Annotated in this window: 225 protein-coding genes, 5 pseudogenes and 1 riboswitch (1 of these 231 only partly in view); of the genes and pseudogenes, 127 read left to right on the top strand and 103 right to left on the bottom strand. The window is 52.9% G+C overall.

The window, feature by feature from the left end:
• A protein-coding gene (locus M0651_RS05775; protein ID WP_282577777.1) for an aldo/keto reductase crosses the window boundary here: on the bottom strand, positions 1-59 show its start. Its footprint begins 763 nt before the window's first position; the window shows 59 of its 822 coding nt (coding positions 1-59); the start codon lies at positions 57-59; its stop codon lies off the left edge, out of view.
• A gap of 213 nt (positions 60-272) precedes the next feature.
• On the opposite strand from M0651_RS05775, the gene M0651_RS05770 reads away from it, so the two are divergent.
• The gene (locus M0651_RS05770) at positions 273-1166 is read left to right on the top strand and encodes an AraC family transcriptional regulator (RefSeq protein WP_248550889.1); all 894 of its coding nucleotides are present in this window, start codon (positions 273-275) and stop codon (positions 1164-1166) included.
• Positions 1167-1258: 92 nt separating this feature from the next.
• On the opposite strand, the gene M0651_RS05765 is transcribed toward M0651_RS05770, so the two are convergent.
• Positions 1259-1855, bottom strand: a complete 597-nt coding sequence (locus M0651_RS05765; protein ID WP_248550888.1) for a TetR/AcrR family transcriptional regulator — start codon at positions 1853-1855, stop codon at positions 1259-1261.
• 184 nt (positions 1856-2039) lie between these two features.
• On the opposite strand from M0651_RS05765, the gene M0651_RS05760 reads away from it, so the two are divergent.
• The 4 genes from M0651_RS05760 (at position 2040) to M0651_RS05745 (ending at position 5085) form a co-directional block, all read left to right on the top strand.
• Positions 2040-2381 carry a DUF1801 domain-containing protein gene (locus M0651_RS05760; protein ID WP_248550934.1) on the top strand — a complete coding sequence of 114 codons (342 nt, stop codon included), beginning with the start codon at positions 2040-2042 and terminating at the stop codon, positions 2379-2381.
• Positions 2382-2461: 80 nt separating this feature from the next.
• The gene (locus tag M0651_RS05755; RefSeq protein WP_248550887.1) at positions 2462-2860 is read left to right on the top strand and encodes a VOC family protein; all 399 of its coding nucleotides are present in this window, start codon (positions 2462-2464) and stop codon (positions 2858-2860) included.
• 392 nt (positions 2861-3252) lie between these two features.
• The gene (locus tag M0651_RS05750) at positions 3253-4794 is read left to right on the top strand and encodes an SAM-dependent methyltransferase (protein WP_248550886.1); all 1542 of its coding nucleotides are present in this window, start codon (positions 3253-3255) and stop codon (positions 4792-4794) included.
• A gap of 54 nt (positions 4795-4848) precedes the next feature.
• Positions 4849-5085 (top strand): DUF6953 family protein, encoded by a 237-nt coding sequence (locus tag M0651_RS05745; protein WP_248550885.1) that lies wholly within the window; start codon positions 4849-4851, stop codon positions 5083-5085.
• Between the two features lie 26 nt (positions 5086-5111).
• Here M0651_RS05745 and M0651_RS05740 read toward each other — a convergent pair whose 3' ends face one another.
• On the bottom strand, positions 5112-5999 hold the full coding sequence (locus tag M0651_RS05740; RefSeq protein WP_248550884.1) for a TetR/AcrR family transcriptional regulator: 888 nt from the start codon (positions 5997-5999) through the stop codon (positions 5112-5114).
• A 124-nt stretch (positions 6000-6123) separates the two neighbouring features.
• Here M0651_RS05740 and M0651_RS05735 point away from each other — a divergent pair, with 124 nt between their 5' ends.
• Positions 6124-6702, top strand: a complete 579-nt coding sequence (locus tag M0651_RS05735) for a hydrolase (RefSeq protein WP_248550883.1) — start codon at positions 6124-6126, stop codon at positions 6700-6702.
• Positions 6703-6804: 102 nt separating this feature from the next.
• Here the strand turns inward: M0651_RS05735 and M0651_RS05730 are convergent, their stop codons facing one another.
• From M0651_RS05730 to M0651_RS05715, 4 genes are all read right to left on the bottom strand, one after another.
• Positions 6805-7197, bottom strand: coding sequence for a rhodanese-like domain-containing protein (locus M0651_RS05730; RefSeq protein ID WP_248550882.1), 393 nt, complete (start codon positions 7195-7197; stop codon positions 6805-6807).
• Positions 7198-7219: 22 nt separating this feature from the next.
• Positions 7220-7639: a MarR family winged helix-turn-helix transcriptional regulator gene (locus tag M0651_RS05725; protein ID WP_248550881.1), complete on the bottom strand. Its 420-nt coding sequence runs from the start codon at positions 7637-7639 to the stop codon at positions 7220-7222.
• Positions 7640-7746: 107 nt separating this feature from the next.
• Positions 7747-8217 carry a pyridoxamine 5'-phosphate oxidase family protein gene (locus tag M0651_RS05720; protein ID WP_248550880.1) on the bottom strand — a complete coding sequence of 157 codons (471 nt, stop codon included), beginning with the start codon at positions 8215-8217 and terminating at the stop codon, positions 7747-7749.
• 127 nt (positions 8218-8344) lie between these two features.
• Positions 8345-9280 carry a helix-turn-helix transcriptional regulator gene (locus M0651_RS05715; RefSeq protein WP_248550879.1) on the bottom strand — a complete coding sequence of 312 codons (936 nt, stop codon included), beginning with the start codon at positions 9278-9280 and terminating at the stop codon, positions 8345-8347.
• Between the two features lie 87 nt (positions 9281-9367).
• Between M0651_RS05715 and M0651_RS05710 the strand changes: the two genes are divergently transcribed.
• Positions 9368-10009 (top strand): FMN-dependent NADH-azoreductase, encoded by a 642-nt coding sequence (locus M0651_RS05710; protein ID WP_248550878.1) that lies wholly within the window; start codon positions 9368-9370, stop codon positions 10007-10009.
• Between the two features lie 3 nt (positions 10010-10012).
• Here the strand turns inward: M0651_RS05710 and M0651_RS05705 are convergent, their stop codons facing one another.
• Positions 10013-10489, bottom strand: a complete 477-nt coding sequence (locus M0651_RS05705) for a PAS domain-containing protein (RefSeq protein WP_248550877.1) — start codon at positions 10487-10489, stop codon at positions 10013-10015.
• 182 nt (positions 10490-10671) lie between these two features.
• Between M0651_RS05705 and M0651_RS05700 the strand changes: the two genes are divergently transcribed.
• Positions 10672-11115: a cell wall hydrolase gene (locus M0651_RS05700; RefSeq protein WP_248550876.1), complete on the top strand. Its 444-nt coding sequence runs from the start codon at positions 10672-10674 to the stop codon at positions 11113-11115.
• A gap of 559 nt (positions 11116-11674) precedes the next feature.
• Here the strand turns inward: M0651_RS05700 and M0651_RS05695 are convergent.
• Complete coding sequence (locus M0651_RS05695; protein WP_248550875.1) at positions 11675-12112, bottom strand: hypothetical protein; 438 nt, start codon at positions 12110-12112, stop codon at positions 11675-11677.
• A 95-nt stretch (positions 12113-12207) separates the two neighbouring features.
• Here M0651_RS05695 and M0651_RS05690 point away from each other — a divergent pair, with 95 nt between their 5' ends.
• Positions 12208-12921, top strand: coding sequence for a hypothetical protein (locus tag M0651_RS05690; RefSeq protein ID WP_248550874.1), 714 nt, complete (start codon positions 12208-12210; stop codon positions 12919-12921).
• A gap of 429 nt (positions 12922-13350) precedes the next feature.
• Here the strand turns inward: M0651_RS05690 and M0651_RS05685 are convergent, their stop codons facing one another.
• A complete protein-coding gene (locus tag M0651_RS05685; RefSeq protein WP_248550873.1) occupies positions 13351-13977 on the bottom strand; it encodes a DNA-3-methyladenine glycosylase I in 627 nt (208 codons plus the stop codon).
• A gap of 251 nt (positions 13978-14228) precedes the next feature.
• Between M0651_RS05685 and M0651_RS05680 the strand changes: the two genes are divergently transcribed.
• The 8 genes and pseudogenes from M0651_RS05680 to M0651_RS05645 all read left to right on the top strand — a co-directional run bounded on the left by M0651_RS05680 (position 14229) and on the right by M0651_RS05645 (position 18646).
• On the top strand, positions 14229-14570 hold the full coding sequence (locus M0651_RS05680) for a hypothetical protein (RefSeq protein ID WP_248550872.1): 342 nt from the start codon (positions 14229-14231) through the stop codon (positions 14568-14570).
• A 314-nt stretch (positions 14571-14884) separates the two neighbouring features.
• Entirely contained in the window at positions 14885-15436 is a 552-nt protein-coding gene (locus tag M0651_RS05675; RefSeq protein ID WP_248550871.1) for a TetR/AcrR family transcriptional regulator, read from the top strand.
• A gap of 233 nt (positions 15437-15669) precedes the next feature.
• Complete coding sequence (locus M0651_RS05670; RefSeq protein WP_248550870.1) at positions 15670-16521, top strand: SDR family NAD(P)-dependent oxidoreductase; 852 nt, start codon at positions 15670-15672, stop codon at positions 16519-16521.
• A gap of 15 nt (positions 16522-16536) precedes the next feature.
• Complete coding sequence (locus tag M0651_RS05665) at positions 16537-16686, top strand: NAD-binding protein (protein WP_248550869.1); 150 nt, start codon at positions 16537-16539, stop codon at positions 16684-16686.
• A gap of 47 nt (positions 16687-16733) precedes the next feature.
• The gene (locus tag M0651_RS05660; RefSeq protein WP_248550868.1) at positions 16734-17057 is read left to right on the top strand and encodes a putative quinol monooxygenase; all 324 of its coding nucleotides are present in this window, start codon (positions 16734-16736) and stop codon (positions 17055-17057) included.
• A 367-nt stretch (positions 17058-17424) separates the two neighbouring features.
• Positions 17425-17520 (top strand): annotated as a pseudogene (locus tag M0651_RS24065) (helix-turn-helix transcriptional regulator); the annotation flags it as partial.
• 126 nt (positions 17521-17646) lie between these two features.
• Positions 17647-18051, top strand: a complete 405-nt coding sequence (locus M0651_RS05655) for a VOC family protein (protein ID WP_248550867.1) — start codon at positions 17647-17649, stop codon at positions 18049-18051.
• A gap of 235 nt (positions 18052-18286) precedes the next feature.
• A complete protein-coding gene (locus tag M0651_RS05645) occupies positions 18287-18646 on the top strand; it encodes a VOC family protein (protein ID WP_248550866.1) in 360 nt (119 codons plus the stop codon).
• Here the strand turns inward: M0651_RS05645 and M0651_RS05640 are convergent.
• Complete coding sequence (locus M0651_RS05640; RefSeq protein ID WP_248550865.1) at positions 18630-19352, bottom strand: alpha/beta fold hydrolase; 723 nt, start codon at positions 19350-19352, stop codon at positions 18630-18632. The genes M0651_RS05645 and M0651_RS05640 overlap by 17 nt on opposite strands.
• 127 nt (positions 19353-19479) lie before the next feature.
• Here M0651_RS05640 and M0651_RS05635 point away from each other — a divergent pair, with 127 nt between their 5' ends.
• The 8 genes from M0651_RS05635 (at position 19480) to M0651_RS05600 (ending at position 27974) form a co-directional block, all read left to right on the top strand.
• Positions 19480-20424 (top strand): helix-turn-helix transcriptional regulator, encoded by a 945-nt coding sequence (locus tag M0651_RS05635; protein WP_248550864.1) that lies wholly within the window; start codon positions 19480-19482, stop codon positions 20422-20424.
• Between the two features lie 485 nt (positions 20425-20909).
• Positions 20910-21317, top strand: coding sequence for a DoxX family protein (locus M0651_RS05630; RefSeq protein ID WP_248550863.1), 408 nt, complete (start codon positions 20910-20912; stop codon positions 21315-21317).
• Positions 21318-21418: 101 nt separating this feature from the next.
• Positions 21419-21856, top strand: a complete 438-nt coding sequence (locus M0651_RS05625; RefSeq protein WP_248550862.1) for a VOC family protein — start codon at positions 21419-21421, stop codon at positions 21854-21856.
• 846 nt (positions 21857-22702) lie between these two features.
• Complete coding sequence (locus M0651_RS05620; RefSeq protein ID WP_248550861.1) at positions 22703-24565, top strand: winged helix-turn-helix domain-containing protein; 1863 nt, start codon at positions 22703-22705, stop codon at positions 24563-24565.
• 69 nt (positions 24566-24634) lie between these two features.
• Positions 24635-25321 carry a DUF4386 domain-containing protein gene (locus M0651_RS05615; RefSeq protein WP_248550860.1) on the top strand — a complete coding sequence of 229 codons (687 nt, stop codon included), beginning with the start codon at positions 24635-24637 and terminating at the stop codon, positions 25319-25321.
• Positions 25322-25387: 66 nt separating this feature from the next.
• Positions 25388-25783, top strand: coding sequence for a VOC family protein (locus M0651_RS05610; RefSeq protein ID WP_248550859.1), 396 nt, complete (start codon positions 25388-25390; stop codon positions 25781-25783).
• Positions 25784-25929: 146 nt separating this feature from the next.
• Positions 25930-27186 (top strand): acyltransferase family protein, encoded by a 1257-nt coding sequence (locus M0651_RS05605; RefSeq protein WP_248550858.1) that lies wholly within the window; start codon positions 25930-25932, stop codon positions 27184-27186.
• A 26-nt stretch (positions 27187-27212) separates the two neighbouring features.
• Positions 27213-27974, top strand: coding sequence for an SDR family NAD(P)-dependent oxidoreductase (locus tag M0651_RS05600; protein WP_248550857.1), 762 nt, complete (start codon positions 27213-27215; stop codon positions 27972-27974).
• A 56-nt stretch (positions 27975-28030) separates the two neighbouring features.
• Here M0651_RS05600 and M0651_RS05595 read toward each other — a convergent pair whose 3' ends face one another.
• From M0651_RS05595 to M0651_RS05580, 4 genes are all read right to left on the bottom strand, one after another.
• Positions 28031-28792 carry a SagB/ThcOx family dehydrogenase gene (locus M0651_RS05595; protein ID WP_248550856.1) on the bottom strand — a complete coding sequence of 254 codons (762 nt, stop codon included), beginning with the start codon at positions 28790-28792 and terminating at the stop codon, positions 28031-28033.
• 159 nt (positions 28793-28951) lie between these two features.
• Positions 28952-30445 carry a peptide MFS transporter gene (locus M0651_RS05590; protein WP_248550855.1) on the bottom strand — a complete coding sequence of 498 codons (1494 nt, stop codon included), beginning with the start codon at positions 30443-30445 and terminating at the stop codon, positions 28952-28954.
• A gap of 221 nt (positions 30446-30666) precedes the next feature.
• Complete coding sequence (locus M0651_RS05585) at positions 30667-31398, bottom strand: SDR family oxidoreductase (protein ID WP_248550854.1); 732 nt, start codon at positions 31396-31398, stop codon at positions 30667-30669.
• Positions 31399-31414: 16 nt separating this feature from the next.
• A complete protein-coding gene (locus tag M0651_RS05580; protein ID WP_248550853.1) occupies positions 31415-31672 on the bottom strand; it encodes an Atu4866 domain-containing protein in 258 nt (85 codons plus the stop codon).
• 170 nt (positions 31673-31842) lie between these two features.
• Between M0651_RS05580 and M0651_RS05575 the strand changes: the two genes are divergently transcribed.
• Both M0651_RS05575 and M0651_RS05570 read left to right on the top strand, forming a co-directional pair.
• On the top strand, positions 31843-32760 hold the full coding sequence (locus M0651_RS05575; protein WP_248550852.1) for an AraC family transcriptional regulator: 918 nt from the start codon (positions 31843-31845) through the stop codon (positions 32758-32760).
• A 78-nt stretch (positions 32761-32838) separates the two neighbouring features.
• On the top strand, positions 32839-33210 hold the full coding sequence (locus M0651_RS05570; protein ID WP_248550851.1) for an FAD-dependent oxidoreductase: 372 nt from the start codon (positions 32839-32841) through the stop codon (positions 33208-33210).
• Here the strand turns inward: M0651_RS05570 and M0651_RS05565 are convergent.
• Entirely contained in the window at positions 33207-34559 is a 1353-nt protein-coding gene (locus M0651_RS05565; RefSeq protein ID WP_248550850.1) for an MATE family efflux transporter, read from the bottom strand. The genes M0651_RS05570 and M0651_RS05565 overlap by 4 nt on opposite strands.
• A gap of 134 nt (positions 34560-34693) precedes the next feature.
• On the opposite strand from M0651_RS05565, the gene M0651_RS05560 reads away from it, so the two are divergent.
• Complete coding sequence (locus M0651_RS05560) at positions 34694-35374, top strand: TetR/AcrR family transcriptional regulator (protein WP_248550849.1); 681 nt, start codon at positions 34694-34696, stop codon at positions 35372-35374.
• 223 nt (positions 35375-35597) lie between these two features.
• The gene (locus tag M0651_RS05555; protein WP_248550848.1) at positions 35598-36830 is read left to right on the top strand and encodes an endo-1,4-beta-xylanase; all 1233 of its coding nucleotides are present in this window, start codon (positions 35598-35600) and stop codon (positions 36828-36830) included.
• Positions 36831-36901: 71 nt separating this feature from the next.
• Here the strand turns inward: M0651_RS05555 and M0651_RS05550 are convergent, their stop codons facing one another.
• On the bottom strand, positions 36902-37876 hold the full coding sequence (locus tag M0651_RS05550) for a helix-turn-helix transcriptional regulator (RefSeq protein WP_248550847.1): 975 nt from the start codon (positions 37874-37876) through the stop codon (positions 36902-36904).
• Between the two features lie 98 nt (positions 37877-37974).
• Between M0651_RS05550 and M0651_RS05545 the strand changes: the two genes are divergently transcribed.
• Both M0651_RS05545 and M0651_RS05540 read left to right on the top strand, forming a co-directional pair.
• Positions 37975-38460 carry a GyrI-like domain-containing protein gene (locus M0651_RS05545; protein WP_248550846.1) on the top strand — a complete coding sequence of 162 codons (486 nt, stop codon included), beginning with the start codon at positions 37975-37977 and terminating at the stop codon, positions 38458-38460.
• 21 nt (positions 38461-38481) lie between these two features.
• Positions 38482-38949 carry a DUF8821 family protein gene (locus M0651_RS05540; RefSeq protein ID WP_248550845.1) on the top strand — a complete coding sequence of 156 codons (468 nt, stop codon included), beginning with the start codon at positions 38482-38484 and terminating at the stop codon, positions 38947-38949.
• A gap of 75 nt (positions 38950-39024) precedes the next feature.
• On the opposite strand, the gene M0651_RS05535 is transcribed toward M0651_RS05540, so the two are convergent.
• Complete coding sequence (locus tag M0651_RS05535; protein WP_248550844.1) at positions 39025-42297, bottom strand: S-layer homology domain-containing protein; 3273 nt, start codon at positions 42295-42297, stop codon at positions 39025-39027.
• Positions 42298-42503: 206 nt separating this feature from the next.
• Positions 42504-44885, bottom strand: coding sequence for a glycoside hydrolase family 16 protein (locus M0651_RS05530; RefSeq protein WP_248550843.1), 2382 nt, complete (start codon positions 44883-44885; stop codon positions 42504-42506).
• 342 nt (positions 44886-45227) lie between these two features.
• Between M0651_RS05530 and M0651_RS05525 the strand changes: the two genes are divergently transcribed.
• The 3 genes from M0651_RS05525 (at position 45228) to M0651_RS05515 (ending at position 47989) form a co-directional block, all read left to right on the top strand.
• Positions 45228-46202, top strand: a complete 975-nt coding sequence (locus M0651_RS05525; protein WP_248550842.1) for a phosphotransferase family protein — start codon at positions 45228-45230, stop codon at positions 46200-46202.
• 330 nt (positions 46203-46532) lie between these two features.
• A complete protein-coding gene (locus M0651_RS05520; RefSeq protein ID WP_248550841.1) occupies positions 46533-47489 on the top strand; it encodes a sigma-70 family RNA polymerase sigma factor in 957 nt (318 codons plus the stop codon).
• Positions 47490-47563: 74 nt separating this feature from the next.
• Complete coding sequence (locus M0651_RS05515) at positions 47564-47989, top strand: SRPBCC family protein (RefSeq protein ID WP_248550840.1); 426 nt, start codon at positions 47564-47566, stop codon at positions 47987-47989.
• 36 nt (positions 47990-48025) lie between these two features.
• Here M0651_RS05515 and M0651_RS05510 read toward each other — a convergent pair whose 3' ends face one another.
• A complete protein-coding gene (locus M0651_RS05510) occupies positions 48026-48403 on the bottom strand; it encodes a MerR family transcriptional regulator (RefSeq protein ID WP_248550839.1) in 378 nt (125 codons plus the stop codon).
• 174 nt (positions 48404-48577) lie between these two features.
• On the opposite strand from M0651_RS05510, the gene M0651_RS05505 reads away from it, so the two are divergent.
• Both M0651_RS05505 and M0651_RS05500 read left to right on the top strand, forming a co-directional pair.
• Positions 48578-49426, top strand: a complete 849-nt coding sequence (locus M0651_RS05505) for an SDR family oxidoreductase (RefSeq protein WP_248550838.1) — start codon at positions 48578-48580, stop codon at positions 49424-49426.
• A gap of 98 nt (positions 49427-49524) precedes the next feature.
• On the top strand, positions 49525-50916 hold the full coding sequence (locus M0651_RS05500) for an MATE family efflux transporter (RefSeq protein WP_248550837.1): 1392 nt from the start codon (positions 49525-49527) through the stop codon (positions 50914-50916).
• A 22-nt stretch (positions 50917-50938) separates the two neighbouring features.
• On the opposite strand, the gene M0651_RS05495 is transcribed toward M0651_RS05500, so the two are convergent.
• The 6 genes and pseudogenes from M0651_RS05495 to M0651_RS05470 all read right to left on the bottom strand — a co-directional run.
• Entirely contained in the window at positions 50939-51847 is a 909-nt protein-coding gene (locus M0651_RS05495; RefSeq protein ID WP_248550836.1) for a sensor histidine kinase, read from the bottom strand.
• 19 nt (positions 51848-51866) lie between these two features.
• Positions 51867-52538 (bottom strand): response regulator transcription factor, encoded by a 672-nt coding sequence (locus M0651_RS05490; protein ID WP_248550835.1) that lies wholly within the window; start codon positions 52536-52538, stop codon positions 51867-51869.
• Positions 52539-52549: 11 nt separating this feature from the next.
• A complete protein-coding gene (locus tag M0651_RS05485; RefSeq protein ID WP_248550834.1) occupies positions 52550-53329 on the bottom strand; it encodes a DUF2705 family protein in 780 nt (259 codons plus the stop codon).
• Positions 53322-54239 carry an ATP-binding cassette domain-containing protein gene (locus M0651_RS05480; RefSeq protein ID WP_248550833.1) on the bottom strand — a complete coding sequence of 306 codons (918 nt, stop codon included), beginning with the start codon at positions 54237-54239 and terminating at the stop codon, positions 53322-53324. The genes M0651_RS05485 and M0651_RS05480 overlap by 8 nt, the downstream gene beginning before the upstream one ends.
• A gap of 331 nt (positions 54240-54570) precedes the next feature.
• Positions 54571-55335 (bottom strand): SDR family oxidoreductase, encoded by a 765-nt coding sequence (locus M0651_RS05475; protein WP_248550933.1) that lies wholly within the window; start codon positions 55333-55335, stop codon positions 54571-54573.
• Between the two features lie 171 nt (positions 55336-55506).
• A pseudogene (locus M0651_RS05470) lies at positions 55507-55707 on the bottom strand (MerR family transcriptional regulator); the annotation flags it as partial.
• A 158-nt stretch (positions 55708-55865) separates the two neighbouring features.
• Between M0651_RS05470 and M0651_RS05465 the strand changes: the two are divergent.
• From M0651_RS05465 to M0651_RS05455, 3 genes are all read left to right on the top strand, one after another.
• Entirely contained in the window at positions 55866-56591 is a 726-nt protein-coding gene (locus M0651_RS05465) for a 3-ketoacyl-ACP reductase (protein ID WP_248550832.1), read from the top strand.
• 142 nt (positions 56592-56733) lie between these two features.
• The gene (locus M0651_RS05460; RefSeq protein ID WP_248550831.1) at positions 56734-57705 is read left to right on the top strand and encodes a helix-turn-helix transcriptional regulator; all 972 of its coding nucleotides are present in this window, start codon (positions 56734-56736) and stop codon (positions 57703-57705) included.
• Between the two features lie 105 nt (positions 57706-57810).
• Positions 57811-58335: a DinB family protein gene (locus tag M0651_RS05455; RefSeq protein ID WP_248550830.1), complete on the top strand. Its 525-nt coding sequence runs from the start codon at positions 57811-57813 to the stop codon at positions 58333-58335.
• 110 nt (positions 58336-58445) lie between these two features.
• Here M0651_RS05455 and M0651_RS05450 read toward each other — a convergent pair whose 3' ends face one another.
• The 4 genes and pseudogenes from M0651_RS05450 to M0651_RS05435 all read right to left on the bottom strand — a co-directional run bounded on the left by M0651_RS05450 (position 58446) and on the right by M0651_RS05435 (position 61018).
• Positions 58446-59135, bottom strand: coding sequence for an ABC transporter ATP-binding protein (locus M0651_RS05450; protein WP_248550829.1), 690 nt, complete (start codon positions 59133-59135; stop codon positions 58446-58448).
• A 1-nt stretch (position 59136) separates the two neighbouring features.
• Positions 59137-59487, bottom strand: a pseudogene (locus M0651_RS05445) (FtsX-like permease family protein); the annotation flags it as partial.
• Positions 59488-59566: 79 nt separating this feature from the next.
• A complete protein-coding gene (locus M0651_RS05440; RefSeq protein ID WP_248550828.1) occupies positions 59567-60133 on the bottom strand; it encodes a TetR/AcrR family transcriptional regulator in 567 nt (188 codons plus the stop codon).
• A gap of 33 nt (positions 60134-60166) precedes the next feature.
• The gene (locus tag M0651_RS05435; RefSeq protein ID WP_248550827.1) at positions 60167-61018 is read right to left on the bottom strand and encodes a helix-turn-helix transcriptional regulator; all 852 of its coding nucleotides are present in this window, start codon (positions 61016-61018) and stop codon (positions 60167-60169) included.
• Positions 61019-61194: 176 nt separating this feature from the next.
• Between M0651_RS05435 and M0651_RS05430 the strand changes: the two genes are divergently transcribed.
• The 3 genes from M0651_RS05430 to M0651_RS05420 all read left to right on the top strand — a co-directional run bounded on the left by M0651_RS05430 (position 61195) and on the right by M0651_RS05420 (position 64685).
• Positions 61195-61989 (top strand): SDR family NAD(P)-dependent oxidoreductase, encoded by a 795-nt coding sequence (locus M0651_RS05430; protein ID WP_248550826.1) that lies wholly within the window; start codon positions 61195-61197, stop codon positions 61987-61989.
• 96 nt (positions 61990-62085) lie between these two features.
• A riboswitch (glycine riboswitch) is annotated at positions 62086-62164 on the top strand.
• Positions 62165-62318: 154 nt separating this feature from the next.
• Positions 62319-63698: an amino acid permease gene (locus M0651_RS05425; protein WP_248550825.1), complete on the top strand. Its 1380-nt coding sequence runs from the start codon at positions 62319-62321 to the stop codon at positions 63696-63698.
• A gap of 81 nt (positions 63699-63779) precedes the next feature.
• Complete coding sequence (locus M0651_RS05420) at positions 63780-64685, top strand: helix-turn-helix transcriptional regulator (protein WP_248550824.1); 906 nt, start codon at positions 63780-63782, stop codon at positions 64683-64685.
• Between the two features lie 35 nt (positions 64686-64720).
• Here the strand turns inward: M0651_RS05420 and M0651_RS05415 are convergent, their stop codons facing one another.
• Genes M0651_RS05415 through M0651_RS05405 form a run of 3 tightly spaced genes read right to left on the bottom strand, consistent with a single transcriptional unit; the run spans position 64721 to position 66244 of the window.
• Entirely contained in the window at positions 64721-65545 is an 825-nt protein-coding gene (locus M0651_RS05415) for a DUF817 domain-containing protein (protein ID WP_248550823.1), read from the bottom strand.
• Positions 65517-65747, bottom strand: coding sequence for a helix-turn-helix domain-containing protein (locus tag M0651_RS05410; protein WP_248550822.1), 231 nt, complete (start codon positions 65745-65747; stop codon positions 65517-65519). Before M0651_RS05410 ends, M0651_RS05415 begins: the two co-directional genes overlap by 29 nt.
• A 14-nt stretch (positions 65748-65761) precedes the next feature.
• Positions 65762-66244, bottom strand: a complete 483-nt coding sequence (locus M0651_RS05405) for a DUF2975 domain-containing protein (protein WP_248550821.1) — start codon at positions 66242-66244, stop codon at positions 65762-65764.
• Positions 66245-66579: 335 nt separating this feature from the next.
• On the opposite strand from M0651_RS05405, the gene M0651_RS05400 reads away from it, so the two are divergent.
• A complete protein-coding gene (locus M0651_RS05400) occupies positions 66580-68091 on the top strand; it encodes a malate:quinone oxidoreductase (RefSeq protein WP_248550820.1) in 1512 nt (503 codons plus the stop codon).
• 59 nt (positions 68092-68150) lie between these two features.
• Here the strand turns inward: M0651_RS05400 and M0651_RS05395 are convergent, their stop codons facing one another.
• Entirely contained in the window at positions 68151-69071 is a 921-nt protein-coding gene (locus tag M0651_RS05395) for an alpha/beta fold hydrolase (protein WP_248550819.1), read from the bottom strand.
• A gap of 111 nt (positions 69072-69182) precedes the next feature.
• On the opposite strand from M0651_RS05395, the gene M0651_RS05390 reads away from it, so the two are divergent.
• Positions 69183-69884: a MerR family DNA-binding transcriptional regulator gene (locus M0651_RS05390; RefSeq protein ID WP_248550818.1), complete on the top strand. Its 702-nt coding sequence runs from the start codon at positions 69183-69185 to the stop codon at positions 69882-69884.
• A gap of 37 nt (positions 69885-69921) precedes the next feature.
• Here the strand turns inward: M0651_RS05390 and M0651_RS05385 are convergent, their stop codons facing one another.
• Positions 69922-70371 carry a MarR family winged helix-turn-helix transcriptional regulator gene (locus tag M0651_RS05385; RefSeq protein ID WP_248550817.1) on the bottom strand — a complete coding sequence of 150 codons (450 nt, stop codon included), beginning with the start codon at positions 70369-70371 and terminating at the stop codon, positions 69922-69924.
• 176 nt (positions 70372-70547) lie between these two features.
• On the opposite strand from M0651_RS05385, the gene M0651_RS05380 reads away from it, so the two are divergent.
• On the top strand, positions 70548-71384 hold the full coding sequence (locus M0651_RS05380; RefSeq protein WP_248550816.1) for an alpha/beta fold hydrolase: 837 nt from the start codon (positions 70548-70550) through the stop codon (positions 71382-71384).
• Positions 71385-71424: 40 nt separating this feature from the next.
• Here the strand turns inward: M0651_RS05380 and M0651_RS05375 are convergent, their stop codons facing one another.
• Positions 71425-72714, bottom strand: a complete 1290-nt coding sequence (locus M0651_RS05375) for an NCS2 family permease (protein ID WP_248550815.1) — start codon at positions 72712-72714, stop codon at positions 71425-71427.
• 204 nt (positions 72715-72918) lie between these two features.
• Between M0651_RS05375 and M0651_RS05370 the strand changes: the two genes are divergently transcribed.
• The gene (locus M0651_RS05370; protein ID WP_248550814.1) at positions 72919-74634 is read left to right on the top strand and encodes a WG repeat-containing protein; all 1716 of its coding nucleotides are present in this window, start codon (positions 72919-72921) and stop codon (positions 74632-74634) included.
• Positions 74635-74711: 77 nt separating this feature from the next.
• Positions 74712-76724 (top strand): sialidase family protein, encoded by a 2013-nt coding sequence (locus M0651_RS05365; protein WP_248550813.1) that lies wholly within the window; start codon positions 74712-74714, stop codon positions 76722-76724.
• A 63-nt stretch (positions 76725-76787) separates the two neighbouring features.
• Here the strand turns inward: M0651_RS05365 and M0651_RS05360 are convergent, their stop codons facing one another.
• Positions 76788-77738, bottom strand: a complete 951-nt coding sequence (locus M0651_RS05360; protein WP_248550812.1) for an SDR family NAD(P)-dependent oxidoreductase — start codon at positions 77736-77738, stop codon at positions 76788-76790.
• A gap of 93 nt (positions 77739-77831) precedes the next feature.
• Entirely contained in the window at positions 77832-78440 is a 609-nt protein-coding gene (locus tag M0651_RS05355) for a TetR/AcrR family transcriptional regulator (RefSeq protein ID WP_248550811.1), read from the bottom strand.
• Between the two features lie 130 nt (positions 78441-78570).
• Between M0651_RS05355 and sfsA the strand changes: the two genes are divergently transcribed.
• The 4 genes from sfsA (at position 78571) to M0651_RS05335 (ending at position 81634) form a co-directional block, all read left to right on the top strand.
• Positions 78571-79257: a DNA/RNA nuclease SfsA gene (sfsA, locus tag M0651_RS05350; protein ID WP_248550810.1), complete on the top strand. Its 687-nt coding sequence runs from the start codon at positions 78571-78573 to the stop codon at positions 79255-79257.
• 115 nt (positions 79258-79372) lie between these two features.
• On the top strand, positions 79373-80230 hold the full coding sequence (locus tag M0651_RS05345) for a carbon-nitrogen hydrolase family protein (protein WP_248550809.1): 858 nt from the start codon (positions 79373-79375) through the stop codon (positions 80228-80230).
• A gap of 38 nt (positions 80231-80268) precedes the next feature.
• Positions 80269-80946, top strand: coding sequence for a GNAT family N-acetyltransferase (locus M0651_RS05340; RefSeq protein WP_248550808.1), 678 nt, complete (start codon positions 80269-80271; stop codon positions 80944-80946).
• A 16-nt stretch (positions 80947-80962) separates the two neighbouring features.
• A complete protein-coding gene (locus M0651_RS05335) occupies positions 80963-81634 on the top strand; it encodes a GNAT family N-acetyltransferase (protein ID WP_248550807.1) in 672 nt (223 codons plus the stop codon).
• A gap of 77 nt (positions 81635-81711) precedes the next feature.
• Here M0651_RS05335 and M0651_RS05330 read toward each other — a convergent pair whose 3' ends face one another.
• The 8 genes from M0651_RS05330 to M0651_RS05295 form a co-directional block, all read right to left on the bottom strand.
• A complete protein-coding gene (locus tag M0651_RS05330; protein ID WP_248550806.1) occupies positions 81712-82008 on the bottom strand; it encodes a spore coat protein in 297 nt (98 codons plus the stop codon).
• Positions 82005-82217, bottom strand: coding sequence for a hypothetical protein (locus tag M0651_RS05325; protein ID WP_372490889.1), 213 nt, complete (start codon positions 82215-82217; stop codon positions 82005-82007). The genes M0651_RS05330 and M0651_RS05325 overlap by 4 nt, the downstream gene beginning before the upstream one ends.
• Before the next feature lie 36 nt (positions 82218-82253).
• Positions 82254-83390, bottom strand: a complete 1137-nt coding sequence (locus M0651_RS05320; protein WP_248550804.1) for a zinc-dependent alcohol dehydrogenase — start codon at positions 83388-83390, stop codon at positions 82254-82256.
• Complete coding sequence (locus tag M0651_RS05315; RefSeq protein WP_248550803.1) at positions 83387-83773, bottom strand: spore coat protein; 387 nt, start codon at positions 83771-83773, stop codon at positions 83387-83389. The genes M0651_RS05320 and M0651_RS05315 overlap by 4 nt, the downstream gene beginning before the upstream one ends.
• A gap of 13 nt (positions 83774-83786) precedes the next feature.
• Positions 83787-84032, bottom strand: coding sequence for a spore gernimation protein GerQ (locus tag M0651_RS05310; protein ID WP_248550802.1), 246 nt, complete (start codon positions 84030-84032; stop codon positions 83787-83789).
• Between the two features lie 129 nt (positions 84033-84161).
• Positions 84162-88103, bottom strand: coding sequence for a carbohydrate-binding protein (locus M0651_RS05305; protein WP_282577787.1), 3942 nt, complete (start codon positions 88101-88103; stop codon positions 84162-84164).
• Positions 88104-88381: 278 nt separating this feature from the next.
• A complete protein-coding gene (gene nspC, locus M0651_RS05300; protein ID WP_248550800.1) occupies positions 88382-89509 on the bottom strand; it encodes a carboxynorspermidine decarboxylase in 1128 nt (375 codons plus the stop codon).
• A 1-nt stretch (position 89510) separates the two neighbouring features.
• Positions 89511-90764 (bottom strand): saccharopine dehydrogenase family protein, encoded by a 1254-nt coding sequence (locus tag M0651_RS05295; protein WP_059041383.1) that lies wholly within the window; start codon positions 90762-90764, stop codon positions 89511-89513.
• A gap of 1186 nt (positions 90765-91950) precedes the next feature.
• Between M0651_RS05295 and M0651_RS05290 the strand changes: the two genes are divergently transcribed.
• Positions 91951-92190 carry a heavy-metal-associated domain-containing protein gene (locus M0651_RS05290; protein WP_248550799.1) on the top strand — a complete coding sequence of 80 codons (240 nt, stop codon included), beginning with the start codon at positions 91951-91953 and terminating at the stop codon, positions 92188-92190.
• Positions 92174-94111 (top strand): heavy metal translocating P-type ATPase, encoded by a 1938-nt coding sequence (locus M0651_RS05285; protein ID WP_248550798.1) that lies wholly within the window; start codon positions 92174-92176, stop codon positions 94109-94111. The genes M0651_RS05290 and M0651_RS05285 overlap by 17 nt, the downstream gene beginning before the upstream one ends.
• On the opposite strand, the gene M0651_RS05280 is transcribed toward M0651_RS05285, so the two are convergent.
• Together M0651_RS05280 and M0651_RS05275 are read right to left on the bottom strand one after the other, a co-directional pair.
• Positions 94059-94703, bottom strand: a complete 645-nt coding sequence (locus M0651_RS05280) for a peroxiredoxin-like family protein (protein WP_248550797.1) — start codon at positions 94701-94703, stop codon at positions 94059-94061. The genes M0651_RS05285 and M0651_RS05280 overlap by 53 nt on opposite strands.
• A 283-nt stretch (positions 94704-94986) precedes the next feature.
• Positions 94987-95604, bottom strand: coding sequence for a TetR/AcrR family transcriptional regulator (locus M0651_RS05275; protein ID WP_248550796.1), 618 nt, complete (start codon positions 95602-95604; stop codon positions 94987-94989).
• A gap of 114 nt (positions 95605-95718) precedes the next feature.
• Between M0651_RS05275 and M0651_RS05270 the strand changes: the two genes are divergently transcribed.
• From M0651_RS05270 to M0651_RS05235, 8 genes and pseudogenes are all read left to right on the top strand, one after another.
• A complete protein-coding gene (locus tag M0651_RS05270) occupies positions 95719-96396 on the top strand; it encodes a histidine phosphatase family protein (protein ID WP_248550795.1) in 678 nt (225 codons plus the stop codon).
• 371 nt (positions 96397-96767) lie between these two features.
• Entirely contained in the window at positions 96768-97691 is a 924-nt protein-coding gene (locus M0651_RS05265) for a PadR family transcriptional regulator (RefSeq protein ID WP_248550794.1), read from the top strand.
• 99 nt (positions 97692-97790) lie between these two features.
• On the top strand, positions 97791-98723 hold the full coding sequence (locus M0651_RS05260) for an SMI1/KNR4 family protein (protein ID WP_248550793.1): 933 nt from the start codon (positions 97791-97793) through the stop codon (positions 98721-98723).
• Positions 98724-98955: 232 nt separating this feature from the next.
• Positions 98956-99684 carry a GntR family transcriptional regulator gene (locus M0651_RS05255; RefSeq protein WP_248550792.1) on the top strand — a complete coding sequence of 243 codons (729 nt, stop codon included), beginning with the start codon at positions 98956-98958 and terminating at the stop codon, positions 99682-99684.
• A 256-nt stretch (positions 99685-99940) separates the two neighbouring features.
• Entirely contained in the window at positions 99941-102325 is a 2385-nt protein-coding gene (locus M0651_RS05250; protein ID WP_248550791.1) for a phosphoketolase family protein, read from the top strand.
• A gap of 343 nt (positions 102326-102668) precedes the next feature.
• The gene (locus tag M0651_RS05245; RefSeq protein WP_248550790.1) at positions 102669-103154 is read left to right on the top strand and encodes a pyridoxamine 5'-phosphate oxidase family protein; all 486 of its coding nucleotides are present in this window, start codon (positions 102669-102671) and stop codon (positions 103152-103154) included.
• Between the two features lie 116 nt (positions 103155-103270).
• Positions 103271-103463: pseudogene (locus tag M0651_RS05240) on the top strand (IS1182 family transposase); the annotation flags it as partial.
• A gap of 506 nt (positions 103464-103969) precedes the next feature.
• The gene (locus M0651_RS05235) at positions 103970-104242 is read left to right on the top strand and encodes a pyridoxamine 5'-phosphate oxidase family protein (RefSeq protein ID WP_308195463.1); all 273 of its coding nucleotides are present in this window, start codon (positions 103970-103972) and stop codon (positions 104240-104242) included.
• Between the two features lie 499 nt (positions 104243-104741).
• Here M0651_RS05235 and M0651_RS05230 read toward each other — a convergent pair whose 3' ends face one another.
• The 5 genes from M0651_RS05230 to M0651_RS05210 all read right to left on the bottom strand — a co-directional run bounded on the left by M0651_RS05230 (position 104742) and on the right by M0651_RS05210 (position 109886).
• Positions 104742-105002 (bottom strand): hypothetical protein, encoded by a 261-nt coding sequence (locus M0651_RS05230; protein WP_248550787.1) that lies wholly within the window; start codon positions 105000-105002, stop codon positions 104742-104744.
• A complete protein-coding gene (locus M0651_RS05225; protein ID WP_248550786.1) occupies positions 104968-105429 on the bottom strand; it encodes a DUF4405 domain-containing protein in 462 nt (153 codons plus the stop codon). Before M0651_RS05225 ends, M0651_RS05230 begins: the two co-directional genes overlap by 35 nt.
• 130 nt (positions 105430-105559) lie before the next feature.
• On the bottom strand, positions 105560-106507 hold the full coding sequence (locus M0651_RS05220; RefSeq protein ID WP_248550785.1) for a GGDEF domain-containing protein: 948 nt from the start codon (positions 106505-106507) through the stop codon (positions 105560-105562).
• A gap of 52 nt (positions 106508-106559) precedes the next feature.
• Positions 106560-107435 (bottom strand): EAL domain-containing protein, encoded by an 876-nt coding sequence (locus M0651_RS05215; protein ID WP_248550784.1) that lies wholly within the window; start codon positions 107433-107435, stop codon positions 106560-106562.
• Positions 107436-107657: 222 nt separating this feature from the next.
• Positions 107658-109886: a bifunctional 2',3'-cyclic-nucleotide 2'-phosphodiesterase/3'-nucleotidase gene (locus M0651_RS05210; RefSeq protein WP_372490885.1), complete on the bottom strand. Its 2229-nt coding sequence runs from the start codon at positions 109884-109886 to the stop codon at positions 107658-107660.
• 426 nt (positions 109887-110312) lie between these two features.
• Between M0651_RS05210 and M0651_RS05205 the strand changes: the two genes are divergently transcribed.
• Positions 110313-111161 (top strand): sugar phosphate isomerase/epimerase family protein, encoded by an 849-nt coding sequence (locus M0651_RS05205; protein ID WP_248550782.1) that lies wholly within the window; start codon positions 110313-110315, stop codon positions 111159-111161.
• Here the strand turns inward: M0651_RS05205 and M0651_RS05200 are convergent.
• The 4 genes from M0651_RS05200 to M0651_RS05185 are packed head-to-tail and all read right to left on the bottom strand — an operon-like array spanning position 111146 to position 115111.
• The gene (locus M0651_RS05200) at positions 111146-111964 is read right to left on the bottom strand and encodes an ABC transporter ATP-binding protein (RefSeq protein ID WP_248550781.1); all 819 of its coding nucleotides are present in this window, start codon (positions 111962-111964) and stop codon (positions 111146-111148) included. The two genes, M0651_RS05205 and M0651_RS05200, sit on opposite strands and share 16 nt — an antisense overlap.
• Positions 111964-112995 (bottom strand): FecCD family ABC transporter permease, encoded by a 1032-nt coding sequence (locus M0651_RS05195; RefSeq protein ID WP_248550780.1) that lies wholly within the window; start codon positions 112993-112995, stop codon positions 111964-111966. Before M0651_RS05195 ends, M0651_RS05200 begins: the two co-directional genes overlap by 1 nt.
• Entirely contained in the window at positions 112992-114029 is a 1038-nt protein-coding gene (locus M0651_RS05190) for a FecCD family ABC transporter permease (protein WP_248550779.1), read from the bottom strand. The genes M0651_RS05195 and M0651_RS05190 overlap by 4 nt, the downstream gene beginning before the upstream one ends.
• Entirely contained in the window at positions 114026-115111 is a 1086-nt protein-coding gene (locus M0651_RS05185; protein ID WP_248550778.1) for an iron-siderophore ABC transporter substrate-binding protein, read from the bottom strand. The genes M0651_RS05190 and M0651_RS05185 overlap by 4 nt, the downstream gene beginning before the upstream one ends.
• Before the next feature lie 207 nt (positions 115112-115318).
• Between M0651_RS05185 and M0651_RS05180 the strand changes: the two genes are divergently transcribed.
• Entirely contained in the window at positions 115319-116113 is a 795-nt protein-coding gene (locus M0651_RS05180; RefSeq protein WP_248550777.1) for an AAC(3) family N-acetyltransferase, read from the top strand.
• Positions 116114-116131: 18 nt separating this feature from the next.
• Positions 116132-117049 carry an HPr(Ser) kinase/phosphatase gene (gene hprK / locus M0651_RS05175; protein ID WP_248550776.1) on the top strand — a complete coding sequence of 306 codons (918 nt, stop codon included), beginning with the start codon at positions 116132-116134 and terminating at the stop codon, positions 117047-117049.
• 21 nt (positions 117050-117070) lie between these two features.
• Here the strand turns inward: hprK and M0651_RS05170 are convergent, their stop codons facing one another.
• Positions 117071-117589: a ClbS/DfsB family four-helix bundle protein gene (locus M0651_RS05170; protein ID WP_248550775.1), complete on the bottom strand. Its 519-nt coding sequence runs from the start codon at positions 117587-117589 to the stop codon at positions 117071-117073.
• Between the two features lie 130 nt (positions 117590-117719).
• On the opposite strand from M0651_RS05170, the gene M0651_RS05165 reads away from it, so the two are divergent.
• From M0651_RS05165 to M0651_RS05155, 3 genes are all read left to right on the top strand, one after another.
• Positions 117720-117962 carry a hypothetical protein gene (locus tag M0651_RS05165; RefSeq protein WP_248550774.1) on the top strand — a complete coding sequence of 81 codons (243 nt, stop codon included), beginning with the start codon at positions 117720-117722 and terminating at the stop codon, positions 117960-117962.
• 319 nt (positions 117963-118281) lie between these two features.
• Positions 118282-118680 (top strand): hypothetical protein, encoded by a 399-nt coding sequence (locus M0651_RS05160; RefSeq protein WP_248550773.1) that lies wholly within the window; start codon positions 118282-118284, stop codon positions 118678-118680.
• Positions 118616-119053, top strand: coding sequence for a matrixin family metalloprotease (locus M0651_RS05155; RefSeq protein ID WP_308195465.1), 438 nt, complete (start codon positions 118616-118618; stop codon positions 119051-119053). Before M0651_RS05160 ends, M0651_RS05155 begins: the two co-directional genes overlap by 65 nt.
• 34 nt (positions 119054-119087) lie before the next feature.
• Here the strand turns inward: M0651_RS05155 and M0651_RS05150 are convergent, their stop codons facing one another.
• The 7 genes from M0651_RS05150 to M0651_RS05120 form a co-directional block, all read right to left on the bottom strand.
• On the bottom strand, positions 119088-119432 hold the full coding sequence (locus M0651_RS05150; protein WP_248550772.1) for a hypothetical protein: 345 nt from the start codon (positions 119430-119432) through the stop codon (positions 119088-119090).
• 691 nt (positions 119433-120123) lie between these two features.
• Positions 120124-120396 carry a hypothetical protein gene (locus tag M0651_RS05145; protein WP_248550771.1) on the bottom strand — a complete coding sequence of 91 codons (273 nt, stop codon included), beginning with the start codon at positions 120394-120396 and terminating at the stop codon, positions 120124-120126.
• A gap of 175 nt (positions 120397-120571) precedes the next feature.
• A complete protein-coding gene (locus tag M0651_RS05140) occupies positions 120572-121339 on the bottom strand; it encodes a class I SAM-dependent methyltransferase (protein WP_248550770.1) in 768 nt (255 codons plus the stop codon).
• A gap of 542 nt (positions 121340-121881) precedes the next feature.
• Entirely contained in the window at positions 121882-123225 is a 1344-nt protein-coding gene (locus M0651_RS05135; protein ID WP_248550769.1) for a glycoside hydrolase family 5 protein, read from the bottom strand.
• A gap of 37 nt (positions 123226-123262) precedes the next feature.
• The gene (locus M0651_RS05130) at positions 123263-124105 is read right to left on the bottom strand and encodes a carbohydrate ABC transporter permease (RefSeq protein WP_248550768.1); all 843 of its coding nucleotides are present in this window, start codon (positions 124103-124105) and stop codon (positions 123263-123265) included.
• A gap of 18 nt (positions 124106-124123) precedes the next feature.
• Complete coding sequence (locus M0651_RS05125) at positions 124124-125014, bottom strand: carbohydrate ABC transporter permease (protein WP_248550767.1); 891 nt, start codon at positions 125012-125014, stop codon at positions 124124-124126.
• Between the two features lie 97 nt (positions 125015-125111).
• Entirely contained in the window at positions 125112-126404 is a 1293-nt protein-coding gene (locus tag M0651_RS05120) for an ABC transporter substrate-binding protein (protein ID WP_248550766.1), read from the bottom strand.
• 228 nt (positions 126405-126632) lie between these two features.
• Here M0651_RS05120 and M0651_RS24175 point away from each other — a divergent pair, with 228 nt between their 5' ends.
• The 5 genes from M0651_RS24175 (at position 126633) to M0651_RS05095 (ending at position 132753) form a co-directional block, all read left to right on the top strand.
• Complete coding sequence (locus M0651_RS24175) at positions 126633-128159, top strand: sensor histidine kinase (RefSeq protein ID WP_248550765.1); 1527 nt, start codon at positions 126633-126635, stop codon at positions 128157-128159.
• Positions 128160-128176: 17 nt separating this feature from the next.
• Positions 128177-128872 carry a response regulator transcription factor gene (locus M0651_RS05110; protein ID WP_248550764.1) on the top strand — a complete coding sequence of 232 codons (696 nt, stop codon included), beginning with the start codon at positions 128177-128179 and terminating at the stop codon, positions 128870-128872.
• 170 nt (positions 128873-129042) lie between these two features.
• The gene (locus tag M0651_RS05105) at positions 129043-129927 is read left to right on the top strand and encodes an SseB family protein (RefSeq protein WP_248550763.1); all 885 of its coding nucleotides are present in this window, start codon (positions 129043-129045) and stop codon (positions 129925-129927) included.
• 108 nt (positions 129928-130035) lie between these two features.
• Positions 130036-131199: an MBL fold metallo-hydrolase gene (locus M0651_RS05100; RefSeq protein ID WP_248550931.1), complete on the top strand. Its 1164-nt coding sequence runs from the start codon at positions 130036-130038 to the stop codon at positions 131197-131199.
• Positions 131200-131262: 63 nt separating this feature from the next.
• Entirely contained in the window at positions 131263-132753 is a 1491-nt protein-coding gene (locus M0651_RS05095; protein ID WP_248550762.1) for a protein adenylyltransferase SelO, read from the top strand.
• 107 nt (positions 132754-132860) lie between these two features.
• Here M0651_RS05095 and M0651_RS05090 read toward each other — a convergent pair whose 3' ends face one another.
• Positions 132861-133556 carry a glycosyltransferase family 2 protein gene (locus M0651_RS05090; protein WP_282577773.1) on the bottom strand — a complete coding sequence of 232 codons (696 nt, stop codon included), beginning with the start codon at positions 133554-133556 and terminating at the stop codon, positions 132861-132863.
• A complete protein-coding gene (locus tag M0651_RS05085; RefSeq protein WP_248550760.1) occupies positions 133556-134299 on the bottom strand; it encodes a glycosyltransferase family 2 protein in 744 nt (247 codons plus the stop codon). Before M0651_RS05085 ends, M0651_RS05090 begins: the two co-directional genes overlap by 1 nt.
• 257 nt (positions 134300-134556) lie before the next feature.
• Here M0651_RS05085 and M0651_RS05080 point away from each other — a divergent pair, with 257 nt between their 5' ends.
• The 3 genes from M0651_RS05080 (at position 134557) to M0651_RS05070 (ending at position 137071) form a co-directional block, all read left to right on the top strand.
• Positions 134557-135654, top strand: coding sequence for an MBL fold metallo-hydrolase (locus M0651_RS05080; protein WP_248550759.1), 1098 nt, complete (start codon positions 134557-134559; stop codon positions 135652-135654).
• A 215-nt stretch (positions 135655-135869) separates the two neighbouring features.
• Complete coding sequence (locus M0651_RS05075) at positions 135870-136358, top strand: RNA polymerase sigma factor (protein ID WP_248550758.1); 489 nt, start codon at positions 135870-135872, stop codon at positions 136356-136358.
• Positions 136355-137071: a zf-HC2 domain-containing protein gene (locus M0651_RS05070; RefSeq protein WP_248550757.1), complete on the top strand. Its 717-nt coding sequence runs from the start codon at positions 136355-136357 to the stop codon at positions 137069-137071. Before M0651_RS05075 ends, M0651_RS05070 begins: the two co-directional genes overlap by 4 nt.
• Positions 137072-137092: 21 nt before the next feature.
• Here M0651_RS05070 and M0651_RS05065 read toward each other — a convergent pair whose 3' ends face one another.
• Both M0651_RS05065 and M0651_RS05060 read right to left on the bottom strand, forming a co-directional pair.
• Positions 137093-137611: an isoprenylcysteine carboxylmethyltransferase family protein gene (locus M0651_RS05065; protein ID WP_248550756.1), complete on the bottom strand. Its 519-nt coding sequence runs from the start codon at positions 137609-137611 to the stop codon at positions 137093-137095.
• 15 nt (positions 137612-137626) lie between these two features.
• Positions 137627-138544, bottom strand: a complete 918-nt coding sequence (locus M0651_RS05060; protein WP_248550755.1) for a phosphatidate cytidylyltransferase — start codon at positions 138542-138544, stop codon at positions 137627-137629.
• A 107-nt stretch (positions 138545-138651) separates the two neighbouring features.
• Between M0651_RS05060 and M0651_RS05055 the strand changes: the two genes are divergently transcribed.
• The 3 genes from M0651_RS05055 (at position 138652) to M0651_RS05045 (ending at position 142177) form a co-directional block, all read left to right on the top strand.
• Positions 138652-139188 (top strand): hypothetical protein, encoded by a 537-nt coding sequence (locus M0651_RS05055; RefSeq protein WP_248550754.1) that lies wholly within the window; start codon positions 138652-138654, stop codon positions 139186-139188.
• Between the two features lie 182 nt (positions 139189-139370).
• Positions 139371-140954, top strand: a complete 1584-nt coding sequence (locus M0651_RS05050) for a spore germination protein (RefSeq protein ID WP_248550930.1) — start codon at positions 139371-139373, stop codon at positions 140952-140954.
• The gene (locus tag M0651_RS05045; RefSeq protein ID WP_248550753.1) at positions 140951-142177 is read left to right on the top strand and encodes a Ger(x)C family spore germination protein; all 1227 of its coding nucleotides are present in this window, start codon (positions 140951-140953) and stop codon (positions 142175-142177) included. The genes M0651_RS05050 and M0651_RS05045 overlap by 4 nt, the downstream gene beginning before the upstream one ends.
• Before the next feature lie 5 nt (positions 142178-142182).
• On the opposite strand, the gene M0651_RS05040 is transcribed toward M0651_RS05045, so the two are convergent.
• Positions 142183-143277 (bottom strand): GerAB/ArcD/ProY family transporter, encoded by a 1095-nt coding sequence (locus M0651_RS05040; RefSeq protein WP_248550752.1) that lies wholly within the window; start codon positions 143275-143277, stop codon positions 142183-142185.
• A gap of 132 nt (positions 143278-143409) precedes the next feature.
• On the bottom strand, positions 143410-144180 hold the full coding sequence (locus M0651_RS05035; RefSeq protein ID WP_248550751.1) for a class I SAM-dependent methyltransferase: 771 nt from the start codon (positions 144178-144180) through the stop codon (positions 143410-143412).
• Positions 144181-144388: 208 nt separating this feature from the next.
• Between M0651_RS05035 and M0651_RS05030 the strand changes: the two genes are divergently transcribed.
• A complete protein-coding gene (locus M0651_RS05030) occupies positions 144389-144781 on the top strand; it encodes a hypothetical protein (protein ID WP_248550750.1) in 393 nt (130 codons plus the stop codon).
• A 168-nt stretch (positions 144782-144949) separates the two neighbouring features.
• Positions 144950-147322: a GH36-type glycosyl hydrolase domain-containing protein gene (locus tag M0651_RS05025; RefSeq protein ID WP_248550749.1), complete on the top strand. Its 2373-nt coding sequence runs from the start codon at positions 144950-144952 to the stop codon at positions 147320-147322.
• Positions 147323-147387: 65 nt separating this feature from the next.
• Here the strand turns inward: M0651_RS05025 and M0651_RS05020 are convergent, their stop codons facing one another.
• Positions 147388-149247: a sialate O-acetylesterase gene (locus tag M0651_RS05020; protein WP_248550748.1), complete on the bottom strand. Its 1860-nt coding sequence runs from the start codon at positions 149245-149247 to the stop codon at positions 147388-147390.
• 242 nt (positions 149248-149489) lie between these two features.
• Between M0651_RS05020 and M0651_RS05015 the strand changes: the two genes are divergently transcribed.
• From M0651_RS05015 to M0651_RS04990, 6 genes are all read left to right on the top strand, one after another.
• Positions 149490-149810: a hypothetical protein gene (locus tag M0651_RS05015; protein ID WP_248550747.1), complete on the top strand. Its 321-nt coding sequence runs from the start codon at positions 149490-149492 to the stop codon at positions 149808-149810.
• A gap of 29 nt (positions 149811-149839) precedes the next feature.
• Positions 149840-149992 (top strand): hypothetical protein, encoded by a 153-nt coding sequence (locus M0651_RS05010; RefSeq protein WP_248550746.1) that lies wholly within the window; start codon positions 149840-149842, stop codon positions 149990-149992.
• A gap of 134 nt (positions 149993-150126) precedes the next feature.
• Complete coding sequence (locus M0651_RS05005; protein ID WP_248550745.1) at positions 150127-151014, top strand: M15 family metallopeptidase; 888 nt, start codon at positions 150127-150129, stop codon at positions 151012-151014.
• Positions 151015-151055: 41 nt separating this feature from the next.
• Complete coding sequence (locus M0651_RS05000; RefSeq protein WP_248550744.1) at positions 151056-151571, top strand: VanZ family protein; 516 nt, start codon at positions 151056-151058, stop codon at positions 151569-151571.
• Positions 151572-151836: 265 nt separating this feature from the next.
• Positions 151837-152376, top strand: coding sequence for an NADPH-dependent FMN reductase (locus M0651_RS04995; RefSeq protein WP_059041456.1), 540 nt, complete (start codon positions 151837-151839; stop codon positions 152374-152376).
• 155 nt (positions 152377-152531) lie between these two features.
• Complete coding sequence (locus M0651_RS04990) at positions 152532-152708, top strand: hypothetical protein (protein WP_178022269.1); 177 nt, start codon at positions 152532-152534, stop codon at positions 152706-152708.
• Between the two features lie 55 nt (positions 152709-152763).
• Here the strand turns inward: M0651_RS04990 and M0651_RS04985 are convergent, their stop codons facing one another.
• Together M0651_RS04985 and M0651_RS04980 are read right to left on the bottom strand one after the other, a co-directional pair.
• Complete coding sequence (locus M0651_RS04985) at positions 152764-154092, bottom strand: sensor histidine kinase (protein ID WP_248550743.1); 1329 nt, start codon at positions 154090-154092, stop codon at positions 152764-152766.
• On the bottom strand, positions 154092-154769 hold the full coding sequence (locus M0651_RS04980) for a response regulator transcription factor (RefSeq protein WP_248550742.1): 678 nt from the start codon (positions 154767-154769) through the stop codon (positions 154092-154094). The genes M0651_RS04985 and M0651_RS04980 overlap by 1 nt, the downstream gene beginning before the upstream one ends.
• A 958-nt stretch (positions 154770-155727) precedes the next feature.
• Between M0651_RS04980 and M0651_RS04975 the strand changes: the two genes are divergently transcribed.
• The 3 genes from M0651_RS04975 to M0651_RS04965 are packed head-to-tail and all read left to right on the top strand — an operon-like array spanning position 155728 to position 159273.
• The gene (locus M0651_RS04975) at positions 155728-156471 is read left to right on the top strand and encodes a polyphosphate polymerase domain-containing protein (RefSeq protein ID WP_248550741.1); all 744 of its coding nucleotides are present in this window, start codon (positions 155728-155730) and stop codon (positions 156469-156471) included.
• Complete coding sequence (locus M0651_RS04970) at positions 156464-157153, top strand: DUF4956 domain-containing protein (RefSeq protein WP_248550740.1); 690 nt, start codon at positions 156464-156466, stop codon at positions 157151-157153. Before M0651_RS04975 ends, M0651_RS04970 begins: the two co-directional genes overlap by 8 nt.
• 29 nt (positions 157154-157182) lie before the next feature.
• Positions 157183-159273: a carbohydrate-binding domain-containing protein gene (locus M0651_RS04965; protein WP_248550739.1), complete on the top strand. Its 2091-nt coding sequence runs from the start codon at positions 157183-157185 to the stop codon at positions 159271-159273.
• 55 nt (positions 159274-159328) lie between these two features.
• Here the strand turns inward: M0651_RS04965 and M0651_RS04960 are convergent, their stop codons facing one another.
• The gene (locus tag M0651_RS04960) at positions 159329-160708 is read right to left on the bottom strand and encodes an MATE family efflux transporter (RefSeq protein ID WP_248550929.1); all 1380 of its coding nucleotides are present in this window, start codon (positions 160706-160708) and stop codon (positions 159329-159331) included.
• 273 nt (positions 160709-160981) lie between these two features.
• Between M0651_RS04960 and M0651_RS04955 the strand changes: the two genes are divergently transcribed.
• The 3 genes from M0651_RS04955 (at position 160982) to M0651_RS04945 (ending at position 164704) form a co-directional block, all read left to right on the top strand.
• Entirely contained in the window at positions 160982-162001 is a 1020-nt protein-coding gene (locus M0651_RS04955) for an SDR family oxidoreductase (protein ID WP_248550928.1), read from the top strand.
• A gap of 19 nt (positions 162002-162020) precedes the next feature.
• The gene (locus M0651_RS04950) at positions 162021-163046 is read left to right on the top strand and encodes a glycerate kinase (protein ID WP_248550738.1); all 1026 of its coding nucleotides are present in this window, start codon (positions 162021-162023) and stop codon (positions 163044-163046) included.
• 596 nt (positions 163047-163642) lie between these two features.
• Positions 163643-164704, top strand: a complete 1062-nt coding sequence (locus M0651_RS04945) for an LLM class flavin-dependent oxidoreductase (protein WP_248550737.1) — start codon at positions 163643-163645, stop codon at positions 164702-164704.
• Positions 164705-164816: 112 nt separating this feature from the next.
• Here the strand turns inward: M0651_RS04945 and M0651_RS04940 are convergent.
• Positions 164817-165399: pseudogene (locus M0651_RS04940) on the bottom strand (flavin reductase family protein).
• A gap of 145 nt (positions 165400-165544) precedes the next feature.
• Here M0651_RS04940 and M0651_RS04935 point away from each other — a divergent pair.
• Positions 165545-166261: an ArsR/SmtB family transcription factor gene (locus M0651_RS04935; RefSeq protein WP_248550736.1), complete on the top strand. Its 717-nt coding sequence runs from the start codon at positions 165545-165547 to the stop codon at positions 166259-166261.
• A gap of 71 nt (positions 166262-166332) precedes the next feature.
• Here the strand turns inward: M0651_RS04935 and M0651_RS04930 are convergent, their stop codons facing one another.
• The 7 genes from M0651_RS04930 to serS form a co-directional block, all read right to left on the bottom strand.
• Complete coding sequence (locus M0651_RS04930) at positions 166333-167709, bottom strand: glycosyltransferase family 2 protein (RefSeq protein ID WP_248550735.1); 1377 nt, start codon at positions 167707-167709, stop codon at positions 166333-166335.
• An 87-nt stretch (positions 167710-167796) separates the two neighbouring features.
• Positions 167797-168507 (bottom strand): hypothetical protein, encoded by a 711-nt coding sequence (locus tag M0651_RS04925; protein ID WP_248550734.1) that lies wholly within the window; start codon positions 168505-168507, stop codon positions 167797-167799.
• The gene (locus M0651_RS04920; RefSeq protein WP_248550733.1) at positions 168485-169381 is read right to left on the bottom strand and encodes an ATP-binding cassette domain-containing protein; all 897 of its coding nucleotides are present in this window, start codon (positions 169379-169381) and stop codon (positions 168485-168487) included. The genes M0651_RS04925 and M0651_RS04920 overlap by 23 nt, the downstream gene beginning before the upstream one ends.
• Positions 169371-169754: a GntR family transcriptional regulator gene (locus tag M0651_RS04915; RefSeq protein WP_248550732.1), complete on the bottom strand. Its 384-nt coding sequence runs from the start codon at positions 169752-169754 to the stop codon at positions 169371-169373. The genes M0651_RS04920 and M0651_RS04915 overlap by 11 nt, the downstream gene beginning before the upstream one ends.
• A gap of 467 nt (positions 169755-170221) precedes the next feature.
• Positions 170222-170935 (bottom strand): guanylate kinase, encoded by a 714-nt coding sequence (locus M0651_RS04910; protein WP_248550731.1) that lies wholly within the window; start codon positions 170933-170935, stop codon positions 170222-170224.
• A gap of 105 nt (positions 170936-171040) precedes the next feature.
• On the bottom strand, positions 171041-172153 hold the full coding sequence (locus M0651_RS04905) for a C40 family peptidase (protein WP_248550730.1): 1113 nt from the start codon (positions 172151-172153) through the stop codon (positions 171041-171043).
• A 77-nt stretch (positions 172154-172230) separates the two neighbouring features.
• On the bottom strand, positions 172231-173523 hold the full coding sequence (gene serS / locus M0651_RS04900) for a serine--tRNA ligase (RefSeq protein ID WP_248550729.1): 1293 nt from the start codon (positions 173521-173523) through the stop codon (positions 172231-172233).
• Positions 173524-173835: 312 nt separating this feature from the next.
• Here serS and pcp point away from each other — a divergent pair, with 312 nt between their 5' ends.
• The 5 genes from pcp (at position 173836) to M0651_RS04875 (ending at position 177857) form a co-directional block, all read left to right on the top strand.
• Positions 173836-174444: a pyroglutamyl-peptidase I gene (pcp, locus tag M0651_RS04895; RefSeq protein ID WP_248550728.1), complete on the top strand. Its 609-nt coding sequence runs from the start codon at positions 173836-173838 to the stop codon at positions 174442-174444.
• A 153-nt stretch (positions 174445-174597) separates the two neighbouring features.
• Positions 174598-175059 carry an RNA polymerase sigma factor gene (locus M0651_RS04890; protein ID WP_248550727.1) on the top strand — a complete coding sequence of 154 codons (462 nt, stop codon included), beginning with the start codon at positions 174598-174600 and terminating at the stop codon, positions 175057-175059.
• On the top strand, positions 175052-175801 hold the full coding sequence (locus M0651_RS04885) for a hypothetical protein (protein WP_248550726.1): 750 nt from the start codon (positions 175052-175054) through the stop codon (positions 175799-175801). The genes M0651_RS04890 and M0651_RS04885 overlap by 8 nt, the downstream gene beginning before the upstream one ends.
• Positions 175777-176643 carry an ABC transporter ATP-binding protein gene (locus M0651_RS04880; RefSeq protein WP_248550725.1) on the top strand — a complete coding sequence of 289 codons (867 nt, stop codon included), beginning with the start codon at positions 175777-175779 and terminating at the stop codon, positions 176641-176643. The genes M0651_RS04885 and M0651_RS04880 overlap by 25 nt, the downstream gene beginning before the upstream one ends.
• Positions 176640-177857 carry an ABC transporter permease gene (locus tag M0651_RS04875; protein WP_248550724.1) on the top strand — a complete coding sequence of 406 codons (1218 nt, stop codon included), beginning with the start codon at positions 176640-176642 and terminating at the stop codon, positions 177855-177857. Before M0651_RS04880 ends, M0651_RS04875 begins: the two co-directional genes overlap by 4 nt.
• On the opposite strand, the gene M0651_RS04870 is transcribed toward M0651_RS04875, so the two are convergent.
• On the bottom strand, positions 177854-178162 hold the full coding sequence (locus tag M0651_RS04870) for an isocitrate lyase/phosphoenolpyruvate mutase family protein (protein ID WP_248550723.1): 309 nt from the start codon (positions 178160-178162) through the stop codon (positions 177854-177856). The two genes, M0651_RS04875 and M0651_RS04870, sit on opposite strands and share 4 nt — an antisense overlap.
• Positions 178137-179216: a bifunctional transcriptional activator/DNA repair enzyme AdaA gene (locus M0651_RS04865; protein ID WP_248550722.1), complete on the bottom strand. Its 1080-nt coding sequence runs from the start codon at positions 179214-179216 to the stop codon at positions 178137-178139. Before M0651_RS04865 ends, M0651_RS04870 begins: the two co-directional genes overlap by 26 nt.
• A gap of 385 nt (positions 179217-179601) precedes the next feature.
• Between M0651_RS04865 and M0651_RS04860 the strand changes: the two genes are divergently transcribed.
• The 3 genes from M0651_RS04860 to M0651_RS04850 all read left to right on the top strand — a co-directional run bounded on the left by M0651_RS04860 (position 179602) and on the right by M0651_RS04850 (position 182681).
• Complete coding sequence (locus M0651_RS04860) at positions 179602-180645, top strand: agmatine deiminase family protein (protein ID WP_248550721.1); 1044 nt, start codon at positions 179602-179604, stop codon at positions 180643-180645.
• Positions 180646-180675: 30 nt separating this feature from the next.
• Positions 180676-181554 (top strand): N-carbamoylputrescine amidase, encoded by an 879-nt coding sequence (gene aguB, locus M0651_RS04855; RefSeq protein WP_248550720.1) that lies wholly within the window; start codon positions 180676-180678, stop codon positions 181552-181554.
• A gap of 143 nt (positions 181555-181697) precedes the next feature.
• Complete coding sequence (locus M0651_RS04850; RefSeq protein ID WP_248550719.1) at positions 181698-182681, top strand: DMT family transporter; 984 nt, start codon at positions 181698-181700, stop codon at positions 182679-182681.
• Here M0651_RS04850 and M0651_RS04845 read toward each other — a convergent pair.
• The 3 genes from M0651_RS04845 to M0651_RS04835 form a co-directional block, all read right to left on the bottom strand.
• Positions 182678-184183 (bottom strand): aminotransferase class V-fold PLP-dependent enzyme, encoded by a 1506-nt coding sequence (locus M0651_RS04845; protein ID WP_248550718.1) that lies wholly within the window; start codon positions 184181-184183, stop codon positions 182678-182680. The genes M0651_RS04850 and M0651_RS04845 overlap by 4 nt on opposite strands.
• 136 nt (positions 184184-184319) lie before the next feature.
• Entirely contained in the window at positions 184320-184799 is a 480-nt protein-coding gene (locus tag M0651_RS04840; RefSeq protein WP_248550717.1) for a DsrE/DsrF/DrsH-like family protein, read from the bottom strand.
• Positions 184800-184893: 94 nt separating this feature from the next.
• Entirely contained in the window at positions 184894-185469 is a 576-nt protein-coding gene (locus tag M0651_RS04835) for a DUF421 domain-containing protein (RefSeq protein WP_248550716.1), read from the bottom strand.
• A 173-nt stretch (positions 185470-185642) separates the two neighbouring features.
• Between M0651_RS04835 and M0651_RS04830 the strand changes: the two genes are divergently transcribed.
• Positions 185643-186503: a LysM peptidoglycan-binding domain-containing protein gene (locus M0651_RS04830; RefSeq protein ID WP_248550715.1), complete on the top strand. Its 861-nt coding sequence runs from the start codon at positions 185643-185645 to the stop codon at positions 186501-186503.
• Between the two features lie 106 nt (positions 186504-186609).
• The gene (locus M0651_RS04825) at positions 186610-187116 is read left to right on the top strand and encodes a hypothetical protein (RefSeq protein WP_248550714.1); all 507 of its coding nucleotides are present in this window, start codon (positions 186610-186612) and stop codon (positions 187114-187116) included.
• Between the two features lie 58 nt (positions 187117-187174).
• Here the strand turns inward: M0651_RS04825 and M0651_RS04820 are convergent, their stop codons facing one another.
• Together M0651_RS04820 and M0651_RS04815 are read right to left on the bottom strand one after the other, a co-directional pair.
• A complete protein-coding gene (locus M0651_RS04820) occupies positions 187175-188017 on the bottom strand; it encodes an aldo/keto reductase (protein ID WP_248550713.1) in 843 nt (280 codons plus the stop codon).
• Positions 188014-189237 carry an MFS transporter gene (locus M0651_RS04815; protein WP_248550712.1) on the bottom strand — a complete coding sequence of 408 codons (1224 nt, stop codon included), beginning with the start codon at positions 189235-189237 and terminating at the stop codon, positions 188014-188016. The genes M0651_RS04820 and M0651_RS04815 overlap by 4 nt, the downstream gene beginning before the upstream one ends.
• A 192-nt stretch (positions 189238-189429) precedes the next feature.
• On the opposite strand from M0651_RS04815, the gene M0651_RS04810 reads away from it, so the two are divergent.
• The 9 genes from M0651_RS04810 (at position 189430) to M0651_RS04770 (ending at position 197805) form a co-directional block, all read left to right on the top strand.
• Positions 189430-189801, top strand: coding sequence for a winged helix-turn-helix transcriptional regulator (locus M0651_RS04810; RefSeq protein ID WP_248550711.1), 372 nt, complete (start codon positions 189430-189432; stop codon positions 189799-189801).
• Between the two features lie 43 nt (positions 189802-189844).
• Positions 189845-190546: a response regulator transcription factor gene (locus M0651_RS04805; protein ID WP_248550710.1), complete on the top strand. Its 702-nt coding sequence runs from the start codon at positions 189845-189847 to the stop codon at positions 190544-190546.
• 4 nt (positions 190547-190550) lie between these two features.
• On the top strand, positions 190551-191678 hold the full coding sequence (locus M0651_RS04800; protein ID WP_308195464.1) for a sensor histidine kinase: 1128 nt from the start codon (positions 190551-190553) through the stop codon (positions 191676-191678).
• Between the two features lie 81 nt (positions 191679-191759).
• Entirely contained in the window at positions 191760-192677 is a 918-nt protein-coding gene (locus M0651_RS04795) for a carbohydrate ABC transporter permease (protein WP_248550708.1), read from the top strand.
• A 228-nt stretch (positions 192678-192905) separates the two neighbouring features.
• Positions 192906-193733 (top strand): carbohydrate ABC transporter permease, encoded by an 828-nt coding sequence (locus M0651_RS04790; RefSeq protein ID WP_248550927.1) that lies wholly within the window; start codon positions 192906-192908, stop codon positions 193731-193733.
• Between the two features lie 18 nt (positions 193734-193751).
• Positions 193752-194912 carry an efflux RND transporter periplasmic adaptor subunit gene (locus M0651_RS04785; RefSeq protein ID WP_248550707.1) on the top strand — a complete coding sequence of 387 codons (1161 nt, stop codon included), beginning with the start codon at positions 193752-193754 and terminating at the stop codon, positions 194910-194912.
• A gap of 23 nt (positions 194913-194935) precedes the next feature.
• On the top strand, positions 194936-196255 hold the full coding sequence (locus M0651_RS04780; RefSeq protein WP_248550706.1) for an ABC transporter substrate-binding protein: 1320 nt from the start codon (positions 194936-194938) through the stop codon (positions 196253-196255).
• 187 nt (positions 196256-196442) lie between these two features.
• Entirely contained in the window at positions 196443-196799 is a 357-nt protein-coding gene (locus M0651_RS04775) for a PadR family transcriptional regulator (protein ID WP_248550705.1), read from the top strand.
• Entirely contained in the window at positions 196777-197805 is a 1029-nt protein-coding gene (locus M0651_RS04770; RefSeq protein WP_248550704.1) for an HAAS signaling domain-containing protein, read from the top strand. Before M0651_RS04775 ends, M0651_RS04770 begins: the two co-directional genes overlap by 23 nt.
• Positions 197806-197869: 64 nt before the next feature.
• On the opposite strand, the gene M0651_RS04765 is transcribed toward M0651_RS04770, so the two are convergent.
• The 6 genes from M0651_RS04765 to M0651_RS04740 all read right to left on the bottom strand — a co-directional run bounded on the left by M0651_RS04765 (position 197870) and on the right by M0651_RS04740 (position 206198).
• Positions 197870-199237: a sodium/glutamate symporter family protein gene (locus M0651_RS04765; protein WP_248550703.1), complete on the bottom strand. Its 1368-nt coding sequence runs from the start codon at positions 199235-199237 to the stop codon at positions 197870-197872.
• Positions 199238-199248: 11 nt separating this feature from the next.
• A complete protein-coding gene (locus tag M0651_RS04760) occupies positions 199249-200460 on the bottom strand; it encodes a lysophospholipid acyltransferase family protein (protein WP_248550702.1) in 1212 nt (403 codons plus the stop codon).
• Between the two features lie 203 nt (positions 200461-200663).
• On the bottom strand, positions 200664-202067 hold the full coding sequence (locus M0651_RS04755; RefSeq protein ID WP_248550701.1) for an NAD-dependent malic enzyme: 1404 nt from the start codon (positions 202065-202067) through the stop codon (positions 200664-200666).
• Between the two features lie 3 nt (positions 202068-202070).
• Positions 202071-203339, bottom strand: a complete 1269-nt coding sequence (locus M0651_RS04750; RefSeq protein ID WP_248550700.1) for a Glu/Leu/Phe/Val family dehydrogenase — start codon at positions 203337-203339, stop codon at positions 202071-202073.
• 339 nt (positions 203340-203678) lie between these two features.
• Complete coding sequence (pruA, locus tag M0651_RS04745; RefSeq protein WP_248550699.1) at positions 203679-205250, bottom strand: L-glutamate gamma-semialdehyde dehydrogenase; 1572 nt, start codon at positions 205248-205250, stop codon at positions 203679-203681.
• Between the two features lie 33 nt (positions 205251-205283).
• Positions 205284-206198 (bottom strand): proline dehydrogenase family protein, encoded by a 915-nt coding sequence (locus M0651_RS04740; protein WP_248550698.1) that lies wholly within the window; start codon positions 206196-206198, stop codon positions 205284-205286.
• A 229-nt stretch (positions 206199-206427) separates the two neighbouring features.
• On the opposite strand from M0651_RS04740, the gene M0651_RS04735 reads away from it, so the two are divergent.
• Both M0651_RS04735 and M0651_RS04730 read left to right on the top strand, forming a co-directional pair.
• Positions 206428-208245, top strand: a complete 1818-nt coding sequence (locus M0651_RS04735) for a sigma-54 interaction domain-containing protein (protein WP_248550697.1) — start codon at positions 206428-206430, stop codon at positions 208243-208245.
• Positions 208246-208339: 94 nt separating this feature from the next.
• The gene (locus M0651_RS04730; protein WP_248550926.1) at positions 208340-209758 is read left to right on the top strand and encodes a hypothetical protein; all 1419 of its coding nucleotides are present in this window, start codon (positions 208340-208342) and stop codon (positions 209756-209758) included.
• Positions 209759-210124: 366 nt separating this feature from the next.
• Here the strand turns inward: M0651_RS04730 and M0651_RS04725 are convergent, their stop codons facing one another.
• Positions 210125-210799 (bottom strand): PDDEXK family nuclease, encoded by a 675-nt coding sequence (locus M0651_RS04725; protein WP_248550696.1) that lies wholly within the window; start codon positions 210797-210799, stop codon positions 210125-210127.
• A gap of 514 nt (positions 210800-211313) precedes the next feature.
• On the opposite strand from M0651_RS04725, the gene M0651_RS04720 reads away from it, so the two are divergent.
• The 10 genes from M0651_RS04720 (at position 211314) to M0651_RS04675 (ending at position 220324) form a co-directional block, all read left to right on the top strand.
• Positions 211314-211529 carry a hypothetical protein gene (locus M0651_RS04720; protein WP_248550695.1) on the top strand — a complete coding sequence of 72 codons (216 nt, stop codon included), beginning with the start codon at positions 211314-211316 and terminating at the stop codon, positions 211527-211529.
• A 90-nt stretch (positions 211530-211619) separates the two neighbouring features.
• The gene (locus M0651_RS04715; protein WP_248550925.1) at positions 211620-212315 is read left to right on the top strand and encodes a hypothetical protein; all 696 of its coding nucleotides are present in this window, start codon (positions 211620-211622) and stop codon (positions 212313-212315) included.
• Positions 212312-213514: a glutathionylspermidine synthase family protein gene (locus tag M0651_RS04710; protein WP_248550694.1), complete on the top strand. Its 1203-nt coding sequence runs from the start codon at positions 212312-212314 to the stop codon at positions 213512-213514. The genes M0651_RS04715 and M0651_RS04710 overlap by 4 nt, the downstream gene beginning before the upstream one ends.
• Positions 213515-214156, top strand: coding sequence for a hypothetical protein (locus M0651_RS04705; RefSeq protein WP_248550693.1), 642 nt, complete (start codon positions 213515-213517; stop codon positions 214154-214156). It begins immediately after the preceding gene.
• Positions 214153-214545 carry a DUF350 domain-containing protein gene (locus M0651_RS04700; protein ID WP_240269995.1) on the top strand — a complete coding sequence of 131 codons (393 nt, stop codon included), beginning with the start codon at positions 214153-214155 and terminating at the stop codon, positions 214543-214545. The genes M0651_RS04705 and M0651_RS04700 overlap by 4 nt, the downstream gene beginning before the upstream one ends.
• A 42-nt stretch (positions 214546-214587) precedes the next feature.
• Positions 214588-215610 (top strand): potassium channel family protein, encoded by a 1023-nt coding sequence (locus tag M0651_RS04695; RefSeq protein WP_248550692.1) that lies wholly within the window; start codon positions 214588-214590, stop codon positions 215608-215610.
• A 275-nt stretch (positions 215611-215885) separates the two neighbouring features.
• A complete protein-coding gene (locus tag M0651_RS04690) occupies positions 215886-217304 on the top strand; it encodes an ABC transporter substrate-binding protein (RefSeq protein ID WP_248550691.1) in 1419 nt (472 codons plus the stop codon).
• Positions 217305-217442: 138 nt separating this feature from the next.
• Positions 217443-218285, top strand: coding sequence for a carbohydrate ABC transporter permease (locus M0651_RS04685; protein WP_248550690.1), 843 nt, complete (start codon positions 217443-217445; stop codon positions 218283-218285).
• A complete protein-coding gene (locus tag M0651_RS04680; RefSeq protein WP_248550689.1) occupies positions 218285-219118 on the top strand; it encodes a carbohydrate ABC transporter permease in 834 nt (277 codons plus the stop codon). The genes M0651_RS04685 and M0651_RS04680 overlap by 1 nt, the downstream gene beginning before the upstream one ends.
• 171 nt (positions 219119-219289) lie before the next feature.
• Positions 219290-220324, top strand: a complete 1035-nt coding sequence (locus M0651_RS04675) for a LacI family DNA-binding transcriptional regulator (RefSeq protein ID WP_248550688.1) — start codon at positions 219290-219292, stop codon at positions 220322-220324.
• 107 nt (positions 220325-220431) lie between these two features.
• Here M0651_RS04675 and M0651_RS04670 read toward each other — a convergent pair whose 3' ends face one another.
• The 3 genes from M0651_RS04670 to M0651_RS04660 form a co-directional block, all read right to left on the bottom strand.
• On the bottom strand, positions 220432-221631 hold the full coding sequence (locus M0651_RS04670) for an MFS transporter (protein WP_248550924.1): 1200 nt from the start codon (positions 221629-221631) through the stop codon (positions 220432-220434).
• 232 nt (positions 221632-221863) lie between these two features.
• Positions 221864-222046: a DUF2524 domain-containing protein gene (locus M0651_RS04665; RefSeq protein ID WP_248550687.1), complete on the bottom strand. Its 183-nt coding sequence runs from the start codon at positions 222044-222046 to the stop codon at positions 221864-221866.
• 62 nt (positions 222047-222108) lie between these two features.
• Entirely contained in the window at positions 222109-222573 is a 465-nt protein-coding gene (locus tag M0651_RS04660; protein ID WP_248550686.1) for a MarR family winged helix-turn-helix transcriptional regulator, read from the bottom strand.
• A gap of 197 nt (positions 222574-222770) precedes the next feature.
• On the opposite strand from M0651_RS04660, the gene M0651_RS04655 reads away from it, so the two are divergent.
• The 3 genes from M0651_RS04655 to M0651_RS04645 all read left to right on the top strand — a co-directional run bounded on the left by M0651_RS04655 (position 222771) and on the right by M0651_RS04645 (position 224056).
• Positions 222771-223253 (top strand): glutathione peroxidase, encoded by a 483-nt coding sequence (locus M0651_RS04655; protein ID WP_248550685.1) that lies wholly within the window; start codon positions 222771-222773, stop codon positions 223251-223253.
• Between the two features lie 138 nt (positions 223254-223391).
• On the top strand, positions 223392-223652 hold the full coding sequence (locus M0651_RS04650; protein WP_248550684.1) for a hypothetical protein: 261 nt from the start codon (positions 223392-223394) through the stop codon (positions 223650-223652).
• On the top strand, positions 223643-224056 hold the full coding sequence (locus tag M0651_RS04645) for a hypothetical protein (RefSeq protein WP_248550683.1): 414 nt from the start codon (positions 223643-223645) through the stop codon (positions 224054-224056). Before M0651_RS04650 ends, M0651_RS04645 begins: the two co-directional genes overlap by 10 nt.
• Before the next feature lie 128 nt (positions 224057-224184).
• Here the strand turns inward: M0651_RS04645 and phnE (M0651_RS04640) are convergent, their stop codons facing one another.
• Genes phnE (M0651_RS04640) through phnC form a run of 3 tightly spaced genes read right to left on the bottom strand, consistent with a single transcriptional unit; the run spans position 224185 to position 226675 of the window.
• Positions 224185-225003, bottom strand: coding sequence for a phosphonate ABC transporter, permease protein PhnE (gene phnE / locus M0651_RS04640; RefSeq protein WP_248550682.1), 819 nt, complete (start codon positions 225001-225003; stop codon positions 224185-224187).
• A complete protein-coding gene (phnE, locus tag M0651_RS04635; protein WP_248550681.1) occupies positions 225000-225875 on the bottom strand; it encodes a phosphonate ABC transporter, permease protein PhnE in 876 nt (291 codons plus the stop codon). The genes phnE (M0651_RS04640) and phnE (M0651_RS04635) overlap by 4 nt, the downstream gene beginning before the upstream one ends.
• Positions 225875-226675, bottom strand: a complete 801-nt coding sequence (phnC, locus tag M0651_RS04630; protein ID WP_248550680.1) for a phosphonate ABC transporter ATP-binding protein — start codon at positions 226673-226675, stop codon at positions 225875-225877. Before phnC ends, phnE (M0651_RS04635) begins: the two co-directional genes overlap by 1 nt.
• Positions 226676-226745: the final 70 nt, after the last annotated feature.

Raw genomic sequence — 226745 nt, 5'->3', positions numbered from 1 at the left:
AAGACACCAAAGCCAAGTATAGGCATCTCAACGCCATTGTTCAGAATTACGTTTTGCAAAAAAATCCTCCATTGTTTTAAAGTTATTATGTGTACATTAACTCGATGTATCCTCGAATCAGACGGCTTTTGCAGTATCATTATGCACCTATTTAAAAAGGGACCGTTATCACGATCTTATCAAATGTTTGCCTAATCCCCTCACAACTACTTATGTACCGATGGATCATGAACTATAATTGAACTAAAAAATAACGGAGCGAGGAGTGTAAAGTGTCTGAAATATTCACTATGCAGCAAAATGAACTTATCGAAATTATCTATCGCCACGCAATAACCGATGGTGTCCACACGACTGCCATTCCATCCTTAGTTTTCGTACGCGAATCTAATGGATCTGTACCCCGCCATGGAGTTTATAAACCTTCCTTTTGCATTGTAGTTCAAGGCGCGAAGGAGGTCTGGTTGGGGGAAGATTGCTTCAAGTACAATCCTGCAGATTACCTGATTTCTTCCGTTCACTTGCCTGTTATTGCTCAAGTTACCGAAGCGTCTCCCGATGTACCGTATTTGGGTTTTATACTTGAATTTACGGCAAATCAAATTTTAGAGATTTTGCGTGATTCTGATATTCGGGATGGATCGAAAGAACAGGCAAAGCGGGGGATGTTTGTTAACCGAATGGAGTTGTCTTTATTGGATGCGGTCATAAGGTTGGCTCGGTTGCTGGACAATCCGAGGGACATTCTAATACTTGCGCCGCTGTTTACCAAGGAGATACTGTACAGAGTTCTGCAAGGTCAGCATGGGGTTAGGCTCGAACAAGTTGCAATAGAGGGTAACTCTGCCCATCAAATAAATGAAGTTATTGAACATATCACAAATAACTTTGATAAATCATTTCGGATTGAGGATCTTGCAGAAAAAGTGAATATGAGTGTCTCGTCGCTGCACAGGCATTTCAAAGAGATTACAGCTATGAGTCCTGTTCAGTTTCAAAAACAACTGAGACTGCAGGAAGCTCGTCGCCTGTTATTAACCGAATCAGCAGATGCCGGTGATGTCGCATTTCGAGTTGGCTATGAAAGTCCTTCGCAATTTAGTCGTGAATATTCCCGAATGTTTGGTTTTCCCCCTAGACAAGACATGCAGCGTTTAAAAGCATAACCCGAAGGGATATTTCAAAGTACCAGGGGCCTTATATGAGAGTCGATATCCCGCTAAATAGGCCATTCCATGATGGAATGGCCTTCAGTACATTACGATAGATTGAAAATCCGTTTGCTAATGTCTCGCAGAAAAGCGGCCCAACCTTCTTGAAACTCCGGGTCAGTTGAATCAAGCCCTGTAATCATCCGGGTAACGTTAGGGTACAGCAACGGATAGATCGTCAAACTTGATAGCATAAGCGTTACAAAGGACGGCTCAAGTTCCTTCGGGACAAGGCCCATCTCTTGTTTAGATCGGATATCCTCGTTGTAGCTCTTCAAAAGCTGGCCGCGAATATCCTCTCCGTTTATTTCTCCTGGAATGGCTTCGACGGCTTCCCAGGCCGTATATTTCAAAAAATCCATCAAATAAGCGATATTGATTCTTAATCGGTATTCGGCAATATCCGCAGGATTGGCCGGCAGGATAAAGTTACCCGACGGTACTGAGGAGAGGAAATCCTCGATGGTTTCTTTTAGAAGATGATCTTTGCCCTTGAAATAGTGGTAGATTAACTGTTTTTTTATTCCAGCGCGACGGGCGATCGCTTCGATCTTCGTACCTGCATATCCATTCATAAGAAATTCTTCCCTAGCGGATTCTAAGATTAATTTACGTGTTCGCTCTGCATTACGTATTTCGCCCACGGTAATCCCTTCTTTCCAGAACAATCGTAGTTAATCATATCGGTTTCTTTATAAGAAATCAACTCAACTTAATTTATATAAAGTATTACTTGACGTAAGGTAAATTATTTTGTTTAATGATTATGGTAATATCTTGCTGCTGTGTCACTTGGAGTACAATTCAAAAAGAGGGAGGCGACCAAAGATTAACCCGGAAGTAACTGATTTTATTGAAGCTTTGAAGGAGCCGTGGCAGGTTGAGCTGTCAGTTGCCCTACGCGGCATTGTTCATGAGGCCATTGAGAATGTCCAGGAACGCATCCAGTACAAAAAACCTCATTTTCTCAAGAATGGTAAGTATGTTGCAGTCATCTCGCCATCGAAGGAAGCGGTCAGTTTCACGCTGTTCAATACGACTGGCATGGAGCTTCCAGAAGACCGGTTTGACGGGCCGCCGGAGAGAAAGACACTGAAGCTCCGCAAGGGACAAATTGTTGATAACTCCGAACTGATGGCGCTGCTGAGCAAAGTGGCTTCAGCACTTTGACTTGGAATAAGGAAATAGCCGGATCGTCGTGGATTCGTCGCATGAATGGTGTACAAAAAAATGATGGAAGGATGTTGAACATGACAGCACAACTTAACGCCTACATTCAATCGGAGGATGCGAGCGCGCAGGCTGGGTTTTATGCGCAGGCATTGGGAGGGGAAATCCTTTCGAAGATGACTTACGGGGACATCCCCGGCACGCCAGAATCAAACAAAGATAAAGTGATGCATATGGTATTGTCCGTAGCAGGAGGGAATCTATTGTTCCTTGCTGACTCCCCCCTCGAACTGACTCGGGGAGGACGAATCATTTCGCTGTCACTCACTTTTACTGATGAAGCAGAGGCCCGTCAGTCCTTCGGCAATCTTGCTCAGGGTGGTTCCGTAAAGTATCCTTTTGAATTACAGCCGTGGGGAGCCTATTACGGTGAGATCGAAGATAAGTTCGGAGTGAATTGGATGATCGTGAAACAGTGACCGCTGTTATCTAAAAACAAAGACGCCGGGGAACCATCCCCGGCGTCTTTCCTTGTAGGTTAGCCCCCACATTGATCAGATACTTGATCCACCTTGATTGTGTCGGAGACAGGGAAGTTCATTTCTTACCATGCCACAATTCCTCCGTTCAATTCCTTCACTTGATAACCTTGTTCCAATAAAGACTTTGCTACTTTGTCCGCTGTATTGCACCAGACATCAGCTAGAGCGATGGCTGGGAAGGCGACGGTGTTTCGCCACTGGTCTTCCAAGACCAAATGAAACGGAATAGGGAAAGCGAGAATCGTAAGAAGTTGGGTATAATGATATGATGGTTTAAGCTCGGAGTACCGACACAGCATACCATCTAATACAGGCAAAGGAAGGCTTAAATGACAAGTAATCCTAAACGTTACCGTTTCAGTGAAGCGCCCATCTGGAAAGTCCAGCGAGAGTATTATGAAGAGAAGGGAACGAGGGCCTGGAATAATGACCAAGTTCCCCAATATATAACGAGTAATCCCATGATTGCAGCTGCCTATGCAGAAATGATCTTTGGGTTTCTTCAAGATCGAGTGAATAGGGGAAATGGCTTTGAGCCCGTACATATTGTGGAGCTTGGAGCAGGAGCGGGACGACTTGCTTTCCATTTGTTAAAGGAATTGTGTCAGTTAGTAGACTACGTCGGGATCTCGCTGCCTCCGTTCCGCTATATCATGACGGATTTGGCCATGGACAATGTTATGGCTTGGAAGGCGCATCCCGCGCTTCAAACGTTTATTGCCGAAGGATTACTGGACTTTGCGCAATTTGATGCTGTGCATGATTCAGAGCTGAACCTCATTGTAACAGGCACAACCATTCGTGAAGGAGATTTAAAACAACCCATCATCCTTATTGCCAACTACTTCTTCGATAGCATACCGCAGGAATTGATTTACATTGGAGAGGGGAAGGTTTATGAAACGGATGTTTACGTTGAGCAACCCGAACATCATGATTCGCTTCAACCCGCAGAATGGTTAGATCAAATCCATTTAAGCTATGAGCATCGACGAGCGCCTGAGTACGAACAGGAAACCTATCCTTACCGCAATGTGATTTCCATTTATCAGGAACAACTTGAAGACTCGCATATTTTATTTCCTGCTGCCGGTATCGCTTGTTTGGAGCGTTTGAATCGGTTAACCTCATCGGGTTTTCTTTTGATCACAGCAGACAAAGGAGATCACTTGCTGGATAGCTGGAAATTTGCAGAACCGCCCGAGTTGGTCTTACATGGAAGCTTTTCATTAACGGCCAACTACCATGCGATGAAGTATGTTTATGAACAAAAAGGAGCCGAGGCGTTATTCCCTCCGCATCATTATAAAAATATTAATGTGGGCTGTATTCTCTATCTTGATCAACCATTGGATTATCATCACTTGCGATTAGCCTACCGTCGTTGTATCGAACGCTTTGGTCCCGATGATTTTTTTAATATGAAATGGTGGGTGGATCGCAATCTAGATAGCATGGAGTTGCAGCAAATCTTAAGTTTCTGGCGTTTGGGCGGTTATGATGCGGAATTTTTCATTCAGAGCACGAAGCGGATTTCCAGCCTGTTGCCAGAATCCAATGAAGACGAAAAGCAGGATTTGCTTCGTGGCATTCAGCGGATGTGGTCCTCGTATTACGTCATGGAGCAGCGATATGATCTGGCGCTCGATGCGGGATTGATCCTATTTGAGATGGAGATGTACGAACCCTCCAAATACTATTTGGAGATTTCGGTACACGAAGAGCAAGACGAGGTCGTATCCACTGTATTTTATTGCCTCGCCATTTGCTGTTTCGAGTTAGACTTCATTGAAGACGCAAAGAGGTACTTGCAAAAGTTGTTGGAACTTGAACCTGATAATGAAGAGGCATTAGCGCTGATGAATTATTGATGGGGTTGCTGCAAAGGTAATGGAACAACAAGCGAGTAGAAAGGAGCATCACCTATGGAAGTAACCGCACAGGAAGTGGCAGAATGGATGGTCAAGGAAATCAGGTTTAGGGGAAACCTCTATCAGACCGATGCAATTGAATATGTGAAGACCCATTTCGGCGAACAATTCGTTTTCGTGAATGAGAACGGAAATACATCGCTGTCTAAAGAAGTGAAGAAGGCTTTTCGCAAACTTCACGGGGGCAGAATTGCTTGGGACCGCGACGGATTCTTTTGGGCTTGGACCTGAACCCATGGGGGCAGGTCCCCATCAAGTTAATTCCCCGAGAAGATAACATTCCTCAACTGAACGACCAGACTTTTAAGTTCCTTCTCCCTCTCTAAATAGGACAGCGAGGCCTGTATCAGCGGATGATTCGCGGCCTCCTTGCTAACCTCCGTCTGGATGAAACGGGAAAGCTCCCTTATTTCCGAACGATGTGCGGCACCGGCCGGGATCGTATTCATGGCCGTATCCATCTCCCGAAACAGTTCTGAAAGAATCTGCTCCTTCTCACCCTGCCGGTCCTCGAATCCCCAGTTTAAATACCTCTCGAATGAAGCTTGGTTCAGCATAGACTTAGGATCGGACGTCATCATATGCTTAACGAGCACATGGAGCTTGTCCAGGATGAACCTCGCCGTTTCCTCGAGGGATAACGACCTCTCCTCATATACAATCCAAAAGAGATATTCCTTCAGAATCGCCCGATAGATGGCAACCAAGTCCCATAGATACGGTTGGATTTCCTCGCCATATACATGCAGCAAACACTCTCTATGCCATCGGATGAGCCGGCCCCTAACCTTGTGTCTGAGCGGCTGGAACTTGGGATCCTGTTGAATAGGGAGCTCCGTAAATTCGACCAGAATATGTTTGTACTCCATAAAGTAGCGGAATCGCAAAACGATCTGCTGAACAAACTGTTCTTCCGGCGATAGTCCGGGAAGACGTGTCAGCGCATCGACTTGATCAAAATAATCGTTATGACATTGATTAAATACCTCGCTAAAGAGATCCTCTTTGGAAGGAAAGAATTTATAGACCGACCCCTTGGAAATACCGCAATCCTCGGCAATATCCTGTATCGTCGTCGAAAGAAACCCACGTTCCTTAAAAAGCTTCGTCGCTGATTGTATGACCTCTTCCCTTGTCACATTCATATAAAGATTCTCCCCCTTGACGTACTATGAATCATAGTACAAAATATAAAACACCAAGTCAAATGACTGTGAGTTCACGATTGTTAACACGCAGTCAAATATGAGTGATGGGGAGAATAACGGTATGGAAAAATTATTTGATCCGAAAAAAACAGCGCTGGTTGTCATCGATCTTCAAAAGTGGTTGGGGAACCAATACGCCCCTTATTCCGCCGAGCAGGTGGTATCCAACGCCGCCGACTTGGCAGATGCCTTCCGTAAGCAAGGCTCGATGGTTGCCTTGGTCCGGGTATCCAGCAAAGACCTGAAGGATATCCCTAAACCGAAGTTGGATACCCCTGCACCTGCACTGAATCTTCCTGAGGGATGGGATGAGATCGTCGCGGAAATGCGGGTCACCGATACGGACCACATCATTACCAAGAAGCAGTGGGGAGCTTTTTACGGGACGGAGCTGGACCTGCAGCTGCGCCGCAGGGGAATAGACACCATCGTCTTATGCGGAATCGCAACCGGAATCGGTGTGGATACGACCGCACGGGAAGCATTTATGCATGGTTACCAGCAGATTTTCGCGATCGATGCAATGACTGGATTTTCCCAGGCCGAGCATGATTATGTGAAAAGCTATATTTTCCCGCGCATCGGGCGTACCCGGACTACCCAAGAAATCATCTCTGCCCTTACTGAAGGGGAATCCTAAGGCTATCCAAGGGGGCTATGGCGAATATCGCTACCTTCTTCCGCAGTCAGCTGAATTATGGACAATAAGACGCCGGGGAACCTTCCCCGGCGTCTTATTGATTTAGCACCCACATTGATCAGATATTTGATCCACCTTGGTTGTGTCGGAGACAGGAAAGTTCATTTCTTGCCATGCCGCAATTCCTCCGGTTAATTCCTTAACATGATAACCTTGTTCCAATAAAGTCTTTGCTACTTTGGCCGCAGTATTGCACCAGACATCCCAGCAGTAAACGATAATTTCCTTATCCTTGGGTATTTCATTTAAGCGGTTTGACAATTCCTGTTCAGGTAGAACATAAGCATCCTTAATGGTTACACTTCTTACATGAATGGGGCCGTTTCTAACATCCATTAAGAAGTATTTCTCCGGATCCATTTGCTTAGCTCTCATATAATCCATAGGGCTGATGGTTGCTTCCAAACGTGCATTAAAATAATCAAGTGCGTTCATATTCTACAATCTCTCCTGTTCTTTAAAGTGTTTTCCAAACTTTAACCAGAAAATCTTTAAGTAAATGCTTTTCTTGCTGAGTTAAAGGAGCTAAAACGTCTAATTCAACCTGTTTTAAAAAGTCCCAACGTGAATCCAAAACCTCATTTCCCTTATCCGTAATCACAAGGCTATAGGATCTTCGATCATTAGGGTTCTTTGTTCGCTCCACAAATCCTAAAGATTCCAAATGGTCCATGTGGCTTACCATAGTTGTTCTATCGATTTGTAGGTTATCGGAAATATCCTTTTGCGATGAATAAGGGTTTCCTTGAATAAATAAAAGTACCCCATATTGTCTTGCATTAATGTGAAAGGGGAGGAGTCCTTCAGCAAACTTATCTTCCATTTGTTGCAGGACTTTTCCAAGCAAAAAACCATAAGATTGATTCCATTTATCCAACCTAATAATCACCTCCTGATAATCAGTTATTAATATAATCAGTATAACTGATCAATTTTCGGATAGCAAGTGTTTAGGAATTTGCGGCTTACTCTGCGATTGAAAACTTAACTTACCGTCTTATTGACAAAATCAATCTCCGTTCGGATCCCTTTATGGGCGTCATTCCACAGGCCTTTTATCAGGCGAATGCGCAGCAGGCATGTATTAGGGTCTTCGTCGTTATTGGCTTCGTTGTACCACTCAGCGAATATGGTGCGCAGCTTTGCCATCATCTCCGCGTTTTTCTCGTCACAAACCCAGCCCAGGTTTTCACCGATCCCATCGGCCGTAAAGTTTTCCACGATGATACAAACGGCGACTTCGGGGTTTTGGGCGATCTGCTGCATCTTGTTTGAGGTCGCATAGGTGACGGTGTAGAAGGCGCCGTCCTCATAATAGGCGTCCACAATGCGGGCGGCGGGACGGCCTTTGCCATTGGCCCCCGGTTCCAGCGCGATGGTGGATAGAGAGATCAGGCCATCCTTGTTACCCACTTGTTCTTCCAGCAGTTTCATAGCTTCGTCGTATTTGCTCATCATATTACCCCCTAAAGTGTGGTAAGGCTTACATGATGAAGCTTATCATTGTCAAATTTTAGTGCATGTGATGAAATATACGATAATCGTGGAAAAAGAAAGTAGCGAGGATTAGGGGGGGCCTGAATTAGAGATATTGTGACTTTATTTCATCAAGTTGTTGAAGATAACTTTTCTTGAGCTGTTCCGGAAATTCAATTTTTACATGTTTCCCATAGGAACATAGATAATGCGTCATGTAGTCGAGTTCAGCTTCATTATAGCCGCCGGTCAGATAAGAGATCCCGTCCTTCTCTTCTAGCACCATATTCGGGTAATGATGCTTTAAAAATAGTTCTTTCCCAAACGAAGTTAATTGAGCGCGAAAAGGGATATGATGATAATTTTTCACGTGTTCCTCATGAGATATCTTCAGTTCTTTAAGGGAGTGGGTATGTTCAATTTCTTCAAGAATTTCGCACTCTGACATATAATCACAGCGATAGGTTCCCCACATTCTTTGATTGACCTCATAAGCACTACAAAACCAAATGCCATTGCGATAAAACAATTCATAAACCTGAAGATCAATTTGAATGGTTTCATGTTGAGAGTAGATCATTCGAACCACTTTTTCTTCCATAATCGCAGTTAAGATAAGCGCAAGATATTCTGGCGGGTTAATTGGAGCAACGCTATAATACCGAACCACCTTAAGCATCCGATCAAGATACTCTTGCTGGCTCTTAGGTAAAGTGGCCAATAATTTTTGTCGGATATGTGGATATGATTTTTCAAAAGGCGTGCTTGAGAGAATGTTTAGGGCATTCAATGCGAAGAAAATAGCTCGAATCTCATCCTTGTTGAAATAAACCGGGGGCAGCAAGGTTTGGTTAATCAATTTATAACCTCCGTATCTGCCGCTTTCTGTATAATAAGGCAAACCCAGCGCAGCCAATTCTTCAAGATCTCTTAGTGCCGTTCTTTTAGAAATATGAAACTCTTCCATCAAGTCTTTTAATCGAAATTCGTGTTTATTGCTCAAAAAAATAAGTTCCTGATTGAGACGTTCTGCTTTTTTCATTCTTTGCTCCACCTTTGTTTAATGGTGTCTAATATTGTCACCTTTTAAGGGTACACTTAGTTTATCAAAAACAAAGGAGTTTTATAGATGAAAACTTTACTTATTAACGCACATCCTGATTTTACAAACCGCAATCACTTTTCCGTTCAATTGCAAGAAAAATTTATTGAAAAGGTTAAGCATGAATTCCCGGACGATGAACTGACAATCATAAATCTTTATGAGTTGGATATTCCAAGAATTGAAGCGGATGGATTACTTGCGATTTGGAACAAACAAAAGTCTGACATCGCCCTAAATCCAACTGAAGCAGAGATTGCCAAACAGTCTGCTGCATTATTGACGCAATTCAAGGACCATCATCGGATCGTCATTTCAACGCCGCTGCATAACTTTAACATTACCTCTCGACTCAAGGACTACATGGATAACATCCTCATCGCACGTGAAACGTTTAAATACACAGAGTCGGGTTCTGTGGGATTGATGACCGATGACTATCGATTGCTTCTCCTGCAAGCCTCAGGTGGAATCTATACGAATAACGACCGTTATACTGCATTGGATTTTGCCCCTAATTATCTAAAAGAGATGTTTACGAATATCATGGGCTTTAGCCAGTTCGATTTGGTTCGCGCTCAAGGAACGGATATCTTGTCTGCCGATCAGGTGTGGGAGCATGCGAATCTAGATCTAGAAAAGGCTTTTCGGCATTTTTACGAAAATTAATCGTCATTTAGGTTGAACAGCTTTAAACTCGTCAATCGTTTCTGGGGTGTGTTTGCCTTCTTTTCCTTGGAAAAGGTCCATATTAACGGTAACATCCATACAACCTAGATAGGTTCCGTTTTTATCCCGTACAGCCATGAATTTTTGATAAATTTGACCGGATTCCCCAGAACGTTTGGGGAACCAAAATTCCCATTCATCGCGTGTTCCTGAACGAAAATCATTCAACAATTTTTCAACGTGATGCGCCACTTTGGGATGAAGTTCAAGCACATGGCGACCAATGGCTTCTTTACGACGACCATGGACACGGTTTGGATTATTGGAATACCAACGGAAAATATCGTTAGCATCGCAAAAGCCCATTTCAAACGGCAATAGATTAATAATTGAATCCAAAGTGCTTGCTTGAATGGCACCTGTTTCAAAATTGATGACCGCCTCCGGACTAATTAAGTCGGACAATTTATCTTTAGACATATAAAAATCCTCCTTTATGGAATCTCCCTTTAGGAGATGGATCTATTAGGTAATAATGATAGCAGTAATAATGATTCAAATTGTGACTTGTTTCACAAAAAACGAAATAACCAGGATTTCCAGAGTCACACATCCGCTTCACCTCAAATATGATGGGTCTAGAAATCGAATGAGGTGAGCAAATGGCAGTCGTGAAATCCAGGCAACAGGATATCGATATGTTGGCAAGGTTGCTTCGGGCCGAGGCGGAGGCCGAAGGCGAAATGGGCATGCTCCATGTTGGAGCAGTTGGCATTAACCGAATCAGAGCGAATTGTTCCGATTTCACAGGAATCCGGACCATTCCCCAAATGATTAACCAGCCGCATGCATTCGAAGCGCTGCAACATGGGATGTACTATCAGAAAGCAAGAGATAGAGAACGCCGTCTGGCGCAACGGGTTGTGAATGGAGAACGGAGTTGGCCAGCCAAATTCTCGCTGTGGTATTTCCGCCCAGGATCGTATGACAACCCCGGTCCCTGTCCGCCAACTTGGTATAATCAGCCGTTTGTTGGTCGATGGAAGAAACATTGTTTCTATGAACCAACTGCGGAAGAATGCGCAAGTGTATATAGTACGTTTTAAAAATTAGTTAGCAAAAAGACAGTTAGGGCACATGGAGTAGCCTTAACTGTCTTTTTTTTATTCAGTGATCCTATTGGATTGCAAAATCGATAAAAATGACGCCAGCTGTTTCTGTGATTCGGGCTTATTGAACAATTAGGCCGATGAATAATGCAATTGTTTTTTCGTCTAAAGAAATGAGAATCCCAAAAACAATCTTTGAAGTGTTTGAAATGTCATTAACCTCCACACAAGCAAAAGCACATGCTAGAAAGGGACAAGTCGATTCCGTTAGTGAGCCGAGCGTTATGTCCTTCATTAGTGTAAGTTCACCATTCCCAATACCCGTTTCAACCAGCTGAGGCACCCAATCGGGTGCCTTCGATTTCGCTCTATAGTTGATACGGAGAACCTTACCCCAATTATCGGCAAGTTTTTCTGTCGAAGCGAGCAAGAGACTGAAAATACATGTGCTATTGCAACTTCTCAGAGTCTTATAAGTTATTAAATAGCTCGATTTTATAATCGAGTTTCTCCAACATCTTATCAAGCTCCTTAGCAACTTGTTTCTCGAAAATTTTTAAGGTGTGAGAACAATTTTCTCTTCAAACTTCTTATTCCATTTAATTGTAATGATGATATCCTCCCCTTTCCTTGGCAAGAAGTTGGTGTCTATTGAAGGAGAAATGACCTTATCACTGAGGTAACTATCAGTCTCAGAAGTTATAGTTCCACTTAGTTGAGAAACGTTACTGGGACTAGCTATATTATAAGCGACATCAAAAATCAATTCTTTAGAGTTGCGTGGTTCAATAGTACATTGGAGCAAATATTTCGATGCTTCGGAACTTTTTTCAGTCTCTCTTATAGTATAATTAGCCGTCCAATGGTCACTTTGTCCTTGTAAAGAAATCATCTCCTTGCTTATTTTATTGTCAGTTTCCTGCTTAGGATTACTATTACACCCAACGAATACAAAAATAAAAATTAATAAAACAAGACCAAATTTGATTTTCATAATTACCTCCTAAATTTTGTAATTATTACTACCAATATTTTCAATATTAGTATATAATAACATTGTAATTATAACCTAAAAAGGAGGATGTTTACATGTTTTTGAGAAAAAAAGTGATTCTTTTTCTTAGTTCCGTCTTATTAGTTACTTCTTATGGTTCGATTGCAAATGCTGAACAAATTGGTAATAATGAAAATTATCAATTTGTTCAGTCCCATCATGATAATGAGGAATTTATGGTAAAGAATATCCTTGATGCAAATGGACAACTAGAGAACTTGGAAACAGGAGAAGTTTACGAACTTGAAGTAGGAGAGATCAAAGTACAAAAGCTAGATGACTTTATGCGAATTCAAACCAACGAAACTGCCACACAATATAAAGCTGAAGCTGTAATAAGTGCAACAACCCACACGCAATCTGGAAATAAGACTGACGACAGTATATCACTTAAGGTCTATGCAACTATTTATTATACTTCTTATTCGAAGGATGGCTTTACTTATGTTGGAATGGATAAAATTGATTATAGATTTGATCTACTCGACAGCTCTGTAACAGTGTCTAATAAACGAATTTTAGTTTCACAAAATGGTGGTGCTGGTTATACAAATGGAGGCAAGGCTGTAACTAATCAACAAGACACCTTAAATGCATTTGATTCTGATACGATACTTGTAAGAAATTGGGGTTGGGATGCAGTTCTGAAATATGGTCTCGCTTATGCTTGTGGTATCAATATTACGGCAACATTACAACGCGGTACACATTCGAGTTGGAATTTCGTATTCAATTTTCCGGTAACCTAATAGTTGGATTTTTATCTTATTGAGGAATCATACTTGTTTTTTTGGGGAAGGCTTTAGGTAGTAGGTTAGTTAGCTAATAGATTTATTATACTTAACGACGTTGACGCCCATCGATATGTGATGGGCGTTTTTTCTTATCAAAGTCGAGGATCAACGCTGGACTTTATTCAGTTTTAAACTTAGGAGCGACTTCTGATGCAAGCTTATTTTTGACATTACACTCAAATTCTAAGTCCCTAGACCAACCCATGCATAAGGGAGCTTTAGTCTACATTGAAGGGTCATCACTATACAAATGTAATTCGCTCGATTATTAAATTAGTAAAATTCTCAGGACTAATTCCCCCGATCTATTTTGCTTTCTAAAGCAGACTTCGTTCGTAATCCCTTAGTCGATCGCCAACAAAAGGTAAGGGCGTCAGCGGCCGCTTAACGTTTGCCAATTGCCGCCCGGGGACGCTGGAACTGCTGGCGCGCGAGCTCAACCTCTGCCCTAATAACGCAGTCCTCAACATGATCGTTGAACAACCCCATCGCTTGCATGAAAGCGTACATCGTCGTCGGGCCGACGAATTTCCAGCCTTGCTTTTTGAGCTCTTTCGAGAGCGCGATCGATAGCGCCGAAGTGGATGCAGTTTGCGGCTCCGCAAGTTGACTCCGGTCCGGCTCGTACTTCCAGAAGAAGGCGGCCAACGAGCCCTCCCGATTGACCATCTCTTGCGCCCTCCGTGCATTGTTGATCACCGCCTCGATCTTGCCGCGATGGCGGATGATGCCTTCATTCCCGAGTAGACGATCTAGGTCGCGCTCTGTATAGCTCGCGATCCGGTGAAAGTCAAAATCATGGAATGCTGCACGAAAGTTCTCCCGTTTCACCAGAATCGTCCGCCAACTCAGGCCCGATTGGAACCCTTCCAGGCTGATCTTCTCGAACAACCGGCGATCGTCGTCGACCGGGAATCCCCATTCGGTATCGTGATAATCAAGAAATTCCGGGGCGGCGTCGCACCATCTACAACGCGGTCTACCGTCTGTTTCTGCGATTATTGTATTCATAGGCTTCCTCCTCATTCGAGTGTGCCAGCAGCGAGCTCAAGCAGTCGCACATCTGTTCAATTTCATACCGTATAAACTTCTCGTCCCGAAGATTAGCACGATCGTCCTAATTTGTCAAAATCATCCGACAAGTATCCCAAGATTGAATGACAAAATTGTTAGGTCGAGGTAAGGCAAATCGATGGTTTAGGCCAGCCTGGCGGGATAAGATGGGAGGGAATGAAGTCGGAATTTTGAAAAGGGGGATCGAGATGAGATTGTTTGAACTGTTGCTTCTGCTGTCAAACCTCGGCTTGTTTGCGTTAACCGTTGGCTTAAAAAAGGGACGGCGAAGAAGTCCAGTATTCGCTTTAAGTGGAGTCGCCACACTGATCCTGATCATTCATGGGACGGTGGAAGGATACAGAATTCAGCTATTTTTCCTATATGGCATAACGATCATTTATTTAGTCCTTTCAAGTTACAGCTATTTCAAAAAATGGCTTCTCAAAAATCCCCCGGTTCATGTTGGGCTCGGCTTATACCGCTATAGCGATCATGCTGATCGGAACCGCAGGGCTCATGTACGCTTTTCCTGTATTTCAACTCCCTGAGCCGACAGGTGAATATCAAGTAGGCACGCAAACCTTTCATTTCGTGGATGCACATAGGGAAGAGACCTTTAGCGAAGCCGGCGACGGGAAGCGGAGCATCTAAACTTTACTGATGTACAGTTCATTTCTCCCATTTTCAAAATGCTGGGTATTACAGGGACGATGGCGCCCGAAAGAGCGAACACCGTGATCAATGCCTATATGCTGGATTTCTTCGACAGGTATTTGAAAAATCAGGGCGGTGTCTTCATGAAAGGAGCAGGCACATAACCTTCGTCATGGACACCTGCATATAGCACTGCTATAATCGAGTTATGAACACATATGACAAAATATTAGCAGCTGCTCTAAAGGTCCTCGAAGAGGAGGGCGGAGCCCAATTTTCGACTCGAGCCGTAACTGCGATCGCGCAAGTTTCCGCTCCTACGCTCTATCACCATTTTGGCAATGCCGATGGACTCCTGAGTGCAGCTATAGTGGAAGCGTTCAAGCAATTATTTGAAAGCAAGATTACCGCTGTGGAGTCCACCGTTCCAGAGGTGGCTCTTCGGCAAGGATGGGATGACTATGTCCGCTTTGCGGCTGCCCGTCCTCGGATTTATGCGGCGATGATGGGGCGGTTGCTCGAGGGCGCCCATATCGAGGCGGCAGATCAGTCGTACCAAGTACTAGTGCAAAATGTTAGCAGAGTTGCCGACGAAGGCAAATTGGCTGTGTCAACGCAGGCTGCGGCAGATCTAGTCTGGGCTTCCGCCAATACAGCCGCTTGGTTGTATGTAACGGCCCAAACCCGCAAAGTACCTCCACCCCAACCCGAAGTTGTTGAGCTCATTCGAGAAACCGTAATGCAGATCATTTTGAAGTGAAGCTTCAAAAAAATAAGGACGCATAAGAAAGATCGTCTATCCAACCTGGAACTTCAGGAGGAGGGCGATCTTTTTCATGTTAAGTGGATGCGAGCATAACTTCTCATGGCATCGGCTTGTGCGAAAAATAAAGATATAGCACCGCTATAGACATTGGTGTATAGCGGTGCTATAATCCCTGTATAGCAGTGCTATAGAGGGGTCCGTATCTTATCAAACCTAGGAGGGTTACTATGTCATTCCAAACTCAAGAATTGGTCGTTGTTACAGGAACGTCGAGCGGCATCGGTAGGGCTACCGCGGAGCAGCTCGCCGCCGAAGGATTTCATGTTTTAGCTGGGGTTCGTCGTCAGGAAGACGCGAACAAAATCAAACGCAAAAATATCGAGCCGGTGATCGTTGATGTTACCCAGGTCGACACACTAAAGGCGCTGGCAGAACGGGTGGAGCAAGATCCGCTTGGTCGCCCTTTGCGGGCAGTGGTCAACAATGCCGGCATCGCCGTTAATGCACCTCTTGAGATGGTTCCCCTCGATGAGTTTCGCCGTCAGATCGAAGTCAGCGTGATTGGGCAAGTCGCGGTTATTCAGGCGCTTACCCCGGCCTTGCTGAACAGCGGCGGACGCGTGGTTAATATCGGTTCGCTTGGGGGTAAGGTCTCCATGCCTGGTTTCGGAATTTATTCGGCGGCCAAGTATGCGATGGAAGCCATCAATGACAGTCTCCGCAGGGAGATGTCCTCGTTTGGCCTCAAGGTCATCATGATCACACCGGGTGGTGTCAGCACGGGCCTATCGGAGCGAGGGATTGCGACAGCGGAGCGGCTGGCCAAGTTGATGACGCCGGATCAGCATAGGCGTCATGATCGTCTTTTTGACGCCGTGAAGGCTCAGGCTGAAGCGTGGGCAACAGACGGTATCCGCCCTGAGAAGGTGGCAGCAGTGGTTTCACGGGCAATCCACGTAAATAAGCCGCGCACCCGCTATACAGTCGGTCGTGATTCGGCACTGCTGACCCGACTGATCCGTATTCTCCCAGACAAACTGCTCGACCGGATGCTCCGCAGCCAGATGAAGTTGCAGTAACGGGAGAACGAAATGATGTCACAAAGACAGTCTAAACATGCCATTATTGTTGGTGGATCTTTAGGTGGTCTTATGATGGGGCTTGCGTTGTCTCGTTCTGGTTGTACAGTTACCATTCTTGAACGTGCAGATTCATCATTACGAAATGGCGCTTTTATTCGATAAAGCAGTATCCGAATTCGATAACTATTGATAAATTTGGAGGAATTAGCATGAACGATACGAAGAACCGTTACGTTACCGTACTCTGGGAGGCGAGAGCTAAGGCAGGGAGAGAAGCCGAGATGAAGGCATTCATGACTGCTGCTGTCACCCCGTCGCGCAACGACCAGGGCAACATTGACTATGAGGCTCACGAGGTAGAGGGCCAGCCTGGCACATTCATCATCTACGAGCGCTGGGAAAACCGGGATGCTCTGGATCGGCATCTAAACGCCCCGCGTATGCAGGAACTGGTACCCCAGCTCTTGGAAATGATGGAGGGATCCATTGAGGAAGGGATTCGCCTCCTGCAGCCGTTCCGTCCAACGCGGTAAAATTGAATAGAGAAGGAGGCAAAACATTGGCAACGACGGACCTAGCTTCCTGAAAGCCACCTTCCGTCGTTTAAATTCGAATAAAAGCCGATAGCATACTCAACGTTGTGCTTATCATTCATTTCCGTTTAACGTACAGTCACGAGTGTATATTGGTTACGGTTAGTGAGTATCTGTGAAGGGCGTCCAACTGGGGCGTCCTTCATTTTGCTATATGGATGATGGTAAGGGGGATTGACCTTGGACTTTACTCCAATGTTATGATCGTAAAGGCGCGACGAGTATCTTATAGTGTGGCTATTATGGGATATCGGATATCAGGAGATGAAGTACCCATGGAATCGGTGAAGGGGCAAGGGAATAGTCGATGAACAAAACAGATCGGTTGTTAGCCATCGTGCTGGAGTTGCAAGGCAGGCGAGTGGTACGTGCTGAGGATTTGGCGGCACAATTTGAAACCAGCGAGATCGGATTCGGGAGAAAGCCCAAAAAATTCTAAACCGCTACTGACATGATGTTGTCAGTAGCGGTTTTTTATCATCGGATATGTAAATGTACAGGAAAAAGAGATTAGGAAGGATGATGACTTGTGAATTTCGCTTCGGTACGTATGATTACGGACGACGTAGATCGTCTCGTCGAGCTCTATGAGAACGTTACGGGGGTGTCGGCGGAGCGACCCGCGCCGGTATTTGCCGAATTTGCCTTGCCTTCATGCACCCTTGCCATCGGCCATACCCAGACGACGCAGCTATTCGGCGCTGATTCCGCCCTGGGAGCCCATAACCGTACGGTCATTCTGGAGTTCCGCGTCGCTGATGTCGAAGCCGAATATGTGCGCTTGAAGGCAGTTGTCGAGGATTGGGTAAAGGAACCAACCACGATACCGTGGGGGAACCGTTCGATGCTGTTCCGTGATCCCGACGGCAACTTGCTTAACTTCTTTCAGCCGGTGACCGAGGATGCGATGAAACGGTTTAGTGGCAGATCCTAAAAAAATCAAGCCTGCGATGGGAATATTTCACTTGCCCTCCGCAGGCTTTTCTGTGGCGGCATGCATTTGAGAAAACAACGCAAAGTGATAATTACCCTCACTCTCCTCTATACCTTGTTTATTCTTTACTTCCTATTCTTCGCCTTCGGTAGAGGGGGATGAAGCCCTATGGGATGTGGGATATCGAGAGATGATATATCCCTGGGAATGAACCCATAAGGAGAGAGAGCTCGGAATGAGAGTGAAATTAGAAGGGATTACGATTTTGGCGCTGGATGTTCCTAAATTAACTAGCTCTTATCACGATGTCCTGGGGTTCAAGGTGATCGTAACCGAAGAGAATTACACGGAATTTGAGAATGATGGCGTTCGTCTGGCTATTTTTTCGGGACTCTTAATGGCGGCTAACACAAATGATCACCCTTCTTATGCAGAAGAGCGGAAAGGGCAATCATTTGAGATTAACTTTGAATGTGATACTCCTGAGGAGGTCTACGTGAGGTATGAGGCGCTGATTGCAAAAGGGGCTACGGAGATCACAGCTCCGAAAGTGATGCCCTGGGGGCAAGGTAGAAAGGTTAATGTAAATCGGTAAAAAAATCTTCCAGAATAGATCTCAAGCCTTCCGGATTGCTAATCATCGGTAAATGTCCGGTATCCAAACTTCGTGTAGATTGCGGGGCAAGGTTTGAGATCATCTTGGCTTGCAGAGAAGGGCTAAACTGTTTATCCTTGGTTAGCTTCACATATAGCTTGGGTACATCCGGAATGGACACGTTGGTACGATCAGTATATGCGCGAATGGCCTCGGGAACGAACCCAGTTGCGATCTCCGTTGCTTGATCCAGTGAGAGATCGTTGCATAATCCTGAACGAATAGAGGACTCCGGAGGTCTCGTACCCAGGGTACGCAGGATCACAGACATTAGAATCCGCTGAGGAAACGGCAATACGGATAAGAATGAACCGCCGCTCTTTGGAATTGCCGCCCCAACAGCCACAAACCCCACCACTCGATCCGTCATTAGGGAAGCCAGCCTCAGAGAAAGAACACCTCCAAGTGAATGTGCAACAATGACAATCTTAGGCATCCCCCAATTCTCCACTTGTCTTTTCAGATGGGTCACATAATCCTCCAACGAAAGACCGCTTCTTGAATGAAAAGAATCTTTCCTCTGAGGAAACTCAGCAAGTAAATAAGGATGTTCGAATTCCTCCACAACCTTACTCCAAACATGACCTTCCAAGCCTGCTCCATTGACAAAAACAAATCCTGTTTTATCTAACGATGGTTTACTCATACTGACCCTGCCCCCTATTTGTTGTAGATTATGACGACTTATAGGATAATGGTATCACTTAAACAAGACAATTTATGTCTTATTTACAAGATATAATGAACGAAAATATGAGGAATGAGGTGGGCCGTTGCAAAAGTCTCAGCGTCTCATTCAAATGATGATGAGGATCAACGCAAAGCCATCCTTTACCGTTAGAGAACTGGCGGATGAATTCAATCTGTCTACTCGAACGATTACAAGGGATCTACTTGAGTTAAGCGAACTCGGTGTTCCGATCTATTCGATTCAGGGAAGGGGGGGAGGTTTCAGGCTGCTCCAAGAGCGACTGCTGCCGCCGATCAGCTTTACGGAGAACGAGGCGATTGCCATGTTTTTTGCGTGTCAATCGATGGATTACTTCAGCTCCTTACCATTTGGGGAGGGGGCAGACTCTGCACTTCATAAGTTTTATCATTATTTGCCTGCAGATATTAGGGAACAAATTGACCGGTTAAAGAATCGGATCATGTTCTGGAACCCTTATCGATTGATGTCGGCGGAGATTCTTCAAACTCTCCTGAAAGCGATCATGACCGGTAGCGTAGTCAACATCGAATACAAATCCAGCAGCGGAGTATCGGAGCGGAAAATTCAGCCGATCGGTCTGTATGCCAGTTCTGGCTATTGGTATTGTCCTGCTTATTGCTTCACTAGGGAGGAGATGAGGCAGTTTAGAGTGGATCGGATCCTTTCCGCTACCCTCAACGAATCCATGGCTGGCCGGGAAGATGTAAGCCAGAAGACCTTATTGGATAAGCCTAATAAGAATGATCGGAAACAGATTACACTCGAACTCGAGATGACAAATAAAGGAGTGTGGCTGCTGGAATCCAACACTAGTTTTGGTCCGTTCATACAGCAATGTGAAGATGGTAGTGGATCCTTAACCATGGAAGTAGCGGCAGAGGACATGAAATTCTACGTGGATTTGATCTGGCAGTTCGGGGATGAAGTCAAAGTTGTAGGCCCTACTGAGGCTACGGCCTACATCCATCAAAAAATAGAGTCTATGCGATTGCTTTATCATAGATAGTTAGGCGTCACTCATGAGATTCATACTCTCCCCTTAAAATGAAGACTACATCAGTATATAGTCGATGGTATAGAATAACGAGAGAGGGAATGATCCTAGGAGTGTGACTCCTAGGTAACACGAATGAATGGAGGGATGGGACGTTACAATCAATATTCCCTTGGATCCATCCACAGCAGAAAACACCCAAATCATTGGAAGGTTGGGTAGCAGCCATACTTTATCCGCAAGGTATATGCTCGAAGGGAAGGACCACACAGGGGAACTGTGCAAGATTTATATTGAGAATAACGGTAATATCAACGGCTCAGTGAAAAATGCCTTATTCAGAACTTACCCTAAATTATTACGGATAGTAAGGCGTTGGCTTTTTTAAATGAGGATATTTTAGTTGCAGAAGGACGATCAACGGAGTCTGGTGTAGATATTAAGATATATAGAGCACTATAAAGGGTTATTCTTATCAATTTCTGGTCACTCGGGAAATGAAAACAACGACCATTTCCAAAGAGGCGGCATTTCATGACACGATCAATTGGTTGAACTTGCACGGTGTCACGGTGGATGAGAAGGTCCGCAAGATCGTCTCCCGTCAACTGATGCGATATGGGGGGAATGTCGAGCTGGTGACCGATATTGGATTCCCGTTATATGTCACGAACATTCTGGGAACTTGGAAATTACTTGGAGTTATTGCGATCGTCATGCCTGGTTTCCCCCGACTTAAGGAATGGGCATATAGCGGGATCTTCTTCCTCATGACGGGCGCTGCCTTATCTCATGCGTTCGCTCATGATTACGGCGATTATGGATTCCATGTAATCTTGCCGCTCTTCTATGCTGCGCTTGCCATGGCCTCCTGGGCGCTGCGCCAGAAGAGTCGCAGACTTTAACATTTCACCCCGGAGCACCGATGAACTTCCTGCATGCCTTTCGTCTATATAAGCGAGAAACAAAAAAATAGACGAAAATCAGGAAAGAGGTGTCCATGAATATGGCTGCAAATCAAGCAAGGACAGTTCGGCTTACTCCCTATATTACTTTAGAGGGACGTGCGAGGGAGGCTATTCAGTTCTACGAAGAGGCGATCGGAGCTGAGGTCATTTCCATGATTACTTACGGCGAGATGCCGGAAATGCCCAATACGTTTACGGAAGATATGAAGCGATTGGTGGCCCACGCCAAGGTAAAGGTAGGAGACGCGGAGATCATGCTTTCGGATACGCCAGGGGGTTCACCGCTGGGGGAAGGGAAAAGGGTGACGATTTGTATCACGACGAACCATGTTGAGCACTCCAGAGCCATTTTTGAGGCCCTGCGGCAAGACGGCGAAATCAATGTTCCGTTTCAAGAGGAATCCTTTAGCCCAGGATTTGGCGATGTCACGGACCAATTCGGCGTGACGTTCCAAGTTTATACAGAGACGCTTTGAAACGATCATAAAATAAATAAAATACACTTCAAGCACCCTGACATGATGTTGTCAGGGTGCTTCGTTTAGGATGGATATAGAAGCACAACAAACGAACCCATTTCGAGGAGGAAATTGTTTATGACGGATTCTAAACCCATCATTACTGAGGGAAACGCCGCAATTCAACCGTTTCATATCTCTGTGCCGCAAGGAGACCTGGATGATCTTCGGAATCGGTTGGCTCTGTCCATGAGAAAGCGATACATATAAAGTAGATCTACATATCGTGACCGGGCCTTACATGCATAACCGGGATGAAGACGACCACCGAATTACGGCCAACGATTTCTTCACCTACAATTTAATCAAGAAAAGCCGTCTCTACAACTTAGTTGAGAACGAATATATGACCCTATGGGAAAGACGGGAAATTTTGACTAAAGCGATGATTTAGCTATTTATTCATTCGGAAATATCGGATACTGACTGTAGTCCAAACGCTCCAGAAAATCTACGAGATGAAGGCATGAAGAACAGCCTCCCACATTGATGGGGGGCTGTTCGTGTTGTTATAATAATGACATGTCAAACCCAATAAATACCACCAAATTCTATATCCCTGCCCCTAGGTCGAGAACGGTGATGCGCCGGAGGTTAACGGAGAAATTAAACAAGGGTTTGCACCGTAAATTAACCCTGATCTCTGCGCCGGCGGGTTATGGAAAAACAACGTTAGTATGCGAATGGCTATCCGATTGCGGGCGGCCGGCGGCATGGCTATCGCTTGAACAGAGAGATACCGAGCTCACGCGATTCTTGACGTATTTGATTTCCGCTCTCCAGACGATAGAGGAGGAGATAGGCATGGGTGTGCTTTCCATCCTCCATTCCCCGCAGCCGACACCAACGGAGTCAATCCTGACGGCTCTTCTCCAGGAACTTACAACCATTTCGATTCCATTTCTCTTGGTCCTTGACGATTACCATGCGGCGAGCTCGAGAGAGGTCGACGAGGCGGTGGGGTTCCTGCTGGACCACCTTCCCACGCAGATGCACCTGGTCTTAACGACCCGCGAGGATCCTTCACTTTCATTGCCGAGGTTGCGGGTTCGCGATCAATTAACAGAGCTTCGCGCTGCCGACTTGAAATTCACAGTGCCTGAAGCCGAAAACCTCCTAAATCAGCTGATGGATCTACAGCTTTCCACGGACCATATTACCGAGCTGCAATCCCGCACCGAGGGATGGGCTGCCGGGCTACGGATGGCTGCGCTCTCGATCGAAGAGGACCACGATGCCGAGCGGCTTCTTAAGGCCTTCTCAGGTAATCATCATTTTGTCCTGGATTATCTTGTGGATGAAGTTCTGCAGCGTCAGTCTGAGGTCGTACAGCATTTTCTCTTGAGGACCTCTCTCCTGGACCGTATGTGTGGATCGTTATGCGATGGCTTGATGCGCCACCCTGAGTGTTCGGGGAATGAAGTGTTGCTCGAGCTGGATCGAAGAAATTTGTTTGTTATCCCCCTCGATCCAGAACGGCGGTGGTATCGATATCACCATTTGTTTGCGGATATCCTTCGTAGGCGACTGTTGGATCATATTCATGCGAGCGAACTCTCCGAATTACACCAGAGGGCAAGCCGATGGTATGAAGAACATGGTTTCGAGATCGAAGCGTTTCATCATGCCATAGAGGCGCGGGATGTGGAAAGAAGCCGGCGTCTGCTTACAGGCAATGGAATGCCGCTGCATCTGCGCGGGGCGGCAAGAATGACGATCCGCTGGTTGGATTCGCTGCCTGTTAAGGAACTGGATGCGCGGCCGGAGTTATGGGTCTACTATGGTTCTGCTCTATTAATTGCGGGTCAACCGACAGGGGTCGAGGGCAAGCTTCGAGCGGCCGAGATCGCATTGGAGAGGGCGGAACAGGACGACGGCGTCAGGGACCTGATCGGATGGATAGCGGCATCCCGTGCAACCCTAGCCTCATTAAGTTTGACGGATCAACAGGATGCTGCGGAACCCCATCTCCATGCTGCCGAAGCGGCAATGCAAGTCTCGCAGATCGAGGATAAGACGGAGGATCTGGTCGGGTTAATTGCGCCTGTTAGGAATGCCGGGATTCGTGAACCGGGCGCACTAGACCAAGTCATCCACCAATCTCGCCGCGCGCTGGCTTATTTGCGACCGGATCATCTTCCCGTTCGAACGGCATCCGCTTGGATGCTGGGCGTCGCTAGTCAGCGACGGGGAGATTACGATGAGGCTTGCGAAGCCTATAACGAAGTCATCGCAAACTCCCAAAGGATGGATCATCAACTGATGGCGGTCATGGCGATGATCGGAATCGCTCAGATTAGAGAAGCAGAAGGGCGGCCCGATTTAGCGGAGGAACGGTACCGGGAAGCTGTAAGGCGATCGGGTAATCTGCCGCATCCAGCTAGGAAAGAAGCAGAACTTGGCCTGGAGCGCGTGCAACGTGCGCTTGAGTCCGGGAGTAAGGCGAACGGGATCGAGCCGCTTAGCCAACGCGAAATGGAAGTGCTGCAGCTGATTTCTGAGGGACTCTCCAATCGGGAAATCGCTGAGAAACTTTACTTGGCACTGGATACGGTGAAAGGCCATAACCGAAGGATTTATGAGAAGCTTCACGCACAACGACGCACGGAAGCGATCGCCCGCGCTCGCGAACTCAACTTAATTAGCAACCCTACAAAACCACACTAAAGTGTCTACAGGCTCTCCTCTCATCAAGCTATACTGCTCTTAAATCGCAATGAGAGGGGATCAGGCAGGATGAAGGCAGAGCGTGTGGCAGGGGTTTTATTTTTCGTATCGACAGGTGCATTTCTGGTGGGCAGCGGGATACTGGATCCGATTTTACATCGAACAGATATACTGGTGGGTGTAGGTTCCAGTCGAACGAGCTTGTTTGTAGGAGGGTTCTTGGAGTTCATTAACGCCATCGCGGTTGTGGGAATTGCGATGCTGTTGCATCCGACGTTAAAGAAATATCATGAAACGTTTGCGTTCGGCTACTTCGTTTCTCGGGTCATGGAGTCGGCGATACTGATCATCAGTTTAATCGGGCCGCTTCTTCTTCTCGCGTTAAGTCAGCAATCCGTATCCGCCGGAGCAACGGGTGATGCCTACCTGCAGACCTTAGGGAGTTTAACGGTGGAAACCCATGAGTTATTATTTGATATCGCCATGCTTGTGCTAAGTGTAGGCAGCTTGTTATTTTGTTCGATTCTTTATCAATCAAGACTGGTTCCACGATGGTTGTCTGTGATCGGCTTCATCGGGTATGCGAGTTTGTTAGCGAGCAGCTCTCTGTCCCTGGGCGGCCTGGATGCGAGTGAGATTCTTTACCTCCCAGGTGCGATCTTCGAAATCGTTTTGCCGGTATGGCTCATCTTGAAGGGATTTCAACTACAGCCGCAAGCCTCGGCATCCGTTTCTTCCGAAACCATTCACCGATGAATCTGGCAATTGGATATCGTCTAAATAGATAAGCATTCGAAAAATAAGTAGTAGGAGCTGATGAACATGAAGAAGGCGGGATGGGCGAGCCCAATTACCGAAATCACTTTGTTTGTAGAAGATCTGCAGCGGTCGAAGGCGTTTTATCAAGGGCCGCTTCAACTCGCGATACATTATGAAGATGCTGATTGCGCCGTATTTGATTTTGGAAACACCTGCATCAATCTCTTACATCAAAACAATGCCCCGGAATTAATTGAGCCGGCTCAGGTTGGTCGGAGCGGAGAGGGGACACGGTTTCTGTTCACGATTCAAGTGCCAGACGTTGACCGGGTCTGCACCGAACTGGAAGAGCAAGGCGTGAAGTTGCTAAATGGTCCGATCACTCGTCCGTGGGGGCGGCGCACCGCTTGTTTCGCCGATCCAGACGGGTATGTATGGGAGATCGCGCAGCTGCTATAAAGGGAATCGTAACCATAGGAATGCAATTTTTCATCCCTAACCCTCAAATCGCGGGAGGATTTTTCTATGATATATGGAAAGATATGAAGTACCCGCGTGGGCGATCCGTTCGGGAAGTTAATGATGGAAATGAGGAAATTGAACTGATGTCACAGATTCAGTTAGGGAGTACCCGGTTAACAGGGGCGGATGGCGTTCGTGCGATCGCATGTATGTCTGTCATCCTACATCATTTGTCACAACGTCTAGCGATGCCCGCGCAAGAGAAATGGCTTCAAGAAGTACAGTCAATTGCCCTGCTTGGGAACAGTGGGGTCAGCTTATTTTTTGTGTTAAGCGGTTTTTTGTTGTCGTTCCCCTTTTGGAGTGCCTACTTGACTCATAAATCGTTCCCGAGTATCCGAACGTATGCCAAGCGCCGCGCTGCTAGAATCATGCCCGGCTACTATGTGTCGTTCCTCGTTTGTTTGGTGCTCGTCTGGAGCCTGAGTATTCCTACGGATTTCATGTGGCAGCGAATCCTTACGGGGTTCACATTTACGGGAGGTTTCCACTATACCACGTTCTTCCCGTCCGACCTGAACGGGCCGTTCTGGTCGATCAGCTTCGAGGTGTTCAGTTACTTACTAATGCCTTTGTTTATGGCGATATTGTTCGTGCTCGGCAAGCGACGCTCGTTTGGAAAGGCCATCTTGTTCTGGTTGATCACGTTCGGATTCGTGCTTGTCGCTAACTCGCTTGTTCATCTGTGGTTTACGCCAAGCGAGGAGGGCCGGGGTTGGGATTTTGGTCAAATTGGCGGTGCAAAATTCTGGATGCCGAATTACAATCCGATCGGATTCTTTGGTCACTTCACTATCGGTATTCTGGGGGCAGGCATAACGGTAGCGATTATGCAGCGCGGCGCCGCCATCGAACGGTTGCGCAAGCGCGGACTGTTTGATGTCGTTGGGGCAGCCGCATTGGTGCTTGCCGGATTGCTGATCTGGCGCATGCGTCACCTCGGCGAATTTGACTTCAGCCTCCAGCAGCAGCCGTACTATTTTCCGACGTATGCCATCTTGTTTGGTATTGTGTTGTTCACGGCACCGTTCAGCTTGACCTTAGGGCGTTGGCTGGATAATGGGTTGTTCCGATTTATCGCCAAGATTTCATTTGGCCTGTACATATGGCATTATTTATTCATCACGTTGATCGAAAAATACAGCATTCCGGATTATCACTATTTCGGCATCGTAGACGTGGGGCGATGGCTCACCATCAGTGGTTTTGTTGTCCTCATTTCGTTTGTCGCGGCAACGATTTCTTATTACCTCATTGAGCAACCGTTTATCAATTGGTCGAAAGGCAAGCCGTTCTTCAAGCGTAAGCCAACGGAACCAAGTGAGGTAAATGCCGCCTAAATGAACATACAAGGAGTGGAATTGGAATGTATCCGAGCTTTGATTTAAACGGGAAAATTGCGGTCATCACCGGTGCGAGTATGGGAATCGGGTATGGACTTACCAAAGCGTTGGCTCATGCCGGAGCCACGGTTGTAGCTACCGCACGGAATATGACCAAGCTCCAGCAGCTCTGCGAGGAGATTCGCCAAGAAGGCGGTAAGGCCTTTGCCGTATCCTTAGATGTCACGGATGTTCCCCAGATCCAATCTGTCATGAACCAAATTGCCAAAGACCATGGAAGAATCGATATCCTGGTGAATAACGCGGGGCTTGGCGACAACCATCCTGCGACCGAGGTCACGGAAGCGGATTGGGATCAGATGATGGATGTCAACCTGAAGGGATTGTTCTTCTGCTGCCAGGCTGCTGGTAAAATTATGCTTGAACAAGAAAATGGGCGGATTGTGAACATGAGCTCCCAAGCGAGTGTCGTGGGGATTCGCGACCATGCTGTGTATTGCACGACAAAGGGCGGGGTCAATCAACTCACACGTGTTCTTGCCCTCGAATGGTCCGCACGTGGTGTAAATGTGAATGCTGTGGGGCCAACATTTACCTATACACCAGGAACTGCTGAGCGGCTCGATGATCCCGAATACCTGCAAGGGGTGCTGAATCGAATCCCGGCACAGAAGGTAGCAGGGATTCAGGATGTTGCGGGTGCGGTCATTTACCTGGCATCCGCGGCAGGCGATATGGTGACAGGCACTATCTTGATGGTTGACGGAGGCTGGACGGCTCAATAAAGTGAAGATGAATTATGAGGGACTCCTGAGAGTCCCTCTAACTTTTTTGCAGAGATCTATTCTCGTTTCTTCCCCACCGCACCAAGGAATAGGACGAATTCTTCCTCCCCATCTAGACCTAAGACCTCGTCGATGAGGTTTTGGTCATAGATCCCGATCGCACAAGCCCCGGCATCGATCGATTCGCTTGCCAGGTATAGGTTCTGGGAGACGTGACCGATATCGATGAGGATTTTTTTGTGCGCGGAGATATCATATTTCCATTCCGAACGGTAAGGAATCGTACTCCATGCGAACAGGACAGCCGCTTTTTTCGTAAAATGGGGGACAAAGGGCTGCTCTAAGGTAATCGCATCAATTTTCCGGTCCATTTCGTCCAGTTCAGACACAAACAAGAGCTTGTGCTCGACCGGTAGATATCGGTAAATTCCTTGGCGGATTCCCTCTACCCGCATAATGAAAAGATAAGTTTCAAAAGTATGGGTTGCGCCGCTGCATGGTACCGTACGAAGGGTAAGTCCGGTCTTCGTGGTACTCGTAATGCCTTGAGTCGCCCATAAGAGATAGGATAACTCCTCAAGCTGTAAACTTTCTGCCGAATAAAACCGGGTACTTCTCCGCTCCTTGATGCAATCATAAATATTGGATTTGCTGACAACCTCCTCACTTGGCTCCGGAAGGTCAATGATCTCGGAGGAAGAGGCGTAAGGCTTCACGATCGCGGGTTGGGGCAAGCCCTTTATCTTATCTGTTTTCACATGTTTAAATTCAAGAAAGTTGGACTTTAAGAAATTTCTTTGCTGTTCATATCGTCCCATGCTAGAACCTCCTAGGATATCTCTACTCGATAAAAAAGTATACACCTCTAATCCGTCGAGCTTGTGATATGAATCACGTACTTGTCTTCAGGCAGAAAACGGCGATCCTCCGCTCTTGGAGAATCGCCGCTGGGTACCGAAGATCTATGGTGCTGCAGGTTACCGTATTCCCTTCATAAACCCCTGGATTTTGGAGGAGAAGGAGAAGAGCAGAATACTGAGGAGAATAGCCGCTCCTCCAATAACGCCAAAGTACGCCATTTCTGTGGCGGGTGAATAGAATTTAACCACTTGCGCATTCATCGCTTGGGCCGCCGCACTGGATAAGAACCATAAACTCATGGTCTGGGCGGAGAAAGCGGAGGGCGCCAATTTCGTCGTGGCCGACAGCCCGACCGGAGACAAGCACAATTCCCCTAACACAACGATGAAATAACTAAGAACGAGCCAGAGCGGATTCACCAAGGCATCCTCACCGCCGAAATAAGCCGGCAATAGGATCACCAGGAAAGATAAGCCGGCGAACAACAAACCTAAGGCGAATTTTTTCGGAATCGAAGGCTGCCGTTTGCCCAGCTTCAGCCAGAACCAGGCAAATACGGGAGCTAAGGTGATAATGAATAATGGATTTAAAGATTGAAACCAAGCGGGTGAAATGTGAATGCCGGCATAGTCCAACTGCGTCCGCTTATCCGCGTAATTGGCAAGGATGGTTGACCCTTGTTCTTGGATCGCCCAGAACATGATCGCCGCAATAAACAGCGGAATATAAGCAATGAGCCTGGAACGTTCAACGCTGGTCGTACGCGGGCTGCGGTACATTACAATAAAATAGGAAGTTGGAATTAGAATCCCCAGAAGGCCTACGATCACGATAAACGATTCGAAGGTCAGCCAACCTAACGGGATGGTGATGGCAACAATCACGGCAAGAAGCAATACGCCGAGCCCGATTCTGCGAAACACCTTTTTTCGTTCAGCTGGAGATAACGGACTAGCCACGAAAGTGCCGGCGAGCCCGAGGTTTCTTTTTCGAGTATAGACAAAAATAGCTAATCCAAAGAACATGCCGACGGCAGCAATGCCGAAGCCCAAGTGGAAGTTGTAATCCATGCCGATCGTTCCTACGATCAGCGGAGAGAGGAATGCGCCCAGATTAATCCCCATATAGAACAGGCTAAAGCCTGCATCCCGTCGCTGGTCGGATTCACTATAGAGTTCTCCCACAATGCTGGATACGTTGGGCTTCAGCAAGCCCGTACCTAACACGATCAGAACCATGGAGACGAAGAATAAGGGGACACTTCCCGGAATGGCCAAGGCAATATGCCCCAGCATAATGAGAATGCCGCCGTAAAAGACAGCGCGAGAAGCTCCGAATACCCGATCTGCTAACCAACCGCCAATAATCCCGGACATATACACAAGGGAACCGTAAATGGACATAATGGCGAGAGCCATGCCCTCTTCCATGCCGAGTCCGCCTTGACTTAATTCGTAGTACATGTAGAAAGTCAGAATCGCTTTCATTCCATAATAAGAAAACCGCTCCCAAAACTCCGTGAAGAACAAAGTGAACAATCCTTTGGGATGTCCAAAAAAGCCTCGTTGCGGAACGCTTTCCACAACCTTTTGTTTATTGACGTCAATCATGCTGTTACTTCCTCCCTAGGCGGCAAGCAATGGTGTGTTTGAAATGCAAATGTACGGTACTAAGAATCAGAATACCCAGTATCGGCCATTTTCAACTGGATTCGAAATGACAGTATAACACACGCAGGATGGGCTTAACTATAAATTTGGTTGCAGCACAAATATCGCCGTCCAAGATCCCTACTGGGAATCGGACGGCAATAGGAGTTTCGTCTTCAAAGTTATATGCGGGGGCGGATCACCATTTCATTCACATCGACGTGTTCGGGTTGTTCGAGGGCATAAGCGATCCCGCGAGCAATGGCGGAGGCGGGCAGCGCCGTACGTCGGTATTCTTTCATCAACGCTTTGGCTTCGTTATCCGTGATGGTCTCCGCCAACTCGGACTCCGTAACCCCCGGCGAAACCAGAGTTACGCGGATGCCTTGTCCCGTAACCTCCTGCCTTAAGCCGTCGCTTATGGCCCGTACGGCATATTTGGTTGCACAATAGACCGCTGCTGTCGGGGTCACCTCATAAGCTCCGATCGAGGCCACATTAATGAAATGCCCAAATCCTTGCTCCTTCATGATCGGAAGCCCGGCGGCAATCCCGTGAAGCACGCCGCGGATATTCACGTCGATCATCCGGTTCCATTCGTCAATCTTCAAGGCGGCCAAGGGCGAAAGCGGCATCAGGCCGGCATTGTTAACGATCGCGTCCACTTTCCCAAACCGATCAACGGCCAACCGGACAATGGCCCGCATCTGATCTAGATCCGTCACATCCAACTTCTGAACGGCAACCGATGCGCCATCCTCCTGCAGGGAGGACGCCAGAGCCTCAAGCTTCTCTAAACGCCGCGCACCAATGATAATGTTGGCGCCTTTGCTTGCCAGTTCACGGGCCGTCGCTTCGCCAATCCCGCTGCTTGCTCCAGTAATCATCACCGTTTTTCCATGAAGTGTAGTCATCCTACATCGCTCCTTCCTATTGATTTTCTCGATAGAGGACCATACCCGCGTGGTACAAGACCCCGTCGATGAAATCCCCGTCTGCTGTAAAGCCGGTGTCATCCACATATTCGATATGATCGCCTGCGAGGGTGTAGCTCCCTTGGTAGGCGCTTTTGCGATTCCCTCGAGCTTCATCGTATCGTCCGTTGGGCAGCAGTTCATGACGAATGTAGCCGTCTTCCGTTACCCACATCCCGATATAGGGATGAGATGTGTTTATTTGGGTGTTCATTGAATTCTCTCCTTCCGTACTCTCGGCAAAGCCAGCCGAGTGCTTGATACCCCTTCATTATGGGCCGAGGTGAACCTAAGGCGGTAGCTGAATGATGCACGAAACTTGCCTAATCCTCCAAAACATAATAGGGTAGATATCAAGAGACGAAACAATGGGGGGTGATGGTTATGGAAGAACAGTTTGCAGGAAGAATTGAGGAATTAGCTGGGATCATAGGGCGATTTGTTAGAGAAGACGGAACGCAGGATATGAAGATCCCCGGTTTGTCCCTAATTCGGACCTCCCAGATTTCCGAACGGGTGCATTCGGTTTATGAACCATCGCTTTGTATTGTGGCCCAAGGTTCAAAAGTCGTGATGCTGGGAGAAGAGAGCTATCGCTACGATCCATCCAGTTACTTGACGGCATCGGTTCACTTACCCATCACGGGTCAGGTGTTGGAGGCGTCACCCGAAACACCATACTTAAGCCTGCAATTGCGATTTCATATGAATCAGGTCCTTGAAGTGATTCGCTCCTCGGGCGAAGCAAAGCGGAGGAACCCCGCGCCTGGACGCGGCCTCGTGGTCAGTCGGATGAACGATGCACTCCTCGATGCCATTCTAAGACTGGTACGGCTGCTGGATGCGCCTCAGGAAATTCCCGTGCTTGCCGAGAGTATCATTCGTGAGGTGATTTACCGCGTAGTTCAGGATGAACAGAACGCGGCGCTCAAGCAGTTCGCCCTCATTGGCAGCCATGCACAGCGAATCACGAAGGTGATCGAGCGGATGAACCGTGAATATACACAGCCCTTGCGTGTGGAAAAATTGGCGGAGGAGGCGCGCATGAGCGCATCTTCTTTGTATCATTATTTTAAGGAAGTTACGGGCATGAGCCCAATCCAGTACCAGAAACAGCTAAGGCTCCAGGAAGCGCGACGGCTGCTGATCACGGAGGGACTGGAAGCCGCTGAAGCGGCATTTCAGGTGGGATACGAAAGCCCGTCGCATTTTAGCCGGGAGTATGCGCGGAAGTTTGGGTTGCCTCCGGGGAGAGATATCCGGCATTTACGCAAGACCCTTGGCGGTTGGAATAACTCCTAATAATTCCTAATTGTTCTGTCACAAATCACAAGGCTTCCTCGTCTTGAGTTCAGCTTAAAGATGAAGGAGGCCCTTTTTATGGAAAAATGGGATGTTACAGTGATTGGCGGCGGGTTAGCTGGTTTGACGATGGCTGCCTTTTTGGCAAAGGAAGGATTGCGGACCTTAGTGTTGGAACAGAGTCCGAGATGGGGAGGACGTGCGGCAACCGATGAGAAAGATGGCTGCTTATTCAATATTGGACCGCACGCGCTTTACAGCCAGGGACAGGGGCTTCAGATTCTGCAGGAGCTCGGACTTGATCCCGGCGGGAATACGGATTCGGAGAATATTCATGGTCCGGAACCCGGACAAATTGATACGAATCAACCCTTGATACGCAAGGCAAAAGGCGGGAACGGGGAGAGTCCCTATCTTGCCTTTTCACGTATGGCTATAGAATTTAATTAGTGCACGAAAGCTTCCAATTCCGGCTGCAATTTATTTCGCAGTACGAACAGCATAAGAGCTCCAACCAGGAATGCGGCCGCATCTGCAATGACTAGTGACCAGACCACGCCGTGGAAGCCGTTCATTCGATTGGCGATATAGAGAACAGGAATCAGAGTGACGCCTTGAATCACCGACATAACTAAGGCAGCGGTTCCTTGAGCAGTTGCTTGGAAGATCCCCGTAAACAAGGTGGTCGCTCCAGAGATGAACAAGGATAAGAACGTCACATGCAGGATGTAGCTGCCCATTTCGATCAGGAGCGGGTCATTCGTGAATAAGCCGATTAAGTGGTCGGAAATCAGATAGACGAGGACGCCGAACAAGACAGCTAACACCGCAATGGATTTGATCGTAAAACCGATCGTTTGCTTCATTCTTAATCGATTTGCAGTGAATGTAAAGGCAATCAACGGCACGACTCCCTCGCATAACCCCATTAGAATAAACTCCGGAAACTGCAGCAATCGCGATGAAATCCCGTAAGCCGCTACAGCTTGATCCCCATATTCAACGAGAAAATGGTTGAAGATCAGTGACATCGCACCCAGGAAGACACTCATAATAAAGACGGGAATTCCGATTTTGAGCACATTGCTGATCATTTCCTTGTTCACCTTGAACCAGTTGAAGGAGACGGTTAAGAATTGGCTCCTAACCCCCATATGGAAGGCGTAGAAGGCACTTGCGACCAGGTTGGAAACAACCGTAGCCGACGCCACGCCGATGACTCCCCAATGGAGTACGAAAATGACCAGCGCATCAAGCACGATATTTACGACCACACTCAGCATCATCCCCACCATCGATGTGATCGCCGCCCCTTCTGAACGTACGATGTTCTCCAGCGTGAAGAAGAGGATAACGAAGGGGGAACCGATCAGCATCATCAAGACATAGTCATTCGTGAAGCCGAAGGAGTCAGGCGTTGCCCCTAAGCCATGGACGATCGAGTCGATCAACGGGAGGCCCGCGGCAATGACGATCAGACCGAGAACAAGGCTGCTGTAAAAAGCGAAGGAAGATACATGCTTCACATCTTCATATTTTTTCTCGCCGAGCAAACGGGAGATGAAGGTGCCCCCGCCTATGCCGATCAAGTTGCCTAACGACATGATGACGGCGAATAAGGGCAAGGTTAGCGCGAGCGCGGTCAACATGGCGGTATTACCCAGTGTGCCAAGGAAATAGGCATTCAGGATGGAGTAAATCACGCTCATTGACGTACCTAACATCATTGGAATGGCAAAGTGAGCTACGGCTTTGGCGATCGGGGCTTTCTCGAAGTAATGGAGGTTCTCTGCATCCATGTGGTTCACCACTTTCTCCTTTTTTTGGTCAATCTAACACTGTTAGTTTGAACCTTACAGTGTTAGATGATATCATGGACCTAATCGAACTGTAAAGCATAAACTTACACTGTTAGATAAAAGGGCGGATTTTCATGAAAAAGCAGCAACCTCAAGTTTCCGAGGATCGAATTTTAGATGCTTCCTGGGGACTTCTGGGGGATGAAGGGATTGAGAAGTTCAGCTTGAGACGATTGGCTGACCGGCTGGGGATTCAAGCTCCTTCTCTTTACTGGTATTTCAAGAATAAGCAGGACCTCTACCAGCGTCTGGCCAACCAGGTATCCAAAATCATCCTGGAGGAGTTTCATTCCGAGGGGGACTGGAAGGAGCAACTGACGGAGCTTGCGGTAACGGTGCGGAGTGTCTTGAGCCGGTATCCGTGCTCCACACAGTTGATGATGATGACGCTGCCCCACGAACCGGATATTATCCGGTTCAATAACCGAATGCTGCTCTGCGTGGAATCGACGCCGCTGAAGCAAGAGCAGAAGCTACAGGTCATTATCACGCTGGTGAACTATATCTACAACTTTGTTCTTGACGCCTATCAGCATGAGCGCAACGTTTCCGCGATCCTTAAGAACCAGGGAGAGCTTCCGGGCGAAGAGATGACCCATCTTCTGGATTCCATGCCCGACGAGGAAGCAGGACTATTCCGAACGATGTTCAAGAATGAGCTGTTTGAACTGATGGGGACGGACCGGGCGTTTGAGTTTGGGTTGAAGGTGATTTTGCTCGGGGTCGAGCAGGTGATGAAGGAGCAGGAGAAGTAGAGGGGGGACGGTCGTAACAAGCGATGGACGGGAAGCGGGAAAAGTCTTCCTGGTATAGAGGGCGCCTGATCTCTTGATCGACGATACTCAGGTGTTCTTCTCAAATTTCAAAGGTATTCGCTTTAAAAGGCTCCTATTCCGGTGACGAACGGTTTAGTACAATCTAAACCGTAGGGCGTGAAAACGCTTACCGACAATCGTTTACGGATAGGGAGGTCATCGAATGCAGAAGAACCCATTGTCCCATCGCATGGCAAGCAAAACCATCCAGCTTGTGGACGCGTCCGGAAATCCCGTCACAGGGAAGGAAGTCGCAATTCATCAGACCAACCATAAGTTCCTGTTTGGCTGCGGGATTTTTGACGTCATTCCGATCGCCAATCGAAACGTGCCGGAGGACCGGCTTGCTTATTTGGAGCAGAAGCTGGACTTATTCTTAGAGGTGTTTAACTTTGCTACTCTGCCTTTTTACTGGGGGATGTTTGAGCCGGAGCAAGGTAAGCCGCGGACGAAAGAGCTGCAGGTGGCTGCACGGTGGTTGAAGGAACGGAATATTGCCGTCAAGGGACATCCGCTCTGCTGGCATACCGCAACCGTGCCGTGGCTGCTGGATCTAAGCAATGAGGACATCCTGAAAGCGCAGTTTGCCCGAATCGAGCGAGACGTAACCGACTTCAAAGGCCTGATTGAGATGTGGGATGTTATCAATGAAGTGGTGATTATGCCGATTTTTGATAAATACGATAATGGGATCACAAGAATTAGTAAAGATTTAGGCCGCGTTGGGATCATTAAGGAAATGTTTGCGAAAACGCGAGAATCCAACCCCGGTGCAACGTTATTGCTAAATGACTTCAACACTTCGATCAACTACGAGATTCTGATTGACGGATGTTTAAACGCGGGGATTCCCATCGACGCCATCGGCATTCAGTCGCACCAGCATCAAGGGTATTGGGGACGCGAGAAGCTGGAAGAGGTGCTGGAGCGCTTCTCTCATTTTGGCCTTCCGATTCATTTTACGGAAAATACATTGACCTCCGGTCACCTCATGCCGGCGGATATTGAGGATCTGAACGATTATCAGATTCCGGAATGGCCATCCACCCCGGAATTTGAAGAACGACAGGCCAGAGAGGTCGAAGAAATGTACTCGATCCTGTTTCAACACCCTTTGGTCGAGGCGATTACCGCTTGGAATTTCAGCGATGAAGGGGCCTGGCTTGGCGCGCCTGCCGGCTTGGTCAGAACAGACAACACCCCGAAACCTGCCTACGACGTGCTGAAGCAACGGATTAAAGGCGACTGGTCTACCCAAGTAACCACGCGTACCGATGAGAACGGAAGAGTCTCCTTTGAGGGATTCCTTGGAGAGTATGAGCTGGTTTGCGGAGGCACGAAAGTTACCTTTAAAATAGAGAAGGAGGGTGAACCTGAACCGCTCACCTTCAATTGACACAAACATCAAGAAGAGGCCATCCTGTCCTGCCATAGGGTGGCCTTCACATTTTCTATCGAAGCCTGATTTCACTCTCCCCCCAGCACCTCTAACGCATTCCACCTCTGACGCAACCCCTTCATGATTTCGACCGGCGCTTTTCTAAATTTCAGATCCTCCCCCAGGAACAGCAGCCATTGGATTGTATCCGTCAACTCTTCCGGTTGGTTCACAGGGACAAACATCTTTAGCATCGCGGTGGTTTGATAGGGATTGGTATAGGAAATGAATGCTTTTAAGGGATGATACTTTTTGTATTGGGCAATGGACCGGGGACCGAGTTCAAGGATCAGATTGAATTTTTCCTCCTGCTGGCTCAGAATCTCCAGAATCTTCTTCCGACTGACTCTCTTCTTGGGGGAGTAGGTCTCGACATGGGTGAGCTGGTCAACGGCGAATAACTTTTTCTTCTCATCCTGCAAATCAAAAACTTCCATCAGCCAGAGGCTTTTTTCGTGATAAAGATGTAAGAGATAGATGGGATAAGACCGGGTTTTTCCTTCCTCCTCCAGGGTAATCCATAAATAGCTGTCGAGAAGCAGGTTTTGGATCAGTTTCTCCAGCATCGGGTGAGGGAGGTCCGAGAGCTCCAGCAGGTCAGGGTTATGCGGGTTAGTGCCTTCAAATAACAGAATTTCATCCAACAGCAAGAGATCGTCCTGCTGGTTCTTGGAGATCAGCCCCAGCAATTTTTCCGCTAAGGATTGGCGGCTCTTGAGATAGGGAAGCTGTGCATTTCTTGTGGCCATGAAGGCGATGAACAGGGCTTTGACCTCCGTATCGGTAAAACGCACGACGGGCAGAATCGAGTTATGCATCACCGAATAGCCGCCATCTCTTCCGACTTCGGCGACCAGCGGCATCCCTAAGGCTTCGATTTCCCGAATGTCCCGAACTGCGGTCGAACGGGAGATGTTAAATTCCCGCATGATTTCGGAGATGGTAAAATGCGACCGGTTGTTGATATACCGCATGAGGGTGTTGATCCGTTCAACTTTTTTCATCAGGCCTCCTAAACAGGTTCATTTTTTGACATGGTTTAAAGTTATGATAAACCCATCAAGAAGATAAAACAAATTTTAAAGAAGGTAGGTTTTCAAACATGGCGAACTACGTATTGGAAGAAAAGGACAGCTTTACGGTATTTGGACTGGGCACGGAGTTGAAAAGTAATTACACGGACTATGTTGGCATCAATCAGGAAAAATCAACCTTCTGGCAAGCCGTGAACGAGGATGGCAGACTGGATCAGCTCAAAGCGATCGCCGAAAACGACTACGTATTTGTCGTGAATGAAGCGGTAAACAACAAGATGATGCATTACGCCGGCGTGTTGAGCCATGAAGTGTTGCCGACCTCGGAAGGCTCCCGGGTCATTCAATTCCCGAAAGGGGAGTACTTGATTGTGAAAGGGGAAGGGACGACAGCTGATGAATTAAGCAACCAGCTGGCGGGGATCGCCTTTGGTCAGGTCTTGCCGGAAGTCAATCAAGTCGCCTATGTCGGAGGACCGAACGCAACGGTTTTGATGGGGCAAGAGAATGGTCGCGTTGTGGGAGAAATGTGGATTCCCGTTGTTCGAAATTAGAGAAGAGAAGGAAGGGTAAGCATGTCCTATATCGTTGATTTCAAAAATGTATCTACCGTCGGTTTGGAATCCTCTCCTGTAGCAGAGGCGCTAGCCGGGTTGCGAGCCAATGAAGCGCGTTATTTCATGAACAAATATAAGCATGAGTTTACGGTTGAACCGGCCAGCGAAAGCCAGGAAACCCTGGACTACGTGAACCGGGTATTGAAGGAAGAACGCGGCATCGAGTTTGCCGCCAACCCATTAGAAACGTCGCTGTTCCAAGTGGAGAATATCCGGTGGGCCTTCGTCTTCTATGAGGATGGTCTTGGGGTCAATGTCCTGTACACCTTGGATGATCCCAAGAAGCGGGCCGTCGGGTTTAAGCTGTCCGAAGGGATGGAGGTCCCGAAAGAGCTGGAGGAGAAGAAATTTAAGTTTGCCCGGCAGAAGTCCAAATTGGCCGGAACGATCCGGGGTTCGTTCTTCGTGATCAAGGGTGAATACTAATTACTCAACAAATAGAGACTTGTCCAGGGTTCTGGACAAGTCTCTTCGCGTTGACGCTGTTGATGCTGATCTAGGCTAAGGTGTCGTTGCCGCTACGCCAGCCGTCTCAGGCGCAATGACATTACGCTGCGGGGAGGCGTCGCGAATGGACTTCACCAGCTGAACGGTTGGTTTTGGACTGGAAATATCGGCTCGTTCCTTCTCCTGCAGCTTCAGCAGCACCTTCGTCCCATCGGCGCTCACGGTCACATCGTCGATCGTATAACCCCCAACCAGGAAGGAATCGAAAGCTACGGACGTGGCTTGAATCGGTTCCGAGAAGGTGACGGTGACGGTATCGAACTTGTCGTTGCCGTTCGTATCCGCAATGACGCGGGACACGATGGCTGGAGCCGCGTAGTCGATGGAGCCCGTTTGGGTAATCGCATCGCTGGAGATATTGAGGTCAGAGATTAGACCACCGGCAGCAATGTCCAGAACCACCGTGCTCGGATTAACCACGATACTTGGCGCTTTTACAGTGACAAGAGCCACGCCTGCTTCATTCTTGTAAGTTGCAGAAGCTGCCGGTTGGCCGTCAATCGTAAATTTGGTTACATCGATGGCATTGAGGTAGGAATCGACTTTGAACGTAATCGTATCCCGGCTAATCGCTCTGACATCACTAAGGTTACCAACAGTTAAACTAGCCGCGGTCAGGGGAAGTGGATTACTCAAGGCACTCGTAGAATTGCCCGCAGCGTCCTTCACTTGCCCTACCAGGATTTTCGCAAAGTTGCCGGAGCCTAAATTTGAAATCGCGCTTGGCAACGTGATGAGAACCCCTTTATAGCCATCCGTTGGCGTAATCGTAGTGCCGGCGGGAAGCGCGCTTGGGTTGCTGCCGTCTTCAGCGGCAAATCGATAATAATTCGTATCCAGGACCGATCCCAGACCCGTGATCGTCATGGCTTCGCTGAACTTCACTAACACAGTCTTTTTGTCCGCCGTATAAGTTCCTGTTGTTGTCGTTGGCGCAATGGTATCATCCACATTAAAAGAAGTGGAGTAAGCCGCATTTTTGTTCCTTGCGAGCGACGTGTCGGTGAATACGCCTTCCGCGAGGCTCAACGTGTAGGTCGAGCCGTTGATCGGAGTCGCCGTAGTTAAACGATACGTATTGCTTGTCGGAGCAATGTTGGTGACGGACACGGTCGACCCGTCAGCGGCTTTCAATGTGAAATCGGCGGTATCGACGCCGGTCACGGCTTCGCTGAATGTCACGTCGATGTGGGTAGAATCCACATAGTTTACCCCGGCAACCGTCGGCGGAATCGTATCGGCAATGACGGATGAGGAGAGAGTGGTCGATACGAACTTATTCCCCCAGGCATCCTGAAGCTGCGATGCCGTTGTCGGGCTGTTGTTCAAGAACAAGGTAACGTTCCCTTGCGGCAGTGGGGCTTGATCGAAGTTCACCGTCATCGTCAGTCCATCAGGGCTAAGAGAAGCGGTTCCTCGATAAGCGGCCACGTTATTGTTCGAGTGGTACACCGAGAAGTCGTTGTTCAACGTCCCTGTGCCCGCGAGGCTAACCGGTTCATCGAACTGAATCGTCACCGACGTCTGGGTGATTGCCGCTATACTTGCGACCGGAGCCGTTGTATCCGGAGCATAACTAAACGGAATATCGCTTGTGGGTACAGCCAGACCTACGAAGTCTTTCATTTGATTGCCGCTCGCCGTCTTCGCCGGGTTAATGGTTAACGTATAATCGCCGATTGGCAAGGCGCTGCCGAGTGTCAGCTCCACGACATTGGGTCTTACGATCGTTGGAGCACCCGCTAACGAGTACGTATTATTGTTGAGAGAGAAGGCTGCATTGCTCAAAGTCGCGGCGGTAACGGGTTCCGAGAAGGTCACTTGGACCTTGGTCGGCGCAACCAGCTTAGCCCCTACTGCACTCGGAACGGTCAAATCCAGGAAGGTCACGGTTTTACTGTAGTTCGCCAGCTTATTCCCGGCCACGGATTGTAAGTTCTTGATGGCCAGCGTACCCACTGCCTGTTGGCCTTCCGCTTGAGCCAACGTGACGAGAACGGATTTCTGATCGTCCAATAGATCAACGGAAGTAATCCCGGAAGAGGCGCCTGTGTACGTATAGTTCGACGCGAGCAAAGCGGAAGATCTGTCCAATTCCTGGTTGAAGGTAACCCGAATTTGCTTGTTATTATCAGCGGACACGTCTGTCACCAGAAGGTCTGTGACCACTGGAGTAACGGTTGCCGGTGCTTTGACGGTTGGTTTGTTCACCGTAATGGTGTAAGGAACACCGCCGGTCATTTTATCTGTCGTAAGGACCGCCGATTTCTTATCATCGCTGAGACTTACATTTTTGATGCCGAGAATGGCGCCGCTTGCAGCTTTAATGGAGATATCCGATGCCGTTAACGAATCAATTTCTCTTGAAAAAGTCAGGGTTACGGTGGATAAATTCTCACCGACGGAAGCCGTAACGGTAGTCGACAGTAAAGCGGCAGCGGCGTCCTGGAGCTTATCCTTGTTTGTTAAATAGCGATCGACGACAACGGCAACCTGTTCGCGGGAGGCATTCGTTCTGCCCTCGAACCGGGTGGGGGTTATCCCTTCAAATAGACCATTGGTGACCGCAAAAGCCACCGCATCGCGGGCATAAGGTGAAATATCGTTTTTGTCTTCGAAAGTCAGGGTGTCGCCAAGCCCCCTGATATCGTCTGCGCTTAATCCAAGAGCCCGTACGAAAATGGACGCCATTTGTTCGCGTGTCACGTCCTGGGTCCCCCCGAAGGAATTTGCAGAGATCCCCGTGATCCATCCCTTGGCTACCGCAGTTTCTACGTATGTGTACGCCCAGTGGTCCTTGTTAATGTCGGTAAACGTCGCGGTGGCCGGAGTCACGAGCTCGGTTGCGGGAACGAGTGCCTTAACCAGCATGGTTGTGAAGGCATCCCGATTCATCGCTGACTTCGGATTGAAGTTCCCTGCCGGATCCCCCGTGATAATATTCTTGTCCATCAACCGGGAGATGGCAGGCTTAGCCCATTCTGCAGCGGAGGCATAATCGTTCGGAGAAGCCGCGTGTGCCTGTCCTGCGAAACCGGTAAGTGGAACTGTCGAGATCAACATCCCGCCGAGAATAATCTTGGCGACATTAATCCTGACATTCGGATACTTCTTCTTCGCATATTCCTGGACATCGGAGTAAAGCTCTTCACTGTGGTTATGATGGGAATCCGACTCATTAGCGAACTCGACCCTTTGCGGATCCAAGTAAATCAACAATTCATAACCATCGTTCGTTCTGATTAGTTCGTCACGTAAGATGTTCAACAGAATGACCTCCAATTCGGAATATAGGATATCGATGCAGACCATAGCCCCGCAGTCTCTTATCGTTTCCGTTAATCGAAAGTTCATTCCAGTAAAGTGTATCGATGGAATAGAGAAATTCATGGAAAAAGGATGGAAACAAGGCTCCCAGCTATAGGGAGCCCTGTTCTGTTGATGTTGTTCTCTTATCCCAATGGTCGGTCCATTTACTCCGGCGTTCCTTGGGTTACTCCGTGAACATAAGTTTGCCATGGGGTGTCGAGCGCCCCTTGCCCGGGGTTATAGGTGAAGAAGTACTCCACGGTAGCCCCTTGGCTCAGGTTATTGACTGCATAGGTATAGTTGCCGTTCCCCACCGGGGTCATAGCGACATTCAATTGCCCGCCGTTATTGATTTTATAGTGCAGGTCAGCGAAGGTAGCCCCGTTGACATAGAACAACAGGTTATCGCCGGTCTTCTTGAGTCCCTTTACTTGATCTCCGATCACGACCGTGGAAGGGGTGCCAGGATCGCCGGGATTCTGTCCACCACCGCTGTTGCCATTATCTTTATAGACACGTACATAATCGACTTGCATCGTTGCCGGGATATCGCCGGGACTTGGGGAGATGCCGCCATCGAAGTTCCCGCCAATGGCCAGGTTCATGATGAGATAGAACGCTTGATCGAAAGGAGCGGTCGGATTGTTTGGCGCCGCGGTGGAATACCATTGATCCCGGGTTGCCTTGAAGAAGAATTTGCCGTCTACGTACCATTTGATGTTGTCCTCTTCCCATACGACGGAATAAACATGGTAGTCATTCGCGATGGTTTGCCCGGACGGGAAATGGTATTCGCCCGAGAGATGCGTATTTGCCGGCCATTGTCCGCCGAAATGGATGGCGCCGGAGGTCATGCCAGGCAGACGTCCTCTAGCTTCCATGACGTCGATTTCACCCGAAGCGGCCCAGGTGCCGTAGGTATGATCTTGCGGAAGCATCCAGAGCGCCGGCCATATCCCATTCCCCGTAGGCAGCTTCGCACGGAAATCAACCCTGCCGTATTTGAGCGAGAAATGATCCTTGGTGTTAATCTTGCCGGAAGAGTATGGCGCAGACCGGCTTGGATCCTGCGGAAAGGACTTAGGATCATTTATGGCTCGAATATTTAACTTCCCGTCCTGGACGAAGATATTTTGCGGACTGTTCGTGTAATGCTGCAGCTCCGCATTGCCCCAACCCCAAGTGCCGGGGTCGTCGTTGAGGTAGTACCCCTGTTCATAATTCCATTTGCCCGTATCCAGTTGGGTTCCGATAAATTCGTCCTGCCAGACCAGCGTCATGCCCGCGATGGCCGGATCGGTTGGCGAGCTGAGCGGAATATCCCCGTGGTCGGCATCGTCCGGCCGCGGTGCATCCGGATTACCGATCAACGTGTAAGTGACGAAGTTGCTGCCGACGTTACCGCCTTTTTGTCCATTGAGGGGATAACCGATGCGGATCTGCATGTCTTGCTGGATCGGCTGGAACCACAGTCCATAGATGTGGTCGGCCCAATACCCCCATTGGTTCGCGCTGGATAGGTTATTATAACCGCTCGCGGAATAAACGAACCCGCTTTGTCCGGAGTCCTCTAAATCGACCCATTGCCCATTAAGGTTGATCTGGTAGACGAAATTCCCCAGTTCGGTAGCGATCGGGGCGCCTCCATCGATTTTAGGCAGGGGCAAACCAATGGCACCGCTTACATCTGCGGTGAAAGTCGTTCCCTCATAGGGAGTAAGGACATACGAATTTCTTACAGGTTCATTGAAAAGAATCGTATAAACGAGGTTCGCCGAGGAGGTCTTGGACTCGAGCTTGACGTTGATCGACTCCGTGACGTTAAACCAGTAGCCGCCACCGCCATCGGTGAATTGGCCGAAGTTCTGGTCATAAATCCATCCGCTGGCCGCATTATTATCAATATCAATCCATGCACTGCTGTTCACGGGTTTGACGTACACCTTTAAATCATCGGCGACCGCTGCATAAGGAATTGCCGGATTATTATTAAACACAGGATAGGTGAAGCCGGCCCCACCCGTTGGCCCTGCAGTGATAACCGGACCTTGGGTCGGCGTCATCGCCGTAATGGTGGTTTTATTGATGTTCTGAAAGACGAGCGTGTATCCGAGCGTCACCCCGTTGGTTTTGGAGTACAGCTGAATCTCGGTCGTTGCGGAAAGGGTAAACCAATAGCCGTTAAACCCACCGTCACTCCAGTGACCCCAGTTCTGGTTATAAACAAAACTTCCGACACTGTCGATATCAACCCAGTTGCCGTTCACTTTCACCTTCACGCCCAAATCCTGGACTACATCGCTCCAGGTGGCGGAGCCCCCATTAAAAACCGGCATGACGAAGCCGTAGCTGGCTTGTCCGACACCCGACTTGGTGATCACCGGTCCGTCTGCCGCCGAGAAGTAACTCATTGAGGTAATGGTTGTCCCGGCCGCCTGAGCTTTAGGTGTTGGCAATAGACTTACCCCAGCCGCCATTACGAGCGCCAGGACCAAGCTGAGTACCTTATGAACCAGGCGCCTTTCCGTAAAGTGAGATCTTTTCATAAATACCCTCCCTTTATTATCGTGATTCTCCCAACCTATGCACGCACAGGAAAATACTTACATAGGAGAACGCTTTCATTCTATCAACCCGGCCATCGGGTGAATAGGTTCCATATTTCGGGTGAGGTGCCCTTTTTTTAGGGAAGCAAGGAAATTCGCAGGATCACCGGTTCAACGACAGAACAAAAAAGCCCAGGGAACGAAATTCCCTGGGCTTGGTGTATGCCTATTTTTGCAAAGACCTTATTCAACATCATAACAAATCGCCAAGAAACAGTCTATACTTTTTTTTCCAAACGTTCTATGCTAATCGGGCAAGAATTCAGTAGGAGGAGCGCTCAAATGAACGAAATGAATGATTTGCTGCAGGGAACGCTTGGGGATTGGACGGAACGCATCTTCGGAACGGGATATCATCCGGAGGAGGCGAACCAGATGCACGGCGGAGCGCAGAAGGCAGTATATACGGTCCGTTGCTCGAATGGCTTTCGCTTTGTGCTGTATGTATGGGATGTTAGGATGAATTATTTTCGCGAAGAATTGGAGCAGAAGGAGGCTGCCGAAGCGATGTCCGGGTATGGGGGCGAGTCATTTCGAACGGTGTACGAATTTATGGAGAAGCTTCAGGTTCGCACGCCGAAGCTGTATCACTTTGAGTCGGGCGCTACCACGGGCGATGCGGACTTCGCTTTTGTCGAGTACGTGGAAGGAAGGGAGGCTTCGGATTTCTTTCAGGCTGACGCCAAGATTCAGGATCGGATCTTTGAACCGCTCGCGGACATGCTGAACCGATTGCACCGGCAAACCAGAACGTACTGGGGAAAACTGCAGGAAACGTTGACGCAGTCGGCTTCCGGATGCCATTTACCCATGTTGGCACAGGCTTGCCGCGAATTGGAGTATTTAGCCGAGAACGTACCGGTGTTCCGGAACCATCACGACAGGTTTGTGGAGGTCATCCAAGGCTTGGCCGGAAAGATTCAACCAAGACTTGCCTACGGTTTCATCCATGCGGAACTGGGGCCAAACCACGTGCTCGTCGACCGGGAACTTCGTCCCTGGTTCATCGACATCGAGGGTGCCTTGTTTTTCGACCCTGAATACGAGCACAGCTTTATGGAGTTCCGGTTCGACAACTACGATCGTTACTTGAGGACCGGCGGACTGGATCCCGATCGAATGGCCTTCTATAAGCTTTACCATCATATCTCCTACAGCGCCGGTCCCCACCGGCTTCTCCAACGGGGATTTCCGAATGCGGAAACCGTGAAGGAAATCATGGAATTTAACACGCAGAGTGCCCTGCATTTTATTTAAAAAATGATATATTAGCGGGAGAATTTTGCTAATATGGAGATTAGAACGAAGGAAAGATGAAGTTTGCCGAGACGGGGGAATCGAATGCCAAAACCGGATGCGGTGGCCGTGATCGAGCAGTAAAAGTCGAGTTTGGATGAATATACGTTAGGACAGCTCCGCTATAAAAGCGAAGTAGAAGTATGGTCCGTTGGGCAGATGAGCTGGTTGGCATGCATAGCCGGCATCATTTGCGCCAGAAGGCTGAACTGGATCAACGGTTGGTTGAAGCGGGACTACGCTAGACTTCGTCATGGAATCCCCCAATTACCCTGCCCAAAGGAGGCTTATATGAACGGGACCCCCCTGGACCTGCAGTTATTGGAAAAAATGAAGCCGGAGCTCACCGCGTTCTGCTACCGAATGCTCGGATCCATCGATGACGCGGACGATGCGGTTCAGGAGATCTATATCCGCGTTTGGCAAAGCTGGAGCTCGTTCCGGCAGGAATCCTCGCATAAGACGTGGATCTATCGGATCGCCTCCAACTTATGCCTGGATAAACTAAGACAGGCCAAACGCCGGGTGCTTCCCGTCGATCTGTCCGATCCGGCGGGTTCCATCATCGAACCTCGGGAGACGTTGCCCGATTCCTCCTGGATCTGGCTGGCGCCCGACTTCGGGGAGAACCCCGAGGATGCGCTCATCCGCAAGGATACCTTGCAGCTCTGCTTCATCGCGCTTCTGCAGACCTTGCCTCCCCGCCAGCGAGCCGTATTAATTCTGAAGGATGTCTTCGACTGGTCCTCCAAGCAGATTGCGGAGACGCTGGGGATGTCGCCGGCGGCTGTGAACAGCGCTTTGCAGAGAGCCCGGGAGACGATGGACCGAACCCGGCTCCGTTCCGACGAGCTCAGCAAGATGGAAGACGAGCCGGATCGCGATCTGTTGTCGCGGTATGTGGAGGCTTTCGAGCAATTTGACGTTGACCGGCTGGTCGCGTTGTTTCACGAGGAAGGCTGCATGTCCATGCCGCCATTCCCGATGTGGGTCCGCGGCAAGGAGGACTTGTCGAAGTTCTTCTCGCTTACTCGCTGGCATTGCGAGGGCTCCCGGTTTTTGCCGGTCAAAATTAACGGCGGCTATCCGGCGCTTGCTCAGTATATGCCACACAAGGAAGGGTCCGGCTTGGTGCCATGGGGGATTCATGTCCTTGAAACCAAAGATCATCGCATCCTCCACGTCCAAAATTTCATTAACACAAAATTATTTTCCCGATTGGGGCTGCCGGAGCGAATAGACCGATGAATTTCAAATTTGGGTTACGTCTATAGGAATGTAAAGGAAACAAACAATCCTGTTGAAAGAGGTGCCTTTGAAAAATGGAAACCAACCAACCGACGAAAGTAACCGTTCAAGCGGTCATTCAAGCCCCTGTTGAAAAAGTATGGAGCTATTGGACGGAACCGGAGCACATTACGAAGTGGAATCAAGCGTCTGACGACTGGCATGCGCCAAGAGCGGAGAACGATTTGCGGGCCGGCGGTACGTTCCTGACCCGGATGGAAGCGAAGGACGGCAGCATGGGCTTTGATTTTGGCGGAGTATATGATGAAGTCAACACGCATGAACGGATCTCTTATACCTTGGGCGATGGGAGACGGGTGGAGATCACCTTCGCTGCTGAAGGCCAGGAGACGAAGGTCGTCGAAACGTTTGATGCCGAAAGCACGCATCCGGTGGAATTCCAGCAAGCCGGCTGGCAAGCGATTATGGACAATTTCAAGAAGTATGTCGAAGAATCCTAAGAAACGAAAGGGCGCCCAAGCGGGCGCCTTTTGTCTTTAGGGAAGCTTGTCAAACTTATTCTCCTGAGCCTCAATGAGAGCTAATTTGTAGTTGAGCTTCTCCAGTATTTTGATGAGGTGTGAAATGTGATCTTCCACTTTGGTTCTTTGCTCCGAGAGAATTTTTTTTCGCTGCTGCAAAGTTTCTTCCCCACGCAGATAAAGCTCCGTGTAATGTTTGATTTCTTCCAAGGACAAGCCAGTCGAACGTAGAGCCTGTACGGTATTGATCCAATCGATATTGATCTCCCGGTAGAGACGAACGCCATTGGCATCGCGTTCAACTTGGGGAAGGACCCCTTCTTTCTCGTAATAACGCAAGGTGTACGGAGAAATTCCCGTCCGTTCTTTGACTTGTTTCACCGTATAGTACATTGCTTATTCACCTCGATTAATTAGAGTTACTCCAATCATTTTAGAATCGAATCGGCTAAAAGGCAAAGGTTATTCCTTGAATATCAACAGGAAAATCAAGGTGTTGACTTAGAGTGCCTACAGTCTATTAAGCTTGGGGTGTGACAACAAATCGAGGGATCGAAGGAGAAATGGATGATGAGAAGAACCGTGTTAATTACGGGTTGTTCGTCGGGATTGGGAAATACTTCGGCCAAGAAATTCGCTTCCGAAGGCTGGAATGTCATTGCTACCATGCGCAAACCCGATGAGCGCCTTGCGAATGAGAATTCGGAGCGGATTTTGGTCACCCGACTGGACGTTACCGAGCCGAGCAGCATACAGGAAGCCATAGCGGCCGGGATCGCCCGGTTTGGCCAAATCGACGTCGTGGTCAACAATGCGGGAGTTTCGGTTCCTTCCGTCTTTGAAGCGACGCCGATGAAGGTCGTCCGCAGCCTTTATGAAACGAATGTGTTTGGCGTGATGAATATGATTCAGGCGATTACGCCCTATTTTCGTCAACAAGGCGGAGGCACCATCGTAAATGTTACGTCCAACGTCGGATATGCGGCATTCCCGCTCGTTAGTGTCTACACCTCGACCAAACATGCCGTTGAGGGGCTGGTGGAGTCGTTATCGTATGAACTGGAATCGCAACGTATTTTAATCAAGCTGGTGGAACCGGGTTTTATGCCAACGACGAATTTCGGAGCGAATGCGGGAGCTTTTGCCGGGGAAGTGTCCACGCCGCCCGAATACCAGCCCTATTTTGATCACATGATGCAGGCGCTGACCCATTCCCCGTTTGAGCCTGCGGATGTCAATGCGGTGGCGGATCAAGTGATCCGGGCGGCTTCGGATCCGACGAATCGGCTGCGGTATGTTGCGGGGCCCGATGCCGAGGAAACGGCAAAATTGAGATGGACCCAGTCGGAGGAGAAATATATGGCCACCATGAGAAAATTGTTAGGTCATACCGATTGGTGCGAGTCCCACAAGTAAGGGGATGGAAGGGATAATATCTCCATAGACGGAATCGCCCGTTGGCGCTAAACTAGGGGAGGCGACAAAGAATCTAACCTGGTAGGAGCTTGTTAAACGTGACGATATCTGAACGTATTCCTTCATGGAAAAAACTTAGCCTTTTTGCCGTGACCTGGCCCATCTTCATCGATTCGGTGTTAAGGATGATGTTGGGCACCGTAGACGTGTTCATGCTGAGCCGGATCTCCGATACGGCGACAGGCGCGGTGGGCTTAGCGAATGAAATCATCTATTTCTGCATTTTGATGTTCGGATTTGTCGGCATCGGAACGAGTGTGGCGGTCTCCCAGTATATCGGCGCCGGGCGGGAGAAAGAGGCGAGCCGCGTCTCGGCATTGGCGATTTCGATGAATCTCATATTCGGGATTCTCGTCAGCTTTATCCTTTTTGGCTTTGGGGAGCCTCTTCTGCGGCTGCTCAACTTGAACTCGGAACAGATTGGCATCGCAAGCCACTATTTGAAGATCATCGGCGGCTTTATGTGGATCGAGGCGCTGTCCTACGCGGTTTCTTCGGTCATCCGTTCGAGCGGGAACACCAAAAGCGTGATGTACGTGACGCTCGGCGTTAATCTCCTGCACGTTACGGGCAATTACCTGCTCATTTTCGGGAACCTGGGCTTTCCGGAATTAGGCGTTACCGGGGCGGCCATATCGACCGTCGTCAGCCGGTTTGTCGGCATTATCGTGCTGTTCTTCATCTTGTACCGCCGGGTTCCTGCGCCGATTCGCGGAAAAGATTATGTGACCTGGAACGGTACCTATGCCAAACAGATTTTGAGCGTCGGGTTGCCTGCGGCGGGGGAGCATCTCGCTTGGCAATCGCAGTACCTCATGATCATCGGTTTCGTGAATATGATTAGCATTACCGCTTTAAATACGCATGTTTACGTGATGAACATCTCGAACTACTTTATGGCGCTGGCTGCGTCGATCGGGGCGGGGACGGAGATCATCGTCGGTCAAATGGTCGGTGCGGGCGAAATGAAGGCCGCCTACAAGCGACTGATGAAAAGCGTACGGATCAGCTTCCTGTTAACGTTGGCCATCGTGGGTGCGGCCTCGATTTTCCGCCGTGACCTCATCGGCATGTTCACGGAAGATCCAGTGATTATCGCAACCGGAGCAAGCATTTTCCTGCTCTCCATCGTGCTTGAACCCGGCCGGACCTTCAATATGGTCATCATCAATTCGCTGCGTGCCGCCGGGGATGCGCGATTCCCCGTCCTCATGGGCGTATGCTCGATGTGGGGCGTGTCGGTTCCGCTGGCGTACCTGCTAGGGGTTCACTTGGAGATTGGGCTGCTTGGCATATGGATTGCGTTTGCCGTGGATGAATGGCTGCGCGGATTGATCATGCTGCTGCGCTGGAGAAGCAGGGCCTGGGAGAAGAAAGCGCTCGTCAAGCCGGTATCTGCGGCGGAAGATGGGCTCGGGGCCCCAGCTTAACAGAAATAGCGGACTGAAGAGACTATAGGCGGACTCGATGGATGGGAAGGCGGACCGTGAGGATGAATTGATCCTCCTCCAACTTCGCATCCATTTTCCCATTCATCCGTTCGACGATTTTCTTCGAGAGATAAAGGCCTAATCCGCTGGCTTCCGTGTTTGTTCTGCTGGCGACTTCCGTGTAGAAACGCGTAAACACCTTTTCAATGGCGACTTTGCTGCCCGGCTTGAGATCGTTGGTTACGGTCCATGCGAGATCGTCCGCTTCAACATCGTAGCGGAGCACCGCCTGGCTCTTGGCGTAACGGAGGAGGTTTTGAACGATATTTTGAATCACCCGGGTCAACAACAGCGGGTCGGCAATCACCGTCGTGTCTACGGGATGTTCAGGGAATAGCAGATGGATGCGCTTTTCCTCGAATTGCTCATAGGAAGACAGGAGGATTTCTTCGACCAGCTGCGAGAAAGAAAGCTTGGTTAAGGCGAGGTCTTTTTGATTCGTCTCAATCCGGGCCAGGTCGTAAAAGTGATCGGTCATTTCCATCAGACGTTGGACGGAATGCTCGACGATCTTTAGGTATTGCGCCTTCTTCTCGTCATCCGCAGTTGCGCCAAGCAGTTGGACATAACCGTGAATGGAGGTCAGCGGCGTGCGCAAATCATGGGAGAGCCCGGCAATGGATAGTTTCACGTTTTCCTCCATCTTTTTCACCTGACGGTTTTGTTCCTCGAAAGCATCGATCATCTGATTCAGCTCGTCGACCAGCTCCAATATGGTTTTTTCGCGCAAGTCGACAAACAATCTGCTGCCGTAACCCGCATTCTTCGGAATCTCGGCAACTTCGTTCTTCAACCTCCGCAGTTCGCGTTTGAGGAGATAGAGATAGAGAAGAAGCGCGAAGGACACGAAAACGAAAATCCATCCCCACATCGCATTGACGCTCCTTTTCTTAATCAAATTTAAAGCCGATCCCCCACACGGTCTTGATGTAATTCGTGTCACCGGCGTTCAGTTTATTCCGTAAGTTGCTGATATGCATGTTGACGGTCTTATCGTTGTCCCAATACGGTTCCTTCCACACGCTTTCATAAATATTGGCGCGGCTGAACACCTTCTGGGGATGTTCGATGAACAGTTGAAGGATGGCATACTCCCGTCTCGTCAGATGAACCGGCCGGTCGTCGACTTTCACCTCAAGCGTGTCCGGATGGATCCGAATGTTCTTGTAATGGATCTCCTGATTCGTGCTACTGGCAGAAGTCGCGGCATGGCGGAGTTGGATATTGATCCTCGCCAGCAGTTCCTTGATATCGAAAGGTTTCGTGACGTAATCATCGGCCCCGTTTGTCAACAGCTCCAATTTTGAGGCCTGGTCATTCTTGGCCGAGATCACGATGACCGGAACCGCCGAGTTGGACCGGACATGCTTTAGAAATTCATCCCCATCCATTCCCGGCAGCATTAAGTCGAGGAGGATCAAATCCGGGGGATGATGCCCGAACAGTAATTTTCCTTCTGTCCCCGAATAGGCGCTGAGGGTTTGAAATCCATGCAGCTCCAAAGCTTCTTTGACGAGGGAATGAATGGACGCATCGTCTTCGATGATCAATAAGGTGGGCATGTTGTATCAACCTACTTTATGTCGGTTCGTATAAATCGATAAACTCCTATAGCAGATGATATCACGACGGTGATGAGGCTGACCAATACCATCTCGGGAAACCTGGCAATGTCCGCCGGTTTAACGAAATCGAAATAGAACAGGAAGGATTCCGAAAACCAATAGGTCACCTGCTTAAAGTGTTCGGTTTGCAGGAAGATTGGAGCCCCGAACCCCGTCACGACGGTATATAAAAACGTCCAAATCAGGGAGATGCCGCTATTTTTGGACAGGAACCCGATCATCGTATAGATCGATGCGTTCGCCAGAATCAACAAGTATAACGTGATAAATGCCTTGATCGCGTAGCTGAAGTAAGGGCTAATCCCGGGCACTTCACCGAAACCAAATGCGAAGGTAAAACTAATCATCCCTAGTAGAGTCAATAAGAGGGTACCCACGAGAGAGAGCCCTGTGGCTACCGCTAGTTTGGTTGCATAATATTGGGCACGGCTGCGGCCTAACGACAACGCATTTCGAATCGTTCCATGCTGAAATTCTTCCCCAATATAGAAGCTGATAAAAGCGGCGAGGACGAGCAGTACCGTTAATCCATTCTTCTTGATCATCAGAACGCCGGTCGCTCCGTTAATCACCGTATCGATGGGTTGGACGAGCTCGGTGCCGTAATGGACAGTCATCAGGCTGTTGGCTGCTTGGAATATCGGAAAAAACGACAAAATGAAGAGCACGATCCATAGTTTTTTGCTGCGTCGCGATTTCATGTTTTCGGCTGTCAATAGATTAAGCATGGGTGGTTCCTCCTGTTAATTGCAAGAAATAATCCTCCAGCTTCTGCCGGGTGGCGCCAATCCGCGTCACGTCCACGTCAGCCAGAACCAGAGAACGGTTAATTGCTGCAGCGTCATCCAAACGTTCGTATATGTTGATTCCTCTCTCGCTGACGACCTCATAGTCCCGGATCCCCAATTCATTCAGGACCACGACCGCGGCTTGAACCTCCGGCGTTTCCAGTTCGATATACTGGCGAGTTTGGTCTGCGAGCTCTTCGCGCGAGAATTCGCTGATGAGCTTGCCGTGATGTAATATCCCGTAATGCGTGGCGACTTGCGAAAGCTCGTCCAGCAAATGGCTGGAGAGCAGTACGGTCATCCCGCGTTCCGTTACCAACCGTCCGATAATTTCCCGCATTTCGACAATGCCTGATGGATCCAGACCGTTCGTTGGTTCGTCCAAGATCAGAAATTCCGGGTGGGTGATCAGGGCCGAGGCGATCGCCAGCCGTTGACGCATGCCCAAGGAGAAGTTTTTGGCTTTCTTCTTGCCCGTATTCTCCAGATTCATTAATCGCAGCAAATCGTCAATTTCACGTTCGCTTACGCCGCCGTTAGCCGCTTGGACCCGAAGGTTCTCCCGAGCGGTTAATTCGGGATACAGCGCCGGCGTTTCGATGGACTGTCCCATCTTTCTCCGCGCTCGCTGCAACCCGGTTGCTCCCGATTCCCCAAACAGTTCGATTTGACCCTCATCGATAGAGATTAACCCCATAATGACGCGCATAAAGGATGACTTCCCCGCACCGTTCTCTCCAATCAATCCGTATATCATCCCTCGCTTGATCTCGACGGATACCTTATCCAATGCCTTATGCTTGCCATAAACCTTGGAAATGTTCGTTGCTTTAAGAATCGTTTCGGACACTTGCCGTCATCCTTTCGTTGTTGATGAATACAGGATAACCGGCAAGCCTAAAAAATCTAACCCGAAAAAGATAAAGAAAGTGTAAAGTGACGCACGGAATCCGGATTCGAGGTTAACCTCAACCGTTCGAACGAATGCAAGAAATTGCATCGCAATTCGATCAGGAGTTCTATCGATTGGAGCTAGAGGGGCAACCCAAACAGGCGCACCAATATATACGATCATGTTCCTCAACCAAAGCTAAAAGAAACACAAGAACCCTCCGTTCCCGGAGGGTTTTGCAAAAAAGCCGCTTCATCTGGAAGCGGCCTCTTCCTTTTTTGCAACAACCTCATGACTCAATGGAGTTCTTCGTGGCTTGGTACATCTTTTCCGTATATTCGTCGATTTCGTCGCGGGACATCCGCAGGCGCGCCGCCGATGAGCCATATCCGATCTCCTGCTTGCCCTCGGCTAAGCCCTTGAAAATCCCTTCCGTGAAGGCATCTAACGGTTCCCCGTGCGTATGCAATCCAGACCCTCCGAGATCCGTGTTCACTGCGGGCGGAGCAATTTCAATGACTTCAACCGATGTATCGGATAATTGGTGTCTCAAGCTGACGGTGAAAGAGTGAAGCGCCGCTTTGGTTGCCGAATACACCGGAGCAATCGCAAAGGGGGTAAACGCCAGCCCAGAGGTGACGTTGAGAATCGCAGCCGTTTCTTTTGCGGCAAAATAGGGAGCGAACAACATGGACAAATGGACGGGCGCCTCGATATTCGTGGCAATCTCCTTACTATAGTCTTGCCAGCGGTCTCTTGCGTCCGCTTTGAGCAGATTGTAGCGCAGCTGGATGCCGGCATTATTGACCAGCACATTCACGTCCTGATAGTTCGCCGTCACCCAATCGAACAGCGCTAGACGCTCGCTTTCCACCTCCAAGTCGCAGACTCGGGTAATTAACCCGGGGACTTGCTCCCGGGCTTGCTCAAGCACGTTCTCCCTACGGCCGCACACGATGACGGTGTTTCCGGATTGCACGAATCTTTCCGCCATAGCCAGCCCGATCCCGGAGCCGCCGCCGGTTATCAATATCGTATTTCCTGAGAGTTTCATCGTCTTTCCTCCTCGAAGTTGTTTTTGATAACGTTCGATTTTATCGTCAATCCCCAGCAAGTGCTCGTTCATCAGAGCGATCTCATCCGCCACTTTCTGCTTGTGCTTCACCAGCATGTCGAGCCGGTTCTCGATCGAGGCATCCCCTTCGACAACCCATTCCATATACTGCCGAATGCCGCTGATGGGCATGTTGGTGTTTTTGAGGCAGATCACGATTTGAAGCAACGCCAATTGACGTTCCGAAAATAATCTTCTGCCCGCCTCGTCCCGTTCGATAAACGGGAGCAGTCCTTTTTTTTCATAATAACGCAAGGTGGATTCCGGTATGTCGTAGGTCGCTGAAGCTTCACCTATGGAATAGTACTTCATGTGGAGGCCCCCGAATCTAAAGTTTCTTGTCGACATGACTTAGGATACGACTTAAACCATGGTTTAAGTCAACAGGTTTGTTGGATTTACGTTAGCCGGCCCGATTACAGTATAATAAGGGAGGAGTGTAAGACCATAACAGAGAGGAGCCAAGGGAAATGGCACAATCCTTAAAAGGAAAAGTCGCGATCATCACGGGAGCCGCCCGGGGGATCGGCAAAGCAACGGCGGTGGCATTAGCCAAAGAAGGCGTAAACGTAGGTTTGATCGCCAGAACGGAGTCGACGTTGAAAGAAGTAGCCGCCGAGCTGGAAGGAACGGGGGTCAAGGTCGCATACGCGGCAGCCGACATTGCTTCGAAAGAACAAGTAGAGGCCGCTGTCGAAACGCTGAAGAACGAGCTGGGCCCGGCGGATATTCTGATCAATAATGCGGGCATTGCCACGTTTGGGACGGTGCTCGAGATGGACCCGGCCGAATGGAAGGGCATGATCGATACCAATGTATTGGGGACCTATTACGTCACCCGGGCGGTCCTGCCTCAATTGGTCGAAAAAAATAGCGGAGACATCATCAATATCTCCTCGACGAACGGCCTGAACGGTGCGGCTACCGCGAGCGCCTACAGCGCCTCGAAATTTGCCGTGATCGGGTTTACTGAGTCCCTTGCCCAAGAAGTACGCCGCAACAACATCCGGGTCTCGGCATTAACCCCGAGCACGGTGGCTACCGATTTGGCCCTGGATTTGAACCTGATCAAGGACAACAACGAATCCAAATTCATTCAAGCGGAAGATTTGGCAGAGTTCATTGTGGGTCAATTGAAGCTCAGCCAACGCGTCTATGTGAAGACGGCCAGCTTCATCGCGACGAATCCGTTCTAAGCATACGGAGCAGGCGTTATGATGTTGATAAACGGGAAGCCCCCTTGGGGTTTCCTGTTTTTTATAGGGGAACGGTGATCTTGATCTGCTGGCGGCGAATATGCGAACATGGGGTTACATGATGAAAAGAGGGGGCTCCCTAATGGCCAAATGGGATAATATGTTGTCCATGCTTTGGATGCTGCGGTCCGGCAGGAAGTTAACGGCTGCCCAGATCGCGGACAATCTGGAGATCAGCGTTCGCTCCGTGTACCGGTATATCGATGCCCTATGCGCCAGCGGCGTGCCGGTCGTTGCGGAATCGGGCCACGACGGAGGCATACGCATCCTGGACAGCTTCAAGGAGACGCCCTTGTTCTTCAACACGACAGAACTGAAAGCGCTTGTCGACGCGCATAAATTTGCTCAAGGTGCGGGGTATCCGTTTACGGAAGAACTGGAAAGCGCATTGAAGAAAGTGGAGAATAGCCTGCACGAAGAGCAGCGCCAGGATCTCTCCGTTCTAACGGGCGGCTTGGACGTGATATCTCCGGAACGCCCTCCTTACTTGACTGTAGCATTGCGCGACTTGGAACAAGCGGCGAAGGAGGGGCGGACGGTCCGCATCATTTATCGCAAAGCGAACACGGAGCAGGAGGAAGAACGGGAAGTTGATCCGTACGGTTTGGCTTTTGACCGGAACGAATGGTATGAGGTGGCCTTTTGCCATCGCTCTCAAGCGATGCGGACCTTCCGCGTGGACCGCATCGAGCGGGTAGAGCCGACCGAGGGATGGTTTGAAAGGCCGGAAGGATTTTCGGCATTCGACTATTTCCGTGACCAGTCCGAGCGGAGGCGGGAGGCGGAAGGGCCGTTGATCGACGTTCGTATCGAAGGAATGCCGGACAAGCTGAATGAGCTGTGCCGCCATTGGCATCTGCGTCACTATTTGACGGAACGCACCGATCGGGAGGCACGCTTCGTGCTCGACGTTCCGACAATGAATAAGTACCTTCCGACGTATTTGATCACGTTTGGTACGGCGATCCGGGTCCTTGAGCCGCCGGAGTTGAAACGCCGAATTCAGGAAACCGCCTCCGGCATCGCAAACCATTACTTAAATGAAACCAATTGATCTTCACTGACAGCGTTTGTCATGGAACCCGGTATACGATAGGGACACGGCTGCAGGCAGAAGCGGCAGCTAACGACGACGAAAACAAGGAGCGTGAAACGATCCATGCAAAGACCAGCGGATCAATGGCTTAACTATCATGTTTGGGCGAACGACCAACTTTTCTCTCATCTGGAGCAGCTTCCGGAGGAGGTATTCCATGCGGAAGTGACGAGCGTATTCCCGTCCGTGGCTCAGGCGTTGGGACATATTTATCTGTTCGACCAGCTTTATCTGTCCGTGCTTGAGGGCGTTCCGAACGAGGACATTTTTCCGAAAATGCCGATTTGGTCGGAGGAAACGAAGGGTAAATCGTTAGGCGAGGTACGGCAGTTGTTCGCCGGCGTCGCCGATCGGTTCCGCGATCTGCTGCGGCGTACGTCCGACCCGGATCAGGCGATGACGATCCATCACCCGAAGTATGGCAGCCTCGATACGCGTTTCTCTGAAATTTTGCAGCATGTGGTTAATCACGGGACGTATCACCGGGGGAACGTGACCGCGATGCTGCGGCAGCAAGGGTATGCCGGGGTCCCTACGGATTATTTGTTCTTTTTGTTGGAGCGGCAGGCGGGCACGCCATCGCCTTAACAGTCATGCAATAAAACCAGCCCATTCAACCTGAAATGGGCTGGTTTTCGTTTTCGTATGCCTAGGAAATCGGGCCAATCGAGAACGAGAAACTCTTTCTCGCAGATTTATTACTTCGCCGGTTCGGCCAACTTCAACTTGCCGTCCTCCATGTGGTACACCCTATCGCAGTAATCAAGCATGCGTTCATCGTGGGTGACCATAATGGCCGCGATCCGGCGAGTCTTCACTTGTTGCGAGATTAGATTGACGACCTCGTGCGCCCGCTTGGTATCTAGGCTGGCCGTAGGTTCATCGGCCAAAATCACGTTGGGATGGTTCATTAACGCCCGCGCTATCGCGGTGCGCTGCTTCTCGCCGCCGGACAGCTCTTCCGGAAAGCTCGCCAGCTTCGCCCCCAACCCTAATTCCTCCAGCAGCTTGACGGCAAAGGCTTTATCCCCGGCTTTCATTTTCCCGGACATCTTCTTGACTAGGAGCAGCTGGTCAAGAACGTTGAGATAAGGGACCAAGTTCGAGGACTGCATCATAAACCCGATTTCCTGCAATCGAATTCGGGACAACTCTTTATCGGAGAATTCCGAAATACATTGTCCATTCAAGCGAACTTCTCCTTCGGAAGCTTGGAGCAACGCTCCGGCTATGGATAAAAAGGTGCTTTTTCCCGATCCGGACGGGCCGACAAGAGCGACAAATTCGCCGGGTTCGACTTTGATCGAAACCTTGTCCAATGCGGTGAGCCTGTTGCTTCCCTCGCCATAATACTTCGACACTTTGCTGATCTGCAAACCCGTTGTCATATTCCACCCTCCCGAGCGCTTGAAGCGGATCGATTTTTGTGATTTTACGGACCGACACCAGAGAGCTAAACACGGCAATCATCAATAGGACAATGGAGTAAACCCCGACAAGCTCGCTCTCGAGCTTAAACGGCATCCCCTTCGGCATGACGGCAGCGGTCCCATACGCAAGAAGAATCCCGATGACAATGCTGACAATCGAGAGAACAACCACTTGAGAGACAATCGCTTTGCTTAAAAATCTATTCCTTGCGCCGATCGCCTTCATAATGCCAAATTGATTCGTTTTCTGCATCGTCATGACATAGAAGAAAACGCCCAGCACAAATGCGGAAATCACGAACAAGAAGGCTTCCCATCGACTTCATCCATCTTGATTAAACACCATTTTGACACTAGTGTCAAAATTAAAATATGGAAGGGCTTCCCCTCTACTTCTTGGCCCCACCCATCCATACTTGAAACAACATCTTGCTCCACTCAGGAACCGGAACGTTCATCATATTCGGCGTATTAATGAAATTGAAGAACACGCCGACATGTACAGGGAGGGGGATGTCCTCTCTGATCTGCTTCTCCTGCTGGGCTTTCTGAAACAGACGAGTGAGCTGGACTTTAAGGAAGTCATGAGCGGACTCCACATATTCAATATCCTTGCGCGCGGCATCCGAGGATGTCGTCTTGATTTTATAGGCATCACTTAAGAGCTGGTGCAATTGAAATTCTTCAAGGTAGATGTTTAGTAGCTCCTGGAGGGCTCGCATGGAATCGGACTCGTCAAGGGCGGCAGCCTTCTCGAGGACCGCCGCGATGACGCGTTTCATGCAGGCCGCGATGATCTCATCCTTATTGGCGTAATATTGATAGATGGTACTTCGTGCGCCGGGCAAGTGCTGCGAGAGCAATTTGAGATTAAACCCGTCGTAACCGTGCTCCAGTACCAAACGTTTGGTAATATCCAACAACTCCGAATGGGAGTAGGATTGTTTTCTGCCCATGGTTATCCTCCTTTCTTCACCGCGGTGTGCACCTTAATTATCCTTCCCATCCTGCTCCAGCAGACGCGATAAATTCTCTTCCGTACCCGTTCCAGGCACGGGAACAAAGAAACACCAATGCATCCCCGGGTTGTTATCGACGGAGGCGGAATGGACCTTAAACTCCATCATCTGGGCATCCGGTAGCCGAAATAATGCTGTGGATACCCGCTTCTGCTTGATCTCATACAGCTCCCAGAAACGGGAAAATTCTTCGCTGTGCCGTTTCAGACGTTCTAATCTTTCCATGTACAGCGGATGATCTTTATATAAATCCAAGTTGGCCCGAAGGGTAGCCGTGCTGAATCGGACAAATTCCTCCCAATTCACCAGCTTCTCACGGTAATCCGCATTAAAGAAAAGGACGTTCAGCATGTACCGTTCGCTCTTCGGCATTAGGCCGAAGTCGGCGATGATGAGCTCTGCGGCCCGATTCCAGGCGATGACATCCGTGCCTTCGTCTGTTACGAAGGAAGGATACACCATTTGGTCGACGATGGCTTGCATGAAACTGAAATCCGATCCTTCGTAATGGCGCACAACTCCAGCGCTTGCCGGATCGATGTTCGCAAGGTCAAACAGGTATTTTCGCTCATCCTCGTCCAACCGCAATGCGTTGCTGATATTTAATAACACTTCGGGTGAAGGATTAACCTCTCTGCCTTGCTCCAGCCAAGTATAATAGGTCACGCTAACATTTGCGAGATAGGAGACTTCTTCTCTTCGCAGCCCCGGGGTACGTCTACGTCCAGGAAGTGGCTTGATCCCAGCGATGGCAGGCTGCAGCCGTTCCCTGCGTGATTTAATGAATTCCCCCAATGTAGACGAGGTACGATTTACATTCACATCTTTCACCCCCAAGAACATTATAGTCTCAGTTCCGTGACTCTTGCCACAAGAGATCGCCTTAACCGGGTAATTCCATTAATAGTATAAACATGATGTGGCTACTCTCCTCTCGGCGAAGGTAAGATGAAGATCATTGAAGACACGAAGTGCTTTCCATAGGAGGGGTTCAGTTCATGAAGAAGTATGAATATTCAAACAAGTTGGCCTTAATCACTGGGGCTTCATCGGGAATTGGCAAAGTGTATGCCAAACAATTGGCGGCACGGGGCAGTCACGTCGTGCTGGTCGCAAGGTCCAAGGACAAATTAGAGGCCCTTGCGGGGGATATCAGACGTCAGTACGGGGTGCAGGCGTATGTACAGGCTTGCGATTTGTCCCAAGCGGACGCGTCTCGCCAACTGGCCGATTCAATCGCCGAACTGGGCTTGTCGGTTGATATATTGATTAACAATGCCGGGTTCGGCACACATGGACGTTTCGAGGAGCTCGACCCAGGGCGCGAGCAGGAAGAAATCATGTTGAACACAGCGGCGTTAGTCGATCTCACGCATCGTTATCTACCCGATATGCTGCGGCGACGGGAGGGGATTATCGTGAATGTGGCTTCGATGGCGGCTTTTATGCCTTGTGCGTATTCAGCCGTTTATGGCGCGACCAAGGCGTTTGTCATTTCGTTCTCGGAAGCGTTATGGGCGGAAACGCGGGGGAGAGGGGTTCGCGTACTTGCTTTGTGCCCAGGGGCTACGGATACGGGGTTCTTTGACGCGGTCGGCAGTGCGGACATGGCTGCAGGCAACAAGCTTTCTACACCGGAAAAGGTGGTGCAGACCGGCTTTCGCGGGATTGACCAAGGGCGCAGCTATATCATCGAAGGGCGATCCAATTCGTCTATGGCTCAAATGATTCGATTTCTAAGCCGACGCCGAGTGGCCCTAATTATGGAACGCATGACAAGACCGAAGAACTGATGAAAGGAATGTTATTGACAAAATATTTAACCGCGAGTAGTATTTGAAAAAATCGAATATTCACAAGCTATGATGGCTATGGATCACACTATAGCCGGAGCAGCTTCTGGAGAGACCGCGGGATCCGCGGCGCCGAAGGGTTCACAATCTCAGGCAAAAGGACAGAAGAGCATAAATACGTCGATTTGGCAGGCGATTCGCCTAGTATGCCAAGTCCTATTTATTCTTTTTACGTTCCGGAGATTGGAGGGCATCCAGTCTCTTTTTTTATGCCCAGTTTGTTCATTATTTCACATGAGGGAGCTCATGACTTTAAGGGGGAATCAGGTATGGCACAACAGGAATTAAAGAGGGATTTAGCGAATCGGCACGTTCAATTGATCGCCATCGGCGGCACGATAGGGACGGGATTGTTCCTCGGATCGGGCAAAGCGATTCAACAGGCCGGGCCGTCGATCATTTTTGCTTATTTTCTCGTGGGGATTGCTGTGTTTTTTGTGATGAGGGCGCTGGGAGAGTTGCTGTTGTCCAAGGCCGGCTATCAATCGTTTACGGACATTGCCGAAGACTACCTTGGGCCGCGGGCGGCGTTCGTTACCGGATGGACCTATTGGTTTTGCTGGATCATGACGGCCATGGCCGACGTGATTGCGGTAGGGGTCTACGTTCAGTATTGGTTCGATATCCCGCAATGGGTTCCGGCGGTCATCTGCTTGATCATTCTGCTGGGACTTAACCTATTGACGGTGAAAAACTTCGGGGAATTGGAATTTTGGTTTGCCTTAATCAAGGTCGTCACGATTCTCGTATTAATCGCCCTCGGAGTCGTTTTGCTGGTCATCGGATTCAAAACGGATGCGGGAACCGTGACGGCAAAGAACATTTGGGGACATGGCGGCCTTTTTCCCAACGGAATCCAAGGCTTTCTGCTCTCCTTCCAAATGGTCGTGTTCGCCTATGTCGGCGTGGAGCTGGTAGGGGTATCGGCGGCAGAAACGTCCAATCCGGAGAAAAATATCCCTTCGGCCATTAATAAAATTCCGCTGCGCATTTTATTCTTCTACGTTGGCGCCTTGGTCGCCCTCTTATGCATTAACCCTTGGACGGGGCTGACTCCGGCGGAGAGCCCGTTCGTGAAGACGTTTAGTCTGGTCGGCATTCCGATTGCCGCGGGGATCATTAACTTCGTCGTCCTGACTTCGGCCGCATCTGCTTGTAACAGCGGGATGTTCTCGACCAGCCGGATTCTGTATAACTTAAGCAAGAACGATCAGGCTCCCTCCCGGATGGCCCAATTGAACAAGAACCATGTGCCCGGGAACGCCCTGCTGGTTTCCACGCTGGTCATCTCCGTAGGGGCGCTGTTGAGCAAGCTGATTCCGGGGCAAGCTTTCGGCATCGTGACGACGATTAGTGCCATTTGCTTTATTTGGGTGTGGGGCGTGGTGCTCGTGTGCCACATTCGTTATAAACGTACGCGGCCGGAGCTGCAGGCCAATTCCAAGTTTAAGGCGCCGTTTACGCCGTTTGTCAATTATGCGGTCCTCGTGATGTTTGCGGCCATTTTGCTGATCATGCTGTTTGCGGAGGAGACCCGTCCGGCCCTGTTGCTGACGCCGTTGTGGTTCATTATGTTGTTCGTATTGCATGCGATAAGAAAGCGCAAGGGACAGGCGAGCCACGCGCCTTTAGAGCAAACCCATCAATAACGGCGGTACCACCTTTGCAACTCGAATCAAATTGGCGGAGTTTTCCGGTGATATGATCAGGGTGAAAGGAGGAGGACTTCCATGTACGAATGGAATGAGACGGTACAACGGATGGTGGACTGGGTGGAGACGCATATCTCGGAAGATACGTCTCTATTGAAGATGTCGGAGGCGCTGGGGTATTCCCCGTTTTATTGCTCCAGACAGTTCAACCAGTATACGGGGATGACCTTGCGGGATTATATCCGGACGCGAAGAGTCAGCCGTGCCGCCATGGAGCTCCGCGACACGGATCAGCGGGTTCTGGATATCGCCGTAAAGTATGGATTTTCATCGCAGGAGGCTTTTACCCGAGCGTTCGTGAAAGCTTTCCGGCTCACCCCTGCAGCCTACCAAAAGGAACCAAGGCCCATTCCCTTAGCGATTCGTCAGGAAGTATTCTCGCCTTATCACTATTGGATCAAGGAGCGGGATAACATGAGCGAAGTTCGCTTGAAGCCGGCGGAGATGAAAGTCGAGTTCATTCCGGCCCATAGGTTTATCGGGATCTGGGATTTGGCCGTCACCAACTACGGGGATTTCTGGGGGAACGGCCACTCGTGCGACGAAGTTAGCGGAACCCTAGAGAGCATGTCCAACCATACTCTGGAGGGGCAGCTGGGGCAGACGGCGGGGTGGTTTTACCGGGATGGGCAAAAAGGGTATTTGTACGGCATCCCGGTTCCCCTGGATTATGACGGACCGATCTCGGAGGGAATGGAATGCCGGGAGATCCCGGAGTCGGAATACCTGGTGTTCTTCCATCCGCCTTTCGACTACCTCAAGGATAACGGGGCGGTGATGAGCACGGTGGAGGAGGCCGCTTGGAGCTTTGATCCCGGCCGTTTGGGGTTCGAATGGGACGAGGAGATCAAACAGGACTACCAACGGCATTACCCGGAAGGTTACGGGTATGCCGTGCTGCGACCGGTTAAGAAGAAGGGCTAAAGGGGAAAGGCCATCCTGCTTGGATGGCCTTTTGCTTATTCTCGCCGACCCTTCACCCGCTTCAATGCCGCAACGATCAGGAAGCTGATAATGACGAGCAGAAGCCAGGAGCTGATCTTGCCGAGATGGACGAGGTGCCAGCCGTCGGATTGGTTCGGATATCTCCAGGCGCTGAAGAACGTGGCGACATTTTCCGCGACCCAGATAAAGAAACCGATCAGCACAAAGGAGAGGGATAACGGCATCCGGTAGGGCTTGCCGCCTACCTCGTAGGTGACCCAGGTGCGCCAGAAGACGAGCAGCACCAGCGCCGACAACCACCAACGAACATCGATCCAATAATGGTGGGTGAAGAAATTCAGGTAAATCGAGGCGGCCAGCGGGACGACCAGCCAGAGCGGGGGAAAGCGGACCAGGTCCACCTTCAGGCGCCGCCAGGCCTGGCACAGGTAACTGGCCACGCTGGCATACATGAACCCGCTGTAGAGGGGGACGCCGTTCACTTTCGTCCAGCCTTCCTCGGGATACGCCCAAGAACCCATGTGGACCTTGAACATCTCCAGCGCCAGGCCGATCAAGTGGAAGACCGTAATGACCTTCAGTTCGTCGCGGGTTTCGAGGCCGGACCGCACCATCCAGACCTGCATGGCGAGGCAGATCAGCAGCAGCCAGTCATAGCGGGGGAGCCAAGGCAGCGGAAGGAACTGCGTCAATGCCAGCGAGGCAAAAATTACCACGGGGAACACGCAGGATAACGCCTGCTGCCAACCGAAGCGAACCAACTGCCGAAGGGCATGCTCGAGTCGTTTACCCACGCGCAACTCCCCTTTGTTAAGAGATGGACTCAGGGTACTCTTCATCGTTCCGGTACTCCATAATATCACCGGGCTGGCAATCCAGCGCCTTGCAAATCGCCTCCAAGGTGGAGAACCGAATGGCCTTGGCCTTCCCGTTTTTCAAAATAGAGAGGTTCGCCATCGTGATGCCAACCTTCTCCGAAAGCTCCGTGACGCTCATTTTCCGTTTAGCCAGCATGACGTCAATGTTGATGATTACGGACATGGGATTCCTTCACCTCAGATCGTTAAATCGTTTTCCGATTTGATGTCGATAGCATTTCTTAAGAGCCTTTGAAGCACGGCCGCAAAGACGGCGATGACGAGGGAAGCGAAACAGATGACCAGCCCGAGAGCGGCGAGCCCCGGTGCATCGTCCTTCTCCGCAATGATGAACAGGATCGGCAAGATAACCGCATACAAGATACAGATGGCGATCGCGCAGTTTCTAATGCTCTTTAAAGCCTGCACCGAGGCTTCGGAGAATGCGGTATTCTTGTCGATATAGCTTAACAGCTTCAGCGTCTGGTACAGCGCAAAGAAAAAGGGAATGGCCGAACCATACATGGGAATGAGCAGGGTGAGGTAGATGAATGGCGGGTAATATTCCACCAAATCTTTGGCGATCGTGGGTACCCCGAGCACGCATACGGCAAGGATCGCGATGCCCATCAGAAAAACGACGCCCCTTAAGAAAAGGGTAGAGCCTTGTTTACGTTTCATATCAAAATAGCACCTCGCGTAGGATTAGTGTCGAAGTTAATTTAACATGTTTTTTATCGATAATCAATAAATATTTATTAAAAAATACGATGAATATATCGAGAAAAAATAATTGCGAAGAGTGTACCCGATAAGTTCTTTTTGGGTGGCTTAAAAAAATCAATTATTAATATCTAAGAAATAAATATTTCAATCCCTCAGTATTGTTGATACACTAAAATCAAAGCAATTTTTACGGAAAAGGTGTGGGCCGGCTCGTCTCGAGACATGAAGCGAGAACAAAACGAGAGCGCTTACATCCTTTCAGCAAAATAAGGGCATAAGGGACGGTAAACATGAATCACGGACAAACAAGTACAGATGTTATTTTGATTGGTGCCGGAATTATGAGTGCGACGTTGGGGACCCTGCTGAAAGAATTGGCGCCGGACTGGAACATCACGGTGTTTGAACAACTTGGCCGGGCAGGGGAAGAAAGCTCGAACGAGTGGAATAATGCGGGAACCGGTCATGCGGCTTTGTGCGAATTGAATTACACCACCGAGCGGCCGGACGGAACCGTCGATATTAGCAAAGCGGTTAAGGTGAACGAACAGTTCCAGGTTTCCAGGCAGTTCTGGGCCTATCTGGTTCAGCATCAACGGATCCGAAATCCGCAGGATTTCATTATGCCGCTGCCTCATATGAGTTACGTGCGCGGGGAGCAGAACGTCGAATTTTTGAAGAGACGTTACGAAGCCTTATCCGCTCACCCGTTGTTCCAAGGGATGGAGTTCTCCAAAGATCCGGGGAAGCTGAGGGAATGGGTGCCGCTGATGATGAAGGAACGGAAGGGCGAGGAGCCGATTGCCGCGACGAAGATCGATTCGGGCACGGACGTGAACTTCGGTACCTTAACGCGGATGCTGCTGAATCATTTAAAGGAACAGGACGTGGATATCCGCTACAAGCATAGCGTGAAGAAGCTGAAGCGGACGCCGGACGGGTTGTGGGAATTGAAAGTGAAGGACCTGAGCAGCGGCGTGACCCAACGCCATACCGCCAAGTTCGTCTTCATCGGCGCCGGCGGCGGGAGCTTGCATTTATTGCAAAAATCCGGCATCCCGGAAGGAAAGCGGATCGGCGGTTTTCCGGTCAGCGGACTGTTTATGGTGTGCAATAACCCGGAGGTCGTCCGGCAGCACCATGCCAAGGTCTACGGCAAAGCTTCGGTCGGGGCTCCGCCGATGTCCGTTCCGCATCTGGACACCCGGTTCATCGACGACCAGAAGGCGCTCTTGTTCGGGCCGTTTGCCGGCTTCTCGCCGAAGTTCCTCAAGACCGGCTCGATGTTCGATCTCATCACCTCCGTCAAGCCGCATAACCTTCTCACGATGCTGGCGGCCGGGGTGAAGGAGATGTCGTTAACCAAATACCTGGTTCAACAGCTCATGTTGTCCAAAGAACAACGCATGGAGGAATTGCGGGATTTTGTCCCGGGGGCCAAGAGCGAGGATTGGGATCTGATCGTCGCCGGTCAGCGGGTGCAAGTCATCAAGGATACGGTGGAAGGCGGCAAGGGCACGCTGCAGTTCGGCACCGAGGTGGTCAGCGCCGTCGATGGCTCGATTGCCGCATTGCTGGGCGCTTCCCCGGGGGCCTCGACCGCGGTCCACGTCATGCTGGAGGTTATCGAGAAATGCTTCCCGCAGCAGCTTGAAGCCTGGAAGCCAAAGATCAAAGAAATGATTCCTTCGTACGGCTTATCGCTTGAGGGGAATCCGGAACTATTCCAATCCGTTCATCAAGCAACCTCACAGGCACTTGGATTATCAGAAGCCAAACCCCAAGCCGTTTCGGTATCATAAAGGTATCTCTATTCCTAAGAAGAGCTAAGCCGGTTTTATCCCGCGCTTAGCTCTTTCCATTAATTCAACAAATTCGCGGCCAGCCAGGGTTTAATTAAAGGCAATACGGTCTCAGGCTGCATCGCTTTCGTATGGTCCATATCGTTCCCTGGTAAGATCGCCACATCCCAGCCGAGCCGGCGTAAGGCTTGTTCGTTCTTGCGTAACCGCCCCGCGATATCGACGGTCACGTTCCCAAAATTCTCGCCGTATTCAATACGGTCCGCTTCGCCGGCAAAGGCGAGCCTCGGCAGGGTTAATTTCTCCTGCACGGAGGTGTCGTCGAAATCAATCAAGCTTTGGTACAAGGTCAAGAACTGCTTCGTTTGATTGGGATCGAGTGTCACCTGAACCTGATCCCAATCGATTTCTTCCGGGCTGACGAAGTCCTGCTTGGATTCTTCCGAAGACGGGGAGGGGTGCAGCGCTTGTTCATAGGTTTTGGCCGTGACCGTCAACATTTGACGGTAAGGTCCTTTATAAGGCGGGAATCCCCCCATGATCAAGCTTTCCAGCCGATTTGTCCGAATCGCTAGCTGCAAGCCGGCCAGGGCTAACCAGGAGTAGCCATAATAACTGAACGTATCGACCCCCATATCGTCCGCGATGTGCAAGAAGTCAAGCGAGATCTCTTCAGGCGTCAGAAGATCTGTCTTAGGGTGTTGAAATCGATGCCCCTCATAATCAAAATACAGAACTTGGAACTCATCGGACAAGCCCTCTATGAAGTGTTTGCCTAATTCGGGATCAACGCCCCACAATTTTAGACTTTCCGCTTCTTGGCCGTAGGCGGATTTTTTGGCTATAGGCAGCATGAACGTTTTGCCTCCGGGTTTTCCGGTTAGGCCGACTTCCAACGTTGTACCATCGGTTAAGGTGACAAGCTTCTGATGTTTTATTCGAATCGCTCCCTTACATGTGATACCTTCAGCATATAACATTCATGCAATCTTCCGATTTCGCGCCCCAAACCCCCGATGTTATGATGGTTATAACGATAATAAGTTGACGTAGCACTTTAAGGTTTTACTTTAAGCTAGGAGGGTGGGCCTATGCAGGGTGTCTATACGCCTGCACAAATTGCGGAGCGGCTGAACGTAAGCACAACCACGTTAAGGAGATACGAAGAACAGGGGCTAATCCCGGAGGTCTTGAGATCGGAGGGCAACCATAGAATCTATACGACGGTCCATCTTCGGGCGTTTACTACTATTCGATTGTTGCTGGCTGGTTATGAGATCCCTGTTGTTTACGAGGTGATGCGGAGAATCAAAGAAGGCAGCGTCACGGAAGCCTTGTGGCTGATCAATCATCAATTATACCTGATCCAGGAAGAGAAGCAGCGCGTGGAAGAGCTGTTAACCCTGATTCGGGAAGCGGATTTCCGTTCCTATAAGAACCGGAAGCTGACCGAAGCGATGACGATCGGGAAGGTGGCGGAGCTGGCGGGGGTGAATCCCTCAGCGATTCGTCATTGGGAAAAGGAGGGGCTAGTCACCTCGATACGACACCCGGAGAACGGGTATCGCATCTTTTCCGTACCGGAATTGCGGAAGATCCTGGTGATCAGCAGTTTGCGCAAAACGATTTATTATATCGAGAACCTGCGGGAGATTCTTAATGACCTGGAGGCAATGCGATTCTCCAAAATCGACCGTTCCTTCCAGATCGCCCTTGAGAAACTAAACCAAAAGCTTCTGATCCAGTATCAAGGAATCGCGGAGCTGATGGCTTATATCCAATGTCTCTCGTAATTCGATCATCAGGAAGGAACGGACGTGGAGCGTTTATTTATTTCTTCGACGAAGCATTCACCTGCTGAAGCAACTGGACGATAGTGTCATTCAGCCGGTTTAGCTCCTCAGGTTCCATAGCCGAAGCATCAAGCAGAGATTGCGGAACGCAGGCCGCTTTCTCTTGCAGCGCTTTACCCTTCGGTGTGATCAGCACATTGACTACGCGCTCGTCAGTGGAGTCGCGATGTCTTTCGATCAGTCCGGCCGCTTCCATCCGCTTCAATAATGGCGTTAAGGTTCCGGTGTCCAGATCCAACGCTTCTCCGAGCTCTTTAATGGTGCTCTTCTCCTTCTCCCACAAAGTGACCAGAACCAGATATTGCGGATAGGTCAGCTCCAGCTCATCCAAATACGGGCGATACAGCCGCAGGATAGCTCGAGAGCAGGCGTACAGCGAAAAACAAAGATGTTCCTCTAATTTCAAGCTGGATTCATTCGTTTCCATCATGCACCTCGATTGTCTTTAATGTGAGTTTACAAACATCATAGCAGATGAGCAAAAAAGAAACTATATTTTTTACAATTTAATTGTTGACAATATTGTTTGAGATGGGTAAGATGTGAATATAAAGATTTTGCACAATATAATTTTTAAAAATTAAAAATGTGGAGGGATTTATTATGGCAAAGGTAACGGTTGGTCAAGAGAATGGAATTCCGGTGGAGCTTCATTATGAAGATGTCGGTTCGGGGAAACCGGTGATCTTAATTCACGGTTGGCCGCTTAGCGGGAGATCGTGGGAGAAGCAGGTGCCTGCCTTGGTGGAAGCCGGGTACCGAGTGATTACGTATGATCGCCGCGGGTTCGGTCAGTCCTCGCAACCTTGGAACGGCTATGATTACGATACCTTGGCCGCCGATCTGCATCAACTGATCTTGTATCTGGGCCTTCGCGATGTCACCTTGGTTGGATTCTCGATGGGTGGCGGGGAAGTGGCCAGATATATCGGGACTTACGGTACACAGCGAGTAAGCAAAGCGGTTCTGGCCGGTGCAGTTCCGCCGTATCTGTACAAAACCAAGGATAACCCGGACGGCGGGCTCGACGACGCGGCTATCAAAGGGTTTCAGGACGGCGTGAAGACGGATCGACTGGCCTTCCTGGATGGCTTTACGACAGGTTTCTTCTCGGCAGGGGGCCGAACCGACTTGGTGAGTGAACCGTTCCGTTTGTATAACCGCGACATTGCCGCCTTTGCTTCCCCGAAGGGCACGCTCGACTGCATCTCGGCATTCAGCTATACCGATTTCCGGGGAGATTTGGCCAAATTCAACGTGCCAACCTTGATCCTTCATGGCGATTCGGACGCGATCGTGCCGGTAGAAGTTAGCGGCCTCAGAGCGCATCAGCAAATTCCGGGCAGCCAGCTTGTGGTAATCAAAGGGGGTCCGCACGGATTTAATGTGACGCATGCGGAAGAATTTAATGCGGCGCTGGTGAAATTTCTGCAAGGATAAATAAATGAAGGGCACCCGTCAGGGTGCCCTTCATTTTGTTCTATAAAACCGACTGCAGCAAGAAGTTAGCCAGGAACAGGAACGAGATGACGAACATAGAGATCGACAACTGTTCGCGCTTCCTCGAGAACATCTTGAGCAACGGATACGCGATAAAGCCGAAGGCGATACCGTCGACAATGCTATACGTTAAAGGAATCATCAGAATCACGAGAAACGCTGGAAATGCTTCGGAGAAATCGCTGAAGTCGATCTTCGTGATATTCGTCAGCATCAGTCCCCCGATAATGATCAAGATCGGGGCGATTGCGGCGTCCGGAATGATTTTGATCAAGGGCATAAAGAACAGCGAGCCTAAGAATAACAACCCGGTTGTCACCGAGGTTAACCCGGTTCTTCCGCCTGCGGTAATGCCGGCTGCCGTCTCAACCGTGGAGACGGTTGGGCTGGTGCCCAACAGGCCGCAAGCCACCGCGGAAATCGATACGGATTTCAGCGATTTTCCATTTTTCTCTGGAGCTTGAAGCATCCCGTCGACTTGGGAATGGACGAGCCCGATATTTTCGAAGACCAATACCAGAACCAGCGAGAAGCAAGCCGTTAAGAACGGAATGCTGGCCATATGGCGGAAGTCCGCGCTCATCCAGACGTCCCCGTAGCTTTGAAACGAAATCGGCTGCGAGGCGAACGAACCCAAATCAACGATCCCGAACAACCAGGCAACCAGTGTTCCGACAATAATGCTGATGAGAAAATTCCCGGGAACCTTCTTCAAGAACAGATACAGCGTCAAGATCAGGTTGATGATCGAGGCCAGAACCAGCGGTGCCGATAGGTCGCCAAGCGCCACAAAGTGGCTGGTGTTGCCGGTGACGATACCGCTCTTCTGCAAACCGATGAAGGCAATGAATAAGCCGATCCCGACGGAAATGGATTCTTTCAGGGAAACCGGAATGGCCCTCGAGATGAGCGAGGACAAGCCCGTAAAGGCGACCACAACGAACAAGATGCCAGCAAGCACCGTTGCCCCTAAGGCTTCCTGGTAACTTAGTCCCATTGAACCTACGATGGTATAGGTAAATAAAGCGTTGATCCCCATGCCGGGGACGAGAATTAACGGCGCGTTCGCCACGAACGCAACCAGCAAACAGCCGACAAGCGAAGACAGCACGGTGGCCAAGATCCCAGCCTCCAGTGGTATTCCCGCATCCTTCAGGATATTGGCGTTGACGGCGATAATGTACACGATGGAGAAGAACGAGGTCAATCCCGCGACAAGCTCTTTTCTCACATTCGTTTGGTGTTGCTTAAGCTGAAATACTCCTTTCATAGATGAATCACACTTTCAAAATATCCCTCTCCCACCCGCATCAAACGAAGAAAACCTTGGTCTCTTCGTTTATGCCAGAGGCTATTATACCACGGTTTGTGGCGGATTGCCTTTTACAAGTTGTTCCTTGGCAAAGCATCGACAAAATGTGACATCTGATGGTATCATTATCCACTAACAACAGGACTCAAGGGGGAGAGCAGGATGAAAGTACTAAAACTAGTTTGGATTCCCGTTATCGTATTCTTAATTAGTTTGCCGAATCTGGTCTTGACGGAAGCGGCGGCTGCCGACAATGCCGGGCACTTGTATGAGCAGGAGGAAATATCCTCCGAAGTCGTATTCGGATGTGCGCGGGGAGGTTATTACATTGACCGTTACGTGTATTCCGACGGCTATTCGGTATCCATTGAGAACGAACGCTTTGGGTTTATCGATCAAGCGGGGGGGCTGGTGATCCCGCATACCTATGCTTACGCCCGGAATTTCTCCGAGGGATTGGCTGCGGTGCAAAGCGCAGATTCCCGTAAATGGGGTTATATCAATAAACAAGGTGAGGTCGTTATCCCGCTTGCCTATGACCGGGCGGAGCCGTTCTCGGACGGACGTGGTGCTGTGAAGGATTCCAAAACCGGGAAGTGGGGATTTGTCGATTCGAATGGCAAGGTTGTAATCCCTTTTACATATGAAGATGTAAATCTGTTTGCTTATGGGACGACGGAAGCCCAGAAGAATGGACTTTGGGGCATTATCGATCCCGCGGGTAAAACCATCGTCCCCTTCAAATTCACGGAAGCGCCCGTATTTGGGGATTGTGTGAAGAGCCCTTACCGAGGGGAGTATTATACATTCAGGTTGATCGATCATGTAGCCCATACGAATACCGTGAGTATGTTCAGTAAACCCGGGAAGAAGTTCATTGTGCAAGGGGCGGATAGCATTCTTAGTCCCGAAGACGGCTTGATCCGTGTGGAGCGAAACAATAAGTTCGGGTATGTGGATCTGTCGGGGAAAGCGGTCATCCCGCTAAAGTATGATCAACTGGAGCCTTTCTCTGAGGGGTTGGCTTTAGCGGGCATCATTGACCTCAAAGCAGGATTTCCGAAATACGGCTACATCAATCGGGAAGGGAAAACCGTTATCCCCTTGATTTATGGGCGGGGTGAGGATTTCTCGGAGGGTCTGGCTGCCGTAGGGGTTAAATTCCTCGATGCCCAAGGACTATGGGAAATGAAGCTAATCGATCCTGCCGGACGTACGATCAAAGGCGGCTTGAATTATATCAGCATTACGAAATTCCTGAACGGAAAAGCGGTTGTGGATCGACTTGATCCTTCTACCAAGCTAAATAAATACGGAATGATCAACACATCCGGGCAGATTGTAACTCCGTTGGAATATGACCAGTATGATATCACCGTAGACCCGGAGACGGGGAAAGAAGATTGGGTCTTAACCAAGAACGAGCCTTCCGCAACTACAGATACCGGATATCAACCGGTTCCATCGGGGATGATCGACTCGCATGGGAACGTGATCGAATTCGCTCAAACTCCCGCGCCGGCACCACCGGTTGGCGTTCTGCTGAATGGGGAACGGATTACCCTGCAGCCAGCGGCGAAGGTAATCAACGGCAGCACGTTTATTCCGCTTCGCGGCGTCCTGGAGAAGATGGGGGCCAAGGTTCAATTCAACTCGGCGGATCAATCCATCGACATTACGCAGGGAAGCACCACGATCCATTTGAAAATGAACAGTAAGTCAGCCAAGGTTAACAGAAAGGCTGTACAACTATCGACCGCTCCGTTCGTGGACAAGCGTTCCAGTTCTACGTACGTGCCGCTGCGTTTTATCGGCGAAACGCTAGGCGCCAAGGTATCCTGGGTGGCGGAGGAGAGTTTAGCGCTAATTGAGTCTTAAGTCCCGTAAAAAATAGGTCAAAATTACCGATAACATGATGTGTCAACATCATGACATTTATACATCAGGAGGGGAACATGAAGAGGAAGAGCACGTTCGTTTGGGTAGTTTGTCTGTCGTTGGTTTTGTCGCTGGGGATATATCCCGGAACCTCAGCCAAGGCGCTGGGCGCGTATAAGACGATTGATTCGATTACGCTCCAAGAATCCCCAATCTCGATGGGTGAGGGCTGGACGCTAGATACGACCTTCAGCTCGAATGCGCCATATTCAATGACCCAAGGAAAAGATAAGGAGTACGTGGCCGTCGGCCCGTACGGAACGGTGATGAATTCGGCAAACGGCGTCAATTGGGCGGCCTTGTCCAAGTTCGGCAATTATCATTTAACAACGATTGCCTGGGATGGGACGAAGTATGTTCTGTTCGGCAATAACACGGAATATTCGATGAACCTTTACAGCAGACCTTCCGAAGGGTTTATCTCCTCGGACGGGCTCACCTGGAAGAGGATTGACTTCGACCCGGGCGAGACGATCTATCAAATGGAGTGGGGAGAATCCGGATTTGTCGCTGTAGGGCAGAAACATATTTTCTTCTCGAAGGATGGAGAGAACTGGGAGACGTCGCGCGCTTTGTTTAACGATTACGGAGCGGATATTCTGCAGGTTGTGAACGGGACTTATTTTATATCCAGCAGATACGATCAACCGTTTGTTCTCGTCTCCAAGGACGGGCAGAATTGGTCCGCCAAAACCTATAATGCTTCGGCCGTGATTCAGGATATGATCTGGACCGGGAAGCAATACCTCGGCGTTGGCAACGGTATCTACACGTCCGCCGATGGGGTCACCTGGACGAAGCAAGCGAAGTCGCCTTCAGGCGCAGAGTTAAAAACCATCGTCTACGGTCATAACAAGTACATCGTAACCGGTGCTTCGGAAACCACCGAAGGCATCGACAAGAACGTCGCCTACACATCGAAGGACGGCGCCACTTGGACAAAGGTGGACTTGTCCTCTCTGCAGGTGAACATTTATACGCTCTATCCGGTCAAGAGCGGATTCGCTGGCCTTGGCTCAAACAATATGCAAGGTCATGCGGATGGAACGTATTCGATCTACACGGTAGACGGAAAGTCGTGGAGCTATCGGATGATCGGCACTACGCTGGGCGGTGATTTTAATGCGGTTGCGACCAATGGGAAGCGAACCGTCGCCGTTGGTTTATCCGGTAGTGTGGTCTACACGGATGACGGGAAGACGTGGAGAAGCAGCAATCCGTTCTCTTACCGGGGCAAACTGGGACGAGCCCACTTGTTTGATGTCGTCTGGGGCGGGAACAAGTTCGTGGCAGCCGGCAACGGGGGGATATACTACTCCGCGGACGGGTCAAGTTGGAAACAAGCGAAGGTACCATTCAGAGATCAGTATGGCGGATTGCGTAACATTATGTGGACCGGCAAGTTTTATGTGGCTTCCGATCAGGTATATGGCGTTTATACTTCGAAGGACGGCTTGACCTGGAAGCGTGTCGCCAGCGTCAGCGACAACTGGCTGACCTCGATGATCCATGACGGCAAGCGGCTGATTGCCGCCTTCCGGGTGCACAATTTCAACGGACCCGGAACAACGAAGATCATGCAGACGACGGACGGCACGAATTGGAAGCTCCTGAAGACGTTAGATCTGGATGAAGCCTTCCTGGCTTGGACGGGCAGCGGTTACGTCGCCATGAATCAATATAATCCGTCGAAGGTATGGGTGTCGAAGGACGGCTCGAACTGGTCCAAGAAGTCAACTAATCTGGGCGAATCGCAAAACATTAACTTCCTGACCTCTGTGGATGGACAATTTGTAGCTGTACACCATGGCTTCCAGGAATCTGGAGATGAAGTCACCTATACTGATCAACTCCTCCTGTCCAAGGACGGAGTGAATTGGCAGGCCACCTCCATTCCGGAGAAACACCCGGGAGTAAATATTTTCGGGACGGAAATGCTGGAAGACGGGATTAAAGCGCACGGCAAATATATCTTCGTTGGCACGTACGGTGAGATTATGTATGTGGATCGACTGACAAGCTCGAAATAAATGAGGATTAAATTAGGATGGGCATGGGGTGGCACCTCATGTCCATCCTTTTTTATGTGGTGACTAAAGGTTCTTCGCTAATCTCAACCTCTCGCAGCTCCAATCCCAGAGCTCGGCGGCCCGCTCTCGGTTGTAGGATTCTTCGGAGGAGGCGATCGGTTTAGTCCCGTCCCAGTAGCTGCCGTTGGTGAAATCCTGACGTAGGAGGAGCTGGGCCAGATGGCCGCCGGAGATCTTCGTGCTGCGGATCGCTGGGCGGAGGAACCGCATGAGCGGCAGCACATGATTCCACATGAACCGGAGCATCGGCCGGTAGTCCCGCGCCAGGGAGGAGTCTTTGCCCGGCATCATCCCGGGATTAAAGGCGGCGACCTCGATGGAGCGGGAAGCGGACTGGAGCCGGTGCGATAGCTCGTAGGCAAAATACAGATTGCATAACTTCGACGTGGTGTATCGGATTTGTCCTCTAGTAAGCGGAGGCAAGCCGGCGAGCAGCGAATCCGAGGCTTCGGGGTTCGCGAGCTGCGCGGGCGCGGCATAGCGGGGAGCAGGCATCCCTGTTCTCTGCCGGGGATCATGCGTATCGCTGCTGACTACCAGAATGCGTCCGGGCTCCTGAAGCTGATCCAGCAGCAATCGAACGAGCAGAAAGTGACCGAGATGGTTTACGCCAAAAGTCGCTTCAACGCCGTCGTCCGTCGTTTGCGTATCCTGGACGAATTGAGAGCCGGCGTTACATACAATGGCGTGAAGCGGAGGGAATTCTTCCTGCGCCAGTCGATCAGCCAAATGCTTGATGGAGGACAAGTTCGCTAAATCCAGCGGTAGATAAGAAAGATGCGGGTGGCCGGAGGCGTGGATCAAGTCCCGAACGGCGGCTTCTCCCCTAACTGGGTTACGCGAGGCAATCAGGATATGCCAGTCAGGCGAGGCCTTGGCGATGGCTAAAGCCGCTTGAAATCCGAGTCCGGTATTTCCTCCGGTGAGGAGGATTGATTTTTCGGGATGGGGCATGAGTATCGCTCCTTTAGGTTCAATTTATAAATACGATACGGTATCGTATCGTAAATGTCAACAAAAAAACCCTGCCCCAACCGGGCAAGGTCCTCATCCTTTGCTGCGCAGTCCATCCAATATCACTTGAATCCCTTGCTTGAGCACGTCCACGACGTCCGAGGAAGGCGGCTTAAACAGCAGTTGGTACATGATGAAGGCCACTAATAAATCAGCGGCTAATTCAACATCGACATCGTTTCGCAAGCCCTCCATTTGGCGATGTTCCGCAATGAGCGCGGCAATTTCCTTGGTCTTTGGTAAAGAGTGTTTCTCCCAATAACTCTTAGAGATATCGGAGTTACCTGCCAAAGTCGAAATGAGCAGCGACAACATTTGCCGCCCAAGCGGGGTGTCCATCTGCGCGAGGAACTTGCGAGCAACTTCCAAGAGAACCTCGTGCAAGCTTCCCTGTGCGGAGGTGTCCATCTCAGGTTTAATCTGCTCCAGGGCCTCAAGAATTAACGTTTGCTTGTTGCTGAAGCGCCGATATATGGAGGTCTTAGCTACACCTGCACGCTGGGCTACCATTTCGATGCTTAGCCGCTCGACGCCAACTTCGGCCAGCAAGGCTAACGTGGCATCCAGAATGCTTCGGTCCACCTCGGAGCTTCTGGGGCGGCCGCGCGATCCGGCGGAAACGGGGGGATGATTGGAATCCATAAGAACCGTCCTATTCCTGTGTAAAATGTCTATGTTATTATACCACAAGGAGAAATTGGCCGACGGTACCGAATCTGGACGGAGGGTAGGATCGCGGCTTGGTAGAACTTTGAAGGAAGTGACGAGACCGGTGAAGTATGGGGACATGGTACGGGGACGATTGCAGCGGCGGCTGAATCGGTTTATTGCCGAGGTGGTTGTGGATGGCGTCGTAGAGCGGGTACACGTGAAAAATACCGGCAGGCTCAAAGAGCTTCTACTGCCGGATACCGAAGTCTTGTTAGAAGTCTCCGATCGTCCGGAACGGAAGACGAAATATTCCTTGATCGCGGCTGCCCATGACGGAGGCTGGGTGAACGTAGACTCGCAAGCTCCCAACCCGGTGGCGTTCGAAGCGCTGAAGGCAGGGAGAATCGCAGAAATTGGGCCGGTTACCCGTGTGAAGCGGGAAGTTACGTTTGGGGACTCTCGGTTTGACCTTTATTATGAACAGGGCGAGCAACGTGGGTTCCTGGAGGTTAAAGGCGTCACACTCCAGCAGGAGGGCATCGCCATGTTCCCAGATGCGCCAACAACCCGCGGCACCAAACATGTGCGGGAGCTGGTCAAGGCGGTTCAGGAAGGGTATGCGGGGGCGGTCCTGTTTGTGGTGCAAATGAAGGGCTGCCACGGATTTACTCCTTACCGCGATATGGATCCGGATTTTGCGGATGTGCTCGAAGAGGCATACCGGCAAGGTGTACGGATCTTGGCCTATGAAGCCATCGTGACGGAACAAGAGATCGTGCTGGGCGGGAGTCTCCCGGTTCGTCTATGAGTTTTGCCTGCAACAAGGGGTTGGAATTGCATTCTTCCTGACTTTATGATGAAATTTATGAAGGCGGACTTTTCGCCAGTAGCGTAGTTATGGGAACAAAGAAAGGGGAGCCCCCATGAAAATGAGAGTATCCGCTGTCCAATATCATCTGCACACCATTGGAAGCTTCGAGGAGTTCGCCCGTCAGGCCGAACATTATATGAAGACCGCAGAGGAGTTCAGCGCGGATTTCGTGCTGTTTCCTGAGTTTTTCACGACCCAGCTCATGTCCATAGGATCATCGGATGGCCAGGCGTTGACCATTCAGGAGCTGCCGGACTTTACAGAACAATACCGCAACCTGTTTAGCGGATTGGCCCGGAAGACCGGGATGCATATCATCGGCGGGACGCATGTGATTCGCAAGAGGGATAAGTTGTACAACGTGGCACATTTGTTTTACCCCGACGGGAGAGTCGCGGAGCAGGCCAAGCTGCACATCACCCCAACCGAAGTGACGGAATGGAACATGACGCCCGGCGACGGCTTGGAGGTGTTTGAAACCGAGAAAGGCAAGATCGCCATGTTGACCTGTTATGATATCGAGTTTCCGGAGATCGTTCGTATGGCTAAAGCCAAAGGCGCGGACGTCATTTTCTGTCCTTCCTGTACGGACGACCGGCACGGCTTCCATCGGGTGCGCTATTGCTGCCATGCGAGAGCGGTCGAGAACCAAGTGTACATCGTTGCCACCGGTACGGTTGGCTCGCTGCCGACCGTAGATTTCATGCGGGGGAACTTCGGACAGGCGGCGGTTATCACTCCGAATGACGTACCTTTCCCGCCACGCGGCATCCTTGTGGAAGGCGAGATCAATGATGATATGATCGTGACCGCGGATCTGGATTTGGAGCTGCTCTATCAGGTTCGGGAGAAAGGCTCCGTTACGACCTGGCGGGACCGGCGAACGGATCTGTACACCGACTGGAAATAAATCAAGAATAACGCAATTGTCCGTGGAGGCGAGACGCGATGTACCGCAAGGAGTGGTATGTGTTTGATCAAGGCCGGCCTGTGCCGGCAGTGATTCGAAATTATGAGGAGAAGGATTTCCCGGGGTTGATCCGCATTCAGCAGGAGAGCTTTCCGCCGCCTTTTCCTTCGGAGTTATGGTGGACGGAGGAACAGCTGAGCAATCATGTTCAGCTGTTCCCGGAAGGCGCGTTGTGCGTCGAAGTGAACGGCGAGTTGGCCGGATCGATGACCGGGCTCAAGGTCGACTTCGATCCCGGCAAGCCGGAGCATTCCTGGGCGGACATCACCGATAACGGGTACATAAGGAACCACCGCCCCGATGGAAACACATTGTACGTCGTTGACATCGGCGTGAGGCCGGCCTATCGGCAATGGGGCCTGGGCAAATGGCTGATGTTGTCCATGTTCGAATTGGTGGTACACCAAGGTCTCCAACGTTTGCTCGGCGGCGGGAGAATGCCGGGTTACCACAAGCACGCACCGGAGATGACGGCGGAGCAATATCTGAGTGCGGTCGTGAGCGGCGAGCTCAAAGATCCGGTGATCACCTTTCTGCTTCGCTGCGGCCGCACGCCCGTTGCGGTTGTCCCCGATTATCTGGAAGATGAGGAATCGCTAAATTACGCGGCACTGATGGAATGGAAGAATCCGTTTGTCCGAGCTCAATTTGAATAGGAGGCGTTAGAAGCTCATGGAATTTACGCGAATTACGAATATTCAGGATCCTTTGTTTAAGTCCATGCATCAGCTGATGCAAGACATATTCCCACCGGAAGAAGTGCTGGAATTTGATCTATGGAAAGAGCCGCTGGAAGACCCCGGCATTCGCGTATTCGTTGCGGTGCACGAAGATCGGGTCGTCGGCGCGACGGAGTATCGGTACTACGAGGACCTTAATGTGGCGATGACGGACTTCACCATTATCGGCCAAGCCGGCCTCGGTATTGGCCGGTTCCTCGCGGACCACCGGCTGCGCGATTTGCACGCTTTGGCGGAGGCAAATGGGAAGAAACTGCGCGGCATGTTTGCCGAAATTTATGATCCTTATCGGGTAGAGCATCACGAATTCGGCGGTGTGAAGCCGATGGATCCGTATGTGCGCCGCGAGGTGTTGTCCCACCTCGGATATAAGCGTCTGGACTTCCCTTACGTGCATCCGTCCTGGAACAATGACGGGGAAGCAGTCAGCGGGCTCGATCTCTGCTTCCTGCCGATGGACGGCAACGACGATCGCTTGGAGACGGGATTAATCGTTCAATTCCTGGAGCGGTATTACACGGTGCTGCCAAACAAACCTCAGGCTTGGTACGACATGGTGGAAGGCCTGAGAGCTCAAAATCGCATAAAGCTGCTGCCCATCTAATTCATGGGATTGTACGAAGCATAAAAAGTCGGTCAGGATCACGCTCCTGATCGACTTTTTTCCTATCATGCAACGGTTCAGGATGGAATATTCAGCGCAGTTTGGATATTCTGCAAATCCCGTCCGATTTGGTCTTGAAGTTCATAGGGCTGATAGAAGCCGCGCTTCATCATATAGCCCATAATCATCTCGTGGGCATCGATGGCCTCCTCCAACTGTTTGGTCAAGACGTTCTGAACCTCGGGGGTGGCGCACTCTGTGACCGCCATGGCATAGTTTCGGACGGAAGTTTTCGCATTCAGTAAGTAATCCATAGCTATGACTTCGTCGGTCAGCTTGTCGAACCCCATCAAATATTCCAGGACTGGATTCATTGGTCCCTCCCTCCCGCCGGAGCCGGGGACAGAAGCCCGCTTAACTCGTGCAATTGTTGCGTAGATACCTGAACGTCATGCTGCAAAATTTGTTTCAGCTCAGGGTCTGAGATCAGAAGCTGCATCGTTTTCGCCTTGGTTAAGGCTACCGTTTTGGAAGCGGCCAGTTCATGGACCTCTAAAGTTTCATGCAAAGCTTGGTTTGCTATATTCAAAGGGTTCTCCTCCTGTTTCGGTGTTGTAGGTTACGGTTTCAAAATCACCTTAATGCACGCGTCCGTCTTCGTATCAAACATCTCGTAGCCGCGTTTAGCCTCTTCCAGCGGGATCACGTGGGTGATGATGTCGCCGGGATCCACTTTGCCGGAAGAGATTAGCTCGTACATATGCGGCATATAGTGGATGACCGGAGCTTGTCCGGAACGGATGTTGACGTTACGCTGCATGATGTCTCCGAGCGGAAATCCGTTGTATCGGCCGCCGTACACACCGGTAATTTGAATCGTACCGCCTTTGCGGACTGCTTGGGAAGCGATCACCAGGGCGCTCATGGCTCCCCCATGCAGCTTCAGGCCGCTGGTCAGAAACTCCAGGTTCGTCATTTTTCCGTCCATGCCCACCGCATCGATGACGACATCCGCGCCGCCTTTGGTGATTTCCTTGAGATAGGAACCGACATTTTTGTGTTGCTCAAAATTGACGATTTCCACCTGATTCGTCCGCTTGGCATGCTGCAGCCGATAATCCACGTAATCGACGGCAATGACCCGTTTCGCCCCTTTCAACCAGGCGAATTTCTGGGCAAGCAGCCCAATCGGACCGCAACCCAAGATGATGACGGTATCACCTTCCTTCACCCCGGCATTATCCACGCTCCAATACGCCGTTGGCATCGCGTCGGAAATGAGCGCCAGCTTCTCATCCGGCTGTTCGCAGCTTTCAGGTATCTTATAGTGAGTAAAGTTCGCGTACGGCACGCGCAGGTACTCGGCCTGCCCGCCGGGATATCCGCCCGTATTGCCGGAGTAACCGAAGTAGGCGCCCATATTGCCGTGTTCGTTGGCGTTATCGCATTGGCTCTCCAAATGGTTTTTGCAATAAAAGCACTCCCCGCAAGCGATCGTAAACGGGATAATGACTCGGTCCCCCTTCTTGAGATGGTTGACATCGGGGCCAACCTCTTCCACGATCCCCATCGGTTCATGACCGATGATATAGTCCTCCTGCAAATTCGGGATCATCCCATGGATCAGATGCAGGTCGGAGCCGCAGATCGCCGTGCTGGTGATTTTGATAATCATGTCATCGGGCTTCTCGATCTTCGGGGCGGGCACCTCTTTGACGGTGACGTTCTTGATTCCTTGATAGGTTACGGCCTTCATGCTTGGCTCCCCTCCCTATGCTCATCCGGTGTCCGATCGAACATGCCGATGCGCCGCGTATCCGCAGGGAATAAATCCATTTGTCCGATTAGGATGGTGTTTTTGGCCGATAGCTGGTCCAGTTGGTATTGCTCGGTTAAATCATAGGGATGGAACCATTTCTTGCGTATCATCAGTTCGGTAATTTCCCGGTGCATGGCAATCCCTTGCCGCAGCAGATTCCGCAGCAAAATTCGAGCTTCGGGCGAGGCGGTCTCGGTCAGAGCAATTGCAATATTGCGCACACCTTCTTTGGCTCGCATCAGGAAGTCCATCGCGAAGGTCATGTCAGCGATTTCCGGCATATTTAGCGCGTTAATCGGGTCCAAATGATCGTTGTTCATCTCGGCACTCCTTCTATTGGATAATCGGCTCGGGCCGGCTTTCGGGAACGGGAGCTTGGAAAGGAACCTGGCTATACAAGGCCTGTAGATCCTGAAGGGCTTGAAGGGTTTGCTCCACGTCTTTTTGCATCAAGTCCTTGAGCTCTTGATCGAAGACGAGGCCTTGCATCAATTTGGATTTCGCCAAGCACAACGTCTTGAAATTGAGGATTTCATGAAGATCTACCGATTCATGGGGGGCTAAAGCTTGCTTATTCATGGGACGGGCGAACCTCCTGTTTTTAAAGGATAGCTTGCCCTGGGACTGGAGAGTTATGCTGGGAATGGATCGTAAAAAAGACGGCACCGATCATAGACCGGCACCGCCTTTATAGTTGTTAAATCGGGATCACCAGTTATTCCCCAATCCCCGGATGATGTGGAAGTTCGGCGATTGGTTCTCGCCATAGATGGCCGTAACCCCGGGGTTGTTCACCTTCACATTGGTGAAGTGGGCTTCGCCAACAGCTGGCCCCTGGCCGTCTTCAGCTCTGACGACCAGTTTGATGCCATAACGAGTCGGGTTATTGATCGTAATGTTCTCCAGCCGAACATTCTGCATCGGCAGATTCTCCGGTGATTTGGATTGGAACATCAGGCCGAAATAAACCGGATGATTAATGTCCACGTTCTTCACTACGATGTTCTTGAAATCCCGGTCGCCGCCATAGAACCAGATCGCACCGAAGTTTTGGTAATCGTTGATTTTGTCGTCAGCACCGACACTGGTCCAGAAGTCACCGCCGGTGCGGTCCAGCGTGACGCCGTCAATCACGGTGTCCTGATCGCCGAAGCCCAGCGTATTGTATCCGAAGCTTAGGCTGCTGATCGTAACGCCCGGATAAGTGAGCGTATCGGCCCCGTAGAGGTTCTGGAACAGGTTGTTCTGGCCGCCGTACACAGCAAAAGCGGCGGCGCGGCGTACGTTGACGGCGGTGAGGTTGGTGTATTTGTTGCCCACATTGTAAGAGCCTCCGGCGTCAATCGCGCTAAACAACGCAAACGAGTCGTCGCCGGTACCGCGGGCATAGTTGTTGTCGATCACATTGTAGGAAGAGCCGTTAGTCATGTTGATGCCGTCTGCGAACATGTTCTTGATTCGATTGTTTTTGAACGTATTGTACGAGGAATTTACCCCCCAATACAAGCAGACGAAATGTTCCGCCCAGACATTCTCTACGGTCACATTCTGCATACCGTTGCCGTCGATGAATTTGCCGGGGCCATCCTGACGGTAGATGTAGTTGCCCCAGGCGGACAGGTTCTTGATGGTCGAGCCGTTGGCGGCGGAGCTGATATTGAATCCGACGTCGGTGTTTGTTTGGTCTTGCGGAGCAACCAGTTTGGTGTGCCAAGGGCCTGCCCCGATGATCTCCGTCGCCCGGCCGTACAAGAAGATCTTGGACGAGATCGTCCACTCCCCTGCGGGGATGAAGATCCCCTTCTTGGACGAATCTTGACGGAATTCGTTCAGCGCTTGCTCAATCGATTTTGTGCTCGACACCTGAACGTATTTGCTTGGATCCGGGTTGGTTGCCGGCGGGGCAACATTCTCCGTTTCAATCATGTCTACGTAAATCCATGGGACATCCCCGGCGTCCTTCTGGATCTTGATCTTGGTTCCTGCCGGATAGACTTGGTCGAGCAAGAGCTGGGAATCCTCGTACAACCAGTAAGCCTTAGAGCCCGAGTTATCATAGCCGAGTCGTCCAAGTGTGGTAGGCGTTGCGTATAGGTAAGAGAACTTGGAGGTTACGGTAAAATTGCCTTTGTCCACGCCGTTCGCGTAAATGCTGACCGTGCCCGTAGTATTCTCGGCAACGGCGTTACGTAATACGAAAGCATTCGCCGGCGAGGATAACGTAAATTCTACGTATTCTCCCGCAGCATCCAATTGAACGGCCGAGCGTCCCGAGGCTTCGCCGGCGAAGTCGCCCGGCGTAAAGTTCGGTGCCAGCTTCGTGCCGTTGGTGCTGTTCGAGGAGGCTTCGGCTTCCAGAACGGTGAACGGCATGTTGGCGCCCCGTCCGGAATATAAGCTGGCTGTCCCAGTATTGTTATTCCGCTTGACGGCGACTTCGTTCGCATCTGCTGCGACAGTCGTCGTCACCGTGTAGCTGCCGTTTACCGCGGTCCAAGTCCCCAGGGTAACGTTAGCCGATGCTCCCGGCGCAAGAGACCCGCTGTACGAGCCGTTAAACGTCTGCACGGTCGTCCCCGAGCCATTCTTCAGATCCAACGTGATGGCGTGCGCACCGCCCGCCGAAGCGATCGTCCCTTGGTTCTTCAGATTAACGGTAAAAGTGACGGTGTTGCCTGCGCTTGGATTCGATGGCGTCCATGCCGCGGTCGCGATCAGGTCGGAGCTTTGCACCTGGCCAATCGTCAGCGGCGAACCGTGGGTGTAGCTATTGTTCGCATCGTTGGTTTCGATGACGGCATTGCTCTCATCCACCTTGGCGGTGACGGAGTAAGAACCGGCTTCCTTCGCTTCGATCGTTGCGGAGACATTAGCCGTAGCCCCAGGAGCAAGTGCACCAACAGAAGCCGTGCCGACAAGGGTGTTGCCCAAGTAGAAATTGACATTCGTCGCGGTCGAAGCAACGGTACCCGCATTACGGACAGCAGCGCTCAGCGTGACGGCTTGCGTCTCATCTGGTGATGCTGGCGACCAGGAGATGCCGGTCACCGTCAGATCCGGATTCGGCGCAGGCGTACCGAAGATCTGGAACTCGGCCACTTGTCCGCCCGGTGCGCCGGAATTGGCTGTAAATCGCAGTTGTACTTGACTAACCGTAGCGTTGACTGGAATCGTGACGGTGTTTTGTGAAGCTGGATTGAAGGTATAAGAAGTCGCCGAGACCAGGTTCGTAAAGGTCGTCGAATTTTGGTCATGCCCCAGCACTTGAATCGTTTGAGTGCGTGTCGCCCATTCGCTGGAAGGGTTCAGCTTGAGGACAATCGACGTGATGTTGGCGTTGGCGCCTAGATCCGCGGTGAGCGTGCTCGGGTGGCCGTTACCTTCCCAATAGGTGGTTGTATCGTTATCATTGGCATTCGCCGCGACGAATGTGAACGTCGATGAGGAAGCCGTCATCGTCTTGCCAATGGCGAGATTGGATCCGTCTCCTCCTCCCGATCCGGTCCGCGTTACGGTATTGCTTGGTGCTGACGCATTGCCGGCCGCATCCTTGGCAACGACGGAATAGGTCACGGTAACATTGGTGGGTTGCGCATCGGTATAGGTCAACGCCGATCCGTTGACGCTGCCGCGAAGCTGACCGTTGGCGTAGACGTCGTATCCAACTACGCCCACGTTATCAGTTGCGGCGCTCCAGGTCAGTTTTATGGAACCCGGTGTCGGTTGCGTAAACGCCAGATTGGCCGGAGCGGTTGGCGGCTGGGTATCAACGCCATTGTTCCCTAAAGTAAACCCAATCCAATTGAGATTGAAGTCGTACCCACTGGCATAGACGCGAAGGGTTTGTGAACCGGCGCTTAACGGGACGCTAGCAGTCACGGTCTGCCAATTTTGCCAGCCGCCGGTGTTCGGCACCGTAGTCGTAGCTAATGTCGTCCCGCTAGATTGCAACTGGATTGCACCTGTTCCCGTATTACTCGCTACTCTATACTCCACAGTATAGGTTCCTGCGTTAAGGATGTTAACGTTAAAATCCAGCCAATCCCCGACATGAATCCAGCCGACGTTCAGTCCGCCGCCCGTATCCGAGGTAGGTTCCGTCTGGATACCGTTCATCGTACTGAAGTTTTCCGCTTCTATCTTGCCCGGAATCGTGGAAGGTGCAGCCGGGGATGCGCCGTATACCTCTACTTCAGAGAGTTGGCCTGCCGGCCAGGCGGTATTCGCCGTGATCTGAATTCGCACGTATCGCGTGCTGGCGGCCGTAAAGTTGATCGTCACCGTATTGGCGGCGTTTGGATCAAACGTATAGCTGGCCGAAGCCTTCAAATCGGTGAAGCTAGAGCCGTTTGTACTTCCTTGCACGGACAAAGTCTGTGAGCGACTCTCCCAGTCGGACGGCAGCTTCAGGACAACTTGATCGATCTGAACTGCGCCGCCGAGGTCAACCTGTACCCACCCTGGAAAAGCGTTATTCGTACTTTCCCAATACGTTCCGGCATTCCCATCGGTCACGTTCGAAGCGGCGTACACGTCGGCGTGGCCGGATTCCGCCGCAGTCTTGCCTGCGGCCAGATTTGACCCGCCTGCCGCGAGCACAGGTGCGGTCCACCCTGCCGAACTGAAGAATGTTGCGGCGAACAAGGTCATGACACAAATCCAGGCGATGATACGTCTTTGGCTTTTCACGATTTCATTCTCCTTTCAGAATAAAAATACCAATGTAAGCGATATCAGAAAAAGACGCATTCCCCCCATTCCCCCTAATTGGTATAGGTACCGCATCCTCATCATAAATCAGGCTGGATTTCCAAATAAAGGTGTATTTCTATGGGAATGGTGTGCAGGATTATGGTTGTTCAAAATAAAAGAGACCGCCCGGCGGTCAAACTAGACCGGGGCAGTCCCTTTAAGTACAAGCGAAATGTTTACGCCAACCGCATTTTAAAATCTTCATACCCAAACTCATGCAGGATTTCACAGTCGCCGTCCTTATGCTGCAGCACAAGCGCTGGCAGCGGCATCCCGTTGAAGGTGGTGTTCTTCACCATCGAGTAAATCGCCATGTCGCCGAACACCAGACGGTCGCCGGGCTTCAGCGGCTCGTCGAACGAGTAGTCGCCGATATTGTCCCCGGACAAGCAGGTTGGCCCGCCCAGCCGGTAGGTATACGGCTTCTCGCCGGCTTCGCCCGAACCAAACAGCGGCGGACGGTACGGCATCTCGAGCACGTCCGGCATATGGCAGGATGCCGAGGCATCCACAATGGCGATGTCCATGCCGTTCTTCATTGTATCCAGCACGGTCGTGATCAGGTAACCGGCGTTCAGCGCCACGGCTTCGCCCGGTTCCAGATACACTTCTAAACCGTATTTGTCCTGCATCCGCCGAATGCACGCTTCCAGCAACGGAATATCGTAGTCTTCCCGGGTGATGTGGTGGCCGCCGCCGAAATTGATCCATTCCATTTGCGGCAGCCACGTTCCGAACTTCTCTTCGATCGCATCCAGCGTGGTCGCCAAATCGTCTGAGTTCTGCTGGCACAAGGTATGAAAATGAAGGCCAGACACGCCATCCAGCTGTTCCGGACGGAAATTCTCGATCGTCACGCCAAACCGCGATCCGACGGCGCAAGGGTTGTAGATATCATGCCCCACCTGCGTGGAGCACTCCGGGTTGATGCGCAGACCGATTTTTTTGCCGGCCGCCAGTACCCGATCGCGATACTTCTCCACTTGGGAGAACGAGTTGAAGATCACATGGTCGCAGAGCTCGATGATTTCATCCATCTGATCGTCCCGGTAGGCCGGGGCAAAGACGTGATTCTCCTTGCCCATCGCCTCGTGACCGAGCCGGGCTTCGAACAGGCCGCTGGATGCCGTCCCGCTCAAATACTGACCGATCAGCGGATAAGTGGTGTACATCGAAAATGCTTTTTGCGCCAAAATAATCTTCGCGCCCGTCCGCTCCATGATGCCGCTCATGATCTTCAGGTTTTGTTCCAAAAGTTTCTCATCGACCACATAACAAGGTGTTGGCAGTTCCTCGAAGCGCATATTATCTAACGTACTCCGTTTCTTTGCGCTCTGCGGAGGTCTCCTCTTCCGGGAACGCGTCTACCAGCTCCGGATTGAAGCTTTCTTGCCAAGGCAGACCCCATTTGTTCAGCGCATCCATGAATGGATCCGGATCGAACTCTTCGATGTTGTATACGCCCGGTTTGTTCCAAGTGCCGTTCATCAGCATCATCGCGCCGATCATTGCCGGAACGCCGGTCGTGTAAGCTACGGCTTGGGAGCCGACTTCTTTGTAGCATTCTTCGTGGTCGCACACGTTATATACATAGTACAGCTTATCTTTACCGTCTTTTTTGCCTTTAAAAATACAACCGATGTTCGTTTTGCCTTTCGTACGCGGTCCAAGGGAAGATGGATCCGGCAGTACGGCTTTCAGGAACTGCAGCGGCACGATTTGCTTGCCTTCGAATTCGATCGGCTCGATCGAGGTCATGCCGACGTTTTCAAGGCATTTCAGGTGTGTCAGGTAGCTTTGACCAAACGTCATGAAGAAGCGGATCCGTTTAATGCCTGGAATGTTAAGGGCCAGGGATTCGATTTCCTCATGGTGCAGCAGGTACATATCCTTTTCCCCGATTTCCGGGAAGTTGTAGACGCGTTTGATCTCCATAGGTTCGGTTTCGATCCATTCGCCGTTCTCCCAGTAGCTGCCCTTCGCGGATACTTCACGGATGTTGATCTCCGGGTTGAAGTTCGTCGCAAACGGATAGCCATGATCGCCCGCGTTGCAGTCAAGGATGTCGATGTACTCGATTTCGTCAAAGTGGTGCTTCAGGGCATACGCGGAAAATACACCGGTTACGCCTGGGTCAAAGCCGCTGCCCAGCAGTGCGGTGATGCCGGCTTGCTCGAAGCGCTCGCGGTACTCCCATTGCCACTTGTATTCAAATTTCGCGGTATCTTCCGGCTCATAGTTTGCTGTATCCATGTAGTTGGTCTTGGTCGCCAGGCAGGCATCCATGATCGTCAAATCCTGATACGGCAGAGCCAGGTTCATCACCACGTCCGGTTTAACTTCGTTGATCAACGCGATCAGCTCATCAACGTTGTTGGCGTCAACTTGTGCCGTCGTGATTTTAGTCTTACCGCCGTCCAGCTTCGCTTTCAGTGCGTCACATTTCGACTTGGTGCGGCTGGCAATACAGATTTCCTCAAAAACCTCGCTGTTTTGAACACATTTGTGGATGGCTACAGCAGCGACGCCGCCGCAGCCGATGATCAGTGCTTTTCCCATTTTTCCATCTCCTAACCTTCTTCGAATTTTGGCATAGCGGGCGTGAAACGTAAAAAAAGCAAGTGAACATACGCGTACCTGCGCATCATCACTTGCTTCTGATATAGTCAATATTAAGAAAAGCTCCATAACGACGGACGAACGCCCGTCTGCATCGCCGTACGAAACCATCGCACGAACGCACGTAGTGGAAGTCTTAATATTCAATATATCATGCTTTGATCAGAGTCTATTTAGCAAATAATTCGCCTTTACCACTCTTATTGACCGTTTCACAAGTTGATGTGCATATGCACTGGTTGTAAAGTAACCAACTTATAAAATTTGAGCTTTTAACTCAATCAATAAGGCAACTAAGTTGCCAATCGGCATTTGACCCGGCTGTCCGTATGGCCTTAACTCTCTTGTAGGAAAGTGGTCAAAAATTATCTGCTTGGAAAGACTCGCGATATATTGAATACAACCTTTCCAAAAATCATGCTCCTTTATATTAGCAGGAACTGTTTCGGACGGCAATAGCTAATTTAAAATAAATTTTTCTTGAATTTTATGGTGCTTTACGTGGCCAGTTCGTCTGTTCGGCGCGGGGGAAGGTGTTGACGGTTTGCTGTCTGTTTGCGTTGTTTGATTGTTCGTTTGTTTGTTGTCTGATGGCTAGTCTGGTGCGCTCGTTCGTTTGCGTTCTCGGAGTGTTCATACGACCGCGGTCCGTCTGCGTTGGCTGCTCGTGCTGTCAGATTGCTAATCCATCTCCCCGTCCGTCTGCCCGTTCGTCTAAGTGTCCTTCTGCCCATCCGTCTGCGCTAACGCTTGCCACGAGTTTTATTGGGCAAAAAATTGGGGGGCTGGCGTTCTAACACTTGTCAGCGAGCTTATGGACGGAAAATACACTGCGGAACACGGGAAAGTGACCCAATAGTGTTCCTGGCAAGCGTTATATGTGAAACCCCTCAATTTTGGCACGAATAGCATTTGTCACAAGCGTTACACGACTAGGCTCATTCCGTCACACCCTATCGCACCCAGTCGAACCCGAAACCCAGTAACCCCCCCGCAACCCCCGCAACCCGCGCAACCCCCGCAACCCCTGTCGCACATCCTCAATCCCGACTTGACGCGAATCAAGGAAACCTCTCGGCATCCAGGTTACGATGAAGCCATCGATAACCGAAAGGGGATATGCCAAATGATCAACGTAAAATGGAAAGTCGAAGAATTAACCTGCCCAAGCTGCATTAAGAAAATCGAAACCGTGCTGACGAAACAGCCGGGGGTACAGGAAGCTAAAGTGTTGTTCCACTCCAGCCAAGTTAAGGTCGCGTTCGACGAGAATCAGGTGCAGGAGGAGCAGCTGCGAAACGCTATGGCGAAGCTGGGTTATCCGGTGGTCGCGGGAGGAGGGCGCGGCGATGGCCAAACCTCGTAAAGCGGCGGCGTTGTTGACGTCGGGGCTGCTTCTGCTCCTGGCGGGTGGGCTCCACCTGCTGAATTGGGAGGTTGCGCAGAATGGGGCGCTGCTGCTGGCGTCTGCGATATCCGGATGGACGATCGCGGTTAAGGTATTTCAATCGCTCCGCATGCGCGCCTTCAGCATTGAGTTGTTGGTGACGATCGCGATGATCGGAGCGGTGATCCTGGGCGAATACGTCGAGGCGGCCGCAGTAGCCTTCTTGTTCCGGCTGGGAGCGTACCTCGAAGCGATTACGCTGGGCAAGACGCGTTCCGCCTTGAAAGCGCTGGTCGATTTGGCCCCGGCGGAAGCCGTTGTGCTGCGGGACGGCGCTCAGGTCAAGGTGCTCGCGTCCGAAGTGGTGCGGGGAGAGCGGGTGCTTTTGCCTTCGGGCAGCAAGATCGCGGTCGACGGACAAGTGGCCTCCGGTCAGGCACTCGTAAATGAGGCAGCGATTACCGGGGAGCCGGTTCCCGTCACCAAGCAGGTTCACGACCGCGTTTTCAGCGGAACAACTGTGGATACCGGTTACCTTGAAGTCATCGCGGAGCAAGTGGGAGAAGACACGACCTTTGCTAAAATCATCGAGCTTGTCGAAGAAGCCCAGGAATCCAAAGCAAAGACGCAGAAGTTCCTCGATAAATTCGCCTCCTACTATACGCCAGGCATGCTGGTACTGGCAGTTCTGGTTTACGTGATTTCTTGGAATCCGGAGCTGGCACTCACGTTTCTGGTGATCGCTTGTCCTGGCGCACTGGTGATTTCTGCTCCCGTGTCCATGGTGGCCGGACTCGGGAACGGAGCCGCCAACGGATTGCTGGTCAAGGGCGGAGAAGTTCTCGAAAATCTAGCAAAAGCGAATGTCATCGTGTTCGACAAGACAGGGACGTTGACGGAAGGAAGACCGGGCGTGGTTGCGGTGCACACCTATGGCATTACGCAGGAACGCGAGCTGTTGACGCTGGCCGCCACGGTTGAGTCCGCATCCGAGCATCCGCTTGGCCAGGCTATAATGAACGCCGCGAAGGAGCGGCAATGGGAGTCCGCCGAGCGGCCGGAGCAGGTGGAAGTGCACAAAGGGAACGGGATTAGCGGAACGGTTGGCGGGAAGACGGTACGGATCGGGAAGCGGGAATGGTTGGACCAGTTAGGCGTCGCTATAAATGAAGAGGCACTGGGGGGAGAAGAACGTCAAGAGAAGCAAGGCTATACCGTCGTGTTTGTGGCGATCGACAAGACATTAATCGGCATGATCGCCATCACCGACCCTGTGCGGCCTGAAGCGCAGGAAGCGATCCGGGGACTTAAGCGGCAGGGAGTAAAGAGGGTGTTCATGTTGACCGGCGACAATCGGCATGCTGCCCAGCACGTCGCGGATCGGGTGGGAGTCGACCAGGTTTACGCGGGGCTGCTACCGGCCGATAAAGTGGCGTACATCCAAGAATGGAAGCGTCAGGGATACCGCGTTGCTATGCTGGGTGATGGCATCAACGACGCCCCGGCCATCGCCGCCGCTGATATCGGGATGGCGATGGGAGGGACAGGAACAGACGTTGCGATTGAGACGGCGGATGCCGTCATCATGACGGATCGGCTGGATAAAATGGTTTACGCCCGCCAACTGGCGAAGCGCACGGTCCGCAATATGAAGCAAAACGTTTCGTTTGCGGTGGCGGTCGTGGTTCTGTTGCTGGCGGGCGTATTAACCGAACGTATTTATCTGGCCTCAGGCATGTTTATTCACGAATTCAGCGTGCTGCTAGTGATTCTGAACGCCCTTCGCTTGACGCGGCGCGGACGCAGCTCCGGGCGGAATAAGGGGCGGGACGCAGAACCCCAGGCAATTACAGGCGTCTTAGCTGTTCCAGGATGTCCTCCGGATCAGGGCGTTTCATGAAATCCGGCTCGACATAGGCGGAGCGGATGATACCCGATTCATCGATCATAAACGTGGAGGTAATGGGCAGGATCCAGCGGTTCGTAGCATTGTATTCAGCCAGATCTAGGTGAAACTTGTTCAGGAAGATGTCTTGGATGTAGTCCGGTACGTCGTACAGGATGTTATAAGCCGCCGCAGTTAATCCGTTCGTATCGCTAAGCACCTGGAATTGGAGCTCTTCCTTCTCCTGCTGGGTCAGCGTATTGTCGGGACTTTGCGGGCTGACGGCGATCAAGCGGCCGCCGATGACCTCGATTTGGGGCAGTACCTTCTGGTACGAGCGCAGCTGCATGTTGCAGAAGGGGCACCAGCCACCGCGATAGAAGGTCAACACAACCGGACCTTGGGATAGTTCGTCATACAGATTCACGGCTTGCCCCAGCGAGTTGTTTAAGGTAAAGTCTTTTGCTTTCTGGCCTTCCGATAGACCAAACGCCTTGCCCGCTTGCCGTTGCCCATGAATAAGACGGAACAATTCGTTGTAGACATCGGCCGGAGTATTTGCCATAAACTCTTGTTTCATTTGATCCAGGGTTTGAGTGAAAGTCATCTTTATACACCTCATTTAGGTAGATACGGCGGCCCGTCCGCTGTACGGTGGGGACTTCCGTTCGTTCTATTTTGGAGTAATTACTCCATTTTTAAGCTGATCTCATTTTATTTAAATTTTTTTGGATTGTCAACTCCATTTTCGCAAAAGAGGATTAGCCTCCCTCCCAAAGCACGCAAAAAACCCGCAACCCGGCGTTTACCGCCGGTTGCGGGGTCATCAAAACGTGAATTTACCTCCTTTGCTGTGGCGGACTCTAGGCATATACCCAGGTTGTCTCTTCTCATACGAGATAGGAGCGGATATGCTCCAACATCGCGTCGAGCACGGCTTCTAGCGCGCAAATATCCTTGCGGACCTGCGTCATCAGCAGGCCGCCCTGCAGCGCGGTTAACAGCGCCAGCGCCAGCCGGTCCGGGTCGGCATCAGCGCGCATTTCCCCGCGTGCATGCATCGCGCGAAGCCCTTGGCTGATCGCCTGCTCCCACTGCAGGAAGCCCGCGGCAAGCGCCGTGCGGGCTGCCGGTTCCATGTCCGCAAGCTCGCTGGCCAGCGAACCGATCGGGCAGCCGCCCTGATACTCTCGGTCAACCTGCAGCTGAATGATGGCGTCGCGCCAGGTTTGAAGAGCTTCCATGCTGTCCAAGTGGCTCAGTAAAGGCTCTTGTGCACCCAACACCTGCTCCGTCTGGAAGAGAATGACGGCCTGCACCAGCTCTCGCTTCTCTTTGAAGTAGTGATAGAGCTGCGAAGAGCTGACCTTGGCTTCCTTCTGGACATCCTCCACACTCGTTCCGGCAACGCCGCGTTCGAACATCAGTCCGGCGGCGGCCGCGACGATGCGGCTGCGTGTTTCTTTTCCCTTTTTCGTGAGCTTCTGTTCCGAGTTGATTGTTGTCATCGTGTTCATCATGGACTTAGTATACCAAAAATGGAGTTACCCATCCAGAAATGAATGCTACCTTTCTGGTACAGACTAGGTGAGAAATGACGTGATGCGAAAGGGGTTAAGTAGATGAAACTTGGAGCAAAGCATCATATTGGTCTCATAGGGAGATCGGTGATATTGCTTGCCTTATTGGTGTTCTCGCTTTCGTTCGAGGCGGGTAGCGTAGAGGCTTCTCGGCCGGAGGGCCTCTCCGCCTCGCTGTTGGCAGCGCTGCGCCAGGGAGGCTATGTGATCTACGTCCGGCATGGGGAGGCCCACGTCGGCGAGGACCGGCCTGGGCTGCAGCCGGAGGACTGCGCGACGCAGCGCAATTTGTCCGCCGTCGGACGCGGCCAGGCGCGCCAGTTCGGCGACGCGCTGCGGGCGCGGGTCGTCCCGGTGGCGACGCCGGTGCTGGCCAGCCCGCTGTGCCGGACGCGGGAGTCCGCCGCGCTGGCCTTTGGCCCCGCCCGGGTGCAGGCCGTACCGGCGCTGCTCGGGCTTGCGCGGCTGGGCGCCCCCGGCGGGGCGGCAGCGCCCGCGGAGCGGGAGGCGGCCTTGCGCGCGCTGGACGCGCTGCTGGAGGAGCCGCCTCCGGCCGGCGCCAACCGCGTGATCGTCGCCCACAGCTTCCCGCCGGGCGTCGGGTTTGGACCGCTCCCCGAGATGGGAGCGGTCATCGTGTACCCGCGCGGCCGGGGGCAGGGCTACGACATTGTGGCCCGCGTCCCGCTGGACGCTTGGGCCAGCCTGCCGGCCCGGTAGGGCGCACCTCGCAAAAGCTTCAGGCCGCCATTGAGGCGACCTGAGGCTTTTTTTAACAAGGCAGCCTTCCGCTAACGGAACGTAAAGACCTTATTGTCCCATTTCCCGGGGATTTCTCGGGCTTACGGACGGGAGTGACCTTATTTCGGTGACTTTAGCTAAATTCACATCAATTCGTATCCAATAAGGTCCGTGGAGTCCGTAAGATTGTGGAGTCGAACCTCTTCGTATAAATAACGGCTCTCCTGTCCGTTAGCGGAGGGGGCCTATTCCCCATTGCCCTATTTCCGCTCTGCCTACATATCAGAACTTGTGTTTACGAAAACATATGTTACTATTAACATAGGTTAAAGAAAACAGGAGTGAGTCGGATGTCGATCAACTACGCGATTCTTGGGATGCTGAGTGCCCGGTCTCTTACCGGCTATGATTTGAAGAAAATCATCCAGGACTCGCCATTCATGCCCTGGTCGGGCAACAACAATCAGATTTATAAGGCGTTGGTAGAGCTGCTGGAGGAGGGCTGGGTGACCAACGAGGTGCACCATCAGGACAGCGCCCCGTCGAAGAAGATCTATACGATCACCGACGCCGGGCGGGAAGAGCTGAAGGCTTGGGTGCTGTCTCCGCCGGAGCTACCGGAGTTCAAAAACACCTTCCTTGTGCGCCTGGCCTGGGCGGATTCGCTGGGTCCAAGCGAGTTGAACGCACTCCTTACGGGGTATGAGCAGGAGATTTACCTGCAGATCGCCGTGGAGGAGGAGAAGCTGCGCCGGGGGGAGTTTTCACCTCGCCGCACGACCCGCGAAGCCTATCTATGGGATCAAGTCCACGGCCGTGTTCTGGAGCAATACCGGAGCGAACTCGATTGGATCCGCCAACTGCGCGAAGACCTGGGAATCCGTCATCCGAAGGAAGGGGAGAACCATACCATGAACTATCAACTTGTGGAAAAAAACAACCAAACCATCGTCGTCGTAACCTCGGCCGAACCGCCGATCTCCAACGGCAAGGATGCTATTGGCCTGATCGAGGTGTGCATCGAGCACAACGCCGGACGGCTCGTCATTCATGCCGAGACGTTGTCTGAGGATTTTTTCAATTTGAGAACGGGATTAGCCGGTGAAATTCTGCAGAAATTCGTGAACTTTTCACTTCGAGCCGCGATTGTTGTCGTCGAAGGGAGCCTAATTAAAGGCCGGATGAAGGAGCTGCTCGCCGAGTCCAATCGAGGTAACATGTTCCGGGTGTTTGCCAGCCAAGTAGAAGCGGAGGATTGGTTGGCGGGAGAATAAGAAAGGGCGTGTACTCCCTCCCAAGTGAGCGTCGCTGGTGATGCATGTCCTGGGAATGGTATAATTTGCTTATGGACAATGCGCTTGGGAGGCCAATCGATGAGAGAAGAATTGTTGGAACAGCTGCAAACGTGGCATGAAGAAGATGAATATGAACAGATCGTTCAAGCCGTCAAGGATGTGCCAGCGGAGGAAAGAGACTATGAACTCGTTAGCCATTTAGGGCGCGCGCTGAACAATCTGGAGCGGTATGACGAAGCGGTCGAGCAGTTCCGGACTGTTGCTGCGGAGGGGCAGGATGACCCGCTTTGGCATTACCGGATCGGCTTGGCTTATTACTATTTGGGGCGGTATGGCGAAGCGCGGACGGCATTCGAGAACGCTGATCGGTTGGAGCCGGAAGATGAGGATACCCTGGAATTCCTGAGTTGGATCGCGGAAAAAACCGCCGAGAGCGAGGCTGAGGGCGCGGAAGCGGCTCCAGAGACGTCAGCGTCTGTAGCGGCGGAAGCCGGGCAAACCCCGGCGGCGCCGGTTGTCTTCGAAGGTGACTTCGACGCGGCGAGCTTCTGGGATGACGGCAATCCTGCGGCGGAGAAGTACGTCTCCGCACCGCCAACGGACGCGTTGATTGAGTCTGTGGAGGAGTCGCTTGTTTTCCGGCTGCCGTCTTTCTATGTCAACCTGATGAAAGTACATAATGGCGGAATCCCCCGGGGCCGATTCATCCGGAGCGAATCCGGCGAGACCGTCGAAATTTTGGGCCTCATGGGCATTGGGCGTGAGAAGCCGCATTCGCTGTGCGGAGCCGCCGGAAGCCGCGCGACGATCGAGCGGGAGGGATATCCCGAATTCGGCGTTGTCCTCTGCGATACGCCGTCGGATGCGGGGGTCGTCATGCTCGACTACCGCGAATCTGCCAACGACGGCGAACCCGAAGTGGTTTATGTCGAGAAGGCAAGCAAGAAAGTCACCCGCCTGGCGCCGAGCTTCGAGGCGTTTGTCCGCGGGTTGACGGCCGGGGCGCATTAGCAAGGTTAACCGCCAAGCCTAGACTTACAAGTCAGCCGCCAGGATTCCAATCCCGGCGGCTTTTTACCGCATGGATTCGATTTTTCATACATATTCCTCCGAAATCGCCAGAACTGGTGAATTATACTCGAATTTTCATACATAATCCCTCACGGCTTCTTGAAGACAGGGAATAAGGAGTTCCTCGTTCCGCCAAAAAGGGGTAGAATGAGTAGGGAAGGAGAGGTACCCCATGGCACAATTGGTCTATAAGCAAATTATCGACGACCTGAAGGAGAAGATCTTCTCCGGACAGTTTGCGAATATGAGACTGCCGGACGAGCGCAGCCTGAGCGAGACGTACCAGGTGAGCCGCAGCTCGGTGAAACGCGCGCTGACGAAGATGGAGCATGACGGGATTATTTTTAAGAAACGGGGTTCGGGCACGTTCATTAATCCCTTATACATAAAAAACGAGTCGATCTTCAACTACGAAGGCTCCAATCTTGGGGTCACCGACAACTTCCAGATGCATGGCAAGAAGCCGAAGGTGAAGGTGCTTAGCTTCGAGGTGATTCCGCCGACGGAGGAGCTGCAACGCGATTTGTTCCTGGAGTCGCATGACTTCGTGTACAAAATTGTTCGGCTTCGCCTCTTCGACGAGGAGCCGTTTATGATCGAAACGGGGTATATCCCGATTAAAATCGTGCAGGACCTGAACCAGACGATCATCGAAGGTTCGATCTTCAACTATTTGGAGAATTCGCGGAACCTGGCCGTAACCAAATCGTTCCTGTCGATCTACGCCGAGCCGTCCGATTCGCAGGATCAGGAGCTTCTGCATTTGGCACCGAATGAACCGGTCAGCATTATGGAGGGAATCTTTTTCCTGGATAACGGTACGCCGTTCGAGTTCTCCCATATGCGGCTTCACTACAAGTATTCGAAGTTTAATACGTTTGTTTCGGTACAGGAGAAATAAGTATCGGACGACATCCAAGCAGGCTGAACCTCGGTTCGGCCTGTTTTTTTATGCGCTGACAGGCGAAGTGGACATGCTAAAAGAACTGGCGAATGAAAGGGTGGACCGATCAATTTTCATACTATGTTCAATATTTCACGTAATTGGACCGTATCAATTTTTGAAAAGGACGCTATTATATAATTATAGGTGAAAATATTCACAATAGAGATGCACCGAACAAAATACAAATAGAAAAACAAAGGGAGTGGAAGAAATGGCATTTACGATGACGCAAGTCGATTATTCCTCCAAAACGTATCTGGCCAAGCTGGACGCTTATTGGCGCGCAACGAACTATATCTCGGTGGGGCAGTTGTACCTGAAGGACAACCCGCTGCTGCTGGAGCCGTTGAAGGATTCGGATGTAAAGGTCAAGCCGATCGGGCACTGGGGCACGATTCCGGGCCAAAACTTCATTTACGCCCACCTGAACCGGGTCATCTGCAAATATGATCTGGATATGTTCTACGTCGAAGGACCAGGGCATGGCGGACAGGTCATGGTTTCGAACTCTTATTTGGACGGCAGCTACACGGAAATTTATCCGGAGATTACGCAGGATCTTCAAGGAATGAAGAAGCTGTTCAAGCAGTTCTCCTTCCCGGGCGGGATTGCTTCCCACGCGGCGCCGGAGACGCCGGGGTCGATTCATGAAGGCGGGGAATTGGGGTATTCGCTTTCGCATGGCGCAGGCGCGATTTTGGACCACCCGAATCTCATTTCGGCGGTTGTGGTTGGTGATGGGGAAGCCGAAACCGGGCCGCTCGCAGCATCTTGGTTCTCCAACCGGTTCATCAACCCAATTACAGATGGAGCGGTGTTGCCGATCCTGCACTTGAACGGATTCAAGATCAGTAACCCAACGATCCTGTCCCGTCAAACGAACGAGGAAATGACCGCCTATTTCAAAGGCATGGGCTGGGAGCCGATTTTCGTTGAAGGCGAAGATCCGGAGTTCATGCATCCGGCGATGGCGAAGGCACTGGACACGATCGTGGAGAAAATCCAAGCCATCCAGAAGCATGCGCGCGAAACCGGGGACGCTACTCGTCCAGTATGGCCGATGCTGGTATTCCGTTCCCCGAAAGGCTGGACGGGACCGAAGGAATGGGGCGGCGTACCAAACGAAAATTCGTTCCGTGCCCACCAAGTACCGATTCCGGTAGACCAGAAGAACATGCAACACGCTCCGGCTTTGCTGGAATGGATGAAGAGCTACCGTCCGGAAGAGCTGTTCTACGAGAACGGTCGCTTGAGAGACGAACTCGCCGAAATCCTGCCGAAGGGCAACCGCCGCATGGGCAAAAATCCGGTTACCGACGCCGGCCGTCTGGTGAAGGATCTGCGCCTCCCGAATTTCCGGGATTATGCGCTGGATAACTCCGTACCGGGGAAAGTTGTCGCTCAGGACATGGCCGTGTTGGGCAAATATGTGGCCGAGGTTGTGCAACTGAACGAAACGAACAAGAACTTCCGCATCTTCGGCCCAGACGAAACGATGTCCAACCGCCTCGGACCAGTGTTCGACGTCACCAAACGCCAATGGCTGGACGCCGTGAAGGAGCCAAACGATGAATTCCTGGCTTCCTATGGTCGCGTCATCGATTCGCAGCTGTCCGAGCATCAGGCGGAAGGCTTGTTGGAAGGTTACGTACTGACCGGTCGCCATGGCTTCTTCGCCAGCTACGAAGCATTCCTGCGCGTGGTCGACTCGATGATCACCCAGCACTTTAAATGGCTGCGTAAAGCAACGGATCATGGCTGGCGCGGAAAGATCCCGTCTTTGAACGTTGTGGCAACGTCCACGGTGTTCCAACAGGATCACAACGGCTACACGCACCAAGATCCGGGCTTGCTGGGCCATCTGGCCGATAAGAAGCCGGAATTCATCCGCGAGTATTTGCCGGCGGACGCCAATACGCTGCTGGCTGTGTTTGATACAATCCTAAATGACCGTCAGAAGATCAACTTGATCGTCTCGTCCAAGCATCCGCGTCCGCAATGGTTTACGGCGGATGAAGCAGCTGAATTGGTGGAAAAAGGCTTGAAAGTCATCGATTGGGCCAGCACCGACAAAGGCGGCGAGCCGGATATCGTATTCGCTTCCTCCGGTACGGAGCCAACGATGGAGAGCTTGGCGGCGATCAGCATCTTGCATGAGAAATTGCCGGATCTGAAAATCCGTTACATCAACGTCGTCGACCTGTTGAAACTGAGAAGCCAGAAGCTCGATCCGCGCGGCTTGTCCGATGCTGAATTCGACGCATTCTTCACCAAAGATAAACCGGTCGTGTTCGCGTTCCACGGTTATGAAGGCCTCATCAAGGATCTGTTCTTTGATCGCCACAACCATAACCTGCACGTACACGGCTACCGCGAAAATGGCGACATCACAACGCCGTTCGATATGCGCGTAGTGAACCAAATGGACCGGTTCGACCTGGTGAAAGAAGCGGTCTTGAACCTGCCGAACGCCGAGCAATACGCTTCGATCGCCGACGAAATGGATGCGATGGTGAAGAAGCACCACGCCTACATCCGCGAGGAAGGCATCGACCTGCCGGAAGTGGAAAACTGGGTTTGGAAACCGCTGAAGTAAGCAGATGTACGATGAAGCCCGCTCCCCTATGGGGGGGCGGGCTTTTTGTTCGAAATGTTGCATTAACTGCAGCATTTCGGCACGCCGAAGGGTTGAATAGGGTGAAATGCTGCAATTTCTGCAACAAATCAGCATAACTTCCGCCGACATCGCGTCAAATGCTGCACTTTCTGCAACAAATCGGCCAGTTAATGGGGAATTGGGGCGGAAATGTTGCAACTAATACAACATTTGTTCCGCCGCCAGAGCGCTGAATGGTTAATTTTGCCCTTCTCGGTTCACCCTAACGGGGTAGCTAGCAGCAACCACCCACCCCCAATAACCAATATGGAGTGAACTAGATATGACAACCGACCATGCGGCGCACCAGGAAGCCGTGGAGACCGTCCGGAAGTTGATCAAAGGCATCGAGATCGCCATGCTGACGACCGTCACGCAGGAAGGGCTGGTGTCGCGACCGATGAAAACCCAGGAGGTCGAATTCGACGGCGACCTCTGGTTCCTGACGAAAGAGGAGACGGATAAATACACCCAACTCAAGCAGCACCCCAAGGTCAACGTATCATATGTCGGGGACTCCTACGTTTCGGTACGCGGAACTGCCGAGGTGGTTAACGACCGGGCGAAGATCGACCAGTTCTGGAATGCGGCCTATGCCAAATTCCTGCACACCACCAGCGATGACCCGAGTCTAGTCCTGATCAAAGTGAAGGCCGAGGCAGCGGAATACTGGGAAACGGGCAATCTCGTCAAAATGGTTAAGCGCATGTTCTCCCAGCTGACCGGCAAGGAGACGGAAGCCGAATTGAACAAGACGGTGAAGCTGTAGACCGGTGGACTTCGCAAAAAAAGGGACGTCCCTCTTTTTCATTTAGTTAAACAAAAAGAAACCAATCCTTGAAAAATGGAAGTGTCGAGCAACCATTCATAAAGGAGAGGTTTCTTTTGTACATTCAATATACCATGGATCAGCTTTGCCTGCTATTGGATTTAGAAGAAGATATCCTACAAAGTCATGTCGTGCGTGTAGTTAATGCCGCCGTAAATCAAACCAATGTCAGTATCTTCGCCTCCGCTCACCCTGGTGGAGGACGAGACCAAGATGCTTACTGAAGTCCTCATCTACGCCTATACTCAATGACAAAGCCGAGGACAGCTGGATCTGTATGACGGGTCAGAAATTGACGTTCATCCGGGATAACAAAGAATAGAACGAAAGTGGAAATGAGATTCGAAAGCGACACTACAAAAGTTCATCAGTCTCTTGGGTAATTTGATTCTGATTTACTACCTTCTGGGACAGCCCCGACCGCTTTGGTTTATCCGAGCCCCGAATGTTATATGGAATGCAATATTTCGCGCTCGGCGGCAGGCTTGACCATAGAAAATAAAAAGGCCTGGACCTTACTTTGCTACCGCAGGCAGCCCCATGAGATCATGTGGGTTTATTTTGTTTGTTTTTTTCGTCTTCAGTTCACCCTAGCGGGTAACCATCAGTTCCTATCCACCTCAATAACCCATATGGAGTAACTAGTTAGTTATGAATAACAACTAAGCGGCGCACCAGGAAGTCGCGAAGAGGGTACGGAAATTGATCATGGAATCGAGATCGCCATACTGACCACCGTCACGAAGGAAGGGCTGATGTCGCGTCCTATGAAAACCCAGGAGGTTGAATTCGACGGGGATCTGTGGTTCCTGACGAAAGTGCGGACGGACAAATTCACCCAACTCAAACAATATTTAACGTTACGTGTCTTACATGGGGGGATTCTTACGCTTCGGTTCGAGCTTGCCGGCCTTGGTCAGGATGATGGAATTGTTTCCATTCTTTTGGGATATTATGTAATTTATATGAGGAGGTTATTATCTATCAAGACAGTGGTGAGGTTGCTGAGAGTATCGACAAGTATTTAATTTCACAATAAAGATGGTGATATTATCAAAGTTGTTAAGCAGTCGTTAATTTACATCTTAGTGTTTTGGGGGATATTTAAAATTCTTTTCTTTCTATTGAAAGATGTCATTTTTCAAGTCATAAACCTAAATGAACCATATAATAATGTTATTCAAATGGTCAGTATAGGTTTAATCATATTGATATCACTAATTGTTACGGTACTACTTATAAAGGACAAAGGATAATTATTACAAACAAAAAAGACTGTTCATGTCTGAACGTCTTTTTTGTTTTTGTTACTAAACCCATAAGAATCACATGATAATAGTGTTAGTTTTATTCTTTGAGAACCCGATTCCTCCTAAATAGCACTCGACTTGACACTTCCCTTTATCGTACCTAGGATAAGCCCTTTTCCCCTAATCTACTCATAGATTTGTTGCCCTAATCCCCCGAGGGACCGAGGAAGTGGTCAACGACCGGGCGAAGATCGACCCTGCTCTTTTTCTATCCTAATTAGTTACGGAGTGGCGGCTTCCGAAGGGCTTTTCGCTTCATCAGCCATTTCTCCAGGTAATACACGGCGATGACCATTACGGCGATGATTCCCAAGTATTCGGCGATTACGCCCAATACGTTCGGACCCGATCCGACCGATCCGATGCCGCGGCCTTCGCCTCGAAATTCGCCATCGGGTTTCCCGAAACGGCCGAATCCCTCGTGTGATCCTCCTTCATCCCCCTCAGGTAATTCGGGTCTTTCGCCAATGCAGGCCAATATGCATGGCTACCAGGATCAGGACGAGGTAGGACACGGACATATGGGTCATTTTAAACCAGGACTCGTTGCCGAGATGGATATTGGGGAATACCACCCGGGAGATGAAGATGCCGCTGATGATGACGAATCCCATGGATGCCAGCAGAAGCAAATTCAGGACATAGATGAATCGCGTTTTGAGCGGCAATTTTCGGTCGAAGAGCTTCATCGTGATCTTGGCTACCCAACGCCAATTCAGCAAAATATGGGTCAGAATCGCGCCGCCCATGGCGACACCGGCGATTTCATGGAAGGGGAGCCCGCCCAGCACCTGTTTGTTAAAGAAAAGGACAAACGTCAACGCCATCAGCAGATCTAGTCCGAATTTGACGTACATGATTCGTTTATTCTTACGGTCCCGCGGTGGGGTCTGTCGTTCCTGCATGGACTATTCAGCCTCCTTGGCGAAGTTCTTTATCTGGACCAAGGATACTCTGCGAACTTTTAATGAACCTTAAAAACGGGAAGGGGCACATCACAATGAACCGAAGGTTAAGGAGGGATCGACCGAGTGACTAATTGGCGATGCTGATGCTGCCGGGCCGGGATTTGCAAATTTTCTTCATTCGGGTGGCTTCCTCAACGATTTGTTCCATGTTCTCGAAGTTGCGGGTCCGGTTTGTTACCACGGCGATAGAGATCGATACGAGTGGAATCGGGCCATAAACGCCAGAACGTCCCTCGCCCAGGACGTAGTTGTTCCTCAGATCTTCTTTGCTGTAGAACTCCTTCTTCAGGGCTTCGAAGCCGTCGATGATTTTGGTGCATGCGTCGGGATAGTTGTGATGGTTCAAGATGGCGATGAAATCATCCCCGCCAATATGGCCGAGAAAAGACCCCTGGCCGGAGAAGGGCTCACGCAGCAAATTCGCCGTCGCCTGGATGAGCGCGTCGCCCATTTTGAAGCCGTAACTGTCGTTATAGGATTTGAAATGATCGAGATCGATGTAGAGGACGCTGAATTCCTCCAGCCCGGAAGATTGCTGCAGGCGGTCGTCGATCAGTCGATTGCCGGGGAGCCCGGTCAGGGGGTTTAGGAAACTCGCCATCTCAGCGCGGATGTTGGCTACTTCCAACAGCAGGCGTCGGATGCTGACAAAACCATGCAACTTCCCGTCCAGCAGGACCAGAACGCCTTCGTATAGCTCTTCCTCAGAACGGTTCATCGCGCGGATGCTGACTTCCGTGATGGGCTCGTCCCATTCAACGACGAGTGGATGAGGGTTTACGACGAGCTTGACGGGGCGGCCCATATAGATCTGGTAGCCGTATTGTGTGCCCAGTAGCTGGTAGAACCGAGCTCGCATCAATAGCGCTGGACGACCGTTTTCGTCAACTACCGCTATGCCTTCCAGTTTGGGGGTTTGCTTAAAAAGATGGTTGACCAAGCCGCATTTCGTGTCGGGAGCGACGATCGGGATCGTCTCCGTAATTTCGCCGATGTTCGTCAACAAGTCGTACACCTTCCTTCTCATCCAACCGTTGCCGTGCTCATTCGCGCAAATAGTGGAACTATCAGTGTGCCAGTTCCTTCAGCCTTAGCGGTAAAATGTCGGTTCCCATTTCCGTGGCGGGTCTGCCGAGCGCATAACCTTGCCCGTATACGATCCCTTCCCTCTGCAGAAACGCGAGTTCTTCCGCCTCCTCGATCCCCTCGGCAATAATATGCGTGCCGGAGTCGGCCGCGAACTCCTGAAGCAGCTTCACGATCCGCTGTTGATTAGGGTGAAGGTGCAGATGCCGGATCAGGGACTTGTCGATTTTAATGAATTCGGGCTTCAAGCTTACGATCGCTTTCAGGCTGTTGTAGCCGGAGCCCGCGTCATCGATCGCGATGCGAAACCCTTGAGAGCGGTAATGGGAAAGGATGCGTTCGAAGGCCACGTAGTCATGGACCGCCTGCTTCTCGGTTAACTCGAACACGACCTGCTGCGGCGACAAGCCGTACCGGGATAACAGCTGGATGGTTTCACCGCTTCGGTAACCGGGGTCCGACAGCATTTGCGGATGGATATTGACGAAGGCGAGGGTGTCCGCGGGTTTGCGCGACCGGATCAAGGCGAACCGAAACCGGTTGAAAGAGATGTCGCGGCAAAAACGTTCGAACGCAAACACCTGGTCCGTACGCCCAATGAAGTCGTAAAAAGACTCGGTATGAGGAAATAAAGCCGACACCGGCGGACGGTTCAGCACTTCATACCCGAGGCAGGTTCCATCCTGCAAGTTCAGGATCGGTTGGAAATACGTCGTCAAGGTTTGGTTGCGGATGATCTGCTGCAAGGCATGAAACCTTCGGCAAGACAGCCAATACTGCCGGGTGGCGTGATACAAATAGGTCATGTAATGATACAGACCGCTGTTCGCCTCGGAGGGAGAGAGCGGCGTTTTCATGTCGGATTCATCCTTTAGGCCCATATAATCGAGACCGGGACTTCGCAAGGCTTGTCTCTATAGTCCGATCGTATCACGATCCGGCTTTTTTAGCGTAAACGGAACGTTAGCGCAATGTAAAATCTAGCCCGGGCCGCCGCTGTAAAAAGAAAAGAGCCGCCGGCAGGTCGAATGGCGACCCGCTTAAGGCGGCTCTCTTGCCGGGCTGCGCCCTGAGAATTCTTATTGCACCGGAATCAAGATCTTCTGTCCGATCCGGATCAGATGCGGGTTGGACAGTTTGTTGTATTTAGCCAGAGCCTGCCACGTTGTGCCGTGCTCCAGCGCGATGTCGTACAGGGTGTCGCCCTTCTTCACGATGTAGACGGTGTCCGTTCCGGCTGCCGGAGCGGGAGCCGGTGCCGGCGAGGGTTCAGGCGTAGGTACTGGTGCTGGAGCCGGAGCCGGTGCTGGCGTCGGCGTCGGGTTGGCCGACTCGGCAGTCGAGCTCAGCTGGAAGGTGGAATAACCGTCCTTCGTGTCGGCCAGGTACTTCAGGTTGCGGGCTTTCGCAGCCGTCTCTTTGGCGGCAGGCGAAGTGGCGAACGTGACGTTGGCCTTGCCAAATGGAGCGAGCGACCAGTTGCCGTCGGCGGTCGGATTGATCGTGCCGTTCTCGCGGATGTAGTCGATGATCACCTGGCGGTTCTCATCCGGCGAGGCCAGGATGATCCGTTTGCCGTCCGGGTTCGCGAATTTGCTGGACGACGCGCGGTAGTTGTTGCTGGCGACAACGAATTTTTGCGCCGGATCGATCGGTTTGCCGTTATAAGACAGGTTGACAATCCGGCTGGATTTCTCGTTCAACACGCCGCCCTTGGCGTCGTATTTGGCCGGCTTCGTCACGTCGATCTGATACGTGACGCCGTCGATCACGTCGAAATTGTAGGTGGGGAAGTCATAGTTCACCAGTTCTTGAGCTTCCGTCTTGGCCGGATCGATTTGGTTGAACTGCCCGGCAGACCATTCGAGCCATTCCTTCAACTCGGCGCCGGTCACCAGCACGGCGTTCACTGTGTTGGAGTACAGGTACAGGTCGGCCACGTTCTTGATGGCGATGTCGCCTGCCGGAATGTTGGTATAGTAGTTCGCGCCTTGGCGTCCGCCGGCTTTGAACGGAGCTCCGGCCGACAGCACCGGCACGCCTTCATATTCTGTGCCTTGCAGATGCTTTTCTACGTACCATTTTTGCGCGTTGGTGACGATTTGGATCGAGGGATCGTCCTGAATCAGGGCGAACCAGCTGTTGATCGGCGCGCTGGTCTTGCCCACCGGACCGCGGACATACTCGAGCGTATGCTCGTGATCCTCTTGGATCGCATCCCAAATCGCCGGGTCGGCGTCCACCAGCGGCTTCTTGTTGGCGGTGTCGTAAATCGGCTTCACGGCCACTTTGGAGTTCTTCACCGTCCAGGCATCGCCGGATTTCTCCAGCGTCAGGTCGATGATCCCGAGGTTGTTGCCCCAATACCCCGGTTCGACGGCCGGTACGCCGTTGATCGTGCCTTTGGAGAGGTCGACGCCCGTCTTGCCTTCGAAGGAGGCATCCGGGAACACCTTATGCGCGTGGCCGAACAGGATCGCGTCGATGCCTTCCACTTTGCTCAGGTATAGGACCGAGTTCTCCATCAGCGGCGTTTGCGGGATGTCCTCGAAGCCGGAATGCGGCACCGCGATGATGAGGTCGGCGCCTTCTTTTTTCATCTGAGGCACGAATTTCTTCGCCGTTTCCACGATATCCTTCGTGATCAGCTTGCCTTCCAGATGCGCCTTGTCCCAGGACATGATCTGCGGCGGTACGAAACCGATGATTCCGACTTTCAGCTTGTGCTTCGCTCCCGTGCTGTCGGTCACCTCTTTGTCGAGGATGAGATACGGGGTGAAGGCGTTCTTGTCGTTGGAAGGGTCTTGATCCTTGTCGTCCAGGTAGATATTGGCGTTGACGTAAGGGAAGTCCGAGCCTTTGACGGCGGTCTTCAGGAAGTCGAGGCCGTAGTTGAACTCGTGGTTGCCGAAGTTGCCGGCGTCATACCCGAGCAAATTCATCGCTTTGTAGACCGGATGGGTTTCGCCCTCCTGCAGCTTGTCCACCGTGGCGACGTAATCGCCCAGCGGGTTGCCTTGAATCAGGTCGCCGTTGTCGATGAGCAGGCTGTTTTTCGCTTCCGCGCGGGCTTGCTTGATCAAGGTTGCCGTCTTGGCCAAGCCGTACTCGTCCGTTGGTTTGTCCGCGAAGTAGTCGTAGTTGACGATGTTCACGTGCAGGTCGGTCGTCTCCAGGATACGGAGCTCGACGGTCGCCGCTCCGGTTCCGTCCGCCGCGGATGCCGAGAACGGCAGGGCCGCCAAACTGGCTGCTAACAGGGATGCGATCAGGATGAATTTCGGACTGCGAGGTTTGTTCAAGTTCATTCCTCCTTCGAATTTTGGGTACTCCCTGACATGCGTCGTGCGAAAAATTGTGCCGAAGAAATATTTTAAATTGACTTTAATATTTTATATGAATTGGTAGGGATTGTCATGGGGGAAATTTCTATTTCGTGCGTGGAATGAACAGATTGTGCAGAGGGTGGTGGAGCATTCTATCTGAAAAATCATAAATAATTTGCGCTTTGGACCAACGAAACGGGAAATCTATATGAAAAATCGCATACAATCGGCCATTTCCGGTGTTTTGTTCAAATTGGATATGAAAAATCGAATAGATTACCGTTGGTTTCTAACCCGTTAATGGGGATCGGGCCGTCGGTATATACACACAGGAGTTTACCGATAGAAGTCGAATGTATCCTATATTATTGGCGTACCTATGAAATGAACCCAAAGGAGGAATGTTAAGTGTCGGTAGGCATTCTAGCACATTTGCTCGGGAAGCAGCCCTTTCGGGAGCTGGCGGCGAAGGTAGGGGCATTTGATTTCTCGTATGTACAGTTGGCGTTGTCGAAGGCGATTTCGGATGTGGATGTCTCGCTGGGCAAAATCAGCCCGGGATTGGCTTCCGAGATCGGGGGCACGTTTGCGGACAACCAGGTACGAATCGCCGTATTAGGCTGCTATGCCAGCCTGATCGACTTGGAAGAGGAGAGTTACCGGCACAACGTGGACCGGTTCAAGGAACATCTGCGCCATGCGCGGCAATTCGGGGCGCCGATCGTGGCGACCGAGGTGGGGAAGCCGGCGGACTTAAGCCGCCTGCCGGAATATTGGGAGCGCCTCGACCACGCATTGGAGGAGCTGGTCGAAGAAGCGGAACGATGGGGCGTGACCATCGGCCTAGAAGCCGCTCAAGGCCACTTGATCGATTCGCCGGAGACGATGGCGCAAACCCTCGAACGATTCCCATCCTCTTGCATAGGCGTCGTCGTCGACCCGTGCAATTTAATGAATGCCGATAACTTTATCCGCCAGGACGAAGTCATCCAAACGGCCTTCGACCTGCTGGGGCCGCGTATCGTCAGCGCTCATGCCAAGGATCTGCGGTGCGGCGCCAATTGCGAACTCATCGAAACTGCCGCAGGCCTAGGGGAGCTAAACTATCCGCTCTTCTGGAAGCTGCTGGAGCAGCATAAACCCCGCGGCTTCGTCACTCTCGAGGCGGTGACGGAGGCGCAGTGCGTCGCTGCCGCACGGTTTGTACGGAAGGGGAGAGTTGCGGCGGCGAAACCTGTCGCTCAGGAAGGTATATAGGCTTCGTTTAAATGATAACGCCCTTTGGGCACCACGAGCGGAGACCCCGATACGGGGTCTTTGATGACCGTACAATCGAGTCCGAAAATGTCCTTCACCCGCTCGCTCGTAATGACCTCTTCCGGTTTTCCCTCAGCCACCAGCTTCCCTTGATGAAGGGCAAAGATATGATCCGCATACCGCGCGGACAAATTGATATCATGAAGCACCATCACGATGGTTGTTCCCTGTTGCCGGTTCAGATCGGTGAGCAGATCGAGAATCTCGACTTGATACGTAATGTCCAGGAACGTGGTCGGTTCATCGAGAAACAGAATGTCGGTCTGCTGCGCGAGGGCCATCGCAATCCAGACGCGTTGCCGCTGACCTCCGGACAGCTCATCAATATGGTGATTGGCATACTCCGTAATATTCATGATCCGCATCGCTACGGCCACGGCCTCGTAATCCTTCTTCGTCCATCCGCCGAACAGAGATTGATGCGGGAACCTTCCCCGCCCCACGAGATCCGCAACAGTAATGCCTTCCGGAACAATGGGGGATTGCGGTAACAGCCCGAGAATGCGGGCGAGCGGCTTTGGCGGGATTTTTGCCAGCGGCTTCCCATCGAGCGTAATGTTACCCGAAGTGGGTTTGATCAATCGAGCCAGCGACTTCAGAAGCGTGGACTTTCCGCAGCCGTTGGCTCCGATCATGACGCTGATTTGATGGCTGGGAATCACCAGGTCTACCCCATGGATGACCGTCTTGTTCTCATAACCCGCAACTAACTGTTCAGCCTGAAAAACATGCGTCGGTTTCATTACAATTCTCCCTTTCGGTTCATCTGGATCAGCAAGAAGATCAGATACGGCGCTCCGATGAGTCCGGTTATAATGCCCACAGGGAAGCGGTATTCAAAGGCAAATTGCCCGATGAGATCCGCCGCCAGCACCAGATTCACCCCCACTAAGCCTGCCGGTATGACGTTGGAGAAGCCAACTCCCGTCAACCTTCTCGCGATCGGTCCCGCCAGGAAAGAGACAAAGGCGATGGGCCCTGTGGTCGCGGTGGCGATCGCAATCATGAAGACGGAGCTCAAAATCAGAATGATCCGGGTCTTGTCTGTGGCAACGCCGAGAGAGGAAGCCGATTGTTCGCCGAGTTCCAATAGATCCAGATGTTTGCCTAACATGATAATGACGGGCGCAAAAACAAACACCGCCGCCACAAGAGGAGGCAGCTCCCGCAGCTGCGATCCGTTCAGACTGCCGGTGAGCCATCTCAGCGCGGCGGGAATATCCTGCTGCGCACCCACCAGCAGCAGATAGGAGATCACGGCATCGAGCATGGCTTGAAGCCCAATCCCGATCAGAATGAGACGTCCGATGGAGAAGGCTTTGCCCCTCGATAACAGATATATGATCGTGACTGTAACAAGCCCGGCAATCACCGAAGCGATCGACACCAGCGTTTCACTGGCATGCAGGACAACGATGCAAAATACCGCCGCCGCGCTAGACCCCGAGGTGATGCCGATGACATTCGGGTTGGCCAAGGGGTTGCGCAGCATGGTCTGGAAGGTATACCCGGCGATCCCGAAGGCAAATCCAGCGAATAACCCCGCCAGCATCCGCGGCAAGCGTATCGTGTTCACCGCGAAGGATACGCCCTTGAGTTGTTCTCCCAACAGCGCGCGAATGACCTCCTTCACCGGGTAGATGGTATTCCCCAGCAGGAGCATCGCGCAGCATAAGGCAATAGCTAATGCGGCTAAAAGACTGGTGACAACGATCCAACGGCGGCGTCTTTGACGTCGGCCCGCCATAATCCATTCAAGCGCTTGATCTCTCATAATGAACGCACTTTCGCTTTCTTCGCTAATAAGATGAGGACAGGTGCCCCGATAAATGCGGTAACAACGCCAACCTCTAGCTCCCCAGGGCTGCCGATTAGCCTGCCGAGAACATCGGATAGGGTTAAAATGATGGCTCCGGAAATCGCGGACATCGGGATCACCAGCCGGAGGTCAGGCCCCAGGATCAGACGGACGAGGTGAGTCGATAGCAGGCCGATAAAACCAATCGGTCCGGCAAGCGCCGTGGTTGCACCGCATAAGAGGACCCCTGCAAGCGCCGCAACCAACCGCAGCGTCCCTGTCCGAACACCGAGTCCGGTGGCCACATCGTCTCCCAGGGCCAGTGCATTCAGCGCGGGAGCGGTTAGGAAGGCGACGAGGCTGCCGATGATCAGAAACGGAAGAAATGCGCCAATCCCGCTCCAGGTCCCCGATCCGACGCTTCCAACTTGCCAGAACCGAAATTGGTCCATAGCGTAGGAGCGCGGGATCATAATAGCGGTGACCAGCGAGGATAACGCGGCGCTGGTGGCGGCACCCGCCAACACAAGCTTAATGGGCGTGGCTCCGCCACGCCCCATCGAACCGATCCCGAACACGAACACCGCCGTTACGGCGGATCCAACCAAAGCCAACCCAATGTATTGATTGGCGGTGCTGATGTTCAAGAACGCAATCCCGCAAACCACAAATAGGGAGGCTCCGGTGTTGATGCCCAGGATGCTTGGGTCCGCCAGCGGATTGCGAGTAACCGATTGCATAAGTGAACCGGCTACCCCCAGCGCGGCCCCGCAGAACAAGCTGAACACGGTCCGGGAAATTCGTTTACGTACGATATTGGCTTCAAAGGAGTCGATATCCGGATGAAACAACCCGTCGATCAAGGCCTGCCCATTCACGGCCTTGGAGCCCAAGACCAGAGAAGCGATGACGCATACGCCGAGCAAGGCCAGAAAAATCACCAGAACCGCGGTAAAATACCGCGGCAGGTGTAAGGCAGGTTGTTTGTTTTTTAGCTCCGAATGGCTCATTGTACCTTATCGGCAGCTGCGCCGATCAATTTCAAGTATTCATCAATCGTATAAGCGATCGAGAGCGGATTCGGCGTTCCGGCTGCAACAAGCGGCGTATCGCTGTCGATGAAGGCAACGGAGCCTCTGGCGACCGCAGGGATTTTGCCAAGCAATGGATCAGCTTTAATGGCTTGGTACAGCTCGTCATTGCCATATCCCACGATCAGATCCGCATCGTTCAGCGCTCCGGCATTCTCCGCGCTAAGTTTCAGGGAGTAGCTGGATGGATCCGTAATTTGTTGCGTCACGCTTGCGGGATACTCCATCCCCAGTTCATACAAGAAGGAGACGCGGGAGTCGACTGGCGTATAAATATGCAATTGCGACATATCTTTGGCCGAGAAGTTGACCCAAACGACCTTCTTGCCTTCGATTTGTGGATATTGGCTCAACTTCTCTTTGACCATATCCTCGGTATCTTTAATCAGCTGCTCACCTTCGGCCTTCATGCCCATACCGGTGGCATTTAATATAACTTGCTCACGCCAAGTTGTTGCCCAAGGAGCATTCGGGTAGGCGACGACCGGAGCGATTTGAGTCAGCGTGTCGTAGTCTTCCTGCGTGATGCCGGAGTAGGCAGCCAGAATGACATCTGGATTCGCATCAGAAATGGCTTCAAAATCCAGACCATCGGTATCCTGGAATACGTTCGGATCGGTTGCACCAAGCTCCCTCAGCTTCTCTGCCGTCCAAGGCAACAATCCGCTGTCGTCCTGAACGCCAAAGTTCGCCGCGGAGAAACCTACGGGAACCACACCCAGCGCTAGAGCAACGTCATGGTTCGCCCACTGAATCGTCACGATCCGCTCCGGCTTGTTCTCAATCACAGCTTCGCCAAGCGCGTGTTTGATCACGATCGGGTATTCGGTAGTTTCCGCAGGAGCCGCCGCCGTCGTGTCGGTAGTTGTGGAGCTATTCGTTGCAGTCGTATTGGAAGCCGGCTCATTCGCCGTTTGATTGGAGGAACAGCCAACCAGCGCAATGATCAGCAGAACTGGAATGAATAAAGATTTTAAAGAGAGTTTGCGATTCACGTTCATGTATAAACCCCATCCTTCTATGTATGATATGTACTTTCTATTGTCTTATTTGATAATGATTATCAATGTCAATAAATATACCGTCTCCTTGGGGAGGGTGTCAATCATAAAATGGAAAATAATTCGCATCCCCCAGCCTTTTGACTTTATTTCGATCTCATATTAACGTGGAGGGAGTAGGGAATAATCGACGAAGGAGAATCATAGATGCATACCAAGGAGAGTTTAATCCATCAACTAGAGACGCTAGGTTTGGACGGTACCGGAACGGTACTCGTTCATTCATCTATGAAGAGTTTAGGTGAAGTTGAAGGTGGCGCAGACACGGTGTTGGATGCGCTTACAGAATATATGGAGCAGGGGTTGCTGGTGTTGCCTACGCATACCTGGTCGTACATCAATCAGGACCAACCTCGGTTCGAGGTTGAGCATTCTCCGGTGTGTGTCGGCATTCTGCCGGAACTCTTCCGCAAAAGGCCAGGGGTCGTGCGTTCATGGCATCCTACCCATTCAGTGGCGGCGTTAGGGCGGGAGGCCAAGGCGTTTACAGCGGAGGATCATCTTTTCGATACCCCGTGTGCTCGCGGCTCCTCTTGGGGCAAGCTGTTTGACCGCCAAGCGACGATTCTATTGGTCGGAGTAGATTTGAAACGAAATACCTTCATCCATGGTGTCGAGGAATGGGCGGATATCCCGGGGAGAATGACGGACGACCTTGAGATGTTAATCTCAATTACGCCGGACGGCACGGAGATACCCGTTCCATCCCGCAGGCATTGCGGGTTGCCTTGGTCGGAGCATTTTTGGAAAGTCGAAGAAGTTCTTGAGAATCGGGGCGCGATGCGTAAGGGAAAACTGGGGGATGCGGTAGTTCGAGTCTGCGATGCGGCCGCGGTGGCGGAAGTCATCACGGAAATGTTAAGGGAGGAGCCGGATTTGTTCTCCGATAATGAGCCGCTGAAGAACCCGGAGCGCTGGATGGGGACGACATCGCACATTTAATAACAGGAGGAGAATCAGATGAAGACGATCACGGTAAAGAAGCTGGTGGACACGTTCCGGCTGGAGGTCCTCGCGGGCGAGGAGCGCATGGATCGCGAGGTGGATCGTCCCCGGGCGCATCGGCCGGGGCTGGAGTTCGTGGGTTATTTTGATTTTTTTCCAATGAATCGGGTACAGGTGTTGGGCCGTAAGGAGATCAACTACCTGCTCACGTTAAGCGTGGAGGAACGCAAGCTGCATATCGGGAACATCGTCAAATATCACCCTCCTTGCTTTATCGTAACGTCCGGGCAGCAAGAGATCCCTTATTTGGAGCTATATTGCGAGAAGGAGGGAATTCCGCTACTGCGTACGGAGGAGACCGCGACGGAGTTTATCGCCAAGCTAGACGGTTATCTGGTCAAGGCGCTGGCTCCGGAGATTTCGATCCACGGGGTGTGCGTGAACGTATCGGGCATCGGCATCCTGCTTCGGGGCAAATCCGGGATCGGCAAAAGCGAAACGGCGCATACGCTGATCCGCAGGGGGCACCGTTTTGTTGCGGACGATATCGTGGTGTTGAAGAAACTAAGCCCAACTACGCTGCTCGGAACCCATAACGAGACAACCCGTGAATTCCTGGCCTTGCGCAGCATCGGACTGATTAACGTGGTGCGCCAGTATGGGCGGCGGGCTTTTCAAGATGAGACGCGGATCGTATTGGACATTGAGCTGGTGCCATGGAAGGAAAATGCCTTGAACAATGAACTGGAGACGGTGCCGCAGTTTACGGAATACTTAGGCGTCCAAATCCCGCATATCGAAATCCAGCTCCAGCCGGGCCGGGACGTCACCGGCCTGATCGAGGCCGCCGCGAACAACTGGTACCTGAAGCAGCTGGGCTACAGCGCCGCGGAGGACTTTATGAAGCGGATTGAAGGGGAGATGGGGTCGTAGGGGCTGGGGAGCCCCGTTAAACTACATCAACGAGCGTACTTTCTTCCACTTGCGGATTTTGCTGCGGAAGGATTTAAAGGGCGCCACGGTGTTAATGTGAACCCATTTCCAAATCGGCCAGTTGGAGGGGGTTGAAGCGGCCCAATTTCTGCCTCCCGGCGTAAATAGTTCTTCATCACTGAAACTCTCAAGCCAGGGCGTCAGCTCATCGACAGCCGCCATAAACAACGCCTTGAGTTGGGACAAGGTTTGGTCCTGATACTGGTCGTAGAAGCTTTGATATAAACCACCCAATTGGTTCCACTTAAATCCGGGCGCAGGCGTAACGACCTCTTTGCCTTCCAGTTCATCGCGATCCCACCCGCGGATGAGATTGATCCAGCCCAGCTGATAGGCAATCATCTCCTGCGGCGTACGGTCCACTTCCTCCAACCGCAAGGCTTTATCCGTTTCGGGGATTCCCTCGAACTCCGCGATAAAGAGCTGAGCGGTTTTTTGGATTTCAGAGATTAAAGCTTGTTTATTGGCGTATACTTGCATGGAATCGGATTCCTCCACGTTCAATTTTGCACATATTATAACATGCCGCTTCCTTCGTTGGTCTGTGTGTTTATAGTAAACTATAATAAACTTCAAGATCGGCTGAATCAATGAAAGAGGAGGGTTTGCGATGCAATGGCAGGAAGTGAGGAGGCTGTTTCCCGATCGATTCGTTCTTCTTTCCGTACTGGATTACCACGAAGAAGCGGGGAAGAAAATGGTTACGGAAGTAGCGCCTGTAAGGGCCGTTCCGGATGATGAGGCCAACAAGGCGTTCTTTAATGTGGAGCCGGGGCAGGTTGCTTATCATACCTCAAACGAGGAATGCGTCAGCCATTTGAGAAATAACCCTTTGGTCAGAATGAGGCACTAAGCATGAATATACATTATGATGGGAACCTGCTTACGATTGCGCTGACCGTAAATTATCGTGGTCAAATGATGCAAATCACGGAAGTTATCGTTGATTTGGACAAGCTTGAACTGAGATTACCTGAGTCAATAAGTTAAGCTATTAATTATTGGCTGAAGTATGGCACAATCCATATACGCTTTACATAACAAGGGGAAAGAGTAGCTCATTTGAAAAAGAGGGGGTGGCCATTTTTATATGCAATAGTGTAACAGCTTCAGCTTCAAATAAGGGTTAGTAAAAATATTGACGAGAATTCTATTTTTATGGAGGGAATTTTATGAAAAAGAAAACACTCTCAATACTCCTTGCCGTAAGTCTTATAAGTTTGCTTTCAACGTCTGTATTTGCTGCTGATACACCTACACTAGGCTATAAGTGGAGTAGCAAAAATACTACTTATCAAAATAATGGTTCAAATAGTGCTTATAAGGGCATTTGGACAACTGGAGCAAAAGAGTGGAATGATGCGACTGTAGTAACACTATCTTCTGGAACTAACACCAACTTTACAGCAGGTAATACAACAAATTCTTTGGCTACATGGGATGGAGTTATGGAACCTGTCTATAACTCCAATAAAACTTTCAAATCGGTTAAAGTGTGGGTGAACGATTACTACTTCACAGAGTCAATACATCACTACAGAAAATGCAATTCAAAGCATTGCAACACATGAATTAGGTCATGCTTTAGGATTAGACCATGCACCAGTAAGAACACTTTCGGTAATGGTACCGGCTACCTTCTTCTCGGATGGAACGTTTGCTCGTGTTCAATACTTTCCGGGAAATGGAGATATAAACTCGGTAAACAATATTTATAGTAGTAATTTTACTTCATTACAGCCCAACATAAATGAAAACGATTTTGTTGAAGGTAAAGAACTAGTTACTCTTGATTTTTCTTGGAGTAAGTGGTACCTAAATTTAGAAGATCTTGCTAAGGATGCTGACTTAGTTATCAAGGCAGATGTAGTTGCTAATGAGGGTACTGTCATTGGGGAAAACTATTTTGATTATAAGAACAAGATTGTATTGGTACCACAATAAGAAAAGATGCCACACTCTTAATGGTGTTAGAAGTTTATTTCACCCCTTCCATTTTTTCCGCTTTATAGTAAACACCATCTTCATCATCTTGAACTGCAATATATTCATTCGTTTCGACGTTTTTAATTTTGAACAGTTTTGTTCCTTTTTTGTACTTATTAGAGAATAGATTCCGTAGATTACTGGATTCATTTGTGGAATATTTTTTTATGGCACCAATTTCTTTATCAATTTCCGTAGTGGTTTGATTTGTAATTTTATAAACTCCGTGATTCCATGTCACAACATTAAATGCCCAACTTTGTATGTTGGGTTGATTTGAGTTTGAACAGGACACTAGAAAAAACTGCATAGCAAGTAATAATAGTACTTTCTTCATCCAAAGTCCCTCCTCATTAGACAATATTATTAACAGACGCTTCCAATTTCCGAAAAGTTGCATGTAGTCAATATTCCGATTAACTATAACATTCTCAATGCTATTAATACTATTATTGAGCACTTTGATAATTCCATTGAAAATTATACAGTATGTTTTGCATTGCCAGACTCAACCAGATACAAAATAAGTCAATGATGTTTTGTGTTTTCGCTCTCATTGTTCGCAACATAGGTTCTTTGCCGCTTCGCAATCCCTTCCACAAACATCTAACCGTTAGCGGCGATTCAATACCACCTTCGGGTAAATTGAAAAACGGTAGGAGGCGATGGATAAAGGGACGCGTCTCAGCCGGAGCTTTTTTATCTGCTGTATGCGTATTTGTTGAAGGCGAATGTGTACGGTGCAAGGCAAGAGTACGAACGGGATTTGGAGTATGTTGCTATGTATTGCGGCGAATGTGCAGGAGATTAGTTGTACGTGCGCAAATTGCAGGATTGAAACGGCCGCTATAGGGCTTAGGACAGAAATAATGAGCCGGAACAGCCACCCGACACCCCGCACAACATTTTGGGTGGGAAACCTCCAAAGTGCTTGGATCAATAACCCGTACCCTTGGCGCTAAACTGGGCGGGTTATTTTCGTATATGCAGGTAAGTGAGCAAAGCCAGCACGAACATCCGTGGATCATTTACTCCAACGTAAAATCAAGCTTCATCTGAATTTCCAATCCACGTTTGAAATACAGCGTATACTCCCCAGGCTCCCACTTCAAATTTTTGAGCCGCATTTCAAAGGCGGCTAAGTCAGCCGTCTCTCTTTCTTTTTGAACTTGAAGAATTTCGCTGTCTCCGCGTTTGGTTACATATAACTGAGCCTGACGCAGACTTTCTTTCTTGTCCGGGTAGATGGCCATGGCGATGAGAACGGCATTATTTTTAAAATGATCCGAATGATCATTCATCTTGGCGAACTCCTGATTTGGAACGTGTCCAAGTTGAAGATCATATTTCGTGTTTCTGGCGTGAATAGGGTACAGGTTTAGAAATAGGATAACGGCGCAAACGCCCACGCCTAAAACCAACGTGATAATGAGGAGTATTCTCCGCTTCAACTGTCGGCCTCCTTTCCCTAATCCGCTACGGCTTCCTCGCTAAGTACAAATCGATGGTATCGGTTAAGTCAACCTTTCCGCCGTAATGGTTGATGGCCTCGATCATCTCTTGCTCTAAACGCACGCGTTGCTCCTCCGGGAAAGCCCGATGGTCCGAATACGTATTTAGGAGGGCTACATAGCTTGGCGCATCAAAAGTTCGGGTGTGATGATATAATTTGAAATTCGCGTCGACAAAACCATATTGTTCGAGGGTATGAACCATTTCCAAGCTTTTCTGTTCGGTATGCGGGGCAGGTTCTTTCGAGGAGGGCGCGTATTTCGCGTAGATCCTCTGCATGGCTTCATGCAACTCGTCTTTCCGGGCCGGGAACGGACGATTCCAGAATAACGCGAGTACGCCTCCGCTTCGCAAGAGCTGATACACCTTGGGATATCCGACCTCTTGCGGGATCCAGTGGAACGCCGTGGCGGAGTAGATTAAATCGTATTGCTCAGGCTCCAACCTAACGCTTTCGAAATCACTCTGAATCACGCTGAAATGAGGAAACCTTGAAAACTTCTCCGCAGAAAATTTGGCCAAATCTTCCCCCAGTTCGATGGCGGTCATCTCGCAGCCGGTGTTCAAGAAAGGAAGGGTGGCTTGGCCCGTCCCAATGCCCACCTCAAGGGCCTTCATCCGCGGGTTGAGGTCCGAATACCGAATCACATCCTGAAAAAGTTCCTGCACATACGTGGGGCGCATCTTCTCATAGTTCACAACGTCCTCATTAAACTTCAGGCGCAAATCCATGAATCACTTCCCCCTTCACATCTCGTGGTTCAGTTCAATTTGGAAGAATGATACTCGACCCATTTCTCAATTTCGCTCTTTAAAAATATATAACTCCGGTTGGGAAGCTGCATCCGAGGCAAAAGCGAGTAGGTATCATAAACGCTCCCATTGAAATTTTCCCTCTTCTTCCGGTCCAATTCCAGAATGTCCTGCAACTCACTCCTGGTGATGCCTAGGTAATCGGCTAATTCGCTTTCCGTCAATATCGACTTATCCTCGCTAACTTTCTGTTCCTGCATTACAGGATCAGGCTTCGTCTCTCCCCGCTCGGCCAGTAAATAACATCCTCCTAGAAAAGAAAGAGATAGGATCAAACTGCAAATGATGTTGCTGTATTTATGCATCCGGCTCACGACCTCCCAAAAATTAGGAACCTCAAATCATTATAAGGCAATGGCAAATATATACCAAGTAATTAAGTCCCCGCCCCATGACGATGGAAAAGCAAACCAAACAGCCCCCGGCACGCCGGGGGCTGCTACTTCACCTATGCTCTTTTCCTAAGCTTTCGTATACTTCTCAATCACCTCCGCTAATTCCGCCCAATGCTCGCATTGCTCCCAATGGAACGAGGCCGGGAGCTCGGCGATCTCTTTCCAGGATCGCTTCTCGAGGAACGGCTTCAGGTTCTGCTCGACGCAGATAACTTGCATCAGCGTGCGCATGCGGAATTGCAGCGGGTAGCGCATCTCTTTGGAGATGGGCTTGAAATAGGTAGCGGCCATGTAGTCGACCAGAGCTTCGCCCTTTTCCTGCTCCTGGTGCTGGTTCCACACCAGCTTGATTTCGTCGGTCAACCGGCGCCAAGGCGTGTCGGCGCGAGGGTAGACGATGCCCATCGTGGCAGCGTCTTTATAGGTCCAGAGCGCCCAGGATACATCGTTCGCCTCGCACAGATCGAGCATGTCTTCAATGATTTCCATCTGGAAATCGATCTGTTCTTGCTCGAACACGAGCCCCAGCTCGCCGCACCAGACGGGGCGCTTGTATTTGTCGCGGATCGCCAGGAGCTTGCCGAAAGCCTCCGCAAAAATCTCCTTGCGGCGCGCGCGGTCCATCTCAGGCGTGAGCACGGCCGGCTCGTCGACAAACGGGTAGAAGTGGAACTCGTAAGCGACCTGGGGGTCGTCGATCGGATCGATCATCGAGAAGTCGGTCGTAAACGCATTGCCTTCAATGAAAATAATATGCCGCTCGTCGTATTTGCGGATTTCCGCGATGACCTTGCGGTAGAACTCGTTGAACACCTCCGCGTGGGTGACCATGGACGGCTCGTTGACGATATCGTATGCCGCCACCCACGGCTGATCCTTGTAATGCCGGGCGATGCGGCCCCACAGGCGGATCACGGTGTCGCGCAGCGCGCCGTATTCCCAGAACAGTGGCAGGCCGGAGTTGGTGTCGCAATGCCAGTCCGGGTTCTGCCCGCCCGGCACGGAGTGCAGGTCGAGGATCGCATAGATTTCGTGTTTCGCGCACAAATCCACGACATGATCCAGATACTTGAAGCCTTCTTCTTTCAGAACCTCCGGGTTTTGGTCATCGATAAAATACTTATAGTTAAAAGGCAAGCGCAGATGGTTCACGCCCAGCTTCTTCAGAAATTCGAAATCCCGGTCGTCGACGAACTCGAACAGGAAACGGTCGAAAAACGCCCGACTCCGCTCCTCGCCGTATACCTCGGCAAATGCCCGCTTGATCATCGTATCCGTTCCCGGCAGTCCGATCATAAAATGCTCCAGATTCATCCAGGAACCGAGGCCGAAGCCGCGGAACAGAATCTTTTCCCCGTCTACTACAAAGTCCTCACCTGATACTTGCACGAAATGGTTCAACGTTGTCATGACGATTCAGCACCTTTCCTTCCCATCCCTCAAAATGTTAGTTTTTCATACCCGTAGTCGCCACGCTTTGGATAAAAAACCGTTCCCCGGCCAGGAACACCGCGACCATCGGGATCGTGGCAATGACGGTGCCGGCCATCAACAGGCCGTAATCCGTCGTATGCTCGGTTTGGAAAGCCTTCAAGCCGAGCTGCAGCGTCTTTAACGCATCGTCGTTCAAATAAATCAGCGGGGCCAAATAGTCGTTCCACATGTACGTGAACGTAAATATCGTCAAAGTCGATAACGCCGGCGCCGATAGCGGCAGCATGATTCTCCAGAAGATTCGCCATTCGCTGTAGCCGTCGACGCGCGCGGCTTCGTTCAGCTCGTTCGGCAAGCTGAGGAAGAACTGGCGCATCAAAAAGATGCCAAAGCCGCTGAACAGCTGGATCAGCATGTAGCCCGTGTGCGTGTTGTATAAGCCCAGGCGGCTGACGACCGCGAACTGCGGGACCATGATGGATTGCCACGGCATCATCAGGTTCGCCATGAACAGGATGAACACGGCGCTTTTGAACGGCACCTTCAATTTGGCAAACGCGTAGGCGGCCATGGAACAAATCAGCACCTGCAAAACGGTGATGGTCACCGACAACTTTACGGTATTCAGCACGTATTGGCCGAATGGAATCGCTTGCCAGACCTCTTGGTAGTTGTTCAAATATAAAGTTTGCGGAATCCAGTTTGTGGGGTTCTTAAACAGGTCCACGTCCGTCCGCAATGAAGATGAAATCATCCAGAGAAACGGAAATAAGGCGATGACCGAAGCGATGACCAAGACGACTAGCAAAATGGAATAGAGCGGATGGCCTTTTTTCATTCGATGGAAAGTATGCATAGCAAGTCCTCCCCCCTTCTAGTAAGTGACCCATTTCTTTTCCATCCGGAATTGAATGAGGGATATGACCATAATGATGAGGAACAGCACGGCCGACATTGCCGCGGCGTAGCCCATGCGGTAGTGGATGAACGCCTCCTGATAAATGCGGAAGACGAGCACATTGGTCGAGCGCCCCGGACCGCCGTCGGTCATGACGGACACCAGATCGAACACCTGGAACGAGTTGATGATCGTCAGCACCAGCACCATGAACAGGGTGGGCGACAAACTCGGCAGGGTAATGTACAGAAATTGCTGGAACTTGTTGGCTCCGTCGAGCTTGGCGGATTCGTACAGATGCTCCGGAATGCCTTGGATACCGGCCAGCAAAATGATCATGTAGTAGCCGAAGCTCTTCCACACGGCCACGAGAATGATCGCCAGCAGCGCCCAATGCGAGGACATCAACCACTCCGGCGGGTTCGCGATGCCGATCCCTTTCAACACCGTGTTGATCGGCCCGGACATCGGATTGAACAGCAGCCCCCATACGATGGCGATCGATACCATGGATGTGATCTGCGGGAAATAAAACGCCATCCGCAAATACTTGCGCAGATGCCGGATTCCGTTCAGCGCCACCGCGGACGATAAGGCGAGCAGCACCGTGAGCGGGACGAACACGAGCGTATAAATGAGGTTGTTTTTGAGCGAGATGAGGAAATAATCGTCCTGGAACAGCTTGGCGTAGTTGTCCGTGCCGACGAAGTTCGCTTTCAGGTTAAATCCGCCGTAATCGGTAAAGCTCATGCCCAGGCCATACCCTAACGGAATGAATATAAACACCGCAAACAAGACGAAGGCCGGGAGGATGAATAACGTCCCCGGAACGTATGACTTGATGCTGCGCAGCCATTGGCTGATCATCGAGGCCACCTCCTGTAAGTTGTCTTAAGCCCCCTAAAAAGAGGCTCGGCTTCCGTGATGGACGCGGAAGCCGAAAGTCGTGCCATATCGAACTTGCTTACCGGTTCAGTACGGATTGGCGTTCCTTTGCAAAGTTTTGGATCGCCGTGGCTGCATCTTGCTCCTGGAACAAGAAGAGATCGCGCTGTTCGTTGTATACGCGGTTCACCTCGTCGATTTGCGGAACCGGCTGGTTCTCGACGACGGTTTTTGCTTCGAAGAAGTAACCGCTGCCCTGGGTCCCGGTCGCGTTCAGGAACGCTTCCTTGGTCTTGTCGCTGGCGTAAGCCGGCAGCACGCTCGACTCGGCGATGATGGATTCGCCTTGCTCGCCGGCGACGAACTGCACGAACTTGAACGCGGCGTCGCCGTATTCGCTTTGCGGGTTAATGCCGATGAAGGTGCTCACGCCGCCCACGGTGATCGGGTCCTTCGTGCCTTCCGACAGCGGAAGCGGGGCCATGTCGAAATCGATGTCGGTTTTGCCGGCAGTAATATCGGCCTTCAGCATGTTGAGCGTCCATTCGCCGTTGACGAGCATGGCGACGTTGCCGCTTTCGAATTGTTTGATCCAATCGATGCTTTCCGCCTTCATTTGCTTGTAGCTCATATGAGAGCCGTCCGTGTAATAGAGCCGGTTCAAGTAATCGAGCCAGTTCGTAACCGGGGTCAGATCGTCGTCCAGGATCGTGGCGCCTTCTTGCAGCGCGCCCAGCGGAGCAACCAGCCAGTCGGCGTAATAGCCGCCCCATTGCTTGTCCGCGCCGTCGCCTTTAGTGAGGCTCTTGGCCAGTTCGGCGTATTCGTTCCAGGTCATTTGCTGAGGATAAGGGATGCCGGCCTCGTCAAACAGCTTTTTATTGTAGAACAAAGCGTACTCTGAGGTGCGGTAAGGGAGGGCGTAATATTTCCCCTCGGTCAGCACGTTGGAAATGTCCTGGAAGCTAGGCCCGTAAGCGCCGACGTCCAAATTGGCCGCTTTGATTTGCTCGGTTAGGTCGACCAATTGGCCCTTGGAAGCATAAAGCCCGAGGCTGGAGGTTCCGTTCATGCTGTAGACGTCCATTTTGGAGCCGCCGGACAGGTTGTTCATGATTTTCGTGTTGTATTCGTCGGCATCGTTGCTGATGGTGGTCATTTTCACTTCAATGTCGCTGGTTTGCGCATTGAACGCATCGACGATTTTCTGCATGTAATCGGCTTCGTCGGTCCAGGTGTAGTAGTCGAGCACGACTTTTTCGGACTCGCCTTGATTGCTGGCGCTTTCATTATTGCCCGAGCCGCAGCCGACCAGTGTGAGCATCAGCGCAAGGGCCGCAGCTATGCCAACGCGGGATTGCTTTCGATTCATCCTTAACCCCTCCTGTATCTGTGTTATGTTAATAGTGTAAGCTCGTGGAACGATCCCCGTAAGGTTGAACTTTTATCGTCGGCGGTAATCCGGCGAGGCCGCGCCAGAGCTGGGTTCTTTGGCGAATTCCGGCGCAGGAGGGGCTTCCCGGTTGTACAAAAGTTCAACCTTTACAGGCGGAGAGGCCTGGACTACAATGAAGTACTTCGAAGAAGAGGAGGGGCATACGTGTTTATTTTCCTGGTATTCATACTCTTCATCGCCATTTCCGTATTCTGCCTAATGCAGCAGCGTTATACCAAAGCCACGTTGTTTATGCTGCTCATGGGCTTCTCTTATTTGGTTGTTGTCTCCTGCCTCATTATATACATGTCAAAGGACGCGTACTATTACTACAGTCTGGAAGACTACTTCGGCATCAGCCGTGATTTGCAGAACCAATTCATGTTTTTGCCGATTTCCCGGCCCAGTCTGATCCGTTTGCTGAATCTCTCTACGGTTGTGTTCCTGTACGCGAGCTTGTGCTCGGCCATATATTTCGCTTTCCACGTGCAATTGCAGCGGGGGGTATGGCTGTTGGCGGTTCTGGCGGTACCGTGCTTGATCCAAGTGATCGTGTACGACCCTTCTTTTTACGCGAACTTGTACTATAAGCTGTATCCCGGAATCATGAGCTCTCAAGCGATCGTGTCGATGTACGAGACTTTGCATACGCTTACTTTCATCTTGAATACATTATACCTGGCGGCTGGTATCGTGCTGCTGGTTTACGCGTTATACGATGCGCCGAAAGTGCGGCAAATCCGCAGCAATATTGCCATGATCCTGATTTCTTATGTCTCGGTCCAGGTAACGTATTATTACATCAACTACTGGGCCCCGGACGTGCTCGTCAAAGTGTCCAAGGCAGCCCGTTTCGTCTATTACAAGCCGATCAATCTGGTCGGGAATCCTTCCATTTACACGCTGCTTCCCTATATCGCGGGACTGTGCCTGCTGATCATCCTGTACGGGATCTATAAATATACGCGCATCCAGAACAGCATCAAAAACCAGGAGTCGGTCATTTCAACCAACATCGATTCGGCTCTGATGACCTCCCGCGTGTTTAGCCATTACATGAAAAACGAGCTGCTGGCAATCATGGCGCAAACGGAATTTCTGGAGAACATGCTGGAGCGGTCGCCGGAGGCGGTCGCGGAAGTCCGCGTGATCGAGCAGCGCTGCCGGAAGGTGTATGAACGGCTGGATTCCGTGCACCAGAAAACGCTCAAATCGAAAATCGACCTGCAGCCGGTCGCCTTAAGCGAGCTGATGGACAAGCTGCTGCAGGACATGCATTCCGAACCGAAGCAGATTCAGGTGGGGTATACCCCGCCTGTGAAACAACCGGTAATTATGGCCGATCCGTATTATTTCTCCCAGGCTATCGGAAACATCTTGGCTAATGCTGCGGATGCGCTGGAGTTCGTGCCCGACAAGTCGAGACGTCTTACGATCGAACTGATCGTACGGAACAAGTGGGTTGAGCTGGCGATTTCGGACAACGGGGCGGGGATGGCGGAAGAGCAGATGCGGCAGATTTTCCAGCCGTTTTATTCCTCCAAGCCGACGGCCACCAATTGGGGGATGGGGTTGTCCATCAGCCATTCGATCATTACCGCCCACGGAGGGAAAATCCATGCGGAGAGCCGGCTTGACGAAGGCAGTACGTTTCGAATCGTGATGCCCCTGCTATCGATTGAGAAAGGTTAAAGGAGTTGGATGATATCATGAATACGCCTGCCATTAAGGTGTTGATTGTGGAGGACGATCCTTTGATCGCCAAACGGTATCAGATGATCTTGTCCAGGGATAAGGACATCGAATGCGTCGGCAGCGCGTCGAGCGGATACGAAGGCACGATGCTGGCCGCGTTAAATAAACCGGACGTGATTTTAATGGATATCGAGCTGGAGGACAAGCAGGCAGGGCTCCGGGCGACCGAGGAAATCCTGAACTACATGCCGGGCGTAAAGGTGGTCATGCTGACGGTCATGGATACGGACGAGGCCGTGTTTCGCGCATTCGAACTCGGAGCGACCAATTACCTGCTCAAAAACATGCCGCCCGAAGCCATCCTGCAAGCGATCAAGGACGCGTATGCGGATCGTCCCTCCTTGCACGCCAACATCGCCGGTAAAATCACGCGCGAATTTCAACGGATCAAGAAATCCGAAGACAGCCTGCTGCACAATTTCTACATCCTGACCCAACTGACCTCGACGGAACTGGAAGTGCTAGAGTTGCTTATGAAGGACTACACTCGGCAGGAAATCTGCAAGCTGCGCCACGTCGAGACGTCGACGCTTAAATCGCAGATTAACAGCATTTTGAAGAAGTTCGGCAAAACGAGCGTCCAGGAGATCGTCCCCGTCTTGCGCGAGCTGCACATCCCGCAGATTTTGGCGCAGCGAAAGGGGAAGTGAAGGCAATAGAACTGGTCAAGCCACCCTTACCCCGACTTCGGGTCCTATTCAGCTTCTTTGATTCTGTTCCCGGTTTGGTGTAGATGGCTCCGTAAAGTACGCTAAGTGGAAAAAGGACATCTATTTCGAGCGAAAAGTGAAGTTTTGAGAGAACTAGTTGGATTCCTGTCTTGAATTTGTCTACAGCTCATCTTCTATTAATCCTCTTATCGTACGAGCGGATCAAGGCGTTTACCGGCGTACTGCTCGACAAGATGAAGCATGCCGATACGCTGTATCTCGCGTGCGACCAGGCGACCGGGTATCCTTACGTGGATGGGGAAGACCGGGTGTGGATGTTCTCGCAGGAAGCGTATGCCGCGAACGCGGAGGATTATTTCCGTCTGCAGTTCTTGATGCTGGAGATGAAACCGATCGGCGGAGAGGACGTGCTGAGGACGTTCGGGCAGCTTCATATTCTGGGATTGCCGAAAGTCCTTGTGGACAACGGGCAGTATCATATCGAATTGAACCGGGACGAGATCGTGCCGCCGCCGGATTGGACCGGGACGCCGGAGATTAGCATCCCCGTGACGAATCCGGGGCTGCAGCGGGCGATGATCCGCTTCTTCCAGACGCTGCATGCGCCGACAGGCGATCAGGAGGCCCGCGGGCGGGAGCTGAACGCGTTGGAGGCGGAGATGCTTGATGAAATTCTGCAGGCGAAGTATTTGCTGCCCATGCAATTGAAGGAGTCCGATCCTTCGCCCGCGGATGAGCAAGGAATGAAGACGTTGAAGCAAGGGACCGTCATTCAATTCGGCGTGCTAAGCGCGGAGGACGGTTCGGCTTGGCTCCCGGCGTTTACGGATTGGCCGGAGTTCGAGAAAGTTTATGACAAAACGACCTGGAGCAGCAACATCGCGGCGTACGACGACCTGCTGGCGGTGTCCGGAAACATGGATGGCATCGTCCTCAACTGCCGGGGCCTCTCGCTGCGAATCGACGCGAACAACCGGGAGCGGATCGAGGTTTTCCGTCAAGAGCGGGCATACAGTAGCCGAAGTCCGCGGTAGCCCGCAGTAATAGCTCGCAGTTGCTCTCCCCTTTGCATAAATCGTCCGCCTTTGGCACAACCTTCCTGGGTGAAAGGCATTCGTTCAGAGGAGGGGTTCCATTCATTGATGTGGTTATTTGTCCTGATTTGTCTCGTCGTGCTCCTTGCCGTTGGATTGGATTTGTTCCCAAAGCTGTACCCTCCGTTTGGCGGGAAGCCCTCGCCCGAGGACATGAAACGTTACCGGCAGTCGCCCAATTATAAGGGGACGAAATTTCAATATCCCGTGGAGACGAAAATGTTCAAACCTTCGCCGGGCAGCTGGATTACGGCATTCCGGGAGTATGTGCAGCGGAAACCCCAGTTGAAGCCGGATCGGCCGTTGCCACAGGTCAATTTGACTCGGCAGATGATTGAAGAGCTCCGGGACGATACGGCCGTCTGGTTCGGTCATTCCTCTCTTTTCCTGCAAATGGGGGGAGTGCGGCTGTTGCTGGACCCGATGTTTAGTATCTCTTCGTCACCGATTGGGGGTTCCAAAAGATTCAGTGGGTTGCCCTTCGGGAACCTGAACGAGTTTCCTCCGATCGATGCCCTCGTGCTGTCCCACGATCATTACGATCATCTGGATTACGGCACGATCCGGCACTTGAAGGACCGGGTGGGACGCTTCATCGGGCCGTTGGGCATCCGCTGCCATCTGGAACGATGGGGCGTGGCCCCCGGGCAGATCGAGGAAACCGATTGGTGGGAGGAGCTGGAGCTCCAGGGCGTCCGGTTGGCCTGCACACCGGCCCGGCATTTTTCGGGACGGGCGCTGTTCAAACAGGGCGGCGGCGGTTTATGGTGCTCCTGGGTGTTGACCACGCCGAAGACGAGGGTCTATTTTAGCGGGGATAGCGGATATGGCCCCCATTTCAAGGAAATCGGCGAAAAATACGGGCCGTTCGACCTCACTTTGATGGAGTGCGGGCAGTATGACGACCGGTGGTGGGATATCCACATGCTGCCGGAGCAAACGGCGCGGGCTCACCTCGACGTCAGGGGGAACGTGCTGCTGCCGATCCATTGGGGCGCGTTTTCGCTGGCGATGCACAGCTGGTACGATCCGGTTCGCCGGCTGACCGAGGAGGCCAAGCAGCGGGGCATTCCGCTGGCGACGCCAAAGATCGGGGAACCCGTTCAGATCGGGTCGTCCGATTATCCGACGGAAGCCTGGTGGAAGCTAGCAGGCTCGACGCGGAACGCACCGGGGTTTCGCGGCGCGCGCCCGTCCAGCACGATGAAGTAATCACGTCCTGCGGAAGATCCGGCTGGGACGATAACCGATAAACGATAAACGAAGGAGAAGCTGATGAGTCCATCAAACGATAATCCGCAAACCGGATGGAATTTCGATAATACCTATGCCCGATTGCCGGAGTTCTTCTTCACGAAGCAGGAGGCCAAGCCGGTCGGGTCGCCGAAGCTAATCGTGCTGAACGACCCGCTCGCGGCGGAGCTCGGCTTGGACCCTGAGGCGCTCCGAAGCGAAGCGAACGTTGCCGTCTTTGCCGGCAACGAGGTGCCGACGGGGGCGGAGCCGCTGGCCCAGGCTTATGCGGGCCACCAGTTCGGGCATTTCACGATGCTGGGGGACGGCCGGGCCCTGCTGCTCGGCGAGCAGATCGCGCCTGGCGGCGATCGCTTCGACATCCAGCTCAAGGGCTCCGGCCGGACGCCGTATTCGCGCGGCGGCGACGGGCGCGCCGCGCTGGGGCCGATGCTGCGGGAGTACATCATCAGCGAGGCGATGCACGCGCTGGGCATTCCGACGACCCGCAGCCTGGCGGTGGTGACCACCGGGGAGACGGTGGTCCGGGAACAGGGCTTACGCGGGGCGATTCTCACCCGCGTTGCGGCCAGCCACGTGCGCGTCGGCACGTTCCAGTACGCCGCGCAATTCGGCGAGCCGGCGGACGTCCGCACGCTCGCCGACTACGTGATTCAGCGCCATTACCCGGAGCTGGCCGAGCTCGCCGACAACGGCGAGGCCGGGCGCTATTTGGCGCTGTTGCGGGAGGCGGTCCAGCGCCAGGCTGCGCTGATCGCCAAGTGGCAGCTCGTCGGGTTCATCCACGGGGTGATGAACACCGACAACATGGCCCTCAGCGGCGAAACGATCGATTACGGGCCATGTGCTTTTATGGACGCGTACGACCCCGCGACCGTCTTCAGTTCCATCGACCGCCATGGCCGTTATGCCTACGGCAATCAGCCATCCATCGCGGTATGGAACTTGTCCAGGTTCGCCGAGAGCCTGCTGCCGCTGCTGCACGAGGAGGAGGATCAGGCCGTCCGGCTCGCCGAAGAGGCGCTGCATGGCTTTGCTTGGCAGTTTGAGGCGGCATGGCTGCAAGGAATGCGGTCGAAGCTGGGCTTGTTCGGCGAACAGGAGGGGGATGCCGCCCTCGTCAAAGACCTGCTCGACCTGATGCACCAGCACCGCGCCGATTTCACCAATACGTTCCTCGCCTTGACCTTTGGCCGACGGGAGGAACCGCCGATGGCCGGCACTTCCGAGTGGTCGGAATGGCTTTCGCGGTGGCAAGCGCGGCTCGACGGGCAGACCGAGTCCCAAGAGGCGGTCCGCGAGCGGATGCGCCGCAGCAATCCGGCAGTGATCCCGCGCAACCACCGGGTAGAGGAAGCGCTCGAAGCCGCCGTGGAGCGGGACGATTACGGCGTGATGCAGCGCCTGCTTGAGGCGTTAACGCAACCCTTCGCCCATACGCCGGAGCAGGCGGATTACGCGGAGTTGCCGGCGGCTTGCGACCGGCCGTACCGCACGTTTTGCGGCACCTAACCTTCCGGCCCTAGCCGCTGGAGTAGGAGAATCCCTCATCTTGGTTTCTCCGCAACGCAACAAGAGCTGTCTCTCAGGTCGCGGCAGGACCTGCGGAGACGGCTCTTTTACGTTCCGCCCACAAACTGCCTCGCATCGCCGACCTCCAGCAACTGCACATTCCGCTTCAATAACGCGGTATCGCTGACGATCCAGGTGTGCTCCTTGGAGTTGCGCTGGCGGATGGCGAGGAAATGCCGCGGGCTGCCGGCATAGATTTTGAATCCTTTCGCCCGGCAAGACGCGCAGAATCGGACGCATTCCCCGCGGCTTCGGTCGGGAAAGCGAACCTGCTTAAACACCTGACGCCGAACCAGCAAAGTTGCACCCTGCACTAAAGGGACGAATCGACCGGCCATCGCGGGGTAGCGGTACAGAAGGCGCGGTTCGCCGTTCAGTTGCATGTAATGGGCTCTTTTTCCGACAATGTCGGCTTTGGTCTGGCGAAGGGTGCGGACGCTGTCCGTCAAATATCGGGGCGCGTAATAATCGTCGTCATCGAACTTGGCAATCAGCGGGTGCTTGGCAAGCTTGACGCCCAAGTTCAGGCAAGCTCCTAGGGAGACGGAACCCGGTACGCTTACGATTCTGACGTTCGGGAACCGCCGGGCTGCCTGCTCGTACTCGCTGAGCCGCAGGCTGGGGTGATTCAAGATCACGATCAGCTCTTTGTGCGGATGCTCCTGCCGGGCATAGTTTCGGAACAACGCGTCCATGCAGTCCCTCCGTTTGGTACAGGTAAGGATCGATACCCCGTTTTTCATTACAGAACACCCTTTGGTTTGTGCTGTACGAATTTTTTGAAATTCCGGACGTTCGGAATCGTTCGGTGGTGGGCGATCAACTCTTGCTCGCTGATGATCCAGGTGTGGCCTAGGGAGTTTTTGCGGCGGATCGCCACGAAGTTGCTTTTCTCCCCGGAGTACACTTTGAAGCCCTTCTTCCTGCAGCGGAGGCAGAACACATCGTCTTCCCCCACGTTCCGTTCGGGAAACGGAACCCGCTCGATCACGGCCTTGCGAAATACGAGCGTTGCGCCCGGCAGCCGTGAGGCTATGCGGTTCTCGTCGCGGGGAAAACGCAGGATCAGCGTCTTCGAGCCGTTCAAATACATGTAATGCGCCCGTTTGCCGATGACGTCAGCCCGGCTTCTGTGCATCACCTGCAAGCTGGCCGTCAAGTAATAAGGGGCATAGTAGTCGTCGTCATCGAACTTGGCGATGTAGGCATATTTCGCTTTCTTTGCGGCGAAGTTGATGCAAGCGCCAAGGGACCAGGCACCAGGGGCGCGGAACACGCGAACGGTCTTCCATTTTTTCGCCATGCGCAAATAGGGTTCGAGCGGGATGCCGTCATTGTTGACGACGATGATCAGCTCTTTCATGGGGTAGAGCTGTCGGGTGAAATTATGAAACAAGTTCTTGAGATAGCTATGGCGGTTCGTGCAGGTGATTACGGAAACTCCAGGTTGTTGTTTCGCTTTGGGGATTCTCCGGTCGGCCTCCATATCATCGCTCCTCTGGCTCGTGGTCTTGCCTTCGCACGTTTCTCCCTTCCACAATATGTCCCCCGACCTCAACGGTAACGGCTTACCCGCAAAATGGGGCAGTACCTCTAGGCGACGAAGGAACCTATCCGGAACGGGCGATTGCCCAGGTCATAGGAGAGCCAGTCCCTCATTTGGCAACGCCCCCCGCCATGCAGTATACTCTGTTTGAATCGATCCATCATCCACTCTTCATGTAGGAAAAGGCGGTATTGTACATGTTTATAGCATTCGGAATCGTATTGGTTCTCCTCATTGGCATCACGTTGTTTATCCGGCTGTATCCGGCCTTTGGCGGGAAGACTTCGGCTTCCGGGCGGGCGCGGTACGCGCAGTCCCCTCAATGGCAAGGCAAGAAGTTCGCCTACACGGAGCCGACCTCCTCGTTTCAGCCCTCGTCGGGCAACATGGTTTCATTGCTGCGGGATTACCTGCGCGGCAATCCGCGGGTCCGACCGGACCGGACGCTGCCGGTCTTGAGGCTGGGGCGCGAGGCGCTGGAGGACCGGGACCGTGATTGGGTTGCTTGGCTCGGCCATTCGGCGCTGCTGCTGCACCTCGGAGGCAAGCGCCTCCTGCTCGATCCGATGCTGGGCCCGTCGCCCACGCCGGTCCCTCCCTTCGGCGGCAAACGGTATAACCGGCAGCTGCCGGTGGAGCCGGAGGACTTGCCGGAGATCGATGCCGTGATTTTGTCCCACGACCATTATGATCATTTGGATTACGGCACGATTCGGAAATTGAAGGATAAGGTAGGGCGGTTTTTTGTCCCGCTGGGCGTCGGCAGCCACTTGGAACGGTGGGGCGTGGAGCCGGAGCGGATCAGCGAGCATGACTGGGGGGAGGAGCTCGACTGGAACGGCTTGAGGTTGGCCTGCACGCCGGCCCGTCATTTCTCGGGCCGGGGGCTCGCCAACCGGGACGGCACCTTGTGGTGCTCCTGGGTGATCGCGTCCCCGGAGCGGAAGGTCTTCTTCAGCGGGGACAGCGGGTATGGCCCGCATTTCAAGCAGATCGGCGAGAAGTACGGCCCCTTTGATCTGGCCTTGATGGAGTGCGGTCAATATGATCCGCGCTGGAGCGACATCCACATGCTGCCGGAACAGACGGTTCAGGCTCACATGGACGTAAAGGGCGGCTTGCTCCTTCCGATTCATTGGGGGGCCTTCACCTTGTCGCTGCACGATTGGAACGATCCGGTCCGCCGCGCGACCGCGGAAGCCGAACGCCAAGGCGTGCCCATCGCCACGCCGAAGATCGGCGAGCCGGTCTATATCGGGGACCCGGCCTACCCTAAGGAGGCCTGGTGGGCCTAAACGGCGCAAACGCGGTCGCCGGCAGGCAAGCAACGGCCGGTAAGTGTTAGGTGCTCAGCGTTAGGCGGCAAGTCGACAAGCGGTAAGCGCTAAGCAAACAGAAAGCGGCTTGGCCCGAGGACGGTTTGCGTCTGAGGGGGAGCCGTTTTTTTATACATTTTGCTTGTAACGAAATCGCGATTCGCGAGTCTTATGTTGGGTAAGGTGGTGAATCCTTGGACGAACTTGAGCAAATTTATGAGGCCTATTTTCGGGACGTGTACCGGTTTGTCTTGTCGTTAAGCCGAAATGAGCTGGTGGCGGAGGAGATTACGCAGGAGACGTTTTTTAAGGCGCTCCAGCAGCTAGACCGTTTCCAGGGTTCCAGCAAAATCAGCGTATGGCTGTGTCAAATTGCCAAGAACACCTATTTCACTTATTTGGACAAGCAGCGAAGGCTTGACCCGGAGGGGAGCCTGGAACAGGCAGACGGAGGGACGAACTTCGAGCAGCATTTCGTCGACAAGACGGAAGCCTTGTACCTGCATAAGCTGCTGCACTGCCTGGACGAACCCTATAAGGAAGTGTTTACGCTAAGGGTTTTCGGGGAATTATCGTTCGATCATATCGCCCAAATTTTCGGAAGAACGGAGAGCTGGGCCCGGGTGACCTTTCACCGCGCCAAGCTCAAAATCAGAGCTTTATGGAAGGAGGAAGAAGGATGAGCCGGATCTCTTGCGAGGTCATGGGGGATTTGTTGCCGCTCTATTGCGACAAGGTGTGCAGCCCGGATTCCCGTGCTTTGGTGGAGGAGCATCTTTCCGGGTGTGCCGAATGCCGGGAACTGTTGAAGCAGATGAGCCGGGACATCGCGTTGCCTTTGCCCGAAGCCAAGGCGGGCACAGACAGGAACGCACGGGAACTGGAGGAGAACGGGTTAAGACGGATCCAGGTCTCCTGGAAACGGTCCAAGACGTTTGCCTTCGTAAGGGGATTTCTGCTGGCTGCGGCGGCCTGCGCCTTGCTCTGCTTGGTTTATCTCGGCTTAACCGAATGGAATGTCACGCGGGTTCCTTCGAAAGTCATTCAGATTACGGAGGTGAGCCGACTGCAGAATGGAAGAATCGCCTATCACGTCAAAATGACGGACGGTTACGCGGTTAACCAGGTCAAAGGGGTATGGGACGACGACCGTTTATACTTGGTTCCGATGCGTCCGCTGATCAAAACGCGGAAATTCGCCGACATTTCCCTGGCCAATACGTACGACACCCTCAATCTGGACCAGATTCGCGCGAACCGGAAGGCGGCGGGCAAGTCCGCCGACGTCCGGGCGATCTATTACGGGCCTCCGGAAGAGCCGATCCTGCTCTGGGAACAAGGAATCGAGCTGCCCCCGGCGAGCGCCGCGCTTGAAGCGCAATTTCAGTTTGAATAAGGGGCAGCAGCCCCCGCATCCCTATCCATAATCCCGGAACGTCCGCTTCATGATTTTCTCCTCCAGCCGGATGCGGTTGAACAAGGTGATCAGATGCAGCACGAACAACGGCGCAAACACGATCCAGGCCTGGGAAATGATCGCGAAGCTGAGTACCTCCGGGATAATGTTCAAATAATAGTTCGGGTGCTTGATGCGCTTGAACAGCGGCGTTTCAATGAGCTGATGGCCCTTGGCAATGTAGATTTTGAAGGTCCAGAAGCGTCCGAGCGTACGGATGACATAGACGAGGATCGCCATGGCGAACGCATAAACGGCCAAGCCGAGGTAGGTGTTCGCGCCGACCGGGACCTCCTCCACGAAGGCATAGACGATCGTGCTGGCATAAATGAGAAACTGTACGACGATCAGTGCCCGGCTGTTGGTCCGGCCGTATTCGAGACCTCCGTGGGCCTTGATTCGAGCTTCGTTGCGCCCGGAGATGATGGCCGAAGGGACGCGCAGCAAAGTCAGTACAATCAGAATGATCCCGGTCACCATGGGGTCGTTCCTCCTTTACATGAAATCAAAGAAATACCGCGTCACGTGAAAAAAGACCGGCGACGTATACGTCAAGCTGTCGACCAGGCTCAGGTAGCTCTTCTTCAATGCCTGCGCCTTGTCGTCGTCGCCGATCAGCAAATCCCGCTTTAGGACGGAGACGGTGGTGCTGCCGATAAAGCCGCCCAGCCCGATCAGCATCCCTGCGAACAGGCCAAACGGGGCGTCGAGCGGCGTCAGGATCGGAGCTAGGAAGTAAGCCGCGATGGAAGTCACCGCGAATGAGCAGGCAAAGCCCTCCCACGTCACGAACGGATTGGCCGTCGGCACGACCTTGCGTTTGCCGATATACGACGAAGCCGCATAATGGACGATATCGTTCAGTTGGGTCAGGACGACGAGATACAGGACAAGACCCGCCCCATATTGCGGCGTGGCGAACGGGAAATACGCGAGGTGGCTGAGACCGAAGACCATCAGCATCAGTCCCCACTGGACTCGGCTCACACTTCGCAAGAACCCGGCCGTTCCTTTGTTAATCATGCGAGGAAGCGGCAAGAACAGGAACACATACACCGGGATAAAGACGATAAACATTCCATACCACTCGATCAAGACCCAGTAGAACTGGGCCGGAATCGCCAGATACGCCCATAGGTACAATCGGCGCTCGGATTTGCGTGAACGGATCATGGAGAAGTATTCTTTTAACGCGAAAAAAGACAGCAGCATCACCGCAAGAAGCGATACGACCGGATTAAACAAAGTCGCCAGGCAAAGAATCAGCCACATGCCCCACCAGGTGCGCAGGCGCAGTCGTAAAGCCGAAGGCTTCTCGCCGGGGCGCTTTCGATCCCGTACGAAACTGATCGTATGAATGGCCACCAGGGCCACGAAGATCACAATCATCATCCATTGCAAATTGTTGATCATGCCAAATCCCAACTTCCTCAGGAGATAGATTCCACCAAAGGAATCATATGTTATTATGGAGGAACAGTCTACAATTAGTCTACCGTGGATAAGGGGAATTAATATCGATGGCTGAGGAACGCTCAGTGTTTATTTTGCTAACGAATACGGGAACGCTCTTCACCAAAATGATTAAGGGATACACAAGAGCGCCTTACAACCATGCCTCGATCTCGTTTAATCGCGAGCTGTCGGATCTGTACAGCTTCGGGCGGAAACATCCGAACAACCCGCTGAACGGCGGTTTCGTGAAAGAGGACATCAAGACCGGCACGTTCAGCAAATATCCGAACACGACCTGCGTCATTTATGAGCTGAAGGTGACCCCGCGCGAGGTGGAGAAAATGGAGCGTGTGCTCCAGCTGTTTATCCGCAAGCGGCAAAAGTTCTTGTACAATATCCTCGGCGTCATTGGCATCGCGTTGAAAGAGCCCATCGAGTTCAGTAACTCGTATTTCTGCTCGCAATTCGTTGCGGAAATCCTGGAGCGTTCGGGGATTAAGTTGTGGAACAAGCTGCCTGCACTGGTGACGCCGGAAGATTTCCGGCAGTGCGACCGGCTTTATCTCGTTTATGAAGGGAAGCTCAGCGATTACGAGCCATAGGCTGTGTTGTTGGGAACCGTGCATTTGACCGCAATATTCCGGGTGGGAGCTGGTTCATAGGTGAGAGACAAACCTACGAACTGGCTCCTTTTTCATGCAAATCACCCAGTAATTGAATGATCCTCTGCTCAGCCGGAATACTAACATCATCAAGAGTGAGGGGCGCGGAGATGAAGATTCCGATGCGGTATAAATCGAATCACAAAGGGGTTCCGAGAACAAATCCGGCCGCTCCGGACCGGAGCGATCAGGCGAGGGAAGTCGATGTTGCACTTTCGCGTAACGAACGGATGCTTAAGCAAATCTTCTCCAATAGTTCCGACATTCTCTTTCGTTCGGTCACGATTTCGGGACAAACTCGCCTTCTATTGGTGTATGTAGATGGGCTGGTCAACGCGGACATGCTGGACCAAGTTGTGTTGCAACCGATGATGTTTGAGGGCTTGCCGGGGGATGCAGAGAATGGCGGATCTGGATCGATAGGTGACTTATTGATCAAACGGCTTGTCGCCGTGGCCCAGGTCAAGCCGGCCCAGCAGATCGGTGACATCGTGGAGAGCGTTCTGAAAGGCGATCTGGCCATGTTAATCGATGGGGAGACTCAGGCGTTGCTGGTGGGTCTGCAGGGTTATGAAAAGCGGGCCATTGAAGAACCCAGCGCCGAGTTGTCGGTCCGCGGACCGAGGGATGGATTCACGGAAGCCTTGCGAACGAATACCAGTCTGATTCGCCGACGGATTCGCAGCGAGAAGCTCAAGATGGAGTCACTCACCCTCGGCCAGTACTCGAAGACCGAAATCGTCATTGCTTATCTTGAGGGAATTGCCTCGGAATCGGTATTGAAGGAAGTCCGCCAGCGACTGCACCGTATCGAAATTGACGGGGTGTTGGAATCAGGGTATATCGAAGAATTCATCGAAGACGTGCCCTGGTCTCCTTTTCCCCAAATTCAAAATACGGAGCGACCCGACGTCGTCTGTTCCAGCCTGCTGGAGGGAAAAATCGCCATCTTCGTCGACAATACGCCGTTCGTCCTGATTGCCCCGATGACTTTTTGGGCCGGACTGCAGGCTGTAGAGGACTATTATGAGCGTTTCATCTATACGTCGTTTATTCGTCTCATTCGATTTGCTTTGTTGAACATTTCCCTGCTGCTTCCATCGCTGTTCGTCTCGCTGACCACCTTCCATCAACAATTGGTTCCAACGAATTTATTGATAAGCGTCGCCGCCGCCAGGGAAGGGGTTCCGCTTCCAACTGTCATCGAGACGTTACTGATGGAATTTATGTTTGAAGGTCTGCGCGAAGCAGGTATACGTCTGCCAAAGCCGATTGGATCGGCGGTTAGCATCGTCGGCGCGCTTGTCATTGGACAAGCGGCCGTTCAAGCCGGTATCGTCTCCGCTTCGGTCGTCATTATAGTGGCCACGACGGGTATCGCTTCGTTTGCGATTCCGCGATACAATCTCGGGACGGCGTTCCGGCTGCTGCGTTTTCCCATGTTGATTTTAGCTGGAACCTTGGGTCTGTACGGTGTCATCGCGGGTATCTTTCTCATCGTTATCCATCTTCTGGGCCTTCGTTCGTTTGGAATTCCGTACATGACTCCGATTTCGCCGCAATTTCCAGAGAACATAAAGGATGTATGGATACGCGCGCCAAGGTGGAGCATGCACCAACGTCCCGTGCTCTCCACCGGATCGAACAAACACCGAGTGCCGGAAGGTCAACAGCCCGGACCGAAACGAGGAGAGAAAAACGAATGACAAGTTTAAGGAAAAGTGGTCTGATCCTGTTTGCCATAGTACCTTTGCTTCTGACGGCGGGTTGTTGGGATAGCTCAGAGGTTAATGATCTGGCTCTTGAGCTCGCCTGGGGAATCGACGCCGCGAAGGATCAGGGTGTGATGGTTAGTGCCCAGGTGATCGTTCCTTTTCGGATCGGCAGCGCGCAGGGAAGTGCCGGCGGCGGGGGAGGCGGCAGTCAGGAAAAACCGTATTTCGTTGTTGCCGGAATCGGTAAAGACACGCTGGATGCGGTGCAACAAATGCAAACCAAACTATCTCGGCAAATGTTTCGCGCCCACCGTCGCGTGATCGTCATTGGGGAGGCCCTGGCCAGGAGAGGTCTCAAAGAGGTGCTAGATACGTATAGCCGCGATCCGACCCTTAAGCTGCGCAGCGATGTCTTTATCATGAAAGGAGGTACGGCGAATGAGTTTCTGAAAGTCGCTTATCCGTTGGAGGACATCCCGGGTCTTGCCGCCCTGAAAGAATATAACCAGATTGGAGCGCTCAAGGAAATGGGCCTGATCAACCTGATGATCTCTGCGACCAGTGACGGAAATTGCCCGGCTTTGCCGGTCATTGCGATCGGTTTCGAATCCGATAAACAGGAGGAAGATCAGGATGGTTCCGCTCGTATGAAAGGTTTTCGTATTAACGGGACCTCGATTTTCGATAATGATCTAAAATTGCTGGGATACATCGATACCCGCGAAGGCAGATTGCTGCGATGGGTTAAGGGAGAGTTGGGGAAGCTGATCGTTACGGCCGACATTCCGCAAGATAAGGGGAGAATCAGCTTCGATATGAACAAGCTAAACAGCAAGGTCCAACCGATATTTCAAGGCGATAACATCAAATTTCATGTCACCCTGTCCGGGCAGGGGATGATTCGCGAAAACAACTCGAACCTAGATCTTACGCAAACGCATAATCTCGCCTTCATCAAGGAATTGTTGGAAAAACAAGTCGAGGCAAGCGTTCAGCAAACGATTAGGAAAGTGCAACGAGAATTCGGATCCGACGTGTTCGAATTCGGGGAAACGATTCACCGAAAGCACCACTCCCGTTGGAACTCCCTAAAGGATGACTGGAATCAGGAGTTTCGAAAGGCTGAGGTTACCGTCAAAGCGAATTTATCAATCCGGCGGATTGGCGTTACGGGTCCTTCGCTGCATTTGAAGGAGGACAGCATCCAAAAGTGAACCGCTTATGGTTTGCGCAAAGCGGTCCGGATCCAAGTCACGAGAAGCAGGACGATCGGCAAGACGATAACCATCGGCATCCAAATATAAGGAACCAGGAATTTAATATGATGGAGATAAACGTGCTCGGCAATATTCCCCGACATGGTTAACCCCAGGACCAAGACGACGATGGTAGCCGGAATGATCATGATGCGGTAGTCCTTCGCCTTCGTGAGTTGCTGAATACCTTGGAGTGCGGTGAGCATGTTGAGCACGCTTTTTAACAAGGCCGTCGCAAAAAAGTACAGCACCCCGAACATCTGCAGATTTTCGATGAAATTACCGACGCTGATTACGCTCAGCAAAGTATAAAGCGGATAGAGGAAACGTGAATACAAGTCGCCGTAAACTAAAACAGCCAGGAAGTCGAAAGAGGTAATAATGAGCCCGGATAGCAAGGTGGCAAACATCGTAATTCTCGTGATCTTCCCCTGGTTTTTAACGTCCGGCCAGAACATGGCGAGCGTGATCGTTTCGCCGTACGTCTGGGTTATTCCGCCGGGATAAACGACCTTCCAGATCGGCTCCCATCCCTTATCCAGAACAGGTTGGACATGATGGAGGTGCAATACGCCCGAGCCGACGAGCAGGACCGTTTCCGTTAGGAACATAAGGACAACGACGGGGAGAATCAATTCGCCCATTCGCGCTACGAGCTCGATACCGCCATAACAGCAGTACGCCACGATAAAGGCAAATACTCCCGTGATCACGATCAAAGGTGTCCCGGGAAGGATGGTGGTCGAAACCATATCTCTGATGTCGGCAATAATACGCCCGGTAAGGTACAAGTATAAGATTGGGTACAAAAAAGCGATAGGCGTTCCGATCCAGCGTCCCAATTGGGCGGGAAACCATTCTATCAGGGTTAGCCCCGGGTTCATGCGCCTTAAGGCGGTAAATACAGAAATTATGCATAGGCCGGGAAGTAGGGCGGACAGACTCCCTATCCATGCGTCATGTCCGGCCAAACCGCCAAACCCGTAAATGATGGTCGTTCCCAGTTGAAAGATAAAGGTCATTGCAAACAATTGATAACCGGAAATTTTAAAGTCCATATCCCCGCTCCCCCTAAGTAGCCATAACACAAGAAAATAGATGCTACTCATTGTAACCATCGGGGATAGGGCACAAACCCGAAAAGCTTACGACTTCCCTCGAGTTTTAGTTCGAAGACAATTCACGGTATCCTAGACCTTCTCCGCTATAAACACGCCGTGCGACAGATGGTTCCGGTAACGCTTGAGGAAAGTCTCGTTCTCTTTAAAAAACGTCCGGACGGCGGGATCCTGCAGCACCTCCAGATCGAGGATGCGGTGCGGGTCCCAGGCGTTCTGCCAGTCGAACGACGAATTCCTGCTCTGATTTTGGCTCGGGTTCGGGTTAGGTTTCTCGCTCTCATCAACTCGAATAGCAGGCTCCCATTGTCGGACGCTCCGGAAGCCGGCATCCTGCATCATCCGTATCCATGCGGCAGCGTCAGGTAAATGCGGATTGCCGTACAGCTCGCGCATCTCCCTCTCCAGCGCCGGATGGGGCTGTACCCGAAACAGCTCGCGGTCCCATGCCTGCCCTCCCTTGCGCAGGATGCGGTGGTATTCCCGGAAGGCCTTCACCGGGTCGGCGGCAAACACCGTCACCGACTCGGCGATCACTGCATCATAGGTGTCTGATCGCAGCGGGATCGCGGTAATATCCCCTTGAATCCATTCGATTTGCAATTGTTGTTGCTGCGCCCGATGCGCGGCTTTCTCCAGCATGACGACGCTTTGATCTATGGCCGTGACCTGCGCCCCTAACTGAGCCAGCAGGCAGGCCGTTCTGCCTGTTCCGCATCCGACCTCCAGCACTCGCATTCCTGGTGAGATACCGACAGACTGAATAAAATCAACGGTACCCTGGTAGCCCCCCGGATGCGCCGAACCTTCCCCGACGGCGGCGATGATTTCGTGATAATTCATCCCTTTGTTGCCCCTCCTTTATAAAGCTCCGCCACTCCTCTCACAGCAGAATATGCCGCCGCGTCTCCGGCGCGATTAAGATGGGCGAGCACCCCGGGAGGGAGGTTCTAGCGATTGATTTTATTTCAAGGACCGGGACATTCGCCCTGTGCAAATCTCCCGGCGACGAATAGGATAAATGAGCATTCGAGAGGGGAGGCACGAGTCCATGCAGCAGATTTATCCGCTTGGCGTCGACGCCTGTAAACCGCACGTCGGCAAAACCGTTTGCGCGATCCTTCGAGACGGCCGTTATTATATCGGCACGATCACGGACGTGAACGAGAACGGGATCCAACTGAATGGGGGTTACACTTCGGAAGCCAATGTTCTCTCCACCCAGTCCGCCAAAGCCAAGAAGCAGCTGCAGCAGCTGAAATCCAAAACCAAAGGCGCCAATAAGGCCGTCATCAAAGCCGATGAGCAAGCTCAAACGAAGGCGTTGGGTTACGGGCCGGGCTATCCGGGCTACGGAGGATATCCGGGTTATGGTTACGGCGCCTATGCATTTGATTGGGCGGCGCTCGCTTTACTGTTCCTGATTCCGTTTCTGTTTATCTAAAGAAGCTTGTGTGGTCATACGGCGATTAGAGTCAATTTCGTTCTGGCGAAAATTGGCTCTTTTTTTATGCGACAAGGGATAGAAAACGCTTCAAAAATGGGCTTTCCGTTGTATAATGGACTTAGTTGTAGACAAGTAGACAAGATTATGCGGAAAAGAGGTTGAACCATGTTCAGAGCCACGGAGGACCAGGATTTCTACGAGTTGCTGAGCCCTACACTCCTGCCCAAGGCGTCGGGATTCCTATGGAACGAAATGATGATGGTCCACATGAATTGTCGCGGATATGCGGTCGCTCAGTTTATGCAGCCGGAACCGGCGAAATATTCGCATGCGCCGAATCTGGAAGCGAAGACGTTCATGCAGCCGGAACAGCCGTACTACGCACATCACCCGGGCCGTTTCGTGTTTGTGAAGGACGAGGAGAACGAAAGTGTGTTTTCGGCACCGTACGAACCCGTGCGGGTAAAGACCGACAGCTACTCTTTTGCGCTCGGCCAGAGCCGGATCGTCTGGAAGGTGGAGCATCAGGGTGTGTTGATCGAAATGAGCCTAAGCTTACCGAAGGAAGATCCTCTGGAGCTCTGGCGTGTCAAAGTGACGAACGTGTCGCAGCAGAAGCGAAAGCTGAGTGTCTATCCTTACTTTACCGTGGGATATATGTCTTGGATGAACCAATCCGGCGAATACCTTGAGGACTTGCAGGCGATTGTCTGCTCATCGGTAACGCCATATCAGAAATATCAGGACTATGATAAAATCAAAAATTTCCGCGACAAAACCTTCTTGATCGCTGAGCAAGCTCCAACTTCATGGGAGGTCAACCAAGAGGCATTCGAGGGGGAAGGCGGGATTACCTGTCCGTCTGCTTTGGAGCAAACCGAGCTGGCGAAAGGAGACGCGCGGTACGAAACACCGGTCGCGGCCATGCAATACCGGATGGAGCTGGCGGCGGGCGAAGCTCGGGAATACCGCTTCCTGTTTGGACCAGCCCGGGATGAGCGGGAAATTGCGCAGATCCGGGAGACGTATTTCGGGTCGGGAGAAGATGGGTTCGCAGCGGCAGAACGCGAATACGATCGGTATATCCGGGAAGGCCGAGGTTGCATGACAATCTCTACGCCGGACAAGGATCTCGATCTGTTCGTCAATCGCTGGCTGCCGCGGCAGATTTATTACCACGGGCAAACGAACCGTCTGACCACCGATCCACAAACCCGCAATTATTTGCAGGATCACATGGGCATGAGTTATCTCAAGCCGCAGGTAGCGAGGGCTTCGTTCCTGACGGCGCTCAGTCAGCAAAAGGCGAACGGCGCTATGCCGGACGGCATTGTGCTGCATCCGGACGCCGAGTTGAAATACATCAACCAGGTGCCGCATACGGACCATTGCGTCTGGCTGCCGATTTGCCTGAGCACGTATTTGGACGAAACGGGAGACTACTCCATTCTGGAGGAGAAGGTGGCTTATGCTGACAGTAAGCAGGCCGAGCCCGTTTATGTTCACATTGACAAGGCCATGCGCTGGCTGATGAACGATCGGGATGAGCGCGGGCTGAACTACATTAACCAGGGTGACTGGTGCGACCCGATGAACATGGTCGGTTACAAAGGGAAAGGCGTGTCCGGTTGGTTGACCATCGCCACGGCCTACGCGTTCCAGGTGTGGGCTGATATATGCGACAACAGCGGGCGACCGGAGGTTGCGCGGGAATACCGTGCGTCTGCCGAGGAGACAAACGCTGCAGTTAACCGTTACCTGTGGGACGGCGAGTGGTATGCGCGGGGCATCACGGACGATAACATCGTGTTTGGGGTCAGCAAGGACCAAGAGGGTCGGATCTTTATCAACCCGCAGGGTTGGTCGATGCTGAGCGGCGCGGCCGATGACGAGAAACGCGAGAAGCTGATGCAGGCGGTGCGCGAGCAGTTGGAGACGCCATATGGAGTTGAGAAGCTCGCCCCTTCTTATACGGCGATGCGCGAAGACGTCGGCCGGGTGACGCAGAAGCACCCGGGTTCGGCGGAGAATGGCGCGGTGTACAATCATGCCGCCGCTTTCTACATCTACGCACTCTACGCCGTGGGTGAGCAAGAGGATGCGTTCCGACTGCTGCGCAAAATGCTGCCCGGCCCAGATGTAGAGGACATCGTGCAACGGGGACAATTGCCCGTGTTCATCCCGAACTACTACCGGGGCGCTTATCGCCAGTTCCCGCGTACGGCAGGGCGTTCCAGCCACCTGTTCAACACAGGGACGGTGCCATGGGTTTATCGTTGCCTGATCGACGGACTGTTTGGCGTGCAGGGCACGAAGGACGGCATCCGCGTGAATCCGCAGCTGCCGAGCCATTGGAACGAGGCGACGGTCACGCGCGAATTCCGGGGTGCTACGCTGCATGTCGAGATCCTGCGCGATGCAGCCGTATCGCAGACGGAAGTGTACGCGGAAGGCGAATTGCTGCCGGATGGCGTGCTGCGGAATATGCAGCCGGGCCAAACCTACCGCGTGCAAGTGAAGCTCCGGGTCGGGGTTTAATCGCGATCCGAAACAACAAAAAGCGCAAGTGCAAGGGAATGGTTCCCTCGCACTTGCGCTTTTTTTCATGCTTCGGTTGTGAATGGGAGTGCAGCCAACCCCTCGCGGTTGTATAAGTTCGCTTTGGCCGGGTTGTTGCTCCAGGCGTACCGCACATGGACCGGCGGATTGAGCTGCTCCTGTCGTACGACCACGGTATCGCCGTCGATGAAGGCCTGCGCCGGTACGAACGTCCCGTCGGGTCCGTAGACGCTGAACCCCTGCAATGCGTTCCCATCTCGTGTGGTCAATCCGCCGCCGACTTCGGTGAAATGCAGCCGCAGCGCATCTCCCTGACGCTCCATCCGCGCGAACATCGGCCCGCTGGCTACGAGCTCCGTTTCCCCGTAGGCAAGCCGGCGAGCGGATAAGGCCAGCCGCTCACCGAGCGTCTTCTTGTCCTGCGGGTGCAGGTCGTTGTATTCGCCGAGGTCGATCGCCGTAGCCAGCGCGGAGCGGGGAACGGCCAAGCCTTTGCGCTGCTCCTCCCGCAGTTCCGCCCAGTCCGTGTACTGCTCACCTTCGGGGCCGAAGTTGGCCAGCTGGACTGCGATCACCGGAAATTCACCGATCCCCCAGGTCTCGCGCCAGTCCTGTATCATGGCCTGAAACCGATCAGCGTAACCCGCAGGCTGGCCCGTGTTGGACTCGCCTTGATACCACAACACCCCGGCGATGGGGAATCGCCGCAGCGGCGCGATCATGCCGTTAAAGTTGCCGGCCGGCATGTAGTGGAAGAACGTCTGCGGCTCCAGCGCTTCTGTTACTGCACCTACACGGTATTTCCATGGTCCGCGCAGGTCCAGCTCTTGGCCGCCGGCTTTGAGTTTGTAGGGCATATCGCGGACGAATGACCCCGTGTTATGCGTTGTGATGACTCTTACGGCAAGGGTGTTTTTCCCCGGTTTCAAGACGCCCTGCGGCACGGTATACCGTCTCGGCGGGTACATGTACCCCGTGTTCCCAACGAGCACCCCGTTTACGTACGTATCGTCCGCATCCACGATGGTGCCAAGCGCAAGCTGCACTTCGCCTACCGTCATCTTCACCGGCACATCGATTTCCTTACGGAACCAGACCGCCCCACGTAGGGACTCCAGCTCGCTGCCCGCCCAAGAACCCGGTACCTCGAACTCGCTCCAACCGGCAGCTTCCCCTTCCGCCTGATGCCATCCCTCGCGCAGACCCGTGTCCGCCTCGTTTAACCTGGCGTACCACTGCCCGTTTCGATCCTCGTCCCGCTGTTTCGTCGACTGGACATAGGCGTCGTCTTTGCATTGCTCCAGCGTCGCCTCATAGCCGCCGATCCGCCGTAGGGTCGGCTCCGATATCCATGCTTCGATCGGCGTGCCGCCTACCGCTGTTTGAATGAGACCGATCGGCACGCCGTAGCGTTCGTAGATCTTTTTGGCAAAGAAGAAACCAGCCGCGCTAAACCCGAGCAGTCCCTCCGGAGTTGCCGGTACCCATGCACCGCTATCCAGATTCTCCCGCGGACCGTGAAAGTCATAGCTTTGCGGCACCACAAACTGGCGGATCATCGGCAAATCCAGGCCCCGGACTTCCTCTGCGAGCCGATCCAGCGTTCGTCGCACGGGTAACTCCATATTGGATTGGCCCGCCAGCACCCAAACGTCCCCAACCAGCACATCGCGAAGGACGAGCTTCTCCTCGCCAGCGGTGATCACGAGCTCATCAGGTCCGCCTGGGGCAAGTTCTTCGAGCTGCACCTCCCAGTTACCGCTGGGATCTGCATCGGTGCAGGTGATTACCTCGCGGAAAACGACCTGTACCGTCTGACCGCCGACGCTGCATTGTCCCCGCAGAATAACCTGGGCATTTCGCTGCAAGACCATGCCGTCGCTAAAAATACCGGATAGTTTCATGGGCGTTCATCCCCTTATCGTCAATTCTCACCTTTATATCATACCTAGTGAGCGCCCGTCCGGACTAGCTGCTTATGAAAGCCCTTTCCTCCGAAATCTTAGGTTGGCGTCCTCCCGCATCTCTCCGGCAAGGCCTGAAACTAACCTGCTGCGATTTCATGCAAACCGTAAAGCTTCGTTACAAGTTCACAACATTCGTCTGTTATGATGCTGGGGACCATCATTTTAAAAGGAGTTCTAAGATGAAAGAAATAGGACCTAAAGCCCTGAAATGGCTGAAAATCATCCATCTGCTGCTGGTCGTCATGTTTTTTGGCGGAATCCTTAGTTCGACGGCGCTTAATCTGCAAATCGATTTGCAGAATTACAATGAATCGTATTTAGCCTACAAGGGCTTGATTCTCATCAGCGATCATGTCGTCCGGTACGGCGCGATCGTTACCCTGCTCGTAGGGTTCGTCTATGGCTTTTTCACGAATTGGGGATTTTTTAAACACCGCTGGGTTGGCGTTAAGTTCGTGCTGTATCTCGTGCAAACGAAACGATCATCGGCATCTTTGTAGTCGATAAGCTGATGGTGGCCAATATGAGGATGCTGGAGACGCAAGGGGCATTGGCGTTAAGCGATCCGGGCTTTCTGCAAAATCATGAAATCAGGCAGGTCTTCGTTTGGTATCAAATTGCCGTTACCGTTTTTATCGTCGTGATCTCCGTCTGGAAGCCTTGGAAAAAGAAAAAAGCCTAATAACAAAGGTACCCTAAAAAGGGTGCCTTTGTTGTTTCCGGTTCCGATTTAAGAAAAACTTTATTTTTTGCCCCCCTTCTTCTTAAATAATGTGACCTATGCTAAAGAGGAACAAAAGCTAGGAGGAAACAAACGTGAAAAAATGGATGATATGCCTCATGGTCCTGGTGCTGCTGGGATTTGGGGTTACGAAATTTAAAGCGAGTATGGCCCGGACGCCGCAGGACTTGGCGTCGCCATTACAGATCGATGAACCCTATAACGTTCCGGATTCGCACTCGGCCGTAGAGGGATTAACAGTTGATGTTACCAAAGAGATGGTTTATCAAGGCGATTTGCTGCTGGTGAACAAAGACCATCCTGTCCCGAAGGGGTTGCATCCTGAATCGGAGGCGGTCAGTCTGATTCGGAACGCTGAACTGATTGACGGGTTTGGCGTGTTGGATAATAAAGTGTTGTTGTCACCGCGGATGGCGGACCGGTTTGCAACGATGGTTCAGGCGGCGGGAGAGGAAGGGATTGATCACTTTCTGATCAGCAGCGGGTACCGTGACGAGCAGAAGCAGGACGAGCTCTATCGTCAGATGGGCTCAAGGCTGGCTCTGCCCGCCGGATACAGTGAGCATAACCTCGGCTTGTCGCTGGACATCGGATCCTCTCAAGCGGAGATGAACGTTGCTCCTGAAGGCCAATGGTTGAAGGAGAATGCTTGGAAATATGGGTTTATTCTACGGTATCCAGACGACAAGACGGCCATTACGGGCATTCAGTTTGAACCCTGGCATTTCCGGTATGTCGGCCTGCCGCATAGCGCAATTATTCACGAGAATGGGCTCGTGCTGGAGCAATACATGGATTATTTGAAAGAACATAAGTCGGTGAGCTTAACGGTGCAGGGTCATAACTATCATGTGTTCTATTATCCGGTGTCGGAAGATCAGACTCTTCAAGTGCCGGCGCATGGGAAATACGAAATTTCCGGCAACAACATGGATGGAATTATTGTGACGGTGCGCGAATAGACAGGCGGCAAGACTTGACATCATGAAAGTGAGGGAAAAGAATGCGAACGGAAAGTTGGCTGAAATACGCAAGTGTTCGGGTGTTGTTTGGCTTATATCTCAGTCTCTTGGTGAAAATCATCCTGTTCAAGTTCCACGATATCGGCCTGGGGTTTCTCTGGGGACAATTGCAATACAGCTTGCATCACCCGGGGATGGTCTTCAGGAGATTGCAGGAAGGCAATCTGACTCCGCTGAAGGAAATTACCCGGAGCCTGGAGGTCATGACGCCGCATGACTTGGTTAACGTCTTCGGCAACGTGGCGATCTTTATCCCGTTCGGAATATTGCTGGGGATTATGTTCCAGAAGAAAGGAATTTCGGGAATCGAGACAATCCTTTATGCGCTTGTGGTCAGTTTGAGTTTGGAAGGCGCGCAGTTGCTGCTGGCGATCGGCCAATTTGATGTGGATGACTTGCTCTTGAATACGGGCGGGGCGCTGTTGGGCTACTTCCTGTATGTCGTCCTGTCCGCGGCGCGCGAGGCGCAAGCCGTAGTGCAGACAGGGGAGAGTTGAATATTGAATACAGAGCGGGGATATCGCTTCATCCTGAGGGCTGCCGGAACCGGCAGCCTTTACTTGTGAGCTGAGGGACATGTTTACAAACTTTTTGTAAGCTACTTGACAAAAGGAACCTATGCGGATATCATTATCTCTAGTTCGAGCAATCCAAATTTAAGACATTGGAGAAGTTCGGGAATGAGGCTTGGTGGTGTGACATATGAGTTTTTGGGGCAAATTGTTAGGTAGATTATCGAAACCAATTGAGGAGGAAAATACCATGTCTAAATTGAATATTGGGATTATCTTGGGAAGCACACGCGAAGGTCGCGTTAGCCCGCAGGTGGGCGAATGGGTGAAGAAACATGCGGACGCTCGCGGCGACGCAAACTATGAAATCATCGACATCGCTGATTTCAAACTGCCGCTGCTCGGCGAAGCCGACGCAAGCGAGCAAGCAGCCGCTTGGAATAACAAGCTGAACGGCTTGGACGGCTTCGTATTTATCGTGCAAGAATACAACCACAGCATCACCGGCGCCTTGAAGAACGCGCTTGACTATGCGCGTGAAGCTTGGAACAACAAAGCAGCTGGGATCGTCAGCTACGGCTCCGTGGGCGGCGCTCGTGCCGCTGAGCATCTGCGCGGGATCCTGGGCGAGCTGATGGTTGCCGACGTGCGTGTGCATGTAGCGCTGTCGTTGTTCACCGACTTCGAGAACTACAGTGTCTTCAAGCCGGCTGATCTGCATCAAACGAACTTGAACGACATGCTGGACCAAGTATTGGCTTGGAGCGGCGCGCTGAAGACGCTTCGCTAAGATCCGTCCCGATCTTCTATATCACCCCTGCACCTATATCTATGGTGCAGGGGTTTTTTGCATGATTGCCGGAAGGGCGTCGTTTTTGATGTGACGTTTGTCATATCGGCTAGGTTGCCGCTTTTGCTAATTGTAGCTTAGGAGGTGGATGACGTATGAAAGTCAATTATCCCTTGAAGGGGACCGCAGATCTTAAGGAAATCAAGGAATCCCTTAAGCCGTTTGGCGGACGTTGCGCCAAAATCGTAGATGGAACGTTAGAATATCAAGTCAAGGATGAGAACGAAAAAGCCGCGTATGAGGCCATGAAAGAAAAGGGTTATATCGGTTAAAATGATGAAGGCGTCCCCGCCAAGAGATTTGGCACGGGGGACGCCTTCTTTTCTGTCAGGAGGAGAGATGGACGTAGAACGTGGTGGATTGGCCTAAGGTGCTTTTGGCATAAATTCGGCCTTTATGCTGCTCGACGATCGACTTCGCAATTGCCAGACCCAGGCCATAACCGCCTTGTTTGCGCGCCCGCGACGCATCCGTCCGATAGAAGCGGTCGAAGATTCGCGGCAGATGTTCGGGCGGGATGCCTTCCCCGGTGTTGGTGAGCGCCAGGACCGCCTCGTTATGCTGCTTCTTGAGCGACAAGGCGATCTCCCCTTGAGGGTTGGTATATTTCGCCGCGTTATCCAGCAGGATCATGACGACCTGCTTGATCTGCTCCGGGTTGCCGTAGGCGGTGAGCCCAGGTTCGATGTCGTAGTTCAGGACCAGCTCTTTTTCAAAAATGACCGCCTCCATCGTCAGCAACACGCTTTCCACTGCCTCACTCAGATCAAACCGGGAGAACAGGACGGTCGCTTTGGCGTCGTCCATTTCGGTCAAGTACAGCAGGTCGCGGGTCAGCTTGGACATCCGCTCCGTCTCCGACTTGATATAGTGCAGCCATTTGGACTGCCTGGAGATCGTCTCCTCCGGATTGGACAGCAGCACATCGGCGTTGGTGTTGATGATGGCTAATGGTGTCTTCAACTCGTGCGAGGCATCGGCGATAAATTGCTTTTGCTTGTCGAAAGCTTCCTTGACCGGGGCGATGGCGCGATTGGCAAAAAATCGGCTGGCAAAATACAAGGCGATCAGCATGCCCACCCCCACGGCGGAGAAGGTATAGATCAGGTTGGTCAGGATCTCCTTCCGGGCCGTCACGTCCAGGAAGACCAGCATATACCCGTTGCCGACGGGCCGCACGTTAAAGATCCAGCGGCTGCCGTCCAGGCTGAATTGCCCGGTCTCGCGATGCTTGGCCGCCGCTTCTGCCAGCGCCTGTTCGTAGAACGTCTCGTCCATCTCGAACTTGGACATATAGGAGACGAGCTCGAAGTTCTTATCGCTCAGCAGCATGAACGACACGGAACGGTCCATCGGGGCTTCCCCGGAGCGATCCAGCGGTCCGTTGTCGCGTGGCGTTCCCGCTTCCACACCGTCGCCCATGCCCCCGCTTATGCCGCCGCTCATCCCCCGATCGGGCATGCCGTTGCCCATCCGCGGTTCGTTGTGGCCGGGGGATTTTTCATAGGAATCCATGACCTTGCGCAAATCCATTTCGATGTTGGTTTGGACGTCTCGGTAAGTAATGATATAAATGCCGGCGAACGCCACCAGCATCATGATGGAGATGGTCAGCAGGTTGACGATCAGAAACCGGTTCCTTAGCTTCGTGAACATTAGGATGTCACCTCTAATACGTACCCGACGCCTCGAATCGTGCCGATCCGGACGGTGGAATGGAGGAACGTCAGTTTTTTGCGCAAAAAGGAGATATATACTTCCACGTTGTTATGCTCCACCTCGGAATCAAATCCCCACAACTTTTCGATGATCTGCTCCTTGGAGGTTACGGCTTGCTTGCGGGTGATTAACAGCTCCAGCAGCTCGCATTCCTTCAGGTTCAGCTTGATTTCCTTCCCTTGGGAGGAGAGCTTCAGGTTCGTCGTATTGAGTTCGATGTCGCCGAATTTCAGGGCGTCCTCCGGGATAACCTCGCCTTTGCGCCGGAGCGCGGCACGGATGCGGGCCATCAGTTCTTCCGTCGAAAAGGGCTTGGCGATATAGTCGTCGGCGCCATAATCGAGTCCGGTCACCTTGTCCTCGATGTCCCCTTTGGCGGTCAGCAGGATCACAGGCGTGGAGATGCCCTCGATACGGAGCGTCTTCAGCACGGTGAACCCGTCCATCTTCGGCATCATTACGTCGAGAAGCAGCAAATCATAGATGCCGCTCATCGCGTTATCCAATCCCGCCTCGCCGTCGTGAACCACGTCCACGGAATAGTGGTGTTTCTTTAGGATCTGAGACAGAGCTTCCGCCAAATGAACCTCATCTTCTGCGATTAATATTCTCATCTTGGGTGCCTTCCTCCGCAAGTTATTTACATGTTACTCGCTTCTCTAATGTAGCCATTATAACAGGATTACCTTTAATCAACCTTAAGCCGGAGCTCGAAGTGGCTGGTATTGCCAAGTAACATGTCATTAGTTAGCAATCAACTGTAGCTAACACGCCATTGTTGGCGCTAACGCTGATCAGGAACACTATTGTGGCAAATTCGGCGTTCTAGAAATTCTAACGCTTGTGAGCAACGCTATTTCGTAGAAACCCCCCGATTTGAGCCCCATAAACGGCAAATAAGCACCGTGATCAGCGTTAGAATCGGAAAACGGTGATTTTGGCGGATATAAGCTGTGTGGCAAGCGTTAGAGGTGGGCTATGTGGAAGGTGCTACTCCTCGGGCGTACGAAAGTTAGTTGGTGCAGGCAGGTCATAAAGAGCTCGAAGTGGCAGGTATTGCCGAGTAACATTCATTTCATTAGTTAGTCTCCGTGCTGATCTACTGCCCCCATGAAAAAACACTGATTAGAAACGCTAATGCGGCTCTACCGGAACTCAAATTCGCTAACGCTTGTGAGCAACGCTAATGTGGCGAATTTGCCGTTGTGGAAATTCTAACGCTTCTGAGCAACGCTATTTCGCAGAAAACCCCCGATTTGAGCCCCGAAAACGGCAAATAAGCACCGTGATCAGCGTTAGAATCGGAAAACCATCCTTTTGGCGGATATAAGCCTTGTGGCAAGCGTTAGAGGTGGGCTATGTGGCTACGTGAGCAGCGGAGGGCCCGGCTGAGTGCAAGATTCGATGTAGGATAATCGCCCCGGATAGGCTTCGTGATCCGAAGTTGATTTTTTGAACCACCACTTAACGCTTAAGGTTCGTTAAAGGTTGGGGGACTATGATACAACCATGCCAAGCGGGAGACACCCCGTAAGAAGCGATAAAGCAACCGCAAGGAAAGGAAGGAAACGCATGGCGATTGAGGTGTTTAACCGATACGAAAACAAATATTTGTTGGACGATGCGGCCTACCGCCGGTTATACGACGAGCTGCTGGAATATATGGAACCGGATGATTACAACAAGCAGCATGAGTTTTACTCCATCAGTAACCTGTATTTTGATACGAAGGACGATGCGTTGATCCGGAACAGTCTGGCCAAGCCTAAGTACAAAGAGAAGCTGCGACTGCGGACGTATGGCGTCCCGGACCCGAAGGCGAAGGGCTATCTGGAGATTAAAAAGAAAGTGTTCGGAGTGGTGAACAAACGTCGGACCGCGCTGGGATTACAGGAGGCTTATGAGTTCGTCCGGACGGGGACCGAGCCGGAGTACAAGGATTACATGAACAGGCAGGTCCTGCATGAAATCACCTACTTCCTGCAGCGTTACCAGCTGGAGCCGAAGGTGTACTTGGCTTATGAACGTAAGGCGCTCTTTTGCAAGAGAAGCCGGGATTTACGAATCACCTTCGACACGAATATCCGCAGCCGCCGCTATGATCTGAAGCTGGAGCAAGGCGACCATGGCGAACCGCTCGTTGAAAACGGGCTGTGGCTCATGGAAGTGAAAGCCGAGAAAACCGTGCCGGTCTGGTTGGCCAAAATGCTGTCGGAGCACCAAATGTTCCGCACCAGCTTCTCCAAATACGGCAATGAGTACAAGAAAATGTTGAAAACCAAAGATTTCGCAAAGGAGCGTATGTTGTATGCTTGATTCCCTTTTTAACGTCAGTTTGGCAACGACCGAATTAACCTTGACCAATGCTATTATCACGATTCTCATCGCGATCCTGTTGGGCGGCATCATCAGCTTCACCTATATGAAAACCAACCCGCAAGGGTATTCGCAAAATTTCACCCTTACCATGGTCCTGCTGCCTTCCATCGTGGCGATCATCATTCTCTTGATCGGCAGCAACGTTGCCCGGGCGTTCAGCCTGGCGGGGGCGTTCTCGATCATCCGTTTCCGCAGCGCGCCCGGCGATCCGAAGGACATCTCGTACGTCCTATTTACGATGGCAGCCGGCTTGGCTTGTGGGGTAGGTTCCTTCGGATACGCCGTGCTGTTCACACTAATTCTTTGCGTACTTATGGTCCTCTTGAACCGGTTCCGTTACGGCGCACCCACAACGCAGCAGAAGACGTTGAAAGTGACGATTCCAGAAAATTTGGGGTATGAGGAAGCGTTTGATGAAGTGTTTAAGAAACACAAGGTGGATTACGAACTTCGAAAAATCCGGACAACGGAGCTGGGTAGTCTCTACGAGCTCGTTTACAGTATCAAGCTGGACCGTCTGATTAACCAAAAGGCATTTCTTGACGATATTCGCTGCCGCAACGGTAACCTGGACCTCTCGTTGACGATGAGTCCGACGACAAACGCAGATAGCTATTAATCGAACCTGAATTAGAAAGGATGAGAACAATGAACAAATGGAGTACCTGGAGTATGACGAGTAAATTAGGAATTATTATGTTAAGCGCGGCGATGCTGTCCGCCTGTGGGGCGGTTTCAGCTACGGAGGATCAGGCGCAAGGGACGGCGGCTACCGCTGAATTAACGTCAACCTCCTCGGACACGGAACTGGCGAGCGTCACCGTCGCTGACCTTGTCTCCTTCAAGGATCGCGATACGAAGACGGATTGGAGTGCAGACACGTCTACGGCAATCACATTAAACGGAAATACGGCGGCAGTCACAACAGGTTCCGGAGTGAAGGTCTCAGGCGGAACGGTGACGATCGACGCGGCGGGAACTTATGTGCTTAACGGCAAGCTGAATGATGGTCAGATCATCGTGGATGCAGCCGAGGAGGATGATGTGCAGTTGGTCTTGAATGGAGCGGAGATCCATGATAACGACAGCGCCCCCATTTACATCAAAGCCGCAGGCAATGTGATTCTTACCCTTCAGGAAGGAACAGAGAACACGGTATCCGATGGACAAAATGCGACTGTAACTGATGCGGAATCGGATGCTCCGAATGCGGCTATTTTTAGTAAAGCGGATTTGACGATCAACGGGGCGGGTTCACTGTCCGTGACTGGCAATAACAACAATGGTATCAACAGCAAGGACGACTTGAAAATCGTCGGTGGCACGATCAACGTCGAGGCCGTGGATGACGGCATTCTTGGCAAGGACATGGTTGCGGTGAAGGACGGGCAGATTACGGTGAAAGCCGGCGGAGACGGCATTAAATCCAGCAACGACACCGACGCCGATAAAGGGTTCGTTGCCATCGCCGGCGGTACGTTTAACGTAACGGCGGAGGCGGATGGAATTCAAGCCGCGACCCAGCTGGTTGTCGATGGCGGTACATTTCATATCGTCACGGGCGGTGGCAGTGCGAATGGCGAAGTCAAAGTGCAGGATAACGGCCGGGGCGGCGGCTCGTGGGGCAAACCGGGCGAGATGAATCCTGCGGATGCGACGTCCGGGTCGTCGGAGGCGGCAGGGATGAAGGATGCGATGGCGCCGGCGGGTACAGCAGCAAATGTAGAAGTGGCGGTCAGTGCGGAGTCTGAAGACACGAACACCGAATCGTTAAGTATGAAGGGGTTGAAAGCAAGCGGAGATATCGTGATCAACAACGGCAGCTTTACGCTGGATTCCGCAGACGACGCTGTTCATGGCAATGCTAACATCAGTATAAAAGACGGTAAGTTCGAAGTCGCATCTGGTGACGACGGGATCCATGCGGATGCAACGCTTGCCATCGCCGGCGGAACGATTACCATCACGAAGAGTTACGAAGGTATCGAAGGCGGAGCCATTGCGGTGTCGGGTGGCGAAACCCGCCTAAGCGCTTCGGACGACGGTGTCAACGTCTCGGGGGGGAATGATGGCGGCAGCAGCCAAGACGAGTTTGCCGCTTCGTCCAGCAACATCCTAACGATCAGCGGCGGGTACCTTTACGTGGATGCCGCCGGCGATGGATTGGATTCCAACGGGTCGATCGTGATGACCGGCGGCACGGCCCTCGTAAATGGGCCGACAAATAGCGGTAACGGGACGTTGGATTATAACGGAAGCTACGAGATGACCGGCGGAATTTTGGTCGCGGCGGGAAGCTCGGGAATGGCGCAAGCTCCATCCGATACCTCCAGCCAATACTCGGTTACCATGACCTTCCCGGAGGCGCAGCAAGCAGGCACATTGGTTCATTTAGAGGATAATGCAGGGAATGAAATCCTGACTTTTGCTCCGACGAAAAACTTCCAATCGATCGTGATCAGCTCCCCGGATCTGAAGAAGGGCTCCTATGTCTTGTATACCAGTGGATCCTCCACGGGCAGTGTGAAAGACGGCATGTATACGGATGGGAAGTACGTGGGCGGCACGAAGGTGGTTAGCTTTGAAATCTCCGACAGCATCACGACGTGGTTAAATGAATCTGGCGTAACGACCGGCAATACCGGGTTTGGTCCCGGCGGTGGCGGTAGAGGCGGCAAGGGAGGCATGCGACCGCAAGACGAACGTCCGACGGACCAAGCGCCAACGGACGCGCAATAACTTGATATGAACCAAAATGTCCCCGGCCGCATCGCGGTTTCGGGGACATTTAGCATCAAATCAACTTATGCGCATACCATTTCTTCCCCCGAAATCGCCAGAGGAAGAGGGCTCCGCGTACGCCCCATTCGCTGCACATCGCCAACCAGACGCCGAGGATGCCGAGGCCCAGCGTGATCCCGAGAACGTAGCCGAGAATGACCCGGAACAGCCACATCGTCAGCATCGAAGTGATCGAGGTAAAGCGCGAGTCACCCGCTGCCCGCAGAGCGGACGGCAAGATGAAGCTGATCGGCCAGAGAGGGATCTGGGCGATGGAGCTCACGAGGAGCACGAGGAAGATGTCGCCGATAATTTCGGTGGGCGGTGCGAAGATGCTTACGAGCGGCCGGAACAACGGCAGCAGAATCAAGCTGATTAGAGCCAGCGATCCCGAGCCGAGCCAGAGGAAGGACTTGATGAACTTCCGTGCGTCGCCTACGCTGCCGCTGCCGATACATTGGCCGACGACAGTAACAATCGTCAGGGACAAAGCGCTGGCGGGGATTTGGAACACCCCGGCGAGAGAACCGCCGATGGCATTCGTTGCGATCGCGTAGGTGCCCAGGCTAACGATAAACACCTGGGTCAGCAGCTTGCCGCCATTAAAGAACAGCTGCTCGGCCGCGAACGGAATCCCGATGAACATGATTTTGCGCAGCATTTCGAGCGGGAAGTGGAACAGGTCGCGTAGATGCAAGTGCAAGGAGGCTTCCATTTTGAATAGATAATACAGCGCGCAGATCGCGCCTGCGAACCGGGCGATATTGATCGCCAGCGTCATGCCGAAGACGCCCATATCCAGAAGGGTGATCAGCAAGATGTTCAGCAGCACGTAGAGCAGGTTCATGATCAACGACAGGGTTAGAGAGGCCCGGGTTTTGCCGATTCCCCGCAGCGCTGAGCAGACGGCCTGAACCACGGCTAATCCCGTGTAGGAGATGCTGCTGCCGATTAAATAGACGCGGGCATTATCCAATACGTCGGCGGAGGCGGCGCCAAACAGCAGCTTCAGAATCGGATTGTGAAATCCGATCAGGAGCAGGGCGATCCCAACCGCGAGCAGGGAGACCGAAGTGACCGTTGCCGCAGAGGCACGAGAGACATTACGGTCGTTGCGGCTGCCTTTGTATTGAGCGACCACCACCGTCCCCCCGGTCGCGACGGCGACAAATACGCTGATCAGGAAGATATTCAGCGAGTCGACGATGTTGACCGCGCTGACGGCGGCGACGCCGGACGAGCTGATCATGGCGGTATTGACTAAGTTGAGGCCGATGATAAATGCCTGATCGATCAGAATCGGCAGAAACAAAGCGAAGATCTGTCGGTAGTCCATAGACTCGCCGGACAGATGCTTTTCCAGGAAGGCGTTATTTTTCAGACGCGCGAACATTGGCTTCAATAGACATCACTTTCTTTTCTTTAATAGTTAGAAAACAGTTTACCCCTATTATCGGACATTTCGTCACAAGGCTAAAGCAACAAAGCAACCCCGGCTTTCGTAAGATCGGTAGGGTTGAAGATACCACTATCGGAAGAACGATGTCAATGCGTTTACGCATCCCTTATGCGGGGATGGCCGATGCCGGTTGAGCGATTTGGAAAATGCGGTGGCAGGTGTTACCATGGAGGGGATTAGGTGAATTTGATTTGGGAGGGGATTATTTTGAAAGCGCTATTTATCGGAGGTACCGGGACGATCAGTTCCGCGATTACGAGACAGTTAGCGGAGGACAGCTCTTGGGAGTTGTACCTGATAAACCGGGGGACTCGCAGCAAGGAGTTGCCGCCCGGCGTAAAGGTCATTGAGGCCGATATTCACCAAGAAGCCGAGGTGGCCGCGAAGCTTGAAGGTCATACCTTCGACGTGGTGGCGGACTTCATTGCCTTTGAACCGGCGCAGCTGGAGCGGGATGTTCGATTATTTGCCGGAAAGACGAAGCAGTTTATGTTCATCAGCTCGGCTTCGGCGTATCAAACCCCTTTGTCGGATTACAGAATCACCGAAGGGACACCGCTCTCCAATCCTTATTGGGCCTACTCCCGCAACAAAATCGCTTGCGAGGAATATTTGATGCAGCAGTATCGCGAACAGGGATTCCCGATCACCATCGTGCGGCCGAGCCACACCTATGATGAGCGGTCGATCCCGTTGGGCGTTCACGGTAACAAGGGGTCTTGGCAAGTGGCCCAGCGGATGTTGGAGAACAAACCGGTCTTGATTCATGGAGACGGGTCGTCGTTGTGGACGTTAACGCATAACAGCGATTTTGCTAAAGGTTTTATTGGGCTGATGGGCAACCTTCATGCCATCGGTGAATCCGTCCATATCACGTCGGACGAAAGCGTGACTTGGAACCAAATTCATGAAATTATCGCGGATGCCCTGGGCGTGAAGCTGCGTGCAGTACATGTCGCGTCTGATTTTCTTGCGGATAACGGGCCTTACGATTTCCGCGGCGGGCTGCTGGGCGATAAGGCGAATACGGTCGTCTTCGATAATAGCAAGTTGAAGCGGCTGGTACCGGGCTTTACCGCGACAGTTCGCGTGGATCAAGGCATCCGGCAGACGGTAGAGCATATTCTGGCGCATCCAGAGCTTCAGGAGGCGGATCCAGAATTTGACGTTTGGTGCGATCGGGTTGTCGAGGCGATGGAAGCGGCAGCGAAGCTCATGAGGGAATAGGCGGGAGGCTCCGATGAGCATGGCACGGCAACCCACGTTCGTGTTGGCGCCGGATTCGTTCAAGGAGAGCATGACGGCCAAGGAAGTGTGCCTGGCGATGGAAAAAGGGCTGCGCAAAGTCTTTCCGGACGCGCGTTATGTTCATGTTCCGATGGCTGACGGCGGAGAAGGAACCGTTCAAGCCTTGGTCGACGCCACAGGCGGGCGGCTATTCTCGCTGGAGGTGACGGGGCCGCTCGGCGAGCCGGTTACGGCGCACTACGGGCTGCTGGGCGACGGAGAGACGGCGGCCATCGAAATGGCCTCGGCCAGCGGGCTCCAGCAAGTGCCGCCGGATCTGCGCAACCCGTTGCAGACTACGACGTACGGCACGGGGGAGCTCATCCGCGCCTGCCTCGATCAGGGCGTGCGCCGCATCATCGTCGGCATTGGCGGCAGCGCCACGAACGACGGCGGTGCCGGCATGGCCGAGGCGCTGGGCGCGCGGTTCCTGGACGCGGCAGGCCGACCGCTGCCGCGCGGCGGAGGCCGCCTCGGCGAGCTGGCGCGGATCGACGTGTCCGCGCTCGACCCGCGGCTGCCGCAGACGCACCTGGTCGTGGCCTGCGACGTCGACAACCCGCTCTGCGGCGAGCGTGGCGCGTCCCGCGTGTTCGGGCCGCAGAAGGGCGCCACCGCCGCAATGGCGGAGCAGCTCGACGCCGCGCTTGCGCATTACGCCGAGACGGCGCGGCGTCAGCTTGGCCGGGACGTGCGGGACGTCCCGGGCGCGGGGGCAGCAGGCGGCGAGGGCGGCATCGACTTCCAGACGAAGTTCGGGAAGACGCCCCACGGCGTCGCCCAGGTCGCCAAGGCCGCCGGCAAGCGCGTGATCGCGATCGCTGGCACGATCGGCGACGGCGCGGACGCGCTGTACGCCGAAGGGATCGACGCGATCTTCGGCATCGCCCCCGGGCCGGCGGCCCTGCCGCAGCTGCTCGCCGACGGGCCGCGCAACGTGGCGCGCGCCTGCGAGAGCATCGGCCGCCTGCTGCGGCTGGGCTGAGCGCGCGGGCATGCGCCGCGGCGCGGCGGGCGGCATGGCCCGGGCAGCACCGAGGGCGCCGTTGCGCGGCGGAGCCGGCGGGCGCACCCGCGCCTTGCGCCCTAGCGCGGCGCCACCGCCGGCCCGGCCTTGCGCTTGCACGCCGCGTGCGCCCGCCCGGGCGCGGCCAAAGGGAGAAATGTTGTATTTCCTACAACATTTCTCCCTTTTTTTTGCCCCTGCGGGGCATAATGTTGCAAAAACTGCAACATTTAAGCCCGCCGCGGGCCGTATCTCTGATAAATGTTGCACTCTAAGCAACATTTCACTCCCCCGGCCCGGATACCGCCCCGAAATGTTGCACAAAATGCAACATTTCGGGGTGTCCTGACGCTTACGCGCGGTGACGCTACCCCTAGCCTTGCTCATGCGCCCGGCCGCACAACCCTAGCCGCGCCCACCCGCCTGCCCCGCAGGCCTCACGTATAGGTGAACGATAATGCGCACAGCTTATGGACGAAAGGGCACACAGAAGGGCAAGTATTTCTTTTGCTCATATGAGAAAAGTATAGTAAAATACAAAAATATAGTTAATAATTGAAGCGGAGGAACTCAACATGGAAATCGGAATCAGCACGTTCGTGGAAACGACGCCGGACGTCGTCACCGGCGAATTGATCAGTCATGCGCAGCGGCTGCGCGAGGTGGTAGAGGAGATCGTCCTAGCCGATAAAGTCGGGCTCGACGTGTTCGGCGTAGGGGAGCATCACCGCAAGGATTATGCCGCTTCGTCGCCGACTTTGGTGTTGGCGGCGGCAGCCCCGCAGACGACGCGGATCCGGCTGACCAGCGCCGTTACCGTGTTGTCTTCCGATGATCCGGTTCGAGTGTTCCAGGATTTCGCGACGCTGGACGGCCTATCGAACGGGCGCGCGGAGATCATGGCTGGACGCGGGTCTTTTATCGAGTCCTTTCCGCTGTTCGGATACGATTTGAACGATTATGAGGAACTGTTCGAGGAGAAGCTGGATCTGCTTCTGAAGCTGCGCGAGTCGGAAAAAGTAACCTGGCAAGGCAAGCACCGTCCAGCCATCAACAATCTGGGCGTCTATCCGCGTCCCGTACAGAACCCTTTGCCGGTCTGGATCGGCAGCGGCGGCAACACCGAATCCGTCATTCGTGCCGGTGTGCTCGGTTTGCCGCTGGTGCTGGCGATCATTGGCGGCCGGCCGACTCAATTTGCGCCGCTCGTGAAGATCTACAAGCAGGCTGCTGCCCAGGCAGGGCATGACGTCTCGAAGCTGACGGTCGCTTCCCATTCGCATGGATTCGTTGGCGACCGCAATGATGTGGCGGTGGAGAAGTTCTTCCCTTCGACGCAGGCGGCCATGAACGTGATCGGACGGGAACGCGGCTGGGGCCACTACGGCCGGGCCAGCTACGATGCCGCCCGCAGCCTGGAAGGCGCGTTGTACGTCGGCGATCCGGAGACCGTCGCCAACAAGATTATCTATTTGCGCAAAAATGTCGGCATCACCCGCTTTATGCTGCATTGCCCGCTCGGGACGATGCCGCATGAGGATGTGATGCGGTCGATTGAGCTCCTCGGTACAGTGGTTGCTCCGCGAGTACGTGAAGAAATCGCCCGTTGGGAAGCCGAAGGCGGGGATACAGAGTAAAGGACACAGCGGCGTCAGATTTACAACCCCGACGGTTTCTGACCTAGGCCCGGTTCGGGTTCTGGTTCAAGGGCTTATCCTGATCCCGAACTCGGTTCGGGTGGTGGTACCCTCACACCTCCGCCCGAAACGTCTTCCCCAGCGGTTCGCCGAGGCCGAAGTAATGGCGGAAGTTGTAAATGAGCGGGCTCCATTGGCGAGGGTCGATGTGGCGGTCGCCGATGACGAGGTCGCGGCGGGCGGCCACGGCCCGGGTTTCGACGATCGCGAAGAAGGGCGCGTGGGCCGGCACGCGGAAATCCATCGCCACCGCCTCGATTTGCAGCGGGCACTCGCGGATGCGGGCGGGCCGTACTTGCTGGGACGGCTGCGGGGTAAGGCCGCTGACCGTGAATTTGTCTTTTTGATAGGTGAAGCCCTGTTGCTTTTTCATGCGGCACGGGGCTTTTTCCGGTGACGGAGGCTAACCGCTCGACTTGTTCCCACATGGAAGGATCGGGTAGGTTGATGACGCATTCCGGGCAGCGCTGCAGGTTTTCGGCGGCTTTCCCGCCCAGTCCGATGCCCAGGACGATGTGGTCCCCGAGTGCCCAAGAGGACGAGATCGGGCTGATATTGGTGCTTCCGTCTTCATTATGGGTCGTGAGAAGGACGACGGGCGTGCCGTAATACAAAATTTTCGGCTGGATGAGCAGGGTATCGCTTGGCGGGTTGGTCGCTTCCGGTCGCAAAGGGGTTCCCTCCTTGGTTTTCAATGGATTCCCGCTCATTGTATAATGGCAACAATACCATGGGGATCGAAATATGGATGACATCCTCAAAAAGGGGGCAACCATTCGCATGAGAGCCGCACCAACGCATACGCAAGCGGCAGTCATCGCTTCGCTTGTCAGCGATCCCAGCCGGTCGGCGATGCTGACGGCCATGCTGGACGGGAGATATCATGCCGCCGGCGAGCTGGCGCGGATGGCCGGGATTCAGGCGCAAACGGCCAGCTTTCACCTGGCCAAGCTGACGGAGGCCGGTTTGGTGGCCGTCGAAAAACAAGGCCGCCACCGCTACTACGGGATCGCAAACCCGGAAGTCGCCCGGGTGTTGGAGTCCTTACTGTCGATCGCGCCGTCGGCGCCGATCCGGTCGTTGCGGCAGGCGACGGAGGACCGGGCGCTGCGGCATGCCCGAACCTGCTATGACCATTTGGCGGGGAATCTGGGAGTTCACCTGACGCAAAGCATGGTGCGCACAGGCATTCTCGACGAAGGAGACGTAGCCTTTGAAGTGACCGCGGAGGGCGAGGCTTTTCTTGAGCGATTCGGGGTCGACATCGACCGGGCTAAGCGCAAACGCCGTTCTTATTCCCATAAATGCCTCGATTGGAGCGAGCGCCAACATCACCTGGCCGGGGCGCTTGGCAACGCCCTGCTGGAGCGGCTGATGGAACTGGGTTGGGTGGAGCGAAGTCCGCGGAGCCGGGCCGTCAAGTTGACCGCGAAGGGGCGGGCAGGGTTCAAGGACACCTTTGCTTTAGACATGGACGCGGAGGAAGGGATCGGTTAGCTGCCGGACCCGAACAGAGTGCATACGCAAAAACCATCTCCTAGAAGAGATGGTTTTTTGCCGTTTCACCGTTAGTGCCGAAGACGTTTCCGTTTGCGTAACGTGCCTGCCCGAAACAGGCGAAGGCTCCGCCGGCTAGCCTTTCCGCGGGTGCGGGAAGCAGCTTTCCCGGCGGCCCTGCGCGTTTGAGAGCGTGCCCCTCTTTTGCGAAGCGCCCCTTTGCGCACTGAACGCTTACGCCGCCGCCGGGTCGGAGACGGTTTCGCCGAGTCCGGCCACAGACTTTGGCAAGCCTGGGTCAAGATCGCCTTGATTTGCTCCTGCTTCTGCGGAGCTTCCGGCTGGGTATAGATCTGGGTAGCCGCCATTAGCGCGGGCTTCAGTCCATTCTTCAAAGCCTCATAGTCGGGTGCCTCGGGCTGCAGATGAAAGAGCCGGGCTCCATGAGCTAAAGTCCGCCGGAGCTGACGGCCGGCAGCCCGGTCCGAGGCGTTCTTGCTGCTGCGCCACGATTTCAGGATCCGCAGCGTATTTTTATACGCTTCCATTCCTTCGGAAGGAGGCAAGATGGCAAACAAGCTGATTTCCGGATCGGAGTATCCATGGTTCTGGTACATGATCCGCAGGTTCTCCCCTTGAGAATCCTCGCTGCGATGGAAGGACGGGTGCTCCTGGTGGTAGCCGACCACTTCGGCAATGCTGATGAACGGACAGCCGCGAAGGTGCAGCCGGTAGCCCAGTTCCCAATCCTCGAGGCCGTGCTTCAGGAAGTCCTCATTAAAGCCGCCGGCTTCTTCAAACAGCCGTTTGGACAGAGAAAGGTTGCGCGTGACCGCCATCAGCCATGGCGCGACGTCGGTGGTGGGGAATTCGCGATAATTCTCCTGAACCGGCTCCCAGGGAGCGACGACTTTTTCCAATTGGCCGGTTCGGTCGAGAAGATCCTCCCGAGTCACGATTTCGATCAGGTTCGGCGCATGCCAATAGTCGTTGCTCCACAGCCCGGAGGCCTGCAGTACTTCAGCGGCGGCAACCTTCTCCTCCGCCGAGAAATCCGGGTAGAGGTGGGGATACGCTTTGATGAACAGGATCGGAACCCCGGAGACGACGGCGTTTCGATGTTGCCGGTGATACAGGTCATGCGTCTTCACGAAATCGGGCGTAACCAGGTAGTCCGGGTCACAGAAGATCAAAATGTCGCCGGAAGCCGCCTCCACCCCTCGGTTCCGGGCCGCCGACCTGCCGGCGGTTTCGTCCAAGGAGACGGGAATAAGCCGGTAAGGGGGCCGGTACCGGCTTAGGCGGTCCATGGTATCGTCGGTGGATCCGTCGTTGACGACCACCACCTCGAATTGGTCATGCGGATAGGTCTGGGTTTCGAACGCCGTTAACGTCAGCATCAAAGGCAGTGCCTTATTGTAGCTGGGGATGATGACACTATATTTCATTGGACACGGATCACCTCGGGCATCGTGATTTCGTACCCATTATACGAATCCCCAGCGGCGGCGAAAGGGACAAAGAACCAGGCCCGGTTACTTTATTTTGATGCGAACCTTTTTCAACGTGGCCCATATGATTCCGAGCGTAAGAGCTGCTAGAAGCAACGTTCCCAGCAAGGATCCCCAAACCGGCAAATGGCCAATATAGACGACGCGGTTAAGGAGATCCTTGAGTTCCAAATCCCACATGGACTCGGACGCAAACAGAACAGCCAGGGCCAGAACGATATACAGCATGCCTCCAAGCTTGCCGAACCGGTAAAAGCCGGCACCGATCACATAACCCGCTAAATAATAAACCAGGGCGTTCAAAAAGTAGACGATCACGGTAAGCAGCCAGGAGGCGTCCTCCCCCAGGAAGGAGACCTTCTCCGGCGCGGGAATCAGCCAATGCTGCAAGCTGCCGAGCACCCCGACGAACCCCATCAGCACGAAAGCAACCGTTGCAGCGGCCAGAGAGGAGCCGCAGAAGTAAGCTGTGCGCGTGACCCCAAATCTAGCGTAGAAACTCAGGAAGCCGGATACCGAGATGATCCCGATGACGAGCATAAACACCTTGGACGGTTGAAAAGCAAACGTCATGAAATTTTGCGCATTGATTTCGATTAACGCATACGCCAAGATGACGAAGCTGATAAACCAGGCAGACCAAGTCAGCTGGAGCCAGGACATATCCGCAGCGACCCGAAGCGCGCGTCCTGCGTGACGAATAGGGCGGGCTTTAATGCTCGGATTGGACCTCATGGGAACCCTCCTCCCCGGTTAAGTGGATAAATAAATCCTGCAGCGGAACCGGGCCGATGTCGAGGCCTTTGCCCGCCGCGGCTCTGCGCCGCGCCTCATCGATTTCCCCATAGACCATAGCGGCTTTCGTTCCGCCCAGCTGTTGAACGTTCAGCACTTTCATGCCTCGCACAAACTCATCGACGTCGGCAGCCGTTCCGGTGATGGATGCGCCGCGGTCCAGCAAACGGTCGATCGACTCCTTGAGCAGCATTCGTCCTTTGTGCAAAATCACCACGTCCTCGAACAAATAATCCATCTCCGATACGAGGTGGGTGGACAGGATGATCGTCCGCGGGTGGCCCGCCTGATCCTCCAGCAATTGCTTGTAAAAAATCTCCCGGGTCGGCGCGTCCATCCCGCGGTAAACCTCGTCAAAGATCGTCACAGGGGACCGGCTCGCCAGCCCGATGACGGCATTCAGCGCCGACTGCATCCCGCTGGAGAGCTTCTTGACCGGCACGTCCTGCGGCAGGCCGAACAAGTGTATCAGTTCCTCGGCATATGCCCGGTCAAAATGGGGGCGGTATCGCTCGGCTACCTGCAGCATGCCCCTCACTTTTTCGCTTTCTTCACTGTAGTCGGTTTCAAAAACGAAGCTGACCTGGGCCATCGTCTCGGCGTGCTCGAACGGATTCCGGCCGCCGATGCGCACCTGTCCTGCCGTTGGCTCTATATAGGAAGCCAGCAGGGAGAGCAGAGTGGTTTTGCCCGCGCCGTTTCTGCCCAGCAGACCATAAATTTTTCCGGCTTCCAGCTCTAAGGTGATATCCGTTAGCGCACGATGGCTGCCAAAATTGACACTCACTTGCTCTAGCATAACGTCAAGGCTCATTTTGAATCCCCTCCTTTGCTTTGGTAATCAACAGATTCATTTCGCCCTCGGCTATGCCCAGCTTCGCGGCTTCCCGCATCATCGGCAGGACGTATTCATCGAGAAACCGTTCTTTGCGCTGCGTCAGCAGTATTTCCTTTGCCTTCTCGGCGACGAACATGCCAACCCCCCTCTTCTTGTACAAAATACCGGCGTCCACCAGCAGATTGATGCCTTTGGCAATCGTCAGGTGATTGATTTTATAAAATTGCACCAGCTGCGTCGTTGACGGAATTTGCTCATGCTCCTTTAGCTGGTCGTTCACGATCTGATCCTCAATCAGCTCTTTGATCTGCAGAAAAATCGGCTTCTTGTCGTCAAAAGACGGACTCAACGGGAAATCACCTCCGTGTCCCTTTATTGTTAGTTATATGGTTATATAGTCTTGTATATAACTATATAAATAAACTTTCCTCCCGTCAACCTTCTTTCGTACCGAGGTACGACGGCATTGCCGCTTAGCCGCCGCCTAGCCGCCGCTTAGCCGCCTTGCCTCTAACGCTTGCAACAAAGCTTATATCCGCCGAAATAGACATGTTGCGATTCTAACGCGGATCACAGAGCCTATTGTTCATTTTTACGAAAAAAAACGGCTGATCTCTGCAAAATAGCGTTGCTCAGAAGCGTTAGAAGTTCTAGAGCGGCAAATTTGCCACATTAGCGTTTCTGATCAGCGTTAGCACAGAATTCGCCACATCAGCGTTGCTCACCAGCGTTAGCGTTGGCACCGTAACCGCACAGTACCCAAAGCGCAAAAAAACGGGCCGCCCGGCCGCAACGACCGGGACAACCCGCTTCCATTTAGATTTTGTCCTGCAAAAAATTCTTAATCTTCGCCAGCGTCGCGGCGGGATCGATGTTTTGCAGCAAATAGTCGGATTCTTTCTTGAAAACGACCTGTTCGGAATAGTTCCGCAAGTACTCTTCGATGACCTCGGGAGGTGCCCCTTCCCGTTCCTCGCGCAGCCGAATGTCTTCCTTCGTCACGTAGAGGAAAATCCGAATCGCCTGCGGCCCAAACCGTTTCCGTAACGCCTGCAAGCCGTCATGATTCACGACGACGATCGCGGCGCCGTGCTGCTCCAAGGCTTCGCTCAGTTCGCGTTCCGCGATTCCGTAGCTGCCGCGCTCCAGGCGGACGCTTTGACTAAACTCTTGCCTGTCGAGCATCGACTGAAAGTCCGCTTCCGCGATAAAACGATAGTGTTCGCCGTCCCGTTCCCCCTTGCGCATGGCACGGGTCGTGTAAGGCAGCACATACGGAAGGTCCAACTCAGCGCTTAGCTGCTTGGCGATGCTCTTACGGCCTGAGCCGCTCGTACCGGTGATGACGATCACCTTGGGCTGCGGGGCGCGATCGTCCGCCAGGGCCGTGTCGGCCGGGCCAAGGGTTTCGTTCTCGTTGCGGACAGGGTCAGAGGTTGATTTCGAGCCTTTCAGCCATTTCCACATCGCGTCTCCGTGCGCGTTATCCGGCTTAACGGGAATGCCGCCGGCAGAACCGCACGGATTCACCTCCTTCGCGAACGTCTTTACTTCCTATGTCGGCAAAAAGAGGGGAAAAATTGAATGAATCCCGGTTATACTCCGGATATATCCGCATTCACGCCGTCCGTTTCCTCAAAACACCCGCCGCGCGGTGACGAACCGCTTTTTCCACTGGCCATCGAACGCTTCGACATGAACTCCCTGCTCCTTGGAGTACGTGTGCAAAATTTGATTGTCGCCGATGTAGATTCCGACGTGGCCGATTTCCAGCCCGCGTGCGCCGAAGAACAGCAGATCCCCCTTGCGCAGTTCGTCCAGACCAACCTCCGTACCTTCTTTGGCTTGGTCATAGGAAACGCGCGGAAGCTCGATCGAGAGAATATCTTCGTACACTCTTTTCACGAAAGAAGAGCAGTCGAACGTTTTCGTCTGGTCCGGCGACGCGCCGAATTCGTAAGGCGTGCCTTCGAACGTTTTGCCATACGCGATCAGCTCGTCCGCCTGCTTGTCCGCGAGGGCGTCGCTCCGATAGTCGGTGTACTTCGGCTTGGCCGATACATAACCGGAGCGACCGTCCGCAGTGCGCACCTCCAGCCAGAGCGCGCCAGCCTCGCGAACGACATGCAGCTTGCTGCCGGCGAGAAGCAGCTCCTCGCCGACTGTTTCGCTATCCGCATCCGGCGCGCTGCGCAGGTTAACGCCCCACGCAACGGTGGTTTCGTATGTAAACGCCGAGGTGATCCGCACCGTGCGGTGCTCGCCGTCCCAAACCACGTCGCAGCCCAGGGCTTCGCTTACGAACCGCAGGGGCACCAGGGAATAACCGTTCATAATCTGTCCAGGTACCGGCAGCGTGAAGGTCTGCCCGTTCAACTGCGCCGTGGGGTCGCCGATCCGGTAAACCAGCTTCATTTGGCCCCGGGTGGCCGTGACGGTCTTGCTCTCGTCGTCCCAAACCAGCTTGGCACCCAGCGCCTCAAAAACGTCGCGGATCGGCAACAGGACGCTGCCGCTCACCAGGACCGGCGACGTCTCCGTCTGCAACGGTCGCCCGTCGAGTTCGACCGCGATGCGGCCCGTTGTGGCGGAGGCGGTTGGAGCGGCCGGGATCGCTGCCGTCAAAGCATCCGAAGCCGCGCTGCCCGCAGGCTCCGCACCGGCCGTTCCCGCCTGGACGGACAGCACGAGGGAGGCTGCCAGCAGCCAGGTGAGTCTTCGTGTTCTTGTGTTGAATGGTTTCGTCATGATAAATCACCTATTTTCTGGATGGATTTATATAGTTGGACGAAACCAAGGCCGATTAGTTGTGTGGAAAATGTTTCCTATCCCTGCGAGCCCAACGGTGTCAGGCGCTCTAAGCCGTTCATATACTTCCGCAGTGCGCGCGGAATCCGGATGCTGCCGTCTTCTTCCTGATGATTTTCCAGTAATGGAATCAGGATACGCGGCGAGGCGACCATGGTGTTGTTCAACGTGTAGCAATATTGCAGCTTGCCGTCCCGGTCTTTGAAGCGGATATTCGAGCGACGCGCCTGAAAATCCAGCAACTGCGACGACGAATGAGTCTCCCCGTAAGCCCCGCGGCTCGGCATCCACGTTTCGATGTCGTATTGCTTATACGTTTTTTGCGACATGTCTCCGGTACAAACCGCCATCACCCGGTAAGGGAGCTCCAGAAGCTGAAGCAGCTCCTCGGCGTTTTGCGTGATTTCCTGAAACAGCCGCTCTGACAGCTCCAGGTCGTTCTCGCACAGCACCACCTGCTCGACCTTCGAGAACTGATGCACGCGGTACAAGCCGTGCACGTCCCTGCCCGCCGAGCCGACCTCGCTGCGGAAACATAACGAAGCCGCGGCCAGCTTCACCGGATGGGTAACGTCGACGATCTCGCGGTCGAAGTACGACACGAGCGGGACCTCGGCGGTGCCGACCAGCCAGCGGTCGTCCTCGGCTATCCGGTATGTCTGATCCGTGCCCAGTGGGAAGAACCCGGTGTTCACGAGCGCCTCCGAGCGAACCATTAACGGGACCTCCAGCAAGGTGAATCCTTTGGCCGCGAGGAGATCCACGGCCAGCTGTTGGACCGCCCGGTGCAGCAGCACCCCTGTGCCGCTCAAGTAGTAGTTGCGCGCACCGGCTGTTTTGACCCCGCGGGGGATGTCGATCATCCGATGAAGCTCGCCTAACGCCACGTGATCCCGCGGTACAAAGTCGAATGCCGCCGGTTCGCCGTCCCGCTTGACCTCGACATTGTCGAGATCCGACCGGCCTTTGGGCGTATCCGGCGAGACCGGGTTAGGGACAAGCAGCATCAGCCGTCGATACTCGCGTTCGGCTTCCTCCAGCTCTTTCTCCAGCCCGCTCAGCCGCCGGTTTAACTGCTTGACCTCTTCTTTCAATGTGGCTGCGGCCTCCGGCCCTTGCTCCCGGAGTTGCGCTTCGATCTGCGGCGTCAGCCGGTTGCGCTCCTGCCGTAACCGCTCCGTCTCCTGCAACAAGGCCCGGCGTTGGTCGTCCCAATGCAATAGCTCCGGGACCGACAAAGCGATCCCTTTTTCCTCCGCTACCGTTTGAACCTGCTCCTGATGCTCCCGAATCCATTTCACGTCTAACATGGGTGATCCGCTCCTTTACGTATGAGAATACAAAAAGCGCCCTTCGTCCGATTGGGACGAGGAGCGCTTATCGACTCGCGGTGCCACCCAAATTGATCAAACCGGCAGGTCCGGTTCAATCCCCTTTAGTTCCGCGGTAACGGGCGGACCCGGTTAGCTTAGGAGGGAGATTTTTGCGCGTTAAGCGCGCAGTTCCCCTTGACGAAAACGCCTCCGAGTTGGATGCTCTTCATAGGCATGATTCCGAGATTTGATTTGTATAGCAGTATAGCGTAAGTGACCCAGGATTTTCAAGAGGGAGGGAAATATCAGATGAGAAAATTGCTGCTTACCGGCTTCGAACCCTTTGGCGGCGAACCGATCAATCCGGCGGTTGAAGCGGTTCGCCGGCTGCAGGGCCGAGGGATCGGCTCCTTTGAGGTCGTAGGGCTGGAGCTTCCGACGGTGTTCGGCCCATCCCTCGAGCGTCTGTTGACCGGTATCCGGGAAACCGAACCCGAGGTGGTGATCGCGTTGGGGCAGGCTGGCGGACGTAAGGGGATCTCGTTCGAGCGGATTGCCGTTAACCTCAGCGATGCCGACATCGCCGACAATGCGGGATATCGGCCGGTCGACGTTCCGGTCGTACCGGAGGGTCCGGCGGCTTACTGGACCACGCTGCCGGTCAAGCGCATGGCGGAACGGCTGCAGGAGAAAGGGATCCCCGCGTCGCTTTCGCTGTCGGCCGGCACCTTTGTGTGCAACCATGTTTTTTACGGGCTGATGCACCATCTCGCCGTCAGCGGCAAGCCGATCCGGGGCGGATTCATCCATGTCCCTTACCTGCCGGAACAGGCGGAACGGCATCCCGGCGCCCCGAGCATGGCGCTGGAGCAGATGGTGGAGGGGTTGGAACAGGCGATTAGAGCGATGACGGAGTAAAAAAGGCGGCTCCGCCAGAGGCCTTACGGTCTTCGGCGGAGCCGCTTTTTTTGTATCTAACCGTGGATTTGAGGACAAACCGTGAACTTTCCCGTTTTCCGCCGCACATCTCATCGCCTAAGTCCGTTAAGCAATGTGAGGGGAGGTTTTCATGTGTCGGTCGACATCGAAGAACTTTACGACAAAATCTATCGCTATTGCTACTATAAGGTCGGCAATGCTTCTTTGGCGGAAGACCTGACGCAGGAAACCTGCCTCAAGTACTTTGCGCAGAACTCATACATCGAACGCGGGAAGCCGCTGGCCTATCTTTACACCATCGCGCGAAATCTGTGCATGGACACGTTCCGCAAAAAACAGCCGGAACAACTGGCCGGAGAGCTGCCCGACACGGATTCGTTGGACCGGTTGGAGCTTCAAATCGTCGTCCGGCAGGCCTTAACAACGCTGCCGGAACTGGAACAGGAGCTGTTGCTATTGCGATACGCAAACGAGCTGGCCGTCAGCGAAATTGCGGCGATCACGGGACTTTCCCGTTTCGCGGTCTACCGGAAGACAAGTTCTGCGCTGGCTGCTCTGAAGGCCATGCTGAAAGGGGAGGATGCTCTTGACTAACCGATGGAAAAACGCCTTGCAAACCGCGTTTGAAGCACCGAAACCCGAGGATAAAGAGCGATTCCTGAAAACGCTGCGTTATCCCAAAATCTCCGGTGCGGATTTCTTCCTCAGCCAGTTTCGCTATATTCGCAAACGGGTCTGGGCGCTTTCCGCCGTGATCGCGGCGATGGGATGGGCCGTTGCCCTATCTTCGCCGCAGGCCAATCTTTGGCATGCGGAAGCGGGCCGGCTCTGGACCCTTTCCGCCCTCCTGCCGTTCTTGGCTTTGCTGACGGCTACGGAACTGTCGCGCTCCACGGGCTGTCGCATGGCGGAGCTGGAATTGAGCTGCCGATTCAGCCTGCCGCAGGTCGTTATGGCGCGGGCCGCTATTTTAGGCGGAGGAAACTTCCTTATATTGTCGCTGCTTCTGACTCTGATTAGCCAGAGGTCGTCCTATGGCTTGCTGCAAGCTGCGACCTACCTGCTCGTTCCCTATCTTATGACCTGCGGCGTCAGCCTGTGGATCGCAAACCGGGTGCGCGGACGGGAAAGCGTCTATGGCTGCGCCGCAGCGGCCTGTCTCGTCAGCATGACGAACGTCGTTGCCGCCGGCGCGTTGCGGTTTCTTTATACCAACGCGTTTCTGGGCTACTGGCTGCTCCTGTTTGCCGCAAGCAGCTTGTTCATCGGCATTCAGTTGCGTGATTTGCATAAACGAACGGAGGAGAGAACATGGGACTTATTCTTGACCGAGTGACCAAGCACTACGGCCCAAAAATCGCCTGCGACCGGATTTCCCTTACGCTTCGTCCCGGCGTGTACGGCCTGCTGGGCGCCAACGGCGCCGGCAAAACGACGCTGATGCGCATGATGTGCGGGGTGCTGGCCCCGACGTCCGGCACCATCGCTTATGAAGGCATCGACGTCAGTCACGAGGATTACCGCGACGCATTGGGATATTTGCCGCAGGATTTCGGTTATTATCCCGAATTTTCGGCGCTTGATTTCATGCTCTACATCGCCACGCTGAAGGGGCTGCCCAAGCCGCGCGCCCTTGAAAAATCGCGGGAATTGCTGGAACTGGTTTCGCTGGAGAAGGAGGCAAACAAGAAGATCAAAACCTTCTCCGGAGGCATGAAACAACGGCTTGGCATCGCGCAGGCGATGTTGAACGACCCCAGGATTTTGATTTTGGACGAGCCGACGGCCGGTCTCGATCCGAAGGAACGGGTGCGCTTCCGCAATTTAATATCCCGGCTTGGCGCGGATCGTATCGTCCTGTTATCCACCCATATCGTCTCGGACGTGGAACACATTGCGGATCTCATCCTGGTAATGAAAGACGGCCAGCTCATCCATCAGGGGACCTTGGAGGAGATTATCCGAACCATACAGGGGAAAGTGTGGGAATGCACCGTTCCGCAAGCGTCGGCGGATGTTTTGTGCGATAAGCATCTGGTCGTTAATCTGCGGCAAGAGGGGGCGGACGTGTTCTTGCGTCTGGTGTGCGAGGAGAAGCCCGGCGACTCAGCGGTCCCCGTACAAGCTACGCTGGAGGATCTTTACCTTTATTATTTCAGCGAGGTGAGCGAACGATGAACGGCTTTTGGAGCCTGGTCGGTTTCGAATATCGAAAAATTTTGCGCAAAAAAAGCGTGGTTATTACCTTGCTGTTAGCGATGATCCTTTCCATGATCAGCTGTTGGGGGACGCTGCTCGGCAACTATTACATCGATGGCAAGCTGTTCGAGTCCCATTATGAAGGCATGGTCAAGGACCGGACTTACGCCCGGTCCCTTGCCGGCCGGGAGATCGGCGCGGGATTGATCCTGGAAGCGGCCCAAGCTTATGCGCAGATCCCGGAAGCTAACCTGTATCAAGGGACCGAGGAATATCAGACGTTGGCTCGGAAGTACAGCGGGATATACTCCATCAGCCGCGCGATTTACAACACCGCCTCACGGCGGTTCAATATGGAGGATTTTCAAGTCCTGACGAAGAAGCAGGCTGACGAATTCTACACCCTGCGCCGGGATAAACAGACGTTGGCCGTGGAACAAACCCGTATGAGTGATCGAGGCAAAGAGGCGGTACTAGCGCTGGATGCCCGGGTAACAACGCCGTTTACTTTTTCTCATACCGAAGGCTATACGCGTTTCTTTACTCTGATGTACTCCGAAGGCTTGATGGCTGCGTTCGTGATGGCGATTTGCATCGCTCCGCTGTTTTCGTCCGAATATGCCACCGGAGCCGATCAGCTCATCCTCGCTTCGAAGCACGGGAAACGCAGGTTGATTAAAGCCAAATTATTTACGGGCTTTTCGTTGGCGGCCGCGATAAGCCTGACCCTGACCGCGTTGAGTTATTTCCTGTCGATGCTCACCTTCGGATTTGAAGGCGGGAACGCGCCGTTGCAGCTCTACTACCCTATGTCGCCCTATCCAGTGACGATGGGGCAGACGGCGCTGCTGCTGTCGATCTGCATTTTTTTCGCCTGCTTGCTCACTTCGGCTATAACCATGCTGCTGTCCGCAAAACTTAAAACTCCGTTCGGGGTCATCGTGCTCATCAGTCTGTTGCTTGTCGTACCTTTGTTCGTCAATGTACACTACGACCGCATATGGCTGTTTAATCTTATCCATCTTCTGCCGACATACATGATGGATTTTGGTCCCGTGACCAGCCCGATCCAGTATGAAACGCTTGGATGGGTAATCCGCCCGTACGTATTCATGCCGTTATTTGCTGCTGTAGTGAGTATCCTGCTTGCACCGCTGGCCTATCGTGCCTTCAAGAACCATCAAATCGTTTAGCCGACCCGGTTATTTCGCTCCATCCGCAGCGCCTTGCGCGCGGCTTCTTTCAAGGCGGCCATCATCTGCAAGTATGGATGGGGCCCGTAACTGACGCGGGCGACGCCTAACTCGGCCAGCTCGCGGGGCGAAGGCGAGGACGCGCCGCCAACCATGATGTTGACCGGGAGCGGGGACGATTGGCACAAAGCCTCGATCAACCGCAGGTCGCTCAGGCCCGGCACGAACAAACCGTTGGCTCCGGCCGAAACATGCAGTTCTGCCAGAGCGAGGGCTTGTTCAATTTGCTTGGTTCGAATAGGCATCGTAGGCTCCTCCTTCTTGTTTCTCGTGCTTCAGCAGCCAGCTTTTGCGGGACAGTCCGCCGCCATAACCCCCGAGATCGCCGTTTGCGTTGATGACGCGGTGACAGGGGATGACAAGGGCCAGTTGATTGGCCCCATTGGCTTGGGCGACGGCGCGGAAGGCCGACGGAGAGCCAACTTCTGAGGCCAGCTCGGCATACGAGCGCGTCTCCCCGGGAGGGATTTGCCGCAGCCGGGTCCATACCTGCTGCTGAAACGGCGTACCGAGCAATCGCAGCGGAGTGGTGAACTCGGTTAACCGTCCGTCGAAGTATTGGGCGAGCTCTCTCTCAATCGAGCGGATCGGACCGGTGAATCCAGGGATCACTGCGGATTTCGTCCGCTTGCGGAGCCGCTCGACTTCGCGCTCCAAACCGCGGCGGTCCACGAACTCCAGCAGGTACAACGCTTCCTCATCGGCAATCGCGATCATCGGCCCAAGCGGGGTGTCGAGCCATGCCGCCCGCAGCACGCGATTCTCCTCCAGGCGAGATGGCGCAGCCCCCATAATCCGGGAGAAGGCGTCCCGGAAGCCGCTGCTCGACTCATATCCCATAGCAAGCTGGGCGTCGATGACCGGCCGGCCTGAGCGGATGTTCCCCAGCGCCAGACCCATGCGCCGGGCGCGGGCATATTCCACGAAGGTCATGCCAAAACGCTTCTTGAACTGGCGGCGCGCCGTGGACGCGTCGACAGAGAGTTGCCTGAAGTCTTCGTCCTTCCAGCGCTTCTCCGGATGAGCCTCGACCGCTTCCACCAGCTGGCGGACCAGATCCGACACGCGGCTTGGATGGGATAACGGGCGACAGCGTTGGCAGGGCCGAAACGAGGCGAGCAGCGCTTCCTTGGCGGTCTCGTAAAATTCGCAGTTTTCGAATTTCGGTTTTCGCGCTGGGCAAGTGGGCCGGCAGAAGACGCCGGTGGTTTTGACGCCAACGTAAAATACCCCTTCATACTCCGTATTTTTCTCCAATAGAGCTTGATAATACTCTTCTTTCCATTCGGCGAGAATCATTCAGGCAGGGCCCTCCTTGTCGTTCAACTTTGTTCCCCCATTATATCGTTTGCAGCAAGGCGGTGCCGCCGAAAATCAGGCATTGATTTTCCGGTCAAGACTTCCATTGTGGGCGAGTGAGATTTGTTATATGATATCATGGTAAATTGGGTAAACACGCTAGGATTTATGGGGCCATCCGCAGTTCTAACGCTTGCCACAGCGCTTAATAGTGATCCACAGCGTTGTTAGAAACGGTACAATGAGGAAATCCTTCAAATAGATTTTCTCATCCGCGTTAGAGCAGTGGGAACAACCTGAGGGCATCCATGGCATGGAGAAGCACTAGGAGGGCCGCCCCGAAATCTAGTTTGAAACGATAAATTCTTTGGTAGTGGAGGAAACGATGTATCCTAAAGACTTCAACTATAAAATGCCCGCCGAATGGGCGGCACATGAACGTACTTTTATCTCCTGGCCGGTACAGGAGTCGATGGTTTATCCCGACCGGTACGCCGAGGTGTGCGACGGGTATGCCGAATTCATTACGGCGATCGCCGAATTTGAACCGATCACCGTGGTTGTGAATCCGGATGATATACAGAAGGTGAAGGCCCGCTTCGAGCAGGATCCAAACACAGGTCGCATCTCTTATCTGCCGATTGAGCATAACGATGCTTGGCTGCGCGACAACGGCCCGACGTTCCTCGTCCATCCAGAAGGGGAGTTGGCCGGGGTCAACTGGGGATTTAACGCCTGGGGCGGCAAGTATTCGCCGTGGGATCTGGACGATGCAGTCGCGCCGCAAATCCTGGAAGCCCTCAAAGTCAAACAATTCGACGCGCCATTGGTGCTCGAGGGCGGTTCGATCCATACGGACGGAGAAGGTACGCTGCTGACTACCGAGGAGTGCCTGCTGAACAAGAACCGCAACCCGCACATGAGCCGGGAAGAGATCGAGGCAGCGGTCAAGAACTTCACGAACGTTGACCAAATCATCTGGCTGAAACGCGGCCTGAGCGGGGACGAAACGGACGGACATATCGACAATGTGGCTTGCTTCGCCGCGCCGGGTAAGGTGATTCTGCAAGTGTGCGACGATCCGAGCGACGACAACTATGCGATTACGCAGGAAAATATCGCGATCCTGAGCGAAGCAACGGACGCCCAAGGCCGTAAGCTGGAGATCCTTCCGATCCCGCAGCCGCCGCAGGCGTTCTACGAAGACAGCCGTCTGACGCTGAGCTATTTGAATTTTTATTTCGTCAACGGCGGTATCATTTTGCCGGTCTTTGGCGGGGCTGCGGTGGAAACCGACCGCCAGGCCGTGAAGGTATTGAGCGAGGCATTCCCGGATCGCAAGATCCGTACCGTCGACGGCATGGCCATCATCCGCGAGGGCGGCAACGTGCATTGCACGACGCAGCAAATGGCGGCAAGACGCCCATAAACTTTTAGCGAAAGGGGTTCGATCATCGACATGAGAAACGTCAAAGTGGCAGCGACGCAAATGAGCTGCTCATCCAATAGAGAAGAGAATATCGCCAAAGCCGATCAGCTGGTTCGACAAGCGGCGGCGCAAGGGGCACAGATTATCCTGCTGCAGGAGCTGTTCGAAACCCCTTATTTCTGCCAAAAAGAAAAGTCCGACTACTACATCTATGCGACGGAGCTGGAGGAGAACGCAGCGATCCAGCATTTCCGTAAAGTGGCTAAGGAGCTGGAAGTGGTTCTGCCGATCAGCTTCTATGAGAAAAAGAACAACGCCCGTTACAACTCGCTGGCCGTGATCGACGCCGACGGCGAGGTTCTCGGACGTTACCGCAAGAGCCATATCCCGGACGGGCCGGGGTATGAGGAGAAGTTTTATTTTAATCCGGGAGATACCGGGTTTAAAGTGTGGAAGACGCGCTACGCGAAGATTGGCGTCGGCGTCTGCTGGGATCAGTGGTACCCGGAAGCCGCCCGCTGCATGGCGCTGATGGGCGCCGAGCTGCTGTTCTATCCGACGGCGATCGGCTCCGAACCGCAGGACGGCTCGATCGACTCCAAGGATCACTGGCAATTGTGCATGCTCGGGCATGCTGCTTCCAACCTGGTGCCGGTGATCGCTTCGAATCGGGTCGGCATGGAAACCGACGAAGAGTCGAGCATCACTTTCTATGGCTCGTCCTTCATCGCCGGACCGCAAGGCAACAAAGTCGCGGAAGCCGACCGTACAGAGGAGACCGTACTGGTGGCGGAATTTGACCTAGACCAGCTGGAGATTCAGCGGATCGAATGGGGCATCTTCCGCGACCGTCGGCCGGACCTGTACAAGATCATCACCTCCTACGACGGCGAGCTTCGCATCGACTAAACCGCATAAGCCACGCCAGCTCGTGAAGCCCCCAATTCCACCGTGTTTTGTGATTGGGGGCTTTTGCCGATGAATTAGGCACACTAGAGTTCAGGGTGACCTTATTTCAGATGCCCGGACGTTCATAGAAAGAAGGGATAAGAGTGGCACGATCGCTGTATTTTGCATTAATTCTACTTAGTTTGATTTGGGGCGGCTCGTTTTTCTTCATCAAAATCCTGCTGCCCGACTTCGGGCCCTGGACCGTCGCATTTCTGCGTTCGACCTTCGGGCTCGCAACAATTACGGGGGTGATGCTCGTCCTGCGCAAGCCGTTTGGGTTTCGTGCGATTCCCTGGGTGGCCATGGTCATTATGGCGCTGGTCAACACGGCGATTCCTTGGGCGTTGATCGGATTCAGCGAGACGCGGCTGACGAGCAGCTTGGCATCGGTGCTGAACGCTACGACCCCGCTCTGGACGCTGGTGGTGGGCGTCGTGTTCTTCCGCGTCGCCACGACCCGCATGCAGTGGGCGGGGATGGGCATCGCCTTCCTTGGTTTGCTCGTGCTTGTTGGCGTCAGCCCAACCTCACTCGCCTCGGTGGATCTGCTTGGGTTCACTTGCATGCTGGCGGCAACGCTGTGTTATGCGGTGGGTACGCACCTGTCCAAGCGACTGTCCGGCGGACTATCGATGTATCAGGTCACCTTCGGCACGCTGATTAGTGCGATGGCGGGCAGCGGGCTCATGGCGCTGACCCTCGAACGGGACTCGCTGGCGCCGCTGGCTTCCCTTCCCACGCTTGGCGCGGTGATTGGCCTAGGTGTGTTCGGTTCGGGGGTGGCCTATATTCTGTTTTACTTTATGGTACAAAAAGGAACCCCGCAATTCGCCACCACCGTCACGTATCTCGTTCCGGCTAGTGCGATTATTTGGGGGTTCACGTTGCTGAACGAGCCGGTGAGCTGGCGTTTGCTGGCCGGACTGGTGTTTATCCTCGGCGGAGTGTATCTCGCGAATCGGAGCAGCTCGCGCAGCGCCAGACAGGCAACCAAACGCCAGGAGAGCCCGACTGCTTCTGATGCTGGTGCTGGCGCTGGCACCGAACCGGACGCGGCAGCCCTCCCGGCCAATCCGCCTCGTTAGCCTTCGGCCCGCAAGGCGAGGGGCTCCGGCAAACGGAACCATTCGTCCAGGTCGATCCGGGGTTCTCCGCGTCGATGGTACCACTCATTGGTTCGTGGATCGTAGGTATAGTCCCTGGCCCAATTTCGACCCTGGGCGGCCACCTGACGAATTGCATCTCCGGTATAAGCGACTTCGCCCGTCGTCATCATCGGATGCAAGGAGATTCGCACCCAGCCGGGTTTTGCCGTGAAGTCGCCGCCGGCGATTCGCCGGGCGATGCGCTGCGAGGCGGCCTGATCCAGTCCAAGCAGGTAATGGCCGTACGTTCCCGCACAGGAGCAACCGCCCCGTGCCTGGATGCCAAAACGGTCGTTCAGGAGTTTGACGGCCAGGTTATAATGGATCGGCTCTAAGGTGAAGGAGACAATGCCAAGACGCTCACGGCTGCTGCCGCCTAAGACGTTCAGGCCCGGGATGGCTTCAAACTCCGTCAGCAGCCGGTTCGTCAGCTCTCGCTCCCGGCGCAGCAGGCGGCCGATACCCATCTGCTCCTTGAGTCGCAAACTTAATGCCGTACGGATCGCCTGCATGACCCCCGGCGTCCCGCCATCCTCCCGCGTTTCGGCGTCGGGCAGATACTGGACTACGCCCCACGGGCTGGTCCAGGACACGGTACCGCCTCCCGGGCGGTCCGGCGACGCCCCTGCGCACAGCCCCGCATCCATCACCAGCACCCCGCCTGTGCCGGGGCCGCCCAGGAATTTATGCGGGGAGAAGAGGAGGGCGTCGAGCCGCTCCTCCGGCGCTCCCGGCGGGTGCATGTCGATCGGCGTATAGGGCGCGCTGGCGGAGTAATCCGCCACGCAGATGCCGCCGTGCCGATGCATCACCCGGGCGAGCTCGTGAATCGGCGTGACAAAGCCGGTCACGTTAGAACAGGCGGTGAATGCACCAATCTTGACGCGACGATTCCGATAGCGGCGGAGCACCAAGTCCAACCGGTTGGGATCAACGCGTCCGTCCGCCCCTGGCGGAATGCATACGACTTCGCCCATCGTTTCCGTCCAGGAGATGTGGTTGGAGTGGTGCTCCATATGCGTGACAAAAATAACCGGCCGCTCCCGCTCGGCCATCCCCCTCCGGAATGGCTCTCGCCAAGGGGCAGGGGCCTTCAACCCAAGCAGGCGCTGCAGCTTGTTTACCGCCCCCGTCATCCCTGTCCCCTCGAACAGTAGGATGTCGTTTGGACCGGCGTGGACATGGTGTTTGACGATCCGCTTGGCTTCTTCATAGGCGGTGGTCATGGCGGTGCCGGTAATGTTGGCGGCGGTGTGGGGATTGCCTGCGAGCGGACCAAACTCCTGGGCCAGCTTCGTTTCAATCGGCCGATACAGGCGGCCGCTGGCTGCCCAATCGGCATACCGCAGCGTTTGGATTCCGTACGGCGTCATAAATAGGTGCCGGTAGCCGATCGTATTTTCCCGGTAAACCTCGAATTCCAATTCCTCTGTCTCCAGCAAGCCGAGTCTCCCCCTATAGGTAACTGTAATCACGCTTTAGGTTATGTGCATTCGCCTAGGGGCGTTAGGGGGAAGGGAGAGAGTTCGGAAAACGTCCACAAAGGGGACGAGCGGCTCGCAGAAGACAGCCTAGACTTCAAATAAACAGCTGAATGTCCGATTCCAACGCATCGCGCAGGTATGTTTGGGCATCGATGATCTCCAACTCCGGGAGGAACTCCTCCGGCTTGAAGCCCATGATGTCGACCGACAGCTTGCAGCCGTAGAACTTGATGTTCTTCTTACGGGCTCCTTTCAAGAAATGGATCAGCCGGGGGGCTTCCTGGTCTTCGATCATTTCGTTCAGCATCCATTTGCCAAGCCCGCTGTAATTCATTTTGGAGAGCGGCAACTCCTCCGGCCCTTTGGGGGTCATCCAGGTCATCAGCTTTTCGTACAGCGACTTGTCCTCCAGCGTCATTTTCTCCGGATCGCGCACGAGAAGCAGGCCCCAGAAAGCAAAAAACATCGTCACTTCCACGTCGATATCCCGAGCGCTGTTTGCCAGAATCAACCCGGCCATCGCTTTATCATAATCCCCGCTGAACATCAGCAAGTTCATCCTTCTTTGCGCCATCGCGACCAAGCCTCCATCATTGTTGTTGGATAAAGCTGGTATTAGTATGGTTCAGGAGAGGCCGTCTATCCTCGGTTCATAAATCGCTCAAAATTTACTGCAATTTGGGGTCGATTGGGGTGGGATGGTGATTTTGTCGAACCTCTTGGAATAATACCGAGGTTTCTAGGGACATGCCCGGCTGGATTCCCAGGATTCGCTCCAGGTCCCCTATCGTGACAGGTCTGGCGTGCTCCATCAACTCATAGCCGATCTGGCCGTTCGTCTCCAGAGTGGCGGTTTTGACGTCAGCGATATTCTTGATGCCAAGCTGTCTTAACCGAACCTCCAAATGGTCCACAGTCAGGCGCATTTTGCGCAAATTCCCAGTGAGAAGTTGGCCGTTCTGAATAATCGGGAGCGCCCGACCGCTCATCACTCGTTCCAACCCGTCCCACTTAACCTGGAGATATTCAAGGATAATTAGGCAAATGATGAAGAGGGTTGCCGAGCCGATGGCTTTCCACAACTCATGATTGGCGATCGGCTGGACAATCGTGGTACCGATCGAAATCATGATGACCGTTGTAGCCACTGTCATTTGGGAAATCGACTTTCTACCGGCGAGACGCAAGAGCACCATGCCAACCAATGCTAATAAAACGGATTTCCAAATCCAATCCAATTCCATGAGGTAAATCCCTCCATATCCACATCGATAACCGTAACTTGCACATTCCTCGGCTTTTTATGCAATCCCCTTTTTACTCCCGGGACACTTCCAGAATCCACCGCTTATCTGTCCTTCTCATTTCCTGTACGATGGAAGGAGTCCAACTATTCTATCTGCTAGGGGTTGACATCATGAGTCATAAGAAGTGGACGCTGGGCATTACAGGGGCAATCGCCGGTACCTTGTTATTTGGCAGCGTATCCAACGCAGCGCCGTACACGGTGAAATCAGGGGATTCCCTATGGAAAATCGCAACAGCCTACCAAATCAGCATAACTCAGTTAAAATCGATGAATCAGTTAACCAACGATTGGATTTATCCGGGGCAAGTGCTAGAGGTGCCCGGACCAACAGCTTATACCGTGCAAAATGGAGAAACGATGTGGTTGATCAGCTTGAAATTTAAGGTTTCGTTGAATTCGCTGATTTCAGCAAACCCGCAATTATCGAATCCCAATAACATCTGGGCCGGATTGCAAATCAACCTTCCGGCGGAAGCGAAATCAACCAATGCTGTGGCCAAGCCGGATCGGTTCGAAAATGGCTTCTTCCCGCTCGCCAAGGGGACGTACACTCCGATGACGAACAGTTATGGTGATGGACGGGCCTGGGCAGAAGATGGCACCGCCCAGCGCTCGCACGAGGGGATCGACATTTTTGCCGATGAAGGGACTCCCGTCTACAGCGCGATGGCCGGAGAAGTCATCAATTATGGCTGGAACGAGCTCGGTGGCTGGCGACTGACCGTGCGGGTCGATGGCTCTACCGCATTTTACTATGCGCATCTATCGCGTTATGCGAAGGGAATCGGTACGGGCAGCAAAGTGACGAAAGGCCAGTTGATCGGTTACGTGGGCAGCACAGGCTACGGTCCGGAAGGGACTTCCGGTCTATTCCTGCCGCATTTACATTTTGGCATCTACCAGACGTCGCCGTGGAAAGCCCTCAACGCTTACCCGTACCTAAGCTGGTGGGAAGCGAATCGTTCCTAACAGGGCCGAAGGCTCTTGATTCCCGGGGTACCTTTGAGGTACCCTTTCTTTACGCCGTCTGCAACCAAACCGGCGATCCCACGTTATTCAGTTTGAGGTGATTGTTTTGAAGAAATCGGCTTTAGGATTGGCGGCGGCATTAGGGCTGCTCTTGCTTGCCGGGTGCAGCTCGTTTGATCCGGTCGACCAGGCGCTGACCCGACTAAGACCGGCTGAAAACGGGGCTGCCTCCCAGCAAACGGACAGACCCTTCACTGTTGAGTTATCCGTTCCGAAGCGAGCGGGTTTAGACGAGACGTTTACGCTGATTGCCAGCCTGCACAATCTGTCAAAACAACGGTTTGAACTGCAGAGCAAGCCACGGATGTTTCATTACCTGATTGTAGACAGTGCGGGGAACCGGGTGAACACGATCACCGAGGTGGACAGCGCGGTAGCTCGCAGCATGGGGGGCGAAACGGATATCAACGAGTTTTTCGAAACCCGAATCGATCGGATCGGCACGTATGAAATTTATGCGGTCGCTGAATTTTCGGTCAAAGAGGATGGCGTATACAAGGACCTCACGTATGAGACGGAACATCACCGCATTGAAATCGGCCCCTACAGCTGACAAAGAGCAGACCCGAAGGATCTAAAGGGATCCCCGGCATCTGCTCTTTTTGGTGTGCTTAGAAATCGAAATGGTCGGGGTCCGGCCCGATCCGAAGGTTCTCGTTCAAGGCGCCAATCCGCGCCATATCCTCGGCCGTTAACTCGAAATCGAATACGCTCGCGTTCTCGGCAATGCGGTGTGGCTTGGTCGATTTCGGAATGGTGATCACACCGTTCTGCAAGTCCCAACGAAGGAGGATCTGCGCCACCGATTTCCCATAATGGCGGGCAAGCTCAACCAGTAAAGGATGATCCAGCAATTGCCCTTGCATCAGCGGGGACCAGGCCTCCATTTGAATGCCGTGCTCGCGGCAGAAGGTTTGCACTTCTTGCTGCGTCAGACGCGGATGGTATTCGACCTGGTTAACCATCGGAACGATCTCCGCGTCCGCCATTAAGTCCTTCAGATGATGAACCTGGAAGTTGCTGACGCCGATCGCTTTGACTTTTCCGGCTTTGTAGAGCGTCTCCAACGCCCGCCAGGCTTCTTTGTATTTACCAGCCACTGGCCAGTGGATCAGGTACAGATCGAGATAGTCCAAACCCAGCTTGCGCAGGCTCGTTTCATAAGCGGCCAGCGTCTCTTCGTATCCAAGGTCGTCATTCCATACCTTGGAGGTGACAAACAGGGCTTCACGCGGGATATCGGCTTGCCGCAAACCTTCGCGGATACCTTGTCCAACGCCCGATTCATTCCCGTAGATCGCTGCGGTATCGATGCTGCGATAACCGTAGGCGATGGCGGATTTGACCGCGTTGACGAGTTCGGGACCCTCTTCGACCTGGAAGACGCCAAGGCCCAGCCAAGGCATCTTCACTCCATTGTGCAGCGTAGTGGTATTTTGTAAATGGGTGATCATAAACATTGAACCTCCTGTTGAAGTTTAGGATGAGTGTGCGTTTCTTGCCGATCTTTCTGTTCTAGGACGCGGCTCCAGCCGGTGAGAACCACCGCGGCCGCGACCATCAGCGCGCCGATCCACGAGGTATGGATGAGGCCGATTGAATCGGCGATGATTCCGCCGAGGTAAGACCCAAGGGCTATTCCGGCGTTAAATGCCGCGATGTTGATCGCGGAGGCGACGTCGACTGCAGAGGGGACGAATCGTTCCGCCAGCATGACGACATACACTTGCAGCCCCGGTACGTTCATGAAGGCCAGCAGCCCCATGAGGAAAATGGTTGCCAAGCCGGCGGCCTTAAACGGTGCTGTAAACAGTAAGGCCAGGAGGATGAGCGCCTGAACCATAAACATATAGAACAAGGCGCGGATCGGCTGACGATTGGACAGCTTGCCGCCAACCATGTTACCGATGGCAATCGCAACGCCGTACACGAGCAAAATGACGGCGACGGCACTTTCCTTAAAGCCCGTAATATCCAGTAGGATCGGCGACAGGTAGGTGTAAACGACAAAGGTGCCGCCATACCCTAAGGCCGTGATCAAGAACAGGAGCAGCAACCGCCCGTTCGTGACCAGCTTCACCTGGTCGCGCAACGCGGTTCGCGTCCCTTTCCGCAAGCCGGACGGAATCAGCAGGCTATTGGAGATGAAGCCAAGCAGTCCGACGGCGACGATCAAGATAAATGCAGCGCGCCAGCCAAGCTGCTGTCCGATAAAGGTGCCCAGCGGAACGCCGGTGACCGTCGCCACGGTTAAACCGGTGAACATGATCGATATAGCGCTGGCCCGGCGGTGTTCCGGCACCAGGTCGGCGGCAATCGTGGAACCGATCGACATGAACACGCCGTGCGAGAAGGCGGAGACGACCCTTGCGACGAGTAACATGCCGATCCCGGTCGCCGCGGCTGCCAGGGCATTGCCGATCATGAACACGACCATGATCCCTAGCAGCAGCGTTTTGCGTGACAACCGTGCCGTTAGTGAGGTGAGAACCGGCGCCCCGAAGGTGACGCCTAATGCATATAAGGAAACGGTCAACCCCGCCGTGGTTGTAGAGATGTGCAGATCCTCGGCGATCAAGGGCAGCAGACCCACGCTGATAAATTCGGTAGTTCCGATCGCAAAGGCGCTAATCGCCAAGGCAAGCAACGCCATGACACTTCGTTGTTTATCCATAAGCCTGTTTTTACCTCCCTGTGATGATGTTGAATAAGTGTGGCCGGCGTTCTGCGGCAATTCGGCAGAAACGAGCGACAAATGCTATTATGGGAGATAGGGCTAAATTTGAGAAGTACGCACTTTGAAGTGATATAGGCACCAAAAAGTAGGGTAGGTACATTTTAGTGCCTATGAAAAGGAGCGAAGACGATGAAAGAGAAGAAATACAATATTTCCGTAGAAGCGACGCTGGAGGTGATCGGCGGGAAGTGGAAGTGTGTAATCCTGTGCCACCTGACGCACGGACGAAAACGGACCAGTGAATTGAAACGACTGATGCCCGACATCACGCAGAAAATGTTAACCCAGCAGCTGCGCGAGCTGGAGGCAGACGGGGTTATTCGCCGGATGATCTACCAGGAGGTCCCGCCCCGGGTGGAATATGAGCTAAGCGAATATGGAGATAGCTTACGCGGGATTCTGGATGCGCTCTGCGCTTGGGGAGAGCAACATATCTGCAAGGTATACGGCAGCTATGATGTTCTGGATGAGAACGTCTTAAACGAACATTTGAAATCGTGAAGCGTCATCGGTTATGCTGTCCATGAAAAGGAGCGATGGATCGATGAAACCCATCACGGTATTGATTGCAGACGACGAGGCGGAAATCGCCGACTTGATTGAACTGCACCTGGCCCGGGAAGGATACCGCTGCATCAAAGCGGCCGACGGACAGGAGGCGCTGGATGCCATCCGGACGCAATCCGTGGATCTGGCCATTCTGGATATTATGATGCCGAAGATCGACGGGTACGAAGTGACCCGGCAAATCCGCGAGCAGTATCATTTGCCGATTATTTTTCTAAGCGCCAAGGCAACCGATCTTGATAAAATCACCGGTCTGGTTCGTGGGGCGGACGATTACATGACTAAGCCGTTTAATCCGATGGAGCTGGTGGCCCGGGTGAACGCTCAATTGCGACGTTTTATTCAACTGAATCCTTCGGTTGCCGCTCCGGCGGACGAGCCGGTGTTGGAGGCGGGAGGACTCGTGATCCATCCCGAACAGCGGACGGTCTTTCTGTACGGCGAACCGGTGGAGCTTACGCCCAAGGAGTTCGATATTTTGGTGCTGCTCGCCAGCCATCCGAAGAAGGTGTTCAGCTCGGAGCATATTTTTGAGAAGGTCTGGGGCGAGGCTTATTTTGAAGGCGGGAATACGGTGATGGTGCATATCCGGACCCTGCGCAAGAAGTTAGGCGAAGATCAGCACAAGAACAAGCTCATTAAAACCGTCTGGGGAGTAGGGTATACGTTCAATGGATAACCACATGGATAAACCGAAGTTTCGCAGCTTCCGCTTCCAAATGATCCGTTTGTTTGGTCTCAGCATGCTGCTCTCTGCCGGGACGACCTTTCTGGTCTACCTGGCCCTGCGGGGGTATTACCATACGCTGCTTCGGGAAGACCCGTTGTATGATGTCCGTCGGATTATGCGTGAGATCGGCGACATCAACGTATTTTTGATTATTTTTATCCCGCTCTCGTTCTTATACTTCTATCTGCTTACCCGGCGATACGTCGCGTACTTTCGAGAAATTTCCCGGGGGATCAATCAGTTGGCGGGGGGAGATTTCACGAATCGGGTCCATGTTCCTTCCGGCGACGAATTCGGGGAGATTGCACGGGACATTAACTTGGCGAGCGAGAAGTTGCAGCAGGCGGTGGAACGAGGGGATTTTGCCGAGAACAGTAAGGAACAATTGGTGCTGAACTTAGCCCATGATCTGCGAACCCCGCTAACCTCTGTCATCGGATACCTGGACTTCATCTTGCAGGGCAAGGATTTAACCGCCGAGCAAATGAAGCATTACACGACGATTGCCTACACCAAGTCGCAGCGTCTGGAGAAGCTGATCGACGAGCTGTTTGAAATTACACGAATGAACTACGGCAAGCTGAATATCCACCGCCGACCCCTGGACTTGAGCGAGCTACTGACTCAATTGACCGAAGAGATGTACCCGATATTTGAGAAAAATCAGCTGGCCGCCCGTCTGGAGACGGAGCCGCAGCTGATGATCTCCGGCGACGGCGATCTGCTCGCCCGCGTCTTTGAGAACCTGCTGTCCAATGCCGTTCGTTACGGCAAAGACGGGGAGTACATCGACGTCCGCGTGGAATTGGACGGGGGAGAGGTTGTCGTGCGCCTCACCAACTATGGGGACTCCATTCCGCCGGAAGAATTGCCTCATGTGTTTGACATGTTCTTCACCGGCGATCGGGCGCGTACGCACCAGGAAGGCAGCACGGGGCTGGGCCTGTTTATCGCCAAGAATATCGTGGAGCAGCACGAAGGCGCCATCTCGGTGCAAAGCGATCTGATCCGTACGGAGTTTGAGGTGCGTTTGCCGAAGCTCGGATCTCAAGAAACACTTCGTCATGACAAGCTGACTTAAGAAAAAGTTTAGGTTTACCCCACTTTTGATTTTAACAGTCCGCCTTATGCTTAAGAGCAAGAACGGCAGGAGGATTGGGAAATGAAAAAGTGGGTTTTTTTGCGTGCGCCAAAAGGCCAAGCCTTTTTGGGATTCGCAAGGTGGCGACGCGGGGATGCCGCAGCGGCCGGGTTTTTCCTGGCGCCGAGCGTGGCCGGGTTTGCGGTCTTCTATCTGATCCCGTTTGGGATGAGTCTCTTGTACTCCTTCCAGAGCGGTACCTCCGGCGGAGGGTTCGCCGGTTTAGCGAATTACCGAGAGCTTCTAGCCAGCGACTCGTTCCGGAAGGCAGCAGCTAACACGCTTTACTTCAGCGCGATTGGCGTCCCGTTGATGCTGGTGCTGTCCTTGATTCTCGCCTTGTTGTTAAATCGGCAGATTTACCTGCGGAAGTGGCTGCGCACTTCGTACGTGCTGCCGCTGGTTGTGCCGGTAGCTTCGGTCATTCTCATCTGGCAAATGATATTTGACTGGAATGGCGTGCTGAATGATGCCCTTAGCCGCTTTGGGATGGAACGCGTGGACTGGATGAAGACCGGGGCCGCTCGGTATGTCGTCATCGTGGTGTATTTGTGGAAGAACATCGGCTACAACGTGATTTTGTTTCTGGCCGGCTTGCAGCAGATTCCCAAGGACTACTACGAAACGGCACAGGTCGAAGGCGCAGGACCCGTTCGCCGATTCTTCGGCATCACGCTCGTTTATTTGACGACCACCACGTTCTTCGTAGTCATCATGTCCATTATCAACTCGTTTAAGGTATTCCGGGAGACGTATTTGCTTGCGGGCGATTATCCGCACGACAGCATCTACATGCTGCAGCACTACATGAACAATATGTTTGTTTCGATGGACATTCAGAAGTTGACGGCTGCCGCGGTGTTAATGGTTGCCGCTATCCTGGCGATCGTCCTGGGCTTGTTCGGGCTGGAACGCCGATACCGACAATTCATGGAATAGAAGGTCGCTTTTTCAGGACGAAGTAATTCATGAAGCGGGCTCGACATCGAATCTTGAATTCACCAGGGCCTTCCGTTGCTCACGTACCCAAAACGTACGCTGCGCTACTCAGTCCCTAGCTTCATCCAACCTTCTCGGTCCTGCAAAACCGACAAAAACGCGCATATTTAGGAGGTGCAGGACGTGCAGGCGTTCCAAACGATACGTAAGGTTTTGTTAACCGGGGGGATGAGTGTAGTCGCTGCGATGCTGCTGTTCCCGATCATCATTACGTTCACCAACTCGCTGATGAGCGAACAGGAGCTGGTCATCGATTACGGAAATATCGGGAAATTGACGGAGGCGACCTCAACCGGTGCCGAAACCTTCGTCAATTTGAAATGGGTGCCGGACCAAGTCACGTTGGAGCAATACGGTCAACTGTTGGTACATACCCCTAACTACTTGCTGATGTTTTGGCATTCCGTAGGGCTGGTGCTGCCGATCATCGCCGGACAAACGGCGGTGGCCGCAATGGCGGCTTATGCGCTTTCGAAGCTGCGGTTTCGCGGTCGCGACGCGGTGTTCCTGGTGTATTTACTGTCGATGCTGATGCCCTTTCAGGTCACGCTGGTCCCCAACTATCTCATGGCCGATAAGCTGGGGCTGCTGCACCATTCGGGAGCGGTGATTCTGCCGGGGATTTTCGCCGCATTTGGGGTCTTTATGCTGCGCCAGTTCATGCTGCATATCCCGTACGCCTATCTCGAGGCCGCCAAGATGGACGGCGCCGGTCATCCGAGGATCTTTCTGACGATCATCCTTCCGATGGTCAAACCGGGTCTCGCCGCGTTGGTGATTTTATTGTTCGTGGATTACTGGAACATGGTCGAGCAGCCGTTGGTCTTTTTGGATCCGCTCCAGCAGCCTTTATCAGTTTTCTTGTCGAGATTAAGCGGCGAGTGGGGGACTGCCTTTGCCGCCTCGATGTTGTACATGTCGCCGATGGTGCTGCTGTTCCTTTATGCCGAAACCTATTTCATCGAAGGCGTGCAGCTGTCCGGAATCAAGGGGTAAGGAGGAGAAGCTGACGACATGGAGCTTACGAAAGAACAAACCGATCGCAAGAGGAAAAAGATGATATTCATCGCCTTTACGGCTCTGATGGGAGGATTACTGTTTTTCACCTTGTTCAGCAACACACTGCAATCGGTGACGTTGCCGAAGGTCCGGACGGGCCAAGCCAAGCTCGGCGGACTTACCTATAAATTGGAGGCCAGCGGTGTATTGCAGCCGGCCAAGCAGGCGGAGCTTCCCAATCCAGCAGGCTGGAAGGTTCGGAAGGTGCTTGTGAAGGAAAGCGACCGGGTGAAGAAAGGTCAACCGCTCGTACTCTACGACAGCGCCGCCGCTGAGCGGGAGCTGGAAGATGAGTCGGACCAGCTCAAGAAGCAGCGAATTGCGCTGGAGACGATTCAGGACCAATTCATTGAAGCCACGGTTGGCGGCGACGAGACAGAGCTTCGGGAAGCGAAACGCGAGCTGGAAACACGTAAATTGGATCTCACTGTACAGGAGAGGAAAATCGAGGGCCTAAAGGAGCAACTCGACCGCCAGCGCGAGCTCGTTGCCCCGTTTGATGGAGTCGTTACTAAAGTGAACGCGGTAGAGGGTTTGGCTTCGGCCGGACAACCGGACATGGTCGTATCGAGCGACATCGAGGGCTACCGCTTGGAGATGACCGGCGATGCCGAGGTGATCGGCCGCCTGCAGGTCGCGACCGGGCAGACGCTTGAGGTCGCGGTTGCCGCCTCAGGCGATCAACCGGCTCGTACGTTAGATGGAACGGTGGAGGAAATCGCTGACGCGGGATCACGAGTCGCCGGGTCAGCGGAGGATCCCGTCGGAATGACGGCAACGGTACCGCAGAAACGGCTGCGCATCCAGGTGGCCGACCCCGGCCTGAAAGGGGGTGAGCAGGTCTCGATCAAGCTGGAACAGACTTCCGCGGACCAAGGTTGGCTCCTTCCGAACGAAGCGATTCATCGCGACGGCGGTACGCGGTTTATTTTCAAGGTGGAGGAGCGGCGCGGGGCTTTGGGTAACGAGTTTATCGCTCGTAAGGTGACGATTGAAGCAAGCTTAGGGAATGAAGAAGAAACGATGATTCCGGCGGACCGCCTGTATGAGGGGGATCTGATCATTCTGGAAAGCAGTGAACCGCTGCAGGATGGGAACCGGGTTCGTTTGCAATAAATAAGATCTAGGAGGCGTGACCCATGGAGAAACGGATGGGAATGACAATAGGATTGGCAATCATGATGATGATCGCATTAACCGCTTGCGGTGCCGGAGCGGAGAGCGCCGGGGGAAAGCCGGCTTCGGAAGGAGGTAAAGCCGCCCTAATCTTATCGGTACAGGAGGCAACCTCATTCTACGAGGCGTTGGAGCGAAAGTTCGAAGCGAAATACCCGGATATTGATTTAACCGTCCAAGCCTACAAACAGGCTGGAGAACAGTGGAAACCCGGAGAGATGGAGGAGTATAAGAAGTCGATCAATACGGTGCTGCTCTCGGGGCAAGGGCCAGACGTCATTGAGATGAACAGTCTGCCTATCGGTGATTATGTTGCCAAAGGTCAACTTCAGGACATGGATTCCCTGCTAAGCGGGGATTCATCGATCAAGAAGGAGAATCTTCAAGCGAATATCCTGGAGGCCACCAAGGTGAGCGGCGGGTTGTACGCGATTCCAGGCGGGTACTCGCTGCGGGCATTCATCGCCGACGGCCAAGTGTTGAAAGACGCCGGTATTTCGGAAAAAACGTGGACTTGGCAGGATTTTGCTGAGAAAGCGAAGACGCTGACGCAGGGGAAAGACAAAGGGGTTGCGATGGCGGAGTATCCGCCGGATATGCTGATGCAAGAAATGACGGTAGATAACTATGAGACCTATGTGGATACGACAGCCAAGCAAGCCAAATTCGATTCCCCGGAATTCGTGGCCCTGCTGCACCAAGTCAAGCAAATGTATGACGATGGCGTGATGACCGCCGAATCGGCCGGCCCCGGGAAGCAGTTGTTCTACTCCGCCGTGTTATTCGAGCCGGCTGATGTGATCAATGTGCCGCATAGGTACTTCGAGCATCCGATGCTGATGCAGAAGCCGCATCAACCGGAACAATCGGGCACGATGCGAATCGTACCCTCCTCCCAGTTCGGCATCCGCGCGAGCACGTCTGTCCCGGATGAGGCCTGGAAGCTGGTCAGCTTCCTCCTGACGGAGGAGGTACAACAGATGCCGGAGCACAGTGGATTTTCGCTGCTGAAATCGGTGAACGAAGAGAAGCTGACCGATATTCAGAAGCAAATCGCGGACGGCAGCTACAAGCTGCCTGACGGGACAACCGTGCAGGCGGAGGATGAGGAGTTCGTCCGGTTCGGGCAGATGCTGGATACGGTGGACCAATTCTCGCAGCTTGACGGGAAAGTGATCGCTATTGTAGGCGAGGAGTCGTTGGCTTACTTTAGCGGGCAGAAATCCGCAGAGGAAGCCGCCAAGCTGATTCAGAACCGCGTAACCACTTTTTTGAACGAATAATACGGCTTGAAGTCTGTATCTCTTGAACATTCTGGAATCCCTGCCTCGGAAGGAGGTGGGGGTTTTTTTGCGCATATTGTTTATTGCCTATTGCTGTGGAGAAATTAATAGTGTATGATGCATAGTATAAAACATATTGTATGACACATAGTATACGACAAATAGGATTAGATAATGAGGTGAAAGGATGAACGCCTTACTGAATTCATTGATCACGGAGCTCCGTCGCGGAACGTTGACCTTAGCCGTGCTGAGCCAATTGCGGACGCCGCAATACGGGTATTCGCTGGTTCAACGTTTGGAGCAGTCAGGGATTTCAATTGATCAAAGCACGTTATATCCGCTGCTGCGCCGGTTGGAGAAGCAGGAGCTGGTAACCAGCAGCTGGGACACGTCGGAGAGCCGACCTCGCCGCTATTATGTGCTGAGCGCATTTGGTTTGGAGATCTTCGAGCAGTTGAAGCAGGAATGGGAGAAGACCTCTCAAGAGTTGTACACATTGTTAAAGGGGGAGAAGGATGATGAGTCCGTTGGAACTGATTGAGCTTTACATTTACGAAGTCACTCGCCGGCTGCCGGAACAGAGCCGGGAAGATATCGCGTTGGAGCTGCGCTCCACGATCGAGGATATGCTGCCGGAGGATTACGGCGAAGCCGAAGTGAAGGAGGCGTTAAGCCAATTAGGAGATCCGGCGGCGCTGGCCGCACAGTACCGGGATCAGCCGGCGTATCTGATCGGGCCGCGATACTATGATTCCTATATTCAAGTAATGAAAATGGTTATCCCGATTGCGGTCGTCATTGCACTCCTTTCGTTGATTGCGAACCAAATCATCACGTATTCAGGAGAAGTGGCTCCGGTAGATGCCGCGGCGAGCCTGATCAACAAAGCCATAACGGCGGTGCTTGGCACAGGCCTTCAAGCCGCGTTTTGGATTACCTTGGTGTTTGTCATTCTGGAGCGAACGGGGACCGGGAAGGAGTTGCCGCTGAACGGCAAATTCAAAGCTTGGACGCCGGATGATTTGAAGGATACCCGCTATGTCCCTAAGGAGAAAGTGATCAAGAAAAGCGAGGTTTTCGTCAGCCTCATGTGGACGGCGATATGGGGATGCGTATATTTTAATGCGGATCGGTTAATCGGCGTGTATGAGAACAGCCGAATCCGGGTTGAAATGACGACGCCGGTCTTTAATCAGGAAGTGCTGCTCTCCTATTGGCCGTTTATCGTACTCATTCTCGTTCTCGATGTCGCCTTGGCGATCTATAAATGGGTTGTCTCCCAATGGACCGTACCGATCGCGTTCCTAAACGTGGCGAATCACGTCCTCTCCGCAATTGTGTTCGCGGTGATGATTCGTAATGCCGATCTGCTGTCCCCGGGTTTTATGACAAAAATGGAGGAGATCTTCGGGCCGCAACCCTTGGGCGTGTCCGGCTTCAGTTCCGGGTGGGTGATGTGGTTGGCGTTGTTCGCCTACTTGTTAGCGGCAGCCCTTGACAGCTACCAGGGGTTCCGCAAAGCCAACATTTCCAAACAGGTGAAATAACACGACATCAAAAATCCCCGCTCTCTTTGGTAAAGAGGGCGGGAATTCTTTTTATGAGCTCAGCTTAAGGGGTTGTTTTCCGGGATCGATAAAGCAGGATGCCCAGCAAGATGGCGAAATACAAGAACAGGGCGGCGAAGGTGTATATGTACATCACCGGCTGCTGTTGCAGGTACCCGACAATCGGGATGTTTAATATCAGCAGCAGCGGGAACCCAAACATAATCGCCGTTGCGCTGCCCATAACCAAATTATCGGTCGTATTCGACTGAAATTTCGGATCGACGGCTTTGACAAGCGCGAGCCCCGTGGAGATCGTCCCGGTCAGCATCCCGTAGAAGCCGAGGATATTTGGCAGCTTATCCTCCGGCAGTACACGCGGCACTAACCACATCATAAACCACACGGTGATTAACCCGCCTGCGGTCGTTAAGATGAGCACCGGCGTCAGATATTGCTTCAGCGAGTAGATCGAGATCGCAGCGATCGAAGCGGCGATCATGTAGTCGAAGGAGAACCCGGAGATCCGCTGCAACAGGTAGTTGTTTGGAGAATGCTCCAACTGGAAACCGGCTTGTTTCCAGCGATTAAGAATCCACCGGAACAACATTGCAAACAAGCTTCCGATCAGGAAGTGGAAGCCGATCAGCAGTTGGGCCAGCGTCTCGCCGTACGTTCCGAGGGGCGTCAACACCGCTTCGAGCCCGCGTATCGTCAAGTAGGTGACAAGATAAATGAAGCCGATGAGCGCGATTTGGTACGTCAGCTTGTCAATCGCGTCGCTGAGCGGAATTTCACCCTCCTCCGATTTCTCCGTGACTTCCGTTCGTTGTTTGCGAGAATCGAAGGTATGCTGCTTGTATTTGGGATGCCGGATCAAGAAGTTCATCAGGATGATCCCCGGAATGACCGCCCAGATAAAGCCAAACCCGGCGATTGTCTGGCCGAGATTTCCGCCGCCTTCAAGACCGAGCGCCTCCCAGCGGCTGCCGATGGAATAGGCTTGTCCCGGACCTTGCCCGTAACCCAGAGGGAGCAGCAGACCGATGCCTGGGAACATGCCGGGATAGAAGAATTCCGTTAGCAGCAGGAATAACCCGAACCCCACCAATCCTTGGATAAGGTACGTTGATACAATTAACATGCCGGATTTCATGACCGCCGGACTGTTGGACACCTCCCTCTCTTTGAGGGAGAGTGCAATGAACCCGATCGCCATCAGATGGTAGACGAGCTGACCCAGGCGGTCGATATCAAATCGGAGCCAGCCGAGCAACTCCGGGCCGACGATCAGACCGAGGATCCCGGCGACCATAGAAGTCGGCACGATAATTTTGCGCAGAAGCGGAATACGTGCCTTGAGGATGGCCGACACGACCATCAACAAAGAGAGAAGCGTAAAGTCGATCACGAAAGACCATGAATGATCCAATGGGGAACCTCCTAGTTGAGCCGTGGTGTACGCTGAACCAGCGCGGTAATAAATTTGAGCCATTTATAGGCTGAAGTTCGCGGTTGATAAAATAGGAATCGGTACAGCGTATCCCCCGCGTAAAATTCAAATTTGTGGTGAAGCTGTACGTTCAAGCCCTCCAGCTCGGAAAACGGGAAGGAATAGGACGGCCCGGTTTCTCCCTGAAAGGAAAGGGCAGCTTCCTGAGCTGCGCTCCATTGCAGTTGTCCCGTTCCCAGCGATTGAAAGGGCTGTTCCCCTTCCGAAACATACAGATGTACAGGATCACGCATGACCTGTTCCCAGGTTGCCAACCGCCCCGGTTCTAGCAACCCTTGTTCCAGCCGTTCCAACTGCCAGCGATTCCAGTCCCGCGTAGTCGAGAAACGTAAGGAATGGGTAAACGGGGCGAACTTGCCCTGCGGCGTGTAACGCACAGTATAACCGCAGCTTGTGCAGCCGAACAGATCCTGTTCGGAGCGAAGGTGGCCTGGAGCGTCGCAGTGCGGGCAGATAAATAACAGGCGCTCCAAATAATGCGCCGGGGCTTTGCCGTAATAAGCGGCTCCAGTATGAGACTGCCATTCCGCATCGTCATGCGCCAATGCCTCCGTCAGCAGCTCATGAATCTGCTCTGGTGTATGGTTTGTGAACGCGCCGGCCTCCCATTTTTTCACGAGGGAGATACGAAGGGGGCCCCTGCGGTGGCTCTCCGCCCAACGGGGGAACGACAGATGGCCGCCGGATATCGTTGCGATGACCACTGGAAGATCCAGCATCTTCACCAGCTTGGCGGTGGAGAAAATCAACGGCTCCGTCGTCCCATCCCAGTTCCGATTGCCTTCCGGGAACAAGCCGATAACCCGTCCATGCTGCTTGGCCTTTAACATGCCGCGGATCGTTCGCGTATCGTTTTTATATTTGGTTTTCGGGATGGCCCCGGTATAATTCAACAGCTTGGCAAGCAATGGGTTGCGGAACAGAGAGGCTCCGGCCACAAAGCTGATGGGCTCGTCCACGTAGCAATTGATGTATAGCGGGTCCCAGTTGGTGACATGGTTCGCCAAAATGAGATAAGGCGGCTTCAGACCCACCGTGTCATTTCGCTCGATTTTGATCCGGGAACGGCTCCGGATGATCGCGTGCGCCACGGACAACAACACCCGTTGCACGAGTTTGCCCGGTTTTTTCTCTATACTCACGAGTTCACTTCCTGAAGGGTCATTTTCAAAAAACACATTAATATTGTTATATCATATTTTGGTTTAATTCGTAGGCGAGAACTTATCGGTACAGAAAAAAGAACGGCCGGGGCCGTTCTTGGGAAATACAAAAGCCCTTGCTCCGAAGGGCGGAAGGGCTTAAAGGGGTAGAAGAAAGAGATGGTGATTCCACCTTACTATCGTTATCGGAAATCCGGCGGAACCCGCCGGGCCACGCCGGTGGCAATGGCCGCCTCAATGACCGCTTTACGCACAAGCGGAACAACCTGATCATTAAAAATACTCGGGATAATATACTGCTCATTCCGCTCTTCATCCGTGACGGCGGAGGCGATAGCTTCGGCAGCGGCCAGCTTCATCGCTTCGTTGACCACGCGCGCCCGGCAATCCAAAGCGCCGCGGAACACGCCGGGGAACACGAGCACGTTGTTGATCTGGTTCGGGTAATCACTCCGGCCGGTCGCGAATACGGCCGCATGCGTCAACCCTACTTCGGGATCTACCTCAGGCTGCGGGTTGGCTAGCGCAAACACGATCGGCTGCTCGTTCATGGACCGCAGATGTTCGCCGCGAAGCAGGTTGCCTGTCGAAACGCCGATGAACACATCCGCACCGGGCAGGATGTCCTGCAGCGAGCCGGTCTTACTTTCCACCTGCGGTTGTTCTGCTAGCCACTGCCACATCGGGTAGGCGTACGTACCGCCGCGGACAATCGCCCCCGCCTTGTCCACCGGAGCGAGCTTCGTCACGCCGGCGGCGAGCAGCATTTTGCAAATGGAAACCCCCGCTGCGCCAACACCGCTCACCACGACCCGAACTTCGGATATCGACTTACCGACGACCTTCAGCGCGTTGAGTAAACCCGCAATCACTACAACCGCTGTTCCGTGCTGATCGTCATGGAAGACCGGGATGTCCAGCTCTTCCGCGAGCCGCTGCTCAATTTCGAAGCACCGCGGTGAGCTGATATCCTCCAGATTAATTCCGCCAAAAATCGGGCTAACCGCTTTAATGGTACGAATGATCTCCTCTGTATCGCTCGTATCGAGACAGAGCGGGAACGCATCGACCCCGGCGAGCTGTTTGAACAGCATCGCCTTGCCCTCCATCACCGGCGCAGCCGCGTACGGGCCAATATCGCCAAGCCCCAGCACGGCGGTGCCGTCCGTGATGACCGCCACGGTGTTACGCTTGATCGTCAGCGAGAACGCCTTGTTTGGGCTCTCGTGAATCGCCGTGCAGACTTTAGCGACCCCGGGCGTGTACACCTGCGACAGATCGTCGCGGTTGCGGATCGGCATCGTTGGCTCAATCGTGATTTTGCCGCCAAGATGCATGAGGAACGTGCGATCGGAGACGTTAATTAGCCGGACGCCATGCAGCTTGCGCAGCGCCTTGACGAAATCCGTTTCCTCCCGATCCCCGGTATCGACGGTAATGTCGCGTACCGAGGAGCCTTTGGCTGAGGAGATGACGTCAATCGATGTAATGTCGCCTCCCGCACCACTCACCGCAGCGGCGACATCGCCGAAGCTGGCCTGCTTATGGTCGAGCTCCAATCGGATGATAATTAATGTACGTGCCATTGCTTAAATCCACCCCCGCCATTTTACCGCCTCGGTCATTCGCTTCAGCCCAACGATATACGCGGCGAGACGCATGTTCACCCGGCGAGTTGCCGAGGTCTGATAGACCTTGTGAAAAGCGTCAACCAACAGCTGCTCCAGCTTCGCGTTGACTTCCTCCAGCGGCCAGTAGTAACCCTGATTATTTTGCACCCATTCAAAATAGGATACGACCACGCCGCCCGCACTCGCTAGGACATCCGGCACAATCAGGACCCCGCGTTTGGACAAAATTTCAGTCGCCGCATAAGTCGTTGGCCCGTTGGCCGCCTCAACGATCAGCTTCGCTTGGATATTCGGGGCATTTTGCTCGGTGAGCTGGTTCTCGATCGCTGCGGGTACGAGGATATCGCACTCCTTCACCAGCAACTCCTGATTCGTGATCCGGTTGGGATAGAGATGGGTTACCGCGCCAAAAGAGTCCCGACGATCCAGCAGCTCCAGGATATCGAGCCCATTCGGATCGTACAACGCCCCGCGCGCGTCGGCGATGCCCACAATGACGGCCCCGGCGTCGTGCAGAAACTTCGCCAGGTAGCTGCCGGCATTGCCAAAGCCCTGGATGATGATACGCGAGCCCTCCACCGCCATGCCGGCCATCTTCGCGGCTTCCTTGAGCACGATCGACACGCCGAGCGCCGTCGACGATTCCCGCCCGTAGGAGCCGCCAAGCACCAGTGGTTTGCCGGTGATAAAGCTAGGCGAGTCGAATTCGCGGATCCGGCTGTACTCGTCCATCATCCAGGCCATCACCTGCGAGTTGGTGTAGACGTCGGGCGCGGGAATATCCTTGGCCGGCCCGACCATCTGGCTGATCGCCCGCACATACCCGCGGCTTAACGCCTCCAGCTCCCGCATCGACATCGTCCGCGGGTCGCAAGCGACCCCGCCTTTGCCGCCGCCGTAGGGCAGCGCCACGATGCCGCACTTGATGCTCATCCACATCGACAACGCCTTCACTTCCTCGGCCGTAACGTCGGGGTGGAACCGCACGCCGCCTTTGGTCGGCCCGATCGCGTCATTGTGCTGCGCGCGGTACCCGGTAAAGACCTGGACCGAGCCATCGTCCATCTTTATCGGAATCCGCACGGTCAGCATCCGCAGCGGCTCCTTGAGCAGGTCATACATGGCCGGCGGCTCGTTCATCGTCTCCAGCGCCATCCGGATGACCTGTTGAGTACCGGTCAAGACGTCCGTATTTTCCGAAAGTTTGCGTTTCCCGTTCATAATCATGGGTTACCCTTCTTCCGTCCCGTAATGGGGCAATAATTGAGGTGGTTCAGCAAACAGCTCATCGCCGTGAAGTCTACTAACTCGCCGTTGTAGCTCTAGCACTTACCGCAGATCTAACGCTTGCCACAAGCCTTAAACGGGCTGAAATTGCCGCTTTGCAACTCTAACGCTGATCAAGGAGCTTATTGCTCGATTTTGCAGGCGAATATAGGTGTTTTCGTTGAAATAGCGTGTCTCAGCGTCGTTAGAATATTTGTTGGGCCGAAATTGCCACAATAGCGTTCCTCATCAGCGTTAGAGCAGAGAGCACTGGTTATGCGACTAGTGAGTAGGGGGGGCCTACAGTTTCCGAGAAGTCAGCTTGGCTTGGGTGAACAGCAGCAGGTAGTCGTAGCCTCCGGCTTTCGAGTCAGTACCCGACAGGTTAAAGCCGCCGAAAGGATGGGCGCCGACCAACGCCCCGGTGCATTTGCGGTTAATGTACAGGTTGCCGCAGTGCATGGTTTCCAACGCTTCGCTGATGCGGTCCTCCTCCCGGGAAAAGAACGCCCCCGTCAGCCCAAACTCGGTGTCATTGTACATCGCGATCGCCTCGCGCCAATCCTTTGCTTGGCCGATGGCCAGCACCGGCCCAAAGATCTCCTCCTGCATGATACGGGCCTTCCCGTCAACTCCGGCGAACACGGTGGGTTCGATGTAGTAGCCGTTGCCCTCGGCTTGCCGCCCCCCGGCGAGCAACTGCCCTTCCTGTTTGCCAATCTCGATGTAATCGAGGATTTTGCGGAAGGAAGCTTCATCAATCACCGGCCCGACCGCCTTATTCTCCTCGGGTAAGCCGATCTCGAGCTGCTTCGTTAATCGCACGACTTTCTCCACGACCTCATCGTAGACGGACTCCACGATCAACGCGCGTGATCCGGCAGAGCATTTTTGCCCCTGGTAGCCAAAAGCCGAAGCGACGATAGCTTGTGCAGCTGCATCCAGATCCGCGGTTTCATCAACAACGATGCCGTCCTTACCGCCCATTTCGGCGACAAGCCGTTTGATCCAGATTTGTCCCGGCGCCGGTTCGGCCGCTAACTTGCTGATGCGAAGCCCAACCTCCTTCGAGCCGGTGAAGCTGATGAACCGGGTTTGCGGGTGTGTGGTCAGGTAATCGCCAACCTCACCGCCGCTGCCTGGTATAAAGTTCAGCACCCCGGCCGGCAAGCCGACTTCTTCCATTAAAGCCGCGAACTTATAGGCAATGACCGGCGTGTTGGAGGCAGGCTTGAGCAGCACGGTATTCCCGGAAACGATCGCCGCCGAAGTCATGCCAACGCAGATCGCCAGCGGAAAATTCCACGGTGGAATAATGACACCCACGCCCAGCGGGATGTAGGTCAACCGGTTTTGTTCCCCAGGGACCGGGGTCAGCGGCATCGTTTCGTTGATCTCGCTCAGGCGGATCATTTCCCGCGCGTAAAAATTCAGGAAGTCAATCGCTTCCGCCGTATCGGCGTCGGCCTCCGCGTAGTTCTTGCCGGCTTCGAGCACCATCAGGGCGGAGAACTCGTGTTTCCGCTCGGTCATCAACGCAGCGGCCTTCAGCAGGTACTGCGCGCGTTCGCGGGGCGGGACTTTTTTCCACGATTCAAACGCTTCGAGTGCTGCCTGCATAGCCTGTTCCGCCAGATCTCGGTCGGCCTTGCTGACCCATCCAATCGTTTCATCGAGATTGCCGGGGTTGATCGAGTGGATTTTCGTATCCGTAAAAATATCCCTACCCCCGATCCTTAACGGGATCTCCCGTCTCAGCTCTTCCGACTTCACGCGGGCGATCGCTTCCTCCATCGCTTGCCGGGCCGGCTCCTGCCGAAAGTCAGTAAACGGTTCGTTGCGGAAACCCTCCAGTTTTGCCATTGTGCTCATAGGGGCGTGCTCCTTTACGAATGGATTTTCGAATTATTTAAATAAGTTTTTCAACACAAACCACACATTAGCGGGACGTTCGGCGAGGCGGCGCATAAAGTAACCAAACCAATCGCTTCCAAAAGGAACGTACACGCGCACCTTATAACCTTCGTGAACGAGCGTAAGCTGCAAATCCTCGCGGATCCCAAACAGCATTTGAAATTCGTAGCGGTCAGGCGGAATGGCTAATTCTTGAATCGTTTGCTTGGCGTAGTCGATGATCTGGGAGTCATGGGTTGCAATGGCGGCATAACCGCCGTTCTTGAGGTGGGTAGAGATGAGGCGTTTGAAATTTTCGTCGACGTCCGGCTTGGCCGGATAGGCGACCGTCGGTGATTCCTTGTAGGCCCCTTTAACGAGGCGAAGGTTGGGCTTTAGAGATTTGAGCGCTTCTACATCATCCAGGGAGCGATAGAGGTAAGCTTGAATGACGATCCCTACGTTGTCGATTTGCTCGCGCAGGCGTTTGTAGAGGGCGATCGTTTTTTCACATTGGGCAAAATCCTCCATATCGATGCGTACGAACAAGTCGTGCAGACGAGCCCGCTTCAAGATCGTGGTCAGGTTGTTGAGACATACCTGTTCACTAATCCCCAGCCCCAGCGAGGTGAGCTTCAGCGAGAGATTGGCCTTGACTCCAGCTTCGGCGATGGCGTCCAATGTCTTCAGGCACATCCGTGTAGACAGTTCAGCTTCGGCCTCCGTGGAGACGAATTCGCCAAGATGGTCGAGAGTAGCTTCCCGTCCAGTTGCATTCAGCACGCGTACGGCTTCGATCGCTCCTTCGATGGTCTCCCCGGCCACAAACCGGCCGGCACCAAAGCGGAGGCCATATCGGCGAGCCATGCGGCCCACGGATTGGCTTTTGGCGAAGGATTGAAACAGAGTTCGGAGTAACGCATCCATAGGCATCCATCCTTTTCCAATTCTCATTGTACACAAAATATACAATATTTTAGATTTTTGAACAATATAAATTCAAAAAATGAACAAAATTATTTTAAAGTAATGAAAAAGTGTTCAGTAATGAACAATTAATAGTGGACTCCAACCTGATTCTCGTAGATGGAATGTTGAACCCGGCCTGCTTTCGTGTTAGATTTACAAGTAAAATTTCACAACGTGCGAGGTAGTTATGTTCAATCATGAACGAATATCGTTCCGGCGGGATCTGGTTCGATTTCGGCCGGAAGAGAAGATGAGTGCGCTGCTTGCAGCGCTGCATGGCGACCGGACGGCGGCCGTTGAGTTGGGCGGGACGCAGTATTTATTGATGCCAGGTGACGCTGAGGTGCTTGAAGTCTGTGGCGGGGGAAGCATCGGCGAAGGTCTGCTGCTTAGCGGAACAAGGTTCGCCGCCGTATCGGCAGTGTTCCGGGAGTCGGAGCTGGCTCTTCCGGTCAGCGAACTGGCGTCGCGGTGGTATGGTGCCGATACGAGTGGGCGACCCGCGTTGGTCGTAAATGACGAACAGGAGCCCATCGGATATCTCTCGCTGCTGGACCTGCTGAAGCAGGTGGTTGACCGCCAGCAGCGGGCAGAGGCGTATTTCGATGCGCTGCTGGAGACGGTCAGCGACGCGGTGACCGTGGTCGACCGGAACGGAACGGTGATCGGCTGGAACGCGGTAGCGGAGGAAGTATACGGCATCGCCAAGTCGGACATCGTTGGCCGCACGATCGGCGAGCATTTTGATCCGGACGCGCTGGTCGTATTAAGCATACTGGACGAAGGCCGGCGGCTGCGCGGGGCTTACCACCGTCCACGGGAGGGCACGCATGTCCTGATCAACGCGTCGCCGATCATAGAGCCGGGCGGCGGGATTATCGGAGGCGTGGCGACTGAGCAGGACATCACCCATCTTGTAAAGCTGAACGACGAGCTGACGGTTGCGGCATCCCGTCTGTTGACCCAGCGTGTCCATGATGAGGATCCTTTCGCCTTGATCAGCGGTCGCGGGGAGAGCATGGGCATGGTGATCAAGCTGGCCAAGAAGTTAGCGGAGACGGACTCCGCCGTGCTGCTGATCGGGGAAACCGGGGCGGGCAAGGAACAGTTGGCGAAAGTCATCCATCGGGCCGGGGCGCGGGCAGAAGGCCCCTTCTTGTCGCTAAGCTGCGGGGCCGTACCGGCGGGTTTAGCCGAAGCCGAGCTGTTCGGCTATCAGGGCGGCGCCTTCTCGGGACAGCCCTCGGGCCAGGCCGGGCGGTTGGAGGCGGCGGACGGCGGTTCGATCTTTTTGAATGAAATCGAATGTTTGCCGCCTGAGGTTCAGGAGAAGCTGGCGAATTTGATCAAGCGACGTACGGTGACACGGATGGGGGCTTCGGAGGAGGTACCCGTCTCGGTGCGGATCTTCGCAGGCACCAGCCAAGATCTGGAGCAGCTTGTGCGGGAGGGTAAATTCCGGACCGATCTTTATTACTTGCTGAACGTGGTATCGCTGAAGGTGCCCCCGCTGCGCGAGCGGAGGGAGGACCTGGGCACGCTCGTGCAAATGTATTTACGCGTCTTTTCACTTCAATATCAGAAGGCGTTACCGGTTGTTTCGCCGGAAGTGATGCTGGCGTTTGCGAATTACGACTGGCCGGGGAACGTGAGCGAATTGCGGGCGGTCATCGAGCGCTGCGTGATTTTAAGCGATCATGAGCAAATTACGCTGGAGCATTTACCGGAAGCGCTGCAGCGGCAGCAAGCTCAGTTGGAGTTCGCGGCGACGGGCAATGAGGGTATGATGTTTGTTGGCGATGCTGACGGTTCTTCCATGACCAAGACGGAGGACGCGAATCGGCTGGACAAAATGCTGCGTCCGCGGATCACCCCCGAGGAAGAGATGGAACTTTTGAAGGAGGCGCTGGAGCGCACGTCGGGCAATAAGAGCAATGCAGCCAAACTGCTGGGCATCTCCCGCGGGACGCTCTATAAAAAAATCCGCGACTATAATTTAGTTTAAAGAACGAGACTTCCGCCACATCATGGGCCGAACCCTTGCTTGGGCTCCTGCATAGCATATAGCACATTTGCAGGAATAGGGGCGTGACTCCATGATAGGGATAGAGTTGTCGGCGATTCATTATGTATACCTGGCGTTTATCGTCTTGATTATGGCATTGCTGATCAAGCGGCGCGACACGACGATGATTTGCGTGGTGGGGATTTTTACACTGGGGCTGCTGGCGACGGAAACGCTCAGCGGATCGGTGTCAGGGATCTTCAACTCGTTTATCTACGCAACCAAAGAGTTAATGGGTACGATCATGATTATCTCGATCATCGTGGCCATGAGCCGGGTGCTGATTCGCACGGGCATTAATGAGACGATGGTTTCGCCCTTGACGCGGTTCATCCGAACGCCAACGATGGCGTATTGGGGCATTGGGATCATTATGATGGTGACTTCTCTGTTCTTCTGGCCTTCGCCTGCCGTTGCGCTGATCGGCGCCGTCTTACTGCCCGTAGCCATTCGTGTGGGATTGCCTGCATTGGGGGCGGCGGTGGCGATGAACTTGTTCGGGCACGGCATCGCCTTGTCCGGGGACTATATCATACAAGGAGCGCCGAAGCTGACGGCGGATGCCGCGGGCCTGCCGGTGAGCAGCGTCATGACGGCGAGTGTGCCGCTGGTTCTTGTCATGGGTCTGGTGAGCACGGTAACCGCCTTCTATCTGATGCGCCGCGATCAGCAGAACGGGACGTGGCGTGACGGCTTGGTCGCCGGGAAAGGCACAGGCGGCGTGCTTGGCGAGGATCGTCCGGCGAGTAAGGAGGACCGGGCAGCGATCTCCCCCCAGGCCGAAAAATGGCTCGCCATCCTGATCCCGCTGCTCTTCGCCGTTGACGTCATCGCCATGTTCCTGCTGGATTTGCAGGGCGGCGATGCGACGGCGCTCGTAGGCGGCACGGCGGTGCTGATCCTCATTGGCGTGACGCTGCTGGCACACCGGAACCGGGGCCTGGAGAAGGTCACCACGTACCTGATCGAAGGGTTGACCTTCGGCTTCAAGGTGTTTGGCCCCGTGATCCCAATCGCCGCATTCTTCTATCTTGGCGACGCGGCGTTCAAGGAGCTGTTCGGACAGGTGCTCCCCGAAACGTCGCACGGGATCGTAAACGACCTCGGCGTGGCGCTGGCCGACGTCGTTCCGCTGAACGGCATCGTCGGCGCCGTGACCCTCGCCGTCACAGGGGCGATCACCGGCCTGGACGGCTCCGGCTTCTCGGGCATTTCGCTGGCCGGCTCGATCGCCCAGCTGTTTGGCACCGCCATCGGCTCCGGCACGGCCGTATTGACGGCGCTGGGGCAGGTCGCCGCCATCTGGGTCGGCGGCGGCACGTTGATCCCGTGGGCGCTCATCCCGGCCGCCGCCATCTGCGGCGTGAGTCCGTTCGAGCTCGCCCGCCGCAACCTGAAGCCGGTGCTCATCGGCCTCGCCGTGACCACCGTGGTGGCGATGTTCTTGGTGTAACGAGGATGATTTTACGAAGGAGGCGGGGTTCCGCCTCTTTTTGTGTGGAAAGTCTCTCTCTCTCCGTCTACTCCTCCGCCATGTCGCACCAGAATCTCTTTCCGCTGACGTTCGGCAAACTAAATTAGCTCCAAAACCTACTGTTAATTTCTAAAGTTCGATCTGAGATCACAAATTACATGTAAAACCTACCGTTAATCTAGTGTGTTTCTCACCATGTCGCCATTTTGAGCTAATTAACAGTAGGTTTTACCGTTAATCGGGACAAAACTATGCTGACCTTCTAAATTAACAGCAGTTTTTACCGTTAATTCATTCCAACATCCCCGCCTACCTCAAATCCCGCTACATCCAACCCCATCTCTATCACAAATAGTCCATCACCCCCCGAACCAGCTCATAGCTTACAATGCGTTCTCCTTTCCCACGGTGAACCGGCCTCAACCACCCCTTAGTGGTAACCTTCTGCAGCATAAGGACCGCTGTTTTATGATTCAACTCAAAATGCCTTTCAACATCCACCGGTCGAATCGGCCGCGCCAGCCGCACGGCGAGCCGGATGAGCTCCTTCTCCGCCAGCAGGCCGCGCGACACGGGAGCGCGTTCTGGGTGGTAGCGGCTGAACACCATGCGCAGCAGATTGATGCAAAGTTCCGGGCGCTGCTCCACGTCGTCGTAGGCGAAGGAGATCACCTGGTAGCCCATGGCGTGCAGGAAGGTTTCGCGGTTGAGCTCGTGGCCGTACTTTTGCCGGTCCATGTCGCGAACGTGCGCGGCGTAGCCTTTAATCTCGAATAGCAGCTTCAACTCGCCGTCCCTCGGCAGCCAGGCGAAATCGGCAAAATAAGACCGCCCCCGCCAATCGCTGACTTCATACTCCGGATGGAGGCCCTCGAAGTCACCGCGCAGCGGCCACCAGACATTCCGCAGGAACTGGGACTCCCCATGGGCATGTCCACGCTCCAAACGTCCTCGTCGTTCCCCTGACCTCTGTGCCAAATGGTACGCTAGAAACGCCGCGTATTTTTCCTCAAAACGCATCGAACTCCCCCTCCACCTTCCCTAAAAAATAACACGCCCCGCATTCGCTCCTTAAAGTTTGATCCTCAATCGCTTGGGAGCGCCATTAACCTAAAGGGTAGGGTGCCCGCTATGGATGATGATCCAAACCGGAGTGGTACGGGACGTGCTTCGTCCTGCGTTCAGTATAGTGCCGGGCGACGGCGCTGTCCAGCCTGGAGGTTCATTCGGGCGTGGATCCGCCCTCCGTTTAGGCTGATTGAGCGTACAGGACTGTTCGCCTTGCGAGTTGATCTTCGTGCAAATGAGACCAGTGAACTTAAGAAGCCGCGCAGAGAGCTTCCCGCGCATTTTGTCATTGCTTTTCCCATCCAACGGACGTAAGCTGATGGGAGGATTGTGGAAGGGTTTGACAAATTTGATTATTGACGGCTTGTCCGCGTTCATTCCCTCTTTCTCCCTGCGCAAAGGATGAAACTATGCGGGAACCGATGCGTAACATTACTTAGTGTGTACATGGAAAGGGTGAACTGCATTGGACAACGGCTTGAGCGTCAAGTTGTACGAAAAGCTCCCGGATGGCGAGCTTCGGGAATTGGAAGAACGCGTTTGGAGCGCGAATATGGTGGCTGCGTTGGAGCATGTGAATTATCTGGTCGTCGGCAACCGGGAGTTCGAAACGGTGGAAGGCCGGCTTAACGTCGACGAGGGCAAGCTGGAGCTGCTGCTCGTTCCGATCGCGCATGAATAAAATGTTTTTTTCGTAAGGAGGGAATCGGTCTTGGCAAAAGAAGACGAAGCAACACGAACGGACACGGCCGCTGCCAAAGAGGCAGCTCCAGTGAAGGAGCCGTTCGCATCGAAGTTTTTTACTCCAGAAGGCAAGCCCATCCGTGTCTTGTCGACGTCGCTTGGCATCGCGTTGCTGGCTAACGCATTTCTGATTCCGGGTGCCGGAGCTACGGCCTCGGGGAACGGTACGTCGGCGGATGAACCGAAGCTGGTCGCCTGGTCGACGGAAGAAGTGAAACAGTACTTCGACAAGAATGTGGACTGGAACATCCCACTTCCGTTGGAGGAGGATGGAGAGGGTGCCGAGGGAGCTTCCGGTTCCGACGGCTCGGGCGGTTCGGGCGGCACCACCGTCATCAACAACTACGGGGGTTACAACTCCGGTTTCGGTTGGGACGATATGCTGCTGTACCACCTGTTGTTCAACAACGGGGCCAGCTATTCGTCCGGCCGCTGGTACGACAGCCATCGCGGTTACTACGCAGGATCGTCGACGCCGTACAAACCGAAATCGTATTCCAGCGAGACATTCCAAAATAAAACGATGGCCGGTTCGGTCGTTCGACCCAAAACCTCAACCTCATCCACCGGCTCGATCGTCCGGCGCTCCACCTCCTCGAAGGCTGGCGGTATCGGCGGGAAATCGAGCTCGCTCGGTTCGTCGAGTTCCTCGTCCGGCTCTTCCAAGAGCTCGTTTTCCGGCTCGAGATCCAGCGGCACCAGTAAGGGGTCTTTCGGCGGATGACGGACGGGAGCAGCATTTTCGAAGTCGTGGGCCGGCCGCATCCCGACCGGGGCGAGCGGGTCGCGAAGCTAGCCGAGCTGGGGTTTACCTGGGCGGATCTCGAAGAAGAGGAGTACTGGATCGACCAACTGGTGTTGATGCCGAAGGCGACTTACGAGGAGCTGGAGCAGGCGGCCGCCGCGTTGTGGCGCATTCTCGACAAGGCCGTGCGCTATGTCCATCGCCGGCCGGATCTGTATGAGCTGATCGGCATCCCGCCGATCCTGTGGACGATGCTCGATCAGTTCCCGCTGCCGGAGCCGGGGGTGATCAGCCGCTACGCGCGTTTTGATTTTGCCGTGGCGAACGACGGCACCATCAAGCTGCTGGAGCTGAATGCTGATACGCCAACCGGTTACGTTGAGGCTTCGATCGCTACCCCGTGGCTGATGGAGCATGCGGGGTATACCTCGCCCAATACGCGGATGAAGGACCTGGTGGCGGAAGCCTGGGCGCTTGAGCGGCCGGACACCGTGGCCTGCGTCGATTACGGCTGGCATCTGGAGGATTCCGGCACAATCGAGGCATTGGGCCGTCACAGCGGCCTGGATCTCCACTATGAAGATTGCTTGGAACTTTGGGTTGACGAGGGGACGCTTAAGAATCAAGAAGGCCGTATCATTGAGCGAATGTTTGCGTTATATCCGAAGGAATGGATGGCGGTGGACGATGCCGGCGAGGCGTTGAGCTACGCGATCGAAACCGGTCGTCTGACCATTTTTAACGGGCCGCATAGCATTTTGCTGCAATCCAAAGGATTGCTTGCCGCAGTCTGGGGGCTTTACGAGCTGGGTTTGCTCTTTGATGAAGACGAACGCCAGGCCATTGCCAAATACGTGCTGCCGACTTATAACAAGCCGGTCTTCTCCGGTGATTTTGTGTCCAAATCGATGTTTGGTCGCGAAGGCGGCTCGGTGCGCCTCTTCGATGAGGAGGGCAGGCTGGAGCTGGAGGATCAGGAGGGCTTTGATAGCAGTGTCTTGTTCCCTACGGTGTATCAAAAAAGAGCCGAGTTGGCGCGGATCGACACGATCGTTGGCGAGCGCCATTTACTGACCGGCCTGTTCGTCCTGAACGGGACCCCGTGCGGCCTGCTGGGGCGAGCCGGAGGACCGATTACCGGCAATACCAGTCATTTTATCGCGTTAGGAGTGAAATAAATGCAATATTCGAAGCAGCCTTGGGCGCGGCGATTCTTCGTTACGCTGATGCTGGTGTTGTCCGTGGCGGTACTCGGAGCCTGCGGCAATACGACCAGTGTCTTCTCCACCGATACCGGTTCGGAGTCGGAATTATCGACCGCCCGAGTACCTTGGGATTATAAAATCGTGGAAGCGACGGTCGGCGATCTGGTGGGCAGCGACATGACCATTTTGCCCGATAACGATCTGCTGCCGAACGACGGAAATTATGCCACCGGGGACAAAATCTGGATCCTGCAGTTCATGGATGCCGAGCTGACCACGGACGAGAATCAGAAGAATGAAGTGCGCTTGTCCTCTTGGACGACGTTGAAATCCTATCCGGATCAGGCGTCCGCTGAGAAGGACCTGGCCGAGCTCAAGGTGTCGGTCACGACGGATGTCGATCTGGTTGGCGTGTACAAAACGGAGTACCAAGACAAAACGCGGAATTTCGCCGTCTTGGAGCTGCCGACCGGGAACCGGATCAAGCAGCCGATCGACGACACGCGGTACGCCGCATTGGAGAAAGCGAAGACGGCAACGGTCGTGCTGGAAGAAGTGCATGATTTTGCCGATTATGATTTGGCATTTGCAAAATTTCGGGGGTGGGCGAAGTGACGATCGTAGTGAATATTGTGGTTAGTGTTGTCGTAATGATTTTGCTGCAACTGCTGGGGATGGTGGTCTTCAATTGGATGACCCCGTACCGTGACATGGAAGAGCTGAAGAAAGGAAATGTCGCTGTGGCCCTGGCGCTCGGCGGCAAATTCCTGGGCACGGCTATCATTTTGGGGGTGTCCGCCTTCACGAATACCTCCATCTTGCATATGATTCTGTGGTTTGCCGTTGGTTATGTTTGCCTCGTGGCGTCTTACTGGATCTTTGAATTGGTGACGCCGGGATTTAATATCTCCGAGCAACTGAAGAAGGGGAATGTCGCGGTGGGCACCTTGCTGTGCTTAGTGTTTATTGGCATGGCATTCGCCGTCAGCAGCCTAATCATCTAGTAAGAGGTAATTCACAATGAATTTTGAAAAAGGGGCAGTCACATGCACTTTTTGCTCAGAATAACGACGCGCTTGATGCGTTTGCGCAAAACATCAATCGGACTGATTATCCTGATCTTTATTACGCTAAGCGCAACGGTGGCTTACGGGCTGGAGCCGGCGACCTTCGGGAGTTGGTTTAACGCGCTGTATTGGGTAATGACCACCATGGCCACGGTGGGCTACGGCGATTATTTTGCCGAGACCGTGCCGGGCAAAGCGTTTACGATGTTTTTGTACATTTTCGGAATCGGGCTGCTGAGCTTGGTGATCGGGAAAGTCATCGATTCCATCGGGAGCCTTCAGCGGCAGAGAGGAGCAGGGGCTTTGAGTTATCGGGGCGAAGACCAAATTATTCTGATCAATTGGAGCAAAAAAGCGAACTCGGCGGTGGAGGAAATTTTGTGTTATTTCCCCAAAGCCCACATCGTGATCGTCGACGAGACGGATCGGCACCCGCTGGAGCATATGCATCAAGTTCATTTCGTCAGCGGGGATCCGTCCTCGGACGAGATTTTGTTGAAAGCCGGCATCGACAAGGCGAAAGCCGCGATCATTTTTGCCGATGCGCGAATCGAGGAGTATTCACTGATCGATGGGAAATCGCTGTTGATTGCCTCCAGTATTGAACGTTTGGCGCCACAGGTACATACAACCGTAGAAATCATGCAGGAAAAACATATCCAGAACTTCCGCCACGTTCAAGTGAATGAATTTGTCCTGTCCCATGATGCCATCTCGCGATTGGCGGTCCGTTCCGCGCTGCAGGAAGGCAACTCCGAAGTGATTCGCCAACTGCTCAGCCGCCAATACGGCGATGATATTTACGAAATCCCCGTTCAGCACGGGTGGAATACGTACGGAGAAGCCTTTGAAGCGCTGCTTCGGCAAGGTGCAACCTTGCTGGCAGACCGCGGTGATTTGGGCATTAACCGCAAGTTGGACCAGCCGATTCCCGCGGAGGCGCGGCTTTACGTCGTAGCCGATGAAGCCACGTATCGACGAATTGCCGGTTTATCGTCATAAGCCGCACAAACAGCGCGCATGACAACATAAAGTGACAGGCCTTCGGGAGCAGCTCCTGCGGGCCTATTTTTTATTTTTAAAAAGGGATTGCCGATTTCTTTAGGAATATGTTACCATAACCTTGAAATTGAAAACGTTACCGAAAAGGTTACCGAAAAGGTTGCCGATCCGTTATCGATCCCATTTTCGGAATCGTTACCGGAGTGAAAACCGGAATTTTGGAAAGCGCATTCAATTTCGCGGAATTAGATATTTCTCTCAAGGGGGAAGGAACAATGAAGGTCAGAAAACTATGGAGTTTAGCACTGGCTTTAACCCTGGTTGCTGGACTCGCGGTGGGTTGCGGCAACAGCAACAGCAATGATCAAGGGACTAACGAAGGGGCAAAGGCAAACGCGGATACCGGATCCAACTCGGGTAAAACCGCGACGAAGGCGGAAGAAATCTACTTCTTGAACTTCAAGCCGGAAATCGCTGAAATCTATGACAAGATCGCAAAGGATTACGAAGCGGAAACCGGTGTGAAGGTGAAGGTTGTTACGGCTGCAGCCGGTACTTACGAAACGACGTTGAAATCCGAGATTGCGAAGTCTGAAGCTCCGACGATTTTCCAAATTAACGGCCCTGTTGGATATGAGAACTGGAAGAATTACACGTTGGACTTGAAAGACTCCAAGCTGTACGGCTATCTGTCCGACCAAAGCTTGGCGGTATCGAGTGAAGGCGGCGTGTACGGAATCCCTTACGTCGTTGAAGGCTACGGTATCATTTACAATAATGCGGTCATGGAGAAGTACTTTGCGCTGCCAGATAAAGCTGCTTCGGTATCTTCAATGGCAGACGTTAAGAACTTCGATACTCTGAAAGCGGTTGTAGAAGACATGACGGCGAAGAAGGACGCGCTGGGCATCAAGGGCGTGTTCGCTTCGACCTCCCTGGCTTCCGGCGAACAATGGAGATGGCAAACGCACTTGGCCAACTATCCATTGTATAACGAATTCAAGGATGACACTTCGTTCGACAACACGGTGTTGTCGGGCTTGGCCAAGAAGGAAATCGAGTTTAAGTACAACGCCAATTTCAAGAACATCTTTGATCTGTACTTGAACAATTCCGTAACGAAGCCAACGCTGCTGGGCAGCAAGGCGGTTGCCGACTCGATGGCCGAATTCGCTTTGGGGCAAGCCGCTATGGTTCAAAACGGCAACTGGGCTTGGTCGCAGATTAACGAAGTTGACGGCAACGTTGTGAAAGCCGAAGACATCAAGTTCCTGCCGATTTATACCGGAGTGGCAGGCGAAGAAAGCCAAGGCTTGGCGATCGGCACGGAGAACTACTTCGCGATCAACAGCCAAGTGTCGCCTGAGAAACAACAAGCTTCGATCGCCTTCCTGGAGTGGCTGTTCTCCAGCGATAAAGGTAAGGCTTACGTAACGAACGAACTTGGGTTTATCGCACCGTTCAACACCTTTGGCGAGAACGAGAAGCCTTCCGATCCACTTGCCAAGGAAGTATCCGATTGGATGGGGAAAGAAGGCATCACCTCGGTACCTTGGACGTTTGCCGCATTCCCAAGCGAAGAGTTTAAGAACGTCTTCGGCGACGCCCTGCTGCAATATGCACAAGGCAACCTCGCATGGGATGATGTTGTAAAAGTCGCTAAGGATTCCTGGAAGACGGAAAGAGCCAAGTAAGGAACCGGTTCGCAGAACCTCATAACAAGAGACAAAGGCGGCGGCGCCTCCGACCGGGTGCGCCGTCGTTCATTTATTTTGGGAGCTTGGCGAGAACCTCTCCCGCTCACTCTTTTTCCCGGGTAAGGAGACAATCCTATGCAAAAATCGATCAAAAGATACTTCGCCCTTTTTGCATTTCCAACATTGCTGGCGTTTACCGTGATGTTCATTATTCCGTTTTTCATGGGAATCTACCTGTCCTTCACGGAGTTTACGACCGTAACCGATGCGAAGTGGGCAGGACTTAGCAATTATGCTAAAGCCTTTTCCAATCCGGATTTCCTGAATGCGCTTTGGTTTACGGTCCGCTTTACCGTCGTTGCAGTGATAACGGTTAACGTATTTGCTTTCCTCCTGGCCTTATTGCTGACCCGGGGGGTTCGAGGAACGAATCTGTTCCGCACCGTGTTCTTTATGCCGAACCTGATCGGCGGGATCGTGCTCGGTTATATCTGGCAGTTGATCCTCAACGGGATCCTGTACAAGTTTGAAGTCACGTTGACGTCCAGTGCCAATTACGGCTTCTGGGGCTTGGTTGTTCTCATGAATTGGCAATTAATCGGGTATATGATGATCATTTACATCGCCGGGATTCAGAACATCTCGAGGGAAGTTGTCGAAGCGGCTCAGATTGACGGCTGCACCCGTTACGGTATATTACGGAATGTGACGATTCCGCTGGTGATGCCCTCCATCACCATCTGCTTGTTCTTGTCGCTGTCGAATTCGTTTAAGCTGTTTGACCAGAACTTGGCTTTGACCGCCGGGGCGCCTTCGAAGCAAACGGCGATGCTGGCGCTCGATATTTACAATACGTTCTACGGGAACGGCGGCTGGGAGGGTGTTGGCCAGGCCAAAGCGGTGGTCTTCTTTGTCCTAGTCGCATTGATCGCTTTAATTCAATTGAGAGCTACGAGAAGTAAGGAGGTGGAGAACTGATGCAGAAAACACGCAACCGCGGGACAATTACTTTTGGCGTTCTGCTCGTTCTCGCCATCCTGTTCCTGTCTCCGATTCTGATCGTGCTGATGAACTCCTTTAAGGGGAAATTCTTCATCAGCGATACACCGTTTAAGTTTCCCGACGCCCAGACGTTTGTCCATTTTAAGAACTACACCGAGGGCGTTGCCAAGACCGGATTCTTTAATGCCTTCGGGATGTCAATGTTCATTACGGTCGGTTCGGTAGCTGTGATCGTCTTGCTAACGGCGATGACCGCCTGGTACATCACGAGAGTTAAGACGAGATTCACGAAGCTGCTCTACTACATCTTCGTCTTCTCGATGATCGTGCCGTTTCAAATGGTGATGTTTACGATGACCAAAACGGCGAATATGCTCCATCTGGACAATCCGCTGGGGATTATCGTGATTTATCTCGGTTTTGGCGCGGGGTTATCGGTGTTCCTGTTCAGCGGATTCGTGAAATCAATTCCGCTGGAGATCGAGGAAGCCGATCTGATTGACGGCTGTAATCCGGTCCAATCGTTTTTTCATATCGTTTTACCGATTCTGAAGCCGATTGCGATTACCGTCGCCATCCTGAACGTCATGTGGATCTGGAACGACTATCTCCTGCCGATGTTGGTCATCGGAACCGAGTACCGGACGATTCCCATCGCGATTCAGTACCTGAAGGGCGGGTATGGTTCGATCGACATGGGGGCGATGATGGCGATGCTCGTGTTGGCGATTTTGCCCATTGTCGTATTCTATCTGCTCTGTCAAAAATATATCATCGAAGGCGTCGTTGCCGGCGCGGTAAAGGGATAATCCGCCCGACCGAACGGCCAGGGGCCGGCTTGCTCAAATGCAGGATATCCCGGGGGTCGTGAAGTCCTGGCCGGGACTCCTGCTTTTGTGCATTTGTCCTTGTTTTATAGGAAGGGTATGGTATATTCTGTAACAGATAGACGGAAATTATCAGGTAAGGGACGATCGGATATGGCTTCAATGACGATTATCGATATTGCAAAAATTTGCGGGGTTGGCGTTACGACGGTCTCCCGGGCCATCAATAATCATCCGGACATCAGCGAAGAGACGAAGGCCATGATTATGAAGGTTATCAAGGAGAACCATTTTGTTCCAAACAATAGCGCCCGAAATTTGAAGCGTTCCGCCTCCAAGACGATTGCCGTCCTGATCAAGGGGATCACCAATCCTTTTTTCAATCGCATGATTCAGGTGTTCGAGAAGGAGATTCAACGGAAGAAATATTCGTTTATTCTACAGCGGGTGGACGAAAATCAAGATGAGATTGAAGTGGCGATCGAACTGGAGAAGGAGAAGCGGCTGAAGGGGATCGTGTTCCTGGGCGGGTATTTCTCCCATGTCAAAGAAAAGCTGGAGCAGCTGACGGTACCCTATGTACTCAGCACGATTGGCATGACGCCGGAATTTGATCCGCAAGAGTATTCTTCCGTATCCGTCGACGACTTTAAAGAAAGTTATAAGATGGTGGATTATTTGTGCCGGCTGGGGCATCAGAAAATCGCCATCCTCACCGCTCCCATGTCCGATGTCAGCATCGGCAAGCTGAGATATGAAGGGTACAAGCAGGCGCTCGCAGACCATGGGATTCCGCTAAACGAGAAGCTGGTATGCTGCATGAAGGAACAGATTGAGAGCTACTCCATGGAGAACGGATATGTGGTAACCCAGGAGCTGCTGGCTTCCGGGGAGGAGTTCACGGCGTTGTTTGCGGTATCCGATAGTTTGGCGGTCGGGGCGTGCAAGGCGATTTTCGAAAGCGGGAAGTCCGTGCCGGACGATTATTCCGTGGCCGGGTTCGATGGACTGGATATCACGTTTTATTACCATCCTTCGATTACGACGATCCGGCAGCCCGTGGAGGAGATCGCGGAGGAGACGATTCGAATCCTCTTTGACCTGATCAACAAGAAGATGACGCATGCTCATAAAATATTCCCCGGGGAATTAATGATCCGGGATTCGACGATTCCATACAAGGAATAAATCCTCAATGAAAGAAACCCCCGTATTCTGCCGGCGGATATCGCTTGGCAGAAGATGGGGGGTTTTTGGCGTGTGAATGGAATTGTTGGGATGTATGGCCGTGTGGCTTACAACAGTTCGTTGCGCTTGCGCAGATAGCCGTACAAAATGATGCTGCACACCGCGCATAACAAGGCGCACACGCCAATGAAGGCGTAACCGGCTTGCAGGCCGCGCAGCAGGCCAAGTCCGGTGTCGGCACCGCCGGCCACCAGCTCTTTGATTCCGTCGGTGATCGCACCGATCAAATAGTTACCGATGACGCTGCCAACTCCCATCAGCGTGACGATGAAGGTGATGGCGGAATCGCTGGAGGAGCGGTATTTCTTGGCGATCAGCGCCATGACCGTCGGGTAGATCGGGGCGATGCCGATGCCGGCCGCCGCGAACAGAAAGGCCCCGGATTCGCCGACCGCTATGGCGATCAAGGTGCAAATCCCCGAGAAAGCGGAGAACAGAATCAGCGAGAGCGTGAAGCCAATTTTATCCGTGATGGGTCCCAGCGCCAGCCGTGCGAACGTAAAGCACAAGAAGAAGGCGGACAACATGCCGGAAGCGTTGGTGGTGTTCCAATGGTAAGCCTTCTCCAGGAAGTTGACCAGCCAGCCGCCAACGGCCATTTCGGATACCACACCGAACGAGAGCACCAGGACGATCAGCCAGATGGCCGGATCACGCATGAGCTGTGTGAACGGAACCCGCTCGCCGCCGTGTTCTTCTTCGCCCGGAAACCGGCTGAGCAGCGTTGGGATCATCGGGATAACCGAGAGGGACAACATGATCAGATACATGCCGCGCCAATCGAGCACATGTCCGCCGATCGAGACGGTCATGAGCCCTGAGGCGATCATCGGCGCCACCGTGGAACTCAGCCCATAGAAGAAATGGGAGAGGTTCATCATCGTGCCGGTGTTGCCAACGAAGATGCGGGCAGCCAGAATGGCCAGCGCGATTTCCAGCATCCCGTTGCCGATGTACATCAAGAAATAGGAACCCGACAACGCCGGGAAGCTGCGCGAAGCGAAGATCAGGATCCCGGATGCGGCCATGGAGCCGAAGGCAAGCATCGTCACCGTTTTGGCGCCCCATTTGCGAGTCAGGTAAGCCGTAAAGGAACAAGCCAACAGGTAGCCCAGCGAGTTGAGCGACAGGAGCGTGCCAATCTGCATCTCATCGATCCCAAAGTCGGTTTGGATGCGCGGGATGGCGGGTCCTTTAATATTTTCCGAGAAGCCGAAGATAAAGAAACCGATAAAGACGGTTAACAATTGGAAGACATAATTTCGTTTGGTAAAAGTGGAATGGGCGGCGCGGACTTCCGTCGTCTCCGCTCCCGATTGAGATGGCGATTTCAAGGTAAATCCTCCTGATGTCCTAAAGTGATTAAGAGCCGAACAGCCAAATCGTAACACACTTTCGTTCGCCTATCTATCCTCCGGACAAAAAAAGCACCCGCTTCCTGCGCTCGGGTTGAGCGGCATCAACGGGTGCCTTTCGGTCTTAATGGTTAATGTCACATTTGTTCATGATAAACGCGATTTGGTTCTCAAGCCGGTTGATTTGCTCCTGCGTCTCTGGATCGGACTGGCCCATCCCCCGCATCGAGGCTAATTCTTGCTTCAATTGGTGCAGATCCTCACCTGCGTTGGCGCAGTTATAGTTGCTCTCGAGATTATCCAGCATGCTGATTCTCCTCCATCGATTACTCGGTGCTTCTCCCCTATTATGGAGGATTTAGGGAGGGGTTATTCAGCCTGTTCAGGTTGGGTAGAGCTGCCGCCGCCGATTTTGTGCATAAATTCGTTAATCTGCTGATGCATGGCCAAGATATCCTCTATCCCGGCACCGGTTCCGGCAAACAGCCGCATCGGTACGGTGCAGGCTTTGTCCTTCAAGGCTTTGCCTTCGTGGGTCAGCTCAATGATGACGCTGCGCTCGTCCGCTTTGTCTCGCGTCCGGGTGACCAGGTTCATCTGCTCCAGCTTCTTAAGCAGCGGAGTTAACGTGCCGGAATCGAGGTACAGCATGGCGCCCAGCTCTTTGACGGTCACGCCGTCCCGCTCCCATAACGCGAGAAGCGTGATGTACTGCGTATAGGTTAATCCGAACTCGGCCAGCAGAGGCCGGTACAGCTTCATGATCTCCCGGGAGCACGTATAAAAAGCGAAGCAAAGCTGATTATCCAGTTTCATCAATTCATCCGTATTCATCTATATCCACCTGCCAATTAATTGTATGCAATTTATTTTGCTTTTGAGTTATTATAGCATTGCTTTCCTTTTCGCGTAAAGTGGTGGGACGGGGGTGCAGACGCCTGTCGATCGCCGGTGATTTGAAATTGACACCTTAACAAAGATTGTATACAATTAAATAACACTTAATTTAAAAAATGCTGGAGGTGCCATGAATGTCATTATTCGATATCGAAGTCAAAACGATTCAAGGCCAAGTGCAAACGTTGGAGCCATACCGCGGTCAGGTGATGCTGATCGTGAATACGGCGACGAAATGCGGGTTTGCTCCGCAATTTAAAGGGCTGCAGCAACTGCATGATACTTACAAGGACCAAGGGTTCTCCGTATTGGGCTTCCCCTCAAGCCAATTCGCGAACCAGGAGCTGGGGATGGACGAGGAAGTAGCGCAAGCTTGCGAGCTGAATTTCGGTGTGTCGTTCCCGTTATTTTCGAAAATTGATGTGAATGGAAAAACGGCTCATCCGCTGTTCAAGCACCTGACGAAGGAAGCGCCGGGCTTGCTCGGGTCCAAGTTGATCAAATGGAACTTTACGAAGTTCCTTGTGGATCAGGAAGGTAAGGTCGTGAAACGCTTTGGCCCGACGGACGAACCCGAGAGCATCGATGGGCAAATTCGCGAGCTGCTTGGGGTGTAGGCGTAAGTACAATAGACCTAAGCAGTTCGAATAGTAACAGACAGCAACGTGAGGCAAAGCCTGCCCCGTTTCCTTTCCAGGATGGAAAGGAGCGGGGCTTTTTGTTTTTCACGATGAAATTGTGGAGGGAGTTGTAACATGGGGTTTCAAAGGGAGCATGACACTTGGATTCAGGAGCATATGAAACGAAGAACCGGTGAGCGTCTGGATGCGCTTCGGCGCGGACATGGATACGGGAATCAATTGTTCGTCGAGCAGATCTGGTGGCCGTTGGTGGGGCACTTTGATGGATTGCATCCGGAATATGAGGTGAAGGATTGGCGGGGGAGATCCTATTTTGCCGATTTTCTATGGGTGGTTGGAGGTGCGCGGATTGTATTCGAGATAATATGGATTTGAATCGGGGGCTGTTTCTGCAATCCCAGGACTGTCTGATCTACTACATCGCCTTGGATGAGTTGAAGGAGAACTCCACGTTTATTCTATCTTCCTTGCGGAGTATTTTGGCACCTTACTTGTTAGTTGCACTGGGGAGGTCGGCGCGAACTTATTGCAAGATTGAAAGGGATCTGTTGCGCGCCGCCATTCGCCATCACCGGGTGCTTCGCCCAACGGAGGTGGCGCGGGAGCTGGAGTTGCATACGATGACTGTCATTAAGTACTGCCGGCTCCTCGTAGAAAAAGGCAAGCTCCACGCGATAGCTAAAGGGGCCTCTGGCCGCATTACTTCTTATGAGTATCATATACATTTGCTCCTCGGAGGAGGAAACGGCCTATTCTATATGAAAAATCAAATAGAATAGACCGCTTCGAGGTCAGAGTGGCTCATTGTATTCGAAATTTCATATAGAATGAGCCATTTGGCGTCGATTCGCCGGATTGTATTCGAAAAATCATACAGAATGCGCTGCGTGTTGGTGGAGCAGCGGGGTTACACCAGCTTTTTCCGCAATGCCCCGGAGATCCAGTCCACGAGGGTGATCATCACGATGATGCCGAGCAGGATGATCCCGACGCGATCCCAATCCCGCGAGCTGAGGGCGAAGATCAACGGAGTCCCGATCCCGCCGGCGCCAATTACGCCGAGGATCGTGGCGGAACGCAAGTTGATCTCGAACCGGTACAGCGTGTAAGATAGGAAGCCCGGGAGCACCTGTGGCAACACGGCAAACCACAGGATTTGCAGGCGACTGGCCCCTGCAGCGACAAGCGCTTCGGTTGGGCCATGATCCATGTTCTCGATCTCATCGGCGAACAGCTTGCCCAGCATCCCAACCGAATGCAGCCCCAGCGCGAGCACGCCGGCGAAGGCGTTTGGTCCCACAGCCTTGATGAACAGCAGCGCCATCACGATTTCCGGGAAGGTGCGGATAAAGCTGAGCAGCATTTTGCCCGAACCGGAAGCGAAACGCGGTTTGCTTCGATTAGCTGCTGACCAGAAGGCGAACGGCAGGCAGACCAATGAAGACACAAAGGTACCCAGGATCGAGATGGTCAACGTCTCAAGCAATCCCCGCAGCAAATCCTCGCCGTCCGGTAAATAGACGTAATCCCAATCGGGTGAGAACAACCCCGAGAGGATCGACTTCGTAATTTGGCCGGCGGTTTCCTTGATCCCGTCAAATGGGATACCGGCGAACGCCCATATATATAAGAGAAGGAGCAGCAGATAAATTAGCCAGCGGTAGCGGTTCTTCTTGGGCTTCTGCACTTTGTGCCGCCAGGTATTTGCATTTGCGTTTGTCGTCATAATAATTTCTCCCGCAATTTGGTGCTTACATAATCGATCAGCAGTACGACCGCGAGCGTGAACAAGATGATCATGCACGTCTTGTCATACTCCAGGAAACCCAAAGTCACTTCGTAATAATGGCCGATCCCGCCGGCCCCAACCAGACCCAGCACCGCCGCGGCGCGCACGTTAATTTCGAACGTGTACAAAACGTAGGAAATAAAGTGGGCTTGGATTTGCGGTACGACGCCAAAGACGATGCGCTGCACCGAACTAGCCCCGACGGACGTCATCGCTTCCAGGGGTCCGCGGTCGATTGTCTCCAGCGCTTCGTAGGTTAGTTTGGCGATCAAACCAAACGAGAACACCGTAAGCGCCATCATGCCGGGCAACGGCCCGAGTCCGAAGATGGCGACGAAGATCGCCGCCAGCAACAGGTCGGGAATCGTCCGTACGAGGTTCAGCAGGAAGCGGACGGGCTGATAGATCCAGGCGCTGCGGCTAAGGTTGGAGGCGCAGAGCAGCGCGACCGGTACCGCGAAGATTGCGCCGAAGGTCGTGCCGATCAGCGCCATGCGGATCGTCTCCAGCATCGCCGGTACGATGTTGTCGAAGTAGCTCCACTTCGGCGGGAACATCTCCCGCAGCAGGTCCAGCATGTTCGGCGAGCCCTGGATCAGCTTGCCCAGCGAAGCCTCCGTGTCCACGGAGCTGCCCCATAGCAGAAGCAGAATGATCACGGCGGTCAAATAATGCTTCAGCTTGCCGGGAGCTTGAGGACGATCCCGGTTCAAGCCGGCTTGGCCGGGCGGGTTTACGCTGAGGTTGGCGGACTTATTAGCGTTCGCTTGGGCGTTGGATTTGGCATTTGGACGCGGATTCGTATTCATCAAGCCTTCGCCTCCAGCACCTGCGGTCCCGGGAGTCGGGTCGCCAGCAGCTCTTCTTGGTCGATGGCGCGGCCATAAATCTCTGCGAATCGCTCGTCCGTCGCCTCCGACACCGGTCCGTCGAAGACCACCTGACCCGCGCGGAGCCCGATAATTCGGGTAGCGTAGCTGCGCGCCAAGTCGATGAAATGCAGGTTCACAATCGTCGTAATCCCGAGCTCAACGTTAATACGCTTCAGATCATCCATAACCTGCTTGGTCGTCAAAGGATCCAGCGAGGCCACCGGCTCGTCTGCGAGGATGATTTTCGCTTCCTGTGCCAGCACACGGGCAATCGCCACCCGCTGCTGTTGTCCGCCGGAGAGCTGGTCGGCTCGAGCGTACGCTTTTTCCACGATATTAACGCGCTCCAGCGCCTGAAAAGCTAACTCCACATCGGCCTCCGGGAATCGTCCGAACAGGGTGCGCAGCGTGGAATGGTAGCCGACTCGGCCGGCCAGCACGTTGCGCAGCACAGAGGAACGCTTCACGAGATTGAAGCTCTGGAAGATCATGCCGATGTCGCGACGGATCATCCGCAGCGGTTTGCCGGAGGCTTGCGTGATCGACTTGCCGTCGATTCGAATATCGCCTTCGGAGATATCGTGCAGCCGGTTCATGGACCGCAGCAGCGTCGATTTACCGGCACCGGACAAGCCTACGATCGCTACGAATTCACCGGGCTCAATCTTCAGGTTGATCTGATCCAGCCCTTTGGTGCCATTCGGGTATGTTTTGGATACATTGCGCAGTTCTATCACGTTAGGACTCCTTTTGGAAAAAAGTTTCTGGAAAAACGCACAGCCAGCCGGGAGCGCAGAAGCGCTCCGA

This window comes from Paenibacillus mellifer (assembly GCF_023195895.1).
GTDB lineage: Bacteria > Bacillota > Bacilli > Paenibacillales > Paenibacillaceae > Fontibacillus > Fontibacillus mellifer.
Note: the sequence above shows the minus strand (reverse complement) of the source record. Positions and strands in the feature narration are given on the sequence as shown.

What these genes read in the sequence shown, in the direction of transcription:
- M0651_RS05755 (WP_248550887.1), top strand. Translation starts at nt 2,462, where the DNA reads ATGACAGCACAACTTAACGCCTACATTCAATCGGAGGATGCGAGCGCG.
- M0651_RS05750 (WP_248550886.1), top strand. Translation starts at nt 3,253, where the DNA reads ATGACAAGTAATCCTAAACGTTACCGTTTCAGTGAAGCGCCCATCTGG.
- M0651_RS05745 (WP_248550885.1), top strand. Translation starts at nt 4,849, where the DNA reads ATGGAAGTAACCGCACAGGAAGTGGCAGAATGGATGGTCAAGGAAATC.
- M0651_RS05740 (WP_248550884.1), bottom strand. Translation starts at nt 5,999, where the DNA reads ATGAATGTGACAAGGGAAGAGGTCATACAATCAGCGACGAAGCTTTTT.
- M0651_RS05735 (WP_248550883.1), top strand. Translation starts at nt 6,124, where the DNA reads ATGGAAAAATTATTTGATCCGAAAAAAACAGCGCTGGTTGTCATCGAT.
- M0651_RS05730 (WP_248550882.1), bottom strand. Translation starts at nt 7,197, where the DNA reads ATGAACGCACTTGATTATTTTAATGCACGTTTGGAAGCAACCATCAGC.
- M0651_RS05720 (WP_248550880.1), bottom strand. Translation starts at nt 8,217, where the DNA reads ATGAGCAAATACGACGAAGCTATGAAACTGCTGGAAGAACAAGTGGGT.
- M0651_RS05715 (WP_248550879.1), bottom strand. Translation starts at nt 9,280, where the DNA reads ATGAAAAAAGCAGAACGTCTCAATCAGGAACTTATTTTTTTGAGCAAT.
- M0651_RS05710 (WP_248550878.1), top strand. Translation starts at nt 9,368, where the DNA reads ATGAAAACTTTACTTATTAACGCACATCCTGATTTTACAAACCGCAAT.
- M0651_RS05705 (WP_248550877.1), bottom strand. Translation starts at nt 10,489, where the DNA reads ATGTCTAAAGATAAATTGTCCGACTTAATTAGTCCGGAGGCGGTCATC.
- M0651_RS05700 (WP_248550876.1), top strand. Translation starts at nt 10,672, where the DNA reads ATGGCAGTCGTGAAATCCAGGCAACAGGATATCGATATGTTGGCAAGG.
- M0651_RS05695 (WP_248550875.1), bottom strand. Translation starts at nt 12,112, where the DNA reads ATGAAAATCAAATTTGGTCTTGTTTTATTAATTTTTATTTTTGTATTC.
- M0651_RS05690 (WP_248550874.1), top strand. Translation starts at nt 12,208, where the DNA reads ATGTTTTTGAGAAAAAAAGTGATTCTTTTTCTTAGTTCCGTCTTATTA.
- M0651_RS05685 (WP_248550873.1), bottom strand. Translation starts at nt 13,977, where the DNA reads ATGAATACAATAATCGCAGAAACAGACGGTAGACCGCGTTGTAGATGG.
- M0651_RS05680 (WP_248550872.1), top strand. Translation starts at nt 14,229, where the DNA reads ATGAGATTGTTTGAACTGTTGCTTCTGCTGTCAAACCTCGGCTTGTTT.
- M0651_RS05675 (WP_248550871.1), top strand. Translation starts at nt 14,885, where the DNA reads ATGAACACATATGACAAAATATTAGCAGCTGCTCTAAAGGTCCTCGAA.
- M0651_RS05670 (WP_248550870.1), top strand. Translation starts at nt 15,670, where the DNA reads ATGTCATTCCAAACTCAAGAATTGGTCGTTGTTACAGGAACGTCGAGC.
- M0651_RS05665 (WP_248550869.1), top strand. Translation starts at nt 16,537, where the DNA reads ATGTCACAAAGACAGTCTAAACATGCCATTATTGTTGGTGGATCTTTA.
- M0651_RS05660 (WP_248550868.1), top strand. Translation starts at nt 16,734, where the DNA reads ATGAACGATACGAAGAACCGTTACGTTACCGTACTCTGGGAGGCGAGA.
- M0651_RS05645 (WP_248550866.1), top strand. Translation starts at nt 18,287, where the DNA reads ATGAGAGTGAAATTAGAAGGGATTACGATTTTGGCGCTGGATGTTCCT.
- M0651_RS05640 (WP_248550865.1), bottom strand. Translation starts at nt 19,352, where the DNA reads ATGAGTAAACCATCGTTAGATAAAACAGGATTTGTTTTTGTCAATGGA.
- M0651_RS05630 (WP_248550863.1), top strand. Translation starts at nt 20,910, where the DNA reads ATGAAAACAACGACCATTTCCAAAGAGGCGGCATTTCATGACACGATC.
- M0651_RS05625 (WP_248550862.1), top strand. Translation starts at nt 21,419, where the DNA reads ATGGCTGCAAATCAAGCAAGGACAGTTCGGCTTACTCCCTATATTACT.
- M0651_RS05620 (WP_248550861.1), top strand. Translation starts at nt 22,703, where the DNA reads ATGGGTGTGCTTTCCATCCTCCATTCCCCGCAGCCGACACCAACGGAG.
- M0651_RS05615 (WP_248550860.1), top strand. Translation starts at nt 24,635, where the DNA reads ATGAAGGCAGAGCGTGTGGCAGGGGTTTTATTTTTCGTATCGACAGGT.
- M0651_RS05610 (WP_248550859.1), top strand. Translation starts at nt 25,388, where the DNA reads ATGAAGAAGGCGGGATGGGCGAGCCCAATTACCGAAATCACTTTGTTT.
- M0651_RS05605 (WP_248550858.1), top strand. Translation starts at nt 25,930, where the DNA reads ATGTCACAGATTCAGTTAGGGAGTACCCGGTTAACAGGGGCGGATGGC.
- M0651_RS05600 (WP_248550857.1), top strand. Translation starts at nt 27,213, where the DNA reads ATGTATCCGAGCTTTGATTTAAACGGGAAAATTGCGGTCATCACCGGT.
- M0651_RS05595 (WP_248550856.1), bottom strand. Translation starts at nt 28,792, where the DNA reads ATGGGACGATATGAACAGCAAAGAAATTTCTTAAAGTCCAACTTTCTT.
- M0651_RS05590 (WP_248550855.1), bottom strand. Translation starts at nt 30,445, where the DNA reads ATGATTGACGTCAATAAACAAAAGGTTGTGGAAAGCGTTCCGCAACGA.
- M0651_RS05585 (WP_248550854.1), bottom strand. Translation starts at nt 31,398, where the DNA reads ATGACTACACTTCATGGAAAAACGGTGATGATTACTGGAGCAAGCAGC.
- M0651_RS05580 (WP_248550853.1), bottom strand. Translation starts at nt 31,672, where the DNA reads ATGAACACCCAAATAAACACATCTCATCCCTATATCGGGATGTGGGTA.
- M0651_RS05575 (WP_248550852.1), top strand. Translation starts at nt 31,843, where the DNA reads ATGGAAGAACAGTTTGCAGGAAGAATTGAGGAATTAGCTGGGATCATA.
- M0651_RS05570 (WP_248550851.1), top strand. Translation starts at nt 32,839, where the DNA reads ATGGAAAAATGGGATGTTACAGTGATTGGCGGCGGGTTAGCTGGTTTG.
- M0651_RS05565 (WP_248550850.1), bottom strand. Translation starts at nt 34,559, where the DNA reads ATGGATGCAGAGAACCTCCATTACTTCGAGAAAGCCCCGATCGCCAAA.
- M0651_RS05560 (WP_248550849.1), top strand. Translation starts at nt 34,694, where the DNA reads ATGAAAAAGCAGCAACCTCAAGTTTCCGAGGATCGAATTTTAGATGCT.
- M0651_RS05555 (WP_248550848.1), top strand. Translation starts at nt 35,598, where the DNA reads ATGCAGAAGAACCCATTGTCCCATCGCATGGCAAGCAAAACCATCCAG.
- M0651_RS05550 (WP_248550847.1), bottom strand. Translation starts at nt 37,876, where the DNA reads ATGAAAAAAGTTGAACGGATCAACACCCTCATGCGGTATATCAACAAC.
- M0651_RS05545 (WP_248550846.1), top strand. Translation starts at nt 37,975, where the DNA reads ATGGCGAACTACGTATTGGAAGAAAAGGACAGCTTTACGGTATTTGGA.
- M0651_RS05540 (WP_248550845.1), top strand. Translation starts at nt 38,482, where the DNA reads ATGTCCTATATCGTTGATTTCAAAAATGTATCTACCGTCGGTTTGGAA.
- M0651_RS05530 (WP_248550843.1), bottom strand. Translation starts at nt 44,885, where the DNA reads ATGAAAAGATCTCACTTTACGGAAAGGCGCCTGGTTCATAAGGTACTC.
- M0651_RS05525 (WP_248550842.1), top strand. Translation starts at nt 45,228, where the DNA reads ATGAACGAAATGAATGATTTGCTGCAGGGAACGCTTGGGGATTGGACG.
- M0651_RS05520 (WP_248550841.1), top strand. Translation starts at nt 46,533, where the DNA reads ATGAACGGGACCCCCCTGGACCTGCAGTTATTGGAAAAAATGAAGCCG.
- M0651_RS05515 (WP_248550840.1), top strand. Translation starts at nt 47,564, where the DNA reads ATGGAAACCAACCAACCGACGAAAGTAACCGTTCAAGCGGTCATTCAA.
- M0651_RS05510 (WP_248550839.1), bottom strand. Translation starts at nt 48,403, where the DNA reads ATGTACTATACGGTGAAACAAGTCAAAGAACGGACGGGAATTTCTCCG.
- M0651_RS05505 (WP_248550838.1), top strand. Translation starts at nt 48,578, where the DNA reads ATGATGAGAAGAACCGTGTTAATTACGGGTTGTTCGTCGGGATTGGGA.
- M0651_RS05495 (WP_248550836.1), bottom strand. Translation starts at nt 51,847, where the DNA reads ATGTGGGGATGGATTTTCGTTTTCGTGTCCTTCGCGCTTCTTCTCTAT.
- M0651_RS05490 (WP_248550835.1), bottom strand. Translation starts at nt 52,538, where the DNA reads ATGCCCACCTTATTGATCATCGAAGACGATGCGTCCATTCATTCCCTC.
- M0651_RS05485 (WP_248550834.1), bottom strand. Translation starts at nt 53,329, where the DNA reads ATGCTTAATCTATTGACAGCCGAAAACATGAAATCGCGACGCAGCAAA.
- M0651_RS05475 (WP_248550933.1), bottom strand. Translation starts at nt 55,335, where the DNA reads ATGAAACTCTCAGGAAATACGATATTGATAACCGGCGGCGGCTCCGGG.
- M0651_RS05465 (WP_248550832.1), top strand. Translation starts at nt 55,866, where the DNA reads ATGGCACAATCCTTAAAAGGAAAAGTCGCGATCATCACGGGAGCCGCC.
- M0651_RS05460 (WP_248550831.1), top strand. Translation starts at nt 56,734, where the DNA reads ATGGCCAAATGGGATAATATGTTGTCCATGCTTTGGATGCTGCGGTCC.
- M0651_RS05455 (WP_248550830.1), top strand. Translation starts at nt 57,811, where the DNA reads ATGCAAAGACCAGCGGATCAATGGCTTAACTATCATGTTTGGGCGAAC.
- M0651_RS05450 (WP_248550829.1), bottom strand. Translation starts at nt 59,135, where the DNA reads ATGACAACGGGTTTGCAGATCAGCAAAGTGTCGAAGTATTATGGCGAG.
- M0651_RS05440 (WP_248550828.1), bottom strand. Translation starts at nt 60,133, where the DNA reads ATGGGCAGAAAACAATCCTACTCCCATTCGGAGTTGTTGGATATTACC.
- M0651_RS05430 (WP_248550826.1), top strand. Translation starts at nt 61,195, where the DNA reads ATGAAGAAGTATGAATATTCAAACAAGTTGGCCTTAATCACTGGGGCT.
- M0651_RS05425 (WP_248550825.1), top strand. Translation starts at nt 62,319, where the DNA reads ATGGCACAACAGGAATTAAAGAGGGATTTAGCGAATCGGCACGTTCAA.
- M0651_RS05420 (WP_248550824.1), top strand. Translation starts at nt 63,780, where the DNA reads ATGTACGAATGGAATGAGACGGTACAACGGATGGTGGACTGGGTGGAG.
- M0651_RS05415 (WP_248550823.1), bottom strand. Translation starts at nt 65,545, where the DNA reads ATGAAGAGTACCCTGAGTCCATCTCTTAACAAAGGGGAGTTGCGCGTG.
- M0651_RS05410 (WP_248550822.1), bottom strand. Translation starts at nt 65,747, where the DNA reads ATGTCCGTAATCATCAACATTGACGTCATGCTGGCTAAACGGAAAATG.
- M0651_RS05405 (WP_248550821.1), bottom strand. Translation starts at nt 66,244, where the DNA reads ATGAAACGTAAACAAGGCTCTACCCTTTTCTTAAGGGGCGTCGTTTTT.
- M0651_RS05400 (WP_248550820.1), top strand. Translation starts at nt 66,580, where the DNA reads ATGAATCACGGACAAACAAGTACAGATGTTATTTTGATTGGTGCCGGA.
- M0651_RS05395 (WP_248550819.1), bottom strand. Translation starts at nt 69,071, where the DNA reads ATGTTATATGCTGAAGGTATCACATGTAAGGGAGCGATTCGAATAAAA.
- M0651_RS05390 (WP_248550818.1), top strand. Translation starts at nt 69,183, where the DNA reads ATGCAGGGTGTCTATACGCCTGCACAAATTGCGGAGCGGCTGAACGTA.
- M0651_RS05385 (WP_248550817.1), bottom strand. Translation starts at nt 70,371, where the DNA reads ATGGAAACGAATGAATCCAGCTTGAAATTAGAGGAACATCTTTGTTTT.
- M0651_RS05380 (WP_248550816.1), top strand. Translation starts at nt 70,548, where the DNA reads ATGGCAAAGGTAACGGTTGGTCAAGAGAATGGAATTCCGGTGGAGCTT.
- M0651_RS05375 (WP_248550815.1), bottom strand. Translation starts at nt 72,714, where the DNA reads ATGAAAGGAGTATTTCAGCTTAAGCAACACCAAACGAATGTGAGAAAA.
- M0651_RS05370 (WP_248550814.1), top strand. Translation starts at nt 72,919, where the DNA reads ATGAAAGTACTAAAACTAGTTTGGATTCCCGTTATCGTATTCTTAATT.
- M0651_RS05365 (WP_248550813.1), top strand. Translation starts at nt 74,712, where the DNA reads ATGAAGAGGAAGAGCACGTTCGTTTGGGTAGTTTGTCTGTCGTTGGTT.
- M0651_RS05360 (WP_248550812.1), bottom strand. Translation starts at nt 77,738, where the DNA reads ATGCCCCATCCCGAAAAATCAATCCTCCTCACCGGAGGAAATACCGGA.
- M0651_RS05355 (WP_248550811.1), bottom strand. Translation starts at nt 78,440, where the DNA reads ATGGATTCCAATCATCCCCCCGTTTCCGCCGGATCGCGCGGCCGCCCC.
- M0651_RS05345 (WP_248550809.1), top strand. Translation starts at nt 79,373, where the DNA reads ATGAAAATGAGAGTATCCGCTGTCCAATATCATCTGCACACCATTGGA.
- M0651_RS05340 (WP_248550808.1), top strand. Translation starts at nt 80,269, where the DNA reads ATGTACCGCAAGGAGTGGTATGTGTTTGATCAAGGCCGGCCTGTGCCG.
- M0651_RS05335 (WP_248550807.1), top strand. Translation starts at nt 80,963, where the DNA reads ATGGAATTTACGCGAATTACGAATATTCAGGATCCTTTGTTTAAGTCC.
- M0651_RS05330 (WP_248550806.1), bottom strand. Translation starts at nt 82,008, where the DNA reads ATGAATCCAGTCCTGGAATATTTGATGGGGTTCGACAAGCTGACCGAC.
- M0651_RS05320 (WP_248550804.1), bottom strand. Translation starts at nt 83,390, where the DNA reads ATGAAGGCCGTAACCTATCAAGGAATCAAGAACGTCACCGTCAAAGAG.
- M0651_RS05315 (WP_248550803.1), bottom strand. Translation starts at nt 83,773, where the DNA reads ATGAACAACGATCATTTGGACCCGATTAACGCGCTAAATATGCCGGAA.
- M0651_RS05310 (WP_248550802.1), bottom strand. Translation starts at nt 84,032, where the DNA reads ATGAATAAGCAAGCTTTAGCCCCCCATGAATCGGTAGATCTTCATGAA.
- M0651_RS05305 (WP_282577787.1), bottom strand. Translation starts at nt 88,103, where the DNA reads ATGACCTTGTTCGCCGCAACATTCTTCAGTTCGGCAGGGTGGACCGCA.
- nspC (WP_248550800.1), bottom strand. Translation starts at nt 89,509, where the DNA reads ATGCGCTTCGAGGAACTGCCAACACCTTGTTATGTGGTCGATGAGAAA.
- M0651_RS05295 (WP_059041383.1), bottom strand. Translation starts at nt 90,764, where the DNA reads ATGGGAAAAGCACTGATCATCGGCTGCGGCGGCGTCGCTGCTGTAGCC.
- M0651_RS05290 (WP_248550799.1), top strand. Translation starts at nt 91,951, where the DNA reads ATGATCAACGTAAAATGGAAAGTCGAAGAATTAACCTGCCCAAGCTGC.
- M0651_RS05285 (WP_248550798.1), top strand. Translation starts at nt 92,174, where the DNA reads ATGGCCAAACCTCGTAAAGCGGCGGCGTTGTTGACGTCGGGGCTGCTT.
- M0651_RS05280 (WP_248550797.1), bottom strand. Translation starts at nt 94,703, where the DNA reads ATGACTTTCACTCAAACCCTGGATCAAATGAAACAAGAGTTTATGGCA.
- M0651_RS05275 (WP_248550796.1), bottom strand. Translation starts at nt 95,604, where the DNA reads ATGACAACAATCAACTCGGAACAGAAGCTCACGAAAAAGGGAAAAGAA.
- M0651_RS05270 (WP_248550795.1), top strand. Translation starts at nt 95,719, where the DNA reads ATGAAACTTGGAGCAAAGCATCATATTGGTCTCATAGGGAGATCGGTG.
- M0651_RS05265 (WP_248550794.1), top strand. Translation starts at nt 96,768, where the DNA reads ATGTCGATCAACTACGCGATTCTTGGGATGCTGAGTGCCCGGTCTCTT.
- M0651_RS05260 (WP_248550793.1), top strand. Translation starts at nt 97,791, where the DNA reads ATGAGAGAAGAATTGTTGGAACAGCTGCAAACGTGGCATGAAGAAGAT.
- M0651_RS05255 (WP_248550792.1), top strand. Translation starts at nt 98,956, where the DNA reads ATGGCACAATTGGTCTATAAGCAAATTATCGACGACCTGAAGGAGAAG.
- M0651_RS05250 (WP_248550791.1), top strand. Translation starts at nt 99,941, where the DNA reads ATGGCATTTACGATGACGCAAGTCGATTATTCCTCCAAAACGTATCTG.
- M0651_RS05245 (WP_248550790.1), top strand. Translation starts at nt 102,669, where the DNA reads ATGACAACCGACCATGCGGCGCACCAGGAAGCCGTGGAGACCGTCCGG.
- M0651_RS05235 (WP_308195463.1), top strand. Translation starts at nt 103,970, where the DNA reads ATGTCGCGTCCTATGAAAACCCAGGAGGTTGAATTCGACGGGGATCTG.
- M0651_RS05225 (WP_248550786.1), bottom strand. Translation starts at nt 105,429, where the DNA reads ATGCAGGAACGACAGACCCCACCGCGGGACCGTAAGAATAAACGAATC.
- M0651_RS05215 (WP_248550784.1), bottom strand. Translation starts at nt 107,435, where the DNA reads ATGAAAACGCCGCTCTCTCCCTCCGAGGCGAACAGCGGTCTGTATCAT.
- M0651_RS05210 (WP_372490885.1), bottom strand. Translation starts at nt 109,886, where the DNA reads ATGAACTTGAACAAACCTCGCAGTCCGAAATTCATCCTGATCGCATCC.
- M0651_RS05200 (WP_248550781.1), bottom strand. Translation starts at nt 111,964, where the DNA reads ATGAAACCGACGCATGTTTTTCAGGCTGAACAGTTAGTTGCGGGTTAT.
- M0651_RS05195 (WP_248550780.1), bottom strand. Translation starts at nt 112,995, where the DNA reads ATGAGAGATCAAGCGCTTGAATGGATTATGGCGGGCCGACGTCAAAGA.
- M0651_RS05190 (WP_248550779.1), bottom strand. Translation starts at nt 114,029, where the DNA reads ATGAGCCATTCGGAGCTAAAAAACAAACAACCTGCCTTACACCTGCCG.
- M0651_RS05185 (WP_248550778.1), bottom strand. Translation starts at nt 115,111, where the DNA reads ATGAACGTGAATCGCAAACTCTCTTTAAAATCTTTATTCATTCCAGTT.
- M0651_RS05180 (WP_248550777.1), top strand. Translation starts at nt 115,319, where the DNA reads ATGCATACCAAGGAGAGTTTAATCCATCAACTAGAGACGCTAGGTTTG.
- hprK (WP_248550776.1), top strand. Translation starts at nt 116,132, where the DNA reads ATGAAGACGATCACGGTAAAGAAGCTGGTGGACACGTTCCGGCTGGAG.
- M0651_RS05170 (WP_248550775.1), bottom strand. Translation starts at nt 117,589, where the DNA reads ATGCAAGTATACGCCAATAAACAAGCTTTAATCTCTGAAATCCAAAAA.
- M0651_RS05165 (WP_248550774.1), top strand. Translation starts at nt 117,720, where the DNA reads ATGCAATGGCAGGAAGTGAGGAGGCTGTTTCCCGATCGATTCGTTCTT.
- M0651_RS05160 (WP_248550773.1), top strand. Translation starts at nt 118,282, where the DNA reads ATGAAAAAGAAAACACTCTCAATACTCCTTGCCGTAAGTCTTATAAGT.
- M0651_RS05150 (WP_248550772.1), bottom strand. Translation starts at nt 119,432, where the DNA reads ATGAAGAAAGTACTATTATTACTTGCTATGCAGTTTTTTCTAGTGTCC.
- M0651_RS05145 (WP_248550771.1), bottom strand. Translation starts at nt 120,396, where the DNA reads ATGAATGATCATTCGGATCATTTTAAAAATAATGCCGTTCTCATCGCC.
- M0651_RS05140 (WP_248550770.1), bottom strand. Translation starts at nt 121,339, where the DNA reads ATGGATTTGCGCCTGAAGTTTAATGAGGACGTTGTGAACTATGAGAAG.
- M0651_RS05135 (WP_248550769.1), bottom strand. Translation starts at nt 123,225, where the DNA reads ATGACAACGTTGAACCATTTCGTGCAAGTATCAGGTGAGGACTTTGTA.
- M0651_RS05130 (WP_248550768.1), bottom strand. Translation starts at nt 124,105, where the DNA reads ATGCATACTTTCCATCGAATGAAAAAAGGCCATCCGCTCTATTCCATT.
- M0651_RS05125 (WP_248550767.1), bottom strand. Translation starts at nt 125,014, where the DNA reads ATGATCAGCCAATGGCTGCGCAGCATCAAGTCATACGTTCCGGGGACG.
- M0651_RS05120 (WP_248550766.1), bottom strand. Translation starts at nt 126,404, where the DNA reads ATGAATCGAAAGCAATCCCGCGTTGGCATAGCTGCGGCCCTTGCGCTG.
- M0651_RS05110 (WP_248550764.1), top strand. Translation starts at nt 128,177, where the DNA reads ATGAATACGCCTGCCATTAAGGTGTTGATTGTGGAGGACGATCCTTTG.
- M0651_RS05100 (WP_248550931.1), top strand. Translation starts at nt 130,036, where the DNA reads ATGTGGTTATTTGTCCTGATTTGTCTCGTCGTGCTCCTTGCCGTTGGA.
- M0651_RS05095 (WP_248550762.1), top strand. Translation starts at nt 131,263, where the DNA reads ATGAGTCCATCAAACGATAATCCGCAAACCGGATGGAATTTCGATAAT.
- M0651_RS05090 (WP_282577773.1), bottom strand. Translation starts at nt 133,556, where the DNA reads ATGAAAAACGGGGTATCGATCCTTACCTGTACCAAACGGAGGGACTGC.
- M0651_RS05085 (WP_248550760.1), bottom strand. Translation starts at nt 134,299, where the DNA reads ATGGAGGCCGACCGGAGAATCCCCAAAGCGAAACAACAACCTGGAGTT.
- M0651_RS05080 (WP_248550759.1), top strand. Translation starts at nt 134,557, where the DNA reads ATGTTTATAGCATTCGGAATCGTATTGGTTCTCCTCATTGGCATCACG.
- M0651_RS05070 (WP_248550757.1), top strand. Translation starts at nt 136,355, where the DNA reads ATGAGCCGGATCTCTTGCGAGGTCATGGGGGATTTGTTGCCGCTCTAT.
- M0651_RS05065 (WP_248550756.1), bottom strand. Translation starts at nt 137,611, where the DNA reads ATGGTGACCGGGATCATTCTGATTGTACTGACTTTGCTGCGCGTCCCT.
- M0651_RS05060 (WP_248550755.1), bottom strand. Translation starts at nt 138,544, where the DNA reads ATGATCAACAATTTGCAATGGATGATGATTGTGATCTTCGTGGCCCTG.
- M0651_RS05055 (WP_248550754.1), top strand. Translation starts at nt 138,652, where the DNA reads ATGGCTGAGGAACGCTCAGTGTTTATTTTGCTAACGAATACGGGAACG.
- M0651_RS05050 (WP_248550930.1), top strand. Translation starts at nt 139,371, where the DNA reads ATGCGGTATAAATCGAATCACAAAGGGGTTCCGAGAACAAATCCGGCC.
- M0651_RS05045 (WP_248550753.1), top strand. Translation starts at nt 140,951, where the DNA reads ATGACAAGTTTAAGGAAAAGTGGTCTGATCCTGTTTGCCATAGTACCT.
- M0651_RS05040 (WP_248550752.1), bottom strand. Translation starts at nt 143,277, where the DNA reads ATGGACTTTAAAATTTCCGGTTATCAATTGTTTGCAATGACCTTTATC.
- M0651_RS05035 (WP_248550751.1), bottom strand. Translation starts at nt 144,180, where the DNA reads ATGAATTATCACGAAATCATCGCCGCCGTCGGGGAAGGTTCGGCGCAT.
- M0651_RS05030 (WP_248550750.1), top strand. Translation starts at nt 144,389, where the DNA reads ATGCAGCAGATTTATCCGCTTGGCGTCGACGCCTGTAAACCGCACGTC.
- M0651_RS05025 (WP_248550749.1), top strand. Translation starts at nt 144,950, where the DNA reads ATGTTCAGAGCCACGGAGGACCAGGATTTCTACGAGTTGCTGAGCCCT.
- M0651_RS05020 (WP_248550748.1), bottom strand. Translation starts at nt 149,247, where the DNA reads ATGAAACTATCCGGTATTTTTAGCGACGGCATGGTCTTGCAGCGAAAT.
- M0651_RS05015 (WP_248550747.1), top strand. Translation starts at nt 149,490, where the DNA reads ATGAAAGAAATAGGACCTAAAGCCCTGAAATGGCTGAAAATCATCCAT.
- M0651_RS05010 (WP_248550746.1), top strand. Translation starts at nt 149,840, where the DNA reads ATGCTGGAGACGCAAGGGGCATTGGCGTTAAGCGATCCGGGCTTTCTG.
- M0651_RS05000 (WP_248550744.1), top strand. Translation starts at nt 151,056, where the DNA reads ATGCGAACGGAAAGTTGGCTGAAATACGCAAGTGTTCGGGTGTTGTTT.
- M0651_RS04995 (WP_059041456.1), top strand. Translation starts at nt 151,837, where the DNA reads ATGTCTAAATTGAATATTGGGATTATCTTGGGAAGCACACGCGAAGGT.
- M0651_RS04990 (WP_178022269.1), top strand. Translation starts at nt 152,532, where the DNA reads ATGAAAGTCAATTATCCCTTGAAGGGGACCGCAGATCTTAAGGAAATC.
- M0651_RS04985 (WP_248550743.1), bottom strand. Translation starts at nt 154,092, where the DNA reads ATGTTCACGAAGCTAAGGAACCGGTTTCTGATCGTCAACCTGCTGACC.
- M0651_RS04980 (WP_248550742.1), bottom strand. Translation starts at nt 154,769, where the DNA reads ATGAGAATATTAATCGCAGAAGATGAGGTTCATTTGGCGGAAGCTCTG.
- M0651_RS04975 (WP_248550741.1), top strand. Translation starts at nt 155,728, where the DNA reads ATGGCGATTGAGGTGTTTAACCGATACGAAAACAAATATTTGTTGGAC.
- M0651_RS04970 (WP_248550740.1), top strand. Translation starts at nt 156,464, where the DNA reads ATGCTTGATTCCCTTTTTAACGTCAGTTTGGCAACGACCGAATTAACC.
- M0651_RS04965 (WP_248550739.1), top strand. Translation starts at nt 157,183, where the DNA reads ATGAACAAATGGAGTACCTGGAGTATGACGAGTAAATTAGGAATTATT.
- M0651_RS04960 (WP_248550929.1), bottom strand. Translation starts at nt 160,708, where the DNA reads ATGTTCGCGCGTCTGAAAAATAACGCCTTCCTGGAAAAGCATCTGTCC.
- M0651_RS04950 (WP_248550738.1), top strand. Translation starts at nt 162,021, where the DNA reads ATGGCACGGCAACCCACGTTCGTGTTGGCGCCGGATTCGTTCAAGGAG.
- M0651_RS04945 (WP_248550737.1), top strand. Translation starts at nt 163,643, where the DNA reads ATGGAAATCGGAATCAGCACGTTCGTGGAAACGACGCCGGACGTCGTC.
- M0651_RS04935 (WP_248550736.1), top strand. Translation starts at nt 165,545, where the DNA reads ATGAGAGCCGCACCAACGCATACGCAAGCGGCAGTCATCGCTTCGCTT.
- M0651_RS04930 (WP_248550735.1), bottom strand. Translation starts at nt 167,709, where the DNA reads ATGAAATATAGTGTCATCATCCCCAGCTACAATAAGGCACTGCCTTTG.
- M0651_RS04925 (WP_248550734.1), bottom strand. Translation starts at nt 168,507, where the DNA reads ATGAGGTCCAATCCGAGCATTAAAGCCCGCCCTATTCGTCACGCAGGA.
- M0651_RS04920 (WP_248550733.1), bottom strand. Translation starts at nt 169,381, where the DNA reads ATGAGCCTTGACGTTATGCTAGAGCAAGTGAGTGTCAATTTTGGCAGC.
- M0651_RS04905 (WP_248550730.1), bottom strand. Translation starts at nt 172,153, where the DNA reads ATGACGAAACCATTCAACACAAGAACACGAAGACTCACCTGGCTGCTG.
- serS (WP_248550729.1), bottom strand. Translation starts at nt 173,523, where the DNA reads ATGTTAGACGTGAAATGGATTCGGGAGCATCAGGAGCAGGTTCAAACG.
- pcp (WP_248550728.1), top strand. Translation starts at nt 173,836, where the DNA reads ATGAGAAAATTGCTGCTTACCGGCTTCGAACCCTTTGGCGGCGAACCG.
- M0651_RS04880 (WP_248550725.1), top strand. Translation starts at nt 175,777, where the DNA reads ATGGGACTTATTCTTGACCGAGTGACCAAGCACTACGGCCCAAAAATC.
- M0651_RS04875 (WP_248550724.1), top strand. Translation starts at nt 176,640, where the DNA reads ATGAACGGCTTTTGGAGCCTGGTCGGTTTCGAATATCGAAAAATTTTG.
- M0651_RS04870 (WP_248550723.1), bottom strand. Translation starts at nt 178,162, where the DNA reads ATGCCTATTCGAACCAAGCAAATTGAACAAGCCCTCGCTCTGGCAGAA.
- M0651_RS04865 (WP_248550722.1), bottom strand. Translation starts at nt 179,216, where the DNA reads ATGATTCTCGCCGAATGGAAAGAAGAGTATTATCAAGCTCTATTGGAG.
- M0651_RS04860 (WP_248550721.1), top strand. Translation starts at nt 179,602, where the DNA reads ATGTATCCTAAAGACTTCAACTATAAAATGCCCGCCGAATGGGCGGCA.
- aguB (WP_248550720.1), top strand. Translation starts at nt 180,676, where the DNA reads ATGAGAAACGTCAAAGTGGCAGCGACGCAAATGAGCTGCTCATCCAAT.
- M0651_RS04840 (WP_248550717.1), bottom strand. Translation starts at nt 184,799, where the DNA reads ATGGCGCAAAGAAGGATGAACTTGCTGATGTTCAGCGGGGATTATGAT.
- M0651_RS04835 (WP_248550716.1), bottom strand. Translation starts at nt 185,469, where the DNA reads ATGGAATTGGATTGGATTTGGAAATCCGTTTTATTAGCATTGGTTGGC.
- M0651_RS04830 (WP_248550715.1), top strand. Translation starts at nt 185,643, where the DNA reads ATGAGTCATAAGAAGTGGACGCTGGGCATTACAGGGGCAATCGCCGGT.
- M0651_RS04820 (WP_248550713.1), bottom strand. Translation starts at nt 188,017, where the DNA reads ATGATCACCCATTTACAAAATACCACTACGCTGCACAATGGAGTGAAG.
- M0651_RS04815 (WP_248550712.1), bottom strand. Translation starts at nt 189,237, where the DNA reads ATGGATAAACAACGAAGTGTCATGGCGTTGCTTGCCTTGGCGATTAGC.
- M0651_RS04810 (WP_248550711.1), top strand. Translation starts at nt 189,430, where the DNA reads ATGAAAGAGAAGAAATACAATATTTCCGTAGAAGCGACGCTGGAGGTG.
- M0651_RS04805 (WP_248550710.1), top strand. Translation starts at nt 189,845, where the DNA reads ATGAAACCCATCACGGTATTGATTGCAGACGACGAGGCGGAAATCGCC.
- M0651_RS04800 (WP_308195464.1), top strand. Translation starts at nt 190,551, where the DNA reads ATGGATAAACCGAAGTTTCGCAGCTTCCGCTTCCAAATGATCCGTTTG.
- M0651_RS04795 (WP_248550708.1), top strand. Translation starts at nt 191,760, where the DNA reads ATGAAAAAGTGGGTTTTTTTGCGTGCGCCAAAAGGCCAAGCCTTTTTG.
- M0651_RS04790 (WP_248550927.1), top strand. Translation starts at nt 192,906, where the DNA reads ATGAGTGTAGTCGCTGCGATGCTGCTGTTCCCGATCATCATTACGTTC.
- M0651_RS04785 (WP_248550707.1), top strand. Translation starts at nt 193,752, where the DNA reads ATGGAGCTTACGAAAGAACAAACCGATCGCAAGAGGAAAAAGATGATA.
- M0651_RS04780 (WP_248550706.1), top strand. Translation starts at nt 194,936, where the DNA reads ATGGAGAAACGGATGGGAATGACAATAGGATTGGCAATCATGATGATG.
- M0651_RS04775 (WP_248550705.1), top strand. Translation starts at nt 196,443, where the DNA reads ATGAACGCCTTACTGAATTCATTGATCACGGAGCTCCGTCGCGGAACG.
- M0651_RS04770 (WP_248550704.1), top strand. Translation starts at nt 196,777, where the DNA reads ATGAGTCCGTTGGAACTGATTGAGCTTTACATTTACGAAGTCACTCGC.
- M0651_RS04755 (WP_248550701.1), bottom strand. Translation starts at nt 202,067, where the DNA reads ATGGCACGTACATTAATTATCATCCGATTGGAGCTCGACCATAAGCAG.
- M0651_RS04750 (WP_248550700.1), bottom strand. Translation starts at nt 203,339, where the DNA reads ATGATTATGAACGGGAAACGCAAACTTTCGGAAAATACGGACGTCTTG.
- pruA (WP_248550699.1), bottom strand. Translation starts at nt 205,250, where the DNA reads ATGAGCACAATGGCAAAACTGGAGGGTTTCCGCAACGAACCGTTTACT.
- M0651_RS04740 (WP_248550698.1), bottom strand. Translation starts at nt 206,198, where the DNA reads ATGGATGCGTTACTCCGAACTCTGTTTCAATCCTTCGCCAAAAGCCAA.
- M0651_RS04735 (WP_248550697.1), top strand. Translation starts at nt 206,428, where the DNA reads ATGTTCAATCATGAACGAATATCGTTCCGGCGGGATCTGGTTCGATTT.
- M0651_RS04725 (WP_248550696.1), bottom strand. Translation starts at nt 210,799, where the DNA reads ATGCGTTTTGAGGAAAAATACGCGGCGTTTCTAGCGTACCATTTGGCA.
- M0651_RS04710 (WP_248550694.1), top strand. Translation starts at nt 212,312, where the DNA reads ATGACGGACGGGAGCAGCATTTTCGAAGTCGTGGGCCGGCCGCATCCC.
- M0651_RS04705 (WP_248550693.1), top strand. Translation starts at nt 213,515, where the DNA reads ATGCAATATTCGAAGCAGCCTTGGGCGCGGCGATTCTTCGTTACGCTG.
- M0651_RS04695 (WP_248550692.1), top strand. Translation starts at nt 214,588, where the DNA reads ATGCACTTTTTGCTCAGAATAACGACGCGCTTGATGCGTTTGCGCAAA.
- M0651_RS04690 (WP_248550691.1), top strand. Translation starts at nt 215,886, where the DNA reads ATGAAGGTCAGAAAACTATGGAGTTTAGCACTGGCTTTAACCCTGGTT.
- M0651_RS04685 (WP_248550690.1), top strand. Translation starts at nt 217,443, where the DNA reads ATGCAAAAATCGATCAAAAGATACTTCGCCCTTTTTGCATTTCCAACA.
- M0651_RS04680 (WP_248550689.1), top strand. Translation starts at nt 218,285, where the DNA reads ATGCAGAAAACACGCAACCGCGGGACAATTACTTTTGGCGTTCTGCTC.
- M0651_RS04675 (WP_248550688.1), top strand. Translation starts at nt 219,290, where the DNA reads ATGGCTTCAATGACGATTATCGATATTGCAAAAATTTGCGGGGTTGGC.
- M0651_RS04665 (WP_248550687.1), bottom strand. Translation starts at nt 222,046, where the DNA reads ATGCTGGATAATCTCGAGAGCAACTATAACTGCGCCAACGCAGGTGAG.
- M0651_RS04660 (WP_248550686.1), bottom strand. Translation starts at nt 222,573, where the DNA reads ATGAATACGGATGAATTGATGAAACTGGATAATCAGCTTTGCTTCGCT.
- M0651_RS04655 (WP_248550685.1), top strand. Translation starts at nt 222,771, where the DNA reads ATGTCATTATTCGATATCGAAGTCAAAACGATTCAAGGCCAAGTGCAA.
- M0651_RS04650 (WP_248550684.1), top strand. Translation starts at nt 223,392, where the DNA reads ATGGGGTTTCAAAGGGAGCATGACACTTGGATTCAGGAGCATATGAAA.
- M0651_RS04645 (WP_248550683.1), top strand. Translation starts at nt 223,643, where the DNA reads ATGGATTTGAATCGGGGGCTGTTTCTGCAATCCCAGGACTGTCTGATC.
- phnE (WP_248550682.1), bottom strand. Translation starts at nt 225,003, where the DNA reads ATGACGACAAACGCAAATGCAAATACCTGGCGGCACAAAGTGCAGAAG.
- phnE (WP_248550681.1), bottom strand. Translation starts at nt 225,875, where the DNA reads ATGAATACGAATCCGCGTCCAAATGCCAAATCCAACGCCCAAGCGAAC.